This is a genomic window from Gaetbulibacter sp. S0825, from assembly GCF_011777505.1.
In the GTDB taxonomy this organism is placed as follows: domain Bacteria; phylum Bacteroidota; class Bacteroidia; order Flavobacteriales; family Flavobacteriaceae; genus Pontimicrobium.
The window spans coordinates 230,686-461,371 of record NZ_JAATJT010000002.1; the positions used below are offsets into that span (position 1 = coordinate 230,686).

A 230,686-nucleotide genomic window follows, 5' to 3' on the forward strand; every position below is an offset into this window, starting at 1 on the left:
AATAAGAAAAATTGTATCGGCATTAAAAACATATAACTTATCTGAAAGGAGTCATGTTGCTTTGTTATCAAAAAACTGTGCGCATTGGATTATGGCTGATATTGCTATTATGATGGCAGGGTTTGTATCAATTCCTATTTACCCAACGCTAAATGCGTCATCTATAAACCAAATATTAGTACATAGCGAATCTAAAGCCATCATTATCGGGAAGCTTGATGATTATGAATCACAAAAATCGGGTGTTCCAGACATTCCAAAAATTAGTGTTGGGTTACATGGGCAATCTGATGGGGAGCTTTGGGAAGAATTAATAAAGAAACATTCACCATCAGAATCAATTCATACACAACAACCAGATGATTTGCATACCATAATTTATACATCTGGAACCACAGGAGTGCCAAAAGGAGTAATGCATACTTCAGGTAATTTAATGGTAAGTGCGCACACACTTACCGAGATTTTCAAGTTGCCAAATAACATTAAATTATTCTCGTATTTACCTTTAGCACATGTTGCTGAACGCGTATTGATTAACGCAGGAGTAAATCTTGGAGGCACCGTTGCCTTTGCCGAGTCTTTGGAAACTTTTGCATCTGATTTAGAAAAAACACAACCTCAAATTTTCTTTGCTGTACCGCGTATTTGGACAAAATTTAGAGAGAAAATTCTAGAATCAATTCCGCAAAAAAAGCTTAATGTGTTATTAAAAATTCCAATTCTTAATGGAATTATTAAGAACAAGTTAAAGCAAAAGTTAGGCCTTAAGGAGGCTGTTTTTATTTGTTCTGCTGCTGCACCAATAGCCTCGAGTTTAGTAAAGTGGTATAGGAAATTGGGCATCACAATTTATCAAGGCTATGGTATGACCGAGGATTGCTGTGTGTCACATTTTAATACTATTCGTGATGATAAAATTGGCACTGTCGGTAAAACGCTGTTTAATGTGAAAGCTAAACTATCTGAAGTAGGAGAGATTTGTGTTAAAAACGACTGCTTAATGAAGGGCTATTATAAAGAGCCAGAAATAACTGCTTCTGTTTTTGATGATGAAGGCTACTTAAAAACTGGTGATATTGGTGAATTTGACCACGATGGCTTTTTAACCATTACTGGACGTGTGAAAGACCAGTTTAAAACCGATAAAGGAAAATATATTTCACCATCTCATATAGAGCTTATACTATCAAAAAATACTGACATTGAACAAATATGTGTTGTAGGGACAGGAATTCCTCAGCCTATAGCATTAATAACCCTCAGTGAGTTAGGCAAAGTGAAAGACAAAAATGCTTTATCTGAAAGTTTACTAGAGAGTGTTGATGGTATGAACCCAACACTTGAAAAGCATGAGAAAATTGAAAAAGTGGTGATTATGAAAGAGGATTGGAATGTTGAAAATGGCTTAACGACACCAACCATGAAAGTAAAAAGAAATAGCATCGAGAAAATCCATGAAGAGTTTTACAAGGAGTGGTTCGAATTGGATGACAAAGTCATTTTTGAATAAAAAATATTCAACATCGAGCTATCGTTAATTTTTCGGTTATATTAGAAGTAAAAAGCGCACTTTACATGTCACTTAATTTTTTAAACTTTCAGCAAATTAGTAATGAGATTCTTTCTTTTTATGGTTGGTGGCAATTTTCAGTTTGCCTTTTTGCGTTTATAGCTTTAATCGCTATTTGGTGGCATATTGGCAAAAAACAAAACGATTTTGGGCAAGTATGGCTCGCACTTTCAGTGTTATGTTGGAGCTTATCTGGAGCATTTGAAATTTATTTTATTGAAACAAATACGACATCAGAAATAGTTGTAGATGGTTGGCGGAGCGTATGGTCTTTGCTAAATAGCTTATTTATTTTATTGGCTTTGCCTTGGTTTAGATATTTACCAGAACCTATTGGTCATATCATAAAATCAAAGTATTGGATTTATATTGTTGGTATTCCTTTTTTGTTTTCAATTTTACCAACCCTAAGTCGTATGGTATCAGGTACAGTGATTACAATGATAAATGAACTAGATGTCTACTATGCTATATTTACCTTAGGTTTCTTAGGATATGTTTTATGGGAGTCTTTTTTAAAACGACGACTAAAAGCACTAGCTTTTTTATCATTAGTTTGTATTCTGGTTGTTTTAGTTGCTCAAGTCTATAAACTTTCAGGCAACGATATTAACTTAACATTATTTTCGGCCATATTTAAAACATCCTTGATTATGATTTTCTTTGCTTTGGCATTAAGCTGGGTGAAAGAATTAGCCGAAAACGTCATTCCTGATTCTGATGACTTGCAGATAAAATTTCTTAAAAATAAATTATCATCTGGAAAGATGGAATATTTGGTGTTTTTGAAAGGTTTTCCAGGAGCTGAAAAGCGTAAAGTAAAATTAACTCCTGCGTTATTTGAGTTGTTTTCAAAATTTGCACAACGTAGACTATCTGATTATGAATGGTTAGAAATTAAACCTAAAAACTTTACTATGTCTAATAAAATCTTTGATATTAACGACTATAACGAAGTTAAAAGGTTGCTCATTGCTTTGTTGGATGGTGTTTATGGAAAAGACAGTTGGACTACAGACCATCACTTAAATCCACTAAAAGCATCGCTTTTTGAAATGTCTGAAAAGCGAGACAGAAAAATTCGTTTAAAAATTCCACAAGAGAATATTTCTTTGTAATTCAGTGTCTTGTGTGTTTTTGTCAGTAGTTTTTTTACTGACATTTTCATATTCTTTCTGATAAAGTCATTATAAAAAAAATCAATTTAAAACATTGCGCTCAAAATCATAACAATAGAATTATGGCTTCGAGACAGCGCATACTTACCATTATTTTAATTATAATTCCATTTATCAATCAAGCACAATCTAGGGGATTTGACGAACAGATTAATGATGCTTTTATGCCTTTTGCAACTTGGTGGGAAGGATTTATACTTTCCACTGTAAATATTTTCGGATTTGGAATTCCGATTGTATTAATTTTGTTGTTGCTCGGAGCCTTATTCTTTACTATTTACTTTGGTTTTGTTAATATCAAGCACTTTCCAACTGCTATTCAAGTGGTTCGAGGGAAGTATGATGATTTAGAGTCTTTAGATATAGAAACAACTTCTCATGTCCATGAAGTTGAAGGCGATATTATAGATACCATAAAAGACGAAAGCCATCATGGAGAGGTTAATCACTTTCAAGCTTTGGCAACTGCGGTTTCTGGAACCGTTGGATTGGGGAATATTGCTATGGTTGCAGTTGCTATTTCTATTGGAGGACCAGGCGCTACTTTTTGGATGATTATTGCTGGATTACTAGGTATGTCATCAAAATTCGTGGAGTGTACTTTAGGTGTGAAGTACAGAGATATTGATAGTGAAGGTAATGTCTATGGAGGTCCAATGTATTATTTATCCCGAGGACTTAAAGAAAGAAGGCTTGTTAGATTAGGAAAATTTTTAGCAATAGTTTTTTCTATACTTTGTATTGGAGCTTCGTTTGGCGGAGGAAATGCATTTCAAACCAATCAAGCAGCGGCACAAATTATTGAAAGATTTGGAATTGAAGGTTCAGCATCAGGCAGTATTATTGGAGTTGTTTTTGCTATAATTGTTGGTATTGTAATTATTGGAGGGATTAAGCGTATAGCAAAAGTGACTGAGAAGGTGGTTCCGTTAATGGCTGTGTTATATGTGGCTTCAGCATTATTTATTATTTTTTCAAATTTCAGCTTTGTCGATGATGCTATTAGTTTAATCATCACTGAAGCTTTCACACCTAAAGCGACTATTACTGGTGGCTTTATAGGAGTTATGATTCAAGGGTTTCGTCGTGCAGCATTTTCAAATGAAGCAGGTGCAGGCTCAGCAGCTATTGCCCATTCGGCTGTAAATACAAAGTATGCGGCTTCAGAGGGTCTTGTAGGTTTGTTAGAACCTTTTATTGATACTGTAGTTGTATGTTCTATGACGGCTATTATTATTGTCATGTTTAATATGGATGGTGCTTTTGTGTATGGAGATGTGTTAAATGGTCAAGCCTTAATGGCTGATGGTTCAAGACTTGGTGGAGTTAACTTAACTTCTATGGCATTTGATAATGCTATTCCTGGTTCGTCTTATGTTCTAGTGGTTGCTGTAACGTTATTTGCATTTTCTACTATTCTATCATGGTCGTATTATGGATTGCAATCTTGGAAGTATTTATTTGGAAGAGGAAAGTGGATTGACCTTTCTTATAAAATCATTTTTTTAATGTTTACAGTTCTGGGAGCAGCAATAACTTTGGATGCAGTTATTAAATTTTCCGATGCAATGATACTAGCTTTGGTTTTTCCTAATATGATTGGGTTATTACTATTATTTCCAAAGGTGAGAAATGAAATGAAACGTTATTTAAAAGCAATTAAAATGCTAAAGTTAAAAAATGCTGAATAATTTGTTAATCATATGATAATTGTCATCTAACTATTGAAATAAGTCTTGTATTTTTATGCTATTGTTAAACTTAATACAAAACACTATGACAATTAATATTCAATATGTGCATATGGCAACGAGTGAAGCTATGAACGAATATGTGACAGAAAAATTAAACAAACTTGGAAAAAAATACGATTGGATTATTGGAGCTGAAGTACAATTTGCAGTCGAACATAATGATAAAACTAAAGGGAAAATATGTAAAATGGAGTTGAGTTTACCTGGTCCAAGAATTTTTGCATCATCTAATGAAGGCAATTATGAAGATGCTGTAAAAAACACCATAAGCGATTTAGGAAAACAACTTAAAAAACGCAAGGAAATATACAAAACACATTAATGTAATAAAAAAGGGAGCTAATTTTAGCTCCCTTTTTTATTACCTATGGTGGTAAGGCTCATTTTTTAATATTGTGAACCCTCGATACAGTTGCTCAATAAAAAACAAGCGTACCATTTGGTGTGAAAATGTCATTTTAGATAAACTTAATTTTCCTTGTGCTTTTTGGTAAACCTCTTGAGAAAAACCATAGGGGCCACCAATTACAAAAATGAGTTGCTTAATGCCAGAATTCATGTGTTTTTGTAAGTAGTTAGAAAACCCAATGGAGTCTAGTTGTTTTCCGTTTTCATCTAATAAAATAAGCACATCTGATGTGTTTACTTTATTTAAAATTAAATCACCTTCTTTTTGTTTTTGTTGGGCTTCACTTAGATTTTTTGAGTTTTTTATATCAGGTATTATCTCAAGATTAAACTTAATATAAAAGCCTAAACGCTTTGTGTACCCATCTATGAGTTGTTGTAATTGTTTGTTGTCGGTTTTGCCAATGGCTAGAAGCGTGATTTGCATATAGTAATATTACCTTTCAAATATAATAGAAACTATTTGTTTCAGCTTTTCATAATCCCAAAATAATAGATATAGATTTGCTAGTAGCATTAACCCAGCAATTATTGGAGTGCCCTTAAAATTCATAGACACCACAATAATAAAAATATTAATGATTATTGGTAAGTAGAGTATGGCTCCAAAAAACGCTGTCCTAGGTATTAATAGCAATACACCTACTAGTAGCTGCATAAAACCTAAGAAATTCCAGTAAAATCCAGTGCGATATAAGCCTTCAAAAAAGAAACCAACAGATGTGTCTATTCCTAAAATAGTAAAGCGTTCTCCCAATACCTTTTTTAAACCAGAAGGCAAAAAAACTAAGAATAATAATATTCTCGTTCCCCAAGTAAAAAGTACAAATAGGCGTTTATTGTGTATACGATTATGAAGTTTTTCAATGTTAGTCATTGTAATCGTTTATTTTAAGACGAATAATATCAATTGTTGTTACTTTTTGACTGTAAATTATAAAAATCAATCACTATTTTAGCACTAAAGTTTTAGAAAATGATATCGCAAGCGCAATTTCAAAAAGAAATAGATTTAATAATAACTAATGCCGTTAGGGAAGATGTTGGCGATGGTGACCATAGCTCATTATCGTGTATTCCAAGTGCAGCAAAAGGAAAAGCGAAACTACTAGTTAAAGACAAAGGCGTTATAGCTGGTGTTGAATTTGCAAAGCAAGTATTTGCTTATGTTGATGAAAATATGACTGTTGAAACATTAATTGAAGATGGAAGCTCTGTTAATTATGGAGATATTGTGTTTTATGTAGAAGGTGCATCACAATCTATTTTAAAAGCAGAACGTTTAGTTTTAAATGCTATGCAGCGCATGAGTGCGATTGCAACTAAAACCAAAACATTTGTTGATTTATTAGAAGGAACTGGAACGAAAATATTAGACACTAGAAAGACTACTCCTGGTATTAGGGCTCTGGAAAAATGGGCTGTAAAAATTGGAGGAGGTGAAAATCATAGGTTTGCATTGTACGACATGATTATGTTAAAAGACAACCATATAGACTTTGCCGGAGGTATCACAAAAGCTATTAATAAAACCAAAACGTATTTAAAAGAAACCAATAGGGATTTAAAAATTATTGTTGAAGCAAGAAGTCTTAAAGAAATTGAAGAAATTTTAGAAAGCGATGGTATTTACCGAATTTTAATTGATAATTTTAATTATGAAGATACGCGTAATGCGGTTGAGTTAATTGGAGATAAGTGTTTAACAGAATCTTCTGGAGGCATTAACGAAAAAACTGTACGTAAATATGCAGAGTGTGGTGTAGACTTCATTTCTAGTGGAGCTTTAACACATTCGGTGTATAATATGGATTTAAGCTTAAAAGCTGTGTAAATGACCAAACATATTGAAGAACGATTAGATAAGATTCCTGTTATTAACTTGGTAGTTAGGTTTTTAAAAAACATTAAGCTTCCAGGTTTTGAGGGATTGTCTTTGTATGATCTTCTAGAGATGTACACGATTGGTATAGTTCAAGGCGCTTTAACAACACGAGCAAGCGCTATAGCTTTTAATTTTTTTACAGCTATTTTCCCTTTTTTACTGTTTATTATTATCATTATTCCAGTAATACCATTTGAGAATTTTCAAGTAGACTTTTTAGATTTTCTCGACTCTTTTTTACCACCTCAAACATCCGATTTTTTTAACGAAAATATATTTAACAATATTAGTGTAGATAGCCAAGGAGGTTTGCTTTGGGCAATACTTATCTTGTCTATTATATTAATGGCAAATGGTGTAAGTGCTGTGTTTTCAGGGTTTGAGTACTCATACCATAAGCAACTCACCAGAAGCGTGTTTAAACAGTATTTATACGCTTTAGGAGTTGCAATAATCCTAGCGTTTTTATTAATTGTTACTGTTGGAGTGTTTGGGTATTTCCAAATTTATATCATTCAGCCACTATATGAAGGAATAAGTGGTCAAGATATTGAAACCTCATCTGGTTTGTCTTGGATAATTTTTGGGAAATACATGTTCTTTACGGTTATGTTATATATAGCAACCGCTACTTTGTATTATTTTGGAACAAAAGAAGGAAAACACTCTAAGTTCTTTTCGGTAGGTGCTTTGTTTACAACTTTACTAATTCTATTAACTTCCTATCTTTTTGGAGTATATATAGAGAATTTTTCTAAGTATAACGAGTTGTATGGTTCTATTGGAGCTTTGTTGATTTTGTTATTCTACTTATGGTTAAATTCAAATATTTTGCTCTTGGGGTATGAACTTAATGCTTCTTTGCAGCAATTAAAGCGTAAGTTTTAGTATGTTTAATTCAAGCTATTTTATAGACGTCATACTACCAATTCCACTAGAAAAACAATTCACTTATGCTATAACTAAAGCAGAATCAGGATTTTTAAAAACAGGAATGCATGTTGCTGTACCTTTTGGAAAACGTAAAATATATACAGCACTTGTTTTAAGCATCCATCAAAATGCTCCTGAAGCCTACGAAGCAAAAGAAATTCACCAAATCCTCGATGAGCAACCCATAGTTAATGAGTTTCAAATAACTCTTTGGCAATGGATGGCCAATTACTATATGTGTACGCTTGGCGATATTTTAAGAGCTGCATTACCTAGTGCTTTTTTATTGGAAAGTGAGACAAATATTATTTTAAATAAGGATGAGGAGGTTGACGATTTACAACTAAAAGACGATGAATTCTTGGTTTTTGAAGCGTTGCAATATCAGTCTAGTTTAAAGATTGAAGATATTAGCAATATCCTTGATAAAAAAAATGTATTTCCAGTTATAAAAAGACTTTTAGAAAAAAGTGTCATAAATGTTGAAGAGGAGTTATATGAAAAATACAAACCAAAATTAATTAGGTATGTAAAATTGAATGATATTTATAGTGTAGATGATACTCTAAATGTGTTGATGGAAACTTTAAGTCGTGCACCAAAACAACGAGAAATAATCATGTCGCTTTTCATGTTAAAATCGGCTTCAAAAAAACCAATAAAAGTATCCGATGTATTAGAAAAAAGTAAGGCTTCTTCAGCTCAGGTAAAAGCGTTAATTGATAAAGAAATATTAGAAGAATACTATTTAAAAACTGATAGGGTTTCCTTTGAAAAGGATGAGATTTCAGAGTCAAAGTCTTTAAATAAAGACCAAGAAATTACTTTAAATGAGATAATTAAATCATTTGAAAATCAAAATGTTAATTTATTACATGGCGTTACATCATCTGGAAAAACAGAAATCTATGTAAAGCTTATTGAAGAGGTTTTAAAACAAGAAAAACAGGTATTGTATTTAGTGCCAGAAATCGCGTTAACCTCTCAATTAGTAAACAGATTAAGCACGTATTTTGGTAATCAAATTGCGGTATATCATTCACGTTATTCTTTGAATGAACGTGTTGAGGTTTGGAATCAGGTATTAGACAATTCTGACAAGGCAAAAGTGATCCTTGGTGCACGTTCATCCGTGTTTTTGCCTTTTAGTAATTTAGGGTTAATTATTGTCGATGAAGAACATGAGCAATCTTATAAACAATTCGACCCAGCACCACGCTATAATGCAAGAGATACTGCTATAGTGCTTGCTAATTTATTTAAAGCCAAAACACTCTTGGGTTCTGCTACGCCAAGTATTGAGAGCTACTATAATGCAGTTAAAGAGAAAAAGTACGGTTTTACTGAGTTACATACACGTTATAATGATGTGTTAATGCCAGAAATTGAACTTGTGGATATTAAAGACAAGCAGAAGCGTAAACGTATGCAAGGTCATTTTAGTGATAGGCTTATTGAAGAAATAAACGAAGCTTTAGACAATGATAATCAAATAATATTATTCCAAAATCGTAGAGGGTTTTCGCCAATTATTGAGTGTAACACTTGTGGTCATTCACCACAATGCTCTAATTGTGATGTGAGTTTAACTTATCACCAATATAAAAATCAATTACGTTGTCATTATTGTGGGTATGCTATTGCAATGCCTAAAAATTGTGCGGCTTGCGGTAGTAGTGAGCTAGACAATAAAGGTTTTGGTACTGAGCAAATAGAGGAGGAGGTTAAAACGTTGTTCCCAAAAGTAAGAGTGGCTAGAATGGATTTAGATACCACTAGAGGGAAATATAGTTACGAACGTATAATTCATTCTTTTGAACAGCATGAGGTAGATGTACTAGTAGGTACACAAATGGTAACTAAAGGCTTAGATTTTAGAAATGTGAAACTAGTTGGTATTATGAATGCTGATAGTCTATTGAATTTTCCTGATTTTAGAGCTCATGAGCGTAGTTTTCAATTGATGCAGCAAGTAGCAGGGAGAGCAGGTAGAACTGATGTAAGAGGAAAAGTGCTTATTCAAACCTACAATCCTTATCATAAAATTTTACAACAAGTATCTACTAATGATTATCTAGGAATGTTTTATGAGCAATTGGATGAACGACATAATTATAAATACCCACCAATTTACAGACTTATTAAAATAACCTTAAAACATAGAGATTATAATAAAGTAAACGATGGAGCAGAGTGGATGGCAAAATCTTTTAGACAAGTGTTTAAACAACATGTGTTAGGTCCTGAGTTTCCACCAATTTCTAGAATTAGAAATCAGTATCATAAAAACATACTTATAAAAATCCCTCAAAATCAATCTTTATCAAAAACAAAAGAAGCTATTCTTAAAATAAAGAACAGCTTCTTAAGTATCAAAGATTTTCGTCCGATTAAAGTAATTTTAAATGTCGATAATTATTAATGTTTTAAATATTATTTAAAGCATCTACCAATTGGGTCTTTTTATTCCTACTTAAAGGAATTTCGTAAGCTCCAACTTCAACATTTTTACTATTAAAGCGATCAATTTTATCTAAATTAACGATATAAGATTTATGAATTCTTAAGAATTTACCTTCTGGTAACTCTGCTTCAAAAGCCTTCATAGTAGATAATACCACTAAGCTATTTTCTTCGGTCACTAATTTTACATAGTCACCAAGAGCTTCAATCCATTTTATATCCTTAATGTAAACCTTTCTCTTTTTTAAATTACTCTTTACAAAAATGTGCTCACCATCAGTCTCTTTAAAGTCCAGCGTTAGTTTATGCTGCTCTAGAGCTTTATCTACGGCAGTATTAAAGCGTTCTCTTGTAATTGGTTTTTGTAGATAATCTGTAGCATCGTAATTAAATGCTTTAAATGCATACTCTGTTTTACCTGTGACGAAAATAATTTGGGGTTTATTATTTAGTACGTCTAGTAATTCAAAGCCATTTAAAACAGGCATTTCGATATCCAGAAAGATTAAGTCTACTTTGTGAGTATTGAGTCCGTTCTTAGTTTCCAGGGCGCTGCTATATTCTGCAATCAAGTTAAGAGAAGGGTGATTCTCAATAAGCTTGACTATAGATAAGCGTTGGATTGCGGAGTCATCTACAACAACACAGTTTAAAGTCATAACATTTCTTGTTTTAGGTTAAGATATCGACAATAGTACAAAAAATTCGGTTAAAAACCAAAAAACGTCGATAAACTGTTTTGATTAACAAAATTTTAACATTTATTTAGGAATGAAAAAATACCTATAAAATTGTTGCCATAACAATAAAAAATACCTATTTTTGCAGCCATTTTAAACATAAATAAATAATTTAATATGAATCATTACGAAACTGTTTTCATCTTGAATCCCGTTTTATCTGAAGACCAGATAAAGGAAACAGTAAAGAAATACGAAGATTTTCTTGTTTCTAAAGGTGCAAAGATGATAGCTAAAGAAGATTGGGGACTAAAAAAATTAGCCTACCCAATTCAAAACAAAAAGAGTGGATTTTATCACTTATTCGAATACCAAGTAGCTGGCGAAGTTATTGACCCTCTTGAGGTAGAATTTAGAAGAGACGAGCGTTTTATGCGTTATTTAACGGTAGCTTTAGATAAGCATGCTGTGTCTTGGGCAGAAAGAAGAAGAGTTAAACTTAAAGAAAAAGCGTAATTATGTCATCTATAGAACAACAATCTAAAGGAAAAAAAGAAGGGGAAATTAGATATTTAACTCCTCTTAACATAGATACTAGCAAGAAAAAGAAGTATTGTATGTTTCAGAAGACTGGAATCAAGTATGTTGATTACAAAGATCCAGACTTTTTAATGAGATTTATAAACGAACAAGGGAAGATTTTACCAAGACGTCTTACAGGTACTTCATTGAAATACCAACGTAAAGTTGCTGTTGCAGTAAAAAGAGCGCGTCACTTGGCGTTAATGCCTTACGTAGCCGATTTATTAAAATAAAATACCGATAACAATGGAACTTATATTAAAACAAGACGTTGAAAATTTAGGATTTAAAGACGAGATTGTAACAGTTAAGAACGGTTATGGTAGAAATTTTTTAATTCCTCAAGGACAAGCAATTTTAGCAACAGCTTCTGCAAAGAAGGTATTAGCTGAAAACTTAAAGCAACGCGCTTTTAAAGAGAAAAAAATTGTTGATGACGCTAATAAAGTGGCAGAAGCAATTAAAGCATTAGAAATTAAGATTGCTGCTAAAGTAGGATCTGGTGATAAGTTATTTGGATCTGTAAATAACATCAATGTTTCTGAAGCTTTAGAAAAAGAAGGTCAAGAAATTGATAAAAAATATATCACTATTCCTGGTGGTAGTATTAAGCGTTTAGGAAAGTACACAGCAGTAGTTAGATTACACAGAGAAGTATCTGTTGATTTAGATTTCGAAATTGTACCACAAGCTTAAATAGCTTTTCACAATATAAAACTAACCGTTTAGATACTATTTCTAGACGGTTTTTTAATTTTTAACCATCATATTATGTCACGTATTACTCTTTTTATTGCCTTTTTAATCATTTTTTCTTGTAAAGGAAAACCTAATCAAATCAAAGAAGTTGTAACTAACGAAGCGAAAAAATCAGCTTTAATAGATACTTTTAAGTATACCGAAGGTAGTGAACCAATAATAAGTGTGCATCGTGGAGGTGTTGGACTAGTAAATTATCCTGAGAATTGCTTAGAGACTATAGAATATGTAAACGATAGTATCTCGGCAGTATTTGAAATAGATGTAGCCAAAACCAAAGATGGTGTTTTGGTGTTAATGCACGATAATACACTTGAACGAACCACTACTGGAACAGATAGAATAGAGAAGTATACATATCAAGAATTACAAGCATTTAATTTAGTAGATGATTTTGGAACAGAAACCACTTTTAAAATCCCAAAATTTACAGATGTATTAGCATGGGCTAAAAAAAACAAGGCCATTCTTACTGTCGATATCAAGAGAAGTGTTGATGTTGCTAATGTTATAGAAGCAATTAGAGAACAACAAGCCGAAGACGTTTCAGTTATTATCACTTATGATGTGATGCAAGCTCTTAAAGCTTATAAATTAGCTCCAGATTTATTGTTATCAGTTTCAGCTAGAAACCTTGAAGAATTAAACTGGTTGTTAGAAACTGAGATTCCAACAGAAAATATGTTAGCTTTTACTGGAACCAGATTATCTGATGCTAAATTGTACAACGAATTACATAATTTGGGTGTCACAACAATGCTAGGAACGCTTGGTAACCTTGATAAGCAAGCTGAAGCTAGAGGAGATAACTTATATATGACATGGCGCAAACTGGGAATAGATGTGTTTGCAACCGACAGACCATTTCAAGCAGCTGCAGCACTAAATATTGTAAAGTAGAAATTATAAAATAGTATAGTTACGATGAAATACGCGAGATTATCCAAAGAACAATTTGAAGAACTACACCAAGAATTCATAAACTTTTTGGCAACACAGTCTATAACAGCGGACGAGTGGCAAGATATTAAAGCTAATAAACCAGAAGTTGCTGAACAAGAATTAGACGTTTTTAGCGATTTAGTTTGGGAAGGTGTACTAACCAAAGCCGAATATTTAGAAAATATATCACCACAACATATATACCTATTTCATTTAGCCGAAGCACAAATAGAGCTCATAGGTTTAAAAGTTACCAATACAACTATAGATTTAACGACTAGAGAAGGGTTTTCGTGGTTACGTGAAAATTTAATGGACGATACTGTTGAACTCTTTCAGGCAAAAAAAGAGTATTCAGAAGATAAACAACTAGATAAGTTTGCTTTAATACAGCAAGGCTCTGTTATTACAAAAGGAGATTTGTTTAAGTATTTTGATAAATTGGTTGGCTAGGTTTATAAAAAAGTAAGATATTTGTTTTATAAGACATTATAATGGCGCAAAAACCAAGCATTCCAAAAGGGACTAGAGATTTTAATCCAGAGCAAGTTGCAAAACGTAACTATATATTTAATACTATTAAATCTAGTTTTGAACGTTTTGGATTTCAACCTATTGAAACGCCAAGTTTTGAGAATTCGGATACGTTGATGGGGAAATATGGTGAGGAAGGTGACCGATTGATTTTTAAGATTTTGAATTCTGGAGATTACTTGTCTAAAGCAAATGAAAATGCTTATAACGAGAAAGATTCAAATAAATTAACTCCAAGTATCTCTGAAAAAGCCCTACGCTACGACCTAACTGTGCCTTTTGCTCGCTACGTCGTACAACACCAAAACGATATTGTATTTCCGTTTAAACGTTATCAAATACAACCAGTTTGGAGAGCCGATAGACCACAAAAAGGGCGTTTTAGAGAGTTTTACCAATGTGATGCAGATGTGGTTGGTTCTACATCGTTATGGCAAGAAGTAGAGTTTGTGCAACTGTATGATGAGGTATTCACCAACTTAGGTTTAAAGGGTACTACAATAAAAATAAATAACCGTAAAATTTTATCAGGAATTGCCGAAGTTATTGGTGCTCAAGATAAACTCATTGACTTTACCGTAGCACTTGATAAACTGGATAAAATAGGTGAGGAGAAGGTAAAAGAGGAAATGTTAAGTAAAGAAATTACCGAAGAAGGTATTTCTAAGCTTCAACCTCTATTCACTTTAAAAGGCGATTTTGGTGACCAAGTTGATGGCTTAAAAACGATTTTAAGCACTTCAGAAGTTGGCTTAAAAGGTATTGAAGAATTAGAGTTTATTGATAAAGCAATTTCTACTTTACAATTAAAGTCGGCATCATTGCAACTAGATGTTACCCTTGCAAGAGGCTTAAATTACTACACAGGCGCTATATTTGAAGTGTCAGCACCAAAAGGCGTACATATGGGTTCTATTGGTGGAGGAGGTCGTTACGATGACCTAACGGGGATTTTTGGATTAAAAGATGTGAGTGGCGTTGGTATTAGTTTTGGTTTAGATAGAATTTACTTGGTTCTTGAAGAGTTAGATTTATTTCCAGAAACTGTGAGCAACAAAGTAGATGTGTTGTTTATAAACTTTGGCGAAAAAGAAGCGCTGTTTGGTCTTAAAGCTATTAAAGCTATTAGGGAAAAAGGTCTTAATGCCGAATTGTATCCTGATGCTGCTAAAATGAAAAAACAAATGACTTATGCCAACCGAAGAGCTATTCCTTATGTTGTTTTGGTAGGCGAGGAGGAGCTTAATAATAATCAATATACGCTTAAGGATATGAGCTCTGGTGAGCAACAAAAATACTCGCTAGACGAACTACTAAATAAAATAAAATAATAAATGGCTCCAAGAAATTGGAGCCATTTAAGTTTAGTGAACTAACTAACAAAATAAAGTTTCAGTTTCCTAGCAATTTTTTTATTCAATAATAACTTTCTTTATCACCACGCCTTTATCTGTTGCTGCTTTTATAATATATGCACCAGTACTAAGCTTTCTAGGTTTTATGGTTGAATAACTCTCAGAGCCAATATCTTCAGCAAAAAAGACTTCTTGGCCTAGTAAATTAGTAATAGCCATTGTTTTTATTAAGTTATTTTCTGGGTTAATAATAATGATATTATTTTGAGCATTCGAATAAAGAATATTTAAAGCAGTTGATTTATCATCATCAATTGATAAGCTCTTGTTATGAAATACTATTTCGAACCTATCCAAATATTCGCCTACAGGAAGGTTTATTTTATATGGCATTAAGTTTAGATCATGAAAAGTTGTTGAATCTTTATCTCTTAAGAAAATATCAAATGAACTAGTTATATTTTCTAACTCTTGAATTTTAATAGTAATTTCACCTTCTTCATCTATTTTAATACCTAAAGGGAAAACATTACTGTCGATAAAATTCTCAACACCTTGTATGACATACTTTCCTCCATCAAGAGTCCAAAACACATCCTCGACGTTATCTTCAATAAGTGGTGCATCATAGCCTCTATCAAACAATGGAGAGGCATTTTGATCAGCTCCTAATAATAACTCACGATGATATCCTTTAGGAGAATCAAACATTAATCTTAGTTTTTGGCGTGTATCAATAGTTGCACTTCTAGAAGCTGAATTATTTATTTTTTCTTTTTTACTTCCAGCTGCTCTCATGAATGTTGATGGATCAGAAGCTTCAGTTTTAAAAGTACGTTGACTATTTTTAAAAGTGATAGTTCCACCAGTATCTGCAGTAACAAAAAAGCCTTGTCCTACAGGAATATATTGTTGAGGAGCACCCTTACTGCTAACTAATCCACCAGTATGGTTTATTCTAGTATCACTTAAAATTGCTGCTGTAGAACCCATTAAATTATATACGCCATAACCTCCTTGATATTCTCTTAAAATATGTGTGGAACTTGCAAAGTGTTCCCAGAAATATAAAGAACCATCAATAATATTTGAAGCTGCTCTTCCAACACCATCACTAACATTATCTAATATAAACTCATTTGCATCAATAGCCGAGGCATAAGGATTTCCAATCAAATAATCGTTACCAGCCGATAGTGTTAAAGTGATATTACCATTATGTGGTTTACCATTAAATACATAGTTTTGTTCGGTAGAAATCGCGCCACCAGTATTAGTAGTGCCTTTCATGGTGTAACCTTCACCAGGTTGTAGTGAACCAGTACTGCGTACATGTTGCCAAGACGGATAATCATCACTTATTTGATTAGCATATTTCCATATCCAATAATCAGCGATGCCAACTGGCGATCCTGAAGTTCCATCATAACCAGATGCAATCCAATTAATAGCTACAGGTGCTGCAGCAGTTGTTCCATCTCTAAGTATATTAGGAAGTGTATAGTTGTTATTGTTACTTACAATACTTGTAGCACCTACTGGAGCAGCCCAGTAATTATAAGTGTATAAATCGGCTGTACCTTGTTGGTCACGTTCAATATATCCTTTACTTGTAACATCTAACATACTATCGTCACCTTGAACCAATTGAGACTCGCCTTCAAGGTCAATAAACCCGTCAAGTTTTAAATACCAACTTACATTTAGCTCTGAATCGTTTTGAACATGATATTCTATTGGGTTTGTTCCTGCATCCAATTCGTTTATAATCAATCCTAAATGTTTTTGATTTGCATTGTAAGTGACATCGTCATGTTCTACTCTAACAATGGACCAATCGTAAGTTGTAGCGTCCAAGCCTCTAACACCATCAGAAGGTATATCGACGGCAGTACTTAATACGCCGCTTGATTGTGTTATAAATGGTAAAGGTGCCGTTTGATAGTCTATTACTTTAAAGTTATGCATTTTTGCACCTGTTCCAGTATCTATTGGAGCAGTGGTTAAATCGTCGGTGATATCGTCTTTATATATATCGAACATAAAATATCTAGACACATCACTCCAATCTAAAGTTGCTATATCTCTTGGGATTACAGCGCCTCTTACTAGTGTGTTGTCTTCAATTTCTTGATAGACATTTTTTTGGTATTCATCGTCAGTTAAAGCTTTCGCGAAAATTTTGGCTTCATCTATATAGCCCATGAAATAACCAGAATCTGTATCAGGTTCACGGCCTATGGTAAACGACGAAGTATCGCTTGCTAGATTTCCAGAAATAGCATCATTTGCAACTTCTTGACCATTGATGTATAGCTTGAGAAGACTGCTTGAAGTACTATAAGTGGCACCAACATGAATCCATCTATTGGTTGCTAATGGAGATCCATTATTGACGGTAACTCCTTTCGCAGTTGTAGAAATGCTTAAATCTGCATTTAATGTAATATAGAAATTGTCCTGTCCCATGATGACTTTGCTGCCACTTGTTGCAGGATCAATTTTTATCCAACCCATTTGAGTAGCCTCTCCCCATGTTCCCATGACGGTAGTATCTTCTATATAATCGTTTCTACCATCAAAGTAGAGTTCTAATTTTCTGTTTAAATCTCTTGGTGAGCCAAATATAGCATCATTTGTATCGAATAAATCTACTATACCGTCACCTTCAGCATCGTTAGTGTCATCTATAACACCATCGTTATTGGCATCTAAGCTAGCATAGAGTGTATGTGAAATATCGTAAGTACTGCCATCTGAAGTGGTGTCCATATAATCAGGTAAACCATCTAAGTCACTATCTAGAACATAATAGATACTTCCTAAACCTTGATTGATGTTTCCATATCCTGTGGCATAAGTACCTCCGTTAAAATAATCGTAAATGTCTAATATACCATCTGTATAATATTCTAATGTCCCATCTGAGTCGACGTCGGTTTCTCTAAAGGCATCAGTATCAAGACCATCACCAACACCATCACCATTAATATCACCATCACCGTTTTGATACAATGGATCTGCTGTATTTCCAGCCCCAGATTCATCTACATCAAAAATCGTATCGTTATCACTGTCTAAGTCTAAATAGTTTGGTACGCCATCATCATCAGAATCTAGTACAATATTTCCTTCAATCAAATCATGCATGCCGTTACCATTTACATCTACCCAAGCAGCAATTGAGGTTAGCGTTGCTTCTCCTTCGCTGTGATTTCCTAAACCAGCTTCAACAACATCTGGAATACCATCGTTATCTGAATCTAAATCAAATAAATCGGCTACACCGTCACTATCAGTATCACATAGCGTTTGTGAGATCACAATATCATCGATAGCTAAATCATTACCTTGTCCACCAGTTTCATTGTTTATAAAATACACATAAAATTCAGTTACATTTAATGTTAAATCGGCAGTAAATTCATGCCAACTGTTTGCTGGGTCTCCATTGATTGATGGAGGAATGTCTCCAGTAGTAATAGATGCCAATACGTTGTTGTTTACATCACGAAATTCTACTAAAATATCTGGTCGTAATCTTGTTGCAATCCCTGGAGCTAGCGTTGTATCTAAGTTTAGCACCCAGAAACTATATGTGATTGGTACATTTGGAAGTGAACCTGTAATAGAGGCAGTGTAAAAAACGCCAGGATCATACGAGGCATTAAACATGGCCATTCTTCCATCTGTGTCTCCTGGTGTATGATCTTCGCCTGTGTACCAATAGGTGTCTGCCCATGAAGCGACCTCACCAATTGGTGTATCGTTTGTTCCATCACCATCAGCAGCTTTATAATATACTGTATATTCACCATCATTCAAATCGATACCTCCAAAGCAACCTGAACCAGCACCATCCTCGTAACAATAGGTTGTAATAGCATCGTAAGTGGTATTTATAGTTGCTCTACTGGTTCCTTCACCAAAAGTTTCATTTAAAAACTTATAGTTTACCGTTGTTGATATTCCAGATACTTGACAAGCCAATTCTTCATCAGAATCGACAATGCCATCATTGTCATCGTCTATATCAATATTATCGTATACACCATCACCATCGCTATCAAAGAAATTTTGTTCCGAACGTGCTTCAATACCAAATTGATAGGTAAACTCGTCTGAATCATTATTTGTAATAGTTACTGTAGATGTTTTTGTGCCTAAAGTGAGTGCATTATAACGAACTGTAAAAGTTGTACTGCCTCCAAAAGCCACAGGAGTTGCATGAAAAGGAGCTATTATTGTAAAATCTGTAGTATTGGATAATACTATGGAGCTAATAGTTAAATTGGCTGTACCTGTATTTTGTATTGTAAATGTTCTAGTAATTTGAAGGCCTGCATTGGCAGTTGTGTAATCTGTATGGTCTGATGCCGATGGGGTTAAGTCTCCATTAGCAATTGATGTGCTATTTCCTTGAATGTCTATTTCTGGTGCAGGAGCGTATCCAGTTATTGTAACGTTGTCAATGTATAAATCACGCCAGGTTTCGGTTGGGGCATCTGCTCTAAATCTAAATCTGGAGTTAGCCGTAAAAGTATGAGTTCCACCATAAGTTGTATTAACAACAGTTACAGATTCTCCTGTATAAGTTGTTCCATTGCTAAAGCCAGAACCATTTCTTGTATAGGTTGCAATAGGTGTTGTGTGCCATGTTGTGCCACCATCATTTGAGAATTCTATATAAAATTTATGATTCCAACCAAAACTACTTGTTACAAAATCAAAACCTATTGTTACGCTACCATAAGTTGTTAAATTTATATTGGTTGTGTACATAGAAGAAGCTGAGCCATTATTGGCTTGTAAGTTAGTACTATTTGTTCCAGATAGTCTAGATGCAGTATCTAAGCTGCAATCTGCTCCACCATCATTCCAGTAGGTAAATGGAAAACCTCCAGTCTCAAAATTTTCGGAATCTATAACTGTTTGAGAAAATACATTTCCAGAAACCAAAAACAATAGGACATAAATCCCATGCCATAAACCATAAGTAGTTTTTTTCATGTTAGTGTTTTTTAGATAGATTTGGGACTATCTTTTGTTTTATAATAGCTTCAAGAATTATTTTCCTAACAATAACAGGCGTTAATTCTATGAAACTCAAAAATAATCGACGAACTATACTTTTATTGTCGCCTTATTATTGAACTATTAACTTTTTGGTTTTTAGTTCTTTAGAATTTGTATCTGATATTTTTATGAAATACAATCCATTTGGCAGGTTTGAAATATTTATGTTACTATTATTAGATACATTGTTTTCTTTCATTAATACTTTTCCTTGTAAATCAATAACTTGAATGTTTACTGAAAGATTCGGAGTTATCGCGTTAAATGTTAAGGTTACATTGCTGCTCGCTGGATTTGGCGTTAACGATAACTTGGTTATATTGTGCTTTGCATTACTTAAAAGTACTCCAGAGTAGGTCATTTTCATAATTACACCTCGACTTGTACCTTTATTGTTGTCGGTAATAGCGTACAAAGTCACTCCATCTGGGTCCATTACAATATCCCTAAATCTTTCATCTCCAGAATGAAACTCTTCATACGTACCATCTTCAAGTGCTGTACCAGCTGCATTTAATTTTGTTCTTAAAATCATTCCAGCTTTTAATGTTGGAATAAATAATGATTTTCCCCATCCAGGAATTAATCCGCCTTCATATATATTTATACTTGACGGAGCTACTGTTGGCCATGTTAGCCAACCACCAGTAGGTTCACTTGCCACAGTACTATTATAAGTTCCAATTGGAGGTTGGAAATCAGTCATTGAAGCAGCAGATGTAGATTCGTCAATATACGAGCCAGGACAACTATTTGCATCATAAGAACCACAATTGGCTGGATAATTAGACCAGTTGCAATATGCATAAGCAGAATCGTCATTATAACCAGCTATTAATGGCCATCCATAATTTTTACCAGCTGTAATAATGTTTATTTCATCATCCGTTTTGTCTCCATGTTCAGAAGAGTATAACATGCCATTAGATCCAAAAACTATTCCTTGAGCATTTCTGTGACCATAGGTATAGACATGGCTTTTTATACCATCTAATACTGGATTATCTGATGGAATGGTTCCATCTAAATTCAGTCTTAATAATTTACCTTGATAATCTGAATAATCTGAGCTACTTGTTGGCAAGTATTGAGCTCTAATTTCATCACAGGCATTTCCAGTCCTATTTTTTCCAAATTCACCTATTGTCCAATAAAGTTTTAAATCTGGGCCTATTTTAATTTTGCCAGAATTATGATCATTACCAGCCGCAATATTATCAAAAACGGTGAAGGCGCTTCCACTATTAAGTGTTCCTGTACCTGAATTATAGGTGTAGCGTGCAACTCTAAATTTTCTTGAAACACCAACTCCAGGGTCATCATCGTAAGTATATACTAAATAGACATAATTATTTGTTGTGGTATTCATATCGGCATACAAGTCTGGATGAACCGTCATTCCTAGCAAACCATCTTGAGATACGGATTGGTGCACTTGCCCTGTTAAATCTAACATTTCGATTTTAGATCCTCCAGATGCACTCACTTTTACTACTTTTTTACCAACACGCTCTGTTATCCATAAAGTATTATCAGGCATATAGACTATCGTATTTGGATAGTTTAATTCAAAGTTGCTAGTTAGGTTTGTTACTGTCCAGTCTGGTCCAGAAGTAATAGGTGTTTGTGAGATTACACTTTGACTTGCTGCAATCAGAAATAATAAAAGTAGTTTTGTTCTCATTTTTATTTATTTGACTTTCAGTACAATAATAGGTGTTAAATCGACAAAACGCAAATAATATCGATAATCTACATTCATTTGTATGATTTTTTTGAGTTATTAAAAAATGAAAGGTTCCTAATTTATAGGAACCTTTGTAAGATTAGTTAACTAATATAGAAAATAAGATAAGCTATTTCTAGGCAAATAAGCTTATTCTACTACCACTTTTTTGGTAATGATTTCTTTACTAGTTTCTATATTAATTATATAAGTACCAGTTTGTAAATTATCTATTTTATACTCAGTATAACTATCATTAGGAACATTCGTATTGGTATAAATAGTTTGCCCCAAGATGTTGAGCATTTTTAAGCTCTTTATTTCCTCGGTATTCGGATTTATAATAATAATGCTATTTATACTATTTGAGTAGTGTACATTAAAATTTGTAGGTATATCGTCTTCGATAATAATTTCTTCTTTACTACTAAAAACTATTTCAAACCTATCTAGATGTTCTCCAACGGTTAAAAATACTTCATAATCACTTTCAACTAAATCGTGATAAGTTTCTAATTCTTTATCGTGCAAGTAGATGATTCTATTTGAAGGAATATTTGTTAGTTCGTCAATTCTAATAATAGCATCTCCTTCTTCGTCAATTTTCACACCTAGAGGCAATGCTTTATTATCATTAAAATCACCAACACCTTGGATAACGAATTTATTACTGTCAAACGTCCAGTACATGTCTTCTACGTTATCCTCAATTAGAGGAGCATCATAACCCATGTCTTGACTATCTGTTGCATTAGTATCAGCAGTAACCAATAATTGTCGATGATAACCTTTAGGAGAATCAAAATAAAGCTTTATTTTTTCGCGTATATCATCATCAGCATTACTAGAAGATGATGTTGAATTTTTTTGTTTGCCTTTGCCATTATTGGCTCTCATGAATATTGAAGGATCGGATGCCTCGGTTTTAAAAATACGTTGACTATTTTTAAATGTAATTGTACCACCGTCTTCGGCAGTGACAAAGAACCCTTGTCCAACTGGGATATAACGTTCAGGAGCACCCTTAGTACTTGTTAAGCCTCCAGTATGATTTATGCGAGTATCATTGTTAATAGCAGCAGTACTACCAGAAAGGTTATATGCACCATAACCACCTTGGTATTCTCTCAAGATATGAGTAGAACTTGCAAAATGTTCCCAGAAATATAGAGTACCATCAATGATGTCTGAACCAGCTCTACCATCTGGGTGAGAGCTTGTACTAATATTGTCTTTAATAAACTCATCAGCATCAATTGCTGAAGCATATGGATTTCCAATTAAATAGTCATTACCAGCAGATAGCGTTAATGTTATATCAGCATTATGTGGTTTTCCATTAAACACATAATTTTGTTCGGTTGATATAGCTCCACCTGTATTGGAAGTTCCTTTCATAGTAAAGCCTTCACCAGGTTGTAATGAACCTGTACTTCTCACATGTTGCCATGATGGATAATTGTCGGTCAATTGGTTAGCATATTTCCATATCCAATAATCAGCAATTCCAACAGGTGATCCAGAAGTTCCATCATAACCAGAAGTTAGCCAACTAATACCTAAAGGTGTAGCAGGAGTTGTTCCATCGTTGAGTACATCAGGGAGTGTATAATTATTATTGTTTGTTGTTGCATTACTAACACCTACAGGTGCAGCCCAATAGTTATAGGTATACAAATCGGCAGTACCTTGTTGGTCGCGTTCTAGTGTGCCACTAGATGTAGCGTCTAAATCACTAAGATTAGTTTGTATTAATTGCGATTCGCCTTCCAAATCTATGGTACCATCTAATTCTAAATAATGTGTAACTGTTAGTCCATTACCAGTTCCTAATGAGGTATCACCATTCACTTGTATATCACCACTTTTTACCATTAAACCTAAAACAGAGCGTTCGCGTCCAAGATTAGCATACGTATCTATAGTTATATTATGGTTTGTTTCTACAATGTTCCAATCTATAGGAGTTACTCCGTCTACAATAGACAAAGCATTTGGTAGCGTTTGCACAGCATTATTTAACCAAGTAGCATCAGTAGTCCAAGGACCATTAGATTGTGATTGGTATGGTAGTGGAGCAGTTTGAAAATCGACAGTATTTAAATTTCTTAAGGCACCTTGGTGATTATTACCTGACAAATCATTTGTGTTTGTATACGTATATACAGACATAGGATAATATCCTGCTAAACTAGCCCAAGGAACAGCACTTATTTCATTGTTAGTAATGGAAGTAGGAATAACATCTCCATACTCTAATGCTAAAGTAGCATCATTAGATATTTCCTGATTCATGATATATCTAAGTTGATTAGGTGTAAGAGCAGTGTCCCATACTCTTACTTCATCAATATTTCCTGCAAAATAATCAGTTGTATTAGGATCGTAACCATCAGCAGCAGCCATTAGAAATTTTCGCGATGTTGCTACTGGTGCCGCTAAAGATGATGCAGAAGTATCTGCAACACCGTCAATGAATAAAGTTGCAGTACCACTATTATAGATTACTGCTACTTGATGCCATTCATTTTCTGGAATAGCCACAGAAGAAGTTAAAGTAACTGCACCTCCATTATAAGTAAATACAAGCCTTCCAGTGGCATTTATTCTTAAATCATATCCTTCGGTAAATGCATTATCTCTTTTTGAAACAATAGAGGCATTTGTTGTACCTGTATCTCTTTTAATCCATGCAGAGATAGTAAATGCAGATGTGTTTAAATCTAAGTTGTCTTCAACATCTACATAATCTACAACACCATCAAAATAAATTGAGCGTTCTACAATTACTTGAGGAGCATAACCAAAAGTGATATATTTTGTACTATTAAAATCATAATTTGTTTCCAAGTTTCCACTTCCATCTGGAGTCATTACTCTGTAATCGGCAGTAGGATCAAATACAGGTGTATCTGAAATAAACATTAAATAGCTACCAGGAGGAGAAATGTTTCTAATGGCACTTTGTGGTATTCTAACAGATACAGAAGGAATATCACCACCGTTTTCTACTACTTTCCAAATACGTTGCATACCAGTAAACGTTACAGGAGTTGTTAATCCACCTATACCAGAGCTCATATCGACATTAATTACTGAAGCTGCTAAGTTTAAATCTGCACCATTATTACCCCAAACTAAATACTCTTTATCATTTAGTTCTGTAGGGTTACTTGATTTATTTAAATTATTTGTAGTATATATGTCTGAAAGCCCAATGGTTAATATGCCCTCAATAGGTCCTGAACCATCAGTCGCATTATTTATACTACTAGATTGTTTTTGATTAAGTCCAGAGCTAACATCTCGACCAATACCAGCAATGTCATAATTATAACCACTATTTTCAGATTGATCCCATATCACTGAACCATCAGAATTAACATAATCTTGAGACGTTCCATTTACACCTAAAGTAATACCATACTTAATACCTAAATAAGATTGTATTCGGTTGCGTTCTTGTGTTAAGTCTGCATCATTTTTTCTAGATGAATAGCTTATGATTTCTGCAATACGTGCATCTGTACTAGCTTCCCAGCCTTCACTACGTCCAATCCAATATCTTGAGTTATTTACATTAGCAAAATCTGGAACATCATTTTGTGTTGTCTCTATATTGTTAGCATTATAAAATAATTCTTGCTGAGTAGCACCTGAATTATTTCTTGCATTTATAATACCAGCATTACTATATGTATTACCTGTTCCAATTTCTGCAACACCATAACCATCTCCAGCATTTGTAGTACCGTGAGCGTAACATATAATTTCACCCGAGAATCTAACAGAATAAGCTCCAAGACCAATACCAGTAGCATCGGTTTCGTTAGTGGCAAAATCTTCATCACCACAAAAAACATCCATACTACCAAAAGAACTATTTACAGTTGTGTCTGGTATAAGTACAACAAATACATCTTGAGAATAATATCCGCTAGTCCCTTCTAAAAATTCTGTTGTTGTATCATCAAAGGAGTAGTCACCATCTAACGCAACACTTGAATAGTCGTTATCAAAGTCTACAACAGGATTAAAGTTTATATTATCAGTTGCGTTATCTTTGTAAGTAGGCTCTTGACCTGCAGTGTTTACTGTGGCATTTGCCCCATTACCTTGGTCACTCCATAAACTAACGGGTTGACCATCTGTATAAGCTAATCCCTCTGTTCCTTTAAGCCATAGTCCTAAATTTGAAGTTACACCCCCAGGAGCCTCAGTATTTATTCCTGTTCCTTGAATATTAAATACATAGGCAAATTCATCACTGTCATTATTAGCAATGGTTATTGTTGCAGATCTTAACCCTACTGCGCTAGGGTCAAAAGTTATTGCAAATGTTGTGTTACTGCTAGCTGGAATTGGAGTTGATGGAATAGTAGTTACAGTAAAATCGGCTGCATGTGTTCCGGAAACTATTACATATGGCGAAATACCAGTTAGGTTTAAGCTGTTTACAGTTCCTGTGTTTTCAATAGTAAAGGTGTTTACGTTTGTAACTCCAGTTATGTGTACATTGCCAAAATCTGTATCATCTAGTAAAGATGGAGTTAAATCATTATTTGCTATATCTACAGAGTTTCCTGTTATATTTATTTCTTGAATAGGTGATGTTCCATAGCCTTGTATATCAAAATTATAAGGGTTTTCATCACCATCGTCATTAGCAATAGTTAGTGTAGCTGTTCTTAAACCAGCGGCACTTGGGTTAAAGGTTACTGTAAAAGCAGTGCTGCCTGAGGTGGCAATTGGTGTTGTAGGGTTTGCTGTAACACTAAAATCGGCTGCATGCGCACCAGAAATGGCTACATAAGTAGGACCAGTTCCTGTTAAGGTTAAACTAGCAGTTCCAGTATTTTGTATGGTAAAAGTATTAGCGCTGGTACCAGCAGCTACATCTACATTACCAAAATTAGTATCATCAGTTAGTGAAGGTGTAGTGTCACCATCTGCAATAGATACAGCATTACCTAAAATGTCTATTTCTGGTTGTGCGGTTGTTATTGTTAAGCCCACATTGTCTACAGCTATATCACCAGCCCAATTAGACCCTCTAACACCTCTAAATCTTATTTTTACAGTACCACCAACATGAGGGGTTAAATCTATATTTACTTGTGCCCAAGAATTTCCTTGGTCGCCAGATAATGACCATAGCGTAGTATTGTATGTGGTGCCGTTGTCTGTACTTAATTCGACGTGCAAACTGCCAATATTTGCTCCATACATGTGACGCCAAAATGAAAAATTAGCTGTCGTTGCGGTTGACAAATCAAAACAAGGGCTCTCAAAGTTTGCTATATCCCCTGATACTCTAGGATTAGAAGTTTCAATAAACATATACCATGTGTCTCCATTACCTGTTGCTGGCCCAGTGTTATTTGATGGTGTACCTCCTGAGTCTCTTGTCCAATCAAAATTATCTCCTATTGTTCCAGATATTGCTCTAGTGTCCTGTGTCCAATTTCCAATTCCAGATTCAAAATTTTGGCTATATGGATATGTAGTTACTGCAGGTGTTACACATGTTTGAGTAAATGCATTTGTTGAAAATAGCATACCCATTATAAGTATACTAGACCTTATTAAAAAAGTAATTTTTTTCATAAGAGGTTAAATTTAGTTTGGGACTAATTAAAATATTAAGCAAATATATACTTGTATTCCATGAAATGCAAATAAAATCGATAAACGGTAATTATTAAAATTAAATAATTGATTATCAAGTTTTTAAGGTTTAACGATTTGACTCTTTTTTAATGCTTCAATACAATTTTATTAATATTTAGTGTGTTTTTTTGTGTTATAAAGCAGTCTACTATGTAAGATTAGACTTATTTTTTGTTGGCTTATTTTATAAGGTATTTACTAAGTATATTGACTTAACATAATACAATAAAAAAGACGACTTTATTTAAGTCGTCTTTTTTATTAAATGGAAATATGTTTTAAAACTTAATTTTTTATAAGTTTTTTAATAACATTTCTCCCAGTATTGTTATCAGTTATCTTAAGGAAATATGCTCCTTGTGATAGTTTGTTTAATGAGCTAATTCTAAGTTTTCCGTTGTTATTTGTTGATGTTGTATTAATTACTCTACTTCTAATATCGTATAGAGTAAGTTCTACATTATTGCTATTAACACTAGAAGGTAACTCTATATCAATTGAGTTTTTAAATGGGTTTGGATAAACATTTGTTAAGTTGAGTATGTTATTATCATCAACACCTAAAGGAGTATTAACTGTTACAACCACTTCATTTCTAGGGCTTGCAACATTTTCAATTTCCCAATCGTAAAAGAAATAATAAAACCCAGTACCTGCATTACTATTTTTTATAGAAATGGAACCATTAGTATATGGATAGCTCACTCCTGCATTATTTCTATGTAAGTTAAAACCTGTTGACATGTTGACGCTTACTAATCTTAAATCTGTTCCAATGGGTATTAAAAAATCTAAATCGATTTGTTGTATACCTGAATTTTCAACAAGAATAATTTCTGCATCTAATACCTTACCTGTGTTATCTTGTAATTGCACTTCAATTTCGCCAGCTTGTTGAGCGTTAATGGTAACTCTATTTAATCTAACAATTTCTGTTGCATCAAAAACTAAATAACGATCTGTAGTGCCACCAGCAAAGAAGCCTCCATTTGCAGTATTATCGGTTGAGCCAACATTTCCCTTTGTAATTTCATCCTCAGCAAAATATGATCTAGTTTCTGTTAAGATAGGAGTAGTGTAATTTGCTCCTACAAATACAGGTGTAGTATCATCAATATTTTCATACCAATTAATTGTACCTGAACCTGTAGCTGATAAAGATGCAGTTTCTCCACTATTAATAGTTACATCACTAGCCGTTGGTGCCGCTGTTGATGCTACTAGAGTTACATTTTGTATAGTAGTTGCATTGTCTACTACAGTTGTAGAAATTGTTTGAGATATATATCCTGGTGCTGAATAAGTAACATTATATGTACCTCCTTTTACTAATTTTTGGTATTCACCAAGACCAGATTCTGACATTCTAAATGTATTCAATTTATCATGCCCTATAATTTCTATTTTAGCTACAACTGGATTTCCAGATTCATCAGTTATAAACCCTTGTATTCCGTAGTTGGCTTGTTTGATAAAGTCTAAAAAAGCTTGCTTGTTATATGTCCAGTGAGCAGGTAAATTTGGACCACTTACCCATTTAGTATCTGATAATTCAAGAGTAACTTCTTTATCTCCATGATAAAAATTCATAAAATCTTGCCTTCCTCCATAAACTCTGTACCATTCGGCACCATGAGTTACACCAGGACTCACAATATAATCTGAATCATCATCAGCTGTCATATATCCAGAAGGACTATTATTTTGTGCATTGGTAGCATATTCTACAGAGATATATTCAAAGTAATCAGTATCTGCATGAGTATATTGACTTACATAAGCATTATCATAAGGATAATTAACTAATTCTGTTCCTCCATGTAAATTTGCAGATAATACAAAATTTTTGCTTTTAGCATAATTAATAAATGCTATAGTTTCGTCTTCATAAGTACCATCATAGTGTAATCCAGCTACATTATCAGGGTAATTTCTGTTTAAATCTTGACCACTATCATTAGCTCTTCTTGGGCTACTAATTACATCAGTATCACCTAATCTATATGATCCATCTGGATTAGCATTAGGATTTATATAGATTTCAGTTGAGTTAACTAAGTTGGTAACTTCAGTATCTGTGCCATAGTTTGTTAGCAAATAATCAATTAACCTAATCATTAACGGAAAACCTACTAATTCATCACCATGCATTGTAGATGTATAGAAAAATTCAGGTTCCCCTTCATTAACGGACACATTATCTGTAATTTTTAATACTAATAACTCTCTACCGCTTTGTGTTGTTCCAATGCTTTCTAAAGAACATAAAGTTGGATAGTTTGTTGCATAGTAATTCATTTTTGCAACATATTCAGAATATTTTGGGTATGAATCCCAAGTTGTATCCCAACCAGCTCTTCGTCTTAAGTTGTCAGTTTGTATTAATAGATCTTTTTCAGATGATTTGCTCACATGAGGATTAAATGGCAGTTCATTATCATTTTTTGATACGTCGTAAGCTAGTCCATACTCTAAAAACTTTGAAAATGTTTTTTCGTTAGCATAAGCTTCAACTATTAATTCGTTTCTTTTAATTGGTTTATGTCCAAAAGATAAAAATGAAGAAAGTTCTTCTAATTGTTCAATTGAGTTAGCTTTAAATGTAAAACATACTTCTCCTTTAGATTCTAGATAAGCTTCTGCCTTTTGTTTTGCTGTATTTTGGGCATAAATATTACTGCAAAAAAGCATTAATAAAATAGGAATAAGAGTAATTTTTTTCATTAGACTTAGGGTTAAAGTTTTTTAGAAATTTTTTGCTAATATATAATTATTATCCATAAAACGCATAAAAATCCGATTAAATGCAATGTTATTTTGTATGAAAATAATTAAAATACTAAAAATGAGTTGTTTACTTATAATGGATGTAGGAATAATAGTTAGTGTATTTTAAATATATGAAGTGATACAGTTATATTGTATAGGTAATAGACTTTCTGTATATTGTTAATTAGTAATAGCTTAATTTAAATCGAGAAAATGAAGAATACACGAAGAGTTTTTTTAAAGTCAGGCGCTTTATTAACATCTATAGTTCTTTTTCCCTCCTTTGCTTCTAAAGCCTCATTAATTAAAGAGGTCTCCTTAGATATAGATAATGATAGATTTGATCCATGGATTGAAATAATACCTGAAGCTATAAAACACAATGTAAAAGCTTTATATAAGCTTTCAGGAAATAGGCCTATTATGGCAGTTATAAAAAATAATGGTTATGGGTTAGGTGATGTAAATGTGGCTAAAATATTAGAAGAAATGCCAGAAATTGTTGGTTTTGCTGCTGTAAAAACTGACGTTTGTTTGGCTGTTAGAAATGCTGGAATACGTAAGCCAATATTACACATGGGAATGACAACTGATAAAGATTTTGAAGCATTAGTTTCCCATGATATACAGTTATCAATATATAATGAAGGAATGCATAAGCTACTTGATGAAATATCTGTAAAAGCTGGTAAGCCTGTGAATGTTCATTTATATATTGATACAGGAATGAGTCGTATGGGAATTCCTTATCATAAAGCTCTTCCTTGGATTGAAGATATTGCTTCAAGTAAAAACATTAATATTCTTGGTGCATTTATGGGATTTACCGAGGACCCTGAATATGATAAAATTCAATTAGAAAGGCTAAAAAACTTAAGCGATAAAGCTTCAAAAAAAGGAATTGATATAGGTAAGCTACATGCAGCGTCTTCCAATGCTATTTTTCATTTTCCAGACTCGGCTTTAGATATGGTAAGACCAGGAATTAGTTTATATGGTGCTTATCCTACATATTTTGAGAAAGAAAAAAAGATTTCAGAATTGAAAGTTGCTTATAGATTTAAGGCAAGAATTGTTAGAGTTGAGCAACTACGTGTTGGAGATAGTGTGAGTTACGGACGCAATTATATTGCAAAAAAACCAGTATGGGTAGCTACAATTCCAATTGGACATGCCGATGGTTATATACGTAATGCTGTTAAAGGAGCAAAAATTTTGGTGAATGGTAAAGTGTATCCAGTTATTGGAGCTGTAAGTGCTAGTCATACTATAATTGAACTTGGAATTAATAAAGAAGTTGAAGTAGGAGATGTGGCAGTTTTAGAAGGACCAGATCACACTGAGATTCATCCAAATCATATTTCAGATGTAACTGGTACTTCAGTGTATGATATTTTAATGCATTTAAGCTCGCGATTACCAAAAAGTATTGTTAGATAATTTTTGTATGCTTTATAATTTGAAAGTTAACTTTGAAGCTTTAAATAAAAAAACCTGATACTTAGTATCAGGTTTTATATTTAGTAGCGAGACCGAGATTTGAACTCGGGACCTCTGGGTTATGAATCCAACGCTCTAACCAACTGAGCTATCTCGCCATATCATTGCGGCTGCAAATATAAAAACAAAATGATTTAGAGCAAATATTAACCCAACAAAAATATTTTTAATTTTTAGTTTTAAAACTAAATAATTAATGTATATATTAACCATCTAAATTTTTTTAGAATTTATGGATGATAAAATAAAAATTGACTTAGAGTTTCCAATACATGCATCACCTCAATTACTATATCAATACATTTCAACACCATCAGGATTGTCTGAGTGGTTTGCAGATAATGTAAATTCAAGAGGCGAGCTATTTACCTTTATATGGGATGATAGTGAGGAACAGGCTAAGCTTTTAAGTAAAAAAAACGGAGAGCGTGTAAAGTTTAAATGGCAAAATGGTGAAGATGATGCAGCTTATTTTGAAATTAGAATTCAAGTTGACGATATAACTAAAGATGTGTCATTAATGGTAACAGATTTTGCTGACGATGACGAGATTGATGAAGTCAAAATGCTTTGGGAAAATCAAATTTCCGATTTAAAGCAAGTATTGGGTTCAGCATAACTATTCCCATTAAATAAATTATATTTGTCCCGATTTATTCGGGACTTTTTTATGGTAAATACTAACGGAAATATATTAAATAAGGCAAATGCTAGTTTGCCTGTGAATAATAGAGGTTTCAATTATGGAGATGCTGTTTTTGAAACTATTAAAGTATCACATTCAAAAATTTTATTTTGGGAAGATCATTATTTTAGGTTAATGGCCTCAATGCGAATCTTAAGAATGGAAATACCTATGAGCTTTACATTAGAGTTCCTTGAAAATGAAATTCTTAAACTTGTTGAGCATAATAATCAACTAAAGGTATCTGTAAGGGTTAAATTAATTGTATTTAGAGATAGTGAAGGTTTGTATACACCAAATACCAACGAAGTTTCATTTTTAATTAGTTCTAAGACATTGCAAAATGATTTTTATGAACTTAATGATAATGAATATAGAGTAGACTTGTATAAAGACCATTATATATCACCTAGTTTGTTGTCAACAATAAAAAGTAATAATAGGCTTATTAATGTTATTGGAGGCATATATGCTAACGAAAATGGATTACAAAATTGCTTGTTGTTAAATACAGATAAATATGTTGTTGAAGCATTAAATTCAAATATATTTTTAGTAAAAGGGCAAATTGTTAAAACACCTCCGCTAACTGATGGATGTATAAAAGGAGTTATGAGAAAACAAATCATAGAAATTATCAAGCTCATACCTGAATATACTATTGAGGAAGCATCCATCTCTCCTTTTGAATTACAAAAGGCAGACGAGTTATTTTTAACAAATATAATTTCTGGAATACAACCTATTACTAATTACAGGAAAAAACAGTTTACAATAGATTTTTCAAAAAATTTGTTAGCAAAATTGAATGTAAAAGTAAGGTTGACTTAGTTGTAACTAGGGTCTTCGGGAGCGTTAGACCAAATACTGTATTCACCACCAAGTTCGAGCATTTTTTCTTTCCAAAAGTTGACATCATTCTTTTCAATAATAGATTTTTTATAAACATTGGTAGTTACTATCCATGTGTTGGAAAGTAATTCGTTTGCAAGTTGTTTGTTCTCCCAACCAGTATACCCTAGAAAGAATCTAATATCGTTATCGCTTAATGTGTTGTTGTTAATGAGTTCGGTAACTTTTTCAAAATCTCCACCCCAAAAAATACCATTGGATATTTCTATACTATTAGGGATTAATTCAGGTATTTTATGAATAAAATATAAGTTGTCTTGCTCTACAGGGCCACCATTATATATTTTGAAAGAGCCTTCGATTTCTGGAATTAAATCACTGATAGTATAATCTAAGGGTTTGTTTAAAATAAAGCCTATAGATCCTTGATCATTATGGTCGGCCAATAAAATTACCGATCGATTAAAAGAGACATCTCCTAGAATAGATGGTTCAGCAATGAGTAAATGGCCTTTTTTTGGGTTATGATTAACCATATTTGCTAAGTTTACACTTACAATCTAACACATATTTAGTTAATAAGCAACATTTTCCATAATTGATAAACTAAAAAAAGCTCGTTATATAACGAGCCTTTTAATATAAAACGTATGCTTACTTTCTAGTTTACAGCGTCACTTAAATCAGATCCAGCTTTAAACTTTACTACATTTTTAGCTTTGATTTTTATAGTTTTTCCTGTTTGTGGATTTCTTCCATCTCTAGCAGCTCTTCTTGTAACTGACCATGATCCAAAACCAACTAAAGAAACTCTGTTTCCTTTTTGTAATGCTCCTTCAATGTCAATTAATAGACCATCTAATGCTTTTTTAGCAGCAGCTTTAGTAATTCCAGCGTTCTCTGCCATTCCATTGATTAAATCTGTTTTGTTCATAAAATTAAGTTTTAAATTGTTTATTATTTGGGTTAACTTTTTTGTTAAATCCTACACAAAATTATACGTAAAATCCATTCACACAAGTAATAGCAAGGGAAATACGTGTTTTTGTTGATAACTTAATGCAATTGTTAATAAAGACAAGCTTTTTTTACTAATTTTTTAAATTATCAGCAATGATAAGGGTTTAGAGCATTTTAGCATCCTTATTAAATGAATATCCATTTAGTAGCGAAATGATATCCATTTTTCGCTTTCCGGGGAGTTTAATTTCCTTTAAAATTATATATCCTTTTTTTACTGCTACTTTCATATATTTTTTGGAGCTTATAATTTTTCCAATTTCATCATCGTGGTCTTCTTCTTGTTTTTCAACTTTATAAACCTTTACATTTAATTGTTCATTACCATTTTTCAATAAGCACCAGGCAGCTGGATATGGAGACAAGCCTCTCACTTTGTTATAGATGTTATTAAGTGTGTCTGTCCAATCTATTTTACAGTTGTCCTTATTTAATTTATAAGCTGTTTTTATTTCAGCATTTTTTGGTTGTGGAATCGTTTTAACGGAACCTTTTTTTATTAACTCGACAGTTTTGATAACTAAATCACTTCCTAAGTGCATAAGTTTATCGTGTAACTCACCAGCTGTTTCATTTGGTAGAATGTTTACTTCTTCTTGTAAAATCATTTCTCCAGTATCAATATGTTCATCTATAAAGAAAGTAGAAACACCTGTTATAGTTTCACCATTTATAATAGCCCAATTGATTGGTGCAGCCCCTCTATAATTTGGTAATAACGATGCATGCAAGTTAAAAGTGCCATATTGTGGCATTTGCCATACTACTTTTGGCAACATTCTAAAGGCCACTACAATTTGTAGATTAGCTTTTAAGGCTTTCAATGTTTTAATAAAATCTTCGCTTTTAAGATTTGTTGGTTGCAAAATGTGTAAATCAACAGATTTGGCATAGGTTTTAACAGCGCTTTCATGTAGTTTTCTTCCTCTTCCTGCTGGTTTGTCTGGAGCAGTAATCACTCCAACAATGTTATAATCTCTTTCTACTAGGGATTTTAAAATGGTTACTGCAAAATCTGGAGTTCCCATAAATACAATTCTTAAATCATTCGTCATAATTATTTTCTTTTGTAAGTATTTGTATTTGTAAGTTCTATTAAATTATTTTCGAGCATGTCTCTTAGTATTGAAGATATTTTATGTTCCTTTATTTTGGTTATCTCAATAATGCCTCTTGATGATAAAGGTTTTTCTGCTAAAACCGAAATAATTTTTTCAATATCTGTATCTAGTACTATCGTAGATACTTTTGTATTCTTTTTTATGCATACAGAGCAAATACCACAATCTTTTGCGTTTTCTTCACCAAAATAGGAGAGAAGTTGTACGCTTTTACAAATAGCGTCATTGTTTATATAATCAATAACAGCAGTTACTTGTTGTTTTTTTAATTCGTTTTGCTGTTCTATAATTCTAGTTATTCGGTTGATAGTTTTGTCGTCTTCTCTAGGTTCAAGAAATGTTATTTCAGCATCCGTCCTGCTTAGTTTTAACGAAATAATATTATCCTTTTCTAGCTGAACTAAAGTATCAATAATGTCGTCGTCTTGTAAAGATAGTTTCTTTGCAATAATTGCGGTGTTGATCTTTACATCTTGGTCAAATGCGCCACCATAAGTCCTTAAAATGGATTTCACTATCATGCTTATATCTTGGTGTTTTTCTAAATATGTAAACAATTGACTGCTACTAATTAAAAACATGATAACAGATGTATTTTGATATTGTTGTGATAAATGAATAATGCTTGTCCTATCTAATGCCTGCAAAGCATTATATGTTGTGTGAGTGTTGAAATTATAAGTTTTACAAAAGGAATTAAAATTAAAATCATAAGTTGTAAATTCTCCTTCGCCATAAGATATTTGAAAGTAGTTGCACAACTTTCTGTAAACCAATTTTATAAAATCTATACTTGGTAAAACCTTTAAAAATTGATTCTTTACATGTTGTTCGTCTCCTTTGTTTTTTAAAATAACTGCAAAAGCTTTTTGACTATTACGACCAGCTCTCCCAGCTTCTTGAAAATAACTCTCTAAACTCTCAGGAAGATTTACATGAATAACTGTTTTCACATCTGCTTTATCAATTCCCATTCCAAAAGCGTTGGTAGCGACCATTACTTGCTTTTGGTTGTTAAACCATTGATTAAAATGCGATTCTTTTTCGTTGTTTGAAAGCCCACCATGGTAATACGTACTTAGAAACCCCTTTTTTTCTAAATAAGTATGAATTTCGTAAGTGTGTTTTCTACTTCTGGCGTAAATAATGGATGATTGCGGATTTTTATTTAATATTTGCTCAATTTTATAAAACTTGTCTTCAGCTTCAAAAACCATAAAAGCTAGGTGTTCCCTTTTAAAACTTTGTTTAAAGATTTTTGGACTAATAAAATCAAGGTTTTTTATAATATCTTCTACTACTTTAGCTCTTGCAGTAGCCGTTAAAGCAATGATATTAACAGTTGGTTGCAATTCTCTGAGTGTCGTAATGTTTTTATAGGCTGGCCTAAAATCGTTTCCCCATTGGCTAATACAATGTGCTTCATCTACAGCAATAAGATTAACATTCATTTGTCTAATCCTATCTTGAACGATGTCTTGTTGCAAACGCTCGGGAGAGAGATATAAGAATTTGTAATTACCATAAATACAATTATCGAGCATAGTGTTTAGCTCGTCGTATTTATATTCACTAGTTAATGCCATGGCTTTAATATCCTTTTCTTTTAAAGCTCTTACTTGATCTTTCATTAAAGAGATTAAAGGAGAGATAACAATACAAATGCCTTCTTTTATCAAAGCGGGAATTTGAAAGCATATAGACTTTCCGCCGCCAGTTGGAAGTAACGCAAACGTATCCTCACCTTCAAGAACAGCATTAATAATGTCTTCTTGTTGAGGCCTGAAACTAGTATGGTTCCAATATTTCTCTAATATTTGAATAGGATGAGACACTATAGTTTTTTCACGATATTTAGTATAAAATCGGTACGCTTTTCAATTGAATCAAAGGGTACGTCATGTAGGTCGTAACCATATCGAGAATATGTATTTACTAAGTGGTCATGAATCTGTACGGCTTGGTCAAAATTTTCATAGCGCTCATTATCACTCACATAAATTTGCTGCCATGGCGCCAGTATAAACACATGTTCGTAAGTATGATTTTCACAAGCTTTAATAAATCTCTCTGGATAACTTGTTCCTAAAAAATCCATATAAGCCACTATATCTGGAATTCCTCTGTCTATAAAAGTAAATTCCCTATCATTGGTTAAGGCTTTATGAAATTGTTTCTTTCTACCCTCTAAAAGCATATCACTAAACAATAAAGGGTCGGTTAGAAATAATTGCTCAACACCTTTTTTTTGGGCATCAAGGGTCACTTGCCTAGACACTTCTTCGAAACATACAAAATCTCTTCGCAATAACTCATTAATAATAGAAGTTTTACCTGTACCTGGACCACCAGTTATAATAATTTTTTTTACACCCAAAGTCTATTGATTTTCTCAGTAAAAATCGTAATTAAATGCAGAAATAAAAAATATTTAAAAGCGTATATTTGTCCCGCTTAAAAAAAAGGTTATGAGTAAACCAAATGCAGAAGAATTTTATAAGAAACTAAAAGAACAACTTTTAGAAACGGCTACATGGCCATCGGAGTATTTATATAAGTTTATTGTTAAATCTGATCTTGCCAAAATAGCAGAGATTGAAGCTCTTTTTGACAATACAGGTGCGGTTATAAATACTATCGAATCTAAGAACGGAAAGTACACGAGTGTTTCAATAAATGTGATTATGAAAGATCCAGACGCAGTTATTTCTAAGTATATAGAAGTAACAAACAATGTTGAAGGTGTAATTTCGTTATAAAGTTGTATAATTTGCAGATAATTATTGTGTCAAAAATCAATTAAAAGCAATTGCTATTGTTTATTTTTTTGTACTTTGGCAAAAGTAAAACTTCGTAAGAACTTATTAATTCTACACATACATAATACAATATTTTGATAGATCAATTAGAGTACAACACAGAGCGTGAACATTTAATTATACCAGAGTATGGACGCCACATGCAAAAAATGATTAATTATGCTAAGACGCGCGAAACTAAAGAAGAGCGTAACAAACTAGCCAAATCAATTATTTCGGTTATGGGAAATTTGCAACCACATTTACGTGATGTGCCAGATTTTCAGCACAAACTTTGGGATCAACTTTTTATTATGTCCAATTTTGAATTGGATGCCGATTCACCTTTTGAAAAACCATCAAAAGAAGTTTTAGAGGCAAAACCAGAGCCTTTAGCTTATCCGCAAAATTTCCCAAAATATCGTTTTTATGGTAATAATATTAAAACCATGATTGATGTTGCCAATACTTGGGAAGATGGCGAACTAAAAGAAGCATTAGTCTATACTATTGCTAATCACATGAAAAAATGCTTCTTAAACTGGAACAAAGATACCGTTGAAGATGTTGTGATTTTTGATCACCTTTTTGAGTTATCTGATGGAAAAATTGACTTACGTGGAAGCGAAGAAGATTTAAGCGATTCTACTAGTTTAATGCGTTCTAAAAAGAAATATACCAAAAAAACTGGAGGAAAGAAAAGTAACAACCGAGGTCGTAAACGCTATTAATTAATCAATGAGTACATTTAAGATTGAAGGTGGTCACCAATTAAAAGGAGAAATACAACCACAAGGAGCAAAGAATGAGGCACTTCAAATTTTATGTGCAGTTCTTCTCACTCCAAAGAAAGTTACCATACATAACATTCCTGACATTGTTGATGTCAACAAACTCATAAAGCTTTTAGAGAAATTAGGTGTTAAGGTCAATAAATTGGCTCATGGCTCATATAGTTTTCAAGCTGATGAAGTCAATTTGCCTTATTTAGAAACTGAGCAATTTAAAATTGATGGAGGCGGTTTACGAGGTTCAATTATGATTGTTGGTCCTTTACTTGGTCGTTTTGGTAAAGGGTTTATCCCAAAACCAGGAGGCGATAAAATTGGAAGACGTAGACTAGATACACATTTTCAAGGATTTGTAAATTTAGGTGCATCTTTTAGGTATAATCGCGAAGAGCATTTTTATGGTGTTGAAGCTAAAAATCTAAAAGGAGCCTATATGCTTCTTGATGAGGCTTCTGTTACAGGAACAGCCAATATTGTGATGGCTGCTGTTTTGGCCGAAGGCAAGACTACTATTTACAATGCAGCTTGCGAGCCATATTTACAACAGCTTTGTAAAATGTTGAATAGAATGGGAGCTAAGATTTCTGGTATTGGTTCTAATATGCTCATTATTGAAGGAGTAGATAGTTTAGGAGGTACAGAGCATACTATGCTTCCCGATATGGTTGAAATTGGAAGTTGGATTGGTTTAGCAGCGATGACCAAGAGTGAGCTTACCATTAAAAATGTAAGTTGGGATAATCTTGGATTAATTCCAACGGTATTTAGAAAATTAGGAATAACCGTTGAGCGTCAAGGTGATGATATTCATATTCCTGCTCATGAAAGTGGATACGAAATTCAAAGTTATATTGATGGCTCTATTTTAACCGTGAGTGATGCACCATGGCCAGGTTTTACCCCAGACTTATTAAGTATTGTTTTAGTTGTGGCAACGCAAGCTAGAGGCTCAGTACTAGTACACCAAAAAATGTTTGAAAGTCGCTTATTTTTTGTAGATAAGTTAATTGATATGGGAGCTAAAATTATTTTATGCGACCCTCATAGAGCAAACGTTATTGGTCATGACTTTAAGTCAAGCTTAAAAGCTACCACAATGACATCTCCAGATATTAGAGCTGGTATTTCTTTATTAATTGCGGCTTTATCTGCAAAAGGAACATCTACAATCCATAACATTGAACAAATAGATCGTGGTTACGAACGTATTGACGAACGTTTACGTGCTATTGGTGCTAAGATTGAAAGAGTTTAAGACAAAATAAGTATAAGTTAAAACATTAAAAAAGCTCCTAATTTTAGGAGCTTTTTTAATTATATTAATAAGTGTATCGCATTACATATCATAAAAAAATTGTTCGTTTACAATTTTTCCATCTTTTACTTCAAAAACGCATACTTCTTCCATTTGTGTGCGTCCTTTTTCTTTAAAAGTGACATCAAAACCCATTTTTGAAGTAAAGTGATTTCCAACAACTACTGGATCACTTATTTCTCCTTTATGAAACTCTTCCACATTATTTAGCCATATTTTATTCTTATTTATGACATTAGCTTTCCCAGTTACTATTGCTTCAGGAAACCCAGGCATTTCTTTACTTGTAACATTGTCTGCATACAGTTGTTCTATGCATTCTAAATTCTCACCTTTTCTGCACATTTCTACCCATTTGTTTGCTACTTCTTGTGTGTTCATATTACGTTAGTTTTATGTTAGACCTAAATTTAACAAAAAGGAAGCGCAATTCTATTAATAAAATGTTAGAATTGATCTAAAGCTTCTTTATAGGTTTTTAAGCAGCGTTCTCTAGCAAATTTATGTTCAACAATGGGTTGGGTATATGTAAGTTCTTGATATTCTGGCACCCATTGCTTAATGTAAGTATGGTCTTTATCAAATTTTTGAATTTGAGTAGTAGGATTAAAAATCCTGAAATAAGGTGCTGCATCGACACCACAACCAGCAACCCATTGCCAATTACCAACATTACTTGCTAATTCATAATCGTGTAGTTTTTCAGCAAAATAGGCTTCACCTAAGCGCCAATCAATCAATAAATGTTTGCATAGAAAGCTACCAACCAACATACGTACACGATTGTGCATAAAACCTGTTTCATTAAGCTCACGCATTCCAGCATCAACTAATGGATAACCTGTTTTTCCTTCACACCAAGCTTTAAATTCTTCTTTATCATTACGCCATTGTATAGCATCGTATTGTGGTTTGAAGCTTTTAGTAATGGTATGCGGAAAATGCCATAGAATTTGCATAAAAAACTCACGCCAAATAAGTTCTTTCAAAAAAGTATTATTATGACTCTTTAGAGCTTTTTGCACCATTTTCCTAGCGCTAACCGTTCCAAAGCGCAGATGAGGACCTAATTTTGAGGTGCCTTCTTTTGCAGGAAAGTTTCTTGTGGCTTCATAGTTATTTATAATTGAATCTGAAGCATCAAAAGACTCAATTGTTTGATTAGACTTTACGAAACCTATGTCGCTCAAACTTAAAAATGGAAGATTTGAAGCCATTACTAATCGTGATAAATTTTCTTCTGAATTGTAATTTTTTATGAAATTGTTTTGTAAGGTTTCTATCCACTTTTTAGAATATGGTGTGTATACTTTGTATGATGTGCCATCATCTTTAACAACTTCATTGGTTTCAAAAATGACCTGGTCTTTATAGCTTTTAAAATCTATATTTTTTGTTTCTAAAAAAGCTTTCACATCGTTATCTCGCCTTTTTGCATAAGGCTCATAATCGTGATTGGTAAATACTGTGTTGATAACGTAGTTGGTAGCTAACTGTTTAAAAACTTCTAAAGGTTTATTGTGAAACGTTGCTAAGGAACTTTCAAATTTTTCTTTTAATGTGTCATTAATATCACTTAAAGTTTTGTGTATAAAAGTAACTCGTGCATCATTTTTAGGAAGTGATTCTAAAATATCTTTATCAAAGATGAATATTGGTAAAACATTGTATTTAGCATTTAATGCATGGAAAAGTCCAACATTATCTTCTAAACGCAAATCGCGTCTAAACCAGAATATGTTTATAGTGTCTTTCATTTATAAGAGCCAAATAATTCTTCCATTTTTTTGGTTCGATATGCAAAAATTTCTTCCAGTTTTGGCTTTACTAATATTGGTTGTGCTAATTGCCCAAGCCAACCAAAAGGCACTTTGTAATCTATAATGTCTTCCATTTCAACACCACCTTCAATTTCTTTTATAAAATGCTTATGATGCCATAATGCGTATGGCCCAAAGCGTTGTTCGTCAACAAAATATTGCTTGTCTATGACATGAGTAATTTCGGTTACCCATTTAGTTTTAATCCCTAAAACAGGAGTTACAATGTATTGAATAATTTGTCCTGGATACATTGGTCTATCTGCTCCTGAAAGAATATCAAAACTCATATAATCTGGCGTTATGGTTTTTAAATTTGCAGGACTCGATAAAAACTCCCAAGCTTCATCTATTGAGATTGGAAGGTTTTGCTTTTTATGTAGTTGATAAAGTTTCATCTAGTTATGAATAACAACGTATAAGTTTAAAGATATGGCAATGCAAAGCCAGAGAATGTAAGGCAGTAATAGAAATCTTATTGTTTGTAAAGACTCTCCTCTAAATGTTAAGAAGTAATACAGAATTACAATTAGCAATAAAACAATGACTATCAATGCAGAAAGGGTCATATGCTGATTGAAAAATATGTAATTCCAACTCACATTTAATACGACTTGAAACGCATATAGCAACCATAAAAATTTGGAGTTTTGCCAATCGAAGAGATAAGCTAAATATATTGAGAAGCAAATCATAATGGTGGTCCATGCAACACCAAACACCCAACCTGGAGGTGTCCAAGGCGCTAAATTTTGATTCATGTACCAACTAGAGGTTGGGCCATTATTCATTAGTAAATTACCAATGTATAAGCCTCCAAAGTTTATGATTAAAAATAAAAGTATGAGTTGGTAAAATTTCATTTAGCCTTGTTTTAAAACGTCTATTTGGCCTAGTGTTTTCTGAGCTTCAGCATATTTTTCATCACTCTTGGCTCTATCTATAGAAGATAATGTATGCCATTCGCTCATAAGTTTTTCATACTGTTTTTGTAAGATATCCAGTTTTGATTTTGATTTAAAAAGTCCAAACATAATTATAAGTATTTCGTTATTTTTTTACTTAATGGTTTTGTTGTTGAGTAAAAATAGTCAACTAGATTACCTTTAGGATTCACAAGGTATTTTTGAAAATTCCATTTAACATTGGAATTATTAAAACCATTTATATTTTTATCAGTTAGCCATTTGTATAGTGGATGTTGTGCGTTTCCTTTAACATCAATTTTTTCTGTAATTAAGAAATCGACACCATAATTTACTTCACAAAACTCTTGAATTTCAAAAGCAGTACCTGGCTCTTGACTTCCAAATTGATTGCATGGAACACCAATAACCACAAGCTTGTTTTTAAAGGTATCATGAAGTTTTTGAAGCTCTTTATATTGAGGTGTAAAGCCACATTTTGAGGCTACATTAACAAATAAAATGTGTTTCCCTTTAAAATCAGAAAAATGGATTGATTTACCTTGTAAGCTATTTATTTTTATATCATAAATAGAATGTTTGTGAATGTTCTTTTTATCTAAATCTGAGCTAAAAATATTTTTTATTGATTTTTTTAAGAAATCCATTTAGTATGCCTCTGTTAACGGTCGACCTTTAAGACGTTTTTCTATTTTCTGCTTTATCACGGTTAAACGTTTCATGATGTCCATAATTCGAGCATCTTTTTCCTTTTTATAGATTTCATTCAAACCTAAAATAAGTGATTTTGCTTCTCTAGAAATTTTCACTCTATCACTTGTAGATAAGCTACGTCTTTTTTGTTTTTCAAACTCTAAGGCTTTGTTTATTATATCCATACTTAGTTTATTTCTTTTTATTACTATTTATTCTTTAGATGTCCCAAAATTACAAAATGTTTAATTTAAAATAATAAAGATTAAACAAAATTTAACATAGTTATTTTAACTAATGTTATGTTTTTGTCAAGAATCCTATCATAATTCCATTAATGTTGTTTTATAAGGTGTTTAATATTTACTTTTGCTCTAAACCTTATTTCTAATGGCTTCATCAAGTAAAAAACTTAGTTTCTTAGACTCATACCTTACCTTATGGATTTTTATCGCTATGGGTTTAGGTGTCGCTTTAGGCTATTTTTTCCCTCCCATTACGTCTTATATAGATTCTTACAGTAGTGGCACAACAAATATTCCTATTGCAATTGGATTAATATTAATGATGTATCCACCTTTAGCAAAAGTTGATTACAAGCTATTGCCAAAGGTTTTTAAGAATGTTAAGGTATTGTCCATCTCTTTATTTTTAAATTGGATTGTAGGTCCAATTTTAATGTTTGTCTTGGCATTGATATTTCTGCAAGACCACCCAGATTACATGGTTGGATTGATTTTAATAGGCTTAGCACGTTGTATTGCCATGGTTTTGGTGTGGAACGATTTAGCAGAAGGTAGCAGCGAATATGGTGCAGGTTTGGTGGCATTAAATAGTGTTTTTCAAGTATTTGCTTATAGTTTTTACGCTTGGCTTTTTATTACAAAACTTCCACCATTACTTGGTTTTGAAGGTGCTATTGTAGATATTTCCATTGTGACAATAGCTGAAAGCGTCGCAATTTATTTGGGGATTCCTTTTTTAGCTGGCATATTAAGTAGACTTATATTAGTAAAAGCAAAAGGCGAAGAGTGGTACACCAAAAAATTCATCCCAACAATTTCACCAATTACTTTAATAGCATTGTTATTTACTATTGTCCTAATGTTTTCATTAAAAGGAGAGCTCATTGTTGAAATCCCAATGGATGTTGTAACCATAGCTATTCCGTTACTTATTTATTTTGCAATCATGTTTCTCATTGGCTTTTTTGTATCTAAAGCTATGGGAGCGTCTTACGATAAAAATGCGGCCATTTCGTTTACAGCAGCTGGAAACAATTTTGAGCTAGCTATTGCAGTATCTATTGCAGTTTTCGGATTAAATTCAGGCCAAGCATTTACTGGTGTTATTGGGCCTTTAGTTGAAGTTCCTGCTTTAATTTTACTTGTAAGAGTGGCTTTTTGGCTGAGAAAGAAATATTACCTAAAAGCATAGTAATACACAATATAATTGGAGTCATTATTTTCTTAGTTTGATTTTGTAAATTTGTGTAATTAAAAAAATAACATTAAATCTTAATACACATGAAAAAATTACTTTTAATAATGCTTGCGTTTACATTGTCTTACGCAATAAATGCACAATTGCAAACCCCTGCACCAAGTCCTGCATCCAAAGTAGAGCAAAAGGTTGGGTTAACAGATATTACTATTGACTATTCTAGACCAGGAGTAAAGGGAAGAAAAATATTTGGTGGATTAGAACAATTTGGAAAAGTATGGAGAACAGGAGCTAATGCAAGAACTAAAATTACATTTAGTGACGATATTACTTTTGCAGGTCAGGAGGTAAAAGCAGGAACATATGCTATTTTCACTATACCAGGAGAAAAGAATTGGGAAGTATATTTATACACAGAACATCAAGGAAATGGAGCGCCTCAAACTTTGGATGAATCTAAAATTGCTGCAAAAGCAACGGTCGAAGCAATGCCAATTCCTTTTGTCGTAGAAACATTCACCATTGATATCAATAATATTAGAGATGCTAGTGCTAATTTAGATATCATGTGGGAACAAACGTATATCACGATTCCATTTACTGTACCAACTGATGCTAAAGTATCGGCTGCTATTGATAAAATGTTGGGAGGCCCTAGTGCAAATGATTATTATGCAGCTGCAGGTTATTATTTAAGTGCAGGTAAAGATCCAGCTACTGCAAAAAAATGGATAGATAAGGCTATGAGTAAGATTGAGAATCCTGCATTTTGGCAACTGCGTCAACAGTCGCTTATTTACGCTGCTGCAGGTGATAAAAAAGGAGCTGTAGAACTTGCTAAAAAGTCTTTAGCTGCTTCTGAAAAAGCTGGAAATACACAGTATGTTAAAATGAATAAAGCATCACTTGCTGAATGGATGAATTAATCATTTATAGTATATAAAATTAAAAAAGCGAGCTATATGCTCGCTTTTTTTATAACTATATTTGAGAGTTTGTTGTATTTTTAAATCAACTTGAAAAGTCATTAAATAAGTCGCAATGAAATATATTCTTATCGCATTTGTATTCCTTACAAGTTGTGTAAGTAATGCTTCAAAGCAATTACCAACAATTACTACTAATGAATATGAAATCACTAGGGATTCTGTTAGAATAGAAACCTCTAATGGTACCATATTCGGAATCTTATTTAGACCTGTAGGTATTGATAAAAAAATGCCTGCTGTTTTATGTTTACAAGGTGGTGGCAACGTAGGGTTGTCTAATTACCTCTATGAAGCTGAGTTTTTTGCTAAACAAGGGGTTGTAGCCTTAGTATGTGATAAATCTGGTTCTGGGTTATCAAAAACTAAAAAGAGCTGGAGAGCGCAGAGCTTTGTAGATAAAACTAATGAATATTACGAATTGTTTACTTGGTTGTCTAATAAAGAATATGTCAATTCTAACAAAGTTGGAGTACATGGAATGAGCGAAGGAGGAAGACTAGCTCTAAATATGGCTATTGAGTTTCCTGAAGACATAGCTTTTGTGAATGCTGTATCTGGACCCATTGAGTCTTATAAAAAAAACCATCTATACGCCATTAAGCATAATTTCTTATCAAGAAACATCGATTCTGTTACTGTAAACGAAGCTGTTCGTCTTTGGGATATCTATCTTGAAGAAGTTAGCTTAGGCAACATTACAAGTGAAACTATTAAAAAAGTAAATGCCTTTAGAAAGCTTCATCCAGAAATTAATTATTTACCAAGTAATTCGACACGATTACCTCAAAGACCATTATCACAAGATGTACATTTTACTCAAGAAGGTAAACTAGATGGTATAACATGTCCAGTATTGTTTCAATACGGCGAATTAGATATTTTGGTTGATCCTAAAAAATCAATTACGTTAATACCAGACAAGCCTATTTTTGAAATTAAAAACTATAAAGTAACAGACCATTCCATGACTCTTAAAAATGGCGATGTGCATCCTAATTTCATATTAGATAAAAAGACATGGATTCATGGTTTTTTGGAATTATAAGATTTTTAGATTGAATAAAGTCTCTTTTTCTGAGTGAATGAATTAATATTTAGCACATTAGATAATCAAATAAACTAAGATTAAAATATTGTATACTATATTTAGAGTCTATAACTAACCAATTAATTGTTCATGAGTAAATCAGTAGAAGCCTCAAAAAAAGCAAACCTAAGTAAGAAATTTTATATCCATGCCATTATTATCACAATTCTATGCTTTACATCTTTAGTGTCTTGTAAAAAGGATCAATACGCTATGGTAGAAGAAGAACCTTTTTTACTAGGAAGAGGGTTTGGTTTTAGTTCGGCTACAATAAATGTTGCCAACATAGATAGTGCACGTCAGTATTTTTCAGAAAAACTTGGATTCTCATTGGGGAGATCCAAAGAAGCAGAAAAAGGCAATATCAAAGGAACACTTACTAGTAGATTAGGGTTTCCAGATATGTCGTCTATAGAATTATTGTCAGTTATTGACTCTATTCCTGTTACTGGAAAAGACTCTGTATTGCATCAGTTTTTAAGACAAAAACCTGGTGTTAGGATGTACACCTTTTCAAGCTCGTCTATAGATAGTACTTATTCATGGCTTACTTCAAGAGGTTTTGAAATGGATTCTATTGATACCTATAGAACATTAAATGAATCACCAAATAAAGAAGCATGGGATGATGAGTATTTTGAGCTATTAAATTTGAGCTTTAAAGATATACAGAAGCAAGAATATCTTCCGCAATTTTCAAAGATGCCTGATTTTCCTTATGAACGAATGAACGAATGGAACAGCTTTTATAATATGCAAAGAGGCTTTTTAAAACACCCAAATGGTGCTCTTGGTGTAGTTGCAATAAAATTGATGGTTCAGGATATAGACGCTGCGCGTAACGAGTTCTTAAAAATGGGATTAGAAGAACTAAAGGATTCATTACACCAAGATAACGTAAGGTTTAAAATTAAAAGAAATCAAGAAATACAATTAATTGCATCACCATCAGAAAAAAGTGAGCAATCGGACTCAGCAAGCAAGGAAAATGCTAGCGTGTTCAGTATGCTTTTTGAGGTTAAAAACATTGATGAAACCTATGCTTTTCTAAAAGAAAACTTACCAGAAGAGGCTTTGCAATGGGATGCTACTTTAAAGCAGTTAACAGTTTTAAAAGAATACGCGTATGGCTTGCAGTTGGAATTCAAACAAGAATCTGAGATGCAGGCATTAATGGTACAGAAAGTTCAAATAAATTACGGAGCGAAACTAGACAGCGTTGCACGACATAATGCTAATGCCATGTATCAGCAATATTGTGCATTATGCCACGGAAAGGACAGGGAAGGGTATGCTGCAGATAATGCACCTTCATTACGCTCTAAATCTTTATTAGGATCATCAAAAAGCAATAATTTTATAAGGTACACGATTCAATTTGGTAGAGGAGAATCTGCAATGGCTGGATATTACGACCAGTTAGGCGGCCCACTGACACTCATAGAAATAGAGTTACTCATAAAATGGCTAGAAGAAGAAGCTGGTATTGAAAAACCTATTGAGCTTTCTCGAGACCCAGTAGTTGGTGATGTAGCATTAGGAAAAGAAGTTTACCAAACACAATGCGCCGTTTGCCATGGAAATGAAGGAGAAGGTATTACTGCACCAGCTTTAGGAAACCCCATGCTTTTGGCTACGGCAACCGATGATTTTTTACGCTATGCTATTAAAGAAGGAAGAGATGGCACACCAATGGTAGCTTTTAAAGATTCCCTCAGTGAAAAGGAAATAGATGGTGTTACTACTTTTTTAAGAAGTAGAGCTTCTGGCTGGAATGTACCAAAAACCGATTCTATTAAAATACCAACGCCAGAAAACTACATTTTAAACCCAAATGGTTCTCAGCCTAATTTTAAGTTGAGAGAAGGGCGTTATGTATCAGCTAAGCAGTTAAACCAAGCCATAGGAGACAGTACAAGATTGGTGATATTAGATGCTCGATCGCAGGTTGCATGGAGGCAAACACATATTCCTGGGTCTATTCCAGTACCTTACTATGAAGACCCTGAAGAGTTTATTAAGCACATTCCTAAAGAAAACACCATGATAGTTGCCTATTGTGCATGTCCTCATGCAGCATCAGGAAAAGTAGTTAGCAAATTAAATAAACTAGGCTATACCAATACAGCTATTTTAGATGAAGGTATTTTAATTTGGGCACAGTTAGGATTTCCTGTAAAACATGGTCACTAAAACAAAAAAACGTAAAAAAAGCGAACCCATTGGCTCGCTTTTTTGTTTAAAACTGTTTATAAGTTTGTTTTAGTAAACTATTATTAGTTAGTAACTTAGCAGTTAAATTTGATATGAATTACTTGTGCTGAATTTACTTCAATATTAAATCGATTATAAAATTAAGTTAACAACAATACCCCAGCAAAATTTAAGATGCAAGAACTACCATCAAATGTTAGAATTAAAATTCAAGATGGAATTAGCAAAATTCATTCGGGAGAAATAAACGAAGATGATTTTGAGCTGATTCTAATTCGATTAAGAGAATATATCCCTGATAATAATATCATTAAGGAAATCAGTCATTTTGTTGCTCATCATAATAGAGATTCGGGTGCTACATTTAATTCTTTCTATAAAAAATATTGTAGAATGCAAGCGTACTTAAAATATCAATTCAATAATGAGAAATTGAACCTCGAAAGATCTTTAGAAAAATGGGAATTTGATTTTATAATTTTTCAACTAAACAATTTGGGAAATAAAGAAGAAAATAATAAAGAAGTTGAAAAAGTCAAAAGATATATAAGAAAGGAAAATGGAAAATATTTTGTTCAACAAAGAGATATACCTAAAATTATTTCAATTTTAAAATACGCTTTTTCTTTTATTAAAATAGAACCATTATTCTCTTCTGAACTGATTATTTCGGACTTTAAAGAAACTTTAAAAGTTAATAATTTACAATTTGACAATGAAAAAGTTGACAAGTTTCAGAATGGAATTATCTTAGCAATACTTGTTCTAATACATAAAAAGTATTTCTATTCAATGGAGAGAAAAATTGGTCAAGCATTTGTGAATATTTCAAATTTCGATAAAGAAAAATCCTCCACAATAGAATTGCAAGGTGATGTTAATCTTGGGGAAATTCAAATGAGAACAACCTTAATTGAAACTAATATTCTAGCCGAAGAAGGTATTCTTCAAAATCTATATATTTTGGATTCAAATAGCAAATCCTTTGATACGAATGCTAATTTAACTTTAATAGATAATAAGTTATCTCGTTTAAATTGACCTAAAAGGATTGTGTCTTAAAACGTGTATAATTAATTTAGTTATTAATCGAAAAACCCACTCGTGTCCCTTTGTAAAGAATCATACACAAACACGATAAGCGTAACTAAAAATTACTCACCAATAGCTTCTAATTCTTCACTAGGCGAACTTCTATCAATTGTTTGAAGCAGTATGGCAATTACCATGACTATCACACAACCAACAAAATTTAACCATAGAAATGGCAGATTAATAAATTCGTATTCGTTTAGTAAAAATAAGCCTATCACAAGTACTTGCGTAATTAATGCTGCGGTAAACACGGCGTTTCCTTTTACCCATCTTACAAAAAATGCGAGTAAAAAGATTCCTAAAACGTTTCCGTAGAAAATAGAACCAATAATATTTACTAATTGTATTAAATTTTCGGCGAGGTTGGCAACACAGGCAATACCAATGGCTAAAATACCCCAACCTAAGGTAAATAGTTTGGAGGCTTTTACCATCTCTTCTTCAGAATGCTTCCCAGTATTTCGTTTGTATAAATCGATAGTGGTAGTAGATGCTAAAGCATTTAATTCACTAGAGGTACTCGACATAGCTGCACTTAAAATAACTGCCAATAATAAGCCTATCAAGCCTCTTGGCAAGTTGTTTAATATAAAGTTGATAAACACATAATCTTTATCATTCTTTTCTACTTTTACTTGTTGCGCATCTGCTGCTTTTTCAATTAAAATTCTTGCTTCGCTTCTAAGTGCTTCATAAGCATTGTTTGCTTCAGCAATTTTGCTAGTTGTAGCTTCGTTATTGTTATTAATAAAGTCGGCAATATAGGTTTGCTTGTCATTAAAAATAGCGGCTTGTTGTGCTTGCAATGCTTTGTATTCATCGGCATATTCCGAGTTTAAAACTGTTTTGGTTGCATCTGGATTGAAATTTAAAGGTGCTGCATTAAACTGGTAAAATACAAATACCATTACACCAACTAATAAAATAAAGAACTGCATTGGAACTTTTAGTAAGCCATTAAATAATAAGCCTAATTGCATTTCTTTAACCGATTTTCCGCTTAAATAACGTTGCACCTGACTTTGGTCTGTACCAAAATAAGAGAGCATTAAAAACGTACCACCAATAATACCGCTCCAAAAAGTGTAGCGATTGTTTAAGTCGAATGAGAAATCTAAGACTTCCATTTTTCCATTAGCTCCAGCGATTTCCAAGGCATTGGAGAATGTTATGTCTGCAGGAAGTTTACTTACAATAATGATAAAAGCAACGACCATTCCTGTAAAAATCACGACCATTTGGTGTTTTTGAGTCACGCTTACTGCTTTGGTGCCTCCTGAAACGGTATAGATGATTACAAGGATTCCGATGATGATGTTTAGTAATACCAAATTCCAACCAAGCACCACAGATAATATAATTGAAGGTGCAAAAATGGTAATTCCAGCTGCAAGTCCACGTTGTATTAAAAATAGGATTGCTGTTAGAGTTCTGGTTTTTAAATCAAATCGATTTTCTAAAAACTCATAAGCGGTATATACATTTAATCGATGGTATAATGGAATAAATACCATACAAATAACAATCATAGCAATTGGCAATCCAAAATAAAATTGTACAAAGCCCATTCCGTCGTTAAATGCTTGTCCAGGTGTAGAAAGGAAGGTAATGGCACTTGCTTGAGTTGCCATGACAGATAAGCCAATAGTCCACCATTTTGAGGTGCTTCCGCCTTTTAAGTAATCTTTAACGTCTCTATTTTTTCTGGTTATCCAAGTACCATAAGCAACAATGGTAACTAGTGTAAATATTAAGATAGTCCAGTCTAAGGTTTCTAATTTTGTAAAATGATTCATACTACGACAGTGACTGAGTTATGATATAAAAAAGAATAATATAAATGGCATTAGCCACTAAAACCAGTGTGTACCAGTTTTTCCATTTTGCTTTTTGGTATGAATGATTTTCCATATTAGTCAGTTAGTTTTTTGTTTAAATTGATATTATCCTTTCCAATAGATAGCATATTTGAAAAAAGTCTATAGGCTCCAGAAACGCCTGCAGGAAACTCTCTAAAAAAGCTTAATCCTGTATAAATATAATGACCTTTACCGTGTTTAGCTACTAGTAAACTGCCATCTTTTGGTGTTTCCCCTTTGTCGTTTATAGAAATAAGAGGTGTAAACTCTTTACTCCATTCATTAGGAAAATACAATCCGCGTTCTTGAGTCCAACCATCAAAATCTTTTGAGGTGATTTTATTCGGGAAATTTAAAAGTTCGTGGTCGGGATTTAATATTCTTACTTCAGCGTTTTCATCGGTAACTCTGTCTCTTGATAGTTTTAAATCGAAAGGTGCAATGTTATCTACCTTAACACCTCTGCTAGTATTGTATTGCACAATCATATTGCCACCTTGCTCTACAAAGTCAAACAAAATATCTTGCTTAAATTTTAATTCATCTACAATGTTATAGGCTCTAATGCCAACAACCACAGCATCAAAGCGTGCTAAATTTTCAGAAGTAATATCTTCTGGTTTTACTTTAATGACATTGTAACCTATTTGTTGTAAACTTTCAGGAACAACATCGCCAGCACCTTCGATATAAGCAATGTTTTCACCACGTTTTTGAATATCTAAGCGAACAATTTTACTTTCACTTGGCAGTAAAACCGTTTGAAACGGAATGTGGCTGTAATCAATTTCAACAATCTCTTTTGAATTGGTTTTTCCATTAACAGTGACTTTTGGCACTAGCGTTCCTTCACTTTGGAATTTTGGAGGAATCACAGTAAATACTAGAGTTTGAGTGTCTCCTTTATTTTCTATCGTTACTTTTTGCTGCTGTGGATATACATTCCAATCGGTTGGATGTTCAAGGCTAATAGAACCGTCGATATTGTCTCTACCAGCTTTTACAACCACTTGTATTTCTTTTTGTTTGTCGTTTTCGAAAATGACTACTTTATTGCTAATGCTTGCAGATACTTCTGGAATAATCTCAAAAGGTCGATATAGTTCACCTTTATCTGGTTTTGAGTAGCGATACACTACGTCTTTTGTAATGGTGATTGGTGTGTTATTTATGGATAGATTGAAATCGACAGTTAACCCTCTAGGTGTTTCAGGCTTGCCAATTAAGGTTTGGTCATCGACCTTATACATTCCTAAAGTTCCTTTTTCTTCAAGCCAATAAGGTGTGGTTGTTTTTATGCTTATAGGTAATGTGATTTCTTGTTTAAAAGTTTCTTTTTTGTTAGGAGACAAGGCTAGACTTTTTTCAACTGAATTGCTTTCGGAAGATACTTTATAAGACACTAAATTTAGAGCAGCATTACTTCGGTTTAAAGTTTCAAAATTTAATGTAATATCGCTTCCAGTACTTGTGGTAGGTGTGCTAGCTGAGACTTCTAAGTACAAGCCTAAACATGCTTCAATAATATTTTTTAACTCTTTGGTTTTTATGCCTTTCCAATGCTTATCTTCAATGTTTTGTAGAAGTCTGTATGCGCTTACTAAATCGTTTAAATGAACGGAAGGATCTCTAAAATTGAAGTTTTTTTCTACCTTATATAAAATGTCTCCAATAGCTTTTCCGCCTTTAATACGATTCCATGACACATCGATACCTGAAAAGATATTGTTTTTATCTTCTGGGAATTCTCCTTTTAAAAACTCAATGTATTCATCCTGTGACCCACGAGTAGTTAAACGACCAAAGCCTTGACATAAATGTTGACTACTTGCAAGTGACGCCACTTCGTTATTTGACAATCCTTTATGTGGATAGAATACACCAACATCAAAGTTTAGCATTCCACTTTTATCGGCTTTTTCAAAATTTTCTTGACTCCCATAAAACCACCAACCAGTATTAAAGAATAATCTTTTAGGTTGCCAAGTATCTACATATTTTAATTGGTTGGGATAGCTGTTTTTGTCGCTAACCATATCGAATGCTTCCATGCTTAACATGGCTGAGCCTGTATGATGACCATGTGTAGTTCCTGGATTTCTATGGTCGAACCTATTAATAATAACATCTGGTTTAAACTGTCGTATGGCCCAAATAACATCACCTAGTACTTTTTCTTTATCCCAAATAGCAAAGGTTTCGTCAGGATGTTTGGAATATCCAAAGTCATTTGCTCTTGTAAAACGTTGCTCTCCACCGTCAACGCGTCTTGCAGCCAATAATTCTTGCGTACGAATCACGCCTAACAATTCTCTAATTTCAGGTCCAATTAAATTCTGTCCACCATCACCACGAGTCACAGATAGATAGGCTGTTCTAGCCTTAACATGATTGGACATATATGAGATAAGACGTGTATTCTCATCGTCAGGATGTGCAGCTACATATAAAACAGAGCCTAAAACATTTAGTTTTTGAACAGCCTCATAAATCTCAGAAGTACTTGGTTTTTGAGGTTGTTGACCGTAAGATGTTAGTATTGAAAAAAGAGCAAAGAGTATTGCTGTTTTGAACTTGTGCATGGTTATAGTGGTTTGCTAAAATCAAATATATAAAAGAAACGACGCGTTAAAGGTGGTTTTAATCTTTCTTTAACGGTTATAGCCACTTTTTTCGTTTAAAGTAGAATAACATGCCAATAAAAAGAACAATCATAATTCCCCATAAAACGAAATACCCATATTTATAACTGAGCTCTGGAATATTCTCGAAATTCATTCCGTAAATACCTGCAATAAAAGTTAGGGGAATAAATATAGTAGCAATAATGGTCAATACTTTCATGACTTCATTCATTTTATTGCTAATGGTGGTCATGTACATGTCCATAAGTCCCCAAATCATTTCACGATAAATATCAATATTTTCGGACACTTGAATAATGTGATCGTAAATATCACGAAAGAAATGAATCGTTTTTTTATTTATGAGTTTGTGTTCAATTTTTTCTATTCGATTTATAATTTCTCGTAAAGGGAAAATGGCTTTTCTCACTCTTAAAACTTCACGTTTAAGTGATTGGATTTGTGTAGTTACTTCCTCTTTAGGACTGCCACTAAAGAGATGGTCTTCTAACTCTTCAATTTTATTCCCCATAGTTTCGATAATTTCGTAGTAATGGTCTACCACGGAGTCAATAAGTGCATAGAGTAAGTAATCTGCTCCTAAATTACGAATACGACCCTTTTTATTTCTTATTCTATCCCTAACAGAATCAAAAACATCCCCTTCGGCTTCTTGAAATGATAATACATAATTTGAGCCTAAAACAAAACTTACTTGTTCTGATACTATGCGTTCATCCTTATCATAATACAGCATTTTTACAACGACGAATAGATAACTTTCATATTCGTCTATTTTTGGTCGCTGAGATGTGTTTACTATATCTTCAAGTGTTAAAGGATGAATGTCGTAATTTTTACCAATTTTTTCTATTTCATTGGTGTTATTGAGGCCATTAATATTAACCCAAGTTGTAGAGTCGGTTGTTTTGTAATGAAATACATCATCAATATTTATGAGCTCTTTCTCTTCTATGGTATCGGTTGTATAATCAAAAGACTCAATAAATAGTTTTGATGATTTCTCGCCTGTATAAACAATAGCACCAGGAATTTGCCCTACGTGTTTTTTATACTTTGAAGTTCGTTTTTTTCCCATATTTATAAAGCATCACTATCATCATCGATAGCATCTTTCTTGACTAAAGTTACGGCTTTTTGTAAAATTAAATTATTAGGATAGGTCACTAAATCGCCATTATCCATTCTAAGGTGTAATTGAAAAGCCCGAATATCTTCAATAATGGCTTCTATTGGAAAATCTTTGTCATGTATTTCAATTTTGTCACCGACTTTATAGGGAAACGAAAAGAACATAATAACGCCAGAAGTGATGTTACTAAGGATAGACCAAATTGCAAATAGACCAATACCAATAACTGCAAAAACCGATGAAAAAACCAATGATAATTCACCAGGTTGAGCGCCAAAGATAAAAGCTTCAATAAGCAAAACTACCAACAATAATGTAACCGTTACATATCTATTTATTAGATTAATACGCGCATCATTAATACTGCTTTTACGACCTATTTTTCTAACAATTGCTTGAATAAGAAATCTTAGTGCTAAGAATATTATAAATACTATTAAGGTTTCAATTAATTCGGTTTTATATGTTGTAAAGAAATTGTTCATTTTATAGTGTTTGTGCAAAGATAAAAAGTTAGGTTTACAAACAGCTATTTAAGTTTAAGAGAATCTCTTAAAACACCATCTTTGTTACTGTTTTTACTCCAATAAGGCGATTTAATAGTTTCTAATTTGGTTGCTTTTGTTGTAAGCTTTTCTGGACCACTTTTAAATGATTCGCTCCAGCTTAATATTTCAAAAGGAAATTCTTCGTTAAAATTAATTATTAAAACTCTATCTAATTCAGGGTACTCAATAGTATAAGAAGTTGTAGTTAGTGTTGCATTAGCATTATAAGGTCTTAACTCGAAATGTTTTAAGCTTATAAATTCAAATGAAGGAATTATTTGTAAGTCTCCAGTTGGGAGTTGTTTTGGATTTATTCGAAGTTGTGTCCAAAGTTCATTTTCTAAAAGTACTTTTTCTAATTGAGTGTTTTGGTCGGCTTCACCTTGAAAATACGAATGCGAATTAATTTCAAAACCATCCCTGTTGTTAAGTTGCGTGTATGTTTGTCCGCACCATTCTTGTACTGAGCTAGATATTTTAATTGCGTGTTCTACAGTTGAAAGAGGGTAGAAGGTGCTTTGCATAATGGAATACGGATAAATTCCTGTATTAAAGTTTTTAGTAGCATTAAGTTTTAAAACTGATATATTTTCTGGGCTTTGAGTATCTGATTTTACTTGTTTTTCAGGAAGAAAATCTTCGGTTACATAAATTAAAACAGCATGTCCTTCTCTAATTTCGCCATAGCGAGCTTGTTGCAGTGTGTAAGATGTTATTTCGGCTTCACCAGAATACCAATAATTTTTAAATTCTTGACTAAGAGTCCTATATTTTACAATGGAATCTGCTACTTTGTTTTCCTTTGTTGTATCGTTGTTCTTACATGAAACGCCTAAAAGTAGCATTGCTACTATTAGGAATATAGGGTGGTTTTTAATTTTTTTCATGCCAATTATTTGTGTTCTATAATATCATTGAGGGTTTTATACACCTTATGCACAGGTAATCCCATAACATTAAAATAGGAGCCTTCCAAGTGGGTGACACCAATTTGCCCAATCCATTCTTGTATGCCATAGGCACCTGCTTTATCCATTGGTGGAAAATTATTGATGTAATACCATATCTCATCATCAGACAGTTTTTTAAAAGTTACTTTGGTGATGTCATGGATTGTTTTTTCTGAGGTTGTAGTTTTAAAACATACAGATGTAATAACTTCGTGAGTATTACCACTTAGCGAGCGCAGCATTTTAAAAGCTTCGTCTTTATCTCTTGGCTTCCCAAGAGCTTCTTCGTTGTGCCAAACTATGGTGTCACTGGTTATAAGGATATCGTTTGGTTGTAGTTTTTTTTCAAAAGGCAAAGATTTAAGTTGTGCTAGATAGTTGCTAATTTCAAAGTGACGTAAACGGTTAGGATATTCTTCTTTTACTGGTTTTAAAATAATATCAAATTCTAAACCTAGGTTTTTAAAAAACTCCTGACGCCTCGGTGAGCCTGATGCTAAAATAATTCGATAATCTTTAAGTTTTTCGTTGAGCATTAATTAATTACGAATGGATATAGTAACAAAGATAATACACCAAACAACATAATTACTTTTAAAACATTAGATAAATGTTGATAATCCTTTTTTTGTTCTGCCGAAAAGACCTTGATAGTAAAATAGAGCATGGGTCCAACCACGAATATCAGAAAGTAAATAACAGCCAACATGTTATTGTACAATTGTGAAACAATATAATTTACAACTGCTAATAAAGGAATAAATGAAAGGGCAAAAACAACCATGGTTGTTCTATCTCTTCCAATAAGTATTGGTAGCGTTTTCATTTGAGCTTTATAGTCACCATTAACATCTTCAATGTCTTTAATTATTTCACGAAGAAGGTTAATCATAAAAGCAAAAATAGCATATGTGAAAGCAATTTTAAAAATGTATAAATATAGTTCTCTATTAGAGCTAGTTATCGAAGGTATTAAATCAAAAACAGGAACGATTAAAATGCTTAATCCAACCAAAGCAGACACAAGAATATTTCCTAATAGTAATGTTTGTTTTAAATACGATGCATAAATGTAAAGTAAAGCTGAAATTAATACAAAAATGACCGAAAAACCACTTCTTCCAATAACATTAGACAAATAAAACCCTAAACCAACACCAAGGAGATTTAAAGCAATAAATAAGTTTAAAGCCGTTTTTTCTGAGAGCGTTTTATTTACAATTACTTTTTCTGGTTTGTTTACCAAATCGGTTTCAATATCGTAGATGTCGTTAATAATATTTCCTGCTGCTGCTATAAGTATTGTTGCTAATACAAGTAGAGTAAATTGGAGTGTATTTAAAGTAAGTTGAATATTATACGACTCAAACAATGCGTATTTAACAAGAACTTGAACCAATGCGATTAGCAACAGATTTTTCCAGCGGATGAGGTTTAAAATATTAGTCATCTTTAAGAGAATAAATAACTAATTAGGTATCTCACTAAAATGAATATTGTTAGAAAAGTAATAATGAAAATGAATATTATTTTCTTCATTCGTTGTTTTTCAGTTTCTCTAATTCTATCTTTAATTCTATTTCTTTCAATATTGGTTAATTTCTTGTCATTAAAGTCTTTATGAAACTTCTCTTGACTTTGTAAATTGAGTTTGTGCTTAATTTCAGAAAACACAATCTTTGGTTTCCTAAAAAAAACGTCGTGAGTATTGCCAGAACCTATGTAACCAAAGCCAATTTTATGCCTTCTTTTATTTCTTCTATTTCCTCTCAATCGTATTTCGCATCAAAATTGGCATCCCACTTGCCTTGAACTTTTAGTACTTGTTCAATCACATCACGAACAGCACCTTTCCCACCATTTTTATGTGATACATAACTAGATATCTCTTTAATCTCAGGCGCCGCATCTTGTGGGCAACAAGGTAAACCTGCTAACTTCATTGTTGGGTAGTCAGGTATATCGTCTCCCATATAAAGTACATTCTCTAGTTTTATGTCGTAGATATGTAAAAACTCGTTCATTTGATCAATTTTATTGTTTGCTCCTAAGTAAATGTCATTGACTCCTAGTCCTTTTAAACGCAAACGTACACCTTCATTTGAGCCACCAGAAATGATACACATATTATAGCCTTTGTCAACAGCTGTTTTAATGGCATATCCATCTTTAATATTCATTCTTCTTAGCATTTCACCTTTTGTAGTAATGGTTACTGTTCCATCTGTAAGTACACCATCAACATCAAAGATGAAAGTGGTAATATGTTTTAAATATTCTTTATAGCTTTTTGCCATGGGTTAATTTTATTGATTTTGTTAGTAACTCATAAATGTCTTTATGAATCTCTTTGTCTAAGGTTCTTAAATGTTTTTTAATCGTTTTTTTGTCACCACGTTTTGCAGGTCCAGTTTGCGCCATGTAAGGTGAGAGTGTTTCAATTTTACGAGCTGTTTCCTTTATTAATGGTTTTAGAATATTAAAATCTACACTTTTAGACTCTGTAACTTCATGCCCTACACGGTAAAGTTGATTCACAAAATTATTTACAAATACCGCAGCTAAATGTAACGCAGCTCGTTGGTCAGAATTTACCCTGTAATGTTTACAACCCAAGCCTTCAGATAAGTTTTTTAACACCTGTAAATCTTTCTTGTTTTCGATTTCAATACAAATAGGGACTTCAGTAAAATCGATATCAGCATTTTTTGTAAAGCTCTGTAAGGGATAAAAGACTCCGCGTCTATTTTTTTTATCTAAATCGTGTAAACTAACACTTCCAGAAGTGTGAACAACCAATTTATCTGTAAAAGGTAATTGAGACGATAGTGTTCCAATAACATCATCACTTACTGCAATAATGTAAAGATCAGCTTGTTTTAAATCATCAATATTTTTGGTGAGGCTCACCTCGTTTTTGTAAGATTCAATAGCCTTTATATTCCTGTTGTACCATTGAATAACAGAAGTGTCTTCAGCTTTTTTTAAAGCTTTGTATACATGTGTCGCCACATTGCCTGCGCCTATTATAACTATAGATAACATACTGCTAAAATAGATAAGTAAAATATGATTTAAAAGTTTGTTGAACTATCTTTGTAAACAATGGAAAAGAAAGATATTAAAACTCGTGAAGATATTTTTAAACTAGTGTCAACATTTTACGCAAAAGTAAGGGTTAATGAAACATTAGCACCTTTTTTTGATAGAATAGACGATTGGGACGAACACCTCGAGCGATTAACCACTTTTTGGGAATCCAGTTTATTTTTAAAAACAAAATATTTTGGCGATCCTCTGAAAGCACATGCCAAAGCTGATAAGGAACATGGTAACAAAATATCTGAATATCACTTTGGTGTTTGGTTGAATTTATGGTTTGAAACCATTGAAGAACTTTTTAAAGGCGAAACTGCCGAAAACGCCAAAAGACGCGCAAGAAAAATGGGAACATTTTTATATATGCAAATTTTTCAGGCAAGACAAAACAGCTAAAATTCTATAGCTGTTAAATATCACCTATTCTTTATCCTTTACAAAGAAAAACACTAAATTTGCACGACTTTAAAAAGACGATTTCCGTTATGTTAAAAAAACTCTCCAACATACTCTTCTCTACAAGACTTACAGCATTTTTATTTATAGCTTTTGCTGTTGCAATGATAATTGGAACTTTTATGGATGCTGGACAAGAAACCTCGCCAACTCCATATTCTAGAACACTTATTTATAATGCTTGGTGGTTTGAAACCATTATGGCATTATTTACTATAAATTTTATTGGAAATATTTTTAGATATCGCTTATTAAGAAAAGAAAAATGGGCAACACTAACGTTGCACTTAGCTTTTATCTTCATTTTTATTGGAGCATTCATAACTAGGTATATCAGTTTTGAGGGAATAATGGCAATTCGTGAAGGCGCTACAGAAAATACGTTTCTTTCTCAAAAAACGTATTTAACCGTTTATATGGACGGCGACTATGTTGTAGATGGCAAACAACAGCGACGTATACAGCAATATGAAACCGATTTCTCTCATAGACTCAGCAATAAGTTTGCTAGAAATACAGATTATAACGGTCAACCAGTAACTATTGAGCTTGAAGAATTTATACAAAGTGCCGAAGAAGATATTATTCCAGACGACTCTGGAGAAAACTATTTAAAAATGGTTGAAGCTGGTATGGGAGGCTCTCATAACCACTTTTTAAAAGAAGGTCAAGTACAAAGCATTCATAACGTGTTATTTGCACTTAACAAACCTACAGATGGCGCAGTAAACATAACACATACAGATAGTACGTTAACCATCGAGTCACCTTATGAAGGTGAATACCTAACCATGGCAACACAAGCTAAAGGTAAATTAGTAAAAGATAGTATTCAACCTTTAGTGTTACGCTCAAGATATATTATAGGAAATCAAACATTGGTGTTCCCAAAACCTGTTGTAAAAGGTGTGTTCGATGTTGTTAAAAAATCAGAGATATTAAGAAATGATGAAGATGGTTTAGTTTTAAAAGTTACTGCTAATAATGAAACCCAGACTGTAAAATTACTAGGAGGTAAAGGCACTAATAACGCTTTTAAGCAAGTAACAATTGGAGGCTTAGATTTTGCTTTAAAATATGGGTCAAAAGCGATAGAGTTACCATTTAGTGTCAAATTAAACGACTTTATTGCAAAACGTTTCCCTGGTACGGAAAACAGTTATTCAGCTTATGAAAGTAAAGTTACGGTTTTAGACGAACAAGAAGGTGATTTCGATTTTCATATTTATATGAACAATATATTAAATCATAGAGGTTACCGATTTTTCCAAGCGTCTTTCGACCCAGACGAAAAAGGAACCATACTTTCTGTAAATCATGATTTCTGGGGGACAAACATTACTTATTTTGGTTACTTCTTATTGTATTTTGGATTAATGGCCATACTATTTGCTAAGCATACTCGCTTTGATGATTTACGAAGAAACCTTAAAAAAATAAAAGCAAAAAAATCTGCAACAATAATAGCCCTGTTTTTGGCAACTACTATTGGAGTAAATGCACAGGAAACACATACTGAAGATGATGGTCACGACCATACGCAACAAACAGTAACCAAGGCTCAAATAGATTCTATTTTAAAAGTTAATATCACTCCTAAAGAGCAAGCCGATAAATTAGGACGTTTGGTAATTCAGGATTTTGATGGAAGAATGAAGCCTATTAACACGTATGCTTCAGAGTTGTTACGTAAATTAACAAAGTATGAAGATTATGAGAGTTTTGATTCTAACCAAGTGTTTTTATCAATGCAAGAAAGTCCGTTTTTATGGTACAATGTGCCAATTATTTATTTAAAGCTTAAAAAAGCAGACACTATTAGAAGCATTATTGGATTGGATAAAGAAGAGAATTATGCAACTTTAGCTCATTTCTTTACCGAAAGGGGTACTTATAAATTGGGTAACTATTTACAAGAAGCTTACAGTACACAAGTACAAACTGCCATACAAAAAGAATTTGTAGAAGCAGACCAACGAGTGAATTTATTGTATGCTACTTTAAATGGAGAAACACTAAAAATCTTCCCTATTCCTGAAGATGATAATAATACATGGATATCGTCTCCAGATTATAGAGAACAAAAAATTCAGCTAAAAGACTCACTTTACGGAAATTTTATAAATACTGGTTTTAAAGCGTATTTGTATATGCTTAATGAAGGTAAAAAAACAGGTGATTTTGCTGAAAGTGATAAACTATTGGCAGCTATTAAAAAGACGCAGCAAAAATATGGTGCTGAGGTCATGTTAAGCGATAAAAAAATAAATACTGAAATACTGTATAACAAATACGACATATTTAAGAACCTATTTAGCTGGTATATGTATGCAGGAACATTGATGTTTATTTTGTTAATCGTTCAAATCTTTAAAGATAGAAGTAAAGGCATAAATACTGCGGTATCAGTTTTTAAGTATATTATAGTTGGTCTATTCTTATTACATACAGCAGGACTAATTGTAAGATGGTACCTATCAGGTCATGCTCCATGGAGTGACGCTTATGAATCTATGATATATGTGGCTTGGGCTACAATGTTATTTGGACTAATATTTGGACGTAAAAGTGATATTACTTTTGCAGCAACTGCGTTTGTAACAGCTATGATATTAATGATTGCTCACTGGAATTGGATGGATCCTTCCATTGGTACTTTACAACCAGTTTTAAATAGTTATTGGTTAATGATTCATGTGGCTGTAATAGTTGGAAGTTATGGACCATTTACCTTAGGAATGATTTTAGGTGTTGTATCATTATTATTAATGATTCTTACTAACAAAGAAAATAAAGCTAAAATGAGCCTTAACATTAAAGAACTAACTATTGTTAACGAAATGGCATTAACTGTTGGTTTGGTAATGTTAACCATTGGTAACTTTCTTGGAGGTATGTGGGCAAACGAAAGTTGGGGGCGTTATTGGGGATGGGACCCTAAAGAAACTTGGGCACTTATTAGTATTATGGTTTATGCGTTTGTGATTCACATGCGTTTAGTGCCAGGGCTAAGAGGTCGTTTTGGGTTTAATTTAGCATCTATTTTAGCATTTTCAAGTATTATATTTACATATTTTGGAGTTAACTTTTATTTAGCTGGATTACATTCTTATCAGTCGGGACAACAATTAGATAGTGTAAATACTATTGTTATTGTATTCGCTATAGTAGCAATACTTGCATTTTTTGCCTACAAAAAATATGCTAAATATTATAAAAAGTAACCATTTTTGGTGTTCATATTAATTTTGATGTCTAAATTTTAGTACCTTAGAAATCAAAAGTTAGAATATGAATTTTTTTAAAAAACTCGGTACAGCTAATACTTTAATGCTTCTGTTGTGTGTCGTCATTATTATTGTGGCCGAATATTTGTTTCTTTCTGGTGAAGAATTGCATGGAATATTTATTGGGTTATGGGCTCCAATGCTTCTTGGATTATTAATTTTATTTAAAATGGTCAATAATGGAAGCAAATAACATCGTTTTATATTTTTCGATTATTGTTGCTGTTTTGGTGACTATTTAGGCAATTGTAATAATTAGAGCTTATGATAAAATTGATAAAGATTAAAGTAATTATACTAGTTGGTTTAGTTTTTTTTGGTTGTAAAAACAATGAAAATCTTGATGATGTTAAAATTAACACATCTCAAGGGATGTCTTTATTAAACACCCCTTTAATTAGACGACAAGTTAATCCTGCCCAAGACTCTCTTCAAATTGTCAAGTATTTAGACGCCTTAGAAAACTATGAAAATAATAACAAACTGGCAGATAATATTATTTGGTTAGGTAGAAGAATTGCCTATTTGGGAGATTATAAACGAGCTATTGAAATATTTACTCAAGGCATAAATGAATTCCCAAAAGATGCACGTTTTTTAAGACATAGAGGACATAGATATATAAGCACGCGGCAATTTAATAATGCTATCACCGATTTTGAAAATGCAGTATTGCTTATTAAAGATACAGAAGATGTTATAGAGCCAGATGGTGTTCCAAATAGACTCAATCAACCTGTATCAAGCCTTCATAATAATATTTATTACCATTTAGGATTGGCATATTATTTAAAAAATGACCTTAAAAATGCATTAAAATATTTTACTGAATGCTTAGAGGTTTCTAAGAATAACGATATGCAAGTTGCAACAAGACATTGGTTGTATATGATATTGCAACGAATGAATATGAAATATGAAGCTGCTTCTATTTTAAATCCTATAACCGAAAACATGGATATTATCGAAAACATAGCTTATCACGATTTATTACTGTTTTATAAAGGTGTTCGTTCTGAAAATGAGTTGCTTAAAGTTGAGAATGGCTCAATTGGAGCTAATGAAGCAACACAATACGGTATTGCCAATTGGCATTTCTATAACGGTGATGAAGATAGAGCTATTAATATGTTTCAAAATATAATTAAAAATGGCAATTGGGCAGGGTTTGGCTACATTGCAGCCGAAGCTGACTTAAGCCGCTTACAGTAAAAAAAAAATCTTCTTTTAAATTTTGATTTGCGACAACCAAAATAATTTCCAATATTTGTTGCGTTATGATTAATTAAATAAATTATCCGGTTTGTCGAATTCTTTTCGACTCTTTATAGCAAAATACTTTTTAGTGTTTAGCCATGTCTAGCAGTTAATCATATTATTATGTCATCCAACAAAATCTCAATAAAACAATTTTTTAAGTACTTCAAAATAGCTGTGTCTGGTAAAGAAGAAAGCTTTACAACAGGCAGTATTCGTCGTGCAATTTTTATGCTCTCTATTCCAATGATTTTAGAGATGCTCATGGAATCCATCTTCGCAATTGTCGATATTTTCTATGTTTCACAAGTAAGTGTTAATGCAGTGGCAACCATTGGTCTAACCGAGTCTGTTATTACATTGGTTTATGCCATTGCTATTGGTTTAAGTATGGCAGCAACAGCTATTGTGGCGCGTCGTGTTGGTGAAAACGACATAAAAGGAGCGTCTCAAGCAGCGGTGCAAGTTATTTTTCTTGGTACAGCAGTTGCCATTGGTATAAGTGTCATTGGTATATTGTATCCAAAAGAAATTTTAGGTATCATGGGAGCAGAGGCAGATCTTATAGAAGAAGGTTATGGCTACACGCAAATACTCATGGGCGGAAACATAACTATTATGTTACTATTTCTAATCAATGCTATTTTTAGGGGTGCAGGAAATGCATCAATCGCTATGTGGACACTTATTCTGTCTAATGGTTTAAATATTATTTTGGACCCAATATTCATTTTTGGTTTTGGGCCTATTGAAGCTCATGGTGTTGAAGGGGCAGCTATTGCTACTACTATTGGTCGTGGTAGTGCAGTATTATTTCAACTAGGAATTCTATTTTTTGGTTATAGCAAGATTAAAGTTGCAGTTAAAGATTTAGTGCTACAAGTAGAAGTGATGTGGAACTTGATAAAAGTATCAATTGGTGGTATAGGTCAGTTTTTAATAGGCACATCAAGTTGGGTGTTTTTAATGCGAATTATGAGCGAATTTGGCAGCGAAGTGCTGGCTGGCTATACTATTGCTATACGTGTTATGATGTTTACTTTAATGCCAGCTTGGGGAATGAGTAACGCTGCTGCGACTTTAGTGGGACAAAATTTAGGCGCCAAACAACCAGAACGCGCCGAAACCTCAGTTTGGGTTACTGGAAAGTACAGTGCAGTTTTTATGCTATTAGTTTCTATTGTGTATTTAGTATTCTCACCACAAATAGTAGCTTTATTTACTGCTGAAACTGAAGTGATTAAATATGGAAGTTTATGTTTAAGAGTGATTGCAGCTGGTTATGTGTTTTATGGTTATGGTATGGTAATTATTAATGCTTTTAATGGTTCTGGAGATACCAAAACACCAACATACATTAACTTTGTATGCTTTTGGTTATTCCAATTGCCCTTTGCTTATCTTATGGCAATTACTTTAGATTATGGCCCTATTGGCGTATTTGCTGCCATTACGTTGGCCGAAATACTTATTGCGGTAATTGGCATTATTTGGTTTAAAAAAGGAAAGTGGAAATTAGTTGAGGTTTAGATTATTCAATTAAGTATTATTATAATTCTATGGCAAAACAGGGACGTGAGAAAAACACAAAGAATAAAGCTTAGCATAGTAAGTTGATGACTCGCAAGAAGAACAAGCTTAAAAGTGAAAAAGAAATACGAAAAGAAAAATTAAAAGCTATTATCGCTAAATCAAATGAGCTATAATTGCTCAACTTCTCTAACCATTCCTACATTTAAATCTAGCTTAATATCACCAATTCTAACACGTACTAATCTTAATGTTGGAAAGCCAACTATAGCAGTCATTTTTCGCACTTGTCTGAACTTACCTTCTGTTAGGGTTATAGAAATCCAAGATGTTATGCCATGGCGTTCATCACGAACAAAACGTTCTTCAATATGATAGCCTGATAGGTCATTAATTAAATTAACCTTGCAGGGTTTGGTTTTATAAGGCTTCCCATGTATGTTTATAATAACGCCATTTTGTAATTGTGCAATAGCTTCATTAGTTATTAAACCGTCAACTAGCGCATAATATTCTTTTTCGACTTTGTTGCTAGTAATGCGTGCGCTAACTTTTCCATCTGTAGTGAGTAGCAATAAACCTTCGGAAGTTTCGTCCAAACGACCAATAGCCATGGTGCCTTTAGCGAAATCATAAAGTTCGCCAAGTAACTTCTTATTCTTCCGTTTATTTTGATTATTTATAAACTGACTTAAATAACGAAACGGTTTGTGTATAATATAATGATGGTGTATTTCTTGTTGCATTATAAACCACAATGTATTGCTTTTTTCTCTAACTTTATATCGTTTAAAATACTATTCTATGAAGCCTAAAAATATTGGAGAAAACACCATTTGTACACATACAGGAGAAGTTAAGGATATAACATTTAAAGGATCTGTATCTCCTATATATATGTCGTCGTCCTATGAGTTTATGGATGTAGATATTAAGCGTTATCCACGTTATTTTAACACACCCAATCAGGAATATTTAGCAAAGAAAATTGCTTCTTTAGAACATGCCGAAGCTGCCATGATTTTTAGCTCAGGAATGGCAGTAATCAGTACAACATTACTTGCATTTTTAAGCTCTGGCGACCATATTGTATTGCAAAATGATATTTATGGTGGCACTCGAAACTTAATTGAAGAACAATTTGATAGGTTTAATATTGAGTATAGTTTTACAGAAGGCTTGCACGTAGATGATTTTGAGAGTTGTATACAACCAAATACTAAGATGATTTATATAGAAACACCTTCAAATCCGTTATTAAAACTAGTTGATATTGAAGCGGTTGCAAAGTTAGCGAAATCCAAAGGTGTACTTTCCGTAATAGATAATACGTTTGCAACACCAATCATTCAAAAACCTATTGATTTTGGAATTGACATTGTATTGCACAGTGCTACTAAATACTTTGGAGGTCATAGCGATATTAGTGCTGGAGCTTTAGTAACAAGTCAAGAGCATATAGACACTATTTGGAATTTAGCGAAAAACTTAGGAGGAAACCTCAGCGACTTTATGGTTTGGATGTTGGAGCGTAGTTTGAAAACTTTGAGTGTTCGTGTAAAAGCACAACAAAAAAATGCTAAAAGGGTAGCGAAAATTCTCAATAAAAACAAAGCTATAAGTCAGGTGTATTATCCAGGATTAAAAACACATCCAGATTATAAACTCGCAAAAAAACAAATGAAAGGTTTTGGAGCCATGTTATCGTTTGATTTAGCTGAAGGATTGGATGCAGAAGCGTTTTTAAAATCATTAAAACTCATAAAACCGTCTATGAGTTTAGCAGGTGTGGAGAGTACCATGATTTTGCCAGCATTAACGTCACATGCGTTATTAACTCAAGAGGATAGAGAAGCACAAGGCATTAAAGATGGATTGATTCGTTTTTCAGTAGGATTAGAAGAAACTGAGGATATAATTGATGATATAGAAAGAGCAATTAATGAAATCAAGAATTAATTATTAAACTTTGCATAAAAATAATAAGCATCAAAAAGACTATGACTTTAAAGCATTAACTCAAATAATTCCTGAGTTAAAAGAATTTGTGTTTACAAATAAATACGGTTCTACAACCATAGACTTCGCTAACCCTAAAGCAGTAAAATTACTTAACAAGGCTCTTTTAAAGACGTATTATGCTATAGACTATTGGGAGTTTCCTGATGCAAATTTATGCCCACCAATTCCTGGACGTTTAGATTATATTCATCATTTAGCTGATTTGCTAAATCCATACAAACTAAAAAATCGAGTAACTGTGTTAGATATTGGTACTGGAGCTACTTGTATCTACCCTTTATTAGGTTTTAAAGAGTATAATTGGAAATTTGTAGCAACAGAAATTGATACTCAAGTGTTAAAAATTGCTCAGACAATAATTGATGAAAATAAGCTGTCAACTGCCATAGAATTGCGTTTGCAGTCCAACAAATCACACATTTTAAAAGGAATCATAAAACCTACTGATGCCTTTGCTGCAAGTATGTGTAATCCACCTTTTTATAAAAATGAACAGGAAGCTATAGAAGCAACCACAAGAAAGCTAAAAGGATTAAATAAAAACCATACAAATCCAGTTAGAAATTTTAGCGGAACTGCTAACGAACTCTGGTATGAAGGTGGGGAAAAGGCCTTTTTGCACAATTATTTATATGAAAGCTCCTTATTTAAGACCAATTGCTTATGGTACACAAGTTTGGTGTCTAATAAGGATTTGGTAAAGTCCATGCAGAAATCGTTAAAAAAACTTGGAGCTACACAGGTAAAAGTGATTAACATGCAACAAGGCAATAAAGTAAGCAGAGTAGTAGCTTGGACTTTTTTTACAACAGAACAGCAAAAACAATGGAGCTCTTAGAATAAACAAATTGCACTATAATTCGTAATTTGCAATTCATAATTAAAGATTTGTAATTCATAATTAATTATATGAAATTAGACATACTTGCTATAGGTGCACATCCAGATGATGTAGAATTAGGTTGTGGAGCAACGATAGCCAAAGAGATTGCCAATGGAAAAAAGGTTGGTATTATTGACCTTACTAGAGGCGAATTGGGAACACGAGGAACAGCCGAAACACGCGATTTTGAATCTGCTCAAGCTGCCAAAATTTTAGGAGTTGCAGTTAGAACAAATATGGAGTTTGCTGATGGCTTTTTTGTAAATGATAAAATTCATCAAATTGAACTTATTAAAATGATACGAAAATATCGTCCAGAGATTGTATTATGTAATGCTATTGACGATAGGCATATAGATCATGGTAAAGGAAGTCAATTAGTAAGTGACGCTTGCTTTTTAAGCGGATTATTAAAAATAGACACAAAATGTCCTGATGAAGATGGTTGGCAAGAACCTTGGAGACCAAAACACGTATATCATTATATACAATGGAAAAACATTGGGCCAGATTTTGTAATGGATGTTACTGGATTTATGGATAAAAAAATGGAAGCTGTAATGGCTTATAAAACACAGTTCTTTGACCCAACTAGCAAAGAGCCCGAAACACCTATTTCTAGCAGTAATTTCACCGATAGCATTGAATATAGAGCAAGAGATTTGGGGCGCTTAATAGGAGCGGAGCATGGAGAAGGTTTTACTGTAGAACGTTATGTCGCTGTTGATAGCTTATATGATATAAAATAATTGCACAAAATTCTTTGTAGAAAATTTGAAATAATTTACATTTGCACACGCCTATAAAAGGCACTATTAACATGGTGGTTGTAGCTCAGTTGGTTAGAGCATTGGTTTGTGGTACCAAGGGTCGCGGGTTCGAATCCCGTCTTCCACCCCAAGACGATTAGCAAAGCTAATGTCTTGGTGCAGATCGTAGGGTCTGTACCATAAAAATATAAGCCTTTCATTTATATGAGAGGCTTTTTTATTATATTAATAATATGTTTTTTACTTATATATTATACTCTGTAACATTAGATAAATATTATAAGGGTCATACAAATAATGTTTACAATAGACTTAAGATACTTAATGCAGGAACAGTTTCGTCAACTTCAACAGGAGTTCCATGGCAACTTGTTTTAGTGATTGAAAAACCGACTAGAAAAGAAGCTGCAATTTTAGAAAGAAAACTAAAAAACCTTAATAAAGTACGTTTGTTAATGTTTATCCAGAAGTATAAACAGTTGCAGTCTCTCAGAAATGAGGGATTTTTTGTGAATATTATTTATTTGCTTACAAGTTTATGTAAGCAAGTTTTTCTTTCCAAATCAAAAAAATTGAGTTATTTATTAGCATTAAAATTTTTAACTACTAATGATTTAAAGTGGTTGTTATTTGAAAAGTTAAACTTTATTTTATTTGAGTATATTGAATTTACTGCTTTAATATAAACTTTATAGATATCAGTTGATTCTTCTTTTTTATATGTAACAACCCAAAAAAACAGCCTTTCTCCAGGACCAAAAAAGCCAGGTAAAACAAAATTTATCCCATTATCAAAAGGATTCTGTTTCTTATCCTTACCTCTTGGGTTATTGATTTGGATTATTTCAAAATTCTTAGTTGAAAATTCATTTCTTATAATTTGAGAGAGTCTTATTCTAACATTTTCCTTGTTTCCATTTGAATACCATTTCAATTCTTTAATTGAAAGAAAAATTAAAAGAGATGTAAACAAGACTAATATTAAAATTATAATAATGTCTTCCATTGAGATAAAACGAATTTGTAAAAGGACTAAGTATTAACTATAACTGATTTTTCACTTTAATTTACTAATATAATATTTTATTGAACTATAAAAAAAGCCTCCCAAATGGAAGGCTTTATATTATATAACTAATTAAGTTGTTTTTACTCCTCAGTAGCTTTATCAACTACAATACGTTCTGCACGATTTGCTAATTCCCATGCTGTATGGAAAACAAGACGAGATCTGTTTTCTAACAAGTCATAATTAATTTTGTCTGGAGTATCAGTATGTCTATGATAGTCATCGTGTGTTCCGTTAAAATAAAATATGATTGGAATGTTATTTTTTGCAAAGTTGTAATGATCTGAACGATAGTAAAAACGATTAGGATCGTTTTCGTCGTTATACGTATAATCTAACTCAATGTTTGTAAACGTTTTGTTTACTTCTTCAGAGATTTCATGTAATTCAGTACTTAATTTATCAGCACCAATTAAGTAAATATAGTTTCTGTCTCCTTCACGTTTAGGGTCAATACGACCAACCATATCAATATTTAAGTTAGCGACTGTATTTGCTAGAGGTTTTAATGGCTCATAATCGGTATAATATCTAGAACCTAATAATCCTTTCTCTTCACCAGTTACGTGTAAAAAGATAACTGAACGTTTTGGTCCATGACCTTTATCAGCAGCTGTTTTAAAAGCTTCTGCAACTTCTAATAATGATACTGTTCCAGAACCATCATCATCTGCACCATTAAAAATCTCACCTTTAGCATTAACACCAACGTGATCTAAATGCGCAGAAATAACAATATACTCATCTGGCTTTTCAGAACCTGTAATCATTGCAGCTACATTTTCAGATGGCATAGACTCAGTAATACTTTCATAGCTCATATCTAACTTAGTAGCGACTGTTGCAGTTTCTGTAGATTCGTTAATGTTGCCTACTAACGCTTTACCCATTTTTTCGCTAATTAAGAAATCGTAAATTTCTGGGTCATCACCTTCTTTTGCTGGTAATGATAAGCGTTTGCTTCCACCAGTTGCTTCACGCTCTTTAAAGAATGTTGCGTAGCGATTAAATAACTCGCTATCCATGAAAAACAACGCTTTTGCACCATTGTCTTTTGCAGCAGTTCTTTTAGAAGAAAGAGCTTGACGACCATTAGACCATTTAGACGCTTCTTTCCCACCGCTAAGAATATTATTTCCAGCTTTATCTTTAGGCTCGCCACCTTTTACAACTACTACTTTACCTTTAACATCAAGATTAGTGTAATCACTATATTTTTCATCATCAATTCCATAACCAGCATAAACTACTTCTGAAACAGATACTGTTCCAGTTGCAGCAGCAGTTTGCGATATGAAGTCATCATAATAATTAAATGACTCTCCATTTACCGAAATACTTACTTTTGGTGTTTTAACAATGTTTAAAGGTACTGTTTGAAAATAGTTTCCTTCGATAACCGATGGAATACCCATAGTTTCGTACTCTTTTTTAAGATACTCAACTGCTTTCTTTTGTCCAGGCGCTCCAGTATCACGACCTTCGAACTCATCAGAAGCATAAATGTATAAATGGTCTTTTAACTCATCTTCTGTAATAGTTTCTCCATAAGCAACAACATCTTCTTGAGTTGCTTCTTTTTTACAAGAAAATACTACTAACATTGCGCTTAATAGTAATAGTGTTTTTTTCATTTTATTGGTTGTTATATTTAAGTGTTGTGCGATATTACGAAAAAAGTGCGACTATAATACGCTGAACAGCCTGTCTTTTAACACTTTTTAACACATTATTTATCAACAATTATGCGATTTTCCTGATTGGCAAGTTGCCATGCGGTTGCAAAAATTAGTTTGGTACGTTTTTCTAGGATGTCATATTCAATTTTATCGGCTGTATCTGTAACCTGATGGTAGTCTTCATGTTCACCATTAAAATAGAAAATTACTGGAATATTATGTTTTGCAAAGTTGTAATGATCCGACCTGTAATAATACCTATTATGTTCATTTTCCTCGTTGTACTTATAATTAAGACTAAGGTTTGTGAACTCGTTATTTACAGCTTCAGAGATATAGTGTAATTCGGTGCTTAATCTATCTGCTCCAATAATATAGATGTATTCTGGATTTTTTTCGTGATTCCTATCTACACGACCAATCATGTCTATATTTAAATTTGCAACGGTATTTTCTAATGGAAATGCTGGATTTTCAGTATAAAATCTAGAACCTTGAAGTCCATCTTCCTCTGCTGTAAGATGCAAAAAAAGGATACTGCGTTTTGGACCATGTCCATTATCTTGAGCTTCTTTAAAAGCTTCAGCCATTTCCAAAAGCGCAACTGTACCTGAGCCATCATCGTCAGCTCCATTGTAAATATTTCCGTCTTTATCAATTCCTTCATGGTCATGATGAGCCGAAACTACTATAACTTCTTCTGGTTTTTCTTTTCCTTTTATGAAAGCCAAAACGTTTTCGGAATCATTAAAATCTTCTCCTAGATAGGCTTTTGGTATGTTTTGAAAATAACTTGAGTCTGGATATGGTGACGGGATATTCTGTGACTTGTAATAATCACTTATAAACTTTGTTCCTTTTTTTTGTCCTGGGCTTCCAGCCTTTCTACCTTGAAGTTCATCAGAAGCAAAAAAATACAAATGCTCTTTTAACTCATTGGAAGTAATGGTTTGAGCGTAGGTTTTTATTTGATCTGGTTGAGAAATTTCAATATTATCGGCAATGGCTTGCATTTTTTCTTTGTGGCTTAAAGAAGCACAGGATCCAACAAGTGCAAATGCCGAAGCGTATATTAAAACTTTCATTTATAACCTTTTGTTTATTGCTAATTACCATGTGTAATTCGTAATTGAATCGTTATAAAGTATGAAATAGCGATTCTTGTAAATTAGGAATTTGATGAATTAAGCAATTAATTATTAAGCAAATAAAGTGAAAATATACTTAATTTTCAATATCTAAATCTTCTAATTCTTCTAGAGCATCTTCTTGAGATTGTTTTTCCTTTTCGATGGTTTCGATATCATTCTCAACAACATTGTCTTCAATTACTGTTCTGTATATAGACAATACTAGTGCGATAATTGTTATAAGGAAAACAACTTTAACAAGTTTGGTGTTCACACCGTCTTTTTGTGCCATTTTAAAGGCTATAAAGCCTAAGATAAATGCTATGACAATTGGTATTAAAGCAATAGCGCCAAAAGGCAAAATTGATAAAACTAACCCTAAACTTGCTGCTATTATTGCTAATGTGGTAATTAATATTCTCATATCTTAATTTTTTAAACCGGTTGCACTTTGGATTCTTAATTCACCATTACCTACAGGTACTTTAAATTTGGCATATACTGGTATTTTATTACTATCTGCAGTTAACCAAAGTAAATTATCCTTGTTACCTTTTAGTAGATTGTTGTTCATTGTAATGGCTAATTTATAGCATTCTTTTCTACCAATATTTGTGTTAATGGTTTCTTTTGCAAGTAAGGTAAGAGTTATTTTAAACTCTTCATTATCCATTAGTACAGTAAAAGTATCTGAGTTTCCAATACTTGCTTTGTGGATATCCAAATTTCTAATATGGTATAGTGTTGCAATTATATCTTTTGTGTTTGAAGATATGTTAAGATTTTTTTTCTCATCCCAAAAGGTGCCATCGCCACGTCTTTTACGCTTTAAACTTTTTACCGTATTGGAGCCATGATTATAATTGTATTGCATGAATTTGTAATAACCACCTTCGCTAATATCTCTTTTGTATAAATATGGTTTCAAAGAGCTTGGGTGCACATAACTCTCATATAAATCATTAATCTTAAAGAAGGTATCCCATTTGGTGTAGGTTCTTGCTTTGCCCTTTAAATGTAACAAAGTACTTTTAGAAGTTTTTACTTCACTGGTTTCCATAGTTACTTGTGCAAGATCGGTTAATAAGCCAGACATATTATAAGATGCTGTGAATACAAGTTTCTCATTGAAGCCTATGGCAGTATTTTGACCATATAAAAAACAGGATGCAAGACATATAATTGAAAAAACAAATGATTTCATAAAAAATGGTTTGTAGTTAATAACGCAAATATTATCATTTATTATACCAAAATACAATGCTTACGCTAAAGATTATAATTAAATAGGATTTTACGAAGTTAATTAACTGACATTTATCATAGTTTTTGGTTTTAGTCTATGATATTTTTATCCTGTTAAAAAATATAAAGCATTGAAATTAATTTTATTACCTACAGATTTTTCAAAGAATTCCATTAATGCAATTAATTACGCAGTGGAGTTGTTTAAAAATGAGGCATGCGAATTTTATGTAATAAATATCCAAAAGGCATCGTCGTTTGTATCTGATGACTTAATGACAATGACTTCTTCGGCTACCGTTTATCATACATTAATTGATGTTGCTAAAAAATCAATTAAGAATGTAATAAAAGACCTAAAAGAAACTTATAATAATGACCTACATAAATTTTATTCGATAGTAGATTACGACAATTTTGTAGATGGTATCAATCAAGCTTGTGATACAAGAGGTATAGATTTAATAATTATGGGAACTAAAGGTGCTTCAGGTGCTGAGAAGGTTCTCTTTGGTAGTAATACGGCAAGAGTTATGCAACGCTGTAGTACTCCAGTATTAGCAATTCCAGATGGATGCAAATTTAAAGGGTTAGATAAGATAGCTTTTACTTCAAACTTTTCAATTCGATACATTAGTGAAGATCTAAAATCACTATTTGATATTTCTAAGCTTTACAACTCCAGCATAGATATTTTGCACGTAACTGAAGATGAGTTAACATCTAACCAAATGGATAATAGAGCTTATTTAGATAGATATTTTAGCAATTTAAATCATGAGTTTGTAAACCTTCAGGAGTCAGATGTTTTTAAAGCCATACAAGATTACATAAAAGATTATGATATAAAAATATTGGCAATGACAAGTCGACAACATTCTTTTTTAGAACGACTTTTTAATAGACATTTGGTTGAAGCTTTTGCCTTTAATATAGATATTCCATTTTTGGTTATGGAAAATTCTAATCAATAAAAACATTATAGTTAATGCATTTTCGAGAGCGGAAACCTCTTAAGTAACATGGGTTACATAAGGGGTTTCCATGATTTTTGTCATATTTTTTATAGCTCCTAAAATGTACTTTTACAACATAATTAAGCAACATAAATGCTTGTTAATAAATAATTAAGATGAAAAATTTACTAATACTAGGTGCAGGAACTTCAGGAACTATGATGGCAAACCATTTGATTTCTAAATTACCAAAAAAGGAATGGAGTATTACTGTTATAGACCAATTTAAAACACATTATTATCAACCTGGGTTTTTATTTCTTCCATTTGATATTTATACAACAAAACAAGTCAAAAAGAAAGGAGAAAAATTTATACCAAAGGGAGCAAACTATATTCAAAAGAAAATTGAATTAATTCAACCTGATGAAAATAAAGTAATCCTTGAAGGAGGAAGAGTATTGGATTATGACATTTTAATCGTTGCTACTGGTACAAAAATAGCTCCTGGCGAAATTGAAGGAATGGATGGCCCAATGTGGTATAAAAACATATTTGACTTTTACACATACGAAGGTGCAAAAGCATTACGTAATAAACTTCGCGAATGGGAAGGTGGTAAGCTAGTTGTACATATTACGGAAATGCCTATTAAATGTCCTGTGGCGCCTTTGGAATTTGCTTTTTTGGCCGATTCTTACTTTAAAAACAAAGGAATGCGTGATAAGGTGGATATTACATACGTTACGCCTTTAGGTGGTGCGTTTACGAAGCCTAAAGCTACTGAGGCATTACACCACTTATTAGAAGAAAAAGGAATAAAAGAGGTAACAGATTTTAATATAGAGCGTGTAGATTATGAGAACAACAAAATTATTGACTATGCCGAAACCGAAGTTGAATATGATTTATTGGTTACTGTCCCAACGAATATGGGAGATGAGTTAATGGAACGCTCTGGAATGGGAGACGATTTAAACTATATTCCAACCGATAAAGCTACGTTGCAGACTAAAGATCATGAAAATATTTTCGCCATTGGAGATGCAACCAATTTACCAGCATCTAAAGCAGGATCTGTAGCACATTTTGAAGCTGAGATATTAACCGAAAACATTTTGAGATACATAAAAGGAGAACCTTTAAAAGCTGAGTTCGATGGTCACGCCAATTGTTTTATTGAAACAGGTAATGGTAAAGCATTGTTAATTGACTTTAACTATACACACGAACCTGTTGAAGGAACATTTCCATTACCTGGAATAGGTCCTTTAAAACTATTAAAGGAAAGTAGAACAAACCACATGGGGAAAATGGCATTTAGATGGATTTATTGGAATATGTTAATAAAAGGAAGGCATATACCATTTGTATCAACCAATATGACCGAAAAAGGAAAACATTTTGAAACAGTAGAAAAATAATAACATTAAAACAAAAGATCATGATTAAAACATTTTGTAAAACACAGGTAGAAGTAAAAGTTTCCGAAGATGGATATCTAGAAGATATGTCGCAATGGAACGAAGAAATTGCACATGAAATCGCAGGTGAATTAGGTATTGAATTAACTGATAAGCATTTTGAAGTTATTAACTATTTACGCGAAAAAACAGAAGCAAAAGAGGCTTTAACTATTAGAAAAGTTGGGAAATCAGGTATTGTTAGTATTAAAGAATTATATCAATTGTTTCCAAAGGGGCCATTAAAGTTCTCTTCAAAAATAGCAGGAATCCCTAAGCCAACAAGCTGTATTTAATTAATTATAAAGAATTTAAAGATGGAAACACAAGAGGCAAATACAAAAAAAGTAGTAGTTGAGAAAAAACCCTTAGAAAAAGTATGTATAATATGTGCTAAAGGTAGTTTGGAAGATGTTTATGCAACATTAGTAATGGCAAATGGTGCGGTAATGGAAGGTATAGAAACCAATGTGTTTTTTACTTTCTTCGGTCTTGACGGAATCACCAAAAAACAAATGAATCGCTTGCATACTGCAACAACAGGTAATCCAGCTATGAGAATGCCTGGTGGAATTCCATTTCCAACAATGTTAGGTGGGTTACCAGGAGTTGAAACTGCAGTTTCTGGCATGATGCGTAAGCAAATGGAGGAATTAGATATGCCACCTGTAGACGAATTTTTAGAAATGATTACAGCTGGTGGTGGTACTATTTATGCATGTAAGTTAGCAATAGATATGTTTAAACTAGAGAAGAAAGATTTATCTGATGAGGTAGAGGACATTATCACAATTGGACAATTCTATGAATTATGTGATGGTGATAGAACTCAAATTATTTTCACCTAATAGAGAAATTTATAACATAAAAAAACCGATATTAAAAATATCGGTTTTTTTATGAATATTTGATTCTATTTCTCTGCTCCCATATAAATAGAGTTGAATATTAACTTGTAAGTACCTCTTGGTTGCCCTCTAAACTGAGGCCTAAAACCAAATAATACAATATCACCATTACCAAGAGGTATATGCATCATAGCGCTCTTGTTTTTTAAATAGCGTTCTTCTCCCATTGCCCAACCACTCATTAAAAGGTCTTTATCTGCATATGTTGTTACTTCAATAACATTAGCCTCTGGAGCATCGGCTATTTCTTCTGCACCACCTTCACCTGATTTACGTTGTTTTATGGTTTGAAAAGCACGACTTCTATTAAAAGAAGCAGCAACTTCATCCATCATTCCATAAGCCAAAGGATTTTTTGTATCTACTTTCATTCGTATTAAAGATCCAGGAATAAAGAAGTTACTTGAAGATATGTTAGAAATAACATTACGAACAGGAAGCCCTAATTGCTCAATAGCCAAATCACTCGAAGAATCAAAAAACACAACGGTTCCACCAGATTTCGCATATTGATCAATTTTTGCCATACCATCTAATCCAATTCCTCCTGTAAATTTTTTAGGCATCGAAGTTTCGCGATAGCCATGTAAGATTCCATTTGGACTTTGAGATGGAAATATTATAGCACTATATTGTGATAGTTTTCCGTTTTTTATATCCTTGTTGTGCAATGTATCTATATCAAATTCAAATTGCTCTAACACCCATCTAGTCCAACCTTCATCCATATTTGCTTGCCAAGATTTATAAAGACCAACTTTTATTTTATTTAATTCAATAATTTTAGAATTGTCAATACTGTTTGCACCTTTAAAATCAATACCAAGTTCTTTACTTAGTTTTGAAACCTCTTTTTTTAAGTTTCTTTTACCTTTTACAACAAATGAGCCAGCAGAGAAATCATTGTAATCTGCTTTTAGTTTACTAACAGTATAACCAGCTTTTTGAAGTCGGTTCACAGCTAAGGCACTTAGGTTATCTTTGTTTGAAAACATAAAGTTACCACTACCATTAACGGTTCCTTCTTTATAGCTAAGTTTTGAGGTAATTGGTTCTGTATTGATATTAAAAGATTCATTAACCTTATCAACAGTTACACCCATTTGCATTGGTAAGGTCCAGCCGGCCAAATCGTATGGAGGTTGAGGTGGTCCACCTGGATATAGAAATTGGTCTGGATAATCTTGTTTTTCCATCAAATCTGTTAAGTAAGGTCTAAAAGCTTGTGCTCCATAAAAAATTATTGAACCAGCATCATAAGATTTATCACTAACAGAAAAAGAAGAAGTCGCTTTATGCGCTTCAAGTCCACCTTGCATTAAAATATTTGTTAGGTTAATAGATTCACTTGGATTCCATTGGTCTTTTGGGATAATGTATGCAAATACTTTTTCGGTATCCTCAATGGCATCTTTCCCCATATCATAGATATTATACAAAAACTCATCTTTCTTATCTGCAGCTAAGTCTAAAATCCCCATAGAAGCAGTTAACATATAATCTACAGCATCTCTAAAATGCGATTCGCCACCTTCCCAAGGGTAAGGGTAAAATATTTCGGTACCATTAGATGGTTTTCCTCCAACATTTTTAGGTTTCTTTTTAGGGTCATAAAAACGAGGCGTAGGAGTTGCATGAGCTACTTCGGTTAATATCCCTATTTGGTTATGATAATATGGTGTCGTTCTCATACCTCCATTCCAAAACATACTAAAAGCTGTTCCTGATATTACTCCAGGCATTTTTTTCATGGCAAATCTATTTGCCATAGCTGTTCCAACAAGATTAACTCCTGTAGTTACTCCTGGATGAATATTAGGGTTTACGGGACTTCTAAAAGGGGGTAAAAATATACGCGCCCAAGATGGCGATGTTTGGTGGTGGTTATGAACAATTTGCGGATACCACTGATTGTATAATACGGTAGTCACTGCTTTGGTTTCTGGCATATTGCTCATAAACCAATCTCGATTGTTATCATGACCTACATATTTTTGATAAAGTATAGGTGGACCAGTTGTTTCGTAAGGTGTTCCTAGGTTTTTTTTGTACCAATCTACCACAATATCTACACCATCGGGATTTATTACTGGAACCACAAGCGTAATGACATTATCTCTAATTTTTTTCATTTCTTCTGATTCTTCTGAAGCAATTCGCCACATAAGTTCCGAAGTCATTTGGGCATGAGCACGTTCGGTAGCGTGCATACCTCCATCAAACCATACAATGGCTTTTCCTTCATAGGATAGTTTTTTTGCTTCATCGGGTGATATTCTTGCTCGAGATAGTTTTTCACTTATAGTTCGCCATTTTTCAAGAGATTTCATGTTTTCTTCACTCGAAATAAATAATAGTTTCATTGGACGCCCCATAACTGATTTTCCTATCTCAATCATTTGAACACGGTCTGTTGAAGCTGCTAACTTTTCGTAATATTCGAGCATTTGGTCATAGTCAGCCAATTTGTAATCGGCTCCAACTTCAAACCCGAAAACGTCTGAAGGTTTTGGAATTTGTGCGTTAATAGATATGCTTGCCAAAAAGAAAAGGCAAAACAAAAAGCGAAAATAATTCTTCATAAGGTTGGTTTAAAAGGTTGTGCTTTGTGTGAAGCATAAATTTAGGAATTATTTGCTATTCTACTTAACTTTTAACATGATAGTTTTTAAATTATTTGAGACAGAGAGCCATAAAAAAAGCCTTGTAGTATATTTATTTTACAAGGCTTTTGTTTATTGTTTTTTAGATAAAGATTATGTTTTATCTATCAAACGTTTTTGTTTTTCCTCTTTTTTAATGTTTTTAATTAAACTAAAAAGGGTCGTTTTTAATATTCTGTATTCCTTTATAAAGTCATTAATTTCAACAATTAAACGACGGTGTTCATTTTTATAATCACTTTCTTCTTTTGGTTGATCAATACCATCAACCATAATTTTTAAGTCGTTTTTATGGTTTTTTACATATTTTATAAGTAAGTCTGTTTTTGTTTGAAGTTTACTTAATGTGTCAATTATTGCTTTACTTTCTTTAAAGTGTTTTGAATCTATAAGTTGTAAAGTATACGACTTGATTAAGTCATCAAAGAATAATTGCTCATCTTTCATGAATTCTAAATCAGACAGCCATTCTATTGAGTTTTTGTGCATTGTTTCGGCACTTAACCACTCAACATATTTTGTGGTAGTTTGTGTTGTTTTCATGATATTATTTTTATAAAAACAGAAAGCAATTTAACAAATTGCTTTCTGCGTGATTAATTTTAAAGAACCTCTATTACCTTTTTAGGTTGTTCTTTAGCTTCCTCTTTTTTGAGAAGGTTTAATTTTAAAATACCATTATTGTAAACAGCTTTTACATCTTGTTCTGCATTTACTGTATTTGGTAATTTTAATGATCTTTTAAAAGAGTTATAACTAAACTCTTTACGAGTATAGCCTTCTTCTTTTTCCTCTTCTTCTTTTCTTTTTTCACCACATACATGAAGTATATTGTCATCAATCGTTACTTCAAAATCTTTTTTTGAAAACCCTGGAGCTGCAAATTCGATTTCAAAATCTTTATCATGCTCTTTAACATTCATTGCAGGCATTAAACTATCTTCTTCAAAGAAATCATCATTAAGGAAATCGTCATAACTTAAAAAAGTGTTTAAGTTGTCATTATTCCAAGTAGGGAATAATCTGTTTCGATTTTTGAATTTAATAAGTGTCATAATTTGTATTTTTTAGGTTAAACATATAGTATTATGGTATCAATTTAAGGATGAAACCTAAATTATAAAATGATATATATCAATTTGAAAAACAAGTTGTTAACTTAATAAATTATTGCTTTTAAATCATTAGTTTTTCAACATCTGTTAATTTTGGGATAGTTACATACCAATTAAGAGTGTCTTTAATTTTTACCCTAAAAGCATCTAAGGCATTAGGTTCACCATGGATTAAATATACTTTCTCAGGAATATTTTTAATATTGCTCATCCATTTAAACAAATCGTCTTGATCTGCATGTGCAGATAAACTTTCTATGCTTTTTATGGTTGCTTTTACAGGATAATATTTACCAAAAAACTTAATCTCGTGTGCACCTTCTAACAATTGCCTTCCACGAGTTCCTTCGGCTTGAAAGCCAACCAATAGAACTGTTGTTGATGATTCGTCAATGAGCTGTTGTAAATAGGTGAGGACTCTTCCGCCTGTAACCATTCCGCTTCCAGCTATTACAATTTTTGGTCTTTTATCGTCAATGGTTTCCCATGTTTCTTTATAAGATTGTACAATATTAACATGGTTACACATGGCATTATAGTCGGCATCAGAAAGTTTGTGCCATTTTGGAAAACGTTTAAACACTTCCAATACATTGTTTCCCATTGGGCTATCAATAAAAATAGGAATATTTGGGATTTTATTTTTTTTGTAAAGCTTCCATAAAATGTACATAAGTGTTTGTAGACGTTCTACCGCAAAACTTGGAATAATTAGATTGCCTTTTTTATAAATTGTTTCCTTTATTAGGTTTGCTAAAACTTCCTCAACATCTTCTTCTGGATGCAACTTGTTTCCGTAGGTACTTTCAATAAATAAAAAATCTGCCCATTGTGGTGTTTTGGGATCATCTAGGAGGTAATCGTTCCATCTGCCTATGTCACCTGAAAATACAAATCGTTTTCCGTTGATGTCCAACTCAATGAACGTAGCTCCAATAATATGTCCATTATATTGAAAACGATAGGAGATATGTTCGGATAAAATAATCCATTTATTTTCCATCGCTACATCAAATAATTTAATAGCGTTTTCAGCTTCTTTAAATGTAAAAAAAGGAAGAGCTGGATTGTGTTTGGTATATTTCTCTTTATTTGCTTTGTCTGCTTCTTCTTGATGGATTTTGGCGCTATCTTTTAGTATAATCTCTGCAATGGCAAGAGTAGGAGCTGTACCAATAATTTTTCCAGAAAAGCCTTGTTTTAATAAGCGAGGTAAGTAACCTACATGGTCTAAATGACCATGAGTAAGTAAGACTACATCAATAGCTTCAACATTAATGGGAAGATCTTCCCAATTGAGCTCTCTTAACTCTTTTAAGCCTTGAAACATGCCACAATCTATAAGTATGTTCTGCTCGGATGTTTCAATAAGAAACTTAGAGCCTGTGACGGTTCCTGAGGCTCCTAAAAAGTTAACTTTTGCATATTTTTCCATGTTTTAGTGATTTTTATTAGTGCATAATTGGGACATTTCGTTTAGAATTTTTTCTTTCCTAATATCGGAAACACCTAAATGGTCTAAATAGAAATTATCATTTATTAATTCTCTACATAACACTACATCCCTACTTAATAAAAATTGCTTTTCTCTGTTTGTTAATAAGGTCGATACAGTTATAGGATAAAGGCCTAATCGGTCTATTTTATCTTTTAGGGCATCTTCTTTAGGGTAGTCCCAACTTAATAGTTTTAAACCTATACATTTGCCATATTGCAATGCATCTTCGGTAAATCGTGTATTTGTAACTACCCAACCTTCTTTAAGGTTTGTTTTATGTGGTTTAGAATTCCAATAATCCTTTACATCTTTAAATCGAGCAGCTATATATAATGGGATTTTTATATTACAATTTTGACCTTGATCGCTATGAAATTTGCATTCCATTATGGTTGTATCACCGTTTTTATTTGCCACAACATCTATTTCGTGTGATACGCATTTACCTTGCAAGACTTTACCAACTTGAGTTCTATAACCTGAATATTGATAGATGGCAGAAATAAAATTTTCAAAAGGAAACCCTGTTGGACCTAACTCATAAATTGCTTTTTTGAGTTTGTATCTTGAGGCGAGATAACTTTTCTTTTTTTTAAGTAATGCAAATGCTCTATTGTAAATTTCGCTAGTAGAGATACCTTGGTATAATTCGTCGCGTACTTTATCAATAATTTGGTCTACAGTTTCTTTATCTGCTCCAGTTCTTTTTAGTGAATTCCTTAATTTGTCTAATGAGAATTTTACTTTTTCACCTGTTGATTTAGTAATATCCAGATTTTTATTTTTCATTGTTCCTTTTTTAAAGAAAACTGCCAAAAAAGAAGTGTTTTGACAGTTTTCAACTAACTAACTAACTAATAATAGATTAACAGTTAATGTGACTTAAAGAAATCTCTTACCCAGGCTTTTACCTGGTTTTCTGTCATGCTATCTGCTTTTTTTAGGTCTTTTATTTTATTACTTAAGGATTTGTGGTTTTTGCTTAATTCTTTACTAAATTTTTTATAAGTATCAGCAGGACCAAAAATTACTAAAGCATCTGTATCTTTTATTTCCGATGCTATAGATTTATAATACTGTTTTAGCTGATGCTTTTCACGCTCTAGGAATTTACTGTCTTGTACAACATCTTGAGGCCCACCTTTAAATCGTGTTCCAGAACCACCATGAGTACGGTAATGTTCTATATTTGATGTAACTGTTTGTAATTTTTCTGCACCATTTTCTAGAGTTACGATTAGTGCTTTGTCTTTATCTAACCAAATACCTGTATTTTTCATTTTTTTCATTTTTTTTTAATTTCTTAAATCGTGCATTACTAAAATTGGCACTTTAGAATGAAATGCAATGCCTTTTACCATTGGGTTTGTTAGTATGCTTCCAAAAAAGTTGTGTTTTTTATTAATAAATGCCACCATATCGCTGTCCCTACTTTCAACAAAAATGTTTACGGCAGATTCTACCGAGTAATGAGATATTTTATGAAATGTGTAATTGACATCTTCAAAAATTTCTTTGAGCATTTGTTTGCGTTCTTTTTGGTTTTCATTTAATTCATCTTCTTCAGAAACATGAAGTATTGTTATAGTGGCATCACACTTTTTAGCAATGTCAGTTAAGTAGCTCAATTCTCGTCTTTTGTAATGTGTTTCATAGCTCGTTGGGAATACAATTTCTTTAGGCAAACTATGTTTTGCTTTTTCTGGAACAACAATAACAGGGCAATTTCTAACTTTTTCCATTGCATTAACAGCAACACTACCAAATACGGTTCCTTTATCACTTGTTTTACCTTTGGTTCCCATAATAACTATTTCGATATCCTTCTGTTCCACTGCATCCTTAATCGCTTCAATAGGGTCATTGTACACAGAAATGGTTTTAAAATTATGTTTTGGGCTACCATGTTCATTTATAATAAGTTTATCTAGTAGTCTAGATAAATTATCTTCAGATTCTGCTTTCGCTTCTTCAAAAAATTCACCACCAGATCCCATATTCATGATATTTTCTATAAGGTTATTGGTTCCAAAAAAGGCATTAAGTAAATAGAAATCACAGGCTTCGTTTTTAAATAATTGCAAGGCATAGTTGATAGCTAACCAGGAGTTATTTGAAAAATCGGTAGGAAGTAGAATTTTGCGTTTCATGATTCAATTATTTATTGACTTAAAAATAAGGTGTAATCGATGAAATCGAAATGATATAAATCAGTTTAAGATCTATTTCCTTGAAGGAATCACCATCAATGGAATATTTAAATGGAATCCCATTTGATTAATAGTTGATTTAAAAAACAAGTTTTCAAAAAATGACCGTTTATTATTTATCATTATCAATAAATTAATGCGAGCTCTTAATTGAAAATTGGTAATAGCTTCTGGGACATTTTGGTTCTTTACATCATGAAAAAGGTGCGCTACTTTTTTCATGCTTGATTCGAGTATTGATTTGTTTTTTTCTTGAGCACTTGTTAGACTATTACCAATAAAAGCATGTAAAATATTAACCCTAGAGATATGCTTTTGTGCAATTTCAATAATGGGTTTTAAATGTGCTTCCTGATATTCTATTTCATAATCTGTTGGAAATAGTATTTCGTGAGGTGTTTCAAAAGAAAAGTCACTTGGAATTGCCATTACAGGGCATTTCGCATTCTTTATAACATGGATGGTATTTGAACCAAATAACACACCTGTAACTCCACTTGCACCTTGAGTTCCCATAACGATAATATCCATGATGTTATTAGAGTAAAGGTCATCAATCTCTGAAGTAAGGCTATTAAAGGCTGAAATTTGTGAGAACGAATGTTTAGGATTATTAAATTCTGAATTTATTTTTTCTTGTAGCTCATCTAATCCATTTTGAGACACTTTTTTCATGGTGTCAATAATTCCTAATTGAGCAGAGCTTGACTGCATAAACTCAACTTGGTATATTATTGGAGTATAGGTATTTAGTAATACAAAATTACATTCTTGGTCTTTAAATAATTGAAGTGCATATTTTATAGCATTCCAAGAATTTTCAGAAAAATCGGTTGGCAACAATATTTTTTTCATGATGACTAAATTTTTGTATTGAACAGTTAACAGCGTCTAATATTTTGTAATGTTAAAAATGGAATATCTATATGTAAACTCATCTTGTCAATAGTAGATTGAAACAAGATACTTTCTAAAAATGAGTGCCTAGTATTTACCAATACCAACATATCTACTTTATGTTCTTTTAGATATTTATAAATGGTATTAGATATATTTTTCCCACTAATAGTTTTAAAATTTATACTGTTTTTACACAAAGTTTCCTTTATGAATTTTTGATTGTCCTCTTGTCGTAACGATAGTTTTTTACTCTTTGAAATGTACAACGCATCAATTACTGATCTATAAGAAAAAGCCATTTCACAAAGTAATTTAAGCTCTCTTCGCTTGTAAGGAATCATATAATCTGTAGGAAACAAAATGTGTTTTGGTTGTGTGTATTTATAATTTTCTGGAATTGCTAAAACTGGGCATTGTACATATTTTAAAATTTGTAACGTGTGGCTGCCAAAGGTTAATTTTCTATCATTGGTTTCACCACGAGTTCCCATAACGATAATGTCTATGTTTTCTTCATCCACAATTTTGTCTGCTTCATCCATAAGCATACTATTGGAAGATACTATAGTATAAGTATGCCTTGGATTTGGAGAAATTTCTTTTATTTTTTTTAAAGTATTTTCTAGTTGTTCTTGGGATTTATCACTTATAATTTTCGTGACTGTATCTAATGTTTCATTTTTTAACAGAGTAGTATCAGCATAAATTTTATCTTGATATGCATTCATAATAAAAAAATCACTTCGTTCATATTTAAACAATTCTAAAGCGTATTGAATCGCATTCATTGCATTATCTGAAAAATCTGTTGGAACTAATATTTTTCTCATGACTGTTCTAGTTTATTTAACGTTTAAAAGTACTATATCTAATTGATGTGTACTATGATATATATCAGATTGGATGTATTGGTATTGCTGTTGATATTTGTGTGAGGTTATTTCAAGATCTTGCATTAACAAGTAACATATTTGCTCCTTTTTTTAGCCGCGTTAACTCAATTTATTATAAATCTTTATTAATACTGATATATATCATTTGCTAAATTATTGGTAGTCACCAACTTTATAACTCACTAAAAATATAAAGTCATGGCACTTAATTTTAATCAATTTGCGGCAGAAGCAAATACTTTTTTAAAGGAATACTCAAAAGAAATAAATCTAGCTACCGATAAAGAAAAAGCTGGACGTATTCTATCTGCTATTTTACATGCTTTACGAGAGGTAATATCAGTTGAAGAATCGATACAGCTCATTGCGCAGTTTCCAATGTTTTTAAAGGCAGTTTATGTAAATGGATGGACAACTCATAAAAGAGAAAAGGTAAAAAATATGACCGAATTTATTGATTTGTGTAGGAAATATAGTGGTTTAACGTCGGTTCACGATTTTGAATCTGATGAAATAGCAGAAAATTATATAGACACAACATTTATATTATTACGCAGATACATTTCTTTAGGAGAATTAGAAGATATAAGATCCGAGCTTCCTAAGGATTTAAAATCTATGGTATACCATAATATTATGTTTTAGTCATTTTGTAATCTAAACCTAATTATAAAATGAATAAAATAAAAACATATAAAGAAATTGATATTCCTATAGGTGAAATTTACGTAAATGGAAATTTAAGGCAAGCACAAAATAGTAAAGGCATTATTTTGTTTTCTCATGGTAGTGGTAGTAGCCGATTAAGCTCCAGAAATAATTATGTTGCTGATATTTTATTGTATAACGGATTTTCTAGTTTGCTATTCGATTTATTGACACCACAAGAAGATGCTATTTATAACAATAGGTTTGATATAGAACTTCTCACAAAAAGGTTGGTTAGCGTTACTAAATGGGTTAAAAACAATGAAGAGATTAAGCAATTACCGCTTGGTTATTTTGGTGCAAGCACAGGAGCCGCATCTGCCCTTAGTGCTGCTGCTAAATTGGGAAAAGCTATCTCTGCCGTTGTATCTAGAGGAGGCAGACCAGATCTTGCTATGAAAGATTTAAGTCAGGTTAATACACCTACTCTTTTATTAGTTGGAGGTAACGATGGTGTTGTTATTGAGTTAAATAAAAAGGCAAAGGCAAACATTTCTGGAATTTGCGAATTAAAAATTATTGAAGGTGCTACTCATTTATTTTCAGAACCTGGAAAACTGGATATTGTTGCAAAAGAAACCAGCGATTGGTTCGATACATATTTAACCTTATAAAAAAATTATACGATGTTTAAAGATAGAATTGAAGCAGGAGAACAGCTCGCTAATAAATTGTTAGAATATAAAAACAATAAAAAAGCAATAGTGGTTACTATTCCTAGAGGAGGTTTGCCTATTGGACATATTATTGCAAAAAAACTAAGCCTTCCTTTAGAAATTGTTCTTTCAAAAAAGATTGGACATCCACTTCATAAAGAATTTGCAATTGGCGCTGTAACCCTAAATGACATTTTACTAAGTGAAGATGCTAGAGATATTTCAAATAGTTATATAGATAACGAAACGAGCAGAATTCGAGCTACTTTAAAACAACGTCAAGATATGTATTATGGAGTAAGTACACCTACAAATTTAAAAGACAAAACAGTGATTTTGGTTGACGATGGGGTTGCTACAGGTCAAACATTAATATCCAGTATCAATCTTATTCACCAACAACAACCTTCTCAAATAATTGTAGCATTACCAGTTGGGCCTCCTTCGGTTATTACCAAAATTAATAATATGTCGGCGGTAAAAAACACTATTTGCTTACTTACACCTTCAAATTTTCAAGCTGTTGGGCAATTCTATAAGGAATTTTATCAAGTTGATGATAGCGAAGTCATTAGATTATTAATGGAAGCTAACCAAAAGACAATTAAGGATTAATAAACTTTTAAATTCATTACACCATGACCCTTCATAATTTTAGTAAAGAAAATTCAATTTTAAATCAGTTTATTGCTGAATTAAGAGATGTCAATATCCAAAAAGATGCCATGCGCTTTAGGAAAAATATTGAGCGAATTGGAGAGGTTCTTGGTTATGAATTAAGTAAAACCTTGAATTATAAAGATAAAAAAGTAGAAACTCCTTTTGGTCACAAGAAGGTTTCAATGCCACAAAACAAGATTGTTTTGTGTTCCGTTTTACGTGCAGGTTTGCCTTTACATCAAGGACTTTTAAATTACTTTGATAAAGCCGAAAACGCATTTATTTCGGCATATAGACACCATAGAGATAATCAAGATGCTTTTAAGGTTATTGTAAAATACTTGGCTGCTCCTTCTTTAACCAATAAAATACTTGTGCTTTCAGATCCAATGTTGGCAACAGGTAAAACTCTTGAAAACGTTTATAGTGCATTAAAGAAGCATGGTATTCCAAAACAAATACATATTGTTTCGGTTATTGGTTCAAAATCTGGTGTGGAATATGTTAAAGAGATTTTCCCAGAATACACACATTTATGGATTGCCACAATCGACGATATATTAAGTAGTAAGGGTTATATAATTCCTGGGCTTGGTGATGCAGGGGATTTGTCTTTTGGCCTAAAACTCTAGACCAAAAAAGAAACAGGAAGTTTCGACTTCCTGTTTCTTCTGAAGACTTTAATTTAGTAACCTTTTCTAATCGCTAATATGCAATCATTACTGATTAAAATTAGCCTTTCAGTTAAAAAAAACAGCTTCAAACTCTCCATGGTAGGCTTTAGCATTTTGTAATAATAAAACCTATATGCTTTATAAAAAGCAGGAAGTCGAAACCTCCTGCTTTCCTGAAAAGTTCAATTATATTATTTCTCCTACAGCACTTCCAATAATTCTTTATTACTAAAAAACCATTAGAACCATAAGCCAAACTATAGCTTTGAACTCCTCATAACAGATTAAGCATTTTTCAACATTTAACCTGAATGTTTTATAAGAAACAGGAAGCCGAAACTTCCTGTTTCCCTTAAAGAGCTTAATTTCATTATCTAATTAATCAATATCCTAAACAACTTTATTGCTAAAGACATCTTAAAAAATTAATATCACTAAATAATAATTTTAAACCTTATTATGATCTATAAGGTCTTACGATTTATAGATCTATATTTTTAAATTTGTCAGTTTTTTAAAGAACGTTTATAATTATGATACTAATATATATGATATTCCCTTTATTTGAAATGATATATATCAGTTTTGGAAAAAATTAATACGGCAACACATTATAAGCTACATTTAAAAGAAAGAGCCCAATAAAAAAGAGTAGCATATAAATAACCTGAACCAGTTTTACGTTAATAAATTTTAGCCATGAAACGGTTTGCTTGGGTAATACAAATAATGATAATCCAATAAAAAGGGATGTCCACCCAATTAATGTAATTATTAGCTTATAGTTTGGTTCCCAGATATTATGAAATAGTATATTTAGCAATCCTATAATAATAGAGACAAGAGATGAAATGATTAAAAATTTCTCATCTTTTAAATCTTCAAATATTTGTTTTATACGTTTAGGATTAAAGCTTAAAATAAAAAAGAAAATGATAAGATACCATCCCCAGAATTTTGCTAAAAAAATTGAATTTTCCATAATTTAATTTTGTTGTTCGTGTAATACTAAAAAAGGTACATCTGTATGGTAACTTATTTCTTCTACAGTTGGCATAAATAAAATTCGTTGAAAATAATTTAGATTTTTTGCAACCATAGCTATCATGTCTATGTCTCTGCTTTCTACAAAGCATTGTACAGCATCTTCTATCTTATCATTGGTCAAAAAATGGAAGCTATGTTTATAACCATTAAAATAATCTTCCAACAGCTCCTTATATTTTTGTTGGTCTCTATTTAAAATTTCTTTCTTTTTGTTAATATGTAGAATTCTCAAAAAAGAATCAAACTCATCTAAAATCTCTGAGATAGGTTCCAATGTTTGGATATGATAGGACAATGCCAAATCCGTTGGGAACGCTATTTCTTTTATACTTGTATACTTTGCGTTTTCTGGAACTACAAGCGTTGTGCAAGATACTTTGGTTATAACATCTCCTGTATTGCTGCCAATAATAAATTTTTTTAATCCAGAAGAGCCTTTAGTACCCATAACAATCATGTCTATGCTCTTTTCTTGCACATGATTTCTAATAGATTCAATAAAAAAATTATAATCTGTGATTGTATAAAACTTATGGTTTTTATTGTGAGGTAGCTCTTTTGAAATTCGTTTTAAAAAATCGCGTAACTTTTTTTTTGCAAGTTTAGTTTGTACTTCTTCTATTGCTTCTGGAGTAGTTATATACGACGTGTCTACTGATGCTAAATTGCTTAATCTATTAACATGCAATAGGTAAAAGTGGCAATTGGATTTTTTAAAAAATTGGAGTGCATATTTTATGGCGTTCCATGAGTTTTTAGAAAAATCTGTTGGTAGTAATATTGACTTCATTGTAATCCCTCTTAAATATTACAAATTTAATAGCAAGAGGCGTTACGCAAAATGATATTCGTCATATTGATTGTTTACTAGAATATTTTAGTAGATATCTTTAAGTTTTTGAAGCTCCAAAATTTTAATATTTCTACCTTCAATAGCTATAAGACCTTGCTTTTTAAAATCGGACATGGTTCTTATCAACGTTTCTGTAGCTATTCCTGCAACACTTGCCAAATCGCTACGTGAAATTTTAATGGGGTCATCTGGTTTGCGGTTTAATTTTTCAGCAAATTTTAAAATAGTGGTAGCGGTTTTTTTGTTTACCGAACTGTAGGCCATTTGCAATAATTGATTTTTTATACCTGTAAGATCGTTTGTTAATAGTTGTATAAGCTCTATAGCAATTTTATGGTTTGTGTCGAGTATATTTTTGAGGTCATTTTTTAAAATACCAACCATTTCTACATCTTTAATAGCAGTTGCTGTTTCTTCATAAGGTGTGTTTTGGGTAAAAGATAAATAGCCAAATAAATCGTCTTCTTTATATAACCCTGTAGTGAGTTCTTTACCAAGTTCGTCAAGTTTATGGCACTTTACCACACCTTTGCTTATTAAATAAATATAATTGGAGTGGTCTCCTTCTGTATAAATTATTTCATCTTTTTGATATTTAAATTCCTCGCCATAATCATGAATATAATTTTTAAAATCGTTTAATGTTTTAATGTCACTTTCATCGGCCTCGGCATTGTTTTTGTTTTTATGTCGTTCGTCTTTTAATATAGAAGCTTTTGCCAAACGACTTTCGATAGCGCTAATTAAATCATCTTCACTAAAGGGTTTGGTTATATAGTCGTCGGCACCTAAATTCATACCTTTTCTTATATCTTGGTGCTCAGTTTTTGCCGATAGAAAAATGAATGGAATGTATTTTGTATCACTGTTTTTTGATAGTGCTTCGAGTACACCATAACCATCTAATTCTGGCATCATAATGTCACATACAATAATATCTGGCAAAATATTTTTTGCTTTATCGACACCTATTTTTCCATTAGAAGCTGAAATTACATTATAATTAGAAAGTTCTAATAATTCGGCAGTATTTTCTCTTAAAACTGTATCGTCCTCAATTAATAAAATAGTCTTCATTATTCTGCTGTATTAGGTATTTCTATAGTAAAAACAGACCCTTTGTTTTCTGTACTTTCAAAATAAATTTCGCCTTTTAAATTGTTTATATGGTCTTTAGCAATATTCAACCCAATACCTGTGCCTTGAGATAGTAGTGCATTTTCGGCTCTGAAATAACGATTGAATATGTTTTTTTGATCTTTTAATGGAATGCCAATACCTTGGTCTTTTACTTTAAAAATTGTAGTCTCTTTGGTTTGCACAACATCTATATCTATTACAGTGTTTTCTTCGGAGTATTTTATGGCATTATTCACTAAATTAGATAATGCCAGTTCGATGATTTTCTCATCTTGATGTAATGAAAGCTCGTCTATGTTATCTGGATAATTAATATGTTGACCTTCTTTTAATAACATATTTGCATTATAAACTACTTCGTTAACAACCTTGCTTACTTTAAAGGTATTAAATTTATAATTATAACTTCCTTTATCCAGTCTTTCAACCGATAAAAAATCGGTTAGTATGTTGTTTAGGTAAATTACTTCATCGGTGATAGTTTTAATGTGTTTATCTCGTTTATCCTGTTGACCTTCTAATTGATATTTGCTTAGTAGCATGGTCGATGTTAATATGCCACTTAAAGGTGTTTTAAATTCGTGAGATACTAAAGACAGGAACTTTGTTTTTAACTCATTGAGATTTTTTTCGGCAGCCAATGCAGCATTTAACTCTTCTGTACGTTTTGCTACGGTTTCTTCAAGTTTTTTGGTGTAATTTTTTTGTTCTGTAATATCTAATATAATGGCTACGTAGACGTCCCTTTCTCCTAGTTTTGATAATTGTAAATGCGTTTTTACTGGGTAATGTGTGCCATCTTTTCTATAATGGACTGTTTCGATTTCTAACTTTTCAATATTCTTATTTTGTAAAACATCAATTGTTTCTCTAAGCTCAATTTCATCGTTATATGGAGTTATATCAATTGGTGTCATGTTAATAAACTCATCTAAAGTATAACCAAGAGTCTTTTGCGCTCCATAATTCACATTAATAAATTTCAACGTTTTGGCATCAAAGACATGAATTTCGTTCACAGATTCATCAAAAATTTTGGCTAGATGATTTCTTTCTTCTTCTGTATTTTTTTTGTCTGTAATATCATTGAGTATTCCAATATAATTTGTGACAATCCCTTTCTTGTTTTTTATGGGTGTTATGTGTAAATCGTTCCAAAAGAGGGTGCCATCTTTTTTGTAATTTCTAAGTGTTACTTGACAACTTTCTCCTTTTTTAATTGCATTTTTAAGCTTGTTAATGGCTCCTTGTTGTCTATCGTCTTTTTGTAAAAATCTACAGTTTTTATGCAGTATTTCTTCTTTCGTATAGCCTGTAAGTTTTTGAAAAGCTGGATTAAAATATATAATAGGGTTATCTGGTTTTAAAGCATCGGTTATAACAATGCCATTGCTGGCGGATTTTAATGCTTTGTTCTTTAACATGAGCCTCTTTTTAATCTTCTTTTTTTCTGAGAGGTCATTAATCAAAGCCATTGTGTAAGGCTTGTTATAGATGGAAAATGGGTTTAACTCTATTTTTGCAGGAAATGTAATTTCATTTTTTTTGACGCCAAAAATATCCATAGTTTGCTTGCCCATTTCGCGACGTTTCTCTTCTTTTATGAAGCCTTTAAAATGTGCGGAATGATTTGTATGGTACTCTTTTGGAATAAGTGTATTTAGAGGCTTACCAATTAGTTCATTTTTGTGATAGCCAAAAAGCTTCTCTGCAGATTTGTTGATTTCCATTATAATTTGATGGTTGTCAACAATAACAACACTTTGAGAAATGGTTTCTAAGAGAATATTAAAAATTTCTTGGTCTTGTTTGAACATTTTTTTTATCAAAATTTATTAAGGATAGACCGAAACATAAAGATACTAAAGTTAAGAGTATCAATACTATTTGCAAGAATAAGTTTTTCAAATATTTATAGAACTGATTTATATCATACTTAAATTAAAGACTAGTACTTATTTTTATAAAGTTTAATTTCTTAGAATATGGACACTAAAAAAGAGGTAAATCATAAATTCTATCAGAACTTAGGAAAGTTGTTTTATGCCATGGCTGCTATAGATAATAATGTAAGGGCTGAAGAACTTGATAAATTAAAAGACGTTGTAAAAAAAGAATGGTTAACTACTAATTTTATTAATGCTGACTTTAAAAAAAATACAGAGCAATCGATTATAAATACGTTTAAATGGCTGCATGACGATAATGAGTATAATGCCGAAACATGCTACAATAGTTTTTTAACCTTTAAAAAGGAACATGAGCCATTGTTTACAGAAGGTATAAATACACTTATTTTAAAAACCGCAAGAGCTATAGCAGCAGCTTTTTCTAAAGTAAATAAATCGGAACTAATGTTATTAGCTAAACTGGATATGGAATTAAAAAATATTAAGTCATGAACTATTATTACAACACTATTGTAAATGGCTCTTTTGAAAGTATTGAAGCTAAAGTTAATGAGCTATTAAAAAAGGAAGGATTTGGTGTTCTTACACAAATAGATATGCAACAAACTTTAAAAAAGAAGCTTGATGTTGATTTCAAAAAATACAAAATATTGGGTGCTTGTAATCCGCCTTTTGCATATAAAGCATTACAAGTCGAAGATAAAATTGGTACCATGTTACCTTGTAATATTATTATTCAAGAACTTTCACCAGACAATATTGAAGTTTCAGCTGTTAATCCTTTAATAACAATGCAAACTGTAAGTAACGAAACGTTAAAAATTATAGCTTATGAGGTTAGTGTTAAGCTTGAAAACATTATAAATAATATATAAAATGAAGAGCAGTTTTAATAAGATTATCGATTCCCAAACACCTGTATTGGTTGACTTCTTTGCCGATTGGTGTGGGCCATGTAAAATGTTGGCTCCAATATTAAAACAGGTAAAAGAAGAACTTGGTGATGCTGTAAAAATAATTAAGATAGACGTTGATAGAAATCAACCTTTAGCAGCTAAATATCAAGTGCGTGGTGTGCCAACTATGCTATTGTTTAAAAGCGGAAAACAAGTTTGGCGACAGTCTGGTGTACTCCAAAAAAACGAGATTATAAATATCATAAACTCAAACTAAGCATACATTATGAGTACACATATAGAAGCTAAAAAAGGAGAAATTGCAGAAACAGTATTACTTCCAGGAGATCCAATGCGAGCCAAGTGGATAGCTGAGACATTTTTAGAAGACCACAAATGCTATAACGATATAAGAGGCATGCTTGGTTTTACAGGCTATTATAAAGGGAAGCGCGTTTCTGTACAAGGGACAGGAATGGGAATCCCTTCAGCTCTTATTTACTGTCATGAACTCATTAATGATTATGGTGTTAAAAACCTTATTCGTGTTGGCTCTACTGGATCATATCAAAAAGACATAAAAATACGAGATATAGTTATTGCTATGGCAGCTTCATCAACTTCAGGTATTAATAACTCTCGATTTATTAATGCCGATTATTCACCAACAGCAAATTTTGAATTATTTATGAAGGCTGCATTATATGCCAAAGAAAGTAATATCCCTATAAAAGCAGGAAATGTATTATCAGCCGACGAATTCTATGAAGACGATTTTGATGCGTATAAAAAATGGGCAGAATTTGGAGTGTTGTGTGTAGAAATGGAAACCGCAGGATTATACACAATCGCAGCTAAGTTTAACGTTAAAGCTCTTGCTATTTTAACAGTCTCAGATTCTTTGGTGACCAAAGAAAGAACAACTGCCGATGAGCGTGAAAGCACATTTGCTACAATGATTGAAATAGCATTAAATACTTTATAAAAAAGAGCCTATTCTATATGTTTTTTTGTTCTATGATGAATATCATTTTATAAGAGAACTAACAGCTATACTTTTGATATATAATTTTAAACTAAGCGTCATGAAAAAAATAATTATGTTTACGCTGCTAGTTCTTATTTCTGTTAGTAGCTTTACTCAAACCTTAGAGAACCTTGATTACATTTCATCATTTAACGATGATGTTGCAGCCATTAAAAAAGATAGCCAATGGGCTTTTATAAATAAAGATGGCGATATTGTAGTGAATTTTAGAGATGATTTGGTTACTACTAAATCTTCAGATGGTACTTATCCAATCTTTAAAAATGGAAGGTGTTTAATTTTAAAAGAAAAAGGTGGTATTTCGTATTTTGGTTATATAAATACTTCAGGAAAAACAGTTATTGAGCCTCGATTTTTAAACGCTACAAATTTTAAAAATAATATGGCAAAAGTATTAGAACTTGAAAAAGAGGAAATAGGAAAAAATACAGCCTTAGATAAAAATGTAGTTTATTATAAATATTATGAGGTAACTATAGATACCGATGGTAATGTGAAAGACTACCTAACTCAAAAGGGTGTTAACATAGTTTTAGATAGAGAATTTTTACGTAAGCCTCCAAAATTTAAAACAAAACAAATTTCAGATAATCTTGTTGCTGTTAAAAACGGAAAGGGTGAATGGACAATAAAAAGTATTAACTAATAGTTTATGAAATTAATTCGCATCTTTATTATTTCATTAATTATTTTTTCCTGTTCTAAAGAGCAGGATAAAATTCTTCCAACAGAAACAACTTTAACAGAATCGGTCTATTCATCTGTAACTATTCAACCAGATAGTCTGTATCAAGCTTATGCAATTGTTGCAGGTATTTTAGATGCTAATTTAGTAGATGAAGGTGCCTTGGTTTCAAAGGGAGAAACGATTATGCAAATTATTAATAACACGCCAAAGCTTAATTCACAAAATGCTAAGTTCGCACTGGATTTAGCGAAAGAAAATTATAATGGCAGTGCAGCTATTCTAAGTAGTATTGAGGAAGAAATTGCTGCAGCTAAACTAAAATATAAGAATGATTCCATTAATTATTTTAGACAAAAAAACCTCTGGGACAATAATATTGGTTCTAAAGCAGAGTTTGATGCAAGAAAGCTAAACTACGATTTGGCGTCAAACAATCTAAAACTCTTAAGTAGTAAGTATAACAGGACAAAGAATGAATTGTTAACTACTGTAAAACAAGCTCAAAACAACTATCAAACATCATTAATAACCACTAAGGATTTCGCAGTTAATAGTAAAATAAATGGGAAAGTCTATGCATTATACAAAGAGCCTGGAGAAATAATTACTACTATGGAACCTTTAGCGGCAATTGGTAGTGCTACCAATTTTATTATCGAAATGTTGGTTGATGAAGTAGATATTGTGCAAATTAGTGAAGAACAAGATGTTTTAATTAATTTAGATGCTTATGCAGATAAAGTTTTTAAAGGGAAAGTATCTAAAATATATCCTCAAAAAGACCAACGAAATCAAACCTTTAAGGTAGAGGCAATTTTTGAGAATCCTCCAGAAGTGTTATATCCTGGACTTTCAGGTGAAGCCAACATAGTAATTGCTACAAAAAACAAGGTATTATCAATTCCGAAATCTTACATCATTGATGGTAATAAAGTTAAAACAGATGAAGGTTTGGTTACCATTACAACAGGCTTACAAAACATGGAACTCATAGAGGTGCTTACTGGAATTGCCAAAGACACATATATTTATAACCCAGAATAATGGCAAACTGGAGCGTCATACTAAACATTGCCAAAACCCATTTGCTAACAAAGATTAAGCAAACATCTACAGCAGCTTTGGGTGTTACTTTTGGAATCGGTGCTTACATTACTTTAGTGTGTTTTATGACTGGATTGAATGGGATGTTAGATGATTTAATATTAAATCAAACGCCACACATTCATGTTTATAATGAGATTGAACCTTCAAAAAAGCAACCTATTTCACTATATGATAATGTAGAAGGAAGCTTTAATGTAGTGCATTCCATTAAGCCCAAACTAAGTCAAAAAAAGATTCACAATGCTTTACCAATTATAAAGTATTTAGAAGAGAATCCTAATGTGCGAGGTGCACTTCCACAAATAAAAACGCAAATATTTTATATAGCTGGTTCGATAGAATTGGGAGGTAATCTCACAGGCATCAATGCAGTTGATGAAGCGAGACTCTTTAATATGGGGGACTATATTGTAGAAGGTTCTGCCGAAGATTTACAAAATACAGATAATGGTATTTTACTTGGTATTGGTATAGCAGAAAAAATGTCTTTAAAAGTTGGCGATCGCGTACAGTTAAGCCCTATAAACGGTGGTATTTTTCCATTGAAAATAGTTGGCTTCTACCAAAGTGGCATTGCCGATTTAGATGCCATTCAAAGTTTTACCAATATTAAAACAGTACAACGTATTTTGGGTAAAGCCAATAATTATATTACCGATATTAATGTGAAGTTGTATGATATTGAACAAGCAATTCCAATGTCAAAAAAAATAGAACAGCAGTTTAACCTTACTGCTATGGATATTAAAACCGCAAACGCACAATTTGAAACAGGAACAACCATTAGGAATCTTATTACGTATGCTGTTTCCATAACATTACTTATCGTTGCTGGATTTGGTATTTATAATATACTAAATATGCTTATTTATGAGAAAATGAATGACATTGCCATATTAAAAGCTACAGGTTTTTCGGGTAAGGATGTACAACTTATATTTATGAGTCAAGCAATGATTATTGGTTTTGTTGGAGGTGTTCTAGGATTGCTTATTGGATATGGTTTAGTTAGATTAATTGATACAATACCATTTCAGACTGAAGCATTGCCTACAGTAGAAACATATCCAATAAATATGAATCCTTTGTTTTTTATAATTGGTTTTTCGTTTGCTATGGTTTCAACATTTTTAGCAGGTTATTTACCATCAAAAAAAGCAAAAAAAATTGACCCAGTTGAAATTATAAGAGGGCAGTAAAATGAGCATTGTATTAGAAGCCAAACATATCGATAAATATTTTAGAAAACCTGTACTGTTTCATGTTTTAAAAGACATAAATTTTCAGATTAAGAAAGGTGAATTTGCTTCTATAATGGGAAAATCGGGATGTGGTAAATCTACATTACTATACATTCTCTCTACTATGGATACGAATTACGATGGTGAGTTGTTTTTAAATAATGAGCTTATTACCAACTATCATAGAGATAAATTGTCATACATAAGGAATAAACATATTGGTTTTGTATTTCAATTTCATTATTTATTATCGGAGTTTTCAGTATTGGAAAATGTGATGCTTCCTGCCAAAAAATTAGCCGAAAAATCACTTCAGGAAATTGAGCATGATGCTATTGAAAAGTTAAAAATTCTTAACATTGGTCATTTAGCTAAAAAGCGTGCTTCCCGAATTTCAGGAGGCGAAAAACAACGCGTTGCTATAGCTAGAGCACTTATTAATAATCCTTCAATTATTATGGGAGACGAGCCTACAGGGAATTTAGATAGTCATAATGCCGAAAATGTATTCAACATCTTTGAGCGGTTAAGCAATGATCATGGTCTCTCACTTCTAATCGTTACTCATGATAAAGATTTTGCGAAGAAGACCGATAGAATTATTCAAATGGAAGACGGTAAAATTATCACATAATTTTTCTATTCATGATATTGGTCATTTCAAATAATTTCAATTAAAATTATCTTTAATCTATAATAATCCAATACCAATATTGTGAGCAATTATAGAAACAGACCCAAGGGAAATTATATCCAAGAAGCCTCTTGGCAAGAATTATATATGTTAACCGAAAGCTGGAAAAACGATTTAGAGTTTTACTTACTTGATATTGAATTTTTAGAACGTTTGGTTGAAACTTATTTTGTAAAATATCTTACAAATCAAAATTTTGAAGAGATAAGAGGGTTACAAAGAGAATTATTGGAAATAAATAGTAAGTGTGAAAATTTATTGAAACGTATTCAAATTCACTTTGATCATATTGTAGATTTGATTGATCAGCCTCTTTTGTATGATGAATCTATTTTTAGGACTGAGCATGAATTATTGGAAGATGAGATCTCAGAATTTGAAGTAATGTTAAAAGCAGTTAGATATGCTGTATTCACTATAACTAAAGATGTTTTAGAAAGTAAGAAACCAAAGTATATTTGGAAATATAATTAAACATATTTCATAAAAATCCTTAAGGTAAATTTTCAAACAATACATAAAAATTCATAGCAAAAGATAATGGCATTTATAGATTATTATAAAATTTTGGGAGTAGCCAAAAACGCTAGCGAGAAAGATATAAAAAAGGCTTATCGAAAATTGGCACGTAAGTATCATCCAGATTTAAACCCTAACGACAAGGTCGCCGAAAAGAAATTTAAAGAAATTAACGAAGCCAATGAAGTATTAATCAACCCTGACAACAGGAAGAAGTACGACCAATATGGTGAACATTGGCAAAATGCTGAAGCTTATGAGAAAGCAAAACAGCAACAGCAGTATTCCCAACAATATAGTACTCAAGGAGATTTTGGAGGATACTCTGAAGAAGACTTTTCAGATTTTTTTGAGTCTATGTTCGGTGGTAGTTCCTCCAGAACACAAGGAAGACAAGCTAAATTTAGAGGACAGGATTTTAATGCCCAATTACAGCTCGATCTTAAAGATGTTTACACTACCCGTAAACGCACCTTAACTGTTAACAATAAAAATATTCGCATTACAATTCCTGCTGGAGTAGAGAATGGTCAAGTCATTAAAATAAAAGGACATGGAGGCAAAGGTATTAATGGAGGTCCAAATGGCGATTTGTACATTCAGTTTTCAATTGTTAATTCAACACCATTTAAAAGAGATGGTGACAATCTATACACTTCGGTAGATTTAGATTTGTATAAAGCACTCTTGGGTGGAGAGATTACTGTAAACACCTTTGATGGAAAAGTGAAGTTGACTGTAAAACCAGAAACCCAAAACGGAACAAAAGTAAAACTTAAGGGCAAAGGCTTTCCAGTATATAAAAAACAAGGACAATTTGGTGATTTATATGTAACTTATAACATTAAAACACCAACAAAACTTTCAGCCAAAGAAAAAGAACTCTTTACAGAATTAGCTAAATTGAGATAATATGGAAACAACAAAATTAATTTCAATACAACAGTTTTGTAAGTATTATAATGTTCCTAAAACATTTATTAATGCATTACATGAGTACGAATTGGTTGAAATAATAGTCACTAATGATGAAAATTATTTAAAAACTGCGCAACTCAATGAAGTTGAAAAAATGATGCGATTACACTACGATCTTGATATAAACCTTGAAGGTATTGACGCTATTTATAATTTGTTAAAGCAAGTGGAGACTTTGCAAAATGAAATAGTAACACTAAAAAACAGATTGGATTTTTATGAAAATTTCTAATAATTTTTGATGATAGATATACAGAAAATAGAACGATGGATAAATGATTACCCTTTGCTATGGAGCATTATAAAGTTTCTCATTTTAGCTGCAATAATCCTAATCATAGTAAAATTATTAAGAAAACAGTTAAAAAAAAACATACCTAATACAGCCATTCGCTATAAATCACAAAAAGGAATAGAAATTTTAGGATACATTTTATTAGTGATTATTGGTATTACTTACTTTACAGGAACCATTAAAGACTTCACACTTATAATAGGTTTATTTACTGCAGGAATTGCATTTACGTTGCAAGAATTAATATTAAGCATCGCAGGATCTCTTTATATTTTTTTAGTAAAAGTCTATGCTCCTGGAGATCGTATTGAAATTAATGGGATTAAAGGCGATGTTATTGATGTAGATAGTGTTTATACTACCATGATGGAAATAGGTGAGTGGGTAAGTAGCGATAATTACACTGGACGCATTGTGAAACTTAGCAATGCTTTTGTATTTAAAGGACCTGTCTATAACTATTCAAAAGACTTTCCCTTTATTTGGGATGAATTTAATTTACCAATTCGATATGGCTCAGACATAGATTTAGCAAAATCAATTGTTATTAAAATAGCCTCAGAAACACTTTCAGAATTTACTGCAAACTCAAAATCACAATGGAGAGATGTCGTTAATAAATACTACATAGAGGATGCTCAAGTAGATCCAACATTAGCTATCTCACTTACAGATAATTGGATACAATTTAACCTAAGATATATTGTCGATTTTAAGAAAAGACGAATTACAAAGCATCGATTAAACGATGCTATTAGAGCAGAAATAGAAAAAACGGATGGTAAAGTAATTTTGGCATCGACAACTATAGAGCTCATTAAGATTCCAGACTTAAAAATTGATGTAAATAAACAAACTAAAAGTTAACTTTTGCGCCTGTTTTTTACTGGAGTTCTAGTTCTCGAATGGTATTCTCGAATGTCATTACCATAATAGTTTTCAACTCTAACTTGTTTTGTTCGTCTTAGATTAATACCATTAAATCTTGAGGGTAATATATTCACGCTTATCCAAGCACCATTATCAAGATAAATGTACTTACGCAAAGTTAAATCGTAATAAATAGTATAATCTGGAAAGTAAACATATCTAACATTAACAACTCTGTTGGGATAAAACCATGGTGGTGTTGGGTGGCTTGGTCTGGATGAAATAATAACTGGACCACAACTTTCCAGACTTAAAAAAGCACCAAGTAAAAAGACGATACTTATAAATTTTGCTTTTTTCATGGCATATAATTTTCATTGATTATTCGTTTTTCTTCTAGGGACTTAATAATTGCAGTTACATAATTTGTAACTGTAGTATTAATTCGTTTAGGGTCTACAATATCATAAGATGCTACCCAAACTAATGACTTATCATTATTCTCTTTTAAATTATATAATGAGGCTTCTATATGGTAAATATCATATTTGTTATAATAGCCTTCGATTAGATAAACATCTTGAACCAGATAATAATAACGACCAAAACGTCTCCAATAATAATCTCTTCGGTAGGTATCACCACTATATGATACCTTTTCTTCTATGCCTTTTACTGCAGAAATTAAAATCGCATCAAATCCTTCATTGGAGATTCTTTTTACTTCGTTTTCAATATCTTCTTCGGTTTGTTTTAAACTAGTAAAAGTAGGTTTAAAGACATCATAACTTTCAACAGCATCAATACCTCTGTTTATAAGTTCTGTTTTTAATTGTTCTTCAAACATTTTTCGTGCAATCAAATTGTCGGTAAGGCCTACAATAAGTACTTTTTTGGGTTGATAATTTGTGTATTCTTTATTCACCCAAGTATCTGTCATTTTTGCTGCTGAGCAACTTGTGAGCAGCAATACTACTACGATATAATAAAATGATTTCATGGCTTTTATTTTTTTATACCATAAAATTATTTCAAACGCCTTGTTATTGCAATGATATATATCAGTCTAATGTTGTTAATTTTTAAATGCAAAATAGTAGTTAAAAAATGGCAGCTTCATAATTAATAAATATGAATAATAGGAAAAAGAATTTCTCTTAGTTTTTCAATATGCTTGTGTAACATAAGTTGCACAAATAAAGGCACTTAACTGATGGATATCATTTTGAAAAATTTAAATGGTAATTACATTTACATATTAATTTTTAAAAATAAAAAGTCATGAAAAAAGTAATGTTATTAATAGCGTTTGTGGTTTTTGGTACCGCAACACTAGCAGCCCAAGATCAAAAACAAGATAGAGATAGAGATCGTTTAATGCTTGTAGATGGTGATGTTTTGCAAATTAGAGATCAAGATCAAATACGATTAAAAGATAAAGTCACATTAAATGATGGTACTGTAATAAATCCAGATGGAACTTATTTTACTAGAGACCGTGTTAGATTACGTTTAAAAAATGGCGAATGTTTAGATATGGATGGTGTCAAATTCCGAAGTGAGTATCAATATAGATATAAAGTTAAGCAAGAAAACAAAGGCTTGACTGAGGCACAAATACAAACAAGAAACCAAAACAGAGTTCATTATATGCTTGTTGACGGCGAAGTTGTTCAAATAAGAAATCAATCTCAAAACCGATTACAGCAAAAGCTGAATCTAGCAGATGGAACAGTTTTAAATCCTGATGGAACTTATCAAACTAAAGAGCGCAAGCAATTGCGTTTAAAAGACGGTGAATGCCTAAATCTTGACGGGAAATTGTTTAAAAACACTTACCAGCACAGAAAAATGATTATTAAAAATAAAGCTGTAATGAAAAAAGTGCAAAAAAAGCCTGCTAAAAAAACTAAAGCAAAGAAGAAAATTGGAATAAAATAATGGTATTTAAAGCAGCTTTATGAATTCATAAAGCTGCTTTTGATCTAAACTTTATGAGTCATGAAAGTAAATATTACAAAAATCGTTACCGTTATAACAATTGTACTTTTTTTTAGCGAATTAAGTGGGCAAAGCGAAAATAATGTTAGTACAGCTAGTGATTCTTCTTACGTTTCTCTTGCAGTAAACTTTATTAGTGATGCTGTTTTTTTTGGTAGAAAAGATTCTATTTCCGCACCATATTTATATCCTTCGCTTACATACAATCATAAGTCTGGATTATATACTTCGGGTTCTTTTTCTTACCTCACAAAATCTAATCAAAATAGAATAGATTTATTTTTAATTTCGGGAGGTTACCAATTCACTTCTAAAAAATTTGATGGTGACATTTCCGTAACAAAATACTTCTTTAACGACGATAGTTACAATGTTATTTCAGAAGTTGAAGCCGATATCACAGGGCTTTTTTCGTACGATTTTGAAGTTCTTAATCTTGCATTAGCTTCAAGTGCGTATTTTAATAGTAATAGTAGTTCGGATTTTTTACTGGCTTTAGAAACTAGTCATGATTTTGTCTCTAACAATGAAAAACTTCAAATATCTCCAACCGCAGGACTCTATTTAGGCTCACAAAATTTCTATGAACAATATTATATAAATAACCGTTTTGGAAATGGGCAAAGACAAGGTAAAGGTCAAGGAAGTGGTGGTACTGGAGATGTAACAACTACCAGTGTAATAATGGATGAAAGTAAGAAATTCGAAGTTTTGGCTATTGAATTTAGTCTGCCAATGTGGTATGTGCACGAGTCGTTAATATTTACGTTTTTACCTGTGTATGTTTTACCTCAAAACTCTTCTGCACTTACTGTCGACACAGAGGTTTATGAAGAAGATTTGAAGGACACCTTTTATTTTGTGTTAGGTGTTAGTTATAGATTTTAGAAAATAAAAATACAATTGATTATTCACATTAATAATTATGAACAGGCAAATTATATTGAGTCTCTTGACGAATTAATTTATTAATTGTTTAGTAACATAGGTTACTTAATGAAGTAACAATGGTTACTGACTCTGCTTCTTTAAGAACTTAATTTTGCATCAAATTAAAAGATAATGAAGCACAATACATACATATTAACCATCATGCTTTTACTAATGACATCGATAGTAAAGGCACAAGAAACGTTTCCAATTTCTAAAGTAGATGTTTTAAATAGGGTTTCTAAGGAAAACTTATCAATAAAAATTTCGGAACAGGAATTTTTTCAAGCTAGAGCAGACTATAGACAAACCAATGCTGTTTTTTTACCAAACATTACAGCATCCCATACTGGAATTGCAACCACAAACCCATTGATGGCTTTTGGTTCTAAATTAAACCAAGAAATTCTAAATCTAAATGATTTCAATCCTAGTTTGTTAAATAACCCTTCTCAAATTGAGAATTATGCAACCAAAATTGAGATTCAACAACCACTAATTAATGTGGATGGCATTTATCAGCGCAAAGCTGCAAAGTCAAAAATGGAGGCTATGTCTTTGCAAACCCAAAGAACTACAGACTATTTAATGTTTGAAGTCGATAAAGCTTATATGCAGTTGCAATTGGCCTATAAAGGTGTAGATGTTTTAGAGCTAGCGTTGGAAACAGCTAATGAAAATAAAAAACTAGCTGATAATAGTTATAAGCAAGGTTATTTACAACGTGCCGATGTTTTGTCTGTTGAAGTTAGAGTTACCGAAATTAAAAACCAGTTACAAACAGCCAAAAGTAATGTGGAAAACGCATCAAACTATTTATCTTTTTTAATGAACACAAATACGAATGCTATTCTAAAACCAACAGATAGTTTAACAGTTTCTAATGTTAATCTATATGCTAATGAAAGCATTACCGAAAATCGTTCTGATATTAAAGCAATGTATTTAGCCCTAAATGCTTATGAGGCGATGAATAAAGCTGATAAAATGGCTTTTCTTCCACGACTAAACGCTTTTGGAAGTTATGAGCTTTACGACGACAAAGTCTTTCAAGGTGACGCAAATGGCTATTTATTTGGAGCACAATTAAGCTGGAATATTTTTGAAGGTTCTAAACGTTTTGGAAAAGCACAAAAGAGCAAAGCAGAATTTGATAAGTCTAAGCTAGAGTATGAGCAATATGTATCGCAAAGTAATTTAGAATTAAATAAAGCGAAGCGAATGCTAACCGATGCTGAAAACAGATTGAATTTAACACAATTAGCACTAGAACAATCTAAAGAATCCTTAAGGATTAGAACAGACAGGTTTGAAGAAGGATTAGAAAAAACGTCAGATTTGTTAGCAGCAGAAACACAGTATGCTCAAAAGCAATTAGAGTATTATCAAACCATTTTCGAATATAATTACGCACAAGCATATTTACAATTTCTAACTAAAGAATAATTATTAAGATGAAAAAATACATATACATATTAGCAATCACTACAGTATCACTATTAATATCAAGTTGTGGTAGTGACGACAAGAAAGTTGTAGCCGATAATACAGCACCAATCGCAGTAAAAATCAACAATGCTTCGGCAAATAATAATAGTCCATTTTTAGCTGTTAGTGGTAAAATTCAATCGGTTAATAGTGCCGACTTAAGTACTCGTATGATGGGTTTTGTTTCTAAAATCTATGTAAATGTTGGTGACAAAGTAAAGAAAGGACAGTTATTGGTGTCTATTAATAATGCCGATTTACAAGCAAAACGCGCGCAAGTCGCTGCAAGCATTACGGAAGCAACAGCTGCATTCAATAATGCTCAAAAAGACTACAAACGTTTTAAAAATCTGTTTACAAACAATAGCGCATCACAAAAAGAACTAGACGATATAACAGCACATTACGAGATGACTAAAGCACGTTTGGAAGCTGCTAATCAAATGAAAAATGAAGTAAATGCGCAATTTGCATATTCAAATATTACCGCTCCTTTTAGTGGTGTTATTACTGGGAAAACAGTAAAAATTGGAGATATGGCTAATCCAGGGCAACCACTGATTTCTTTAGAATCTCCAGGGAATTTTGAGGTGATTGCAATGGTGCCTGAAACCGAGATTTCACAAATAAAGAATAACGTTGAAGTTGATGTTTTGGTTAAATCTATAAACAAAGCATTGAAAGGAAAGGTTTCTGAAGTTAGTTCATCAGCTAAGCATACAGGTGGACAATATTTGGTAAAAATCACTTTAAATAAAAGCGATGCCAATATTCTATCAGGTATGTTTGCGACAGTACAATTTCCAGTCGATAAAAACTCAACTACTGAATTAGTTTTAATTCCAACTGAAGCTATAATCACAAAAGGGCAGCTCTCAGGTGTGTATACAGTTAGTCAAAGTAATACAGCATTGTTACGTTGGTTACGTTTGGGTAGGACTTATGGAGACCAAGTAGAAGTATTATCTGGCTTATCTGTTAATGAATCATACATTTTATCAGCTGAAGGAAAACTCTATAATGGAGTAAAAGTAACTATTCAATAACTATAATTATGAAAGAAGGTTTAGCAGGAAAAATAGCCAAAAGCTTTATAGGATCTAAACTTACGGTACTTTTAATGATCGTATTTATGGTTATTGGAGTGTACAGTTCGTTTTTAATTCCAAGAGAGGAAGAGCCACAAATAGATGTGCCAATTGCAGATATTTTTGTTGGTTATCCTGGAGCAAGTCCAACAGAAGTCGAGTCTCGTGTTATAAAACCATTAGAAAAACTTATTTCTAATATTAAAGGCGTAGAGTATGTGTATTCTACATCTATGAAAGAGCAGGGAATGGTGATTGTACAGTTTTATGTGGGCGAAGATATTGAGCGTTCGTTTGTAAAACTCTACAACGAAATAAACAAACACATGGATCAAATGCCACAAGGCGTGACGTTCCCATTAGTAAAAACACGTGCCATTGACGACGTGCCAATGCTTGGATTAACACTTTGGAGTGAAAATTATGACGATTTTCAGCTCAACCAAATGGCACAGGAGCTCACGAGTGAAATTGAAAAGATTAATGATGTAGCAGTAACTCATAAAATAGGAGGTAGAGACCGTCAATTACGTGTAGTATTGGATAAAGATAAATTGGCAGCCAGTGGGTTGGATTTTTTATCTGTTTCAGAAATGATAAAAGCCAATAACCAGCAATTAAGTTCTGGAAAATTTAATAAAAGCGATACAGAATTTTTAGTAACCACTGGAAAGTTTTTAGAAACAGTTACAGATGTTGAGAATTTGGTAGTTGGTGTACAACAAAATCAGCCAATTTATTTAAAACAAATAGCAACTATTGTTGATGGACCAGAAATACCAAACAAATACGTGTCTCTTGGTTTTGGAGCAGCTAGCCAAAAAGCTGAAACCTATAAATCAGAATATCCAGCAGTAACTATTTCAGTTGCAAAAAGAAAAGGAGCAGATGCGATGAAAATTTCTGATGTGATCCTTGATAAGGTTGAGCATTTAAAAAAGACGCTTATTCCTGATGATGTTCATGTCGAGGTTACTAGAAACTATGGAGAAACAGCTTCACAAAAAGTTTCAGAACTGTTAATGCACCTTATAGGAGCTATTATTGCTGTAACGCTTGTAGTGATGCTTGCTATGGGTTGGCGAGGAGGTTTGGTAGTATTTTTATCAGTGCCAATTACGTTTGCTTTAACGCTTTTGAGTTATTACATGCTTGATTATACGCTTAACCGAATTACCTTATTCGCCTTAGTGTTTGTAACTGGGATTGTTGTCGATGACTCTATTATTATTGCCGAAAATATGCACAGGCATTTTAAAATGAAACGTTTGCCATTTAAACAGGCAGCATTGTATGCAATTAATGAGGTTGGAAATCCAACTATTTTAGCAACATTTACAGTTATAGCCTCAGTATTACCAATGGCATTTGTATCTGGTTTAATGGGACCATATATGAGTCCGATGCCGATAGGAGCATCGATAGCCATGTTGTTGTCTCTATTTGTGGCTTTGACCATAACACCGTATTTAGGATATATTTTCCTTCGTGAAAAAGATAAAAAAGGTAAAGTTAAAAATGCTGAAAAGCCAATGGAAGAGACATTTATCTTCAAGGTTTATTCAAAATTTGAAACGCCACTAATTGAAAACAAAACCAAGCGTTGGTTGTTTTTAGGGATTACATTCTTATTGTTATTGGGTTCGGTGAGTTTATTTTTTACCAAATCGGTTGCTGTAAAAATGTTGCCTTTCGATAATAAAAATGAGTTTCAAGTAGTCATAGATATGCCAGAAGGGACAACTCTTGAAAGAACAGGTGTTGTAACTAAAGAAATAGCTCAATATTTATCAAAAAGACCAGAGGTAGTTAATTATCAAAGTTATGTTGGTACGTCTGCTCCAATAACCTTTAACGGATTGGTTAGACATTACGATTTACGTGGTGGAAGTAATATGGCAGATATTCAAGTAAATCTAACTGATAAGCATGATAGAAGTGCCCAAAGCCATGACATTGCTAAATCGATGCGTGATGATATTCAAAACATCGGTGAGAAATTTAATGCCAATATTAAATTGGTAGAAGTACCTCCAGGGCCTCCAGTATTGTCAACTATTGTTGCTGAAATATATGGACCAGATTACAATAAACAAATTGAAGTAGCTAATGAGGTCCAAAACATTTTAAATAACACAGTTGATGTTGTTGATGTAGATTGGATGGTTGAAGATGACCAAGTTGAATATGAATTTGTGATAGACAAAGAAAAAGCTATGCTTTATGGAGTAGCTCCACAACAAATAGCCTATACTATGAATATGGCTTTATCTAACAGAGCTATTACAACATTGTATGATGAAGACGCTGTAAATCAAGTTGGTTTGGTATTAGCTTTAGAAGAAAAAGAAAAATCTACTATTACAGATATTTCTCAGCTCAAAGTGAGGTCTCAACAAGGTAATATGGTTCCAATAGCAGATTTGGTAGACATTAAACAAAATACAAGAGCCAAAAGTATTTATAGGAAAAACCAAAAGCGTGTGGTATATGTGTTAGCAGATATGGCAGGTGAATTGGAAAGTCCTGTATATGCCATTTTAGGAATGGAAGATAAGTTAAAATCTATTGACCTTCCTGAAGGGTATGCTATAAATGAATTGTATTTAAATCAACCTGAATTTGAAGACGATTATACCGTAAAATGGGATGGTGAATGGCAAATTACACTTGAGGTATTTAAAGATTTAGGAATTGCCTTTTTAGGAGTTATCATTATCATCTACATCTTAATTGTTGGCTGGTTTCAAAACTTTAAAGCACCTATTGTAATGATGGTTGCTATACCATTATCCTTGGTTGGAATTGTATTAGGTCACTGGGTTATGGGAGCCTTTTTTACAGCGACATCTTTTATTGGTATGATTGCTTTAGCAGGAATCATGGTGAGAAATTCAGTACTACTCATCGACTTTGTAAATTTAAGATTAGATGAAGGTATCCCATTAAAACAAGCGGTAATTGAAGCAGGCGCAGTAAGAACAACGCCAATCTTGTTAACAGCAGGAACAGTTGTTATTGGAGCATTTGTGATTTTGTTTGATCCAATTTTTCAAGGATTGGCTATTTCATTAATGGGAGGAACCATTGTGAGTACAGTTCTTACCTTGTTGGTTGTGCCATTAGTGTATTATATGATTGAAAAGAAGAATTATAAATAGAAAAAAATGAAATTAGTAATAGTAACAGCAGTTGAAGAATTTCAAAATGAGGTTTTGAAGTTGTTTAAAAAAGCAAATATCGAGAGTTTTAGTAGCTCAGATATTGATGGTTATAAAAACATACCTTCTGTATTAAGGACGTCAAGTTGGTTTCCAAGTAAAAAAGGAGGTAACGAATCGAGCATGTTTTTTTCTTTTACAGATGAAAAACATATTGATACGCTATTCGACTTAATAAAAACGTACAATAAAAATTTGGAAACGAATAATCCTATTAAGGCGATTGTAGTTCCTATTGAAAAATTTATATAAACTAAAAATTAATAAAAATGTTAAATACATATTTTAGAGTAATCGTAGGTGCAATGGTGTTATTGAGTGTTGTACTTTCTGTTTATGTAAGCCCAAAATGGATGTGGTTTACTGTGTTTATTGGTGTAAACTTAATACAATCGGCATTTACAAAATGGTGTTTATTAGAAACTATACTTGTGAAATTGGGCGTTAAAAAAAGAGGGGAAGGTTGCGAAATACATTAATAAAAAGTTAAACTTATAACTGACATTTCTCATTTTTAATACACAATGTTTCATGTATTTTTATGAAAATTAAAAGTGTATGCTCACATTTAAAAACTATAATATAGCCGATTGGTTTTCGTTTTACAGAGTTATAGCAGCGCCTTTTCTTGTGTTATTATTATGGCTAGACGAAAGACAACTTTTTGCATGGTTTTTATTGATTAGTTACTCAACTGATGCTATTGATGGGTATTTAGCTAGAAAGCTCAAAATAACAAGTCCAAGAGGCTCACAATTGGATTCTTTTGGTGACCAAATAACGCTTGTGGTTGGGTTGATTGGACTACTTGTTTTTGAAAACGAATTCATCAAAAAAAACATCCTATTAATAAGCATTGCATTTGTACCTTATATCATACAAATGATTATTGCTTATTTTAAATATGGTAAGGCTACAGCATTTCATACATATTTTGCTAAATTATCTGCGATTATCCAAAGTGCTTTTATTTTATATTCTTTGTTTTTTGCTCCAAATTACACCTTGTTTTATATCATGATTGTATTCGGACTCATAGAAACTTTTGAAGAGATAACACTTATTTTTATGTATGATAATTGGGCGTCAGATGTGAAAGGCATTTATTGGGCGCTTAGAGATAAACGTCGTTTAAAAAAGGACAAAAACCAGCATAATATTCTCTAATGCGTAGCTACTCAATATTTACTATTTTACTTTTGTGTATTGCAATATTGGTAGTAGATATCTTTGCTTTCTTTTGGTTGCAATCTATAACCCAACTTATTGATTCTGTTTTTTTTAGAAATGCCATCCATATTGCGTTTTGGGTTTTTACTATTGGGCTTATTGTATCCATAATGGTACTAAAAGTGAGATTGGATGATATTGACCCTAGAAGAAAACAACTGCTCGTATCTTCATTGTATGGGTTAACAATATCTTCATTTATTCCCAAATTAATTTTTGTAATTGTTATTTCAATTCTATTTTTTACAAACTTTGTGTTTTCAGAAAAAGAACCACTCTTGGTTATTCCATTTATAGGTTTGTTTTCTGGATTTCTTCCTTTTTTTGTGATTGCCTTTGGCATTTTTAAGTCAATTTATAATTTTAAAACCTATCATTTAAAAATTGTATTCAAAGACTTACCTGAAACCTTTGATGGTTTAAGAATTGTACATATTTCCGATTTACATTTGGGTAGTTTTAATTATCGATTTCATATTCTAAAGCGTGCTGTAAGTAAGATTAATCATTTAAAACCCGACCTCATTTTCTTTACTGGAGATTTAGTAAATAATTATGCTTGGGAGCTACGTGGATGGACTAGAGTATTCAGGGAATTATCTTCGACAATAGGAAAATATGCAGTTTTGGGGAATCATGACTATGGAGATTATAGTGAATGGAGTTCCAAAAAAGAAAAGCAAGAAAATTTTAAAGCTATTAAGGATTTTTATAAAGAGAACGATTTTAATTTATTGCTTAATCAATCGGATATTATTGAAAAAAACAATGCTAAAATAGCAATTATTGGTGTTGAAAATTGGGGTAATCCACCGTTTAAACAATATGGCGATTTACCAAAAGCGATTAAAAAAGGAGAAGCCATTCCATTTAAAATACTACTATCTCACGACCCATCACATTGGACAGAAGAAGTGGTTGATAAAACCAATATAGCATTAACATTATCAGGGCATACACATGGTATGCAAGCTGCTTTTCAATATAAACAATTACAATGGAGCCCCATAAAATATAAATACAAGCATTGGGCAGGTTTATACAATAGTGAAAACCAATATTTGCATGTCAATCGAGGTTTAGGTTGGTTAGGTTTTCCAGGGAGATTAGGCATGCGACCTGAAATTAGTTTAATAGAGCTAAAGGCCGAGACTGATTAATATCATAGTCTAAAACGTAAATATTAAATAACTTAGACGAAATGTGAACCATGTATCCTAAAAAGAAAATATTATTACTTGTTTTATTTACGGGAATGTTTTTGTTGCTATTTGGAATTTGGTATAAATATCAATACTCCATGGATACAGCTAAAGAGTTTCAAGTAAATTCTCCCGATTACAGTCGTAAAATTGTTATTGCTACCCAAGGCAGTGAATTTAAAAATATGGTTACTAAGGAGGTTATTAACCATTTCGAGGAAGATTCAATATTTATTAAAGTTATTGATGTGTCTTCGTTGCCAAAAATTCAACCTAAAGATTATAATGCTGTTGTATTAATGCACACATGGGAAAACTGGAAGCCTCCAGCTGAGGTTAAAGAATTTATAAACAGAACAGCCTCAGAAAAAAGCAAAATTATTGTACTTACTACATCAGGACAAGGCTCTTATAAAATGGATGGTGTTGATGCTATTACTGGAGAATCTAACTTAGAGGAAATAGAAACTTTTTCGCAAAAAATAATCGATAAATTAAGTCCATTATTAAAACCTAAACTGTAATAAAGATGATAAAAAACTTAGAAAAAAAAGAAATCAAGTTCATACTTGAAAATAATTATATAGGTTACTTATCATACATATATAAAAGTAAACCTTATGTCGTACCAGTTACTTATTATTTTGACCAAGTTAACAATGCTATTATTTGCTATTCAGGAGAAGGTCATAAAATAACAGCAATGAGAAAAAATAATGCAGTATCACTTCAGGTTTCTGAAATTTCTACTGTAAATAATTGGAAATCGGTATTGGTTCATGGTAAGTTTGAGCAGCACTTTGGTAGTGATGCTAAGGCATATCTTCATGCCTTTTCTTTAGGTGTTAAGGATGTTATTATGGAAAAAGAACATATAAAACTGGATTATATAAGCGAGTTTTCTAGTAAGGTTTATAAAGGAGATAATCCTATTGTGTATTTAATTAAAATAGAAGAAATTACTGGCAAAAAAAGATTGAAATAAAAGATTATGAAAATTGCAAGTAAGTTTTGTCAAAGTTGTGGGATGCCAATTAAGGATGCTCCTGAAATTGGAGATACAAATGAAGATGGCTCTAAAAGTATTAAATTTTGTAGCTATTGTTATCAAAAAGGAGAATTCACATTTAAAGGAAACGCAAAGGAAATGCAAAAATTTTGTAAAGATAAAATGATAGAAAATGGACACCCAAAATTTATTGCTTGGTTATTTACAAGAGGCATTCCGAGATTAGAGCGTTGGAAAAAATAGCTATATACTCATGCATTGGCTAACACATTAATAAGTTTTTTGCATCCTCCTTGTTTTATATATTCGGTGTGATCTTTTAAATCCTTGAATTTTTTCCCACAAATATCATTGCATAGTATTTTTTTATCAGTTTCTTTATTAAAAGTCTTCAATATTTTTTTAGCCGTTTTGTTGTTGAAGAAAGGGGGATTTTTGGTTGTGTTCACTCGACACCAATCTAGCATACGTTTCCATATAGTGGTACTTAATGCACCACAAGCATTCCCACTCAAACCAAGACCACCAGCAAATCCCGCAACCATCACAGTTTCTTCATAACTAGCTCCCATTTGTTTCAAAACTTCTGATGTGCAACACAATGGCTTGTCTACTATAACAACATCTGCCGACAGACTTTTAGTTGCTGTTTCAACTGCTTCTGGTGCCCATTTTTCAGCGAGATTAAAGCAAAGACTATTGTTCATCCCTTGAAGTGTGGTTTTAAGCATAAATTTTGTCATACCCAAAATAGTTGCAAGATTATAACCAATTATGTCTTTACAATTTGTAGCTCCAGAGGTTTTTACAAAAGAGGTGATGATGTCTTGTGTTGCATTAACTGCAATGGTAATGGCTTTGTCAAGATTTTTATGTTTACGGAAAGATTCGGCTCCAATTGCCAAAGCTGTTCCCCAAAGCATCCCACATTGATGGCCTTGGTTTAAAATGCCTCCTGCTAATGGATTAAGAGCACGCTCTTCATGCTCGATTGATTGCTCAAATTCACGATTTAATAAATGCGCAAAAGTTCTAGAGCATGTTTGACATTTTCTAAAAACTTCTTTGGCATCATTCTGGTTTTTTATTGATGCTTTCATTTTATTTAAAATTAAATTCTTTTTTAAGATAATGTTTGTATTAAATATTATAAATGATATATATCATTTTATAAATCATTGATAACGAGTAGATTTAGTGTGCAATTCAAAAACTTAGAACTAATGAAAACAATAATAACTTTATTTGTTACACTCTGTTCAATAGTCTCTTTTGGACAAACAGAGAATGAAGGTGTCATCATTATTGATAAGATACAACAGGATGATACTTATCGCGCTGGAGAATCCATAAAAGTAAATGCTGTGATACAAGGAGACTTGGTCATCGCTGGAGGAAAGCTTATTGTTAATGATAGTATTATTGGAGACTTAACTGCAGCTGGAGGAGAATTATTTCTCAACAGTTATATAGCAGATGACGTTCGTATAGCGGTAGGAAGGACTACAATCGACTCAGAAATAGGTGATGATTTAGTTGTTTTTGGTGGGGAAGTTATCCTCACGGAAAACGCCATAATTCAAGGAAACCTAAATTGCTTTGCTGGAAATATTAAAATAAATGGCAAAGTGTTCGGAAAACTTGACATTAAAGGTGGCGATGTCCTAATAAATGGAACTATAAGAGAAGCCTCAAAAATAGTTGGGGAAGATATTACCATTGGGTCAAATGCTAAATTCTATAAAGATGTTGAATATTGGCATAGCGATGGAGAGATAGAATTCAACAATACACTTGTAAATACTCAAGCGCAATTCAATGAAAATCTTAAAGAAGATGCAACGCAGCTATCTTTAACAACCTTTGGTACGAAGTCGTTGTCATTATGGGTAAAATATATTTTATCTGCTTTTCTAGGAATTCTTGTTTTTCATGCGCTCTTTAAACACGCATTTTCTACAGCTGTTGAAGGCTTAGAAAATAACTGGCTTAAAAGTTTTGGCTTTGGATTGGTTTACCTCATTGGTATTCCATTATTAATTGTCGTAACGTTATTAATGATTATTGGTATCCCAATTGGGCTCTTCGCAACTGCTATATTTATATTTAGTTTGTTTTTCGGTCATTTTGTTGCTTCAATATTACTTGCCTATTATTTCAAGTATAAAAAGAATAAGAATTGGGGCTTTTGGAGTATTACATTGATAGCTTTAGGATTCACCATCTTAATGCGTCTACTTACTACTATACCGTATGTAGGAATAGTTATTTCTGTTGTTATACTGTCAATTACTTATGGTGCATTGACCTTGAAGGTTATACATACAAAAAAGCAACGGGTTGTAAATTAAGATGATGAATAAAGAACATCCAAATATCAGTATTTTAAAGAGGTTCAATCCTGCAAATCCTAATACCTTGGTTGAGGTTTTAGCCGAAGATTTCGTTTGGCATTATATTAATCCGAAACTGACTGAGTTAGAAGGAGATTATTCTGGCCTCACAGGTTTAACGGATTTCTTCCAAAAAATCGCAGATCGTACTAGTGGTTCCTTTAAGGTAAATCCTATATCCATTATCCCTCTTGGAGATGAACTAATCATCACACATGTTAAAGACACCATGGTGCTAGATGGTAGAACAATGAAGGTTGACGCTGTTGTGCTATGGTGTATTATCGATGGTGAGATTAAAGAAGCTTGGGATATTCCTGCTATACATACCTCTAAAGTTATAGAATCATAAAATAGAAACTATGAAAATTATAGAAGTGACACCCAATAATGTGGAACAAGAAACATTGTTCTGTATTAAAGATATAAAAAAGCCTGGTTTTGAAAGTAAGCGTAAATGGTTTGAAAAACGCTATAAAGAAGGTTTGCACTTAAAAATATTAAAGGACAATAGCGATAAAATGCTCGGGTTTATAGAATATATCTCAGCTAATCAAGCATGGAGACCTGTAAATGCTGAAAATTTTATGTTTATACACTGTCTAGTTGTTTATTCTAAAAAAGACAGAGATAAGGGTTATGGTTCTTTACTAATTAATGAGGCCGAAAAAGAGACTAAAAAGCAGCAAATGTCAGGCTTATGTGTTATGACAAGTGATGGCTCATGGATAGCAAATAAAACCATTTTCGAAAAATATGGCTTTGCAGAAGTAGATAGAAGAGGTAGATTCGAATTGTTATCAAAAACATGGGACAAGAATGCCGATATTCCAAAACTTTTCGACTGGACAAAGCAGCAAAAAAAGTATAAAGGTTGGCATTTAGTGTATGCAGATCAATGTCCTTGGCATGAAAAATCTGCCTTTGATTTGTTGAATACCGCAATGGATTATGGTGTCGATTTAAAAGTCACCAAGATAAATTCTGCAAAAGAAGCCAAAAATGCACCTTCAGGTTATGGTGTGTTTAATCTTTTACACGATGGAAAGTTATTAGAAGATCATTATATAAGTGCTACTAGGTTTAAGAATATTCTTAATAAGGAAGTTGAAAATTTATAATCAAGACTGACCAATATCATTTTGTAAATAACCTTCAATTTTTACATTAGTACTATGACCTATAATGTGCTATTATGAAAATTTATCTTAAACTACTGGTTGCGGTATTACTTCTAATATTTTTTACTGTTTTATTTGTATGAAAATTATTTTTGCATTAATAGTGATTATTCATGCACTTATCCATTTATTGGGTTTTGTAAAAGCATTTCAATTAGCAGAAATAACACAATTAACCCAAAACATTTCAAAACCAATTGGAATGCTTTGGTTGTTCGCTACAATAGCTTTTTTGATTTCAATAACCTTGGTTCTACTTAAAAAAGATTGGTGGTTTTTTGTTGCATTAATAGCTGTGATAATCTCTCAAACCCTGATTATCATATATTGGAAAGATGCCAAATTTGGCACGATTGCAAATGCAATTATACTTTTGGTTAGTATTTCAGCTTATGGTAATTATCGATTCAATAAAATGGTTCAAACAGAATCAAAACAAATATTACAAAACATTAAAGTTGAAAATCTTCCTATAGTTTCTAAATCAGCTATTAATCATCTGCCAGAAATTGTTCAAAAATGGATGCTAAATTCTGGTGTTATTGGGAAAGAACAAATGGTTTCGGTTCACTTAAAACAAGTTGGAGAAATGCGAATAAAACCAGATGGTAATTGGATGCCATTTACTGCAACGCAGGATTTTAATGTTAAAAATCCTGCATTTGTTTGGGCGACCAAAGTTAAAGTAATGCCAATAATAAGTATGGTAGGTCGTGATAAACTCTATAATGGAGAAGGAGAGATGCTCATTAAATTAGCCTCTTTAATCCCAGTTGTAAATGAAGGTAAAAACGATAAGATTAACCAAGGAGCTATGATCCGGTTTTTAGCTGAAATATGTTGGTTCCCTTCAGCAGTTATAAATGATAACATTACTTGGGAAAGCATTAATGACACTTCTGCCAAAGCAACATTAACAATTAATGATAAGAGTGTATTAGGCTTATTTACATTTTCAGATGAAGGTAATTTAATGTCATTTGAAGCCCAACGCTATTATGGAGGAAAAAATGATTCTAAACTTGAAAAATGGTACGTTGAAATGCTCTCTCATAAGACTTTTAATGGTATTACGATTCCAAATAAAAGTAGTGTTACTTGGAAATTAAAAGAAGGAGATTTTAATTGGCTTCAATTAGAAATCACTAATCTAAAATTCAATCATTCTCTTTTTTAGCTTCTCTTTTTTCTTGACGCTCCAGTTTTCTAAAATAACCTCTAGTTAAAAAGTTATGTTTTAAAGCTTCCATATTCTGGTTAAACTTATCAGTGCCTTCATTGATGTTTTTAAGAGTGGTTTTTAGGCTATTTACTAGAGAGGTATCTTTTAAAATATAATTGTAAGCACCTTCATCACTTGAATTAAAATCTTCTACAGTGGCATTAATGCTCGATAACACGTTTTCAATCTCTATGCTTGATGTTTCTAGGTGACCAACAATATTTTTAAGCTTTTCACCAGAGATGGTATCATTCATTAGCATACCTAACACTGTTTCATCATTTGTTTTAAGTGAAGAAATTATTGTATTTAATTCGTTTATGGTGTTTGTGGCACTTCTACTCGCAAGCTTAAGGTTGGTGACAGATTGTTTTAAATCTTGCGCCATGATTGTATCGTTTAAAAGTAATCCAACAGTTCCCTTACCTTTAAGCATTGCTGTGGTGATTTTTAGTAAATCTGAGGTTAGTATAGCTGCGTTTTCTGAACTAACGCTTAAAGTACTTAAAATGTCATCAGCACCAATCTTACTGTACGACTCAATGGTGTCTCCATTGCTAATAATGTCTGAGTGGCCGTTTCCAGGAACAATATTTAAAATCATGTTTCCGACCAAACCATCAGACCCAATTGTTGCAATGGCATCTTTTTTTATGTGTGTGATTATTTTTTCGTCTATCGACATTTCTACTTTTATAGTAGAATCGTTAATCATGGTTATGTCTTTAACTGTTCCTATATCAATTCCAGAGTAACGAACATTATTGCCGTTTTGTAAGCCATTCACATTTTGAAAATAAGCACTTATGGTAAAAGTTTTTTTGAACATATTTTGGCGTTGACCTATAAGATATACACCTACTATAAATAGTACAGTTCCTGTAATAACAAATAGGCCTAACCGTAATTTTTGTGAGTTTGTATTTTTCATAGTGTTAGTGTTTAAAAAAGGCTTTAATTTTTGGATCTGTTGAGGTTGATAATTCTGAATAATTGCCAACGGCATAGTCAATGCCATCTATTAATAATATCATTCTGTCAGAAATAACTCTTGCACAATCAACATCATGTGTAATGATAAGTGATGAGGTGCCATATTTTTTTTGAATATCTTGCATTAAGATAATAATTTCTTTAGCAGTAATTGGGTCTAAACCGCTTGTAGGTTCGTCGTATAAAATAATTTTTGGTTGTAAAATAAGAGTACGAGCCAAAGCTACGCGACGTTTCATTCCTCCAGATAGTTCAGAAGGCATCAAATCTATAGCACTTGCTAATCCAACATTTTCTAGCGCTTCTAGAACCATTGCCTCGGTATCTATATGTTCACCAAATTTTTTGGTATGACGACGTAAAGGAAATTCTAAATTCTCTCTTACGGTCATAGAATCGTATAAGGCACTCCCTTGAAATAAAAATCCAATATCAGCTCTTAGTATATCCAACGCTTCTTGGTCAAGTTTAGTGATATCGTTGTGCATTACCGAAATTGTGCCACTATCGGCTTCCAATAGACCAACCAGACATTTAATCATCACTGATTTTCCAGAACCAGATTTTCCCATGATTACTAGGCTTTCCCCTTGAAACAGTTGTAAATTGAATCCATTAAGTACATGATTATCACCAAAACTTTTATGCAAATCTTTTAGTTCAAGAACAATATTCCTTTTTGGTATGTTATTATGCTTTGTCATAAATCATAAAAAATATCTGTTACAAAAACGGCGATAAAATCAATAATGAATAGTAGTAAAGATGTAAATACCACTGCTGAGTTTGCCGCTTTACCAACACCTTCGGTACCTTTTTCACAATTATAACCTTTGAAGCAACCTACAATACCTATAGCCAACCCAAAAAAGAAAGATTTAATGGTTGCAGGAACAACATCGCCAAACTCTAAAGCATCAAACACTTGATTAAAATAGAGCATGAAAGACACATTGCCTTTAACATTCTCAACTAAATAAGAACCAAATATTGCAATAACGTCTCCAATAATCACCAATAATGGGAGCATTAATGTTACTGCTAAAACTCGAGTAACAACCAAATACTTAAATGGATTTGTTCCAGAAACTTCCATCGCATCAATTTGCTCGGTAACACGCATAGAGCCTAATTCGGCGCCAATACCAGAACCAATTCTACCAGCACAAACCAATGCAGTTATTATAGGACCTATTTCTCTAACTATAGAAATACTAACCATGGATGGCATCCATGAAACTGCACCAAACTCCATTAAAGTTGGCCGTGTTTGTAATGTTAAAACTAATCCTATTATAAAACCTGTAATACCAACTAATAATAAGGAACGATTTCCCATATTATAACATTGGCGCAACAATTCTTTAAACTCAAAGGGTCTTTTGATAGATTCTCTAAAAAAGCGTGCTGTGAAGAATGATAGTTCTCCAATTTCAATTAAGAAAGAATTTATTTTTGCTTTTATATTAGAGAACTTTATCATTGCTGAAATTGTATCATACTTTATCAAATGTATAAGAAAAGCACAATGGAGAAAATGATATATATCATTGTCTGTTTTAGGTTTTATTTAGACATTTATTATCATAATAAATATAATAGTCATGAAAAATAAAAAGGACGTTCAATTTGTGGATAAAGTGATTGGAGCACTTAGAAAAACAGCCACCGAGATAGAAGAGTTTAGAGTTCAAACCGCATTGGGAAAAGCTGAAGCTCAAGATAAGTTTGAAGAGGTTAAAAAGAAATTTAACTTATTTCTACATGACAGCGAGTATAAAATAAAAGGTGTTAAAGAAAAAATAGACGAACTTAACACCAAATTTGATAAACTACGTGTACAATTAGCTCTGGGAAAAGCAGAGACAAAGGAGGCTTTTAAAAAGCAAAAAAAGGAATTGCTTCTAACCTTACACGACATTGAAGTAAAAATAAAAACCAATGAGACTTTAAATAGAATGTATGCTTTAACACTCATTGAAATTGAACAATTTAAAATTCATTTAGAAATTTTAGAGCAAAGGTTTAATAAAGAAAAGGATGAGGCAAAAGATACTTTTGAAAAAGGAAAAAAAGACTTTAATGACTTTATAAATAAGATTAAAGATAAGTATGGAAAAAAGAAAGTTGAAGAAACAAAACTAGAGCATTTTCAAAATGAAATTTCTGAAGCGTTTCATCATTTTAAAAAAGCATTTTCTAAGCCATAAACTCTAAATTAAAGTTTTAAAAAAGCACATTGTAAAGTGTGCTTTTTTTATGATTATAAGTTTATTTAATAATCATAATCTCCTTTTTTGATATTGCTTAGCATACCAAAACCTAAAATTACAGCTAAGGCAAAACTAGCCATACCTAGCACCGAAATACCATTCCAAAGTGTGCCAATTTCAAAAACGATAAACAAAGAGGCGCCAATTATTAGGGCAACCATGATAAAAGCTGCAATTAATTGTTTTGTTATTCTTTGTAAGGTACGTATCACTGGATCTACACCTTTATGCGTTAAATCAACCTTGATCTGTCCTGAATTAATTTTACGAATTGCATTTTTTAAATCTGATGGAAATTCTTCCATATAGTCTGTGATTTCTAGAATTGAATTCGCCACTTTTTTTCCCATTTTTATAGGGCTGAATTTTTTTGTCACACTAGACTTTAAAAAGGGTTTTACAATTTCAAATTGCTCTAATGTTGGGTCTAGTTTACTAATAACACCCTCAAGGGTAACTAAGGATCTTGCAAAAAGAAAGAAGTAAGTAGGCACTTTTAACCCGTGAGCTATGATGATGTCTTTTAGTTCTAGTAAAATCGTACTCATTTCATTTTCATGAACCTCTCTTACATAATACTTTTCTACAAACTCATTAATGTCAAGCTCCAAGTCTCTCATGTTTGAAATAGGAGCATTATTTGATAATTGTTGTAAGGTTTTAATGATGTTTTTTACGTCCTTATTTGAGATGTTAATAAATAATTTACCAAAAACTGCAATATCTCTTGGAAGCATACTTCCCATCATGCCAAAATCTAGATAACAAATATGGTTATTGGGTAATACTAACAAATTTCCTGGGTGTGGATCGGCATGGAAAAAACCATATTCAAAAATTTGTTTAAAAAAACTTGTGGTGAGTCTTCGAGCAATAACTTTAGTGTCAATATCTTTTGCAATTAACTCTGCTATTTGATTTATTTTAATTCCAGTAATAAATTCCATTGCTAAAACCTTTGTGGTAGTTAGGGTTGGATATACTTTTGGTGCTTCAGCAAATTGATCTAAAGATGTGTCTTTTTCAAGATTGTTATAAAATCGTTGTATGTTAATAGATTCGTTTATAAAATCAATTTCTTTTAATATTGAATCTTCAAAGTTTTTAATAAGCCCAACAGGGTCAAAGCTCTTTAATGAAGGCATTCTACTTTCTAAAATTTCGGCAATTCTATACATGGCCTTAATGTCTTCAGCAATGATTTCATGAATACCAGAACGTTGAATTTTTAGTGCAACACGTTTACCTGAGTGTAAGGTTACTCTGTGTACTTGTGCTATAGATGCTGAGGCAAAAGGTGTTGGTTCAAACCAAGCAAATAGGTTCTCTACGGTGTCATTTAATTCTGTCTCAACAATTTGTTTTGCCACATCTTCAGGCATAGGTGGCACATTATCATGAAGTTTTTCTAATTCTATAGCTAAATCTAAAGGAATTAAATCTGGTCTGTTGCTTAAAATTTGCCCAAACTTCACAAATGTTGGTCCTAATTCTTCACAAACCAATCTCATTTTTGCCCATTTGCTGTATTGAGAGGCATGCTTTCTTGAAGCTTTAGGAATCAATTTTTGTAAAAATGTATATTGTTTACTTTCTTCTAGATAATCCACAAAGTCTTCAAAGCCATATTTTATTAGGACTTTAAGTATTTGGTTGTATCTAGAGATAGATCTAAAGTTCTTTCCAATTCCTGATATAATTCCCATTGTTTTATGCTTCCAGTTTGTTTAGTCTTGCTTCTAATAGCGCAACTGTTGCGTCCAGTTTTTCCAGTTTTTCATTGAGCGCTTTAATTTCGTCCAAATGCGCTACATTTATTTTTTTGTAAAACTTAACTACTAATTCCTCAATTTTTTCATTGAGTTCTTCTTTGAGTTCATGGGTTTTTAAGATTATTTTATCAGCAAACTCCAATTCATTACCATTTTCGTCCAATTGAGATTCAGATACAATTCTATTGATGTTATCTTTACCTTTCTCTGAAAGCTCACTTATTTTCTCTAAAAATTGGGTGTCTCGTGCCAAATAATACAGGCTAGAACTTAATGTGAGTAACTCTAAAATAGTTTTGGTTTTCATAATTACACATTTAATTTAATAGTAATAAAAGTATTAATAAACACCTTTTTTTAATATGATATTAATCATATATAAAAATTTATTAATGCCTTAATTTTAAATATAATTTAGAACAAAACATTAATTAGGATGAAAACGAATTCAATAATAGAAGTAATGACCAAAAATGTGGTTTGTGTCGCGCCAGAACAACAACTTTTGGATGTAAAACATATTTATGAAAAAGAAAATTTTCACCACCACATTCCAGTTGAAGAAAATGGTAAATTGGTTGGTATGGTTAGTCTAATAGACTTTATGTATCATATTTCTGGAGCAGGAATTAGTGATGATAATGTTGTATATAAAGAACTTAAAGTTAAAGACATAATGACTCAAAACCCTTTTTATTTAACCACAGATGCAACTATTGAAGATGTTGCTAAAGTATTGGGAAAAGGAAATTATCATGCTGTTCCAGTATTGGAAAATAATAGCATAGTTGGTATAGTATCGACAGCTGATTTGATTAAGTATTTTCTAAATAAAACATTATAATATTTGCTTGTAACTTTTCTAGAAATAGTTTGTTATACTGATATTAATCATTTCAAGTTTTTATGTTGAAATTTATCTTTATTCAATAATTAAAACATAAAAAAATGGAAAATATACTAGAAAAAGAACAAGTAATTTCAATGCCAAGAATTGGTGATAATGCACCAGAATTTAAAGCAGTTACAACACAAGGGCAAATAAATTTTCCTAAAGATTTTGCAGGAGAATGGGTCATTCTATTTAGCCATCCTGCTGATTTTACACCTGTTTGCACGAGTGAATTTATGACTTTTGCACATCTTGAAGAAAAGTTTGCAAAAGCTAATTGCAAATTAGTAGGGTTGTCTATAGATGGTCTATATAGTCATATTGCTTGGTTAAGAACCATTAAAGAAAAAATTGAATTCAATGGTATGAAAAACATTGAAGTCAAGTTTCCTTTAATTGAAGATATAACCATGAACGTGGCCAAAAAATATGGTATGATTCAACCTGGAGAAAGCGAAACACAAGCTGTAAGAGCTGTATTTTTTATTGATCCAAAGGGTAAAATTAGAGCAATTATTTATTATCCATTAAGTTTGGGCAGAAATTTTGATGAAATTTATAGAGCATTGATTGCTATGCAAACTTCTGATGAGTTTTCGGTAGCAACTCCTGCAGATTGGAATCCTGGTGACGATGTTATTATTTCTCCAGCTGGTTCATGTGGTGTCGCCGAAGAGCGTATGACATCTAAAGATGAGTTAAAATGCGAGGATTGGTTTTTCTGTACAAAACCATTAAATAAAGATATGGTTTTGGACAAAATTCTTAAAAAACCCAAACTACTTACTAAGTGAAAAAATTTGTATTGCTTTTTTATGTTTTTGCAGCTTTACTATTAATAGTATTTGCTAGTGCATGTTTTGAAAACAGTGGCGCAAAAACGTTAACAAAAAAGACAAATAATATAAACCAAGTTTACCATAAAGATTCTTTGGTAAACTTGGTTTTACTCAAAAAAGAAATAACGGTTGAAAATTATTTTCAATTTTTAGATTCTTTGGTAAACAAATATGATTCATTAACATCCTATAAACTATCTGAGCACCTATTGGTAAGAGCAAATCCTTGGATTATTGATACACTTCAAAACACAGATTATTATAGAAGAATAGCCCAAGATTCATTCGTTTACAACCAAAAAAAGATGATTGTTTTTGCTAAAGGAGCTACCTTAGTTATTCCTGATTCTATCTTAGCTGAAAAAATTCAGAATTCATTCAACACCACATTAATAGATGTTAATATACCAGAGTTTAAACTGCGTATCTATGAAGCTAACAACATACTTTATGACTTTCCAGTAAGGGTTGGTAGAGATGAAAAGGCATATCTTGAAATGTCAGGAAGAATTCAAGATTTAAAAACTAAAACTGGAAAAGGGCGCATTGTTAATCATGTTCGCAATCCACGTTATGTTAATCCTGTAAATAATCATGAATATTTTGTAACGAAGAGAGATGATGAAAGGGTTACAAAACTCCCTCAAATTCCTTTTGTAGAAACCGAAATAAATGGTGTTAGAAATGGACAGTTAATCCATCCAACCACAAATGCTGTTACATTAGGTAAAGCTTATTCCAACGGTTGTATTGGTACTAGTGAAGCAGATGCTTGGGTTATTTATTACTTTGCACCTTTAGAAACCAAAATAGAAATTAGGTATGATTTAAATGTGGTTAATAAAGAAGGCGACAGTATTATTTTAAAAGATATTTATAGTAAAAAGGAGAAATGATTATACTGTTTTGGTTATGGTAGTCAACTCGTTTTTAGTTTCTTTACCTTCACTCCAACAGTCTAGATTATAAATGGTAGTTTCGGCTATATTTGTCAAAGCCTCTTCAGTTAAAAAGGCATGATGTCCAGTAATAAGCACATTTGGCATTGCATTTAATTTAATTAATAAATCATCATCAGGAATTTTTTGCGACAAGTCATTAAAGAAAACGCCTTTTTCATTTTCATAAACATCTACTCCTAGAGCTCCAATTTTTTCGCTTTTTAATCCATTAATTATATGTTCTGTATTGACTATAGAACCTCTTGCAGTATTAATAATAATGACACCATCTTTCATTTTAAAAATCAAATCTTCATCAATTAATTGGTGTGTTTCACTATTTAATGGAACATGTAACGAAATAATATCTGATTGACTACATAAATCTTCCAATGAAGTATAACGTAATTCATACTGCTTACATAGCTCGTTATTTTCTTTAATGTCGTAACCAAGCAGGTTACAACCAAAACCATGCATTATTTTGATCATAACCGAACCTATTTTTCCAGTACCAATAATACCAATCGTTTTATTTTTTAAATCGAACCCAACAAGATGATTTAGGCTAAAATTAAAAAGCTTTACACGACGGTTTGATTCAATAATTTTTCTATTAAGGGTTAGTAGTAAACTCACTGCATGTTCAGCAATAGCATTAGGAGAATAGGCAGGGACATTAGCTACTTTGATGTTAAGTCTAGAAGCTGCTCTTAAATTTACATTATCATAACCAACAGAGCGTAGAGTTATAAATTTCACGCCTAAATCCTTAAGTTTTTCAATAGTAATAAAACAAGCCTCATCTGCAGAAAATATGGATACTCCTTCATAGCCAACTGCTTTAGAGGCGGTTTTAGAAGATAATGCTTCTTCAATAAAAACAAGTTTATGTTTTTTGTTATTGGCCTTTTTTAAATAAGAAATTTCAAAGTTTCTGGTACTATACACAAGTACTTTCATGAGTAATGCTATTATAATGTGAATTGTATAAAACTATCTAGAAACACGAAGCTACCAAATGATATTTATCATAATGGGCAAAAAAATAAACCCTTTAGACATAAAATCTAAAGGGTTTTTGCGGAGAAGGAGGGATTCGAACCCCCGGAGGTGTGACCCTCGCTGGTTTTCAAGACCAGTGCATTCGACCACTCTGCCACTTCTCCTAATGCGGATGCAAATATAGAATCCTTTTTTAATTCAATCAAACCTTTTCTAATTTATTTTTCAATTAATAGTATGTTAGTTTTATTATTGTTTTATCAAATTAATCTATTACTAATCATATAAGATAATTTAAGATATATCTACTTTTGTAATCTAATTATAGATGTAATATGAATATTATTGAGAAGCTCCAATGGCGCTATGCTACTAAAAAGTTTAATGACAAGGTATTAATTGATTCTAAAAAAATAGACATAATTAAAGAAGCGTTTAATTTAACCGCTACGTCTTATGGAATGCAGCCAATTACTTTGCTAGTTATACAAGACAAAGCTTTGCAAAAAGAATTGATCAAGCATTCAAAAAATCAAGAGCAAGTTGGTCAAGCGTCTCACCTTTTGGTATTTTGCATTTCAAATATCACTGAAGGCACAATTACTGAATATTTTGATAGAGTAAAAATAATAAGAGGCACACCTGAAGAGATTTTAAATCCTTTTAAAGATTATTTAATAGATAGTTTTTCACAAAAAACTTCCGAGGAAATAAAAGATTATTGTATTAAACAAGCATATTTGGCTATGGGTAATTTGTTAACTGTCTGTGCTATTGAAAGTATTGATGCATGCCCAATGGAAGGTTTCGAACCATCAGCTTATGATGAAGTGTTATCTTTAAAAGAAAAAGGCTTAGAATCTGTATTGGTTATGCCTATTGGTTATAGGGCTAAGGACGATATGTTTGCAGATTTAAAAAAAGTAAGGAAGAAAACCAGTAATAGTGTCATTGAAATATAAAAAAAAGGCAATATAAATATTGCCTTTTTTAGTTATTGTGAAACGACTTTTTTACCATCGGTTTTAAAATCGGCTCCCATTCCAGACACATATCCTTTAAAAAGTAGGTCTTCAAAAGTACCTGTTAAATCAAAATCAATGTCTTGAGTTACAAAAGTTGCAGACAACTTACTTTCTACAATTTTTACATTGCTTAGATTTATTAATCCCATATCTGAATTTACAGTTCCAGAATATTCACCTGCTTCATTTTTTAAAATAGTCATTGTTGCAGATACATCACCTTGTGGTGTATCAGAAATAACTACACTCCACTCACCAACATAAGGATCCACTTTAGCAGCGCTTTTACTAGAGCCACAACTGGTAATTAAAAATAATGCGATAAAACTTAATAATAAATGTGTTTTTTTCATGATGTAATTGTTTAAGTCTGTAAAATACAAAACTTTAAAAATATAATTGAATTTTGTGAGACTAAATTCTGCTGAATTAAAATCTATTATTTTGTTTTTTAGGTGTTTATTTAAGTTGTAATTTTGAGTTATTAAAAATTAAATTTATATATCAAGGTATGCCTGGATTTGAATTATTTGGTGATAATGAAAGAAAAGAACTAAACGATGTTTTAGAGAATGGTGTACTAATGAGATATGGCTTCGATGGTATGCGTAATGGTCATTGGAAAGCTAAAGAACTTGAGAAAGAGCTTGAGAGTCAATTAAAAGTAAAGCATGCACAATTGGTGTCTAGTGGTACTGCTGCGGTTTCTATCGCATTAGCAGCAGCTGGCATTGGAGCAGGCGATGAAGTGATTATGCCAACATTTACTTTTGTGGCAAGTTTTGAAGCTATTATGATGCTAGGAGCGATTCCAATTTTAGTGGATATTGACGATACTTTAACGCTAGATATTGAAGCTGTCAGAAAAGCAATTACCACTAAAACTAAGGCTATTATGCCAATTCATATGTGTGGTAGTATGGCTAATTTAGATGCTTTGAAAGTTTTGTGCGATGCTCATGACTTACTATTAATTGAAGATTCATCACAAGCAACAGGTGCGACCTATAAAGGAAAGCCACTTGGTAGTATTGGGGATTTAGGTTGTTTATCATTAGACTTTGTTAAAATTATTACTGCTGGAGAAGGTGGTGCAGTATTAACTAATAATGAAAAATTCTACACCAATGCAGACCATTTTTCAGACCATGGTCACGATCATGTAGGTACTGATAGAGGAGCTGAGTCTCACCCATTTTTAGGCTATAATTTTAGAATATCTGAACTCCATGCGGCTGTAGGATTGGCGCAATTAAGACGCTTAGATGAGTTTGTTTCCATTCAAAAGAGAAACTATACTATTATTAGAGATGCTTTATCTCAAGTCCCTGAAGTGACGTTTAGAACTGTTCCAGAAGGAGGGGAGGAAAGCTATTCTTTTTTAAGTTTCTTTTTGCCAGATTTGGAAGTAGCAAGAAAAGTGTCGTCAGCATTTAAGGAGCATGGGATAGATGCTTGTTTTCATTACTATGATAACAATTGGCATTATATTAGAAAATGGGAGCATCTTAAAGATTTAAAAACATTATACCCTCTATCGGAAGAAGTTAGAGAAGGTTTAAAATATCTACAAACCAAAACTTTCGAGCAATCTAACCATTATATTGGGCGTAACATTTCTTGCTTGATTAAACTGTCATGGACAGTAGAAGAAGTTAAAGAAAGGGCATTAAAAATGGTTGAAATTATTAAAGAAATCTGTTCTTAATAATTTACATATTCTACAATTTCCAAGCCATAACCAATCATTCCAACGCGTTTGGTTTGAGCAGTATTGGATATTAATCGTAATTTATGAATATTTAAATCATGGAGTATTTGTGCTCCAATACCAAAATCTTTAGAATCCATTTCTATAGCTGGAGCTTTTGTTATTTCACCTTCAATTTGAGAAATTTTTAAAGCTGAAAGACGTTTTAACAAGTTCATAGATTGACTTTGCTGATTGATAAAAACAATAGCTCCTTTACCAGCATCATTTACAACCTTAAACATATCATCTAATTTTTTATCGACATTGTTTGTTAAGGTTCCTAGAATGTCGTTGTTAACTAGGGTAGAATTAATTCTTGTAAGAACATGTTCATCAGTATTCCATATACCTTTTGTTAAGGCTATATGTATTTGATTGTTAGTAGTTTGTTGATATGCTCTTAAACGAAAACTTCCAAATCGAGTTTCAATTTGAAAATCCTCTTTCTTTTCAATTAAAGAGTCATGTTCCATTCTGTAGGCAACTAAATCTTCAATAGAAACAATTTTAATATCAAACTTTTTTGCCACTTTCATAAGTTGAGGCAATCTAGCCATAGAGCCATCTTCATTCATTATTTCTACAATCACTCCAGCTGGCTTTAAGCCTGCTAAATTTGCTAAATCTATAGCAGCTTCAGTATGTCCTGTTCTACGTAATACACCACCTTGCTTAGCTACTAATGGGAAAATATGTCCTGGGCGTGCTAATTCAAAAGGTTTTGTATCTTGATTGATTAAAGCGTGAATTGTTTTTGCTCTATCACTAGCCGAAATACCTGTGGTTACACCATTGCCTCTTAAATCTACCGAAACTGTAAATGCAGTTTCCATTGGGTCTGTATTATTGTTAACCATCATACCCAAATCAAGCTCTTTACATCTATTTTCGGTCAATGGCGCACAAATTAACCCTCTTCCATGTGTTGCCATGAAATTAATAGTTTCAGGAGTAATTTTTTCGGCAGCTGCAACGAAATCTCCTTCATTTTCTCTATTCTCATCATCTACAACAATAATAACTTTACCTTGTCTAATGTCGTTTATAGCATCTTCAATGGTATTTAGTTGTATTTGCATAGTTTTGGTTATTGGATTAAGCGACGTCATAATAAGTATTTAGGCAAAGATATTGCTTATTTTAAACCTATCTAATTTGTTTTAAATCTTCTTTCATTTTCTTTTTGTAAAAATTGAAATAAAGGAAGTATAATGGAATACCTACAAGTATTATTATAAAAATGTTTGAAGATATATTTCGGTTTAGCAGTTTATAAAAGTTTACTTGACTAAGAAATGATTTGGCTAGTGTAATTAAAAAAAGTATTGCTGAAATACCTCCAATAACTATTAGAACTTTGCCTAATACAGGGAAACCATTGTTGTTTAAAACTAATCCAGATAGTAAAGGTATTATATATATAAAGTATAGTTTATGAGTTAATTTTGAATTTTCAACGTAAGAATCTTTGTAGCGCAAAGCATTTTCATAGTTTTCATTCTTTAAATTCCCTCCAAATCTTAGTTCTTCTTCGGTGATTCCTCTTGAATTCAATATTTTAATAGATGAGTTTCGGTAGCTTTCGTCTAAATCGTATTGACGATAGTTTTTTACAATATCTATTAATTTTTTATCGGAATATCCTTTAATATTTTCATATTCTGATGAGCTTTCGTCTAAATATGCATTTGGGTTTAATGGAGCCACAGTTGCTTCTTTAGTTAGAATGTTTTTAATTGGTAATAATATACCATCTAACTCAAATAGAGACCTATCCTTTGTTGCCCTATTAGTTAAATAAATACTTAAAGGAAGCATGATTATTGTAGAAAGCCAAGATGCTATTACTGGATCTATACTGTTATCTTCAGCACTATTTTTTGCAGCAATACCAATAAAGTGATAGGTAAGAAACAACACTATAGCTATAACAATTGGCAAGCCAATTCCTCCTTTTTTAATAAGCGCTCCTAATGGCGCTCCAATAAAAAATAGGATAATACAGGCAAAAGCTAGAGCAAATTTCTCGTAGTAAGCAATAATATGTTTATTGAGGTTTTTATTCTCAATTCCTTGATTTTTAAGTTTACTACTAATTGTAGCCAAAGAAGTATTTATAGAACTTAGAGCGTTTTGAATTGATTGTTTTTTTTCAAGATTTTTTTTTAACACATCAATGACACTTTCTTTACTAAATATGGTATTGACATTCTTTTGATTAACATTTAAATTAAGAGTTGGTGCAGAAGTTCTTGCGTATAAATCGAAGGCTAACTTATCATAGTCATTCTTCTTTTTTATTTTTAGAGAGTCAATAGTATATGTTAATTCATTAATATTTAACATAGAATATCGAGCAGTAACAGTTTTGTTCTCAAAATCTACATTATCGATTTGTGCCAAGTCGATATAAAAAGTATTTTTTTCGAACGTACTTTTTACAAAAGGGAGGTTTTTTGTACGCTGATTATAATCTTTTGGTTGTAATTTTTCATAATAATTACCATTAAAGAGTACGAGCTCAAGTACGTTAGAATCGTCATGGCTAATTAATTCGCCAGTTTCTGCAGTAATTGTAGTATGGTAAACATCGTTTTTGTTCTTTTTTTTGTGAACAATAACCTCTTCTAGATACTGACCTCTATCTCCGCTTTTATCTTTAACCTTGATGTTTATAAGATCTCCTACTTGGTTAAATTGCCCTTTTGCAATGGCCATTGCTGGTTTTTTTTTGGCAATATTTCTTCTGAGATTATAAAAATTGAATTCAGCACTAGGAATGACGTTATTAGCAAAGAAAAAAGTAATTATTGAAAGCCCAAAAATAAACACACCTAAACTACGCATTGCTCTCTGTAAAGAGATGCCTGTAGATTTCATTGCGGCAAACTCATAGTTTTCGGCAAAACTCCCAAAGACCATAATTGATGAAAGTAATATGGTAAGCGGTAAAACAAGAACTATAATTCTTGGTGATACATATAGCAGAAATTTGGCTATAATATCCAGTTCTAAATCTTTACCAGCAAGTTCGTTGATATATAGCCAAACAGATTGTAAAACAAAAATCAGCATGAGAATAATAAACACGCTGAAAAAGGTTTTTAAATACGTTATTAGTATGTATCTGTCTAATATTTTCACAGAGAAAACCTAGTCTAATTTATTGATGTAGTAATCTTTATACTTCTTTTCATCAAAGGTAAACAAGGTTTTTGATAATGGCTCATTTGTTTTAAAAGAATTAACAGTGATGGTTGTTTTTGTATTATTAACTCCAACTTCAATAAGGTTATATATATGCTTGGTTTTTACATCAATTCCTAAAAGCACATTTTTAATTTCAGAGTTAGAATCTATTGGAATTAATTTCACATATTGAATTTTTCTGCCTTTGACATTCTGGACAATATCCATTTCGTAATTATAGCCATCTTTGTAAAACGATAACATTTTACTAGGAGTGATTGTGCTTTCATCCTCGGTATTTTCACTAGATATAGTCACTTCCTCATCTTCAGGGCTAATATTATAAAGTGTTTTTCCATCATAAATTCTTGTGACACCAAACGCATTTAAAACATATTTGTCACCTTGTAAAACTACATCACCACGCATTTCCTGTTTAATGTTTTCTTCAGTATTAACTAAAACATACTTAAAGCCTATTGAAATATTATCGTAGCTCTTGGCAATGGTATTTACTTCATCTAACAGTTTTTTTGCATCGTTAGCGTTTTGGGAAAACACTAATGATTGGCTGATTAATAATAATGTAATTAATAATTTTTTCATTTTTTTTATTACTTAGTTTTTTTTTATCAATTTTCGTTTGCTAGAAGCTGATCTAAAGCTGCTAAATCAGGCACCAAGACTTGTCTAGCTTTACTACCTTCAAATTGACCAACAATTCCAGCAGCTTCCAATTGGTCTATTAATCTTCCAGCTCTATTATAGCCTAATTTGAGTTTTCGTTGTAATAAAGAGGCTGAACCTTGTTGTGCTGTTACAATAACTTCGGCAGCTTCTCTAAATAATTTATCTCTATCAGATATATTTATATCAATACTTGTGCCAGTTTCTTCACCCACAAACTCAGGAAGTAAATGTGCATCTGGATAGGCTTTTTGTGATCCAATAAACTCTGTAATGCGTTCAACTTCTGGCGTGTCAACAAAAGCGCATTGTAAGCGAATCATATCATTACCTTGCGTGTAAAGCATATCACCACGACCTATTAATTGGTCGGCTCCAGAGCCATCAAGAATAGTTCTAGAATCAATTTTTGAAGTTACTCTAAAAGCGATTCTTGCAGGGAAATTTGCTTTAATAATACCAGTAATGACATTTACCGAAGGGCGCTGTGTTGCAATAATTAAATGAATACCAATAGCACGTGCTAATTGCGCTAAACGTGCAATAGGCGTTTCTACTTCTTTACCAGCGGTCATTATTAAATCTGCAAACTCATCAACAACCAAAACAATATAAGGTAAGAATTGGTGGCCATCGTTTGGATTTAGTTTACGTGCTCTAAACTTTTCGTTATACTCTTTTAGGTTTCTACAAAATGCATTTTTAAGCAATTCGTAACGGTTATCCATTTCAATACACAAAGAGTTAAGTGTATTAATAACCTTTGTGTTATCAGTGATTATAGCTTCTTCACTATCTGGTAATTTGGCTAAATAATGACGTTCTATTTTATTGAAAAGTGTTAGTTCTACCTTTTTCGGGTCAACCAGAACAAATTTTACTTCTGCGGGATGTTTTTTATAAAGCAATGAAGTAAGCACTGCATTTAATCCAACTGATTTCCCTTGACCTGTAGCTCCTGCCATTAATAAATGTGGCATTTTTGCTAAGTCCACTACAAACGTTTCATTACTTATGGTTTTACCAAGTGCAATTGGTAGTTCCATTTTTGATTTCTGGAATTTTTGTGACGCAATTACCGAATGCATGGATACGATGGTGGCGTTTTTATTTGGCACTTCAATACCAATGGTACCGCGACCAGGAATTGGTGCAATAATTCGAATACCTAAAGCAGAAAGAGATAGAGCAATATCGTCTTCAAGATTTTTTATTTTTGAAATACGCACACCAGCTTCTGGAACAATTTCGTAAAGTGTTACAGTTGGTCCAATAGTAGCTTTAATACTGGCGATACCAATTTTGTAATTGTTAAGTGTGCTTACAATTCTATTTTTATTTTCTTCTAATTCTTCTTGATTGATAGTGATACTCTCAGTATCATATTTTTTTAGAAGATCTAAAGGTGGAAATTTGTAATTCCCCAATTCAAGAGTAGGGTCAAAGCGTCCAAAATCCTCAACTAATTTATCAGCAAGGTTGTCTGTTTCAGATTTTTCTTCTCTAACGGCTTCAACTTTCATTTCCAAATCATCTTCTGGTTCGGTTGCTATTTCAACTTCTAATTTCTTTTCAGGCTCAATAACCTTTTCTTTTTTAGCATCCCGAGTTGAATGATTTGTAATTGTTGGCTCAAGGTTTTCTAACGGAATTTCGAAAGCAGATTTAATGTCTTCAGCTTCAGCAGACAAATTGTTATCTACAGGGATAAATTCTGATTCTTTGGCATCAGTATCTTTCTTTTTGATAAAGTCCTTTTTCAATTCTTTTTTAGCAGAATTAAATAGATTACCAAAATGTTGGGGCGTTAATTTTAAACGAATTGCCAAATATGCTATTAGGCAAAGTAAAAGAAATAGTAGTGTGCCAATTTTACCAATATAATCTTGCAGAAAATCATTTAGTTCAAACCCAACTGTTCCGCCTAATATTGATGTTTTACTAGCTGCGAATCCTAATAGTATAGACATCCACATAACGCTTAGTGTTCCCCAAAACCAATGACGCCAAAGACGTGCTTTTTTTATATCAAGTAGTACATAAATACCTGATAAAAATATTAAACCTGAGAATATGAACGATGCTAAACCAAACCCTCTGTAAATAAATAAATCGCTAACCCAAGCACCAAACTTGCTCATCCAGTTTTGAGCTTCAACTTCTCGTGACGTAAATTGATTTAAAACACTTTGATCTGCTTGTCCAGTAAAAAAGAAAGATAGGAATGCCAGAAAAAGGAGAATACCAAGAATTAAGAGCAAACTACCAAAAACTAACTTTTGTTGATTAGATAATGATAAATTGGGTTTTTTTCTTGTTGATTTACGCTTTTTTGTGGTTGGTTTTTTCTTTGCCATTAACACTTACTTACTATGAAACAAAAATACAAATAACTAACGTTTATCCTAATGGTTATAGTATTTAAGTCATCTTTGGTAAATATATTATTAAACCAGCAATAACTGCAGCAATAGAAGCAATAAAGACAGCTCCTGCGGCTATGTCTTTTATATACCCTATTTTCTCATGCTTTTCAGGATGGATAAAATCTGCAATGGCCTCTATGGCTGTATTTATGCCTTCAATACTCATTACTAATCCAATTGCTAGAATTTGTATTAGCCATTCGCTAGTCGATATTTGAAAGTAAAACCCAGCAAATGTCATTATTATGCCAATCACTAATTGGACTTTAATACTAGCTTCCGTAGTTATTAATAGAGATGCTCCTCGCGTAGCGTAGCCAATACTTTTTATTCTTTCATTAAAAAACGATGACTTTTTGGTCATATTATGATATTCTGTCAATGATTAAATTTTATCTAAAGTACTAATATAATGGTTTCTTAAGTATTCTCTTATCCATTTTAATAATTGATTTTAGTTAAAGTTATTATAAATATTTTCTATTATGTTTAATTAATACATAAATTTGTTAAACAAAATAGCTATAAACAAAAAACTGTTATGAAAACGAAAAATTTATTTAAAACTATTGCTATTGCTTTTTCTTTATTAATTGGAGGAAATATGCTTGCTCAAGACAAAAACATTGTTGAAACTGCAATTGCATCTAAAGATCACACAACATTAGTGGCTGCTGTTAAGGCTGCAAATCTTGTTGGTATTCTATCTGGGGAGGAGCCTTTTACGGTATTTGCTCCAACTAACGCAGCATTTGCAAAATTACCAACCGGAACAGTAGATAATTTACTTAAAAAAGAAAATTTAGCTACACTACAAGGTGTATTGACCTACCATGTAGTAGCAGGGAAATTTAGTGCAAAAGATGTTATTGCTTTAATCAAAAAAGGAAAAGGAAAAGCAGTTATTCCAACAGTGCAAGGCGGAAAAATATCTGCAATGATTATGGACGGTTCAGTCTATATTGCTGATGAAAATGGAAATAAAGCTAAAGTTACTGCTGCAGATTTGGACCAAACTAATGGTGTAATTCACGTAATTGATTCGGTAGTTTTACCGAAATAGTGGTGGTTGGTTGATTGATAGCGGAAAAGCCTCTTCATTTGAAGAGGCTTTTTTATTTTATAATTAATTTGGAGCAGTTATATAGACTCTATAGCTTCAAGCGCTTCCTCATAATTTGGTTCTTGACCAATTTCTGGAACTTGCTGTGTATAAGCTATTTTACCTTCAGTATTGATAATAATAATGCACCTGGAAAGTAATCCATCAAAAATACCGTTTGTCATGAGTAATCCATAAGTATTACCAAATTCTCCATTTTTAAAGTCTGAAAGCATTATGACGTTTTCTAAACCTTCAGCAGCACAAAACTGCTCTTGTCTAAACGGCAAGTCTCTGGAAATGCATAAAACCTTAGTGTTTTCAATTTCCGAAGCTATTTTATTAAATGCTCTTACAGACGCTGAACAAACACCAGTGTCTACACTTGGAAAAATGTTTAGCAACAAATTTGAATCGCTAAAATCATCTAAAGTTTTTGTTGAAAGATCAATTGCTACCAAATTAAAGTTTTGAGCTTTTGATCCAATTTCTGGTAAATTTCCAGAAGTCTCTATAGGGTTCCCACCCAAAGTAATATGTGCCATAAATTAATATTTAAATTAATTAATAAAATTAAAACTATTTAATCAGATAACCTTAATCATAACTCTTTTTGTATTATAAATTTTATTGATTTTAATATAGCATATTAAAAAGGCTTTTATGTGTAAACATGAAGAGTATTCTTTAACTTTATGGAATTAGAATTTAATTTAAAAACTTTAACAATGGAAAACAATAAGATGAGTGGAGACATTAACGATTGTCCCTTCCTTAGTGGAACTCAAAAAAACAGTGCTGGTGGCGGAACTAGTAACCGTGATTGGTGGCCTAATGAATTAAAATTAAATATTTTGCGTCAGCATGCATCTAAGTCTAATCCATTAGGTGATGATTTTGATTATGCTAAAGCATTTAGTAGCGTGAATTTTGCTGAACTAAAGAAAGATGTAGTTGATTTAATGACAGATTCTCAAGATTGGTGGCCAGCAGATTATGGACATTATGGACCATTAATGATTCGTATGGCATGGCATAGTGCTGGAACTTACCGTGTTGGTGATGGTAGAGGAGGTGCTAATACAGGAAATCAGCGCTTCGCTCCTTTAAATAGTTGGCCAGACAATGGAAACTTAGATAAGGCTCGTTTATTATTATGGCCAGTTAAAAAGAAATATGGCAATAAAATTTCTTGGGCAGATTTAATGATTCTTGCAGGTAATTGTGCATTAGAGTCTATGGGTTTTAAAACATTTGGTTTTGCTGGAGGTCGCGTTGATGTTTGGGAACCAGAACAAGATGTTTATTGGGGTTCTGAGACAGGATGGTTAGATAATGATGATCGATATGATACAAGTGATGGTGATTTGGAAGGACATTTAGGAGCTGTACACATGGGATTAATTTATGTAAACCCTGAAGGGCCTAACGGAAATCCAGATCCGTTAAAATCAGCACATGATATTAAAATTACTTTCGGTCGTATGGCAATGAATGATGAAGAAACAGTCGCTTTAGTAGCTGGAGGTCATACCTTTGGGAAAGCTCACGGTGCTGCAGATCCTGATAAATATGTTGGCACTGAGCCTCATGGAGCTTCAATTGAAGAGATGAGTACAGGTTGGAAAAATTCATTTGGAACAGGAGTATTGGATGATACGATTACCAGTGGTTTAGAAGGTCCATGGACTCCAAATCCTATTAAATGGGATCATGATTATTTTGATGTTCTATTAAATTATGAATGGGAATTAACCAAAAGCCCTGCAGGAGCACATCAATGGACACCAACTGCTCAGTCACATGCTAGAATGGCACCAAAAGCTGGTGATCCTAATGGGAAGCAAGCTTTGATGATGTCAACAGCAGATATGGCTTTAAAAATGGATCCAACATATTTAGAGATTTCTAAGAAATTCCATAAAGACCATAAAGCTTTTGAAGATGCTTTTGCAAGAGCATGGTACAAATTAACCCATAGAGATATGGGGCCAATCGATCGTTATTTAGGCCCTGAAGTTCCAAAAGAAGAATTATTGTGGCAAGATCCTGTACCAAAAGTAGATTATACACTAAGTGCTTCAGATATTGAGTCTCTTAAAAAAATGGTATTGGACTCAGGCTTATCTATTTCTGAATTAGTAAGAACAGCTTGGGCTTCTGCTTCGACCTTTAGAGGTTCTGATATGCGAGGTGGAGCTAATGGTGGGCGCATTCGCTTAGAACCGCAAAAAAGTTGGGAAGTAAATAATCCTGTTGAATTAGACAAAGTTTTAAATGCATTAGAAGGTGTTAAAAATGAATTTAGTGGAACAATTTCTATGGCTGACTTAATTGTTTTAGCTGGTACAGCTGCAATTGAAGAAGCTGCTAGAAATGCTGGATACAATGTTACTGTGCCATTTGCTCAAGGTAGAGGAGATGCAACTCAAGAGCAAACAGACTTAGAATCGTTTAGTTATTTAGAACCTATAGCAGATGGATTTAGAAACTACATAAAATCTGATTTACAAGTAGCAGCAGAAGATTTGTTGGTGGATCGTGCGAACCTGCTAACGCTTTCTATTCCTGAAATGACAGCCTTAATTGGTGGTTTACGCGGGTTAGGTGCTAATTATGATGGTTCTAGCTATGGTGTGTTTACAAATAAGGTAGGAAGTCTTACAAATGATTTCTTTACTAATATATTGGATTTCACGTATACTTGGAGTGCCACTTCTCAAGATGATAGATTTTTTGAAAGTAAAGATCGTAGAACTGGTAAGGTAAAATTTACCGCAACTAGAGCAGATTTAATTTTTGGTTCTAATACGGAGTTAAGAGCTGTTTGCGAAGTTTATGGCGCTAACGATGGTCAGGGCAAATTCGTAAAAGATTTTGTTACAGCTTGGACAAAAGTGATGAATTTAGATCGTTTTGATTTAAAATAAGAGCCTACATTACTATAAAATTAAGGGATGGGAAGCATAATCTTATCCCTTTGTAAACAAAGATATATGACGAGAGATATTGATCTTTTTTTTGAATCTATTAGAATAGGTGATAAATATAGACTTGAGGCTTTATTGGGAATTAATCCTGGATTAGTTAATACTCGTGATTCACGTGGTTTCACACCACTTATTTTTGCTACGTATTTTGAAAATGAAGAAATCACTAACTTTTTAATTGAGAAGAATGCTGATATTAATGCAAAAGACAATTCAGGAAATACAGCTTTAATTGGAGTGTGTTTTAAGGGTAATGCAACTATAGTTAATTTATTAATTGAGAAAGGGGCAGATATTAATGCAACTAACAATAATGGATCCACACCATTAATATTTGCAACACTTTATGATAAGGAGAATATTGTTAACTTATTATTAAATGCTGGCGCAAATAAATCTATTAAAGACTTTGAAGGAAAAACAGCTTATGATTATGCTTTGGAGAAAGAATTTAGTCATTTTTTAAAACCCTTAAATAGTTAATAAAAATAATTTTCAATAAAAAAGCCACTTCATTTGAAGTGGCTTTTTGCTTATATACTTATTAATTAACCTTAGTTAACATGCTTTTCTAAAAATTCAGCAGTTGATTTATGATCAGCTTTCATACCTTCAGAACCTTTACTCCAGTTAGCTGGACATACTTCACCATTTTCTTCAAAAAATTGTAATGCATCTACCATACGTAAAGCTTCGTCAACATTTCTTCCAAGTGGCAAATCGTTAACTAATTGATGACGAACAACTCCTTCTTTGTCAATTAAGAATAATCCTCTGTAAGCGATTAATTCACCTTCAGATTGTAACATATCGTTTTCGTCGTAATAGGTTTCACCAGCCAATACATCGTAGTTAGCAGAAATTGTTTTGTTAGTGTCTGCAACTAAAGGATATGTTACACCTTTAATACCACCTTGGCCTTTATCCATTTGTAACCAACCAAAATGTGATTGCTCAGTATCGGTTGAAACACCAACTACAGCAACATCACGTGCTTCAAAGTCTGCTAATCTACTTTGAAATGCATGCAATTCTGTTGGGCATACAAACGTAAAGTCTTTCGGATAAAAGAAAAGAACTACATGTTTCTTTCCTAAATATTGATCTAATGAAAAGTTTTCAGCAAACTCACAGCCATTTATTACTGCTTGTGCGTTAAATTTTGGAGCTTTTTGCCCTACTAATACTGCCATTTTTTATTGTTTAAGTTTATTTAAATTTTGATGACAAATATACACAACAGTATATGCCAAAAATGGCTTTGCAATTTAAATTTTTTATGAACCAATAAGTTATACTGATTTGGTTTTAAGCTGCTTTATTTTTATTGAGAATGCAGCAAACAACAAGGTCATAAACGGACTTAAAATACTAAAAAATGCATAAGGTATATATGCTGTTGCACCTGCATATCCAAAGAGTACTTTAGAGTGGTAAGCGCCACAAGTATTCCAAGGCACTAATACTGAGGTTACTGTTCCTGAATCTTCTAGTGTTCTACTTAAATTTTCAGGAGCTAGACCTTTGTCTTCATATGCTTTTTTAAACATTTTTCCAGGAACCACCAATGCTAAATATTGGTCAGATGCAGTAACGTTTAGAGCTAAGCAACTTGCTACTGTACTTGCAAATAAACCAAAAGTTGTAGTTGCTAAGCTTAAAAGAGAATTCGTTATTCTAGCTAATGCTCCAATAGCATCCATTACACCACCAAAAACCATAGCACAAATAATCAACCAAATAGTCCCTAACATTCCTGCCATTCCTCCAGCTGTAAACAAGTCGTTTAATTCTGCACTTGAGGTTTCTACAGCTGTATCTACTGTCATAGCATTCATAATACCTTTATAGGCAGATTGAAATGTCAAACTATCTGCTCCTGCAATTTTGGCAACTATATCTGGTTGTGCAATTAAAGCTGCTGCACCACCAAAAAGGGCGCCTAGTAGCAAAGCTATAAGTGGAGGTGTTTTTTTAACAATCATTACAATAACTAGAACTGGAACCAAAAATAGCCAAGGACTTATGTTAAAAGCACCGTCTATGGCACCTAATTTATCTTGAATTTGTGGTGTACCAGTAATATCTAAATTTAACCCAATGATTATAAAAATTATTAAAGTAATAACTATGGTTGGTATTGTTGTTAAAGACATATATCTAATGTGATCAAATAATTCACCTCCTGCCATAGCAGGCGCAAGATTTGTAGTATCGCTTAACGGAGACATTTTATCACCAAAATACGCTCCTGATAATACAGCACCAGCTGTCATTCCCATTGAAATGCCTAATGTTTCCCCAATTCCTACAAGTGCAATACCTACTGTTGCAGAGGTTGTCCAGCTGCTTCCTGTTGCTATTGAAATTATTGCGCAAATAATAACGCATGCTGCTAAAAATATGGTTGGATTAAGAATTTGTAATCCATAATAAATCATGGTTGGAATTACACCACTAATCATCCAAGTGCCTGCTAATGCACCAACCATAAGAAGAATTAATAAAGCTCCTGTAGTAGATTTAACATTTTCGGCTACTTCACTAAGCATTTGTTTATAGGACACTTTATTATAAAAACCAACAATAGCTGCAGCTGCAGCTCCCATTAGAAGAATAAACTGATTACTTCCACTTAATGCATCATCACCAAAAACATAGATGTTATATGCTAACATTCCAACTAATGCAAAAACAGGAATTAGAGCTTCCCAAATATTTAATTCTACATTTTCAACTATGTGTTCATCTTGAGGTACTCTGGGTTTAATATCTTTGCTTTCCATAAATGTTTCGTTAGTTTTTTGCTTTGTAATGTTACGATTTTGTCAAGAGGTTTCCAAATCGATTTTGTTATGTACATTTGTTGAACTTTTATGGATTCACTTACTCAAATAGTTTTAGGTGCTGCTTGTGGAGAAGCTGCTCTAGGTAAAAAAATTGGTAACAAAGCGCTGCTCTTTGGTGCTATTGGTGGAACTATTCCAGATTTAGATGTGTTTGTTGGTCGTTGGATTTATAATAACGAAATTGATATTATGGCCTTTCATAGAGGGTTTATGCATTCCATTTTGTTTACTGTTATAGGTGCCTTTATTTTTGGATGGATAACTTACAGACTCTATAATAGAGGAAAGCGCAAAGGCACTACAATTCGAAATAACTGGATTTGGTTATTCTTTTTGTCATTGTTCACGCATCCTATTTTAGATAGTTTTACACCCTATGGTACGCAGTTGTTTACGCCTTTTTCAAATTATCGAGTAGCGATTAACAATATTTCGGTTGCTGACCCAATGTACACTGTCCCTTTTCTTATTTGTATGATTGTGTTGATGTTTTTTAAAAGAAGCACCTATAAACGTAGATTGTGGTTGAAATTTGGTTTGGGAATAAGTTCTGCATATATGTTGTTTACTCTTGTGAATAAAATTTATATCACATCTATTTATAAAAAATCATTACAATCTGAAGGTATTTCTTATTTACGATTTCAAACTCAACCTTCAATTTTTAATAATATTCTTTGGTATGGTGTTGCTGAAACCGAAACTGATTATTATGTAGGTTTTTATTCCTTGTTTGATTTATCTTCAAAAGTTGAAACTTGGAATAAGTTACCGAAAAACCATCATCTAGCACCAGTTGACAATAAAGATATAAAGACTTTAGCATGGTTTAGTAACGGTTATTACAACCTTATTGAAAAGAAAGAAGGCATATTGAGATATAATGACTTACGTTACCCATCATTTGATAAGGATGACCCTAACAATGCCATTTTTAGTTTTACTATGAAAAAAGAAGGTGAGCGTTGGAATATATTACCATTTGATGGTAAACCACCATCTAGTGAAGATTTTTCATATTTCTGGGAACGTATTAAAGGTGTTAACTAATTATATCAATTATAATTGGTTTTAGTCCACTAAAAAAGAACTCGACAGCTATAACCATAACTATGAGTCCCATTAATCTCATCATTACATTAATTCCAGTTTCTCCTAAAATTTTTATAATTCGTGATGAACTGTAAAGAATGATATAAGTTAGGAGGATTACAATTAGTACTGCAAAGATTAATACTGCTTTTTTTTCAATGGAATTGGCATCTTCCATCATAACAATCGCATTAGTTAAAGCACCTGGTCCACAAATCATTGGTATGGCAAGAGGTGTCACTGAAATATCGTTTACGTATGTTTTTATTTCAGCCTCTTTTAGTTTTACTTTTCCTAATCTGGCTTGTAACATATCCATACCCATTAAAAAAAAGATAACACCCCCAACAATTCTAAAACTGTTAACAGATATACCAAAGAAATTAAATAAGACTTGGCCAGAAAAGGCAAATATTATTATTGTGACAAATGAAACAATAGAAGCTTTTTTTGCGGTTTTAGTCCTATGACTTTGATCTAAATCAGCAGTCATAGTCATAAAAATAGGCATTGTTCCAAATGGATTTATTAATGTAAAAAACGAAGTGAAGGCTAAGATTCCAAATCCAACAATTTCTGTCATAATCACTTTAATCTAAGAATTAATGTATCAAGGTTTTAAAACATCTAATTTTATCATACAATCTTTCATCATATTATATGTACGCTCAATATCAGCATCCAAACCAATTGAGAATCTAATTAATCCATCGCTTAATCCCATTGCTTCTCGTTCTTCGTCTGGAATTTCAGAGGATGTTGAACTTCCAGGTGCAGAAAACAATGTTTTATAAAATCCTAGACTAACAGCTAAATACCCAAGGTTTTTTTCTTGCATTAACTCCATAAGTTCGTTAGCTTTATCAATAGAGCCAACATCAATGGTTAGCATACCTCCAAAGCCGTATTTATCATACATCATCGATTTAAATAAACTGTGAGAAGGATGCGATTTTAAACCAGGATAGACTGTTTTTAAGCCATCTTTCTCAAATTTTTCGGCTAAAAAGGCAGCATTTAAACTATGTTGTTGCATTCTAATGTGAAGTGTTCTTAAGTTTTTTAGTACAGATGCAGATCGTAAACTATCCATAGTAGAGCCTAGGAGCATGCAAGCACCATTATTTACATTTCGTAAGTCATCAATAAACTCTTGAGTTCCACAAATAACACCAGCAACAGTGTCAGAAGAGCCATTGATGAATTTTGTCAAACTATGTACCACAACATCTGCGCCCAATTTTGCTGGTGAAATAGATAGTGGTGAAAAAGTATTATCTATAACTAATTTTAAATTATGTCTTTTTGCAATGTCTGCTAACCCTTTTATATCAGCGACCTCCAGCAAAGGATTACTAACAGACTCACAATAAATAACCTTTGTGTTTTTAGTGATCGATGCTTCAACAATGTCTAATTTAGTAATATCTACAAATGAGGTTTCAATATTAAACCTTGGAGTAAAATTCTTTAAAAAGGCATAAGTACCACCATAAATAGTTCTACTTGATATTACATGATCCCCAGAGCTACAAAGTTGCATGATTACAGGTGTTATAGCACCCATTCCAGAAGCAGTTACAGTAGCTGTTTCAGTACCTTCCATAGCAGCGAGTGCTTCACCTAAGTATAAATTTGAAGGTGAGGAATGACGCGAGTATAAATAGCAGCCATCTGCATTCCCTTCAAAGGTATCGAACATGGTTTTTGCAGATAAGAATGTATAGGTAGATGAATCTGAAATAGAAGGGTTTACACCTCCAAATTCTCCAAAGTATTGTAAATCTTGAATGTTATTTGCTGGCTTAAAAGACATTGTATCGGTTTTTAACGTTGTACTTTACAAAGTTCTTCTAAATAAGAATAATAATCAACAGATATTATGTAGTTTAGAAAATAAAACTGCATTACATCGATAAAATTGAATAATTTTAATTGTTTTTAGTAATATGGTAACTTATACTGAAAAAATTATCGATTATGAAATTTGATGCTATTGACAACAATCTATTGGAGCTCTTGCAAAGAGATAGTAAGCAAACAAATAAAGAACTATCAAACAAGTTAATGCTTTCTGTAACAGCAGTTTACGAACGCATAAAAAAACTAGAAAAAGCTGGTGTTATTGAAAAGTATGTGGCTTTAGTAAACAAAGAGAAGATTAATAAATCTTTTGTTGTTTTTTGTAGTATAAAATTGGTACAGCACACAAAAGACTATGTTGTTAAATTTGAACGAGAAGTTGCTAAATTAAATGAAGTAGTTGAATGTTACCACATAAGCGGTGATTATGACTATTTACTAAAAATTCTTGTTGAAGATATGGAAGCATACAGAGAGTTTATGGTAAAAAAGCTTACTACAATAGACCATATTGGGAGTACACACAGTGCTTTTATGATTAATGAGGTAAAGCATACTACATCAATAAATTTATAACTGCATGTCATCAGCTTTCTTTAAGCTTTCAGAGTTCTTTTTAATTTTTATAATTATCCCTATTGCTTTTGCACTTGATTTCAATGTTTGGGTGAAGTTAATTCTTGGGTTATTTGGCTTTATCTATATTATAGTATTGCTTGTAAAAGTAGAAAAACTTAGTTTTGATATTGCTCCAAATTTAAATTGGAAGTCATTTTTTAAAAGAGTTTTCATAAAGCTCATGGTAATAGCAGTAGTTACAAGTCTTTATGTGTTTATTACCGACAAAGAATCGCTTTTCAATGTGGTGATTGCAAAACCAAAGCTTTGGGTTGTAATCCTAATAGTATATAGTTTGTTTTCGGTGTACCCGCAAGAATTGATTTATAGAACTTTTTTCTTTAAGAGATATAAAGCGCTAATTAGTAATAAAGTACTTTTTATATTTATCAATGCTATTGTATTCTCACTCGGACACATTTTCTTTAGAAACACCTTAGTTTTAATACTCACATTTTTTGGAGGGTTGCTTTTTGCATTTACTTATTCCAAAACAAAATCGACAATTTTGGTTAGTATTGAGCATGCAATTTACGGTTCTTGGTTGTTTACTGTAGGGATGGGAGATATGTTAGGTTTTCCTACTTAAAAAAGTGTTCAAATATGACAATAAAAAGTCATCTCTACCTTTTAATGTATTATGCAATAAAGAGTAAAGTGAAGTCTAAAAAATTAAAGAATATTTAGAAATAGATAAGAGTTGAGCAAAAAGCAACTCCATATTGTAGGGTTGTGCTAACCTACTTTATTTAAAAGTTTGCCATTTTTATATTCGCCAAGAACAATAACATCTTTCGATTTCTCGTACTCTTTAATGGCAAATTCCATTTGCTTTTCGTTGTCTCTTCGTATTTTTATACCAGTTTTAGATCCTCTGTTTCTTATTTCAATATAAAATCCGTCTCTTAAATCTAAAGGCTTTGTTGCTGGTCTCCCCATGTTTGTAATGTTTTAAAAATTTAACTGATGTTTATTAAAGTGTTGACTTTTAATAAAAATCATAGTTCTACAATATACAATAACTTTTGACTTATAAAATAATTGTTGATAAATATTAATTATTCTAGTATAGTTTCTACATTGCACTTCATTGAAACATCACTAGAAAACTAATTGGCAGTATTGAACCTGCTTAATATTTTAAGTTTTGTAAGATTTTTCTAATGTTATATACTATATTTAGCTGTTAATTAAATTTTAATGAGGAAACTATTTTTTGTTTTTATTCTTTCTGTTTTTCAAAGTGTTACTTCTAATGCTCAAACAAGTGATTTAGAAAAGGAACTTTTAGTATGGTTTGATACAGAAAACGATGTTACGAGTAGTAATTTAATAAATGGAGTCGAGGTTGTTGAAACCTTATTGGCTTATAAAGATTCGCATAAATATTATAAGTCACCTTATTTTGTTTCTGGAAGTATAAACTATCTAGATCAGAACTATTATAATGTGTTAATGATGTATAATATTTTTGAAGATAAAGTCATTATAAAATTTAATGAAGGAAAAAGAACATCTATTATTCAACTCATGGATAATGAAGTTAAGAGTTTTAGTTTGCTGAACACCCATTTTGACAGATTAAAATTTAATGATAATAATGGTTTTTTTGAGTTAATAAAAGTATATAGTAAGTTTAAGTTATATAAAAAGCATAAAAAATATACAGTAGCTAAAACCAACACAGGAAAAAGTACAGTAAGACATGAATTTGTTAAAGCTAAGGATGTTTTTGTAATTGAATATGGAACAAATTATTCAACTATTGAATCAAAGAATGACTTATACGACTTGTTTCCAAATATTAAAAGAGAAATAAAAAATATGTTTAATAAAGATAAAGAAGTGCAATCGGCATGGAGAAAAAAGGAAATGGAAAATGTTTTTAAACAGATTGAAAATTTATTGCCAAACTAATTATTTTAGATGAAGAGATTTTTACTTCCCATGTTATTTTACTTTTTTGTTTTTGGCTCCCAAGCTCAATCTAATACAGAAACAATATCTATAACTTATGATAATGAAACAATTGAAGAGGTTTTTAATCAAATTGAAAAGCTAACTTCTTATAAATTTTATTTTCACAAAAAGTGGTTAGAAAATCAAAAGATTACTGGAAGCCATAACAATAAAACTGTTGCATACATTGTAGGTGAAATCCTTAAAGCAACTAATTCTAATTTTTATATTACTAATGATAAAAGAATAATTCTAACAGGGAATATTGTAGTATACAATTCATTACCAGAGGGTTTTAACAAAAGCAAGAAATCTTCTAAAATCAAAACTGAAACCTTAGATAATTCAGATGATGTTCCAGTTTTTTTTGACGAAAAAAAATCGAATAATTCAACCCAAATTGAAACGGTTAGAGTTGGTAGGGCAAATAAGACATCAACCAAAAAAATATTTACTTTAAAAGGACGAGTAATAGATTTTGGAACAGGCACTAATCTTTCTAATGTCAGTTTACGCGTAGTTAATACTAATACTGGAGCTACAACCAACAGTAATGGTTTGTATAGTATTGAACTTCCTTTAGGAGAGCATATTTTAGAAATAACATCTTTAGGTTTTCAAAAAATACAAAAAAGACTTCTTATTTATAATGACGGAAATTTAGATTTCGAATTATTTGAAGATTTAGAAGAATTAGATGAAGTTGTGATTGATGCAGATGTAGATGAAAACACAAGAGGGATTATATCTGGATTAACAAAACTAGATGTTAAAAAAATTAAGACAATTCCTTTAGTTTTGGGAGAACGAGATGTTTTAAAAGTTGCCACTACTTTACCTGGAATCTCAAAGGCAGGTGAGGGATCTTCTGGTTATAATGTGAGAGGTGGAAAAGAAGACCAAAACTTAATACTATTAGATGGTGCTGTTGTTTATAACCCAAGCCATTTTTTCGGGCTCTTTTCTGCACTAAATCCATTTAGTATCGGTGAAGTAAATATATATAAAGGAAATATTCCTGCAGAATTTGGTGGTAGACTATCCTCTGTGTTTGATTTAAAAACAAAAAAAGCAGATAAATCAAAAATTACAGGTGAAGCATCAGTTGGACCTGTAACTAGTAATATCTCATTAGAAATACCAATAGTTAAAGAAAAAGGGTCATTATTGGTTGGTGGAAGAGGCGCTTATTCAAATTGGATATTAAAATTATTAGACGACAAAGAAATTAGTAAAAGTAGTGCATCGTTTTATGATTTTATAGCTAAGTATGACCATGAAATAAATGAGAAAAACGATTTAAGTGTAACAGGCTATTATAGTAAAGATGACTTTAGTATTTCATCGGATTCGTTATTTAGTTACAAAAACAGATTAGTTTCACTTAAATGGGATAGCAAAATTAATAAGAAAAGCACAGGGAGTTTGCAACTAACAAATAGTAATTATTCTTTTAATATTCTATATGATGGAGAAGCAATTAATGACTTTAATTTAGGCTATAACTTAAATGAAACAGAGTTAAAGTTAAAAGTAAAGTACTTATATAATAAAGATTTAAGTTTTGATTACGGTTTGGCTGGAAAACTATATAATATTAATCCTGGAGAAAAAAAACCTACAGGAAACACTTCTATAATAAAGACTACCACGATACCGAAAGAAAAAGCTATAGAAAGTGCTGCGTTTATTTCTGCAAAATATAATGTAACAGAAGATTTAGCAATAAATGCAGGAATAAGATATGTTAATTACGCTTTTTTAGGAGAAATTTCACAACGAACATATTTAAAAGACGAGCCCAAGTCTACAGCAACAATTAAGGATACTTTGTACTACAGCAATAATGAAACAGTAAAAACTTATGGTGGACCGGAGGCAAGAGTATCAGCAAGATATTTTATAACGCCAGATGTTTCCTTAAAGGCAAGTTATAGCAACATGTACCAATTTATTCATACATTATCCAATAACACAACAGCATCTCCAATAGATACATGGAAATTATCCGATTTAAATATTAAACCTCAAAAATCTCAACAATATTCATTGGGGTTATTTACGAACTTTAATGATAATTTATATGAGCTAAGCCTAGAGGGTTACTATAAAACCACCAACAATGTACTTGACTATAAAGTTGGAGCAGAATTATTGCTAAACACCACTTTAGAAACCGAAGTTTTGCAAGGTAAAGGAAAATCGTATGGTTTAGAGCTTTTATTAAAAAAAAGTGAAGGCAATTTAAATGGTTGGATTGGTTACACATACTCGCAGTCATTAATTAAATTAGACAGCCCTTTTCCAGAAGAGGTCATAAATAAAGGACGATATTTTCCAGCAAACTTCGATAAACCACACGATTTTAGTTTGGTGTCAAATTTTAAATTTACTAAACGATTTAGTGCATCAATGAATTTTGTTTACCAAACAGGTCGCCCAGTAACTTACCCAATTGGAAGCTATTACCAAAACGGACAAGAAATTGTTGTTTATAGTGACCGTAATAAATTTAGAATACCAGATTATTACAGATTGGATTTAAGCTTTAATGTTGAAGGAAACCATAAAATAAAAAAATTAGCGCATAGTTTTTGGAATATTTCTGTGTATAATGTTTTAGGAAGAAACAACCCTTATTCTGTGTTTTTTGTGAATGAAGATGGTGAAATTAGTGCTAAACAAGCCTCAATTTTTTCCATTCCTATTCCAACAATTACTTACAACTTAAAATTTTAAACATAAGTTTTATGAAATTATATAAACGCCATATAACGGGATTAATTCTTATAATAACTGTTCTTTTGAGTAGTTGTGTTGAACCTTTTGAATATGAATCTGAGAATTTTGAAAAGCTAATAATTATCAATACAGTTATAACAGACGAGATTAAGCAACAGGTAGTATATATAACTAATACAACGCCAATTGATGAACATTATGTTTCTCCTGAAACTAATGCCCAAGTAATAGTGAAAGATGATATTGGGAATCAATATGTGTTTTCTGAAACAGAATTTGGAAAATATATTTCTCAAAATCCATTTGCAGTAATTCCAGGAAGGAATTACTCATTGAATGTAGTAACAAGTAATGGCAGAGAATACTACTCTGAAGAGGTAAATCTAGTTTCAGGTAAAAAACCTGTAAGTGTTAATCCTATTAGACGCGTAAATGACGATGGTATTGTTGGTGTCGATATTTTAGTAAATAGTTTTGACGAGACTAGCAGCTCCAATTATTACAGATATGAATACGAAGAAACATATAAGATTATAGCACCAAATTGGAGTCCATACGATATAGTTCCAAGTGGATTTGGCTGCGGTAGTCCCTTTACTTTAGTTCCAAAGCAAACAGAACAAAGAACTTGCTATAACACGGTTACTTCAAATGCTATCATACAAACTAACACCATTAACTTATCTGAAGATAGGGTTGGAGATTTTAGCGTTAGGTTTGTGCCAATAACTAACACAATTATTGCGCATAGGTATAGCATTCTGGTAAAGCAATATGTCCAGTCTAGAAACGCTTATGCGTATTATGAAAAAATAAATAAAAGCATTCAAGAAGGAAATGTGTTTTCACAATTACAAACAGGGTTTGTGCAAGGGAACATGTTTTCTAAAACTAATTCTAACGAAAATGTTATTGGTTATTTTGAAGTTTCTTCAGTAGTAACTAACAGAGTGTTCTTTGATTTTGAAGACATTTTCCCTGAAGAAAACAAACCTGAAAAAGAATGCGTTTTAATAACACCACCAGTTACTGAAGAAAGAGGGTGTGGTTTATTACCCTTTTTAGAAGATTCAGGCTATAAATATGTTGAAGATAATAATCAACAAGGAGAAGGAGAAGGTCCATACGTAATAACCCAACCTAATTGTGGAGATTGTACCAGAGAAGGATCTGCCGAAGTTCCAATTTTTTGGATAGAATAATAGCACTATGAAATTTAAAAAAATAATATTAGTTACTAGTTTTGCTTTACTCGCTATTTGTTTGAGTGCACAAACTAATACAGAAATGTCGCCATTAAAAAAGGATTTCCCAACCGAAAGTGTTTATGTACATTACAATTCAACATTACTATTCTCAGGTGAAACATTATATTACAAATTTTATAGTCTAAACAATTTTTCGAACAAGCTTTCTAATATTAGTAAAGTAGGCTATATAGAGTTAATAGATAAGAATAAACAAACAGTCTTTAAGCATAAAATAAGACTTAATAATGGACAAGGATTAGGAGATTTTTTATTGCCAAGTGATATTATTTCTGGGAATTATAAACTAATTGGTTATACTGCATGGATGAGTAATAATCAAGAAAACAAATTTTTTGATGCTGATTTAAAAATTATAAATCCTTACAAATCAATAAACGAAGCAACTATAAAAAATGATTCTCTAAACATCAAACCTAAAGGTGAGTTTAGACCTAATTCAACAGAAAACTTCGAATTAAAACTACAGAAAAGAGTATATAGAGTTAGAGATGAAGTTCCATTTAGTGTTGTTTCTGATGAAAAATTAGATAGTGATATTTCAATTTCAGTTCATAAAATCAACAACATAAAATCACCATCTTTACAATCAATAAAAACTTTTAGAGAAGAACAAGCAAATAATGTTGAGTACAAGACTGTTTCTAAGGAAAAAATTAAGGTTTTTCCAGAAATTAGAGGAGAAATTGTAAGAGGAACTCTTAAAAGTGGTACACAAGAAGTAGTAAATAAAAAAATCGCACTCTCAATACCAAGTGGAGGCTTGATAAATATTATAAAAACAGACAGCGAAGGTAGATTTAGCTTAAATGTGAATCAGTATTATAATAGTAATGAATTATATGCTAAAGTATTTGATGAAAACACCGATAATTATAATATTGAATTAGAACCTTTGTTTAAAATAGATTTCAAGGAGGTGAATTTTGAAGAATTCAGAATATTTGAAAGCGAAGTACCAAAAATTTTAGAAAGAAGCATTTTAAATCAAATAGATAATGCTTATTTATTTACTAAAACAGATTCTATTATTAAAAAAAAGCCATATTTACCATTCGATAAATCCTATGATTTAGTTTATGATTTAGACGATTATAATAGATTTTCAGATATGAGCGAAACTTTTATCGAAATAATCAATCAAGCTCAAATTTATGAAGTTTCTAACGATGATTTTCAATTTGCAATATTAAACAATAAAGGTTCTTTTGATAAAAGCATACCACCTTTGCTGGTTATAGATGGAATAATTGTTAAGAACGCAAATCTCTTAGTTAATTATAATGCTAAAAGTATAAAGACAATAAAAATAATTAAAGATAAATACTTTTTGGGATCAGATATTTTTAATGGTGTTATAGTATTTCAAACCATTAATAACGATTTTAGTAGAAAAGTTGGAGACTATGTACTAAACAAGTTTGAGTTATATGATTTAGAGAAAATCAAGCACTATAAAAATGTGTCGTATAAGGGAAGTTTACTTACACTAAAAAATAAAATACCTGATTATAGAAGGCAACTCTATTGGAATGCTAGAGTAAAATTAAGCGGTAATACTAATAATTTTACGTTTTATACATCTGATAATACTGGTGAATTTGAAATTAGAGTTGAAGGATTTACAGAGCGAGGCGAACCAGTTTCTTTATCTTCAACTTTTACAGTTATAGAAGAATAATTCTCTTTGCTATTTACTCAAATATAAAGACAAAAATCGGCTAGCAATATTTATTGCTATTAATGGATATGTTTGTACTTTTGTATTCGATTTTTAATTGAAAGAAAACAAACTTTATGAACTCATACGATGTAGCCATTATTGGTTCTGGACCTGGAGGTTATGTAGCAGCAATTCGTTGTGCACAACTAGGAATGAAAACTGCAATTATTGAAAAATATTCAACGCTTGGAGGTACTTGTTTAAATGTTGGTTGTATACCAAGTAAAGCTCTTTTAGATTCTTCACATCATTATGAAGATGCTGTTAAACATTTTGAAGAACATGGAATAGAAATACCTGGTGATATCAAAGTTAATTTAGAAAAAATGATAGCTCGTAAACAGGCTGTTGTAGACCAAACTACAGGAGGTATTGATTTTTTAATGAAAAAAAATAAAATCGATGTTTACGAAGGTTTTGGAAGTTTTAAAGATGCCACTCACATCACTATTTCAGGAAAAGAAACTATTGAAATTGAAGCTAAAAACACCATAATTGCTACAGGAAGCAAGCCATCAACGTTACCATTTATTAAATTAGATAAAGAACGAGTTTTTACTTCTACTGAAGCTTTAAAATTAAAAGAAATTCCTAAGCACATGATTGTGATTGGTGGAGGAGTTATCGGCTTAGAGCTTGGTCAAGTGTATAAGCGTTTAGGAGCTGAAGTATCAGTGATTGAGTATATGGATAGGATTATTCCGACTATGGATTCTGGATTATCTAGAGAGTTAAATAAAGTACTTAAGAAGCAAAAATTTAAGATAAATGCCTCTCACAAAGTAAAATCTGTTGAAAGAGTAGGAGATGAAGTAATTGTAAAGGCAGATAATAAAAAAGGAGAAGAAGTCGAGTTTAGAGGAGATTACTGTTTAGTATCTGTAGGTCGCCGTCCATATACAGATGGATTGAATGCTGAAGCAGCTGGAGTAAAGCTAAATGATAGAGGACAAGTGGAAGTGAATGACCATTTACAAACAAGCGCTTCAAACATTTATGCAATTGGCGATGTTATTAAAGGCGCAATGCTTGCACATAAAGCTGAAGAAGAAGGTGTGTTTGTTGCTGAAACTATTGCAGGACAAAAACCACATATCGATTATAATTTAATTCCAGGCGTGGTTTATACATGGCCTGAAGTTGCTGCAGTCGGTAAAACCGAAGAAGATTTAAAAGAAGCTGGAGTAGAGTATAAAGTTGGTCAATTCCCAATGCGTGCTTTAGGACGTAGTAGAGCTAGTATGGATTTAGATGGATTTGTAAAAATTCTTGCAGATAAGTCAACTGACGAGATTTTAGGTGTACACATGGTTGGCGCTCGTGCTGCTGATATGATTGCAGAAGCTGTTGTAGCTATGGAATATCGTGCTTCTGCGGAAGATGTATCACGTATATCTCATGCACATCCAACTTTTACAGAAGCTATTAAAGAAGCAGCTTTAGCTGCTACTGATGATAGAGCTTTGCATATCTAAGTAGAAAGTTAGGAAATGATAAAAAAAACCACTTTTGAACAAGCTATAAGTAAATATAGATTGTTGTTGATAGTCATTATTTCCTTTAATTATGCCTATTCTCAGAAGGAATATTTGGTAAGGCAGAGTGGTGAACAAATTGAGTTTGTTAATAAAAATATTCGTAAAGATACTGTAGTGTTAAAGATTAATGGATCTAAGAATAAACTAAAGATTCCTGCTAAAGAAGTTAAAGGATATTATTTGAGTAATAGTAATGAATTCTATTATTTAAAACGCTCTACTGATACTCTAATGGGTAATAGTTATCAGTATTTCGTGAGGTTAAAAGAAGGTCATTTAAAAGTTTATTCTCCCCTTTGGTCTAGGCTACCTCCAAACGCTATTGGTGGAGGTCAAGTAAAAAATGAAGGTATTAAATATACTTCTATGTATATTGAAAAGGATGATGTTCTCAGACATGTTTGGTTTATTGGTTCTATTCTTCCAAAAAAGAAGGAGAAAAAAAAGAATTTTGAATCAATTATTTCAAGTGATTCGTTGTCGCTAAGCACTTTTAAGAAGGAAAATTACAAACATGATGCCGAGAGTATTTTCAATATAATAGAAGATTATAATTTAAGACATTATAATAAAAGATATGAAGGAGAAGTTGAGTTGGCTAAAGTAATTTTTTATAGAGAAAAAAGAAAGCAACATAAATCGAATGTAAATATTATTTTAGATCAGCAAGAATATAGTTTAGGTTTAAATGATGTGATAGAAGTAAATTTACCTGTAGACTCTGACTCTAAAATTTGTTTTTCAATCGATGGTAGCGATAAATGTTATTTATTAAGAGCCTCTTCTTTTTTTGATGAATGTTATGAAGTAGATATAAACAAAACGGGGATAATATCGATTAAAAGAAGAAATAGATACTCTGATTACCTTAAAGTAAGGCTAAAATACTTTGGCATGAAAAATCCTAAATCTAATTAGATGTTATTGAAAATCTATCGAAATTAATCTAATTCATTAATTTATTTAAAAATCCAATATCTCAAAATCGGCATCTTTCCAGCTTTCTTTATAGAGGGTATTTATTCTTTCTGTACTTTCTGCATCATCGAGTCCTTGGTACGCTAGTTTTAAGCCATGATAAGCCCAACCATTCTTTGGGAGTCTTTTTAAATCATCATTATATGTTGTAATGGCTTCATTAAATTTACCTGCTTTATTTTGTATAGCTCCTAGATGATGTCTTACAGAGAAAAACCAATCTGGAGGTTCATTATAGTTGAGTGTATCTTCAATAGTTATAGCTTCTTTTAAAAGAATGATGCTAGTCGCATAGTCTTCTTCAGAAGCCCATAACTCAGCCTCTAGTACTTTGGAAGCTATTTGAACTAAATCATATACAGAATTAATATCCCAAATGGTAATTTCCTTTAAACCTTCGTCTTTCGCTAGCTTAATTAAGTGTACTAATTCCTTTTTCGCACTTTCTTGATCTCCTTTACCTAAATGAGCCATTCCTTCGGCATAATGTCTTACAGCTTTCACATATTTTAAATCGTAAGTTTCAAATTGCATGTCTAAAATGTCATCCCATTTTTTAAATTTTACTGCCACATTATATGGAGTGATGTAATAATGTTGTAGAGTTCCCCAACCTGGTTGTTTCATGATTTCTGGATGCACATGTTCAGATACTTTGTTGGCTCCAATCATTGCCCAATGACTGTTACCTTCTAAAGTGGCTGTTGCTGCCATGAAATGATAATTATGAGGATAATACCCTAGAGGATAAGCTCCTTGTGCATGGCATGACGTAACATAAGTGCTATCGGCTTCAACTGCTGCAATATTTGATAGTGTTCCTTTATGATATTCACCAGTTCTAATATACACATGGGAAGGCATGTGTAATAAATGTCCTGAACCAGACACTAAACCATCATCAAACGCTTTGGCAGAAATATTTGCTCTTTCGGGTGTGTTTGATGCTTCTGTAGCATGTATATAAAAATGATGTGCTCCTGGATGTTTAGGATACTGTTTTATAAGCGTCTCTAATAATGTAGTAATTTCTGGAGTCCATTCTTTAGCATTTCCCTCTTTATCATATAAATCCCAAGGATGTAAATTCATAATAGATTCAGCATAAAGGGTACTTATTTCTGGGTCATCAGGATATATATCATATAACTTTTTCATTGCAGTAGAATAGTTAACATCTAGTTGATAACGATCTTCTGGTGGTTCTTGTGCATAGCGAATAGCCATGGTTTCTATAATTGCTTTTTCTTTATCCGTAGCATTTTTTGAAAGTTTTATGGCCGTTTGAATAGCATTGTAGGCTCTTTGATAATTATCATCTTCCATCCCAGCATTATAATTTGGACCTAAAACATAAGCATAACCCCAAAAAGCCATTGCGCAGGTTGAATCTAATTTAGTCGCATAATAAAAAGAACGAGCAGCTTCGGCATGATTAAATCCATAAGCCAATGTCATTCCTTGGTTAAAATAACGCTGTACTAAACTATCTTTAGTTGTTATTGGGTAGTCTATAGCATTGAGTCCTTCTAACAATGGTGCCTTATTGTCAATTTTGTACCAATCTGCATCAGTAATAGGAGGTACGCAAGAATATTTTGAGGTTATTTGTTTTTTAGTTGATAACTCTTTTTGTTTGTTGGTGTTCTCATTACAAGAAATAAGTAGAGACACTATTAATAGGAATACAGCTTTTCTTAGCATTATTATGGTAGTTTAATTAGATAGAAGTTAAAGATACTAAATGATACTCCAAAAGAATTATACAAGTTTCTTATTAAAACATCTAACTATTATAAGTTGCTAATTGTTAAGCTTTAAGATTGCAAAAGAAAGCCATCAATATGACCTATTTTTTCATTTATTTCCCTACATTTAAACCCATTGTGACCTATTAAAAAATGTAGTGTCTAAACAATGTAAACACCCTAACTATAACATTGAAAGCAGAGCAAGATTTTAATAAATTATCTGATGAAGAATTAGTAAAGACCATCGTGTCTTCTAATGATACATTGTTGTTTGAAATTTTGTATGACCGTTATGCGAAAATGGTATATAATAAATGTAGAGGGTTTTCGAAAAGAGATGATGAAGCTGAAGATTTAGCACAAGACATTTTTTTAAAGTTGTTTGTAAAACTAAAGACCTTTAAAGGGAACTCTAAATTTTCAACGTGGTTATATGCGTTTACATACAATCACTGTGTTAATTATGTAAATCGTAATACAGCTAAAAAAATTGAAAAACAATCGGTAGATGCTACACATATTGAAGATTCAGGATATAGCATTGAAGATGACGATAATGATATAAATCAACTAAAGGTTGAAAAATTGAAAGAAGCACTAGAACTAATAACTCCAGAAGAGAAAATGATTCTGTTGCTTAAATATCAAGATTACTTAAGTATTAAAGAGCTTACAGATATCTTGGATATTGGTGAAAGCGCTGTAAAAATGCGTATAAAGAGAGCGAAAGAGAAACTCATTAATGTATATAACGAGAATGAAAATGAGCGATAATCCATTTGAATATATAAATACACCTTTAAAAGAAGTTCCACAGGAACTAAAATCTAAGGTGATGAAAGACGTTGCGATTGCAAAGCTTTTAATGGAATTAGCTAGTTTATTTTCATTAAATGCTGGAAGCGTTATTGAGCGAACCATAAAAAATCGAAAAGAATAATATTACCCTAACAATATTACTAATGGAAAAGCTAACAGAAATTAAAAATATGGCCATTGAAAACTTCTCAACCACAGGAGTTAGTATTTTAAAAGCACTTTTGGTGCTCCTATTTGGGTGGCTATTTATTAAATTATTATTATCACTTTTAAAACGTGCTTTAAGGGCTATTAAAATTGACAAGTTTGGTGAAAAACTTAATGATATTGAAATTATTGAAGGAAAGAAACTTAACGTCAACCTTACCAAAATAATTATATCATTTATTAAATGGTCATTGCTATTAATACTTATTATTGTAGTATCTGAAATGATGGGTATGACCATTATTTCCGAAGAGATAGGGAATCTAATTTCTTATTTGCCACAATTATTAAGTGCTGCGGCTATTTTCGTAATTGGCCTATTTATTGCCAATTTTGTTAAAAAATCGGTTCAATCATTTTTTAAATCGTTTGAACTTTCTGGTTCAAAAATAGTGAGCCAATTAGTGTTTTTTATTCTTTTGGCAATCATTTCTATTACAGCATTAAATCAAGCAGGAATAAATACAGATATTATTACAAACAACCTTAGTTTAATTTTTGGTGCATTTCTAGCAGCTTTTGCATTAGCTATTGGATTGGGAGCAAGAGAAGTAGTAGCAGATTTATTGAGAACCTATTATACTAGACGTACTTATGAAATTGGGCAACGTATAAAATTTAACAGTGTTGAAGGAGAAATAATTGCAATAGATGATATCTCTATGACGTTAAAAACAACAACAGGTAAGTTAATTATACCTATTAAAGATATTGTGAATAGTCAAGTTGAAATTTTGGGATAAAACTTGTGTTATGATAAGTTATTGTTAGGGAAGACCTTAATGGATACTTACTGTTTGCATGCCCTTCTCATTTATTTGGGAAGGGTTTTTTTTATTAGAATTTTTTTAATAATTCTAATACTTCATTTTTATAACTCCTACTTATGGTAAGGGATTTGTTTTTAATAACAATTTGTTCGTTTGTAAACGAAGATATTTTCTGCAAGGCAACAATAAACGACCTGTGAATCCTTATAAATGTATTCTTTGGTAGTTTTGCTTCAATAGCACTTATGGTTTCGCGAGTAAGGATAGTTTCATTGGCTAAATGAATTTTGATGTAATCGCTATAACTTTCTATGTAGAAAATATCATCAAAATCAATTTTTATCATGCGTCTGTCAGATCGCACAAACATGAAATTATTATTTTCTGTTTTTTGTAACGTGTGGTTTTTTGATTTACTATATACATCAAAATAAGTGTTTACAGCTTTTAACAAACGTTCGAACGAAATGGGTTTTAATAAATAATCTACAGCTTGCAATTCAAAACCTTCAACTGCATAATCACGATAAGCAGTAGTGAAAATAATCTTGATGTCTTTGTTTATCGATTTTGCAAACGAAATTCCTGATATTTCAGGCATATTAATATCTAAAAACACCAAATCTATGTTATGGTTGCTTATGGCGTTAAAAGCCTCCATAGCATTACTACAACTAGCAATAACAGAGATGTTTGCAATTTTTGAAAGATGTGTTGCTACAATATCTCTAGCAATGGCTTCATCATCTACAATGAGACATGATATGTTTTTTTGCTCTTGCAATTAATTGTTATTTAGTTTTAAATGTACTTTATAAAAATCAATTGTATTATCGATGGTTAAAGTGTATTTATTCTTATATAACAAATCCAATCGTTTTTGCATATTTTCTAGACCAATGCCTTTCTTGGTGTGTTCAGATTTTGAATTCGTATTTTCAATGTAAAAATTGATAGCATCCTTATTACAATACAAATCTATATTTATACTTAGCACACCATTTTTTAAACTACCATGTTTAAAACTGTTTTCAATAAATGGCAATAATAACATTGGTGCTATTTTATTGGTTTCTAGAATGTTGTCGTATTTAAAATTCACATCTAACGTATTATTAAAACGCATTTTTTCTAACTCTATATAATCCTTTATATGATTAATTTCATCAGACAACAATACAAAAGGCTTATCGACTTGATACAATAAATAATCGAGTAAATTAGATAGTTTTAGTATCATTTCAGGGGTTTCATCGGCTTTTTTAAGAGCAAAACCATACATGGTGTTTAAAGTATTGAACAAGAAATGAGGATGGATTTGCATCTTTAAATAGTTAAGTTCTTGCTCTTTCAATTTTAGTTGTGTATCTAAAATTTTAGTTTCCAATTCTTTGGTTTTTTCTGCGTGCTTTAAATTAAGTTTTAATAATTTAAATGCACTCACGACTATAACTACTATATATACAGCAATCATTACAAAAAACAAACTTCTGCTTAATTGAGACATGTTATTATACTTAAATTCAGATAAATAACCTAAGCCAAAAAACACCGAAACCAATAATAAGTAGCCTGAAATAATAAGAGTGTATAAACTGTATAGACCAAATAAAAAGTATCTCTTTTTAATTAAATAGTCTGGAATTAGCTTATAAATAGATACATAGGTAGTAGCTATTGTTATAGGCATTAAGAACAATGAAAAAGAAAGAATGTAGTTATCATCGTTGTTTTCAAAGCCAAAAAAATAGGTAAAAAATAGAAGTACTGCACACCAAAAAATAATGTGAAGTAATATTTGAGCTATTTTTTTTAAAATGACTTCTTTGGTATACATCTAGATGTATTAAGTTACAATATTACTATAATTATTTTGGACGTATCAGTTTTGTAGACGAACGACAGTTTTAATGCTTGTTTTAGCATGATGGTTATTTCAATTGCTAAATTGGTCATCTGTCGCTTTTAATTTTTGGTAATCTTTATTGCTAATATTTTTGTCTTAGAAATAATAGAGTATGCTAAATAAAAAGATAAAAAAGAAGTTTATTGTTATATTAATTGCTTTATTAACTTATGCTATTTTTTTAATATTTAATAACCCACAACCATATGGCAAATTGGCAATGCTACCAATTACTTTACTAGTAATTTTTGGGTTTATTAAAAAAAGAATTCTTCGAAATATTTTAATGTCTATTGCACTAATAGCAATATCGTTAATATTTATTGTTGGCACACGTTCATTATTATCTAATACTACCAATCAAGAATTATTTAATCAAGAAACTCCAGTAAAATTTTCAAAACTAACATTCGAAGAGGCTCTTCTGTTTTCTAAAGAAACTAATAAACCTTTATTTATCGATTTCTATACTGTTTGGTGTGGTCCATGTATACAATTTCATAAAGAGGTGTTAACTGACAAAAGTGTTGCAAGTAAAATGAATAAGGCATTTATAAACTTAAAATATAACATTTATGAAAGGGAAGGAAACTTGCTTAGAAAAAAGTATGAAGTTTCTTATGTGCCTCGCTTTGTTATTATTAATGATTTAGGAGAAATAATAGAAGATATCAATACAGATTCTATCCTAACTAAAGAGCGCATGATAAAAATATCTAATAATTATTTAAAATAGAATAAGATGAAGAAAATACTATTATTACTACTGTTAGTCAGTCAAATAGCATTCACACAAAACACTAATTACAATCAGTTAGACACCCTTTTAGATCTACTCTATCAAAATGATAAGATTATGGGAAGTATGACCATATTAAAAGATGGCAAAACCGTTTTTGAAAAATCTGTTGGATACCAATATATTAATGATAAAGAAAAAAAGCAATCAACTTCTAAAACGAAGTATAGAATAGGCTCAATTACCAAAACATTTACAGCTGTAATGATTTTTCAATTAATTGATGAAGGAAAGTTGACATTAGATACTAAGCTTTTTGAGTATTTCCCTGAAGTGGCTAATGCTAAAAAAATTGAGATTGCTCATTTATTAAATCATAGTAGTGGATTGTTTAATATAACCGCTGATGAAAATTTTAATGAACAAGAGCCAACAACACAAGAGAAAATGTTATCTATGATAGCTAAACACGATGTAGATTTTCAACCTGGAGAACGACACGAATACAGTAACACTAATTTCGTCCTATTGGGTTATATTCTTGAAAGAATCGAAAAAAAATCTTATAAACAAGTTTTAGAAGAGCGCATTACTAAACCATTAGGGTTAAAAAATACTTATTATGGGAGTGAAATAGATATAACTAATAACGAAAGCCTTTCATATTATTATGAAGATGACAATTCCTTGCATGAAGCTAAACAAGCACATTTAAGTAATCCAGGTGGAGCAGGAGGTATTGTTTCTAATCCATCAGATTTAGTTGTCTTTATGAATGCATTGTTTAGCGATAAGCTTATGTCTAAAAATAGCTTTAAAATAATGACTACCATTAATGATGAATATGGTAGTGGAATTTTAAGTGCTAAAAAAGCAGGACTTACTTTGTTTGCACATAATGGAAGAATTGATTTTTTTCAATCTATGTTAGTGTATATGCCTGAGCTAAAAACGGCAATAGCATTAAATGCCAATGCTTTAAATTATGGTATGATGCCAATTATGTTTAATGCAATAAATGCATCTATAGGCGAAGATATTGAAATACCAAGTTTTAAAAATATAGACTTAACCTCTGAAGAATTAAAGAAATATATAGGCACTTATGAATGTGAGGAATTACCATTTACATTGATTTTCAAAACAGATGGCAAAATTTTAAAAGGTGCACCAGAAGGGAGTGATTTGAAAGATTTAAAACCAACCGAAAAAGATGAATTCGCTTTAGAGGCCTTAGGTGTTATTTTAAAATTTGATTTAAGTGCAAAATCACTATTGTTTAGCCAATCTGGTGAATCGCAAAAAAAGTGCATTAAGAAAGAGTAATTGATCCTAAACATAATTTAAGTTATTTAAGTTGCTAAACTGGTTATCTGTCGCAATTAGATTTTATAGCTAAAAAAGAAGACTATGTTTGTTTAACGTTTAATTAAAACCATAACTATGAATTCATTATTTATTGCACCAACAATAGTAATTACAAATCCATTTGCCGACAGGTTTTCGGAAGGAGGACCTTTTATGATGACATTAATATTAATCTGTCTATTGCTTTCAATTTTCTTTTTAATTAAAGGATTCATGAGTGTAAGCAAGGACAGCACTTACTCTAAAAAAATGCTCAAATTAGCTATTGATACTAGTCTTTTAGGATTAGTAATTGGGTTTTTCGCTTCTATTTTAGGGCTTATTTCTGCTTTCGATTCTGTAGAAGCTTTTGGTAATCCAGATCCATCTGTTTTTGCAGGTGGACTTAAAGTATCTTTATTAACAGCGACTTTTGGTCTGTTCACTTTTATTATTGCCAGAATCGGAATATTAATATTAAAAGGGCTTCAAAAAGATTAGAAATTTAAATAATTAATAAACTCATGATTGCTATAGCACGATTTTTAATAATTCTTGTAATTATTTTTTTTAATCAAAATATTAATTCTCAATCAAATGGGAATAGTGAGACACAAATTGAAACAGAAATCATTGACAGCTTATTTTCAGATACTTTAAATGAATCTAGAGAGTTTTGGGTTAAACTTCCTGAAAATTATCACCCAAATGGCAATACTAAATATCCGGTTGTTTATTTGTTAGATGGGTTTTCCTTAAAGAACAATTTAGAAGCGGTTTATAATAATTATTGGGGACACTATTTACCACATATGATTCTTGTCGGGATTTCTAATAGAACTAACAGAACTAGAGATTTAACTATCTCTCAGATAAAAGAAAGAAGAGGAAGCGCAATGAATGTTGAGACTGGAGGAGCTGATAACTTCAGACAGTTTATTGAAAAAGAGCTAATTCCATATATTGATAAAACTTACCCAACGACATCGTATAGGACATTAATTGGACATTCATATGCTGGTTTATTCGCGTTAGATGTGTTAATAAACAACAATCATTTATTTAAAAATTATATTGCTATAGACCCAAGTATTGAATGGGACAATCAAAAGCTTTTAATTCAAGCTAAAGAAAAATTAAAATCTGAAAGTTTTAAAGGAAAATCACTTTTTGTCTCTCTTGCTGCCGAACAATTGCATATTCAAAACGAAGCTGTAACTATAGACAATATTATGGAGGACACTTCTGAGTTTACTTTGTTTGCTCGCTCTATTGTCGATTTTTCAAACTTCGCTAGTTCTCAAGAGCAAAATGGATTAAACTTTTCTTGGAAAGTTTATCCAGAAGATCTCCACGGTACAGTACCATTACCAAGTATGAGAGATGGTTTAGTATTTCTGTTTAAATGGTATCAATTTAAATCACCTCAAAAGTATAATAATCCAGAAACTTCAGTTGAGGAATTAAGAAAAATGCTTAAAGACCAAGAAAGAGTTTACTCCAATATTTTTGGCACTCCAACACCTCCAATGATTGAAGAATTATTAAACGGTTATGGTTATATGAATTTACAAATGGAGCAACCAGAAAAGGCATTATTATTTTTTAACCTAGCTGTAGAGTATTACCCAAACAGTGCTAATGGATATGATGGGTTAGTCGATTTTTATTTAGATAAAAAAGACAAAATAAATGCTTTAAAAAATGCTTATAAGGCTTTTGAATTAAATAAAGATGACTATTATAGAAATAGAATAAAATCAATCAAAAAGATGAACTAGTTTAACATAACTAACTATTTTTTTAGCGCCCTTTGGGCGCTTTATTTATTTATAGTTGTTTAATTAAATCTTAAATACATATATTTGCTAACCGACCAATCGGTCAGTTTGTGTTATTATGGATAAGAAAGAACAAATTATAGATGTTGCAACTAAACTATTCTCTGAAAGAGGATATGAGAATACGCCACTTTCTGCTGTTTGTGAAGTAGCTAATGTTTCCAAAGGACTTATTTTCCATCACTTTAAATCAAAAAATGATTTATTGAGAGAGATATTTTCTAATACCACAAAATTGATAGTAGATATCAATCAATCTAGTAGCTCCAAAGAATCTCCTAAAGAAAAACTCAAGGAAATCATTGAATCTGTATTTAGACAACTAGAAGCTGACAAGCTGTTCTTCCAGTTAAACTTGAGTTTAATGTTGCAACCAAGTACAAGAGATGTATTAAATGACTTAATTAAAGAGAGATCTAACATTATACTTGATTCTACTAAATTAATATTCAGCGAGATTGATTCAAAAAATGCTGAAGTGTTAAGTTATATGTTCATAGCAGAATTAGATGGAATTGCTCTAAACTATTTATGCATTTTTGAAAACTATCCATTAAGACAAATAAAAAAACAAATACTTGATAAATACACCTAAAATGAATTTTATAAAAACAGATGATTATAGTACTATAAAGGCATTTAGAAAGGGGTTGTACAAAACGCTTGTAGCGCCCTTAGACTCCATGTGGCAAGACCTATACATTGCGTCATCACAAACATATTTGATTGAAAAAGACAACAAGCATATTGGCTATTGCTGTATTGATAACGATGCAGCATTATTGCAAGTATTTGTAATAAATGAATACAGGTATTTAATGCAAACAGTTATTAGAAACTTGATTGATTTAAAATTGATTACTTCGGCAAGCTTAAGTTCTATAGAACCATTATCATTTAACGCTTGTTTATTTCATTCAGTATCAATGAAAACAAATACGTTTTGTTACGAATATTCTAATCGTTCTTTGGAAGATGAAAATTCATTAAAGGTAGAATTGGTTACTCCAGAATTATCAAACACAATTAGAAGTTATTACAAAGAGCATGTAGGGTTTGACGATACTTTTGGTTATGTCGATAATTTGGTATCTAGAAAAGAACTCTTTATAGCTCTCGAAAACGACACCATTATTGCAACTGGCGAATGCAGATTAAGCGATACGCAATTAAGCTTTGCCGATGTTGGTGTTTCAGTAAATACTGAACACAGAAAAAAGGCTTGGCAACAAAAATGTTACAACAAATGGCTCATAAAGCAATTGAGCAAAATAGAAACCCTATATGCTCTACAACCATTGACAATATTGACTCTCAAAAAGCTATTGAAAGAGCAGGGTTTTATTGCTCTAATATTATTTTTGATATTAATTTACTTTAGAAAATGACGCTTAAAGATTTAGGATATAATGATTCACTAGAATCTTTTAGAATAGAAAACGGACTCGATGCTTTTGAAGTTGGTCGTGTTATCCTGGAACACAAAGAACGCTATGTAGTAAAAACACCAAAAGCTGAATTTGATGCCGAACTTATTGGGAATTTAAGGTTTACAGCCGAAAGCAGATACGATTTTCCAGCAGTAGGCGATTGGGTAGCTTTTACAGAATATGACGAAGGTAAAGGACTTATTCATAAAGTATTTCCTCGCTATTCTATTCTTGAGAGACAAGCAGTTGGTAAGTCTGGGCAAGTACAAATAATCGCCACGAATATCGATTACGGATTAATTGTGCAAGCAGTTGACAGAGACTTTAATTTAAACCGTTTAGAACGCTACCTTATTATTTGCAACGCTTCCAAAGTAGTTCCTGTTATTGTATTGAGTAAAACCGATTTGATTTCTAATGATGACCTTGAAACTATCCTAATTCAAATTAACAACAGAATTAAAGATGTAAAAACCATTACTGTGAGTAATTTACCCAATGGTTATGATGCTTTAGAGACATTTATAGATAAAGGAAATACCTATTGCTTATTAGGCTCTTCTGGAGTAGGGAAGTCCACATTGCTTAATGGTCTATCTGGAAATGAGCTTATGAAAACAGCCGAGATAAGCACTAGCGTTAATAAAGGGAAACACACTACCAGTCATAGAGAGTTAATCGTATTAAACAATGGAGGTGTTTTAATTGATAACCCTGGAATGCGAGAAGTTGGTATTGCTGATACTACAAGCGGATTAGAAGTCACATTCGATACTATTTTAGAGTTTGCAGAGCAATGCAAATTTAAAGATTGTACTCACGAACATGAAAATGGATGTGCAGTACAAGAAGCGATAGAAAATGGCGATATAAATACGGAAGCCTTTGCTAATTTTCGAAAAATGGAGAGAGAAAAAGAACATTTCGAATCGGATGCTTTAGAGCGTAAAAAGAAAGATAAAGATTTAGGAAAATTGATTAAAAACGTTCAGAAACAAAGAAGGAATACGAAGTATTGAATCAAAAAAATTAAGAAAGAATGAGAATTACTCTACTATTGGTATTATTTTTTGCAGTGTCTTGTGCTGATCAAAAGAAAACTATTGAAAAAGCACCTAGCCAAACCAACGAACAGCTAATATCCATGCTAGATTCTATTTGGACTACAGAGCAACAACCAATTACCTTGAGAGACTCAATGATTGAATTGTATGGTGCAGATTCTAAAGAAGCCGAAAAATATCAGCTTATTTATGAAAAAAACCATGCAATAAATGAAGAAAAAATTACTAACCTCTTAGATAGTAAAGGTTGGCCAGAAAAAAGTGTGATAGGAGAACAAGGTAATTGGACTATTTGCAATGTGATACAACATGCCGAAAATGATGTGCGTATAAAATATTTACCAATGATGAAAGAAGCTGTTTTAGCCAAACAATTGCAACCAAGGTTTTTAGTTAGAGCACAAGATAGAATCGCTACCGAACAAGGACAACTTCAAATTTATGGAGGACAAATGAAGTATTACCCTGAAACTAAAAGCTTTAATGTGTGGCCTGTTTTTGAGCCAGAAAATATTGATAAACGTCGCGCAGAAATTGGGCTTGAACCAATTGCAGAATTCCTTAAAGCTAGATTTGATTTCGATTGGAATCTTGAAGAGCAAATCCAGCGAAGTAAGGAGTTTGAAGCACAACAAAAGAAATCCTCAAATTAAATCAACAAGCTTAACAGTTACTTCCTTTTATTCCGCTTATTATAATTCTTGTCACCTCGAGTTTTAGGCTTCTTATATTTTTTAGCAATTTTAAATTTATAAGAACCACCAAGATTTTCTTTAGAGTTTTTTGCAGATTTCTCATGGAATGCTGGACCAGGAGCATCATCGTCCTTATTACGGTTTAAAGGGTTGTAACGTTCTTTTAGTTGCGGACGCTCTTCTTCGATAAGTTCTTTAGAAATCTCGACAGCTTCAGGTAATTCTAAAACAGGAATCGTCATTTGCATCAGTTCTTCGATGTTTTCTATAGCCTCTTGCTCTTTTTCGGTGCTAAACACAAGAGAGTGTCCTTCTTTTTCTGCACGACCAGTTCTACCAATACGATGCATATAGTTTTCAGGGTACTCAGGTGTGTCAAAATTTATAACATGAGAAATACTATCGATATCTAGACCACGAGCCATAACATCAGTTGCAATTAATATGCGGTTCTCTCCATTTTCAAATTGGCTAATACTTCTAAGTCTGTAGTTTTGCGTTTTGTTAGAGTGAATCACACAAGACTCGCCATAATACGATTCTTCAAGCTGATCAAATAAACGATCTGCCATACGTTTATACGCAACGAATATCAATACTTTGTTATACGTGTCTCTATCTTCAAGTAAATGATTTACCAAATTAACTTTGGTATAAAAATTCGGTACATTATAACGTTCTTGCTTAATGTTTTCGAGCGGTGTTCCAGACACAGCGATAGAAATACGATGCGGATTAATAAAAAAATCGGTAATTAGTTCGTCTACATCCTTAGTCATTGTTGCAGAAAACATAATGTTTTGTCTGCGCTCTGGAAGAATATCAAAAATATTTAATAATTGGTGTCTAAAACCAAGGTCTAGCATCACATCTACTTCATCAATCACTAATTTTTGTATTGATTTTAATTGCAATGTTCTGCTAACTGCCAAATCATATAGGCGTCCAGGAGTAGCTATTAATATATCCAAACCTTCTGCTACTGCTTGCTTTTGCGTGTTGATGTTAGTGCCTCCATATACGCCCAATATGCGCACATTAACGTATTTGGCAATTTTCTCAAACTCTTCAACAACTTGTACTACCAATTCACGAGTTGGCACCAAAACCAGCACTCTTGGGTTATCTTGTTTTGCAAAAGGTAAGTTCTTTAAAATTGGCAAACCATAAGCAAACGTTTTTCCAGTACCAGTTTGTGCAATACCAACCACATCTTTACCTGAGCCAATTACATTAAACGATTGTTCTTGAATAGGTGTAGGTTTTTCAAAGCCAAGGTCAGAAATGGCATTGCGTAAAGGAGTAGTAAGATTTAGCTCTTCGAAAGTCACGTTAAAAAATTTAGCGACAAAGGTAAGGGTTTCTCATAACATCGTCCTTTTAAATTACATTTATCTGTTTACCTTTGCGACTTCATAAATCACTCATTCATTGCGTAAACATAAGTCGGTTTTAATTAAGGATATTTCCAGTTTCAAGGAAAAACTTTTGCTTTGGAGCCAGCAGTTTGATGATGCGGTTTGGTTAGATTCCAACAATTACCAAAACTTGAATACCGAATATGATGCTGTATTAGCAATAGATGCAATGACGAGTATCCAGTCAGACTATCACAATGCTTTCGATAAATTACATGAGTATCAAACAAAGACTAACGATTGGATTTTTGGTTATTTATCTTACGATTTAAAAAATGATATCGAGCAGTTAGCATCCAATAACTTTGATGGCCTTGAGTTTCCAGAGTTATACTTCTTCCAGCCAAAAAAAATATTCTTAATTAAAGGAAACAGGCTCAGTGTATTGTATTTAAACATGATTTCTGATGAGTTTAATGAGGATTTAAGTGCGATAAATGCTCAGGAATTTGATGATGAAGTTCATGAAAATCATGTAAAAATTCATCTTCGAATTCATAAGGATGAGTATTTCAATAAAGTAAACGAACTTTTAAGTCATATACATCGTGGCGATATTTATGAAGCCAATTTTTGTCAAGAGTTCTATGCCGAAGACACACAGATAAACCCAGTTGAGACCTATAAAAAACTCAACAGTATTTCTAGACCACCTTTTGCAACTTTTTTGAAGGTGTACGATAAGTTTTTATTATCGGCATCACCAGAGCGTTATATTAAGAAAAAGCATGACTATGTAGTGTCTCAGCCAATTAAGGGAACGTCTAAGCGATCTGATAATGCTAAAGAAGATGCATTGCTGATTAAACAATTATCGAATGATGAAAAGGAGCGTAGCGAAAACATCATGATTGTAGATTTGGTGAGAAATGATCTCTCTAAAACAGCCATAAAAGGTAGCGTGCAAGTTGAAGAGTTGTGTAAGGTGTACACCTTCGACCAAGTACATCAAATGATATCTAGCGTATCTTCAAGACTAAGAGAAGGAATTTCTCCTGTAGACGTTTTAAGAACAACATTCCCGATGGGAAGTATGACAGGCGCTCCCAAAATTTCAGCAATGAAAATTATAGAAGAGCTTGAAGAAACTAAAAGAGGCTTATACTCAGGAGCTGTGGGTTACTTTACTCCAGATGGTGATTTTGATTTTAACGTGATTATTAGAAGCATTTTGTACAATGCCACAAAGCAATACGTATCCTATTCGGTTGGAGGAGCGATTACGGCAAAAAGTGACCCATTAAAAGAATATGAGGAATGCTTAGTGAAAGCAAAAGCGATGCGAGAGGTTTTAGAGCATTAAGGTAGATTCTTTCTAAAACTTTTTTGAACGCTTTCAAAAATTCTTTCAATGCGTTTAATTTCTATGTCTTTTATTTTTGAGATGTCTTCAAAACTAAGTTTTCCAAAAACAAATAAATCAACAACATCAGTTATATTCATTGGCAACCACGTGTAGAACTTACCTAATAGTTTTTTGGTATGTTGTGTAGATATATCTTCCATTTCAAGAGCACTTATGACTGAGGAGTTATTATCATCATATAAAAACAAGTGCTTATGCTTATTGTCTTGCTGATAAGAAATGTCTTCTAAATCTTCGTTCATCACGTAATCCATATCTGCATCAAGTGTAAAATTCTCTTCTAAGCTATCTAATTCTTCTTCTAAAATGGTGCTCGTACTTTGAGTATTTTTATGAAATGCTTCTTTTTTTAATAGTTCATTTAAATCGTTATCCACAATCTTAAAAAGATCAAGTTTAATAGCCATTTCTTCCAAGTCGATGTTGATGCCTTTACTGTAGTGTTTTGCAATACCTTCATCAATAATATCATTAGAGGTATACATGTTTCTTGGTAAAACCCCTGTGGATTCGGCAATATATAAACGATGCTTTATGTAGGCATGTAGATGCTGAACTGCTGATAGCACTTTTTTATCGAATTCTGTTTGGGTGCTTTTATCCATTATTTTTTTTATCGTGCTCATTATCTGAAATTTTAAATTAATATTTAAAACTAAAAAACAATCATGTTTAATAATATGATAATTATCACATTCAATTTAATATCATCAATGTTGTATATTTGAAACCATGCTAAAAAAATTCCAAAACCATATAAACGAACAGCTTCCTTTCCTTAAAGAAAACAAACTTCTTATTGCAATTTCTGGAGGAGTGGATAGCGTAGTTTTAGCATATGTATGCAAGAAAATGGGTTTGAATATTTCTTTAGCTCATTGTAATTTTAACCTTAGAGGTATTGAAAGTGATGCAGATGAAGATTTTGTGTTGCAGTTAGCTGAAGATTGGGAATTAGAAGTATTTATTGAAAATTTTGACACAAAAAAATTTGCTGCTGATGAGAAAATAAGTATGCAAATGGCTGCCAGAACATTGCGTTATTACTGGTTTGAAGAACTAAAAGCACAATTAAAATTCAACTATATTTTAACAGCGCATCATGCTGATGATAATTTTGAAACCTTCTTGATTAATTTATCCAGAGGTACTGGTTTAGATGGTTTGTTAGGAATTCCAAAGGTTAATGGTGCTATTGTGAGACCTTTGTTGCCATTTACTAGAGACGATGTAGAAAAGTTTGCTAAAGCGTATAAACTGCAATGGAGAGAGGACAGTAGCAATTCATCAACCAAATATTTGCGAAATAAATTGCGTCATGATGTGATTCCTATTTTAAAAGGAATCAATCCGCAGCTATTACAAAACTTCGAGAAAACTCAACAATACTTAAATGATGCAAAATCAATCGTTAATGACAAAGTGGATGAGGTTGCACAAAATATTGTAAGTAAGACCAAGAACAATGGTGTGGCTTTTAATATCAATGAAATACAACAATTAAATAATCCAAAAGCCTATTTGTATGAATTATTAAATGGTTATGGTTTTACACAATGGCAAGACATATTGGAATTGTTAATTGCGCAATCTGGGAAACAAGTGTTTTCAAACACACATCGTTTATTGAAAGATAGGGAGTATTTAATATTATCTGAAATAACAAATTTGCCTAACGAATCAATTAAAATCACCTATTCTCAAAACGTTGTTTTAACACCTTTCGGGAAGTTGTCAATTTCTAAAGTTGCTAGTAAAGATGAAGCTTCAAAAAGCACAGTGTATTTCGACTTGTCAAGTTTAAGTTTCCCATTAACTCTCAGGAAATGGGAGCAAGGTGATGCTTTTTATCCTTCAGGAATGACAGGAAAAAAGAAGGTGAGTAAATACTTTAAAGACGAGAAATTTTCTTTATTAGATAAGGAAAACACGTGGTTGCTATGCTCAGGTAATGATATTATTTGGATTGTTGGTCATAGAGCAGACAACAGATTTAAAGTCACAGACAATACTACGCAAATATTAAAGATAACCATACAATAAAATGCCAATAGTAGAATCGGCGTATAAGCCACCTTTTTTATTTAGAAATGGTTTTGTTTCTACTGTGTATTCAGGACTGGCTAGAAGAGTAAATGGTTTAATTCAAGAACGAGAGCGTATTACGCTTAGTGATAATGATTTTTTAGACTTAGATTGGAGTTATACTAAAGACACGACTAACAAAGTAATTGTGATGTTGCATGGCCTTGAAGGGAATGGACAGCGACCTTATATGACTGGAGTTGCAAAACTATTTAATACTCATGGTGTAGATGCCGTTTGTGTAAATTTTCGTGGTTGTAGTGGCGAGCCTAATTTAAAATATCGAAGCTATCACTCAGGAGCTACCGAAGATTTGGTTGATATTATTAATCATTTAATTGATTCAAAGCATTATTCCGAGATATACTTCCATGGTATTAGCTTAGGAGCAAATATGGTGTTGAAGTATATTGGTGAACGAAGAGATGTGCCAACTCAAATTAAAGGTGTTGTTGCAGTTTCTGTACCTTGCGATTTGCATGGTTCTTGTAAAGAACTGCATACATTTAAAAATAGATTATATCATAATAATTTTAAAAAGTATTTAGTTAATCGATTAAAGATAAAACAAACTCAACATACAGATAGACTGAGTGTTAAGGAAATAAACTCAATTAATACTTTAATAGATTTTGATAATATTTATACATCAAGAGCACATGGTTTTAAGGATGCGTTAGATTATTATACGCAGTGCAGTAGTTTACAATTTTTACCAAATATTAAAATACCTACATTAATTATAAATGCATTGAATGATTCTTTTTTATCTCCTGAATGCTATCCAGTAAAAGAAGCAAAAGCAAATAGTTATTTACATTTAGAAATGCCAAATCATGGAGGTCATGTTGGTTTTATTCAGTTAAAGAGCTATTACTACAATGAAAAAAGAGCACTTGAGTTTTTTGGAATAAATCAAGACTAATCAAGTTACAGAAGTATATAAAAAAGCGAATCCCATAGTGACCATACTATAGGATTCTTTTTTGTGTAATACCTAAACAACTACAAGTAGCTATTTAAGTGGCTGCAAATATAGGCTAATAAACTAAGCAAGCACTATACTATTTTACATTAAATTGAATAATGTTGTATCTCAATATTTTATATATTTATACAAAATCAACCAATTATGAAGAAAATATTTGTTTTGCTATTCTGTTTTGTAGCATCCTTAGGAATGAATGCACAAAATATTATTGGCGCTTGGGAAGGTTACCACACTTCTGAAACTGGAGGAAAATTGAAAAGTGTAGTTATAATTGCTGATGGCTATCAAGTAGTATCAACATATGATGCAAAAACAGGTAAATTTGTTCAAACTAACGGAGGAACTTGGAAATTAGAGGGAAATACGATGACAGAAAAAGTTGAGTTTGACACTGTAACTCCTGAGCGTGTTGGAACTGAAGTAAGTTTTGAAGTTAAAATTACCGATACAACAATGGAAATTGTTGGGAGTAGTATGAAATTAACTAGAATTGACGATGGGACACCAGGAAAACTGCAAGGAGCTTGGTTAATGTCTGGTCGTGTTAGAGATGGGAAAGAGCAATCACGTGATATTACTAGACCTAGAAAAACCATGAAAATGCTATCTGGAACGCGTTTTCAATGGATTGCCTATAATACCGAAACAAAACAATTTATGGGAACAGGAGGTGGAACTTACACTACCGTAGATGGTAAATACACCGAAAATATTGAGTTCTTTTCAAGAGATGATTCAAGAGTTGGTGCAAGCTTAGAATTTGATTTTAATTTTGCTGATGGAAACTGGCATCACAAAGGATTTTCAAGTAAAGGCGACCCAATGCATGAGATTTGGACAGTGAGACAATAATTTTTTTATAATTTTTCTTACATTTAAGCAAACCAATCATGTATGCTTAAAAAAGTATTTGCTAGTGCTGTTTTTGGAGTCGAAGCCTCTACAATTACCGTAGAAGTTAATGTAGATAAAGGCATAGGGTATCATTTAGTTGGATTACCAGATAACGCTATAAAAGAAAGTAATTATCGTATTGCTGCGGCTTTACAGAATAACGACTATAAAATTCCCGGAAAGAAAATTACCATCAACATGGCACCAGCCGATTTACGTAAAGAAGGTTCTGCTTACGATTTAACCTTGGCTATTGGTATTCTTGCGGCATCTTCTCAAATAAATGCTGAAAACTTAGAAGATTTCCTAATAATGGGTGAGCTGTCATTAGATGGAAGTTTACAACCCATAAAAGGTGCTTTGCCAATCGCTGTTAAGGCGAGAGAAGAGGGTTTTAAGGGATTTATTTTGCCAAGTCAAAACGCTAAAGAGGCGGCTATTGTAGACAATCTAAAAGTCTATGGTGTTGATAATATAAAGCAAGTGATTGATTTCTTTGATAAAGGAGAAGTACTGGAGCAAACAATCATTGATACGCGAGCAGAATTCGCCAAAAACCTAAACTTTCCAGAATTTGATTTTTCAGATGTAAAAGGACAAGAAAGTATCAAACGTTGTATGGAAATTGCAGCAGCTGGTGGACATAACATAATTTTAATTGGACCACCAGGAGCAGGAAAAACCATGTTGGCAAAACGATTGCCGTCTATTTTGCCTCCAATGACTTTACATGAAGCTTTAGAAACGACTAAAATTCATTCGGTGGTTGGTCGTGTTAAAGAACACGCAGGACTCATGGCGCAACGACCTTTTAGGTCGCCTCATCATACAATTTCAAATGTTGCTCTTGTTGGTGGTGGAAGTTATCCGCAACCTGGAGAAATCTCATTATCTCATAACGGTGTGTTGTTTTTAGATGAATTACCAGAGTTTAAACGCGAAGTCTTGGAAGTGATGCGACAACCTTTAGAGGATAGAGAGGTGACAATTTCCAGAGCAAAATTCACGGTTACCTATCCAAGTAGTTTTATGTTGGTGGCGAGCATGAACCCAAGCCCAAGTGGCTATTTTAATGATCCAGATGCACCTGTGACAAGTTCGCCTGCCGAAATGCAGCGCTATCTAAGTAAGATTTCTGGGCCTTTATTAGATCGTATTGATATCCATATTGAAGTGACGCCTGTACCTTTTGAAAAGCTCTCTGAAGAACGTAAAAGCGAATCGTCTGTTGATATTAGAAAACGTGTGACTGCGGCTAGAGAGATACAAACACAACGCTTTAAAGAATCAGATAAAGTGCATTACAATGCGCAAATGAATACCAAACAAATTAGAAAGTATTGCAAGTTAGATGAGGCATCTATGGAATTGCTAAAAGTAGCTATGGAGCGCTTAAATTTATCTGCAAGAGCATATGATAGAATATTAAATAATACTCTATTTTACATATAGTTCATTGAAAGCCTTATAAACATTGACTTTTTTGATTTAATTTTATTATAGTTACTCGAATATTGACTTGTTTTTATTTAATTTTTGTGTTATAAATTTACCTTTGTAATGTGGTTACTCCTTTGTAATCATTTAATTTAAAAACAATATTTTATGAGCAGAATTCAAGAATCTAAACAAGAAACTGAATTAATTCAAATCATTAACAGTGAACAAACTGAAAAACATTTTTATCCAGAAAATAGAAATAAAAATGTAATTAAAACTCTATCTGATATGAAATTTTTTATAAACTATCTTGAAGATATTTATAATCATAAAGACTTGAAATATTCTTCCACAAGGATTATTGACTTTTTGAATCAGAGTGTAGTAAATCTAAAAAATCTAAATTCTTAAATTAAATAAAAAACCTCACTTGAAATATAGTGAGGTTTTTATTAATAAAGTTCTGAAATAGTGTCCAGATGACAAAAATGATTCTTTAAATTTAGGCTTTAAGAACTTAAATATTTATATAATGGGAATTAAGAAAGCAAAGTATATAAGAGTGTCATCATTGGAGCAAAATAGTTCTAGACAAAGAGAAACAGATGAAAAGGTAAAACTTTATGAGGATAAGGTATCAGGTTTAATTCCATTTAGTGAAAGACCATCAGGGAAAAGGTTAATTAAAGATATTCAAGAGGGTAAAATTAATTATGTTATCATCCATTCAGTCGATAGGTTAGGACGTAATGTTGTTGAAATGCAAAAACAATTAAATTGGTTTATTGAGAATGGTGTTCAAATATATGCTGAGAACATTAGAATGGAATTATTAAATGATAATGGTTCTATGAATAGCATTGCAAAAATGATAATTGACTTACTCGGTTCAGTTGCAGGATTGGAAATTGAAGCCATTAAAGAAAGACAAAAACAAGGGATTGAAATTGCAAAGGCTAAAGGCGTTTATAAAGGTCGTAAGGTAGGTGCAACCATGAGTAACACAAAATACTTAGAGCGTCATAAAGATGTCGTAGAACTTCTAAAAGACGGTTTATCACTTAATAAGGTCTCAAAGTATACTAAGAAAGCATTTGTTACTGTAAAGAAAGTACAAACAAGATTGGAGAAAGTAGCTTAATTATTTTTTAAATTTTTCATTCGTTTTTATAATATATGCCATTTCTCTTCCGGGGGCATTAGATTCTTCTATCAATAATTTGACTTTGTTTTTTTTGATTTTGAATATTGTATCTGGTAGTTTTGACCACTGCATCTTTATTATTTTTTCTGCAAATTCTAACGGTAAAAAAACAAAAACTTCTAAATCAGTTAATTCGTAATCTTGTTTATGAAGTTTCATATGATTTTCAAAGTCCAATGTTAAATATTCTAATTCATCTTTGACTTCATTGATTTTAAGTCCAGATTTTGAAATATTCTTAATCCAATGGATTAACCTATTATATCGGATTATATTATCGGAATCATTTCGGAAATCAATTATCTCTTGAAATGGAATATTTGTTTTAGGTGTTGGTATATTCGAAATTACTAGCTTATAGATTTGTTCTTCAACGTTATTTTTACTTTCGATTGAAGTAAAACTATTTGTAATTGGTGTATAAGTCTCATTAAAATTTAACGCACTCATATATGAACTTAAATGTCTTGAAACATTATCAAAGTTAATCCCATCAAGAGACATCCTTATAATATCTTGCGTATCGATTTTACCTTTATTCTGCGGATAATCTTTAACTATGTTTAGTAATTTAAGCTTAACACCTAATGCTTCTTGTTGAGAATCTAAAAGTTTTGACATATTATTAAAGAAATCTTCAACACTTTTAGAAATAATTGGATGTTCCTGTTTGATTGACTCTAAACTAGTGATAATTTCCTTACGGTTAAAACTACTCAACAAATCCTGATCTTCTAAAAAATATATTGTTGATTTTAGTTCATCTATATGAGATTTTAATGCATTATTTCCAACAATATTATTACTGAAATTTAAATTGTTTATATAATTTTTATAAAAATCTATATCATAAACCAAATGTTCAAAAAACAATAAATCTCGCTTTATAGTTTGAATTTTATTATAATTCCAATAAATCAGACCATTTCTTCTCATTTAAGAAATTATTTAAATAACTTATTTATTTCTACAAATGCTTTTTCAAAGTTATCTAAAGTATCTGCTGAAAAGAAATCTTTATCCACACCAAGTTTTACTAATTCGTTTGCGGGTCTGTAATGATTGAAGTTCTTGCCTAGAATATCACTTATCTGCATTATGATTGTAGGTAATTCTGTTTTTAAGTCAGATACCTCAATATCTGTATGTTCTTTAAATGCCGAATTAAAGAGTTTTAAGTAATCTTCCTTGACAAACATATCCTCTAGGTCAGCTTTATTATAACCGTCTAGAAATTCATCGTAAAATCGGATTTTACTCTTGTGTATAATTTTTGAAGAAATCATCTTCTCCATTTTAGCTTTACCTCTTTGGTCGTTGTAGGAATCAAGTAAACAAGCAATTTCTAATTTTGAACCTCTCAATAATGAAATGAATGTTGCAACTTTTTCTAAACCGCCTGTTGGCACGATTGTTATATCACTTCTTAACCCTGTTCTGCTATTGGCTTCAAGTATTCCAGAGATAGCTGTAATTATGATGAGGTCTGATACTCCCTCTACTAGTAGGTTTTTATTTGATATAAAGAGGTTTTGTGCTATATCATAACCTAATGCGGCTTGTAATGGAAAAAGTGTGTTAGGGTCTTTCTCTTGAATGCTATCCGAAATAACAGAACCGTCTTCTGTTTCTAAAACTGTTCTAACTCTTTCGAGTTTATTGGATGGTATTGAGAAAGGCGAATGTGTTGTATATAGAATTTGGTAATTATCTGATAAATCCTCTATAAAATCAAGCATATCTTTTTGTGCTGATGCGTGAAGATTTAATCCAGGTTCATCAAGCAATAAAATGTATTGAGAATTTTTATCTTCTTGGATTTTCTTAAACCAAACTAGGAAAGAAAAGAACCAATTAAAGCCTTTACTTCTGTTTTTTAATGGTAATGATACTCTTGTTCTGTAATTATTTACTCTAATGTATAATACATGTTCTACTATACTTACCTCAATAATTTCTTCTTGATTTCTATTGTTAATTATTGTTCTTTTCTCTTTTTTCTCTACTGGCTCAATTCTAAACTCTATACTTAAATTTTTATTCGTAGACCAATATTTAAAAAGTTCATCACTTATAATTGCTTGAGTTGCTTCCAATTCTGCTAAATGGTCTTCAAAATCAGTAGATTCTAATATATCAGATGAGCTTAAATCTGCTAATTCAAGCAATGCTTTTGCTGTCTTTAACTCTTCGTCATATAATTCTTCTTCCTCTAGTTTTTCAATGACTATTGTTGAGGGTAAAGCGTAGTATTCGTCATAGTATAGAAACTTTGGTAATTTCGGTTTGATTATCTTTGTAGCAATGTATTCAGCTATTGGGTTTTCCCATCCATTCTTATTACCAAAATATGGCTTTAACAGTTCTAGCTTAGATAACATTTTTTCATCCTTATAACCGCTGATTACATTATCCAAATCGGAGCTGTTATTTAGTTCGATCAGTTTATCGCTTAGAGCCTTGCTATATATTCCAAATTCTTTAGTCTTATTTTCTATAAATCTTGATACGTCTACATTTATGGTTTCCCAAGTACTATCATTATCGTATTTAGATGTCACAGAAATATTTTTTGAAAGCATCACACCTTCACCACATTTTTGTTCAATTAGTGACATAACATCTTCATTAACTTCATAAACACAAGTAATCGCTTTGGGTTCTATTCCGCTCTTATCCATAGCCTTTTTTTGTCTTCTTGGATAATCATGGGTTTTGTTAAATTTAAACTTCTTGTCGTTTTGGAAATAGTTTGTTTTAGCAATTGATTCAAGAACAGAAGTTTTACCTGATTCATTCATTCCGACCAATATTGTAACGTCATCTTGAACTTCAAATGATTGGTCATTCTCAAAGCTTTTGTACTTATGTATTGTTACGTTTTTTAATTTCATTATTATATCGATTTTAGATTTAGAACGTCTTACGAAGATACGATTAATCAAGAATAAATTACAATGATTACATAGCTGATTTATAAAATGTTATAAACAAATTAACAGGAAAAGTAGTATGCTGCAATTGTAATATCAAAAGCAAATTTTTTAGAATTTCAAATAAAGTCTTTTGTTTGGCTTCCTACATCTAATATATTATCTTTATGTTGATGCCTTAGAATTAAAAAATAGACTATACGGAGACCCTCTCACCCATATAGCCTATTTAAACACGAGTACTTGCCGATACTCTTTTTTCTCTATGAGTTTGTTGAGATTGCTCTAAAACCTCTGGCAGGATAATTTACATCAACTGCGAAATTTGATTTTGGTAACAGCTTTCCAGAGTTGATGTCTTTCAACATAGTCCTATTGCAATAGCTTTTCATAACGCTATCATCCTCTTTAATCTTTGTTTTAAGCTGTTCTATTTCATCTTCTGTCATATCATCGCTAACAGCAATAACAAATTGTTTTTGTTCTTTAGATAGCCCATATCGTTCTTCTACTTTAGTGCGATAATCTTCCTTACTTAAATCCGCATTAACTAATTTGACTACCATAGATATTTTATCTATTAATGCTTTTGCATTAATGTTTTTTGATTTAAAAATGCTCATTGTATTTGTTTTAGATAAACACAAGCCGAAAAGTCGATTGCCAACTTGTGTTGTTAAATGGCTTAGAGAAGTTATGTCTGACTTTGAATAACCATTTATGTTATTAACCTTTAGCGTACCTTAACGTTAATTGGTTTTTAGTAGGTTTTACAATTGAATTTCATTCATATTGTTATAAACTTTTAATGTGTACTCTAAAGCTTTATAAAGCTTTTGTTGGTTTTTTAAATTTGATTACTCTCAAATTATGTTTTTTAATAAATGCTTCATCCACTTCTTGACTGTATGAGGTGTTTGTATAAAACTTTCCTTGTAGTTTGAATATCATACCTGGTGCATCTTTTTCTTTAAATTTTACAATTTCAAGTTGCTTTCTTATTTTTTTTATACTCATAGCTATTTTATTTCTTCTTTTAATCTTTGAACAAGTGCTTCGGTTTCTTCCTCATCAAGTCCGCTTAACATCTTTTTAATAGATTCTTTTTTTGTAATCACGTAGGGGAGTAGGTTCAAATGTAATTGCATTCTTTTTTCGCCTGATTTTCCAAGTGCCATATCCTCTTGGTACATATCAGAAGTAAAATACTTCTCCAATGCTATGGCAATAGACTTACGAATTAGTACGTCTGCTGGCTTTTTAATATACTTTCGTGGTCTGCCTACAGGTTTTTTATTTTCTGGCTCTTCCATTTGAATTTAAATTTTTAAAATAATGTTAACGTTTTATGCATTATTTCTCTATGAAGTAATGTGGTTTTTATAAAAAAATAATGTTGAAAATATTTGGCTTCCTAGATTGTTTGGAAACATGATTTTTGTAATCATATAGAAATTATTTCTATGGATAGCGTGAGTTTCATAGAAAAAAAATGCAATAAAAGTTTGGCGATTAAAAAATATGGCGCGCACACTCTTTTGTTCACATTAGTGCTTCAAATTATTTTTATTAAGTCTTTTATTATGAAAGGTTTATGTTTATTTTTTTTAATTTAATAAGGAGACCGAAGTATTATTAATAGAGATATCTCTTTAAAACAAGGTATTTAATTCATCATATAGCACTGGTTGAAGAATATCTGGTCTATTTGAATCTACATGGCTATTCATAACATCTTTGGATACAGTATATGATTCAAAATCTTCATTTGTGAATGTAAATAATAATTCCATGATTTGATTCTTGTTTAAAGAACCATCAATCCAATCAGCTTCATTTGATTCATCCAATACCAAAGGCATTCTATATTCATTTAATCTATTTGGCTTATTGTGTATTTCTTTAAAATAGGGATTTGCAAGAGTTGTAATTATACTAGCTGTATATAACCCATCATCTAATTCAGTATAGATGCCTGCAAATGCAAATGCCCCTTTATTTTTATATCGAATATAATGTGGAAATGATTTACCATTTCTTGTATGAGGTTCGAAAAAGCCATCAGCTAATATCAAACATCTATTTTCAAGAGTTGGTTTCTCAAATAATGGTGATTCAAATAACCCTTCAGCTCTTGCATTAAGTGTATTGGTTTTTTTTAAGAATCCTGTTCTTTGATATATGTTATAATCTTCTGGCATCAATCCCCAATAAGCTGGGAAAAAATTATATGGTTCTTCATCTTTAATTATATAGATGAAATCTTTATCAAATCCACTTCTATGATTATATGGCTCATATACACCCATTGAATAATCTGCATGAATCATAAAGCGTTCTTCTAAGGCTTTTTCTTCTTTGGTTAAGGATGTATGGAAACACATTATGAATATATTTTTAATTCTGTTTTTAAGGCTTTGTCTATATGATGTCTAAATGGGGAGTTGCATTCTTTTAGTTTGAATTTTTTGGTAATTGGGTTAAAATCAAATTTCGCATTAATTTGAATAAAACCATTTATTGAATAAGTAAGATATTTGTTTAATCTATACTCGAATGAATCGATAACTTTCTGATGATATTCTTCTTGCTCATAACTGAACTCTTCATGCCACTCTAAAACATTCTCAGTTCTAGTTTCTATTCTTACTATAACCCCCATTATTTTAATTTTTCATAAATGATAGCAATCACTAATATAATAAATAATGCCCATAAAATAGGCTTGCTGTACTTACCGTAAAACATCCACATACGTGGGTCTTTTTTTTTATATCCCTTCATTTCTTATCTTAAGTGAAATAAATATTCATAATGTGTTTTCATAAACCATTAAAAAAGATTCTATGAAATGGACTGTGCCATTAGTAAATAGGTTTTGACTATAAAAAAACAACAACTAAAACAAGTTATTTTTATAAATTAAGATAAAAAGTTGTTAACAGGAATAGGTTTTTTTAAAAAAGGGTATACGAATAAACCACCTGTTATTAGGTAGCTTACCAAATCTAATATTTGAAGTAATAATTCGATATTCAAATATACAATTAATCTATTACAATTTGTAATTATTAGTGTTAAGAATATGAATTTATATTGATTGGTATTCTTGTTTTTTTCTTCTTTTAAGTGTTAGAGATTAATTATTTAATTGTTGCAATTCTGTTATACTTGACCTTTCCTGTATTAATATCAATTATGTTTTCGATATTAATGCCTAAAGCATTATCAGATATTAAACCAACCTTAATGGAATGGTTTACGGTTTCTTTTAATTTCTCTGCTAATACTTTTAACTCAACTTGCTTATTGGTTTTGCAATATGTAGTGTATAATTCTTTTAATTGAGTATCAATTTTTCTGTTATAAGCGAATTCATCATTAAGTACAAATGATTCAAATTTTAAATTTGTTGCCCCTAGACGCTTTATTCCTAAATTGATAGTTACAATAAGATAAATCAAATCTTTAACTTGTCCTCTGTCATTATTAGTACAAAACATATCTAATGCCTTTGTTTTGATGAGGTTTGGGTAATCTGACATTAATTTTGAAATCTCTTTGTTGAACTTTATGAATAAGAGTTGATTTTGTTTATCAATATTCTCAGAATCATTTTCTGATGTATATGATTTGATAAATTCAATTGCCTTATCTGTTTTACTTAAATCAATGTTTAAGTAATCTTTTGCCTTTTGTTGAGCAATACCTATTTTTTCTAATATGACCTTTACAGAAGCTTCAAGTTTATTCTTGTATGCTTCATTTATCATTAATGGTATTTTCTTTTTAATTTTATTTTCCATGGTGTTTTAATTTATTGTATTAAAAAGGGCAGAATACCAAAGTAAACCGCCCCTAACATTTAAAAAAAGAGTAAAATGTTTTTGTTTATATTATGTAATTTATATTGCTAATTTTATATAATTGCTGACTGAGTTTTCATAGTCTGTATTTTCATTATCATTATAGATTTTTTTAATTTTCTTGTATTCAGCTCTAGTTAACTTATTATTACATCGTTTATTTGATGTTTTATAAGTAGTAATACAATTTCCACAATTTGATAAAATCAATCCTTTTAATCTTCTAACGTATTCCGTTTTGTATTTTAATCCGTTAAATTGTTCAAGCTTTACTTTTAAATATTTCTTTGGATTGACTTCAACCTTATACCTATTTGAATAGTCTGAATGTATATATTCAATATACCCTTTATCAGCTAGTTTCTTAACTGACCTTGATTGGTTAGTTTGAGTGATACCTGTTAAACCTGTAATAAGCTGATTTGGTATATTTTGATAAAAATCTTCAAATGATGAATATCTTACGATTGCTAAATAAATTGCCAAATCATTTATAGTTAAATCACAATCTAAAAATATTTCAATATCAATTTTTTTGTAGAGTTCGTTTTCCTGAAACCAATCTTCTTGTATAAAAATGAATAGGGGAGAATACTCGTATTCTTCTCTAGTTTTGTTTAACTGCTTGTTCATAATGTCTATTTTGACTGTTATCGATTTTGATAATCTCTTTAGCTTTAACTTTATACCTGAATGCTCTTGTGGTTATACCAAGTTTGATACAGGCTTCTTTCATATTATCATATCTTATTCCTTTATGGAAATAATGATGAGTTTGTAATTTGTCCATTGTTACTAAATTAAGTTTCAAAAGTTAATATTTTAATGTACCGGTTAACATTTTAATGTACCGGTAGTTAATATTTTAATATACTGGGTTAACATTTTAATATACCGTTATATATAAATTTTAATAGTAGTTTTTAATTTATAAGTTATAGAAAAAAGAGGCAAAGCTGTGCTTTGCTGATTATTTTTTAATTGTCTTTATGGAATGAATTGAACATCTATTTAACTTCTATCCTCATAGAGCCCAAATGATATTAAACTAATTTTTAAAATAAAGGTTTTAAGAAGTGTTATAAATTTGTGTTAGTATAATATATTGATTTGCTTATAACCATTATTAAAACGGTTAAAAAACGCATTAAGCCAATTTTATAATGCAATTCTTCATTTAACTTTTTATAAAACAATTGTAATCGCAATTTTAGTTTTTTTCTGTTTAATAAAATTGTCGTACACTTCTTTTAAAACCAATGTAGTTTGTTTCATTAAGTGATGATTACTCTTTGCAGGGTCAACAATTTTGTAGTAATCGTTTATAAATACATCAAGAGCAGGAACAACTTTTCTATTTTTTGAATAGACTTTCATTAATGCCAACCCTCGCTCCGATATTCTGTTCTTATTTATTATGTTGTTCATAGCGTTAATTTTTTATTATTTACCTTAATTTTTAGAATGTTCAAAACCACTTATCTATCTATTATACGGAGTTAAGTAGTTGTTGCATCAGCTATCTCTTTATCCATAAGGCTTTTGAGAGATTTGAATGTAAAATTGAACTGTAAATAATGTAAGGGTTAAAACCACTAAAATCAATAAAATATTTTAGTTTTTTATCGAAGTGGAAGTTTTGATTTTTTTACTAATTATTGAAAATAAAAAAGCCACTATATTATTCATAAAGTGGCGAGTTTTAATATTATTTATTGTGCTTATTCGTTTATTTTCTTCATTAATTTTTTCAAATATGTTTTAGGAATAATTGTATAAGCCTTTCCAACATAAACATTTGTAACGAATTGTTTATTGCCATATCGAACTATTTTGACTTCCTTTTTGTTTAATACATGGTCATTCATTACAACTGAAACGTCAACACTTTTTTCTGTTTTAGGTGCTAATTGAACTTCCTCTAATTTTTTAAAGAAGTATAACATTGCTTCTTTATTTTCAAAATTTACGCTTTCTATAGCATCAATATGGTCGTATCTTTCATCTTGAAACATAAATACAACACCATCACTTTCGCCTAATGTTTGAATTACTTGGTCGCCTGATTTGTAAAATGTTTTAATAGGTTTAGAAACAGATATTTCTTGTGAATTAACACTCAATCCATAAAGTAATACCAATGAAATTAAAAATATTTTTTTCATAATAAAAAATTTAGGTTTTACCATAAGGTTCTTTAGGTAGGTTAATTTATTTAATAAAGAAAGAGGGCGTGAACCTCTGACTAACGTTAATACTATACGAGGTATCTGGAAACACCAAGAAGATATTGAACAGCAAAGATAACACGCCCCAAAATGGCGCATTGACTTAACTATTTCCTCTTCTTTAAAATTTTCCAGATTTTCGTATAGAGAAACAATTAGCAACGCTAACTCTTTATGTATTTGATTTTAAGTATTCTTTCTTATAATTATTTATTTATGATTGTAAAAATAAGTTTAATTTGAGAGTATTAATATGATAAATTTTAAAAATCAGGATTAAGACAGAATTAATTTGAATTATTGTGCTTGTCAATTTCATTTTCATCGAAATAAAGTTCGTTACTTATCATCATTTTTAAATTCTCATCATTTATTGGATGTCTTAGAGGTAGCTTCTCATTGATATATCTTTCGCTTTCAGGTTTACGAGCTTCCCAACCAAGTTTAGTGCTATTAGGTTTATGTAGGTCGTAAATGTGCCAACCAAAAACATCAATGAGAACACGATTTCTATAAATTACAATAGATTTTAGTATATCTTTAATTTGTATTTTGAAAACTTCTAAATCCTTATCGAAATGTTTAATTTCATTTTCTAAAGCTGTCTTAAAGCCTTTGATTTCCTCATTAAGCTTATCATTATTTATTTTTACTTTATTCAACCCATCTTTAATAATCGCAATATGGTTATTATATTGTTCATCGGACATTTCATCGTCTAAAATTATTGTTTGAAGTCTGATACGCCTCCTTTTTAATTTCTCTTGCTCCTTATTATTAGCTTTTATCAACGCTTCATTTGATAATATTTTCAATTCTATTTCATCACGATATTGTTTCTCTTTAGTTTTTTTAGCATGTTTTTCAACCGCAAGTCGTACCATTCTAAAAAGCCAAGGACGATTTATTGAGTTCTTACATCTTGTGTCTTTGCAAATAAAAATATCTATTCGTCCTTGAGGAATTACTTTTTGGTGCATTGTATTGTCACACTCTCCACAGGAAATTTTACCTTGAACAATATTTGTATTTACTTTTGTTCTACTACCAAATTTACTTCTGCTATCAATTGAGTTGTTTGCTTTTTGCCATAGATTCTCTGTTACTATTGGCGGTACTGGGAGTGTTAAATTATTATATTTTCTTTCTCCTTTATGAAATGTGTTTCTTACTATTCCACTAAGTGTACCAATTGCGATTTTTCTGTTATATTCAGATTCGATTATAGCAGAGATATTTCTCATGCCTTGTCCTTTAGATGCCAACTCAAAGATTCTTTTTATCATTGGAGCTTGTTCTTCATCTATCACAGGTGTTCCATCTTCTCCTTTTTTATATCCGATTATATTACCTCCAAAAGCAAGGTTCTTTTTTGCATTTGACATTTTACCTGATTTAATTCTAGATGATAGTAGCCTAGATTCATTAGCAGCCATGACACCAAGCATTGAGATTATTAAATCTGATTTAAAATCACGGTTACCGTTTTTGTCTAATGTGGATTCTCCTAAATCTTTGATATGAATATTGATACCTTTAGAACTATATCGTTCAACTACATTTTGAATATCACTGTTTTTTCTTCCCAAACGAGAAATTTCTAATACTAGAATATGCTTAACTTCTTGATTAAGCTCAATGAATTTTTCCATTTGATTAAAACCAATCCTATTATCGGTTTTAGTTTTAGAACCACTTACTTTGTCTTCAAATATTTTAATCAAATCCAAGTTTTTATCTATGGCAAATTTTTCAATATCATCATACTGCCTTTGTAAAGACTGGTCTTGTGTACTTACTCTGAGGTATGCAACTGCTTTCATATTAATTCTATTTTATTGCTAGTCTCGTTCTTTGAATTTTCTTATTAGGTCTAATCAAGTTTTGATTGAGTTCTTTTTTATTATTTCTTATGAATGAATAATAATTGATGGGGATATTATGAATATTAACTAGTGATTGTAAAACTTTTTTAATTTCTGGTTGTCCCATTCTATCGCTGTCATTTTCATTCATTAAATGATAAAAACTAGACCAAAAAACAGAGGACTTATCAAAATTTATTTTATCTGGCGAACCTATTAACGATGTGCAACCTGTTCTTGGTATCAATGTTTTTGCAAACTCAAAATTACTTGCCTTACATGCGGACATAAAAACCCTTTTGTTATTTAAGTATTCACCTATGATTTCTTCAAATTCTGAAAAAAATAAACTTTCAAAGGTGAATCCGATTTGACTATCGTTAGCATGACAAGAGAAATGAAGATATCTAAACTCTGATGCTTCAAATTCAATAATTATTTCTTCCAGTTCTTGTCTAGTTCTGATATAGTAATATTCATTAGGAATATCACATAAGTCAAGAATATCTTTTAAAACTTGCCCATCAAGATTTCCTTTTTTTTCATCTTTAAGCTTTAAAGTTTCAATTATAAAAACTCCATATTTATCTGTGGCATCCATAATTTATTAATTATTTGTATGTATTTTGTGTGATAAATATAATAAAAATAAACTTGAGCTATATGTAGTATAGGGTAATTAAGGTAGCTCGTACCATAGCTGATCTAGAAGGTGTAGAAAAGATTAATGGCAATCATATTAGTGAAGCTATTCAATACCGAAGTTTAGATAGAGAAGGTTGGTTAGGTTAAAATGACTTTATAAAATTAAAATAATCTCTAATGATTAGAAACTGGTTTAAAAACATTGGTCCAGGACCATTAGTGGCAGCTGCCTTTATTGGTCCAGGAACGGTGACTTTATGTACTGTAGCTGGAGTTAATTTTGGCTATGCCTTACTTTGGGCTATGGTACTGTCTATAGTTGCGACTATAGTTTTACAGGAAATGTCCGCGCGTTTGGGTATTATTTCTCAAAAAGGTCCTGCTGAGATTATTAGAACGGAAATTAAAAGCCCATTAATCAAAGGATTTTCTATTTTATTAATCTTATCAGCCATCGTTATTGGTAATGCCGCTTATGAAGCTGGGAATATTAGTGGTGGTGTTTTAGGGCTCGAAGCTGTTTTGGGCCATCACTCGGTAGATATTGGCTCATTTTCTTTAAACTATTTTAGCGTTGCTATTGGTTTAGTGGCCTTTATACTCTTGTATATTGGTAATTACAAGATTTTAGAAAAAGCACTCGTGTCATTAGTTATATTGATGAGTATTGCGTTTATCGTAACGGCTATTATGACGAAGCCAAATCTAACCGAGGTGTTTAAAGGTGTCTTTGTTCCTAAATTCCCAGATCATAGTATCTTAATCGTTATTGGGTTGATTGGGACAACTGTAGTGCCATATAATCTCTTTTTGCATGCGTCTTTGGTAAAAGAAAAATGGAAAAGCAATACGGATTTAAAACACGCTCGAAAAGACACTATTGTTGCAGTGGTTTTAGGAGGTGTAGTATCCATGTGCATCATTATATCTGCAGCAGCTATTCAATCAAGTGAAATTAGTAATGCTGCAGACTTAGCAAAAGGCTTAGAGCCACTTTTTGGAAGTTTCTCTAAATATTTTCTAGCAATAGGATTATTTGCAGCAGGTATTACAAGTGCTATCACAGCACCATTGGCAGCAGCTTTTGTAGCCACAGGTTGTTTGGGTTTGTCTACTAACATGAGGTCTAAAAAATTTAGAGGTGTATGGATGTTTATTTTGGTAGTTGGTGTGTTATCGTCGTCATCTGGAATTAAATCGATAGAAATTATAAAATTTGCTCAAGTTGCTAATGGTATTCTATTACCAGTAATAGCAGGGTTTCTTATATGGATTATGAATAAACATTCTGTTTTAGGTGATTATAAAAACACGATGAGACAAAATGTAATAAGTGTTGTTATTCTCGCAATCACTATTTTTCTGGGAGCTAAAAGCATATTAAAAGTTTTTGAATTACTATAAATGCATAACATTTCAATAGATATAAACGCTGATATTGGTGAAGGCGTAGGTAACGAAGCAGATTTAATGCCGCTACTTTCTTCTTGTAACATAGCTTGTGGTGGACATGCTGGAGATTATGAATCAATGAGAATATGTGTTGAATTAGCTAAACAACATCGTGTTAAAATTGGTGCGCATCCCTCGCTTCCTGATAAAGATAACTTTGGAAGACAGATTGTAGATATGTCTTGCGCGGCTTTATATCAAACAGTTAAAAATCAGATTAAATCCTTGATGAATATTGTAAGAGAAGAACATGCAGCCTTGCACCATATAAAGCCTCATGGCGCACTATATAATTTAGCTGCAAAAGATAGAACTACCGCTGAGGTTGTTGTTGAAGTTATGAAAAGCATTCATTTGCCATTAAAGCTTTATGTGCCTTATGGGTCAGTGATTTCGGAAGTAGCGATTAAAGAGGGTGTTCCTATTGTATATGAAGTGTTTGCTGATAGAAATTATAATGATGACTTATCACTCGTTTCAAGAACTAAGGAGAAGGCTGTGATTCATGATGCGGATAAAATGACACTTCATGTTCAAAATATGATTTTATATAAAAAGGTAACAGCTGTAAACGGAGTAGAGGTGCCAATTAAAGCAGATACTATTTGCATTCATGGAGATAATCCAGAAGTCTTAAAATTGATAAAAAAACTACGACAAAATTTAATAGATTCTGGAGTTAAAATTCAATAATGTTTTGAATGAATTTGAATTAAAATATAAACCTTTTGGAGAGCGATCAATTTTAATTGAATGGCCTCAAATAATATCAGAAAACATTCTTGAAAGTGTACTTTCTTATAAGCAGAAATTGGAAAATTATATATTTAAAGAAAAAGTTTATATAAAATCAGCATATAACTCGATATTAATAACTTATAATTTCACTATAAATAATTTCTATGATGAAGTTTTAATACTTAAACATGTGCTTTTAGCCGATTCAGACACTCAAAAAAGCAGTTATAAATTGTGGAGAATTCCTGTATGTTATGATCTTGATTTTGGAATAGATTTAGAAGAAATTTCTAAAAAAAACACCATTGAAATTTCTGAGATTATTCGACTTCATTCTAGCACTATTTATCGCATTTATTTTCTGGGGTTTTTGCCTGGATTTTTATATTTAGGTGGATTAGATAACCGACTCCATTTCTCAAGAAAGAATACACCTAGATTAAAAGTTAATAAAGGTTCAGTTGCCATTGGAGGCTCTCAAACAGGAATTTATCCAACTGAAAGCCCTGGTGGCTGGAATATTATAGGTAAAACACCCATCGATTTTTTTAATGTACACGATGAAAACCCATGTTTTGCTCAATCTGGTGATAAAATTCAGTTTATTTCTGTTACAAAAATGGAATGTGAGCAAATTTCAAAAAGTATCGAATCTAAAGCGTATGTAATGGAAAGCGAGGTATTTGATGGTTAGGGTTTTACATCCTGGATTTTACACGAGCATTCAAGATTTGGGCAGAAAAGACTACCAGCACCTTGGAGTGCCAATTTCTGGTGCGATGGATTTGGAGGCCGCTAAAATAGCGAATGCCATTCTTGGCAACAATGAACATTGCGCAGTTCTTGAAATGACAATGGTAGGGCCAAAGCTGGAATTTACTTGTAATTCTGCTGTTTCTGTTACAGGAGCAAATTTATCCCCAACCCTTAATGGCGTTAGGATAAATAATTATTTAGCAATCAATGTAAATAAAGGGGATGTTATAGAATTTGGTAGTTTAAAAAAGGGGTTTCGTTCATATCTAGCTGTTTCTGGTGGATTTCAAACAGCTTTTGTTCTTAATAGTAGAAGTATGTATAAAGGTGTAACTCAAACCCCTCTATTGCAAAAGGGCGATATGCTTGCAATTGAGTCAAAAAACTATGTAAGTAATAAAAATGCATCTATCAAACCTAATACGGATTACATAGAGAATCATATAATTCAAGTATATAAAGGCCCAGAATTTTATAAATTAAATGCGATTCAAATCAGTAGTTTGTTTGATAAAGATTTTACCATCGCAAAAGAGAACAACCGGATGGCTTATCAATTAAATGAATTGATTGAGAATAATTTAAAAGATATTATTACTTCTTTGGTTTTGCCAGGAACGGTTCAGTTAACTCCATCTGGGAAGTTAATAGTTTTAATGAGAGATTGTCAAACAACAGGTGGCTACCCAAGAATTTTGCAACTCTCGGTAGTTTCAATTAATAACTTAGCCCAAAAATTTACTGGAAATAAAATAAAATTCAGATTGATAAGTTAAAAGAAGCTTTTAAAAGTGAGGTTTTTCTTCTTTTTGTGATATGTTTTCAATAACTTAGACGTATAAAAGTTTATTCAAAATGAATAAATTATTGACGTCAATTGACTATTAACTAACATTAAAAATTATTTGATTATGGCAAAAATTAAGGGATTAATCTCACCTAAAGAAGCGAAACAACTTAATGATGCATTTACTGAACGATGCGAATTAATTAGTAAAGAGATAACTAAACGACCAGATAATAGATCGTCATGGTTTTCGTTAGAAGATATTAAAGCATATCTAGAATATGCTGAAAAACAAGCTAGGGAAAATGGTCATGAAATGAATGGCATCCGTATTTATTGTGGAGCCTATTCAACCACAGAAGTAGGTGTTGGTTATTCAACATCTTTTATTGTGCCAACTGCAAGAACCATAGATGGAAAAGATGGTGGAGGAGGTAATGGTGATATTCCTGATGGAGATGGGTTGAATTTTGGAAATAATGGTTGGCCACCAAATGCCAATTATCCTCAGCAATAGAATTATTGCAAATGGATTTTTTTTTAAATAATTACACTTTAATAATTCATTTTGTTGAAGTGATTGCTGCTATTACTGGAATTTTTTACTTAAAAAAATTCAGCAAGACACCGGTGAAATACTTTATATATTTTCTTGTTTATGTGGCAATTATAGAATTGATTGGTGCATATCCAACTTATGTAGAAAAATTCGAGTATTTATCTGAAGTGAAAGAGTTATTAAGGGGAACAAAGTTTGAAGAAAATTATTGGTGGTATGCTATTTTTTGGACTATTGTGAGTGCTGTATTTTATTCGTTCTATTTTCGTGAATTTTTAGAATCTTATAATTCTATTAAAACAATAAAATATATCACTTCAATATTTATAGTAAGTTCATTAGTGTATATAGCATTTAATTGGAATGCATTTTTTGTGTCATCCTTTTATTTTGTCAATATTTTTAGTGCTTCAGTCATATTGTTAACTGTAGTGTTATATTTTCTTGAAGTATTAAAAAGCCAGAAAATATTAACTTTTTATAAGTCTATAAATTTTTACATAGCTGCTGTATTGTTGGTTTTCTTTTTGATTAAGACGCCATTGATTTTTTATGATGTCTATTTTTCGCGTTCTGATATGGATTATTTAAGATTAAACGCCACAATTAATATTTTATGCATTGTTTTTATGTATGTAACCTTTACATTCGCTTTAATATGGTGCAAGCCTCGGAACATTTAGTAAGTACAAGTGCTGAAAGGTCTCTTTTGATTTATATGATTGCTGTTTTGGTAATTGTAACAGGATTGGTTATTCTTTTTTTTATGGTATTTCAAAAAAGGAAAAATCAAATGCTCCTTGATAAGATTAAACGTGAGCGTGAGTTTGAAGAAGAATTAGTAAAAACGCAGACAGAAATACAAGAACAAACACTTAAAAATATTGGACAAGAACTGCATGATAATGTTGGTCAATTGTTATCTGTAGCTAATATGCAATTAAGTTTAGTGGCTTCTTTAGCAAAAGATACAGTAAAGAATAAAGTTGACGATACAAAGAGGGTGATTAGTGAAGCGATTAAAGAAGTACGAGGCTTGTCTAAAGTGCTTAATAGTGAAGTAATATTAAACTTTGGTTTAAAAGAATCCATTCAAAATGAAATAGATAGATTGAATAAGTTAAAAAGTATTAGTTCTAAACTAACCATTGTAGGAGAGGTAAAAGAGCTACATAATAAAGATGCGATTATTCTCTTTAGAATATTTCAGGAGTTTTTATCTAACACTATTAAATATGCAGAAGCACAAAACTTTGATGTTAATTTAAGATATTTGGAGGATTGTTTAATTATCACTGCAAAAGATGATGGTAAGGGCTTTGATATAGAAACAATAAAAAAAGGTTCTGGTTTAATCAATATAAAAGATAGGTCTAGATTGATTAATACTAAATTCAAACTGATTTCTAAGAAAAACGAAGGTGCGAGCCTAGAATTGACTTATCCTTTTAATAAAATTAACCAAACCACTTAAACATCTTTTTTATTAGTCCTAATTTTCCTTTGTAAGGCGCATATCTAATTGAAGGATCAAACCATGTGCCTCTTTTAGAAATAGACTTTTGGTGCGAAAACATGTCAAAACCGTGTTTCCCATGATAAGCACCAATACCACTGGCTCCAACACCTCCAAAAGGTAGTCTGTGATTGCCGAAATGTATTAAAGGGTCATTAATGGCACCTCCTCCAAAACTGTAAGTATTAATAATTTGTTTGACAAATTGTTTGTTTTTCGAAAACACATAAAACGACAATGGTTTGTCGTAATGACTTATAATGTTATCAATATCTGAACTATCGTTATAACTTAAAATAGGAAGTATAGGTCCAAAAATTTCGTCTTGCATCAACTTACTTTGCAAAGTAGGATTATCTACTAGAGTGGGAGACATGTAGCATTCTTCAACATTGTAGTCGCCACCATAAACAATGTCTACATCTTCCAACATAGCTTTTAAACGGTTGGTGTTTCGTTTATTTATAATTCTCGGAAAATCTATTGATGCCTTTGGGTTTTCTCCATAAGAACTAATGATTTCTCTTTTTAAAGATTGTATTAGTTTTTCCTTTATTGAGGAATGAGCAATAATATAATCGGGAGAAATACATGTTTGCCCACCGTTAAAAAATTTACCCCAAACTATACGTTTTGCAGCAAGATTTAATTCTATAGTATCATCAACAATACAGGGTGATTTTCCACCAAGCTCTAGGGTTACTGGTGTTAAATGTTTTGCGGCAGCTTTGGCTACAATTTTTCCAACAGGAACACTTCCAGTAAAAAAGATATAATCCCATTTTTGTTCTAATAATTCGCTTGCTACAGAGATGCCTCCTTGAATAGAAGTCACATAGTTTTCTTTAAATATTTTTTTAATAATATCTGTAACTAATTGTGATGTATGTGTAGTTAGTTCGCTAGGTTTTACAACAACAGTATTGCCAGCAGCAATAGCCATTATTAAAGGTTCTATGGCTAGTAAAAATGGATAATTCCAAGGAGCAATTACTAGCACAGTTCCATAAGGCTCTTTATAAATGTAATCTGTAGCTGGAAATGTGAGCATTGAAGGTCTTACTCGCTTGGGTTTTGACCAAGATTTTAAATTTTTGAGGACGAGATTAATTTCGGAAATTACAATTCCATATTCGCTCATAAAAGACTCAAAAATTGATTTATTGTAATCTTTTTTTAAGGCATCATAAATATCATGTTCTCTAGAAACTATTTCTTGCTTTAACTTTTTAAGAATTTGAATTCTAAACGAAACGTCTTTAGTTTGTTGAGTTTTAAAGTACGCTTTCTGTTGTTGAAGTATATTAGGGATATTCAAGATTCTTTTTTTGCAAAGATACTAATTTAGTCATTACAAGCATCCCAAATTGGGTCGTTAGGAGTAGGAGCTATAACAGAGATTTGTTCTTTGCTAACAGGATGGATAAATTCTATTTTTCTAGAATGTAAATGAATGCTAGCATCTTTATTACTGCGATCAAAATCATATTTTAAGTCACCTTTTATTGATGAACCTATACTTGCCAACTGACAGCGTATTTGATGGTGTCTCCCAGTTTCTAAATTAATTTCTAACAAGACATAATTGTTCAATTGTTTTATTATGCAATAATGAAGAATGGCTTTTTTACTGTCTTTAATTTCATGATTATAAGCAGTAGACTTGTTGTTCTTGGGATTTTTTTTTAACCAATTAACTAGGGTAGCTTTTTCTTTATTTGGTCGTTCTTTCACAACAGCCCAATAGGTTTTGTTAACTTTTTTGTCAGAAAACAATTTATTTAATCTAGGCAATACTTTTGATGTCTTTGCAAATACAACTATTCCAGTCGTTGGTCTATCTAAACGATGGGTTACACCCAAATAGACATTTCCAGGTTTATTATACTTATCTTTAAGGAACTCTTTAATAACCTCGCTTAAGGGCTTATCTCCAGTTTTATCTCCCTGAACAATATCCCCAGCACGTTTATTAACAATGATGATGTGGTTGTCTTCGTAAAGAACTTGTAAATTTGATTTATTAGATAATGTCTTAGACATTGTATTTGCTAGTATTGTTCAGAATTTGATGGAAAATCAACTTTCTTAACGTCAGTTACATACTGAGAAATTGCATTTGTCATGTCTTCATATAGATTCATATAACGTCTTAAAAAACGTGGGTTGAATTCATGTGTCATTCCAATCATATCATGAAGTACAAGTACTTGTCCGTCAACACCATTTCCTGCACCAATACCAATAATAGGAATACTAACACTTTCGGCAACTTCTTTCGCTAGTTTTGCAGGGATTTTTTCTAATACAATAGCAAAACACCCTATGCGTTCTAACATTTTTGCGTCTTCGACTAACTGCAATGCTTCCTCTTCTTCTTTGGCACGTACTGTATAAGTTCCAAATTTATAAATGGATTGTGGCGTTAATCCTAAATGGCCCATCACAGGAATTCCAGCATTTAAAATACGCTTTATAGATTCCTTGATTTCTTTTCCACCTTCAAGTTTTACAGCATGTCCACCACTTTCTTTCATAATTCTAATAGCAGAACGAAGAGCTTCTTTTGGGTCACTCTGATAGCTTCCAAAAGGAAGATCCACAACAACCAAAGCACGCTCAATAGCACGAATAACCGAAGAAGCATGATAAATCATTTGATCTAACGTAATTGGTAATGTTGTTTCATGTCCAGCCATAACGTTACTTGCAGAATCACCTACTAGAATCACATCAACCCCAGCACCATCAACAATTTTTGCCATGGTATAATCGTAAGCTGTAAGCATAGATATTTTTTCACCATTACTTTTCATGTCAACTAATGACTTAGTAGTAACTCTTTTATATTCTTTTTTTGCTGTTGACATAGTTGTATAGATTATATGCGTAAAAATAGTAAATTAACAGAAAGCTATTTATACTGTTGTGTTTTTCTTTATTTCTTTTTTGTACTTTTAATCACAATTAAAATAAATAATATGTTACGAATTTTACTTTTATGTGTGTGCTTATCTACTACAGCTATGTATGCGCAAAACGATGAAACGGCTAAAGTTAAAGCAGCAATAGATACTTTTTTTGAAGGTTTTCATAAAGGAGATACTCTAATGATGAAAACTGTTATGTATGATAAATTTACTACACAAACGGCTTTTAAAGATAAAGATGGAAATGATGTATTACGAAGCAGTGAATCTACCGATTTAGTAAACGCTATTGCAAATAGGCCAGAAACCGAAAAATGGGACGAACGTTTATTAGATTATCATATTAAAGTTGATAATAATATGGCAAATGCTTGGACACCTTACGAGTTTTGGCGAAATGGAAAGTTTAGCCATTGTGGTGTTAATTCTTTTCAGTTATTTAACGATAATGGACAATGGAAGATTATATACCTAATCGATACTAGGCAACGAACTGGTTGCAATGAAGGAAAAAATTAACAATCAGATAAACTAACTCTAACAGCTAAACCTCCTTCGGAGGTTTCTTTGTATTTGGTATGCATGTCTTTTGCTGTTTCCCACATGGTATTTACAACTTCATCTAATGGTACTTTTACATTTTTTGGGTCTGTTTCTAAAGCTAACTCAGCAGCATTTATGGCTTTTATTGCTCCCATTGAGTTTCGCTCAATACAAGGAATTTGTACCAATCCAGCTATTGGGTCGCATGTAAGTCCTAAATGATGTTCCATAGCAATTTCGGCAGCAATTAATACTTGATCTGGAGAACCTCCTAAAACTTCGCACAAGGCACCAGCTGCCATAGCTGCTGATACGCCAATTTCTGCTTGACAACCACCCATAGCAGCACTAATAGTAGCTCCTTTCTTAAAAATGCTACCAATTTCCCCAGCTACCAATAAGAATTGCTTTATGTCTTTAAAATCTGCTTCATGGTTTTCAATAACCAAATAGTACATTAAAACAGCAGGAATAACGCCAGCACTTCCATTGGTTGGAGCAGTTACGACACGACCTAATGATGCATTAACCTCATTTACACTTAATGCAAAACAACTAACCCATTTTAATATCTGTCGAAATTTCACTTCTGTATTTCTAATAGCTTTTAGCCATTCTTTTGGATTTTCGTATGTATAATCACCTATTAGTTTGTGGTGCATATCAAATGCTCGTCGCCTAACGTTAAGTCCTCCGGGTAGATTTCCCTCGGTATGACACCCAACATACATGCATTCTAACATTGTGTTCCATATGCGACCCATTTCATAGTTAATATTGTCATCACTACGTAATGATTTTTCATTTTCTAGTACAACTTGTGAAATAGATTTATTCAATTCGTTGCAATATTTTAAAAGTTCATTGCCTTTAGCAATTGGATATGGAAATGTTTTAAATATTTCTTTATTTTTTTTGGCATTTTTGCGCTCTTCTTTCACCACAAAACCACCACCAATTGAGTAAAATTTAGAACTAGATTTTTTACCATTGATGGTTGCAGTAAACTTCATTCCATTAGCATGAAAAGGAAGGAATTTTCGGTTATAAATAATATTGGTTTCTGGATTAAACTCTATAGATTTTTCATTGTTAAAAGCTAGTGTGTTTGTGTTTTTAACCGAAGCAATAATAATATCGATAGATTCAGTTGGAATAACTTCTGGGTCAGCACCACTTAAACCGAGTATAATAGCCAAATCTGTTGCGTGTCCTTTTCCTGTTAGAGATAATGATCCATAAAGATCCACAGAAATTTTTTCAACTTCATCAAATTTGTTTGCTCCTTTTAACTCATTAATCCAGCGCTCTGCAGCTCGCCAAGGTCCTAAGGTGTGTGAACTAGACGGTCCTACACCTATTTTTAGCATATCAAAAACAGAAATACATTCCATTAACTTATACCTTTTAGTGTTTGGGCAAATATAAATGTTGTGAGTTTATAATTGAGGAAATAACTATTAATTATTTTGTATAAAAAAAGCCTGAAAATTTACTTTCAGGCTTTTTAGCTTTATATAGATTTTCTATTATCTAAAATCAATACTTTGAATATTGATAGAGCTTAGTACTGCATTAATATCTGTTACATCTACACCATCAATATTATCAGCAGGCACAACTACAACTCTAAATACCTGATCAAGAGTCCAAACATCATCTAAAGAAGTGAAATCTGAAGTGCCATCTAAAAAGAAGCGTACATCGTCTTGTGTGAAGTCGAAATTATAAACCAAGTTACTACCATCGTCAAAGTAAACAGTTTGTGGCATCAAACGCCATATATCTTGACCGTTATCTGTATCCCATAAAATGTAAACTAAAGTAACATCGGTTGGTAATACTTCAAATCCGTAAGCTTCTATGTATTCAAAATTATTGGTATCATTAAAATCAACTTCTATTTCAAAAGCAGAAGATGCAATAATTTCGCCATCTAATCCATCCAGCCCATCTAAGCCATCAAATCCAGGGGGACCCATTGGACCTTCACAGGCAGTTAATAATAAGGCTAGTACTGTAAATAAAGATAATATACGTTTCATAAGATTTTAGTTTTGTTTTTATACCTATCAAATCACGTACCAAAAATGACAACCAGAAAAATATATTTTAAAAACCATTCTGACATGATGTCATATTTTTTGACATGGCATAATGATTGACTATAACAAGTTGTATTAAAAAACAATACAAGTTTTAGAAAATATGACAGAAGTATTAAAAACAAAGAACAATCAATTTACCCAAAAACTAAACGCTTCAAAAAAAGCCCACGTTTGGAACTCTAAAAGACGTTATAGCAACCTTAGGTAAATTTAAGACAACACAACAAAATAAAGAATTAATAAAGTTATGAGTAAAATTATTGGAATCGACTTAGGAACAACAAACTCTTGTGTTTCTGTTATGGAGGGTAACGAACCAGTAGTAATCCCAAATGCAGAAGGAAAGCGTACAACGCCATCTGTAATTGCCTTTGTAGAAGGAGGAGAGATTAAGGTTGGTGATCCAGCAAAACGTCAAGCAGTAACTAACCCTACTAAAACGGTTTATTCGATTAAACGTTTTATGGGTAATAAGTATTCTGAGTCTAAAAAAGAAGCAGAGCGTGTACCATATAAAGTGGTAAAAGGTGATAACGATACACCAAGAGTAGATATCGATGGTCGCTTATATACACCTCAAGAATTATCGGCTATGATTCTTCAGAAAATGAAGAAAACTGCTGAAGACTATTTAGGAACAACTGTTAGTGAGGCTGTTATTACAGTACCAGCTTACTTTAACGATTCTCAACGTCAAGCTACTAAAGAAGCAGGTGAGATTGCAGGTTTAAAAGTTCGTAGAATTATTAACGAGCCAACAGCTGCAGCTCTAGCTTATGGAATGGACAAAAAAGGTACAGACCAAAAAATAGTAGTATTTGATTTTGGTGGAGGTACACATGATGTATCTATCCTTGAATTAGGAGATGGTGTATTTGAAGTATTATCTACCGATGGTGATACGCACTTAGGAGGTGACGATGTCGATGAAAAAATCATTAACTGGTTAGCAGACGAGTTTGAAAAAGAGGAATCTATGGATTTACGTAAAGACCCAATGTCTTTACAACGTTTAAAAGAAGCTGCTGAAAAAGCGAAGATTGAATTATCATCTTCTGCCCAAACAGAAATCAATTTACCATATATCACAGCTACTGCTAGTGGACCAAAACACTTGGTGCGTACGTTAACACGTTCTAAATTCGAGCAATTAATTGACGATTTGGTAAAACGCACTATTGAGCCTTGCGCATCTGCATTAAAAGCTGCTGGTTTGTCAAAATCAGATATTGATGAAGTAATTTTAGTAGGTGGTTCTACACGTATTCCTGCAGTACAGGAAGCTGTTGAGAAGTTCTTCGGAAAAACACCAAGTAAAGGTGTAAACCCTGATGAGGTTGTATCTCTAGGTGCTGGTATTCAAGGTGGTGTATTAACTGGAGATGTTAAGGATGTATTACTTTTAGATGTAACACCTTTATCACTAGGTATTGAAACTATGGGTAATGTATTTACAAAGCTAATTGAGGCTAATACAACAATCCCAACTAAAAAATCACAAGTGTTTTCGACAGCTGCAGATAATCAGCCATCGGTAGAAATTCATGTACTACAAGGTGAACGTGCTATGGCGGCAGATAATAAAACTATTGGACGTTTTCACTTAGACGGTATTCCACCAGCAAGACGTGGTACACCGCAAATTGAAGTTACGTTTGATATTGATGCCAATGGTATTATTAAAGTATCGGCAGAAGATAAAGCAACTGGTAAGAAACAAGATATTCGTATTGAAGCATCTTCTGGTTTAACTGAAGAAGAAATCCAAAAGATGAAAGCTGATGCTGAAGCAAATGCTGAAGCTGATAAAGCAGCTGTAGAAATTGCTCAAAAATTAAATGAAGCAGATTCTATGATTTTTCAAACAGAAAAGCAGCTAGAAGAGTTTGGGGATAAATTATCTGATGATAAAAAGAAACCAATCGAGGATGCTCTAGAAGAATTGAAAAAAGCTTATGAGTCTAAGGATTTAGAGGTAATTACACCAGCTTTAGATAAAATAAACGAAGCTTGGAAAGTTGCAAGCGAAGAAATGTATAAAGCACAAGCCGAAGCACAACAAGGTAGTGAAGCTCCAGGACCTGATGCTAGTCAAAATGGACAAGAAGAGGGTAGTGATGTGGAAGACGTAGACTTTGAAGAAGTAAAATAAGTTATTTTAACATTTATATTAAGAAAAAGCGCAACCATTTTTGGTTGCGCTTTTTTAGTTAAAAACTTTCTTTAGTTATAAAACATTACCGTCTCCATCTACTTTTATTCTGATAACTTCTCCAGAATTGGTAAGCTTTAATTTATATTGCTTTTTAGCTATACCATCTTTGCTTTCGTATTTTACTGTATAAACATCACTAGCAATTGCCCAATTTGGAAATTTTTTTGTGACCTTATTACGGATATTCATAGGTAATTTTACATCTTTATATCTTTCAATAGTTCTAATAAGTTTACCATTATCGTCATAGGCAGCAACGATATAACCATCAGGAATATAAAAAGTGACAGAATAAGTGTCGTATTCATCATTGTATAATTCTGTGTTTTTTAAATTATACATTGCAACTTTGTCTTCTAAATTTTTCACATTCATATCGGCTACATTTGTATCAACTGCGCTTAAATATTTATAGTTTACAGCTTTAATTGTTACCTCTGGTAGTTTTGTGATTTGTGAAAACATTTGGGTGGTTAGCCCAAAAAGAAATAAACCAAGAATCAATTTTTTCATAATTTCTTATTTTTATGGGTTAATAAAAGAAAGTTACTCTTTAATTAACTAACCCACAATGATATTGGTCATGTTGATTATTTGTAATCTTATAAACATTCAAAAACAATTATGCATGCATAATAATTATTATATTTGTTCAAATTAAATTTTAATGACAACAAAACTCACAGAACTTCTTCAAATTACATATCCAGTAATTCAAGCGCCAATGTTTTTGGTGTCAAACACTAAAATGGTAATAGAGGCCATGAAAGGTGGAATCGCTGGTTGTATTCCTGCACTAAATTATAGAACACTTGATGAACTACGAGTAGCTATAAAGGAGTTAAAAGAGGCTAAAGTAGAAGGTGGTTCGTTTGGTTTTAATTTAATAGTCAATAAATCTAATGTTAAGTATAGAGGACAACTTGAAGTATTGTGCGAAGAAGGTTGCGATTTTATAATCACTTCTTTAGGTAGTCCAGAAGAAACTATAAAGCAGGCTCATAAAGCTGGTATCAAAGTATTTTGTGATGTAGTAGATTTAAAGTTTGCCAAAAAAGTAGAGCATTTAGGAGCAGATGCTATCATCGCTGTGAATAATCAAGCTGGAGGACATAGAGGTGATACATCTCCAGAGGAGTTAATTAAACATTTAGTTGCAAATTGTAGTATTCCAGTCATTTCGGCTGGAGGCGTTGGTTGTAAAGCAGATATTGATAGAATGTTAAGCTATGGAGCAGCTGGTGTCTCAGTTGGTAGTCCATTTATTGCGTCTGTTGAAGCTAATGTCACCGACGAGTACAAACAAGCTTGTGTAGAATATGGCGCAGACGACATTGTAGTCACTGAGCGTATTTCAGGAACACCTTGCACAGTGATTAATACACCTTATGTACAAAAAATTGGTACTAAAGCCACTTGGATTGAAAATTTACTCAATAAAAATAAGAAACTTAAAAAATGGGTAAAAATGATTCGTTTTTCAATAGGAATGAAAGCCACGGAAAAAGCTGCTACTAAGGCAACTTATAAAACCGTTTGGGTTGCAGGACCAAGTATAGAACATACTAACAAAATTTTACCAACAAAAGCAATAGTTGAGAGGTTGGTAAACTAAACATCTCATTTCTTTTTGTATCTTAATCTCCTCATAATTTTATTATGACCAAATGCCTCGTGGTCATATGAATTAACACTATCTAAGATGACAAGAAAACTAAAAAGAATTAGAAGCTGGATTAATGCACAATGGCTAAAAATTAAACCAGGCAAGCAAGCTGTTAAAGGAGCTTCTAGAACACTATTAGGCGCAGTTGTTTTATGTTGGCTAATTTTTTCGCTTAGATTGGTTTTTGGTATAAATGACCCATGGATTCTTGTATTTGCAGCAGCAATGCTACTATTGTTTTGGCTTAGTTCTTTACTGATAGTTAAAGCTATTAAATTGCTAAATAGCATTCCGAAAGGTCTAAAAATAGTACTTTTCACTTCTATTCCATTATTGTTTTTCATGTTTGATAATCCTATAATCGCTATAGCGTTTATAGTTATTGTATCGTTACTAGGTGCTTCCATTTTTGTATTAAGAAAAACTGGAATCAAATCTTTAACAAGAATAAAAAAGGGGATAGTGGTTCTAGGGCTTTTATTAGGAATTGGAGGTTTGGTTTTTTCTTTTGTGTCATACAGTACTAAAGGCTATGATGTAGATAAAATGGTTAATGCAGCACACCAATCTATAGATAAAATAGAACCGTTACAATTTGAATCTCCTGCAACTAAAGGAACATACACAGTAAAACAATTAACCTATGGTAATGGTAATGATAAGCGTAGAGTAGAATATGGAAAAGACGCTACCATTAAAACAGAATCAGTAAATGGTGTCCCTTTTATCGATAACTGGGTAGGTTTTAGTGGTTGGGCTAGAGAAAAAATTTGGGGATTTGATTACAAAGAACTACCAATTAATGGTCGTGTTTGGTACCCAGAGGGTGATGGTCCTTTTCCGTTAGCGCTTATCGTGCATGGTAATCATTCAATGCAAGACCATTCAGATCCTGGATATGATTATTTAGGAGAATTATTGGCGTCGCGAGGTATTATACTAGCTTCAGTTGATGAAAATTTCATAAATGGAGGATGGACCAATATTTTTGGAGGTCTTGATGAAGAAAACGATGCTAGAGGTTGGCTGCTCTTAGAACATTTAAAGGTATGGCATGAGTGGAATGACAAATCTGAGAATCCGTTCTATAAAAAAATTGACACCTCAAATCTGGCTATAATTGGTCATTCTAGAGGTGGTGAAGCTGTTGCAATTGCTGCTATGATGAATAAACTGCCTTATTATCCGGATGATGCTTCTATTAAACTAGATTATAATTTCAATATAAAATCGGTTGTTGCCATTGCTCCAGTTGATGGTCAATATAAACCAGGAAATAGCGGAACAAAATTTAAAGATGTTAATTATTTCGTCATTCATGGTGCCCAAGATGCCGATGTACGTTCTTTTATGGGGTCGCAGCAATACGAACGTATTGCATTTAAAGACAGTGCCTACTATATGAAGTCAGGACTTTACGTTTATGGTGCTAATCATGGTCAGTTTAATTCAACTTGGGGAAATAACGATCAAGGATTTTCATTTACTGGAATGTTAAACCTTAAGCAATTATTATCCGAAGAAGACCAACAAGAAATTGCCAAAGTATATATAAGTGCTTTTTTGGATGCTACTTTAAAAGATAAGAAAGAGTATTTACCTCTTTTTGTTGATGCTCGTAAAGGAAAGAATTGGCTGCCCGAAACCATTTATTTAAATCAGTTTGAAGATTCGACAAGTGAATATGTTAGTGGTTTTGATGAAGATTTTGATGTCGTTACAACTAGTAAAAAAGGAAAAATTAGTTCTAAAAACTTAACCGTTTGGCGTGAAGAAGAAATAAAATTAAAGTGGCAACAAAAGGGTAGTCGTGCGTTGGTTTTGGGATGGGATTATGAACTTGAAGATGAAGAAGAAGCTATACCTAATGAAAAATTAGCAAGTTATTCAATTCATATAGATTCTAATGCTGTTGATACTGATTTATCAAAAGCATTTGTGTTTTCAATGGCAGAATCTACCGAAAGCTCAAACCCAAAAACCAAAGGTAAATGGGTTGATGATAATGAAAAAAATGAGTCGAATGAGGAGGAAGAAAAAGATGAAGAAGAAACAGAGAAGGATGAGAAAGATGAAGAAGATGGGAAAGACGAGCCTAAACAACCTATAGATTTTTCAATCTTATTTGAAGATTTTAAAGGAGAATCCATAAAATTTTCTTTGAGTGATTTTTCACCTTTGCAGCGTGAAATAGAGTCTGTTATCATGAAGATAGATTTCTTGACTGGCGATAATGAATCTGAAAAAATATTCCAAACGTTTTACTTTCCAATTAAAAAAGTGAGTGAAAAGAATCCGAGTTTTGATATTACTAGCTTAAAAAAGATTACCTACTTGTTTGATAAAAGCAATAAAGGTGTCGTAGTTATTGATAATGTAGGGTTTATGAATGTTATAGAATAGTAGCTGTTTTTTTAATTTATAATTCTTTTTTCTTTCGATTTAAGTATATAAAAACAATAACTCCTGCAATAATTAGAACCCAAACACCAATACTAAAGAAAGCTTTAATAATCCCTATTATTATATTTTCTTCTAGATTGGGTATAGTGGACATTCCAGAAGCATCGCTTGATATATAAAGGGTGAAGCCAAAATTATTGTCGACTTCCTTTAAGTCTTTTTGATATTGCAGAATTTCATTATTTGTAATATGGTTTTTTTGTGTTTTAAGTATGTGTGTAACTTCAACTTGATTTGATTTTTTGTTGTAATCTACTTTCCAATCATAATAAAATCCAGCTGAGTTAATCATAGAAAAATCATTAGAAACATTCCAAGTGGTTGGTAAATTAATCTTGATATCGTGATATTTGTTTATTGGGTAAGCAATTGCAAATTCATTATTTCTTTCTTCTTTTGATGATGGGTAAAGTATGCCGCTAAGTGTAGATGGAATGAAAGAAGCTGAGATAAAATTCTCCTTATTTTCCATGGGTGTCCACAAACTATCTATTTGATATTCTTCATAAACCCTAAATTCATTTTCCTGAACGTTATCTTTAATTTGTGGAGTTTGAAGAGAAGTTACTTTACTGTAATAATTTGCATAAAAATTTTCGAAATCATTTTTTATTGATTTTAAACTATTCATTTTAAAATAGCTTCTCATGTTATCAGCATCACCATCATAGTATACAGAAGTTACTTTTAAATTTGCGCCCCCACCAATTTCATCAAGTGTAAACTCTTCAACTGTTTCGGTTCTATTATTCTCTGAAGCTTCAATTTTGTCAAACTCAAAGTTATTTTTCTTAATGACCAAACCGTACTCATAATCTGGAAAGTAAGTTTTATAATAGTTACCACCTTGATTAGTCATTGTGGGGTCAAACCACTGCTCGTTTTCATTCTTATCAATCACCTTAACAACGCAGTGGTCAAAAAACTTTGGTGATGGTAAAAATTCTTCAATGGTATGTTTTAGTGTTGTGTTAACAAGCATTGGGTATGCTTCAATATTCATTTTATTAAGCATAGTAGTCATTAGTAAACTCTTGTCTTTACAATCCCCAAAACGTTGCTCTAATACCTTACTTGGAGGGAAGGGTTGGTAAGCTCCTATGCCATATTCTAACCCTAAATATCTAATTTCATTTTGTACAAAATCCAACGTGGCCTTTACCTTTTCTCCTTGAGTTTCGAAAGCATTATTTATTTCTTCAATTTTATCAAGCAGTTCATTGCTTAAATTACCTTGCTTACTAAAAACTTCAACACTCCAATCTACTACTTCTTTCCATGAATCATAATTAGAAACAAGTACCATATCGTAAATAATTTTCCATGATGGAGTATTGTCTTCAAACTCAACTTGCTCAGGATTAGAAACTCTCCAAGAGTATTTAATTAAGTTATCGCTTTTGGTTATAGTTGGCTCTTTGGCTGAGTTAAATAGCTTATATTTAATCTTTTCTCGAGTAAGTATGTCTACATTAAGGAATCCAACAGGTTCATAATCATTTAAATAGAAACTAGATGAAAATTTATTTTTGTGAATTGGATTAAATCCTGAAATTGAATACGAATAATCAATGATGTCTCCAGTTCTTACATCAGAGATATTCATTATCGCTGAGAGTGACCCATCGTATAAATAATTTTCTGAATTCATTTCCCTTCTAATAACTTGAAAATGCTCAGGATTTAATTTCTCAATAATTTTTCCATCTCTGATGATATTTATTGTATGAAATTTCAACTTCTGATAAGTAGGATCATACTCTGTGCTAATTGTAGATGCGCTTTGTATTCCAACATTGTCAATTACCTCTGTCACTATTCTATAATACACTATTTTTTTTGGTACATGGACTTGTTGGTCAAAAAGTAAAATTGCTGTTCCTTGAGTAACATTGTCTTTATTTATTTTCGCTTCTTTATAATCAACTTCGCTTACCCATGATGGAGTAACTGCTTTTGAGACTTGAGCTTTAACAGTAGGTATTAGAAATAGTAAGAAAAGAATTGCTAAGCTTATTTTTTTCATAATAATGTAGAGGTAAATTCGTGGTAAAAATAGATTTATGTAATATTACTATTTTATAAGAATCATTTAGAAAAACTTCGATTAGTTGTTTCTTTTTTTCTTTGTAAAAAGGTTTAGACTAATACTTATGGTTAATCCACCAGCTGAGGTTGCAACAAATTCACCTGTATCAAATTTGTTTCCTTTTTTGGTGCTATCATAAATTTCTTTCGTTAAACCAGCTAGGGCAGAAGCACCTAAACTCATCCAAAACGCTTTTTGTTTATTTTTGGTTTTAGTGTAAACAAAGGTATAAGTCGCTCCAGAAATTAAAGCCCCAGCTCCAAGATGCAATTTATCATCATCAGAGATAAATTGAGCGTTGCAATTACTAGAAAACGCAAAAAACACAATTATAAAAGCTATTATAAATTTCATATTATTCGTAGATTTAGATTATTAAAATAACCTATAATTCAAAACCGAAATAAAATATTAGACATTTTGTATATTATTGCCTATTAACTGCAAATCATTATGTGGGAAGAAAAATTAGAAGTTTATGATGCCTTAGTTGCTAGATGCGATCGTTTTAAAAGAAAAGGCAAAACGATGCCTTATACATCGGCAAATGGCTGTATGTTTTCATTATTCAATAAAAATTGTGAGATAGGTATTAGGTTTTCTAAAGAAGTTCAGGAAAAGTATATTAGCCAATTCAATTCTTCTATTTACAAGTCTTATGGAGCTGTTATGAAAGGTTATGTACTTATACCAGAAACAATGCTTAAAGATTTAGATCGTGTCGCCAAATATTTAGATGAGAGTTATGATTCTGTAATCAGTCTAGAACCAAAATAGTTCTGTTTTAATTACTTGTAATAATTATTAGTATCTTGTCATTTAACTGCCCCTTTTTTTATACTTAACCTGAAATTTGCATAAGTATAATTCATATAAAGTATAATTCATGAAATTTAAAAAGTATCTATTACTTGGTTTGATAACCGTTCTATGGTCATGCAAATCAGCTAGCAATCAAAATGTGTCAAAAAATGATAATATGCCAAAGAATGTCATTCTATTAATTGGTGATGGCACAGGCTTATCACAAATATCTTCAGCTTTTTTCTTTAAAGAAACGGCACCAAATTATGGTCGATTTAACCATATTGGATTAATTAAAACATCATCAGCTATTGAAGATGTTACTGATTCTGCAGCTAGTGGAACTGCGTTTGCAAGTGGTATAAAAACATATAATGGCGCTATTGGAGTGGCAATCGACTCAACTGAAGTAGCAACTATTGTAGAAATTGCAACACCAAAAAACATTAAAACTGGTGTTGTTTCAACATCTTCTATTGTGCATGCAACTCCGGCAAGTTTTTATGCACATGCTTTAAGAAGAGGATATTATGAAGAAATAGCCTCAGATATGGTTGCTTCTGATATTGATTTCTTTTCTGGAGGAGGTACTAAGTTTTACACTAAAAGAAAAGATGGTAGAGATCTATTAGCAGAATTAAAAGCAAAGAACTTTATTGTAGACACAACAAAACTAGGTGATTTCAATAGCATTAAATCGTATTCTAAAGTAGGCTATTTGTTTGGGCCTGAACATATGCCACCAACTGCAAAAGGACGTGGAGATTACCTTCCTAAAGCGACTCAATTGGGAATAGATTTTCTTAAAAAGGATAACTCTAATTTCTTTTTAATGGTCGAAGGGTCCCAAGTAGATTGGGGAGGACATGCTAATGATGCAGATTATTTAATTTCTGAATTGATTGATTTTGATGATGCCATTGGAAAAGCTTTAGATTTTGCCGAAAGAGATGGTAATACTTTAGTAGTGGTAACTGCCGATCATGAAACAGGAGGTTTTACATTAGCATCAAAAACAAAAAAGACAGAAGATGGAAGAGAGTATAGTGATTATTCTGAGACAGAAGGTATCTTTTCGACTGGAGGGCATTCTGCAACATTAATTCCAGTGTTTGCTTATGGTCCAGGAGCCGAAGAATTTTCGGGAATTTATGAAAATACAGAGATCTTCCATAAAATCATGAAATTAACGAAATGGAAAAACAGTAAGTAGGCATTGGTAAGTACTAACCAACTAAAACATTAATTATGAAGCATAATATTTTTCTTTTATCAGTTGTATTACTTTTTGTTTTTGTTGGATGTAAAAACGAAGGAGACATAGATAAATATTCTTATAACCTTGGTGTTATTGGTGCATTTTCAGAATTAGTTAACTCAGGAACAAAGCAACTCGCTTTGAGTGCAACATTAACTTCTGAAGATATGAATGCTTTTATTGATGATGCCAAAAATAAGGCCTCAGAACATGATGTATCTATATATAGAGAATCCGATTTAATCGTTACTAACTTATTCCCAGCAGATATTGCTAAAGACTTGGATGTACTATTATTGTTTCAAGGAACTACATTGGATGAATACCTTGCATTAAAAGAAGATGTAGTTAAACATAAAAGTGAAGGAACTTATAATCTAGAAGCTCAATTAGATATTTCTAGGCGTTTTGGAAGAATGCTAAGCTATAGTCCAAGAAAAATTAACAAACTAATTTCTCAAAACACGTCTTTTAGAACTATGGATGATTTTGGGATTAAAGCTCATAACGTGTTCCTGTATTATAAAGATGTAGAAAAAGCAACAGAGTTCTATTCAAAAATACTTGGTTTGGAAGTTGTGGCAGATTACGGTATGGCGTCCATACTTAGAGTCACTCATGATTCGTACATAATTATTGTTGATGCTGCTAAGGGCATGCATACAGCCGAAGAACCAAAAACAGTAGCAATTGCTTTGTTAACTGATAAACTTGAAGAATGGTATAACTATTTAAAAGAGCAAAACGTCGAGATAAAGTATGAGTATAAACCAAAACAAGGAGGTGCACATGATGGTTTTGTTGCTGTAGATCCAGAAGGTTATTTACTCGAGTTCGAGATGTTTAAACAGCATCCAGAAAATGAACCATTTATTCCTATTCTTGAACAAAATAAGTATAAACAAGTAAATGCAAGTAATGAAAGTACAGTGCCTGAAGGTTTAGGTTTTCACTCTACCATCACATGGTTGTATTATAAAGATGTATTGGCAATGCAAAATTTTTACGAAAATGTATTCGGTTTAGAACTAGTTGCAGACCAAGGATGGGCAAAAATTTATAGAGTTTCAGAAACTGCTTTTTTAGCGATTGTTGATGAGCGACGTGGCATGCATAAGTTTTCTAAAGATAAAGCTGTTAATGTTGGGTTTATTATAGACGATATTGAGGGTTGGTTTAAGTATGTACAAGAGCATGAACCATTTAAATTGCGTACTGAAAAACTAGAAATAGAATCTGGTAAAAAGTACACAGCGTTTGTAGGCTACGGACCAGAAGATTATTATTTAGAATTTGACTTTTTTCATCCTCATCAATTAAATACAAGGCTTTTAGAATATCTAAATCCGGAAGATTAAATTACTATGATTAAATTTTTTAGAAAAATTAGACAGCAACTTCTCAAAGAAAACAAATTCAGTAAATATATTCTCTACGCAATTGGTGAAATTATTTTGGTAGTTATTGGAATATTAATCGCGCTACAAATTAACACTTGGAATACAGAAAAGTTATTGATTGATAAGGAAATAAAGCATCTAATAGAAATTGATAGAGATTTAAAATCTAATGTTGAAAATTTTGAGGAATTAATTAAAACTCAAGGTGTAGTGATAGAAAAGATTGATTTTCTACTAAATAACATTAAAGAGAAAAAGCCGTATTCTTTTGATTTTAGTAAAAATTTGCAATCTGTAAAAGGAATAGAAGAAATTGAGATTATTACTACGGGTTTTAATACTCTTAGTTCTTTTGGAATGGATAATATTAGAACAGATAGTTTGCGTTCTGAAATCGTGTTATTATTTGATCATGAATACCCTAAAAATCAAAGTTTATTTAAAGACCTTGGTCGTATGCATCATGAATCACTTGTTATCCCTATTATGTTAAAATATTTTACAAATGGTCAAGGAGCAATTCCAATTCCAAACAATTATCAAGAACTACTTGAAAACAATGAATTTGTTAGTATGTTAGGTACACGTAGAAATGTAAAAGCTGCCTTAATAAGGTATTTAAATAAGATGATAGAAGATTCAAATTTGTTAAGAAAACAAATTCAGGAAGAATTAAAAAAATAAATCGATAACCAGTGATTAAATTCTTTCGAAAAATAAGATATAACCTTATGGAAAAAGGAAAAACAGGCAAATACTTTAAATATGCTATTGGTGAGATAGTACTCGTTGTTATAGGAATATTAATAGCCTTGAGTATTAATACATGGAATGAAAACAGGATAAATAAAAATCTAGAGCAAGAACTATTAAGCAATCTGTTAAGTGATGTAGAAGTAGATATAGAAAACCTTAAGGATCTTGATAGTATTTCTGAACTTGCTTTAATTGCTAAAAAAAAGATATTAAGTTATATAAAAGGAGAGGAACTATCTCGTGATAGTGTGTTTTATTTCGTTTCAAAATCAGGATATACCAACAGTTTTAGTGCAACGACCATTACCTATGATGAGATGAAAAACTCTGATGCATTTAAAATTATTAGCAGCAAGGAAATTAGGAGAGAGATCGCAGTATTATATAAACAATATGAAAAAGTTAAGGCTAGCGAGGATTGGTATTTTATAGGTCACTTAACGCTTAGGGACATAAGAATTGAAGATTTTTCAACAGGATCATTGTATCAAATTGGAATTGGTGAAATCAGTAATCTAGATCAAGTTATAGATCAAATAAAAACAAACAGACAGTTTAAAAATGCGTTAGTATCAAATTATGCATCAACACAACATGAAGTCTATAAGGAAAGTCTTGAAAAAGCTAAACAGTTTAAAAATAAATTAATTATGTACCTAAAAAATGATTAAATTCTTTCGTAAAATACGCTATAACCTTATGGAACAAGGCAAAACAGGTAAATACTTTAAATACGCTATTGGCGAAATAGTTCTAGTAGTTATTGGAATATTAATTGCCTTGTCAATTAATAATTGGAATGAAAACAAAAAAGCCAACATCAAATTAAATAAGTTATTAGTAAATGTTTTTAACGATCTTGAAGTTGATCTTGCAACAACTCAGGAAACTATTGATTATTATAGAAATAAAGACACACTTGCTAATAAAATAATCAATGGTGAATTATCTGCGTCTTATTATAAGAAAAATTCAATTCTAAACCCTATATTCTCTAATTATAGAACATATCGCATCACAGATATGGGCTATAACGCATTAATGCAAAATACTGAAAATATACCTAGTGAGTATGAAGAACTCATAGCTGATTTAAATCGACAATATATTATAACTGCAGAGGGTATAGAATCTAATTTGACGCTATTTGCAAGTATTGTTGAAAGTACAAGAATGCGTTATACTCTCAATTTCCCATGGTATAGTCAGAATGATTCTGTTAGCAATGAAAAAAGATGGCAACATTTAGCAAATGATCCAATTTACAAAAATGAAGTGCAATTGTATCAAAGGTATGGTCGCAACTTTTCGCAATATGTGAGAGAATTTTACCAACAAGGTTTCCCCTTATTTCTTTCATTAAAAGCGACTATAAATGACACAAGTGCACTACCAAGTTTTTTTCCATCAAACGCTGAAGGTTTTGAGAATGTTAAATCCGATTATATTGGCAAATATTTAAACCCTTCAGGGAATGAATTTAGTATAAAGGAAAAAAATGGTTTTCTGTTTATTTATACTAATGATAGACCTTTATCTATATTATCTATGATTTCCAAAAACAAATTTAAAAACCATACTAATGGGCGGGTTTTAACATTTTTAAGAGATGAATCAAACAAGGTTATTGGTTGGCACAATGGAGCTATAACCTATAATACAGTAGACGTTAATGATTAAATTCTTTAGATTATCGAAACAGTGCGGAGCGTTTATAAAAGGTTTGGCAAACCTTTTTAGCGAACGAGCCAGCTTGTCGTGCTGGAAAAAACAAATTAGAATGTCCAGTGGACATTTGGTTGAGATAGCCGCTTGCGGACATATGATAAACAAAAACATCAATTAATGATAAAGTTTTTTAGGAAGATTAGATACAACCTTATGGAACAAAACAAAACAGGCAAATACATCAAGTATGCTTTAGGAGAAATCCTATTGGTAATGATTGGAATCTTATTAGCACTTCAGGTTAATAATTGGAATGAAAAGAAAAAACAGGATGCCGTTTCCATAAAGTTTTTGGAGAATTTAAAAAAAGAAGTTATTCAAAATGAAATTACGCTCAAAGTAAAGCTTGCAGACCATCACTTGGTTGTAACCAAAACAACAGAATTATTAGAACTAATGGAGCTAACCCCTAGAGAAATAAATTCTTCTAAATTAGACACTCTAATGTTCGCTATGTTGCTTATGCCAGAATTTAAGCCAATAAAAACTTTTATTAATTCTGAAAACCTTGGATTAATTAATGATGATGATTTAAAAAACTTAATTGGCTTATGGAGTCATAATTTTGATCAATACGTATACGATCTTAAAATAATTTACGATCTCTATTACAATAATATTTATGATTTTATGCAACATAACTATCAAATGAAAAACGTAAAAAGTGAATATATAAATTTAAGCGAAAGTAAGTTTAAAGTAAATTCTATAAACATATTAAGTAGCGCGGTTTTTGAGAACCATGTAACAATGAAAAAACTTAATGCCGACAACGTCTACGAGGGAGCTTTAGAAATCTCAGAAATTCAACAAAAAATTATTGAAAAAATCAACGAAAAGCTAGCAATTGACAAATGATTAAATTCTTTCGTAAAATACGATATAACCTCATGGAAACAGGAAAAACAGGCAAGTACTTTAAATACGCTATTGGTGAGATAGTATTAGTGGTTATCGGTATATTAATTGCATTACAAATTAATAATTGGAATGAAAACCGAAAAAAAATTGTGCAGGAGGTGTTTATTCTTGAAAAATTACAATTTGATATTGCATTAGATTTAAGTGCAATATCAATTGAATTGACAGACATTGATAATAATATAAATGAATTAACTTTTTGTACTGATGCCATTTTAGGTAAGACGGAGCCAACTCGAGAAGAATTTATCAAAAACCTAAATTCATTATTAACAATTAGTCTTTTTGACCAAAACCAAACAACTTTCAATAATATAGTGTCGTCTGGCCAAATAGAATATATACAAAATCAAGCCTTAACAGATTCGATAACAAAATATTATAATTACGATTATAAAGGTTGGGATACAGCTTTACGAGATTACACTAGAAATATTACAGCACCTTTTATGTTAAATTTCGATCATATACCACAGGCTAATCTTGGTGATAGAGGTTTTGATGATTTTATTAAAATTGATATTAACCAATCTAAAATAAAACCTAAAACTTTGGAAGATTATCGAAATGAAGTGTTTTTTTTAAACACCTTACGTCAGAAAATATGGAACATGGAAGGGCAAAAAATTCAATATCAAAACTTAAAGAAAATGATGTTTCAATTAAGTAATCAAATAGACAGCGAATTAAAAAAATCTAAATGATAAAATTCTTTAGAAAAATACGATACAACCTTATGGAAACAGGAAAAACAAGCAAGTACTTTAAATACGCTATTGGCGAAATTGTTCTGGTTGTTATCGGGATTTTAATAGCATTAAGCATTAATAATTGGAATGAAGGGAGAAAGAACGACCGAAAAGAATCTCTATTAATTAAAAATATAATAGAAGACCTAAGTCTAGATTCGGTCCATATTAACAAAGCTTTGGATGAATTGGCTAGTCAAATGGATGTTATTGACGATTTGATTGGCAAGGCACTTGATGGTAAAAAAACATTGAATTATGACTTAATTGGGCTTGTCCGATATTCATCAGACTTCAGACCAATATCTCAACGAAATCATGCTGAATCTGTGAGTAATTTAGAAAATGAATTTATGCGAAAAACAATTCAAAACTATTTTTTAAAGGAAGATCAAGTATTGGATATTTTTAAGGAGTATGAAGGTATTATTCATAACAAAGTTAGGCCTCATTTAAGTGATGTTGGGATGCACAATCTTAAATCACTTTATGAAAAACCAGATTATATAGATAATGTGCTACTTCATCCTCAAGTTCTTGAAGAACAATTGAAAAATGTAAAATTTCAACAACTTCTTTTTGAGCGCCGACTTAAAACGGGCTCATTTAAAAGATTTTTGGAGGAACTAAAGATGGACAATCAAGAGCTTATTATAATTCTAAGTAAGAACAATAATTATTAATAAATTTTTAAAGTTAAATAGTTGACTTTGGAATGGTTGTAACAAATAGGTTGAATGTTATACTAATAAGTTAAACGTTTAATTAAAAAGAAAAATTATGATTCAGTATAAAGGAGCAATTATATTAGGAGTTTTAGCTGGAGCAGCTGCAGGGATTTTATTAGCACCAGAAAAAGGAAGCCTTACCAGAGATAATCTTAAGAGAGAAGCAAAAGACATAAAAGATAAATTATCTAAGGATTTCAAAGAGGTTAAAGATGACTTATCTAAAACGGCAAAATCTGGTAAAAACACTTTTAAAAAAGAAATGAAAGACGTTGCCTCTAGGACAAGCCATAAAACAGAGCAAGCTATTATGTTTTTAGAAAAGCAATTAGCAATACTAAAAGAAAAAAATAAATCGTTTCAAACTACTAGCTAGAACCCTTTAAAAATTGTGGCTTTTATCTCAGGCCATTCATCTTTTAAAATGCCATAACAGCAGGTGCTTCGCTTAAAGCCATCGCGCATTAGTGTGTCTTTTCGTAGGATACCCTCAAGTTTTGCATTAAGTTTTTCAACCGCTTTTCGCGAGGCTGTGTTACGTTCGTCAATTCTAAATTCTACCTTATCAAACTCTAAAGTTTCAAAAGCATATTGCAGCATTAAAAATTTCATATGGGTATTTAATCCAGTACCTTGAAATTGTTTCCCTATCCAAGTCCAACCAATATGAAGCACCTTGTTTTTCCAATTAATAAGTCCAAAACGTGTACTTCCAGCATAGGTTTGAGTTTGCTTATCAAAAATTATAATGGGAATAATGGTTTTGTGATAATAACCATCAACAGCAACTTGCACGTAGGCTTTTAATTTTTCAGGAGTCGAAATATCGCTTGGCGAATATTGTATTAAGTTGTCTTGACTAGCTATCTCGATAAGGTTTTTGTAGTTACTTAAATCTAACAGTGAGAGTTTAACGCGCTCGTTTTCTAATGTTGGTGCAATCATACTAAATTATTTATAAGTTCAACATTAACTATATGCTTCCCTTCAAAAGGATTGATATTCAAGTTATTACCAAATAACTCAAATGCTCGAGTTTTTTCTAACTCCATACGCTCATTACTCAAATACTCATCTGCAGTACCATAAATAAGTGTTACTTGAGCTTTTAAAAATTCAAAATCCTTTTTTCTTAACTCTTTTGGTATTCCACCAGACATTAATACTAATTGGCTACATTGTAACTGTCTTGTGGCCAGATATCGCATTGCAACACTAACGCCTTGTGAATACCCTACAACAATAAGGTTTTTATCCTTTGGAATATTTTCAGCTTCAAAAACTGCATCAAAATAATGCATTACATTATCTGTTTCTTTTACTGTATTTTCTTTGGTTAACCAACTTGCTCCAACATGTTTAAAAGCAGGTTGTATATAATATTTGCTTTGTGCTTGAGGAGCAATAATGTAATTCTCGTCAGGATTTAATTCTTTAAAGTATTTTAAAAAGTATCTACTTAAATAACCCATACCATGACACACAAACCACATATTTTTTGTCTTGGAGGTAAGCGCATTTAATGTAGAGTAGGAGTTTGTCGTTTTGTATGATATTTCTTTTTCAACTGAATTCATTTGTGGTGTTGGTTTTGTACATTTACATCTAGATATTAAAAGTAAACTTTTTATATGCAATTATCTAAACAAGATGCAATCGCACAGGCAAATTCTATTTGCAAAAACACCCTTATGGAGACTTTAAATATTGAGTTTATTGATTTTGGCGATGATTTTGTCATTGCAAAAATGCCAGTAAATTCTAGAGTTTATCAGCCAGATGGGGTACTTCATGGTGGTGCAACTGTAGCATTAGCAGAAACAACAGGGAGTTTTGCAGCTCATATGTTTTTAGATTTAAAAAATGTGTTTGTTCGTGGTATTGAGATTTCAGCCAACCATATAAAAAGTGTTAAAGAGGGTCATGTATATGCCAAAGCATCATTTATTCATAAAGGAAGAACAACACAATTGTTAGAAGTTAAAATTACGGATGATGATGAAAATTTAATATCACTGTGTAAATTAACTACAGTAGCAATACCAAAATCTAAATAACTTGATGACTTCAAAGGATTTTTTAGGTTACATTAATAAGCATTATGACAAAAATCTGCCATTTGTAGCTTATAGTTTGCCAAACACGTTTGAGATTAAAGCCGTTTTGCAAAAAGACGAAACACTCTATAAAATTGAAGATTTTACTGAAACTGGTTTTGTATTTGCACCTTTTGATATTAGAAAAGATGCTATTTTGTTGCCTTACAGTAAATCGAGAATGCTCTTAACAACAGAAGACTTAAGTATCGATGAATATGAACCAATGTCTTTTGAAACTGAAAACAATAAACAACATCACTTACACCTGGTAGAAAAAGGAGTGGAGACAATTAATGAGGGTAATCTTGAAAAAGTAGTGCTTTCGAGAAAAGAAATTTTAAAGTTAAAGTCTCCTTTAGATATTTTAAAAGTTTTTAAAACCTTATTAAACAATTATAATTCGGCATTTGTCTATTGTTGGTATCACCCAAAAGTAGGGTTATGGCTAGGCGCAACACCAGAAACCTTATTGAGTATAGAGAGTAACAGATTTTCTACTATGGCTTTAGCAGGTACACAGGATTATGTTGGTACACTAGATGTTAGTTGGAATACTAAAGAAATTGAGGAACAAAAATTGGTTTCTGACTATGTTGAAAAGGCTTTGCAAGAGCATATTAAAGATGTAGAATTATCTGATGTGCAAACCGTAAAAGCAGGAAGACTCTTGCATTTAAAAACAGATATCACTGGAGAGTTGATGGATCACTCAAAAAGTATTCAAAAACTTATTTTAAAATTACATCCAACACCAGCAGTTTGTGGTTTGCCTAAAATTGATGCTATGCAGTTTATTTTAGATAACGAGCATTATAACCGTGAGTTTTATTCTGGATTTTTAGGAGAACTAAATAAAGAAACAAAAGTTAAACCACGTTCTGGACGCAGAAATATTGAGAATGCTGCCTATGCATTTAATAAGCGCTCAACCAATTTGTTTGTAAATCTTAGATGCATGCAATTACAGGATTCTAAAGCTATTTTATATGTAGGAGGTGGAATTACTAAAGACTCCATTCCAGAAAATGAATGGCTTGAAACTGTTAATAAAACCAATACGATTAAAAGCGTTATAGTTTCATAAAATGAAGTATTATAAATAACTTTGTGTATTCAATGAAACTACCAAAAATTCCTTTAGCACAAACCATTATTCAGCTTTGTATAGCTAAAAAGATGAAGCATATCGTTATTTCTCCAGGTAGCCGAAACGCTCCATTAACTATTGGGTTTTCTAATCATGAGTATTTTTCTTGTTACAGTATCGTTGACGAGCGTTGTGCTGCTTTTTTTGCATTGGGTATTGCCCAGCAATTACAAGAACCTGTTGCTCTGGTCTGTACTTCTGGTAGTGCGATGTTAAATTATTATCCAGCAATAGCTGAAGCCTACTATAGTAGCATTCCATTAGTAGTGATTTCGGCAGATAGACCAAACCATTTAGTCGGTATTGGTGATGGGCAAACTATTAATCAAAAAGGTGTTTATCAAAATCATATTTTGTACGAAGCAAATCTTAAAGAAGATATTATTATAGATAATAATAGTTCAATAGATGAGCCAACTATTATTAAAAACCTAGAAAATAAAGTAGATCGATTTCTAGGACTTCAAAAAGACTTAGCTGAGTTTAACGTTGACGAAATTAATAGCGCGATTAATTCTGCCATCATCAATAGAGGACCAGTACATATTAATGCACCCTTTAATGAGCCCTTATATGATATGGTTGATGAGTTTTCTGTAACTGTTAAGCCTGCTCAACCAAATTTTGTTAGTCATAAAGAGGATTTATCTTCTTATGCTCAATCATGGAATAAAGCATCAAAAAAAATGGTGCTCGTAGGCGTTAATGCACCAAACGCTATTGATAAAAAGATTTTAGAGTTTTTAGCCAATGATGACAGTGTGATTGTATTTACCGAAACAACATCAAATTTATATCACGATGAATTTTTTCCAAGCATTGATAAGATAATTGCTCCTCTTGAAAATGCTGATTTTGAGAAATTACAACCAGAAATATTATTAACTTTTGGAGGCTTAATAGTGTCAAAAAAAGTAAAAGCTTTTCTTAGAAAACACCAACCAAAGCAGCATTGGCATATAGACGAAACAAAAGCTAATGACACATTCTTTAGTTTAAGTAATCATTTTAAATACTCTGTAAATCAGTTTTTTAATCAGTTTTTATCTGATGTAAGGCATATGGAAAGTGTATACAAACCTTATTGGAGTAAAGTAAAAGCGTATAGAAAAGTAGAGCATGAAAAGTATCTTGAAAATTGTGAGCATTCCGATTTAAAAGTTTTCGAAAAAGTGTTGCAATCGCTTCCAAATAACGCAATTGTTCATTCTGGAAATAGTTCAGCCATAAGATATATGCAGCTTTTTAATACTAATAAGAATTTACAAGTCTATTGTAATAGAGGTACTAGTGGAATAGACGGAAGTACCTCAACAGCAATTGGTGCAGCTGTAGCTTCTAAAGAACAAACTATTTTAATTACTGGAGATTTAAGTTTCTTTTATGATAGCAATGCGTTGTGGAATAATTATATTCCAAATAATTTCAGAATTATACTTATTAATAATGGAGGAGGAGGTATCTTTAGAATCCTTCCAGGACACAAAAACACCGATAATTTTGACACGTATTTTGAAACCAAACATAACTTAACAGCAAAACAATTGTGTGCAATGTATAATATTGCATATCAAGAGGCTAATAGTATGATGAATCTTAAAAATGAACTCCAAAATTTTTATGATGTAGATAGAACTCCCAAGTTGCTTGAAATTTTTACTCCAAGGGAGAATAACGATCAAATTTTATTGAATTATTTTAAAGCATTAGTTTAAATCTTCAGTGACTTTTTTTGTATTTTAGTGTCATATTGGTAGTTAGTATAATTAATTTTAAAAAACAATGTAATTATGAGTAAAAGAGACGAACTTATTGCAAAGTATGCAGCAGATTTAAAAGACAAGTGTGGTATGAAACCTGACATGGATTTATTAACCAAAGTAACTATTGGTTGTGGACCATCTATTTACAATGCTGATGCTGCAACTGTATCTGGATCAGATGCATCAGAATTAGCAACAGTGAAAAACAACTTCTTGATTAAAAAATTAGGCTTGAAGGATAGTGCAGATTTAGATAAAGCTATAGATAAAGTTATGGACACTTATGGACGCTCAAACAGAAACAAATATAGAGCTGTAGTTTACTATATGTTAACAAAACATTTCGGTAAAGAATCTGCTTATTAAATAAAAAATATAAGCTTATAAGATATGAGCTTAACCATTATTTAAAGCGTCACAATTAGTTGTGGCGCTTTTTTATTTCTGCTATTAATATCCTTACATTTGCACTATGATAAACATTGGAGAATATAACACACTAACAATTCTTAGAGAAAAGGAACCAGGACTGTTTTTAAGCGATGAAGAAGGTGATGAAGTGCTTTTACCTAACAGATATGTTCCTAAGGAGTTTAAAATTTGGGATAAGCTCGAAGTTTTTGTGTATTTAGATAATGATGAACGATTGGTGGCTGTTACCGACAGGCCATATATTACAAAGGGTGACTTTGCGCTATTGCGTTGTAACGATGTTACTAGTCATGGCGCTTTTTTGGATTGGGGTATGGTAAAAGAGCTGTTTTGCCCATTCAAAGAGCAAGCATTTAAAATGAAAAAAGGTGGTTGGTATTTGGTACACTGCTATTTAGACGAAGAAACTAATAGGTTGGTAGCTTCAAGTAAAACCAATCATTTTTTAGATAATAAAGAGTTAACCGTTAGCCAATTTGAAGAAGTGGATCTTATTGTGTCACATCCTTCAGAAATTGGTATGAATGTAATCGTTAATAAAAAACATCTCGGGTTAATATTTAATGATGATATTTTTAAAGATTTGAGTGTTGGCGATAGATTAAAAGGTATCGTTAAAAAAATACGCCCCGATAACAAGTTGGATATTGCATTAGGACAAATAGGTTATAGAAATATAGAGCCAAACGCTGAAGCAATTTTAAATGAGTTAGAAGACAATAGTGGCTTTTTAAACTTAACCGATAAATCGTCACCTGAAGATATTAAAGAAGCACTTCAAATGAGTAAAAAAAGCTTTAAAAAAGCTGTTGGAACACTTTATAAACAACGAATTATTACTATTGAAGACGATGGAATAAGATTAGTTGAGTGAGATATTTGCTTTGTTTTTAACTCTCTTATAAACTACCTCTAATCCTTGATATAAATTGTCAAAACAAATATCTTCCCAATAGCAAAAACTACTTTCTATCTCAGCACTCATTCGACTAGCACTATTGTAGCTTACTATTCCATACGCTGCTAAATTTGGTAATGCTTGTCTAGCATCTTTTATATCTAATAAAGAAATAGAGTATGAATTAACTCTGTTAGCTATTATACCAAATGGTTTCGAGTCACCAAAGTACGTAAGAATATCACTAAGTGTTTTTCCTACTGAAATTAAGTCTATATGAGTTCCTTCATTAAATTCTACAACAGCTATATGCTCAAAAAAGTGTAGAGTTCCAACCTCAGTTTGTGTTTGCTTTACAATTAGATTTGCAACATTAGATTTTTCTACAGTCATAACTTTTACTTAATTTTTTTAATTGGTTGGGTGAAACCCATTTTAAGACACAATATTTATATTAAAGTCACAAAAAGAGCAAAACCAAGAAGTTACACTAGGGTTTTGGAGTATTAGATTTTTAAACTTTAGAAAGTTTTAATTCACTTCCTTTTTAACCCAAGTAATAGCAGAATCTATATTATTAAAAAACTTACCTTTAAAATTCAAAAGGCGCTTTTCTAGTTCAAAATTTTTAACAGAAAGATCAGTATATGCTACGACTGCATTAGCAACTACAGAATCGAATTTATCTGAAATAGGAATCAATTCAAACAAATTTACTGAATAAGGGTATAACCTATGGCTAACAATTCCAAAAGGCTTATTTGATCCAAAATTATCAGAACACAAATCGAAAATTTTTAAAAACTCTTTTTCACCAACAATCATGCCTTCAAAAATTTCTGTTATAAGAAAGTTTTCGAAGAAATATAGGTTGCCAAATTTTGTTTTAATAGTAGAAATAGCACTACTAGCCAAAGGAGTTTCTTTGATAGTCATTAAGAGGGATTTAATAAGTTACATAAAGTTAAGAAAAAAAAGATGGCTTATTCAATAAACCTATTTTAATATGTATTTTTACACTATATAATTACAAGAAATGAATACAATAAATTGGAAGGTAGTAAAAGAATATGAAGATATTACCTATAAAAAATCTAATGGTGTAGCTAGAATAGCATTTAACAGACCAAATGTTCGTAATGCTTTTCGTCCAAAAACGACAAGCGAATTATATGATGCCTTTTATGATGCTAATGAAGACACATCTATTGGTGTTGTACTTTTAAGTGCTGAAGGTCCTTCATCAAAAGATGGAGTTTATTCGTTCTGCAGTGGAGGCGACCAAAAAGCCAGAGGACATCAAGGGTATGTTGGTGAAGATGGTTACCATCGCTTAAATATATTGGAAGTACAACGTTTAATTCGTTTTATGCCTAAAGCAGTTATTGCTGTAGTTTCAGGTTGGGCAGTTGGTGGTGGACATAGCTTGCATGTTGTTTGTGATTTAACATTGGCGAGTAAAGAGCATGCGATTTTCAAACAAACAGACGCAGATGTTACAAGCTTCGATGGAGGTTACGGTAGTGCCTATTTAGCAAAAATGGTTGGACAGAAAAAAGCACGTGAAATCTTTTTCTTGGGGAGAAATTATTCTGCTCAAGAAGCCTTTGATATGGGAATGGTAAATGCAGTAATTCCTCATGAAGAATTAGAAGATATAGCGTATGAGTGGGCTCAAGAAATTTTGGCTAAATCACCAACATCCATAAAAATGCTAAAGTTTGCTATGAATCTCACGGACGATGGAATGGTTGGACAGCAAGTATTTGCTGGAGAAGCGACACGTTTAGCCTACATGACCGATGAAGCTAAAGAAGGTCGTGATGCATTCTTAGAAAAACGTAAACCAAATTTTAATAAAAAATGGATTCCTTAAATCTAGTTGTTAATGGAGAAAATTAAATTATGGATTTCGGCTTTTAGATTAAGAACTTTACCTCTTTCGGTATCTGGGATTATTATTAGTGCTTGTATAGCGTATTATAATGGGTTCTTTAATGTAACTATTTTCATTTTAACATTATTGGCGACTATTAGCTTACAAGTGTTATCAAACTTAGCTAATGATTATGGTGATGGAGTTAAGGGAACAGATAACGATGAGCGCATTGGACCAGAGCGTGCATTACAAAGTGGTAAAATAACTCCTGACGAAATGTTTTCGGCAATTAGAATTAATATTCTAATAGTTATATTATTTGTTTTTTTAACAGTTTACACTTCTTTTGGATCACAACATTTTTTATATGCAATGCTCTTTTTTGTACTAGGAATTATAAGCGTTTTTGCTGCTATTAAGTACACAATTGGTGATTCAGCTTATGGTTATCGTGGTTTAGGAGATATTGTTGTGTTTATTTTTTTCGGGCTTTTAAGTGTGATAGGTACTTATTTTTTATATGCTAAGC

General features: G+C 31.9%; 229 protein-coding genes, 3 tRNA genes and 2 pseudogenes (2 of these 234 running past the window's edge). 134 read left to right on the top strand and 100 right to left on the bottom strand.

All coding sequences use genetic code 11. The features are described from left to right. The 4 genes from HB672_RS08645 to raiA form a co-directional block, all read left to right on the top strand. A protein-coding gene (locus HB672_RS08645) for an AMP-binding protein (RefSeq protein WP_167611036.1) crosses the window boundary here: on the top strand, positions 1-1,513 show its 3' portion. The gene continues 128 nt to the left of window position 1, outside the view; the window shows 1,513 of its 1,641 coding nt (coding positions 129-1,641); its start codon lies beyond the left edge, outside the window; it ends in the stop codon at positions 1,511-1,513. 65 nt (positions 1,514-1,578) lie between these two features. Beyond that, a complete protein-coding gene (locus tag HB672_RS08650) occupies positions 1,579-2,691 on the top strand; it encodes a hypothetical protein (RefSeq protein ID WP_167611038.1) in 1,113 nt (370 codons plus the stop codon). Between the two features lie 122 nt (positions 2,692-2,813). Beyond that, positions 2,814-4,442, top strand: coding sequence for an alanine/glycine:cation symporter family protein (locus tag HB672_RS08655; protein ID WP_167611041.1), 1,629 nt, complete (start codon positions 2,814-2,816; stop codon positions 4,440-4,442). Between the two features lie 85 nt (positions 4,443-4,527). Then, the gene (raiA, locus tag HB672_RS08660; RefSeq protein ID WP_167611043.1) at positions 4,528-4,827 is read left to right on the top strand and encodes a ribosome-associated translation inhibitor RaiA; all 300 of its coding nucleotides are present in this window, start codon (positions 4,528-4,530) and stop codon (positions 4,825-4,827) included. A gap of 39 nt (positions 4,828-4,866) precedes the next feature. On the opposite strand, the gene rlmH is transcribed toward raiA, so the two are convergent. Together rlmH and HB672_RS08670 are read right to left on the bottom strand one after the other, a co-directional pair. After that, on the bottom strand, positions 4,867-5,340 hold the full coding sequence (gene rlmH, locus HB672_RS08665; RefSeq protein ID WP_167611046.1) for a 23S rRNA (pseudouridine(1915)-N(3))-methyltransferase RlmH: 474 nt from the start codon (positions 5,338-5,340) through the stop codon (positions 4,867-4,869). Positions 5,341-5,349: 9 nt separating this feature from the next. Then, positions 5,350-5,790 carry a DoxX family protein gene (locus HB672_RS08670; protein WP_167611049.1) on the bottom strand — a complete coding sequence of 147 codons (441 nt, stop codon included), beginning with the start codon at positions 5,788-5,790 and terminating at the stop codon, positions 5,350-5,352. Positions 5,791-5,889: 99 nt separating this feature from the next. Between HB672_RS08670 and nadC the strand changes: the two genes are divergently transcribed. The 3 genes from nadC to priA are packed head-to-tail and all read left to right on the top strand — an operon-like array spanning position 5,890 to position 10,153. After that, the gene (nadC, locus tag HB672_RS08675; protein WP_167611052.1) at positions 5,890-6,747 is read left to right on the top strand and encodes a carboxylating nicotinate-nucleotide diphosphorylase; all 858 of its coding nucleotides are present in this window, start codon (positions 5,890-5,892) and stop codon (positions 6,745-6,747) included. Continuing rightward, entirely contained in the window at positions 6,748-7,686 is a 939-nt protein-coding gene (locus HB672_RS08680; protein ID WP_167611054.1) for a YihY/virulence factor BrkB family protein, read from the top strand. Position 7,687: 1 nt separating this feature from the next. Continuing rightward, positions 7,688-10,153 (top strand): primosomal protein N', encoded by a 2,466-nt coding sequence (gene priA, locus HB672_RS08685; RefSeq protein WP_167611057.1) that lies wholly within the window; start codon positions 7,688-7,690, stop codon positions 10,151-10,153. Between the two features lie 4 nt (positions 10,154-10,157). Here the strand turns inward: priA and HB672_RS08690 are convergent, their stop codons facing one another. Continuing rightward, on the bottom strand, positions 10,158-10,853 hold the full coding sequence (locus HB672_RS08690; RefSeq protein WP_136842991.1) for a LytTR family DNA-binding domain-containing protein: 696 nt from the start codon (positions 10,851-10,853) through the stop codon (positions 10,158-10,160). Between the two features lie 198 nt (positions 10,854-11,051). On the opposite strand from HB672_RS08690, the gene rpsF reads away from it, so the two are divergent. The 6 genes from rpsF (at position 11,052) to hisS (ending at position 15,022) form a co-directional block, all read left to right on the top strand. Next, complete coding sequence (rpsF, locus tag HB672_RS08695) at positions 11,052-11,390, top strand: 30S ribosomal protein S6 (protein ID WP_167611060.1); 339 nt, start codon at positions 11,052-11,054, stop codon at positions 11,388-11,390. Beyond that, complete coding sequence (rpsR, locus tag HB672_RS08700) at positions 11,390-11,689, top strand: 30S ribosomal protein S18 (RefSeq protein ID WP_348272555.1); 300 nt, start codon at positions 11,390-11,392, stop codon at positions 11,687-11,689. The genes rpsF and rpsR overlap by 1 nt, the downstream gene beginning before the upstream one ends. Positions 11,690-11,702: 13 nt before the next feature. Beyond that, positions 11,703-12,152: a 50S ribosomal protein L9 gene (gene rplI / locus HB672_RS08705; protein ID WP_167611066.1), complete on the top strand. Its 450-nt coding sequence runs from the start codon at positions 11,703-11,705 to the stop codon at positions 12,150-12,152. A gap of 75 nt (positions 12,153-12,227) precedes the next feature. Continuing rightward, a complete protein-coding gene (locus HB672_RS08710) occupies positions 12,228-13,115 on the top strand; it encodes a glycerophosphodiester phosphodiesterase family protein (protein ID WP_167611069.1) in 888 nt (295 codons plus the stop codon). 24 nt (positions 13,116-13,139) lie between these two features. Then, positions 13,140-13,610 carry a DUF6495 family protein gene (locus tag HB672_RS08715; protein ID WP_167611072.1) on the top strand — a complete coding sequence of 157 codons (471 nt, stop codon included), beginning with the start codon at positions 13,140-13,142 and terminating at the stop codon, positions 13,608-13,610. Between the two features lie 41 nt (positions 13,611-13,651). Next, entirely contained in the window at positions 13,652-15,022 is a 1,371-nt protein-coding gene (gene hisS / locus HB672_RS08720) for a histidine--tRNA ligase (RefSeq protein WP_167611075.1), read from the top strand. An 81-nt stretch (positions 15,023-15,103) separates the two neighbouring features. Here hisS and HB672_RS08725 read toward each other — a convergent pair whose 3' ends face one another. The 4 genes from HB672_RS08725 to HB672_RS08740 all read right to left on the bottom strand — a co-directional run bounded on the left by HB672_RS08725 (position 15,104) and on the right by HB672_RS08740 (position 30,242). After that, the gene (locus HB672_RS08725) at positions 15,104-20,056 is read right to left on the bottom strand and encodes a LamG-like jellyroll fold domain-containing protein (RefSeq protein WP_167611078.1); all 4,953 of its coding nucleotides are present in this window, start codon (positions 20,054-20,056) and stop codon (positions 15,104-15,106) included. 136 nt (positions 20,057-20,192) lie between these two features. Continuing rightward, positions 20,193-21,806 carry a PQQ-dependent sugar dehydrogenase gene (locus tag HB672_RS08730; RefSeq protein ID WP_167611081.1) on the bottom strand — a complete coding sequence of 538 codons (1,614 nt, stop codon included), beginning with the start codon at positions 21,804-21,806 and terminating at the stop codon, positions 20,193-20,195. Between the two features lie 192 nt (positions 21,807-21,998). After that, complete coding sequence (locus tag HB672_RS08735; RefSeq protein ID WP_167611084.1) at positions 21,999-27,455, bottom strand: choice-of-anchor D domain-containing protein; 5,457 nt, start codon at positions 27,453-27,455, stop codon at positions 21,999-22,001. A 348-nt stretch (positions 27,456-27,803) separates the two neighbouring features. Further along, positions 27,804-30,242, bottom strand: coding sequence for a M14 family zinc carboxypeptidase (locus HB672_RS08740; protein WP_167611087.1), 2,439 nt, complete (start codon positions 30,240-30,242; stop codon positions 27,804-27,806). Positions 30,243-30,500: 258 nt separating this feature from the next. Between HB672_RS08740 and alr the strand changes: the two genes are divergently transcribed. Continuing rightward, positions 30,501-31,727 (top strand): alanine racemase, encoded by a 1,227-nt coding sequence (gene alr / locus HB672_RS08745; protein WP_167611090.1) that lies wholly within the window; start codon positions 30,501-30,503, stop codon positions 31,725-31,727. An 84-nt stretch (positions 31,728-31,811) separates the two neighbouring features. Here the strand turns inward: alr and HB672_RS08750 are convergent. Continuing rightward, positions 31,812-31,885 (bottom strand) — tRNA-Met (locus tag HB672_RS08750). 134 nt (positions 31,886-32,019) lie between these two features. On the opposite strand from HB672_RS08750, the gene HB672_RS08755 reads away from it, so the two are divergent. Further along, on the top strand, positions 32,020-32,406 hold the full coding sequence (locus HB672_RS08755) for an START-like domain-containing protein (RefSeq protein WP_167611093.1): 387 nt from the start codon (positions 32,020-32,022) through the stop codon (positions 32,404-32,406). Between the two features lie 51 nt (positions 32,407-32,457). Then, positions 32,458-33,303, top strand: a complete 846-nt coding sequence (locus HB672_RS08760) for an aminotransferase class IV (RefSeq protein WP_167612469.1) — start codon at positions 32,458-32,460, stop codon at positions 33,301-33,303. Here the strand turns inward: HB672_RS08760 and HB672_RS08765 are convergent. The 5 genes from HB672_RS08765 to HB672_RS08785 form a co-directional block, all read right to left on the bottom strand. Then, positions 33,300-33,860, bottom strand: a complete 561-nt coding sequence (locus tag HB672_RS08765) for a YqgE/AlgH family protein (protein ID WP_167611096.1) — start codon at positions 33,858-33,860, stop codon at positions 33,300-33,302. The genes HB672_RS08760 and HB672_RS08765 overlap by 4 nt on opposite strands. Before the next feature lie 125 nt (positions 33,861-33,985). Continuing rightward, the gene (locus HB672_RS08770) at positions 33,986-34,258 is read right to left on the bottom strand and encodes an HU family DNA-binding protein (protein ID WP_167611100.1); all 273 of its coding nucleotides are present in this window, start codon (positions 34,256-34,258) and stop codon (positions 33,986-33,988) included. Between the two features lie 190 nt (positions 34,259-34,448). Beyond that, positions 34,449-35,399 carry a methionyl-tRNA formyltransferase gene (gene fmt / locus HB672_RS08775; protein WP_167611103.1) on the bottom strand — a complete coding sequence of 317 codons (951 nt, stop codon included), beginning with the start codon at positions 35,397-35,399 and terminating at the stop codon, positions 34,449-34,451. Between the two features lie 2 nt (positions 35,400-35,401). Continuing rightward, positions 35,402-37,300, bottom strand: a complete 1,899-nt coding sequence (locus HB672_RS08780; protein ID WP_167611106.1) for a RecQ family ATP-dependent DNA helicase — start codon at positions 37,298-37,300, stop codon at positions 35,402-35,404. Continuing rightward, positions 37,300-37,842 carry an ATP-binding protein gene (locus HB672_RS08785; RefSeq protein WP_167611109.1) on the bottom strand — a complete coding sequence of 181 codons (543 nt, stop codon included), beginning with the start codon at positions 37,840-37,842 and terminating at the stop codon, positions 37,300-37,302. The genes HB672_RS08780 and HB672_RS08785 overlap by 1 nt, the downstream gene beginning before the upstream one ends. A gap of 91 nt (positions 37,843-37,933) precedes the next feature. On the opposite strand from HB672_RS08785, the gene HB672_RS08790 reads away from it, so the two are divergent. The 3 genes from HB672_RS08790 (at position 37,934) to murA (ending at position 40,309) form a co-directional block, all read left to right on the top strand. After that, complete coding sequence (locus tag HB672_RS08790; RefSeq protein ID WP_167611112.1) at positions 37,934-38,224, top strand: DUF493 family protein; 291 nt, start codon at positions 37,934-37,936, stop codon at positions 38,222-38,224. A 134-nt stretch (positions 38,225-38,358) separates the two neighbouring features. Continuing rightward, the gene (locus tag HB672_RS08795) at positions 38,359-38,994 is read left to right on the top strand and encodes a DUF4290 domain-containing protein (RefSeq protein WP_167611115.1); all 636 of its coding nucleotides are present in this window, start codon (positions 38,359-38,361) and stop codon (positions 38,992-38,994) included. A 7-nt stretch (positions 38,995-39,001) separates the two neighbouring features. Continuing rightward, positions 39,002-40,309 carry a UDP-N-acetylglucosamine 1-carboxyvinyltransferase gene (gene murA, locus HB672_RS08800; RefSeq protein ID WP_167611118.1) on the top strand — a complete coding sequence of 436 codons (1,308 nt, stop codon included), beginning with the start codon at positions 39,002-39,004 and terminating at the stop codon, positions 40,307-40,309. 81 nt (positions 40,310-40,390) lie between these two features. On the opposite strand, the gene HB672_RS08805 is transcribed toward murA, so the two are convergent. The 7 genes from HB672_RS08805 to HB672_RS08835 form a co-directional block, all read right to left on the bottom strand. Next, positions 40,391-40,750, bottom strand: a complete 360-nt coding sequence (locus tag HB672_RS08805) for a nuclear transport factor 2 family protein (RefSeq protein WP_167611120.1) — start codon at positions 40,748-40,750, stop codon at positions 40,391-40,393. A gap of 65 nt (positions 40,751-40,815) precedes the next feature. Continuing rightward, positions 40,816-42,126 carry a deoxyribodipyrimidine photo-lyase gene (locus tag HB672_RS08810; protein ID WP_167611123.1) on the bottom strand — a complete coding sequence of 437 codons (1,311 nt, stop codon included), beginning with the start codon at positions 42,124-42,126 and terminating at the stop codon, positions 40,816-40,818. Further along, positions 42,123-42,587 carry an SRPBCC family protein gene (locus HB672_RS08815; protein WP_167611126.1) on the bottom strand — a complete coding sequence of 155 codons (465 nt, stop codon included), beginning with the start codon at positions 42,585-42,587 and terminating at the stop codon, positions 42,123-42,125. Before HB672_RS08815 ends, HB672_RS08810 begins: the two co-directional genes overlap by 4 nt. Continuing rightward, positions 42,588-43,052, bottom strand: coding sequence for a TspO/MBR family protein (locus HB672_RS08820; RefSeq protein ID WP_167611129.1), 465 nt, complete (start codon positions 43,050-43,052; stop codon positions 42,588-42,590). Next, entirely contained in the window at positions 43,053-43,223 is a 171-nt protein-coding gene (locus HB672_RS08825) for a Lacal_2735 family protein (RefSeq protein WP_167611132.1), read from the bottom strand. A gap of 2 nt (positions 43,224-43,225) precedes the next feature. Next, complete coding sequence (locus HB672_RS08830) at positions 43,226-43,762, bottom strand: glutathione peroxidase (RefSeq protein WP_167611135.1); 537 nt, start codon at positions 43,760-43,762, stop codon at positions 43,226-43,228. Further along, complete coding sequence (locus HB672_RS08835) at positions 43,763-43,993, bottom strand: hypothetical protein (RefSeq protein WP_167611138.1); 231 nt, start codon at positions 43,991-43,993, stop codon at positions 43,763-43,765. 205 nt (positions 43,994-44,198) lie between these two features. Here HB672_RS08835 and arsB point away from each other — a divergent pair, with 205 nt between their 5' ends. The 5 genes from arsB (at position 44,199) to HB672_RS08860 (ending at position 50,582) form a co-directional block, all read left to right on the top strand. Further along, the gene (gene arsB, locus HB672_RS08840) at positions 44,199-45,245 is read left to right on the top strand and encodes an ACR3 family arsenite efflux transporter (protein ID WP_167611141.1); all 1,047 of its coding nucleotides are present in this window, start codon (positions 44,199-44,201) and stop codon (positions 45,243-45,245) included. A gap of 89 nt (positions 45,246-45,334) precedes the next feature. Then, complete coding sequence (locus tag HB672_RS08845; protein ID WP_167611144.1) at positions 45,335-46,177, top strand: DUF2911 domain-containing protein; 843 nt, start codon at positions 45,335-45,337, stop codon at positions 46,175-46,177. A gap of 115 nt (positions 46,178-46,292) precedes the next feature. Beyond that, a complete protein-coding gene (locus HB672_RS08850; RefSeq protein ID WP_167611147.1) occupies positions 46,293-47,285 on the top strand; it encodes an acyl-CoA thioester hydrolase/BAAT C-terminal domain-containing protein in 993 nt (330 codons plus the stop codon). 132 nt (positions 47,286-47,417) lie between these two features. Beyond that, the gene (locus tag HB672_RS08855; RefSeq protein WP_167611150.1) at positions 47,418-49,520 is read left to right on the top strand and encodes a c-type cytochrome; all 2,103 of its coding nucleotides are present in this window, start codon (positions 47,418-47,420) and stop codon (positions 49,518-49,520) included. A 195-nt stretch (positions 49,521-49,715) separates the two neighbouring features. Continuing rightward, positions 49,716-50,582: a hypothetical protein gene (locus tag HB672_RS08860; RefSeq protein WP_167611153.1), complete on the top strand. Its 867-nt coding sequence runs from the start codon at positions 49,716-49,718 to the stop codon at positions 50,580-50,582. 113 nt (positions 50,583-50,695) lie between these two features. Here HB672_RS08860 and HB672_RS08865 read toward each other — a convergent pair whose 3' ends face one another. The 9 genes from HB672_RS08865 to HB672_RS08905 form a co-directional block, all read right to left on the bottom strand. Further along, positions 50,696-52,432, bottom strand: a complete 1,737-nt coding sequence (locus HB672_RS08865; protein ID WP_167611156.1) for a sodium:solute symporter — start codon at positions 52,430-52,432, stop codon at positions 50,696-50,698. A gap of 116 nt (positions 52,433-52,548) precedes the next feature. After that, positions 52,549-55,077: a PIG-L family deacetylase gene (locus HB672_RS08870; RefSeq protein ID WP_167611159.1), complete on the bottom strand. Its 2,529-nt coding sequence runs from the start codon at positions 55,075-55,077 to the stop codon at positions 52,549-52,551. A gap of 76 nt (positions 55,078-55,153) precedes the next feature. Beyond that, positions 55,154-56,218, bottom strand: a complete 1,065-nt coding sequence (gene corA, locus HB672_RS08875) for a magnesium/cobalt transporter CorA (RefSeq protein ID WP_167611162.1) — start codon at positions 56,216-56,218, stop codon at positions 55,154-55,156. Between the two features lie 2 nt (positions 56,219-56,220). Then, positions 56,221-56,757 carry a mechanosensitive ion channel domain-containing protein gene (locus tag HB672_RS08880; RefSeq protein WP_167611165.1) on the bottom strand — a complete coding sequence of 179 codons (537 nt, stop codon included), beginning with the start codon at positions 56,755-56,757 and terminating at the stop codon, positions 56,221-56,223. A gap of 44 nt (positions 56,758-56,801) precedes the next feature. After that, positions 56,802-57,707 carry a septum formation inhibitor Maf gene (locus tag HB672_RS08885; RefSeq protein WP_167611168.1) on the bottom strand — a complete coding sequence of 302 codons (906 nt, stop codon included), beginning with the start codon at positions 57,705-57,707 and terminating at the stop codon, positions 56,802-56,804. A 5-nt stretch (positions 57,708-57,712) separates the two neighbouring features. Beyond that, positions 57,713-58,306, bottom strand: a complete 594-nt coding sequence (locus HB672_RS08890; RefSeq protein ID WP_167611170.1) for a Maf-like protein — start codon at positions 58,304-58,306, stop codon at positions 57,713-57,715. Next, positions 58,306-59,220, bottom strand: a complete 915-nt coding sequence (locus HB672_RS08895; RefSeq protein ID WP_167611173.1) for a geranylgeranylglycerol-phosphate geranylgeranyltransferase — start codon at positions 59,218-59,220, stop codon at positions 58,306-58,308. The genes HB672_RS08890 and HB672_RS08895 overlap by 1 nt, the downstream gene beginning before the upstream one ends. 319 nt (positions 59,221-59,539) lie before the next feature. Further along, positions 59,540-60,067 carry an HAD-IIIA family hydrolase gene (locus HB672_RS08900; protein WP_167611176.1) on the bottom strand — a complete coding sequence of 176 codons (528 nt, stop codon included), beginning with the start codon at positions 60,065-60,067 and terminating at the stop codon, positions 59,540-59,542. After that, a complete protein-coding gene (locus tag HB672_RS08905; RefSeq protein ID WP_167611179.1) occupies positions 60,051-60,815 on the bottom strand; it encodes a Rossmann-like and DUF2520 domain-containing protein in 765 nt (254 codons plus the stop codon). Before HB672_RS08905 ends, HB672_RS08900 begins: the two co-directional genes overlap by 17 nt. 60 nt (positions 60,816-60,875) lie before the next feature. On the opposite strand from HB672_RS08905, the gene HB672_RS08910 reads away from it, so the two are divergent. The 5 genes from HB672_RS08910 to HB672_RS08930 all read left to right on the top strand — a co-directional run bounded on the left by HB672_RS08910 (position 60,876) and on the right by HB672_RS08930 (position 67,399). Continuing rightward, positions 60,876-61,265 (top strand): group III truncated hemoglobin, encoded by a 390-nt coding sequence (locus tag HB672_RS08910; RefSeq protein WP_167611182.1) that lies wholly within the window; start codon positions 60,876-60,878, stop codon positions 61,263-61,265. Positions 61,266-61,354: 89 nt separating this feature from the next. Beyond that, on the top strand, positions 61,355-64,549 hold the full coding sequence (ccsA, locus tag HB672_RS08915; protein WP_167611186.1) for a cytochrome c biogenesis protein CcsA: 3,195 nt from the start codon (positions 61,355-61,357) through the stop codon (positions 64,547-64,549). Positions 64,550-64,616: 67 nt separating this feature from the next. Beyond that, a complete protein-coding gene (locus tag HB672_RS08920; protein WP_167611189.1) occupies positions 64,617-64,805 on the top strand; it encodes a hypothetical protein in 189 nt (62 codons plus the stop codon). 71 nt (positions 64,806-64,876) lie between these two features. Next, on the top strand, positions 64,877-65,824 hold the full coding sequence (locus HB672_RS08925) for a tetratricopeptide repeat protein (protein ID WP_244306598.1): 948 nt from the start codon (positions 64,877-64,879) through the stop codon (positions 65,822-65,824). 168 nt (positions 65,825-65,992) lie between these two features. Further along, a complete protein-coding gene (locus HB672_RS08930) occupies positions 65,993-67,399 on the top strand; it encodes an MATE family efflux transporter (protein ID WP_167611192.1) in 1,407 nt (468 codons plus the stop codon). Positions 67,400-67,569: 170 nt separating this feature from the next. On the opposite strand, the gene HB672_RS08935 is transcribed toward HB672_RS08930, so the two are convergent. Next, positions 67,570-68,145: a pseudouridine synthase gene (locus HB672_RS08935; RefSeq protein ID WP_167611196.1), complete on the bottom strand. Its 576-nt coding sequence runs from the start codon at positions 68,143-68,145 to the stop codon at positions 67,570-67,572. Between the two features lie 58 nt (positions 68,146-68,203). Between HB672_RS08935 and HB672_RS08940 the strand changes: the two genes are divergently transcribed. The 4 genes from HB672_RS08940 (at position 68,204) to HB672_RS08955 (ending at position 71,204) form a co-directional block, all read left to right on the top strand. Next, positions 68,204-69,358 (top strand): aminotransferase class I/II-fold pyridoxal phosphate-dependent enzyme, encoded by a 1,155-nt coding sequence (locus tag HB672_RS08940; protein ID WP_167611198.1) that lies wholly within the window; start codon positions 68,204-68,206, stop codon positions 69,356-69,358. A gap of 10 nt (positions 69,359-69,368) precedes the next feature. Further along, positions 69,369-70,259: a 23S rRNA (adenine(1618)-N(6))-methyltransferase RlmF gene (rlmF, locus tag HB672_RS08945; RefSeq protein WP_167611201.1), complete on the top strand. Its 891-nt coding sequence runs from the start codon at positions 69,369-69,371 to the stop codon at positions 70,257-70,259. Between the two features lie 71 nt (positions 70,260-70,330). After that, positions 70,331-71,053 (top strand): bacillithiol biosynthesis deacetylase BshB1, encoded by a 723-nt coding sequence (bshB1, locus tag HB672_RS08950; protein WP_167611203.1) that lies wholly within the window; start codon positions 70,331-70,333, stop codon positions 71,051-71,053. A 74-nt stretch (positions 71,054-71,127) separates the two neighbouring features. Next, a tRNA-His gene (locus tag HB672_RS08955) sits at positions 71,128-71,204 on the top strand. 447 nt (positions 71,205-71,651) lie between these two features. Here HB672_RS08955 and HB672_RS08965 read toward each other — a convergent pair. The 5 genes from HB672_RS08965 to HB672_RS08985 form a co-directional block, all read right to left on the bottom strand. Further along, a complete protein-coding gene (locus HB672_RS08965; protein WP_167610398.1) occupies positions 71,652-72,080 on the bottom strand; it encodes a hypothetical protein in 429 nt (142 codons plus the stop codon). Between the two features lie 143 nt (positions 72,081-72,223). Continuing rightward, a complete protein-coding gene (locus HB672_RS08970; protein ID WP_167611209.1) occupies positions 72,224-73,777 on the bottom strand; it encodes a M28 family peptidase in 1,554 nt (517 codons plus the stop codon). 95 nt (positions 73,778-73,872) lie between these two features. Next, positions 73,873-74,907, bottom strand: coding sequence for a M28 family metallopeptidase (locus tag HB672_RS08975; protein WP_167611212.1), 1,035 nt, complete (start codon positions 74,905-74,907; stop codon positions 73,873-73,875). Between the two features lie 139 nt (positions 74,908-75,046). After that, positions 75,047-75,376: an FUSC family protein gene (locus tag HB672_RS08980; protein ID WP_167611215.1), complete on the bottom strand. Its 330-nt coding sequence runs from the start codon at positions 75,374-75,376 to the stop codon at positions 75,047-75,049. A 3-nt stretch (positions 75,377-75,379) separates the two neighbouring features. Beyond that, entirely contained in the window at positions 75,380-76,156 is a 777-nt protein-coding gene (locus HB672_RS08985; RefSeq protein WP_167611218.1) for a DUF3108 domain-containing protein, read from the bottom strand. Positions 76,157-76,328: 172 nt separating this feature from the next. Between HB672_RS08985 and HB672_RS08990 the strand changes: the two genes are divergently transcribed. The 4 genes from HB672_RS08990 (at position 76,329) to HB672_RS09005 (ending at position 79,464) form a co-directional block, all read left to right on the top strand. Beyond that, positions 76,329-77,171: a universal stress protein gene (locus HB672_RS08990; protein WP_167611221.1), complete on the top strand. Its 843-nt coding sequence runs from the start codon at positions 76,329-76,331 to the stop codon at positions 77,169-77,171. A 158-nt stretch (positions 77,172-77,329) separates the two neighbouring features. Next, a complete protein-coding gene (locus HB672_RS08995) occupies positions 77,330-78,577 on the top strand; it encodes an FAD/NAD(P)-binding oxidoreductase (RefSeq protein WP_167611224.1) in 1,248 nt (415 codons plus the stop codon). Positions 78,578-78,597: 20 nt separating this feature from the next. Further along, positions 78,598-78,912, top strand: coding sequence for a TusE/DsrC/DsvC family sulfur relay protein (locus HB672_RS09000; RefSeq protein WP_167611227.1), 315 nt, complete (start codon positions 78,598-78,600; stop codon positions 78,910-78,912). 21 nt (positions 78,913-78,933) lie between these two features. After that, on the top strand, positions 78,934-79,464 hold the full coding sequence (locus HB672_RS09005) for a DsrE/DsrF/DrsH-like family protein (protein ID WP_167611230.1): 531 nt from the start codon (positions 78,934-78,936) through the stop codon (positions 79,462-79,464). A 65-nt stretch (positions 79,465-79,529) separates the two neighbouring features. On the opposite strand, the gene HB672_RS09010 is transcribed toward HB672_RS09005, so the two are convergent. The 9 genes from HB672_RS09010 to HB672_RS09050 all read right to left on the bottom strand — a co-directional run bounded on the left by HB672_RS09010 (position 79,530) and on the right by HB672_RS09050 (position 88,740). After that, a complete protein-coding gene (locus tag HB672_RS09010) occupies positions 79,530-82,106 on the bottom strand; it encodes a M14 metallopeptidase family protein (protein WP_167611233.1) in 2,577 nt (858 codons plus the stop codon). A gap of 174 nt (positions 82,107-82,280) precedes the next feature. After that, on the bottom strand, positions 82,281-82,730 hold the full coding sequence (locus HB672_RS09015) for a hypothetical protein (RefSeq protein ID WP_167611236.1): 450 nt from the start codon (positions 82,728-82,730) through the stop codon (positions 82,281-82,283). Positions 82,731-82,789: 59 nt separating this feature from the next. Beyond that, positions 82,790-83,242: an Hsp20/alpha crystallin family protein gene (locus tag HB672_RS09020; protein ID WP_167611240.1), complete on the bottom strand. Its 453-nt coding sequence runs from the start codon at positions 83,240-83,242 to the stop codon at positions 82,790-82,792. A 121-nt stretch (positions 83,243-83,363) separates the two neighbouring features. Beyond that, on the bottom strand, positions 83,364-84,737 hold the full coding sequence (locus HB672_RS09025) for an MBL fold metallo-hydrolase (RefSeq protein ID WP_167611243.1): 1,374 nt from the start codon (positions 84,735-84,737) through the stop codon (positions 83,364-83,366). Between the two features lie 3 nt (positions 84,738-84,740). Further along, the gene (locus tag HB672_RS09030) at positions 84,741-85,589 is read right to left on the bottom strand and encodes an ATP cone domain-containing protein (protein ID WP_167611246.1); all 849 of its coding nucleotides are present in this window, start codon (positions 85,587-85,589) and stop codon (positions 84,741-84,743) included. A gap of 83 nt (positions 85,590-85,672) precedes the next feature. Continuing rightward, positions 85,673-86,089: a hypothetical protein gene (locus tag HB672_RS09035; RefSeq protein WP_348272551.1), complete on the bottom strand. Its 417-nt coding sequence runs from the start codon at positions 86,087-86,089 to the stop codon at positions 85,673-85,675. Between the two features lie 6 nt (positions 86,090-86,095). Next, the gene (locus HB672_RS09040) at positions 86,096-86,950 is read right to left on the bottom strand and encodes a universal stress protein (protein WP_167611249.1); all 855 of its coding nucleotides are present in this window, start codon (positions 86,948-86,950) and stop codon (positions 86,096-86,098) included. A gap of 72 nt (positions 86,951-87,022) precedes the next feature. Next, positions 87,023-87,865: a universal stress protein gene (locus tag HB672_RS09045; RefSeq protein WP_167611252.1), complete on the bottom strand. Its 843-nt coding sequence runs from the start codon at positions 87,863-87,865 to the stop codon at positions 87,023-87,025. Positions 87,866-87,891: 26 nt separating this feature from the next. Next, a complete protein-coding gene (locus tag HB672_RS09050) occupies positions 87,892-88,740 on the bottom strand; it encodes a universal stress protein (protein ID WP_167611255.1) in 849 nt (282 codons plus the stop codon). A gap of 261 nt (positions 88,741-89,001) precedes the next feature. Between HB672_RS09050 and HB672_RS09055 the strand changes: the two genes are divergently transcribed. From HB672_RS09055 to upp, 4 genes are read left to right on the top strand one after another with little or no spacing between them, the layout of a single operon-like run. Next, a complete protein-coding gene (locus tag HB672_RS09055; protein ID WP_167611258.1) occupies positions 89,002-89,448 on the top strand; it encodes a DUF2267 domain-containing protein in 447 nt (148 codons plus the stop codon). A gap of 29 nt (positions 89,449-89,477) precedes the next feature. Next, positions 89,478-90,125 carry a dienelactone hydrolase family protein gene (locus tag HB672_RS09060; RefSeq protein WP_167611261.1) on the top strand — a complete coding sequence of 216 codons (648 nt, stop codon included), beginning with the start codon at positions 89,478-89,480 and terminating at the stop codon, positions 90,123-90,125. Positions 90,126-90,137: 12 nt separating this feature from the next. Further along, positions 90,138-90,782, top strand: coding sequence for a phosphoribosyltransferase family protein (locus tag HB672_RS09065; protein ID WP_167611264.1), 645 nt, complete (start codon positions 90,138-90,140; stop codon positions 90,780-90,782). A gap of 23 nt (positions 90,783-90,805) precedes the next feature. Then, the gene (upp, locus tag HB672_RS09070; protein WP_167611267.1) at positions 90,806-91,459 is read left to right on the top strand and encodes a uracil phosphoribosyltransferase; all 654 of its coding nucleotides are present in this window, start codon (positions 90,806-90,808) and stop codon (positions 91,457-91,459) included. Positions 91,460-92,096: 637 nt separating this feature from the next. On the opposite strand, the gene HB672_RS09075 is transcribed toward upp, so the two are convergent. The 4 genes from HB672_RS09075 to HB672_RS09090 form a co-directional block, all read right to left on the bottom strand. Continuing rightward, the gene (locus HB672_RS09075) at positions 92,097-92,483 is read right to left on the bottom strand and encodes a hypothetical protein (RefSeq protein ID WP_167611270.1); all 387 of its coding nucleotides are present in this window, start codon (positions 92,481-92,483) and stop codon (positions 92,097-92,099) included. 3 nt (positions 92,484-92,486) lie between these two features. After that, positions 92,487-93,338 (bottom strand): universal stress protein, encoded by an 852-nt coding sequence (locus tag HB672_RS09080; RefSeq protein ID WP_167611273.1) that lies wholly within the window; start codon positions 93,336-93,338, stop codon positions 92,487-92,489. Between the two features lie 87 nt (positions 93,339-93,425). Next, complete coding sequence (locus HB672_RS09085) at positions 93,426-94,478, bottom strand: response regulator (protein WP_167611277.1); 1,053 nt, start codon at positions 94,476-94,478, stop codon at positions 93,426-93,428. Next, positions 94,478-96,358: a PAS domain S-box protein gene (locus tag HB672_RS09090; RefSeq protein ID WP_167611279.1), complete on the bottom strand. Its 1,881-nt coding sequence runs from the start codon at positions 96,356-96,358 to the stop codon at positions 94,478-94,480. Before HB672_RS09090 ends, HB672_RS09085 begins: the two co-directional genes overlap by 1 nt. A gap of 168 nt (positions 96,359-96,526) precedes the next feature. On the opposite strand from HB672_RS09090, the gene HB672_RS09095 reads away from it, so the two are divergent. The 12 genes from HB672_RS09095 to HB672_RS09150 all read left to right on the top strand — a co-directional run bounded on the left by HB672_RS09095 (position 96,527) and on the right by HB672_RS09150 (position 104,784). Next, complete coding sequence (locus HB672_RS09095) at positions 96,527-96,943, top strand: hypothetical protein (protein ID WP_167611282.1); 417 nt, start codon at positions 96,527-96,529, stop codon at positions 96,941-96,943. Continuing rightward, positions 96,940-97,326 (top strand): DUF302 domain-containing protein, encoded by a 387-nt coding sequence (locus tag HB672_RS09100; RefSeq protein WP_167611286.1) that lies wholly within the window; start codon positions 96,940-96,942, stop codon positions 97,324-97,326. The genes HB672_RS09095 and HB672_RS09100 overlap by 4 nt, the downstream gene beginning before the upstream one ends. A gap of 1 nt (position 97,327) precedes the next feature. Next, positions 97,328-97,624, top strand: a complete 297-nt coding sequence (trxA, locus tag HB672_RS09105; protein ID WP_167611292.1) for a thioredoxin — start codon at positions 97,328-97,330, stop codon at positions 97,622-97,624. Positions 97,625-97,633: 9 nt separating this feature from the next. Continuing rightward, entirely contained in the window at positions 97,634-98,332 is a 699-nt protein-coding gene (gene deoD / locus HB672_RS09110; protein ID WP_167611295.1) for a purine-nucleoside phosphorylase, read from the top strand. A 100-nt stretch (positions 98,333-98,432) separates the two neighbouring features. Beyond that, entirely contained in the window at positions 98,433-99,041 is a 609-nt protein-coding gene (locus tag HB672_RS09115) for a WG repeat-containing protein (protein WP_167611298.1), read from the top strand. 6 nt (positions 99,042-99,047) lie between these two features. After that, the gene (locus tag HB672_RS09120; protein WP_167611301.1) at positions 99,048-100,127 is read left to right on the top strand and encodes an efflux RND transporter periplasmic adaptor subunit; all 1,080 of its coding nucleotides are present in this window, start codon (positions 99,048-99,050) and stop codon (positions 100,125-100,127) included. Then, positions 100,127-101,389: an FtsX-like permease family protein gene (locus HB672_RS09125; protein ID WP_167611304.1), complete on the top strand. Its 1,263-nt coding sequence runs from the start codon at positions 100,127-100,129 to the stop codon at positions 101,387-101,389. The genes HB672_RS09120 and HB672_RS09125 overlap by 1 nt, the downstream gene beginning before the upstream one ends. A 1-nt stretch (position 101,390) precedes the next feature. Then, positions 101,391-102,065, top strand: a complete 675-nt coding sequence (locus HB672_RS09130; RefSeq protein WP_167611307.1) for an ABC transporter ATP-binding protein — start codon at positions 101,391-101,393, stop codon at positions 102,063-102,065. Positions 102,066-102,146: 81 nt separating this feature from the next. Next, entirely contained in the window at positions 102,147-102,599 is a 453-nt protein-coding gene (locus HB672_RS09135; RefSeq protein ID WP_167611310.1) for a hypothetical protein, read from the top strand. Between the two features lie 66 nt (positions 102,600-102,665). After that, positions 102,666-103,556, top strand: coding sequence for a J domain-containing protein (locus HB672_RS09140; RefSeq protein ID WP_167611313.1), 891 nt, complete (start codon positions 102,666-102,668; stop codon positions 103,554-103,556). Position 103,557: 1 nt separating this feature from the next. Continuing rightward, entirely contained in the window at positions 103,558-103,854 is a 297-nt protein-coding gene (locus HB672_RS09145; RefSeq protein WP_167611316.1) for a chaperone modulator CbpM, read from the top strand. Positions 103,855-103,863: 9 nt separating this feature from the next. Continuing rightward, entirely contained in the window at positions 103,864-104,784 is a 921-nt protein-coding gene (locus HB672_RS09150) for a mechanosensitive ion channel family protein (protein ID WP_167611319.1), read from the top strand. Here the strand turns inward: HB672_RS09150 and HB672_RS09155 are convergent. Then, positions 104,781-105,149, bottom strand: coding sequence for a hypothetical protein (locus tag HB672_RS09155; RefSeq protein ID WP_167611322.1), 369 nt, complete (start codon positions 105,147-105,149; stop codon positions 104,781-104,783). The genes HB672_RS09150 and HB672_RS09155 overlap by 4 nt on opposite strands. Next, positions 105,146-105,787 carry a hypothetical protein gene (locus HB672_RS09160; RefSeq protein WP_167611325.1) on the bottom strand — a complete coding sequence of 214 codons (642 nt, stop codon included), beginning with the start codon at positions 105,785-105,787 and terminating at the stop codon, positions 105,146-105,148. Before HB672_RS09160 ends, HB672_RS09155 begins: the two co-directional genes overlap by 4 nt. Positions 105,788-106,068: 281 nt before the next feature. Between HB672_RS09160 and HB672_RS09165 the strand changes: the two genes are divergently transcribed. The 12 genes from HB672_RS09165 (at position 106,069) to HB672_RS09220 (ending at position 117,199) form a co-directional block, all read left to right on the top strand. Then, a complete protein-coding gene (locus HB672_RS09165; RefSeq protein WP_167611328.1) occupies positions 106,069-106,728 on the top strand; it encodes a DUF6799 domain-containing protein in 660 nt (219 codons plus the stop codon). A 60-nt stretch (positions 106,729-106,788) separates the two neighbouring features. Beyond that, positions 106,789-107,676: a hypothetical protein gene (locus tag HB672_RS09170; RefSeq protein WP_167611331.1), complete on the top strand. Its 888-nt coding sequence runs from the start codon at positions 106,789-106,791 to the stop codon at positions 107,674-107,676. A gap of 174 nt (positions 107,677-107,850) precedes the next feature. Then, positions 107,851-109,164 carry a TolC family protein gene (locus HB672_RS09175; protein WP_167611334.1) on the top strand — a complete coding sequence of 438 codons (1,314 nt, stop codon included), beginning with the start codon at positions 107,851-107,853 and terminating at the stop codon, positions 109,162-109,164. Positions 109,165-109,172: 8 nt separating this feature from the next. Next, positions 109,173-110,252 (top strand): efflux RND transporter periplasmic adaptor subunit, encoded by a 1,080-nt coding sequence (locus HB672_RS09180; RefSeq protein WP_167611337.1) that lies wholly within the window; start codon positions 109,173-109,175, stop codon positions 110,250-110,252. A gap of 8 nt (positions 110,253-110,260) precedes the next feature. Further along, a complete protein-coding gene (locus HB672_RS09185; protein ID WP_167611340.1) occupies positions 110,261-113,455 on the top strand; it encodes an efflux RND transporter permease subunit in 3,195 nt (1,064 codons plus the stop codon). A gap of 6 nt (positions 113,456-113,461) precedes the next feature. Next, the gene (locus tag HB672_RS09190) at positions 113,462-113,767 is read left to right on the top strand and encodes a hypothetical protein (RefSeq protein WP_167611343.1); all 306 of its coding nucleotides are present in this window, start codon (positions 113,462-113,464) and stop codon (positions 113,765-113,767) included. Between the two features lie 17 nt (positions 113,768-113,784). Continuing rightward, positions 113,785-113,994: a DUF2892 domain-containing protein gene (locus HB672_RS09195; RefSeq protein WP_167611345.1), complete on the top strand. Its 210-nt coding sequence runs from the start codon at positions 113,785-113,787 to the stop codon at positions 113,992-113,994. A gap of 79 nt (positions 113,995-114,073) precedes the next feature. Beyond that, entirely contained in the window at positions 114,074-114,682 is a 609-nt protein-coding gene (locus tag HB672_RS09200) for a CDP-alcohol phosphatidyltransferase family protein (RefSeq protein WP_167611348.1), read from the top strand. Next, a complete protein-coding gene (locus HB672_RS09205; RefSeq protein ID WP_167611351.1) occupies positions 114,682-115,905 on the top strand; it encodes a metallophosphoesterase in 1,224 nt (407 codons plus the stop codon). Before HB672_RS09200 ends, HB672_RS09205 begins: the two co-directional genes overlap by 1 nt. A 50-nt stretch (positions 115,906-115,955) precedes the next feature. Next, on the top strand, positions 115,956-116,471 hold the full coding sequence (locus HB672_RS09210; protein WP_167611354.1) for a hypothetical protein: 516 nt from the start codon (positions 115,956-115,958) through the stop codon (positions 116,469-116,471). A gap of 5 nt (positions 116,472-116,476) precedes the next feature. Further along, positions 116,477-116,932: a pyridoxamine 5'-phosphate oxidase family protein gene (locus HB672_RS09215; protein ID WP_167611357.1), complete on the top strand. Its 456-nt coding sequence runs from the start codon at positions 116,477-116,479 to the stop codon at positions 116,930-116,932. Positions 116,933-116,938: 6 nt separating this feature from the next. Further along, the gene (locus tag HB672_RS09220; RefSeq protein ID WP_167611360.1) at positions 116,939-117,199 is read left to right on the top strand and encodes a zinc ribbon domain-containing protein; all 261 of its coding nucleotides are present in this window, start codon (positions 116,939-116,941) and stop codon (positions 117,197-117,199) included. 8 nt (positions 117,200-117,207) lie between these two features. Here the strand turns inward: HB672_RS09220 and HB672_RS09225 are convergent, their stop codons facing one another. After that, positions 117,208-118,056, bottom strand: coding sequence for a C-GCAxxG-C-C family protein (locus HB672_RS09225; RefSeq protein WP_167611362.1), 849 nt, complete (start codon positions 118,054-118,056; stop codon positions 117,208-117,210). A 123-nt stretch (positions 118,057-118,179) separates the two neighbouring features. On the opposite strand from HB672_RS09225, the gene HB672_RS09230 reads away from it, so the two are divergent. The 4 genes from HB672_RS09230 to HB672_RS09245 all read left to right on the top strand — a co-directional run bounded on the left by HB672_RS09230 (position 118,180) and on the right by HB672_RS09245 (position 121,707). Then, positions 118,180-119,307 (top strand): hypothetical protein, encoded by a 1,128-nt coding sequence (locus HB672_RS09230; RefSeq protein ID WP_167611365.1) that lies wholly within the window; start codon positions 118,180-118,182, stop codon positions 119,305-119,307. Between the two features lies 1 nt (position 119,308). Next, on the top strand, positions 119,309-119,701 hold the full coding sequence (locus tag HB672_RS09235) for a nuclear transport factor 2 family protein (protein WP_208864201.1): 393 nt from the start codon (positions 119,309-119,311) through the stop codon (positions 119,699-119,701). Positions 119,702-119,711: 10 nt separating this feature from the next. Then, positions 119,712-120,470: a GNAT family N-acetyltransferase gene (locus HB672_RS09240; protein WP_167611369.1), complete on the top strand. Its 759-nt coding sequence runs from the start codon at positions 119,712-119,714 to the stop codon at positions 120,468-120,470. Between the two features lie 139 nt (positions 120,471-120,609). Further along, complete coding sequence (locus HB672_RS09245; protein ID WP_167611372.1) at positions 120,610-121,707, top strand: DUF6544 family protein; 1,098 nt, start codon at positions 120,610-120,612, stop codon at positions 121,705-121,707. Here HB672_RS09245 and HB672_RS09250 read toward each other — a convergent pair. From HB672_RS09250 to HB672_RS09260, 3 genes are read right to left on the bottom strand one after another with little or no spacing between them, the layout of a single operon-like run. Further along, positions 121,688-122,683 carry an MlaD family protein gene (locus HB672_RS09250; protein WP_167611375.1) on the bottom strand — a complete coding sequence of 332 codons (996 nt, stop codon included), beginning with the start codon at positions 122,681-122,683 and terminating at the stop codon, positions 121,688-121,690. The two genes, HB672_RS09245 and HB672_RS09250, sit on opposite strands and share 20 nt — an antisense overlap. Before the next feature lie 4 nt (positions 122,684-122,687). After that, positions 122,688-123,449, bottom strand: coding sequence for an ATP-binding cassette domain-containing protein (locus tag HB672_RS09255; RefSeq protein WP_167611379.1), 762 nt, complete (start codon positions 123,447-123,449; stop codon positions 122,688-122,690). Continuing rightward, complete coding sequence (locus tag HB672_RS09260; protein WP_167611382.1) at positions 123,446-124,228, bottom strand: ABC transporter permease; 783 nt, start codon at positions 124,226-124,228, stop codon at positions 123,446-123,448. Before HB672_RS09260 ends, HB672_RS09255 begins: the two co-directional genes overlap by 4 nt. A gap of 121 nt (positions 124,229-124,349) precedes the next feature. Between HB672_RS09260 and HB672_RS09265 the strand changes: the two genes are divergently transcribed. Further along, entirely contained in the window at positions 124,350-124,955 is a 606-nt protein-coding gene (locus HB672_RS09265) for a hypothetical protein (RefSeq protein ID WP_167611385.1), read from the top strand. A 65-nt stretch (positions 124,956-125,020) separates the two neighbouring features. On the opposite strand, the gene HB672_RS09270 is transcribed toward HB672_RS09265, so the two are convergent. After that, a complete protein-coding gene (locus tag HB672_RS09270) occupies positions 125,021-126,724 on the bottom strand; it encodes an AarF/UbiB family protein (protein WP_167611388.1) in 1,704 nt (567 codons plus the stop codon). Between the two features lie 4 nt (positions 126,725-126,728). Next, entirely contained in the window at positions 126,729-127,097 is a 369-nt protein-coding gene (locus HB672_RS09275; protein WP_167611391.1) for a hypothetical protein, read from the bottom strand. Between the two features lie 129 nt (positions 127,098-127,226). Here HB672_RS09275 and HB672_RS09280 point away from each other — a divergent pair, with 129 nt between their 5' ends. The 3 genes from HB672_RS09280 to HB672_RS09290 all read left to right on the top strand — a co-directional run bounded on the left by HB672_RS09280 (position 127,227) and on the right by HB672_RS09290 (position 129,417). Further along, positions 127,227-127,634 (top strand): CBS domain-containing protein, encoded by a 408-nt coding sequence (locus HB672_RS09280; protein WP_167611394.1) that lies wholly within the window; start codon positions 127,227-127,229, stop codon positions 127,632-127,634. Positions 127,635-127,738: 104 nt separating this feature from the next. Beyond that, entirely contained in the window at positions 127,739-128,476 is a 738-nt protein-coding gene (locus HB672_RS09285; RefSeq protein WP_167611397.1) for a peroxiredoxin, read from the top strand. Then, positions 128,473-129,417 carry a L,D-transpeptidase gene (locus HB672_RS09290; RefSeq protein WP_348272552.1) on the top strand — a complete coding sequence of 315 codons (945 nt, stop codon included), beginning with the start codon at positions 128,473-128,475 and terminating at the stop codon, positions 129,415-129,417. The genes HB672_RS09285 and HB672_RS09290 overlap by 4 nt, the downstream gene beginning before the upstream one ends. On the opposite strand, the gene HB672_RS09295 is transcribed toward HB672_RS09290, so the two are convergent. Then, positions 129,418-130,425 carry a 2-hydroxyacid dehydrogenase gene (locus HB672_RS09295; protein WP_167611399.1) on the bottom strand — a complete coding sequence of 336 codons (1,008 nt, stop codon included), beginning with the start codon at positions 130,423-130,425 and terminating at the stop codon, positions 129,418-129,420. Positions 130,426-130,546: 121 nt separating this feature from the next. Continuing rightward, positions 130,547-130,631: transfer RNA gene (locus HB672_RS09300), tRNA-Ser, on the bottom strand. 171 nt (positions 130,632-130,802) lie between these two features. Between HB672_RS09300 and HB672_RS09305 the strand changes: the two genes are divergently transcribed. After that, positions 130,803-131,429 carry an NAD(P)H-dependent oxidoreductase gene (locus HB672_RS09305; RefSeq protein ID WP_167611402.1) on the top strand — a complete coding sequence of 209 codons (627 nt, stop codon included), beginning with the start codon at positions 130,803-130,805 and terminating at the stop codon, positions 131,427-131,429. A gap of 32 nt (positions 131,430-131,461) precedes the next feature. Here HB672_RS09305 and HB672_RS09310 read toward each other — a convergent pair whose 3' ends face one another. Then, positions 131,462-131,845 (bottom strand): hypothetical protein, encoded by a 384-nt coding sequence (locus HB672_RS09310; protein WP_167611405.1) that lies wholly within the window; start codon positions 131,843-131,845, stop codon positions 131,462-131,464. Between the two features lie 158 nt (positions 131,846-132,003). Here HB672_RS09310 and HB672_RS09315 point away from each other — a divergent pair, with 158 nt between their 5' ends. Continuing rightward, positions 132,004-133,200, top strand: coding sequence for a DegT/DnrJ/EryC1/StrS family aminotransferase (locus HB672_RS09315; protein ID WP_167611408.1), 1,197 nt, complete (start codon positions 132,004-132,006; stop codon positions 133,198-133,200). On the opposite strand, the gene ribB is transcribed toward HB672_RS09315, so the two are convergent. The 5 genes from ribB to HB672_RS09340 form a co-directional block, all read right to left on the bottom strand. Further along, positions 133,197-134,354: a 3,4-dihydroxy-2-butanone-4-phosphate synthase gene (gene ribB / locus HB672_RS09320; protein WP_167611411.1), complete on the bottom strand. Its 1,158-nt coding sequence runs from the start codon at positions 134,352-134,354 to the stop codon at positions 133,197-133,199. The two genes, HB672_RS09315 and ribB, sit on opposite strands and share 4 nt — an antisense overlap. 37 nt (positions 134,355-134,391) lie before the next feature. Beyond that, the gene (locus tag HB672_RS09325; protein ID WP_167611414.1) at positions 134,392-136,389 is read right to left on the bottom strand and encodes an LptF/LptG family permease; all 1,998 of its coding nucleotides are present in this window, start codon (positions 136,387-136,389) and stop codon (positions 134,392-134,394) included. 9 nt (positions 136,390-136,398) lie between these two features. Continuing rightward, positions 136,399-137,040 carry an outer membrane lipoprotein carrier protein LolA gene (locus tag HB672_RS09330; protein WP_167611417.1) on the bottom strand — a complete coding sequence of 214 codons (642 nt, stop codon included), beginning with the start codon at positions 137,038-137,040 and terminating at the stop codon, positions 136,399-136,401. A gap of 26 nt (positions 137,041-137,066) precedes the next feature. Continuing rightward, entirely contained in the window at positions 137,067-139,478 is a 2,412-nt protein-coding gene (locus HB672_RS09335; protein ID WP_167611421.1) for a DNA translocase FtsK, read from the bottom strand. Between the two features lie 64 nt (positions 139,479-139,542). Then, positions 139,543-139,911, bottom strand: coding sequence for a diacylglycerol kinase family protein (locus tag HB672_RS09340; protein WP_167769579.1), 369 nt, complete (start codon positions 139,909-139,911; stop codon positions 139,543-139,545). Between the two features lie 177 nt (positions 139,912-140,088). Here HB672_RS09340 and HB672_RS09345 point away from each other — a divergent pair, with 177 nt between their 5' ends. Continuing rightward, entirely contained in the window at positions 140,089-140,610 is a 522-nt protein-coding gene (locus HB672_RS09345; protein WP_167611424.1) for a fasciclin domain-containing protein, read from the top strand. Positions 140,611-140,687: 77 nt separating this feature from the next. Here the strand turns inward: HB672_RS09345 and tpx are convergent, their stop codons facing one another. After that, a complete protein-coding gene (gene tpx / locus HB672_RS09350) occupies positions 140,688-141,194 on the bottom strand; it encodes a thiol peroxidase (protein WP_167611427.1) in 507 nt (168 codons plus the stop codon). Between the two features lie 183 nt (positions 141,195-141,377). Between tpx and katG the strand changes: the two genes are divergently transcribed. Further along, entirely contained in the window at positions 141,378-143,579 is a 2,202-nt protein-coding gene (gene katG, locus HB672_RS09355) for a catalase/peroxidase HPI (protein ID WP_167611430.1), read from the top strand. A gap of 66 nt (positions 143,580-143,645) precedes the next feature. After that, entirely contained in the window at positions 143,646-144,122 is a 477-nt protein-coding gene (locus HB672_RS09360) for an ankyrin repeat domain-containing protein (protein WP_167611433.1), read from the top strand. A gap of 71 nt (positions 144,123-144,193) precedes the next feature. On the opposite strand, the gene HB672_RS09365 is transcribed toward HB672_RS09360, so the two are convergent. Together HB672_RS09365 and nhaC are read right to left on the bottom strand one after the other, a co-directional pair. After that, positions 144,194-144,832 carry a peroxiredoxin gene (locus HB672_RS09365; RefSeq protein WP_167611436.1) on the bottom strand — a complete coding sequence of 213 codons (639 nt, stop codon included), beginning with the start codon at positions 144,830-144,832 and terminating at the stop codon, positions 144,194-144,196. A gap of 99 nt (positions 144,833-144,931) precedes the next feature. Then, positions 144,932-146,425 carry a Na+/H+ antiporter NhaC gene (nhaC, locus tag HB672_RS09370; protein WP_167611439.1) on the bottom strand — a complete coding sequence of 498 codons (1,494 nt, stop codon included), beginning with the start codon at positions 146,423-146,425 and terminating at the stop codon, positions 144,932-144,934. Positions 146,426-146,515: 90 nt separating this feature from the next. On the opposite strand from nhaC, the gene HB672_RS09375 reads away from it, so the two are divergent. Further along, positions 146,516-147,538, top strand: coding sequence for a metal-dependent hydrolase (locus HB672_RS09375; RefSeq protein ID WP_167611442.1), 1,023 nt, complete (start codon positions 146,516-146,518; stop codon positions 147,536-147,538). On the opposite strand, the gene HB672_RS09380 is transcribed toward HB672_RS09375, so the two are convergent. Both HB672_RS09380 and HB672_RS09385 read right to left on the bottom strand, forming a co-directional pair. Continuing rightward, positions 147,531-148,163, bottom strand: coding sequence for a MarC family protein (locus tag HB672_RS09380; RefSeq protein WP_167611446.1), 633 nt, complete (start codon positions 148,161-148,163; stop codon positions 147,531-147,533). The two genes, HB672_RS09375 and HB672_RS09380, sit on opposite strands and share 8 nt — an antisense overlap. Before the next feature lie 27 nt (positions 148,164-148,190). Continuing rightward, positions 148,191-149,396: an aminotransferase class I/II-fold pyridoxal phosphate-dependent enzyme gene (locus HB672_RS09385; protein WP_167611450.1), complete on the bottom strand. Its 1,206-nt coding sequence runs from the start codon at positions 149,394-149,396 to the stop codon at positions 148,191-148,193. A 164-nt stretch (positions 149,397-149,560) separates the two neighbouring features. Here HB672_RS09385 and HB672_RS09390 point away from each other — a divergent pair, with 164 nt between their 5' ends. Both HB672_RS09390 and HB672_RS09395 read left to right on the top strand, forming a co-directional pair. After that, positions 149,561-150,019, top strand: a complete 459-nt coding sequence (locus tag HB672_RS09390; protein WP_167611453.1) for an Lrp/AsnC family transcriptional regulator — start codon at positions 149,561-149,563, stop codon at positions 150,017-150,019. A 4-nt stretch (positions 150,020-150,023) separates the two neighbouring features. Beyond that, positions 150,024-150,650 (top strand): CPBP family intramembrane glutamic endopeptidase, encoded by a 627-nt coding sequence (locus HB672_RS09395; protein WP_167611456.1) that lies wholly within the window; start codon positions 150,024-150,026, stop codon positions 150,648-150,650. A 146-nt stretch (positions 150,651-150,796) separates the two neighbouring features. On the opposite strand, the gene HB672_RS09400 is transcribed toward HB672_RS09395, so the two are convergent. Next, positions 150,797-151,000 carry a hypothetical protein gene (locus tag HB672_RS09400; protein ID WP_167611459.1) on the bottom strand — a complete coding sequence of 68 codons (204 nt, stop codon included), beginning with the start codon at positions 150,998-151,000 and terminating at the stop codon, positions 150,797-150,799. 261 nt (positions 151,001-151,261) lie between these two features. Between HB672_RS09400 and HB672_RS09405 the strand changes: the two genes are divergently transcribed. The 6 genes from HB672_RS09405 (at position 151,262) to HB672_RS09430 (ending at position 160,209) form a co-directional block, all read left to right on the top strand. Beyond that, positions 151,262-151,978 carry a hypothetical protein gene (locus tag HB672_RS09405; RefSeq protein WP_167611462.1) on the top strand — a complete coding sequence of 239 codons (717 nt, stop codon included), beginning with the start codon at positions 151,262-151,264 and terminating at the stop codon, positions 151,976-151,978. Between the two features lie 9 nt (positions 151,979-151,987). After that, a complete protein-coding gene (locus HB672_RS09410; RefSeq protein WP_167611465.1) occupies positions 151,988-154,759 on the top strand; it encodes a TonB-dependent receptor in 2,772 nt (923 codons plus the stop codon). An 11-nt stretch (positions 154,760-154,770) separates the two neighbouring features. After that, positions 154,771-155,964, top strand: coding sequence for a DUF4249 domain-containing protein (locus tag HB672_RS09415; RefSeq protein WP_167611468.1), 1,194 nt, complete (start codon positions 154,771-154,773; stop codon positions 155,962-155,964). A 7-nt stretch (positions 155,965-155,971) separates the two neighbouring features. Next, the gene (locus HB672_RS09420; protein ID WP_167611471.1) at positions 155,972-157,711 is read left to right on the top strand and encodes a hypothetical protein; all 1,740 of its coding nucleotides are present in this window, start codon (positions 155,972-155,974) and stop codon (positions 157,709-157,711) included. Between the two features lie 116 nt (positions 157,712-157,827). Next, positions 157,828-159,228, top strand: coding sequence for a dihydrolipoyl dehydrogenase (gene lpdA / locus HB672_RS09425; RefSeq protein WP_167611474.1), 1,401 nt, complete (start codon positions 157,828-157,830; stop codon positions 159,226-159,228). A gap of 15 nt (positions 159,229-159,243) precedes the next feature. Continuing rightward, a complete protein-coding gene (locus HB672_RS09430; protein WP_167611477.1) occupies positions 159,244-160,209 on the top strand; it encodes a hypothetical protein in 966 nt (321 codons plus the stop codon). A 45-nt stretch (positions 160,210-160,254) separates the two neighbouring features. Here the strand turns inward: HB672_RS09430 and HB672_RS09435 are convergent, their stop codons facing one another. Beyond that, complete coding sequence (locus HB672_RS09435) at positions 160,255-161,973, bottom strand: hypothetical protein (RefSeq protein WP_167611480.1); 1,719 nt, start codon at positions 161,971-161,973, stop codon at positions 160,255-160,257. 236 nt (positions 161,974-162,209) lie between these two features. Here HB672_RS09435 and HB672_RS09440 point away from each other — a divergent pair, with 236 nt between their 5' ends. The 3 genes from HB672_RS09440 to HB672_RS09450 are packed head-to-tail and all read left to right on the top strand — an operon-like array spanning position 162,210 to position 163,789. Next, positions 162,210-162,794, top strand: coding sequence for an RNA polymerase sigma factor (locus tag HB672_RS09440; RefSeq protein ID WP_167611483.1), 585 nt, complete (start codon positions 162,210-162,212; stop codon positions 162,792-162,794). Next, positions 162,784-162,960 carry a hypothetical protein gene (locus tag HB672_RS09445; protein WP_167611486.1) on the top strand — a complete coding sequence of 59 codons (177 nt, stop codon included), beginning with the start codon at positions 162,784-162,786 and terminating at the stop codon, positions 162,958-162,960. Before HB672_RS09440 ends, HB672_RS09445 begins: the two co-directional genes overlap by 11 nt. 22 nt (positions 162,961-162,982) lie before the next feature. Beyond that, positions 162,983-163,789 carry a mechanosensitive ion channel domain-containing protein gene (locus HB672_RS09450; RefSeq protein ID WP_167611490.1) on the top strand — a complete coding sequence of 269 codons (807 nt, stop codon included), beginning with the start codon at positions 162,983-162,985 and terminating at the stop codon, positions 163,787-163,789. A gap of 94 nt (positions 163,790-163,883) precedes the next feature. On the opposite strand, the gene HB672_RS09455 is transcribed toward HB672_RS09450, so the two are convergent. Both HB672_RS09455 and HB672_RS09460 read right to left on the bottom strand, forming a co-directional pair. Further along, on the bottom strand, positions 163,884-164,600 hold the full coding sequence (locus HB672_RS09455; RefSeq protein WP_167611493.1) for a response regulator transcription factor: 717 nt from the start codon (positions 164,598-164,600) through the stop codon (positions 163,884-163,886). Next, positions 164,601-165,653: a histidine kinase gene (locus HB672_RS09460; protein WP_167611496.1), complete on the bottom strand. Its 1,053-nt coding sequence runs from the start codon at positions 165,651-165,653 to the stop codon at positions 164,601-164,603. It lies immediately after the preceding gene. A gap of 181 nt (positions 165,654-165,834) precedes the next feature. On the opposite strand from HB672_RS09460, the gene HB672_RS09465 reads away from it, so the two are divergent. From HB672_RS09465 to HB672_RS09500, 8 genes are all read left to right on the top strand, one after another. Continuing rightward, positions 165,835-166,458, top strand: coding sequence for a thioredoxin family protein (locus HB672_RS09465; RefSeq protein WP_167611498.1), 624 nt, complete (start codon positions 165,835-165,837; stop codon positions 166,456-166,458). Between the two features lie 6 nt (positions 166,459-166,464). Continuing rightward, positions 166,465-167,787 carry a serine hydrolase domain-containing protein gene (locus HB672_RS09470; RefSeq protein ID WP_167611501.1) on the top strand — a complete coding sequence of 441 codons (1,323 nt, stop codon included), beginning with the start codon at positions 166,465-166,467 and terminating at the stop codon, positions 167,785-167,787. A gap of 117 nt (positions 167,788-167,904) precedes the next feature. Further along, positions 167,905-168,309: a MotA/TolQ/ExbB proton channel family protein gene (locus tag HB672_RS09475; protein ID WP_167611504.1), complete on the top strand. Its 405-nt coding sequence runs from the start codon at positions 167,905-167,907 to the stop codon at positions 168,307-168,309. 23 nt (positions 168,310-168,332) lie between these two features. Further along, the gene (locus HB672_RS09480; RefSeq protein WP_167611507.1) at positions 168,333-169,589 is read left to right on the top strand and encodes an alpha/beta hydrolase-fold protein; all 1,257 of its coding nucleotides are present in this window, start codon (positions 168,333-168,335) and stop codon (positions 169,587-169,589) included. A gap of 118 nt (positions 169,590-169,707) precedes the next feature. Continuing rightward, on the top strand, positions 169,708-170,244 hold the full coding sequence (locus HB672_RS09485) for a TetR/AcrR family transcriptional regulator (RefSeq protein ID WP_167611510.1): 537 nt from the start codon (positions 169,708-169,710) through the stop codon (positions 170,242-170,244). 1 nt (position 170,245) lies between these two features. Then, entirely contained in the window at positions 170,246-171,037 is a 792-nt protein-coding gene (locus HB672_RS09490) for an N-acetyltransferase (RefSeq protein ID WP_208864202.1), read from the top strand. After that, positions 171,034-172,098 carry a ribosome small subunit-dependent GTPase A gene (gene rsgA, locus HB672_RS09495; RefSeq protein ID WP_167611516.1) on the top strand — a complete coding sequence of 355 codons (1,065 nt, stop codon included), beginning with the start codon at positions 171,034-171,036 and terminating at the stop codon, positions 172,096-172,098. The genes HB672_RS09490 and rsgA overlap by 4 nt, the downstream gene beginning before the upstream one ends. A 20-nt stretch (positions 172,099-172,118) precedes the next feature. Continuing rightward, on the top strand, positions 172,119-172,796 hold the full coding sequence (locus HB672_RS09500) for a DUF6624 domain-containing protein (RefSeq protein WP_167611519.1): 678 nt from the start codon (positions 172,119-172,121) through the stop codon (positions 172,794-172,796). Positions 172,797-172,813: 17 nt separating this feature from the next. Here HB672_RS09500 and HB672_RS09505 read toward each other — a convergent pair whose 3' ends face one another. Continuing rightward, positions 172,814-174,169: a DEAD/DEAH box helicase gene (locus HB672_RS09505; protein WP_167611522.1), complete on the bottom strand. Its 1,356-nt coding sequence runs from the start codon at positions 174,167-174,169 to the stop codon at positions 172,814-172,816. Between the two features lie 100 nt (positions 174,170-174,269). Between HB672_RS09505 and pabB the strand changes: the two genes are divergently transcribed. Then, positions 174,270-175,559: an aminodeoxychorismate synthase component I gene (gene pabB / locus HB672_RS09510; protein WP_167611525.1), complete on the top strand. Its 1,290-nt coding sequence runs from the start codon at positions 174,270-174,272 to the stop codon at positions 175,557-175,559. On the opposite strand, the gene HB672_RS09515 is transcribed toward pabB, so the two are convergent. Next, complete coding sequence (locus HB672_RS09515; RefSeq protein ID WP_167611528.1) at positions 175,556-176,248, bottom strand: hypothetical protein; 693 nt, start codon at positions 176,246-176,248, stop codon at positions 175,556-175,558. The genes pabB and HB672_RS09515 overlap by 4 nt on opposite strands. Positions 176,249-176,354: 106 nt before the next feature. Between HB672_RS09515 and tilS the strand changes: the two genes are divergently transcribed. From tilS to HB672_RS09545, 6 genes and pseudogenes are all read left to right on the top strand, one after another. After that, positions 176,355-177,665, top strand: coding sequence for a tRNA lysidine(34) synthetase TilS (gene tilS, locus HB672_RS09520; protein WP_167611532.1), 1,311 nt, complete (start codon positions 176,355-176,357; stop codon positions 177,663-177,665). Between the two features lies 1 nt (position 177,666). Next, positions 177,667-178,632: an alpha/beta fold hydrolase gene (locus HB672_RS09525; protein ID WP_167611535.1), complete on the top strand. Its 966-nt coding sequence runs from the start codon at positions 177,667-177,669 to the stop codon at positions 178,630-178,632. Between the two features lie 207 nt (positions 178,633-178,839). Beyond that, a complete protein-coding gene (locus HB672_RS09530) occupies positions 178,840-179,550 on the top strand; it encodes a membrane or secreted protein (protein ID WP_167611538.1) in 711 nt (236 codons plus the stop codon). A 42-nt stretch (positions 179,551-179,592) separates the two neighbouring features. Beyond that, positions 179,593-181,020: pseudogene (locus HB672_RS09535) on the top strand (YifB family Mg chelatase-like AAA ATPase); the annotation flags it as partial. 177 nt (positions 181,021-181,197) lie between these two features. Then, positions 181,198-181,443 (top strand): hypothetical protein, encoded by a 246-nt coding sequence (locus HB672_RS09540; protein ID WP_167611541.1) that lies wholly within the window; start codon positions 181,198-181,200, stop codon positions 181,441-181,443. Positions 181,444-181,564: 121 nt separating this feature from the next. Then, a complete protein-coding gene (locus HB672_RS09545; protein WP_167611544.1) occupies positions 181,565-182,173 on the top strand; it encodes a recombinase family protein in 609 nt (202 codons plus the stop codon). On the opposite strand, the gene HB672_RS09550 is transcribed toward HB672_RS09545, so the two are convergent. From HB672_RS09550 to HB672_RS09610, 13 genes are all read right to left on the bottom strand, one after another. Then, positions 182,174-183,172, bottom strand: coding sequence for a hypothetical protein (locus HB672_RS09550; RefSeq protein WP_167611547.1), 999 nt, complete (start codon positions 183,170-183,172; stop codon positions 182,174-182,176). 8 nt (positions 183,173-183,180) lie between these two features. After that, positions 183,181-185,130, bottom strand: a complete 1,950-nt coding sequence (locus HB672_RS09555; protein ID WP_208864203.1) for an AAA family ATPase — start codon at positions 185,128-185,130, stop codon at positions 183,181-183,183. Positions 185,131-185,432: 302 nt separating this feature from the next. Continuing rightward, positions 185,433-185,792: a hypothetical protein gene (locus tag HB672_RS09560; protein WP_167611550.1), complete on the bottom strand. Its 360-nt coding sequence runs from the start codon at positions 185,790-185,792 to the stop codon at positions 185,433-185,435. Positions 185,793-185,994: 202 nt separating this feature from the next. Then, positions 185,995-186,186 carry a hypothetical protein gene (locus tag HB672_RS09565; protein WP_167611553.1) on the bottom strand — a complete coding sequence of 64 codons (192 nt, stop codon included), beginning with the start codon at positions 186,184-186,186 and terminating at the stop codon, positions 185,995-185,997. Positions 186,187-186,188: 2 nt separating this feature from the next. Next, positions 186,189-186,482 (bottom strand): hypothetical protein, encoded by a 294-nt coding sequence (locus tag HB672_RS09570; RefSeq protein ID WP_167611556.1) that lies wholly within the window; start codon positions 186,480-186,482, stop codon positions 186,189-186,191. Positions 186,483-186,821: 339 nt separating this feature from the next. Beyond that, a complete protein-coding gene (locus tag HB672_RS09575; protein WP_167611559.1) occupies positions 186,822-187,553 on the bottom strand; it encodes an SOS response-associated peptidase in 732 nt (243 codons plus the stop codon). After that, a complete protein-coding gene (locus tag HB672_RS09580) occupies positions 187,553-187,831 on the bottom strand; it encodes a hypothetical protein (RefSeq protein ID WP_167611562.1) in 279 nt (92 codons plus the stop codon). The genes HB672_RS09575 and HB672_RS09580 overlap by 1 nt, the downstream gene beginning before the upstream one ends. 481 nt (positions 187,832-188,312) lie before the next feature. Then, entirely contained in the window at positions 188,313-188,975 is a 663-nt protein-coding gene (locus HB672_RS09585; protein WP_167611565.1) for a hypothetical protein, read from the bottom strand. Positions 188,976-189,074: 99 nt separating this feature from the next. Then, positions 189,075-189,668 (bottom strand): hypothetical protein, encoded by a 594-nt coding sequence (locus HB672_RS09590; protein WP_167611568.1) that lies wholly within the window; start codon positions 189,666-189,668, stop codon positions 189,075-189,077. Between the two features lie 552 nt (positions 189,669-190,220). Further along, positions 190,221-190,463 carry a hypothetical protein gene (locus HB672_RS09595; protein ID WP_167611571.1) on the bottom strand — a complete coding sequence of 81 codons (243 nt, stop codon included), beginning with the start codon at positions 190,461-190,463 and terminating at the stop codon, positions 190,221-190,223. Positions 190,464-190,756: 293 nt separating this feature from the next. Then, a complete protein-coding gene (locus HB672_RS09600; RefSeq protein ID WP_167611574.1) occupies positions 190,757-191,200 on the bottom strand; it encodes a hypothetical protein in 444 nt (147 codons plus the stop codon). 350 nt (positions 191,201-191,550) lie between these two features. Then, the gene (locus tag HB672_RS09605) at positions 191,551-193,086 is read right to left on the bottom strand and encodes a recombinase family protein (RefSeq protein WP_167611577.1); all 1,536 of its coding nucleotides are present in this window, start codon (positions 193,084-193,086) and stop codon (positions 191,551-191,553) included. 7 nt (positions 193,087-193,093) lie between these two features. Further along, the gene (locus tag HB672_RS09610; protein WP_167611580.1) at positions 193,094-193,729 is read right to left on the bottom strand and encodes a hypothetical protein; all 636 of its coding nucleotides are present in this window, start codon (positions 193,727-193,729) and stop codon (positions 193,094-193,096) included. 38 nt (positions 193,730-193,767) lie between these two features. Here HB672_RS09610 and HB672_RS09615 point away from each other — a divergent pair. The 8 genes and pseudogenes from HB672_RS09615 to HB672_RS09650 all read left to right on the top strand — a co-directional run. Continuing rightward, positions 193,768-193,920, top strand: a pseudogene (locus HB672_RS09615) (hypothetical protein); the annotation flags it as partial. A 30-nt stretch (positions 193,921-193,950) separates the two neighbouring features. Beyond that, positions 193,951-195,177 carry an Nramp family divalent metal transporter gene (locus HB672_RS09620; protein WP_167611583.1) on the top strand — a complete coding sequence of 409 codons (1,227 nt, stop codon included), beginning with the start codon at positions 193,951-193,953 and terminating at the stop codon, positions 195,175-195,177. Then, positions 195,178-195,918, top strand: coding sequence for a 5-oxoprolinase subunit PxpA (gene pxpA / locus HB672_RS09625; RefSeq protein ID WP_167611586.1), 741 nt, complete (start codon positions 195,178-195,180; stop codon positions 195,916-195,918). It begins immediately after the preceding gene. A gap of 4 nt (positions 195,919-195,922) precedes the next feature. Beyond that, positions 195,923-196,657, top strand: coding sequence for a 5-oxoprolinase subunit PxpB (gene pxpB / locus HB672_RS09630; RefSeq protein ID WP_167611591.1), 735 nt, complete (start codon positions 195,923-195,925; stop codon positions 196,655-196,657). After that, on the top strand, positions 196,650-197,495 hold the full coding sequence (locus tag HB672_RS09635; RefSeq protein ID WP_167611594.1) for a biotin-dependent carboxyltransferase family protein: 846 nt from the start codon (positions 196,650-196,652) through the stop codon (positions 197,493-197,495). Before pxpB ends, HB672_RS09635 begins: the two co-directional genes overlap by 8 nt. Positions 197,496-197,630: 135 nt before the next feature. Further along, positions 197,631-198,023 carry a hypothetical protein gene (locus tag HB672_RS09640; protein WP_167611597.1) on the top strand — a complete coding sequence of 131 codons (393 nt, stop codon included), beginning with the start codon at positions 197,631-197,633 and terminating at the stop codon, positions 198,021-198,023. A gap of 11 nt (positions 198,024-198,034) precedes the next feature. Further along, positions 198,035-198,748 (top strand): hypothetical protein, encoded by a 714-nt coding sequence (locus HB672_RS09645; RefSeq protein WP_167611600.1) that lies wholly within the window; start codon positions 198,035-198,037, stop codon positions 198,746-198,748. Then, a complete protein-coding gene (locus HB672_RS09650; RefSeq protein ID WP_244306600.1) occupies positions 198,724-199,539 on the top strand; it encodes a histidine kinase in 816 nt (271 codons plus the stop codon). The genes HB672_RS09645 and HB672_RS09650 overlap by 25 nt, the downstream gene beginning before the upstream one ends. Here the strand turns inward: HB672_RS09650 and HB672_RS09655 are convergent. The 3 genes from HB672_RS09655 to panB are packed head-to-tail and all read right to left on the bottom strand — an operon-like array spanning position 199,523 to position 202,451. Beyond that, a complete protein-coding gene (locus HB672_RS09655) occupies positions 199,523-200,899 on the bottom strand; it encodes an aldehyde dehydrogenase (RefSeq protein WP_167611603.1) in 1,377 nt (458 codons plus the stop codon). The genes HB672_RS09650 and HB672_RS09655 overlap by 17 nt on opposite strands. A 26-nt stretch (positions 200,900-200,925) precedes the next feature. Further along, positions 200,926-201,624 carry an RNA pseudouridine synthase gene (locus HB672_RS09660; RefSeq protein WP_167611606.1) on the bottom strand — a complete coding sequence of 233 codons (699 nt, stop codon included), beginning with the start codon at positions 201,622-201,624 and terminating at the stop codon, positions 200,926-200,928. Between the two features lie 8 nt (positions 201,625-201,632). Then, entirely contained in the window at positions 201,633-202,451 is an 819-nt protein-coding gene (gene panB, locus HB672_RS09665) for a 3-methyl-2-oxobutanoate hydroxymethyltransferase (protein WP_167611609.1), read from the bottom strand. 111 nt (positions 202,452-202,562) lie between these two features. Here panB and HB672_RS09670 point away from each other — a divergent pair, with 111 nt between their 5' ends. Next, positions 202,563-203,030 (top strand): nuclear transport factor 2 family protein, encoded by a 468-nt coding sequence (locus HB672_RS09670; RefSeq protein ID WP_167611612.1) that lies wholly within the window; start codon positions 202,563-202,565, stop codon positions 203,028-203,030. Here the strand turns inward: HB672_RS09670 and HB672_RS09675 are convergent. Beyond that, positions 203,027-204,448, bottom strand: coding sequence for an L-serine ammonia-lyase (locus HB672_RS09675; protein WP_167611616.1), 1,422 nt, complete (start codon positions 204,446-204,448; stop codon positions 203,027-203,029). The genes HB672_RS09670 and HB672_RS09675 overlap by 4 nt on opposite strands. A 135-nt stretch (positions 204,449-204,583) precedes the next feature. Further along, positions 204,584-205,099: a hypothetical protein gene (locus tag HB672_RS09680; RefSeq protein WP_167611619.1), complete on the bottom strand. Its 516-nt coding sequence runs from the start codon at positions 205,097-205,099 to the stop codon at positions 204,584-204,586. 310 nt (positions 205,100-205,409) lie between these two features. Here HB672_RS09680 and dnaK point away from each other — a divergent pair, with 310 nt between their 5' ends. Continuing rightward, positions 205,410-207,314, top strand: a complete 1,905-nt coding sequence (gene dnaK / locus HB672_RS09685) for a molecular chaperone DnaK (protein ID WP_167611623.1) — start codon at positions 205,410-205,412, stop codon at positions 207,312-207,314. 75 nt (positions 207,315-207,389) lie between these two features. Here the strand turns inward: dnaK and HB672_RS09690 are convergent, their stop codons facing one another. Further along, positions 207,390-207,890 carry a nicotinate-nucleotide adenylyltransferase gene (locus tag HB672_RS09690; RefSeq protein ID WP_167611626.1) on the bottom strand — a complete coding sequence of 167 codons (501 nt, stop codon included), beginning with the start codon at positions 207,888-207,890 and terminating at the stop codon, positions 207,390-207,392. Between the two features lie 154 nt (positions 207,891-208,044). Between HB672_RS09690 and HB672_RS09695 the strand changes: the two genes are divergently transcribed. Both HB672_RS09695 and HB672_RS09700 read left to right on the top strand, forming a co-directional pair. After that, entirely contained in the window at positions 208,045-208,992 is a 948-nt protein-coding gene (locus HB672_RS09695) for a nitronate monooxygenase (RefSeq protein ID WP_167611629.1), read from the top strand. 87 nt (positions 208,993-209,079) lie between these two features. Continuing rightward, entirely contained in the window at positions 209,080-211,446 is a 2,367-nt protein-coding gene (locus HB672_RS09700; protein ID WP_167611632.1) for a hypothetical protein, read from the top strand. 16 nt (positions 211,447-211,462) lie between these two features. Here the strand turns inward: HB672_RS09700 and HB672_RS09705 are convergent, their stop codons facing one another. Further along, positions 211,463-213,532 carry a DUF3857 domain-containing transglutaminase family protein gene (locus tag HB672_RS09705; RefSeq protein WP_167611635.1) on the bottom strand — a complete coding sequence of 690 codons (2,070 nt, stop codon included), beginning with the start codon at positions 213,530-213,532 and terminating at the stop codon, positions 211,463-211,465. 81 nt (positions 213,533-213,613) lie between these two features. Beyond that, entirely contained in the window at positions 213,614-213,949 is a 336-nt protein-coding gene (locus HB672_RS09710; protein ID WP_167611638.1) for a hypothetical protein, read from the bottom strand. Between the two features lie 99 nt (positions 213,950-214,048). Here HB672_RS09710 and HB672_RS09715 point away from each other — a divergent pair, with 99 nt between their 5' ends. The 10 genes from HB672_RS09715 (at position 214,049) to HB672_RS09760 (ending at position 222,315) form a co-directional block, all read left to right on the top strand. Continuing rightward, positions 214,049-214,372, top strand: coding sequence for a hypothetical protein (locus HB672_RS09715; RefSeq protein ID WP_167611641.1), 324 nt, complete (start codon positions 214,049-214,051; stop codon positions 214,370-214,372). A 109-nt stretch (positions 214,373-214,481) separates the two neighbouring features. After that, positions 214,482-215,612, top strand: coding sequence for an alkaline phosphatase (locus HB672_RS09720; RefSeq protein WP_167611645.1), 1,131 nt, complete (start codon positions 214,482-214,484; stop codon positions 215,610-215,612). Positions 215,613-215,647: 35 nt separating this feature from the next. After that, positions 215,648-217,015: a VOC family protein gene (locus HB672_RS09725; protein WP_167611648.1), complete on the top strand. Its 1,368-nt coding sequence runs from the start codon at positions 215,648-215,650 to the stop codon at positions 217,013-217,015. Positions 217,016-217,021: 6 nt separating this feature from the next. Further along, positions 217,022-217,741, top strand: coding sequence for a hypothetical protein (locus HB672_RS09730; protein WP_167610402.1), 720 nt, complete (start codon positions 217,022-217,024; stop codon positions 217,739-217,741). 47 nt (positions 217,742-217,788) lie between these two features. Beyond that, complete coding sequence (locus HB672_RS09735) at positions 217,789-218,484, top strand: DUF6090 family protein (protein WP_167611651.1); 696 nt, start codon at positions 217,789-217,791, stop codon at positions 218,482-218,484. A 28-nt stretch (positions 218,485-218,512) separates the two neighbouring features. After that, the gene (locus tag HB672_RS14760) at positions 218,513-219,493 is read left to right on the top strand and encodes a DUF6090 family protein (RefSeq protein WP_280115287.1); all 981 of its coding nucleotides are present in this window, start codon (positions 218,513-218,515) and stop codon (positions 219,491-219,493) included. Between the two features lie 201 nt (positions 219,494-219,694). After that, entirely contained in the window at positions 219,695-220,399 is a 705-nt protein-coding gene (locus HB672_RS09745; protein WP_167611655.1) for a DUF6090 family protein, read from the top strand. Continuing rightward, entirely contained in the window at positions 220,396-221,166 is a 771-nt protein-coding gene (locus HB672_RS09750) for a DUF6090 family protein (RefSeq protein WP_167610405.1), read from the top strand. The genes HB672_RS09745 and HB672_RS09750 overlap by 4 nt, the downstream gene beginning before the upstream one ends. After that, positions 221,163-221,894, top strand: coding sequence for a DUF6090 family protein (locus HB672_RS09755; protein ID WP_167610408.1), 732 nt, complete (start codon positions 221,163-221,165; stop codon positions 221,892-221,894). The genes HB672_RS09750 and HB672_RS09755 overlap by 4 nt, the downstream gene beginning before the upstream one ends. A gap of 97 nt (positions 221,895-221,991) precedes the next feature. Further along, the gene (locus HB672_RS09760) at positions 221,992-222,315 is read left to right on the top strand and encodes a YtxH domain-containing protein (protein WP_167611658.1); all 324 of its coding nucleotides are present in this window, start codon (positions 221,992-221,994) and stop codon (positions 222,313-222,315) included. Here the strand turns inward: HB672_RS09760 and HB672_RS09765 are convergent. Both HB672_RS09765 and HB672_RS09770 read right to left on the bottom strand, forming a co-directional pair. Then, positions 222,312-222,884 (bottom strand): GNAT family protein, encoded by a 573-nt coding sequence (locus tag HB672_RS09765; RefSeq protein WP_167611661.1) that lies wholly within the window; start codon positions 222,882-222,884, stop codon positions 222,312-222,314. The genes HB672_RS09760 and HB672_RS09765 overlap by 4 nt on opposite strands. Beyond that, positions 222,881-223,516, bottom strand: a complete 636-nt coding sequence (locus HB672_RS09770) for an esterase (RefSeq protein WP_167611664.1) — start codon at positions 223,514-223,516, stop codon at positions 222,881-222,883. Before HB672_RS09770 ends, HB672_RS09765 begins: the two co-directional genes overlap by 4 nt. A gap of 54 nt (positions 223,517-223,570) precedes the next feature. Between HB672_RS09770 and HB672_RS09775 the strand changes: the two genes are divergently transcribed. From HB672_RS09775 to HB672_RS09795, 5 genes are all read left to right on the top strand, one after another. Further along, positions 223,571-223,996 carry a PaaI family thioesterase gene (locus HB672_RS09775; protein WP_167611667.1) on the top strand — a complete coding sequence of 142 codons (426 nt, stop codon included), beginning with the start codon at positions 223,571-223,573 and terminating at the stop codon, positions 223,994-223,996. Positions 223,997-224,000: 4 nt separating this feature from the next. Then, positions 224,001-225,122 carry a chorismate-binding protein gene (locus tag HB672_RS09780; RefSeq protein ID WP_167611670.1) on the top strand — a complete coding sequence of 374 codons (1,122 nt, stop codon included), beginning with the start codon at positions 224,001-224,003 and terminating at the stop codon, positions 225,120-225,122. A 32-nt stretch (positions 225,123-225,154) separates the two neighbouring features. Continuing rightward, positions 225,155-226,900, top strand: coding sequence for a 2-succinyl-5-enolpyruvyl-6-hydroxy-3-cyclohexene-1-carboxylic-acid synthase (menD, locus tag HB672_RS09785; RefSeq protein WP_167611673.1), 1,746 nt, complete (start codon positions 225,155-225,157; stop codon positions 226,898-226,900). A 75-nt stretch (positions 226,901-226,975) separates the two neighbouring features. Continuing rightward, the gene (locus HB672_RS09790) at positions 226,976-227,314 is read left to right on the top strand and encodes a DUF2853 family protein (protein ID WP_167611676.1); all 339 of its coding nucleotides are present in this window, start codon (positions 226,976-226,978) and stop codon (positions 227,312-227,314) included. 106 nt (positions 227,315-227,420) lie between these two features. Then, complete coding sequence (locus HB672_RS09795; RefSeq protein ID WP_167611679.1) at positions 227,421-228,254, top strand: S1-like domain-containing RNA-binding protein; 834 nt, start codon at positions 227,421-227,423, stop codon at positions 228,252-228,254. Here the strand turns inward: HB672_RS09795 and HB672_RS09800 are convergent. Next, a complete protein-coding gene (locus HB672_RS09800; protein ID WP_167611682.1) occupies positions 228,243-228,671 on the bottom strand; it encodes a hypothetical protein in 429 nt (142 codons plus the stop codon). The two genes, HB672_RS09795 and HB672_RS09800, sit on opposite strands and share 12 nt — an antisense overlap. A 138-nt stretch (positions 228,672-228,809) precedes the next feature. Continuing rightward, positions 228,810-229,214, bottom strand: a complete 405-nt coding sequence (locus HB672_RS09805) for a hypothetical protein (protein WP_167611685.1) — start codon at positions 229,212-229,214, stop codon at positions 228,810-228,812. A gap of 100 nt (positions 229,215-229,314) precedes the next feature. Here HB672_RS09805 and HB672_RS09810 point away from each other — a divergent pair, with 100 nt between their 5' ends. Then, a complete protein-coding gene (locus HB672_RS09810) occupies positions 229,315-230,154 on the top strand; it encodes a 1,4-dihydroxy-2-naphthoyl-CoA synthase (RefSeq protein WP_167611688.1) in 840 nt (279 codons plus the stop codon). A gap of 12 nt (positions 230,155-230,166) precedes the next feature. Beyond that, on the top strand, positions 230,167-230,686 hold the 5' portion of the coding sequence (gene menA / locus HB672_RS09815) for a 1,4-dihydroxy-2-naphthoate octaprenyltransferase (RefSeq protein WP_167611691.1). 392 nt of this gene lie beyond the right edge of the window; 520 of the gene's 912 nt are visible here — the first part of the coding sequence; the start codon lies at positions 230,167-230,169; its stop codon lies off the right edge, out of view.

Coding starts and splice junctions, on each gene's coding strand:
- priA (WP_167611057.1), top strand. CDS start 7,688: ATGTTTAATTCAAGCTATTTTATAGACGTCATACTACCAATTCCACTA.
- HB672_RS09155 (WP_167611322.1), bottom strand. CDS start 105,149: ATGAAAAAAGCAAAATTTATAAGTATCGTCTTTTTACTTGGTGCTTTT.
- HB672_RS09130 (WP_167611307.1), top strand. CDS start 101,391: ATGAGCATTGTATTAGAAGCCAAACATATCGATAAATATTTTAGAAAA.
- HB672_RS09170 (WP_167611331.1), top strand. CDS start 106,789: ATGAAAGTAAATATTACAAAAATCGTTACCGTTATAACAATTGTACTT.
- HB672_RS09015 (WP_167611236.1), bottom strand. CDS start 82,730: ATGAAAACAACACAAACTACCACAAAATATGTTGAGTGGTTAAGTGCC.
- HB672_RS09730 (WP_167610402.1), top strand. CDS start 217,022: ATGATTAAATTTTTTAGAAAAATTAGACAGCAACTTCTCAAAGAAAAC.
- HB672_RS09670 (WP_167611612.1), top strand. CDS start 202,563: ATGTTACGAATTTTACTTTTATGTGTGTGCTTATCTACTACAGCTATG.
- HB672_RS08975 (WP_167611212.1), bottom strand. CDS start 74,907: ATGAAAGTTTTAATATACGCTTCGGCATTTGCACTTGTTGGATCCTGT.
- HB672_RS09150 (WP_167611319.1), top strand. CDS start 103,864: ATGATAGATATACAGAAAATAGAACGATGGATAAATGATTACCCTTTG.
- HB672_RS08895 (WP_167611173.1), bottom strand. CDS start 59,220: ATGACTAATATTTTAAACCTCATCCGCTGGAAAAATCTGTTGCTAATC.
- panB (WP_167611609.1), bottom strand. CDS start 202,451: ATGTCAACAGCAAAAAAAGAATATAAAAGAGTTACTACTAAGTCATTA.
- HB672_RS08830 (WP_167611135.1), bottom strand. CDS start 43,762: ATGGATTTCTTAAAAAAATCAATAAAAAATATTTTTAGCTCAGATTTA.
- HB672_RS09385 (WP_167611450.1), bottom strand. CDS start 149,396: ATGTCTTTTAAGCCAGCAAATAACATTCAAGATTTACAATACTTTGGA.
- HB672_RS09650 (WP_244306600.1), top strand. CDS start 198,724: ATGGTGCAAGCCTCGGAACATTTAGTAAGTACAAGTGCTGAAAGGTCT.
- HB672_RS09605 (WP_167611577.1), bottom strand. CDS start 193,086: ATGAAAGCAGTTGCATACCTCAGAGTAAGTACACAAGACCAGTCTTTA.
- raiA (WP_167611043.1), top strand. CDS start 4,528: ATGACAATTAATATTCAATATGTGCATATGGCAACGAGTGAAGCTATG.
- HB672_RS09375 (WP_167611442.1), top strand. CDS start 146,516: ATGGATTCACTTACTCAAATAGTTTTAGGTGCTGCTTGTGGAGAAGCT.
- fmt (WP_167611103.1), bottom strand. CDS start 35,399: ATGACGAATGATTTAAGAATTGTATTTATGGGAACTCCAGATTTTGCA.
- HB672_RS09790 (WP_167611676.1), top strand. CDS start 226,976: ATGAGTAAAAGAGACGAACTTATTGCAAAGTATGCAGCAGATTTAAAA.
- HB672_RS09450 (WP_167611490.1), top strand. CDS start 162,983: ATGGAAAAGCTAACAGAAATTAAAAATATGGCCATTGAAAACTTCTCA.
- HB672_RS09465 (WP_167611498.1), top strand. CDS start 165,835: ATGCTAAATAAAAAGATAAAAAAGAAGTTTATTGTTATATTAATTGCT.
- HB672_RS09485 (WP_167611510.1), top strand. CDS start 169,708: ATGGATAAGAAAGAACAAATTATAGATGTTGCAACTAAACTATTCTCT.
- ccsA (WP_167611186.1), top strand. CDS start 61,355: ATGTTAAAAAAACTCTCCAACATACTCTTCTCTACAAGACTTACAGCA.
- HB672_RS09140 (WP_167611313.1), top strand. CDS start 102,666: ATGGCATTTATAGATTATTATAAAATTTTGGGAGTAGCCAAAAACGCT.
- HB672_RS09555 (WP_208864203.1), bottom strand. CDS start 185,130: ATGAAATTAAAAAACGTAACAATACATAAGTACAAAAGCTTTGAGAAT.
- HB672_RS09245 (WP_167611372.1), top strand. CDS start 120,610: ATGAAAATTATTTTTGCATTAATAGTGATTATTCATGCACTTATCCAT.
- ribB (WP_167611411.1), bottom strand. CDS start 134,354: ATGACGTCGCTTAATCCAATAACCAAAACTATGCAAATACAACTAAAT.
- HB672_RS09750 (WP_167610405.1), top strand. CDS start 220,396: ATGATTAAATTCTTTCGTAAAATACGATATAACCTCATGGAAACAGGA.
- HB672_RS09275 (WP_167611391.1), bottom strand. CDS start 127,097: ATGAAAACCAAAACTATTTTAGAGTTACTCACATTAAGTTCTAGCCTG.
- HB672_RS09775 (WP_167611667.1), top strand. CDS start 223,571: ATGCAATTATCTAAACAAGATGCAATCGCACAGGCAAATTCTATTTGC.
- HB672_RS09090 (WP_167611279.1), bottom strand. CDS start 96,358: ATGTTCAAACAAGACCAAGAAATTTTTAATATTCTCTTAGAAACCATT.
- lpdA (WP_167611474.1), top strand. CDS start 157,828: ATGAACTCATACGATGTAGCCATTATTGGTTCTGGACCTGGAGGTTAT.
- HB672_RS09445 (WP_167611486.1), top strand. CDS start 162,784: ATGAGCGATAATCCATTTGAATATATAAATACACCTTTAAAAGAAGTT.
- HB672_RS08710 (WP_167611069.1), top strand. CDS start 12,228: ATGTCACGTATTACTCTTTTTATTGCCTTTTTAATCATTTTTTCTTGT.
- HB672_RS08935 (WP_167611196.1), bottom strand. CDS start 68,145: ATGCAACAAGAAATACACCATCATTATATTATACACAAACCGTTTCGT.
- HB672_RS09085 (WP_167611277.1), bottom strand. CDS start 94,478: ATGAAGACTATTTTATTAATTGAGGACGATACAGTTTTAAGAGAAAAT.
- HB672_RS14760 (WP_280115287.1), top strand. CDS start 218,513: ATGGAACAAGGCAAAACAGGTAAATACTTTAAATACGCTATTGGCGAA.
- HB672_RS09710 (WP_167611638.1), bottom strand. CDS start 213,949: ATGAAATTTATAATAGCTTTTATAATTGTGTTTTTTGCGTTTTCTAGT.
- HB672_RS08835 (WP_167611138.1), bottom strand. CDS start 43,993: ATGGATATAATAAACAAAGCCTTAGAGTTTGAAAAACAAAAAAGACGT.
- HB672_RS08925 (WP_244306598.1), top strand. CDS start 64,877: ATGATAAAATTGATAAAGATTAAAGTAATTATACTAGTTGGTTTAGTT.
- HB672_RS08805 (WP_167611120.1), bottom strand. CDS start 40,750: ATGAACACACAAGAAGTAGCAAACAAATGGGTAGAAATGTGCAGAAAA.
- katG (WP_167611430.1), top strand. CDS start 141,378: ATGGAAAACAATAAGATGAGTGGAGACATTAACGATTGTCCCTTCCTT.
- HB672_RS08970 (WP_167611209.1), bottom strand. CDS start 73,777: ATGAAAAAAACACTATTACTATTAAGCGCAATGTTAGTAGTATTTTCT.
- HB672_RS09540 (WP_167611541.1), top strand. CDS start 181,198: ATGAGCAGAATTCAAGAATCTAAACAAGAAACTGAATTAATTCAAATC.
- HB672_RS08735 (WP_167611084.1), bottom strand. CDS start 27,455: ATGAAAAAAATTACTTTTTTAATAAGGTCTAGTATACTTATAATGGGT.
- HB672_RS08820 (WP_167611129.1), bottom strand. CDS start 43,052: ATGAAATTTTACCAACTCATACTTTTATTTTTAATCATAAACTTTGGA.
- HB672_RS09705 (WP_167611635.1), bottom strand. CDS start 213,532: ATGAAAAAAATAAGCTTAGCAATTCTTTTCTTACTATTTCTAATACCT.
- HB672_RS09805 (WP_167611685.1), bottom strand. CDS start 229,214: ATGACTATCAAAGAAACTCCTTTGGCTAGTAGTGCTATTTCTACTATT.
- HB672_RS08985 (WP_167611218.1), bottom strand. CDS start 76,156: ATGAAATCATTTGTTTTTTCAATTATATGTCTTGCATCCTGTTTTTTA.
- HB672_RS09610 (WP_167611580.1), bottom strand. CDS start 193,729: ATGGATGCCACAGATAAATATGGAGTTTTTATAATTGAAACTTTAAAG.
- HB672_RS09255 (WP_167611379.1), bottom strand. CDS start 123,449: ATGACAAAGCATAATAACATACCAAAAAGGAATATTGTTCTTGAACTA.
- HB672_RS08940 (WP_167611198.1), top strand. CDS start 68,204: ATGAAGCCTAAAAATATTGGAGAAAACACCATTTGTACACATACAGGA.
- HB672_RS09165 (WP_167611328.1), top strand. CDS start 106,069: ATGAAAAAAGTAATGTTATTAATAGCGTTTGTGGTTTTTGGTACCGCA.
- HB672_RS09645 (WP_167611600.1), top strand. CDS start 198,035: ATGGATTTTTTTTTAAATAATTACACTTTAATAATTCATTTTGTTGAA.
- HB672_RS09380 (WP_167611446.1), bottom strand. CDS start 148,163: ATGACAGAAATTGTTGGATTTGGAATCTTAGCCTTCACTTCGTTTTTT.
- HB672_RS09695 (WP_167611629.1), top strand. CDS start 208,045: ATGACAACAAAACTCACAGAACTTCTTCAAATTACATATCCAGTAATT.
- HB672_RS08850 (WP_167611147.1), top strand. CDS start 46,293: ATGAAATATATTCTTATCGCATTTGTATTCCTTACAAGTTGTGTAAGT.
- HB672_RS09500 (WP_167611519.1), top strand. CDS start 172,119: ATGAGAATTACTCTACTATTGGTATTATTTTTTGCAGTGTCTTGTGCT.
- HB672_RS08930 (WP_167611192.1), top strand. CDS start 65,993: ATGTCATCCAACAAAATCTCAATAAAACAATTTTTTAAGTACTTCAAA.
- HB672_RS09770 (WP_167611664.1), bottom strand. CDS start 223,516: ATGAATTCAGTTGAAAAAGAAATATCATACAAAACGACAAACTCCTAC.
- HB672_RS09330 (WP_167611417.1), bottom strand. CDS start 137,040: ATGAAAAAATTATTAATTACATTATTATTAATCAGCCAATCATTAGTG.
- HB672_RS09340 (WP_167769579.1), bottom strand. CDS start 139,911: ATGACCAAAAAGTCATCGTTTTTTAATGAAAGAATAAAAAGTATTGGC.
- HB672_RS09250 (WP_167611375.1), bottom strand. CDS start 122,683: ATGAAAAATACAAACTCACAAAAATTACGGTTAGGCCTATTTGTTATT.
- tpx (WP_167611427.1), bottom strand. CDS start 141,194: ATGGCACATATTACTTTGGGTGGGAACCCTATAGAGACTTCTGGAAAT.
- HB672_RS09210 (WP_167611354.1), top strand. CDS start 115,956: ATGTATCCTAAAAAGAAAATATTATTACTTGTTTTATTTACGGGAATG.
- HB672_RS09280 (WP_167611394.1), top strand. CDS start 127,227: ATGAAAACGAATTCAATAATAGAAGTAATGACCAAAAATGTGGTTTGT.
- murA (WP_167611118.1), top strand. CDS start 39,002: ATGAGTACATTTAAGATTGAAGGTGGTCACCAATTAAAAGGAGAAATA.
- HB672_RS09675 (WP_167611616.1), bottom strand. CDS start 204,448: ATGGAATGTATTTCTGTTTTTGATATGCTAAAAATAGGTGTAGGACCG.
- upp (WP_167611267.1), top strand. CDS start 90,806: ATGACCCTTCATAATTTTAGTAAAGAAAATTCAATTTTAAATCAGTTT.
- HB672_RS08910 (WP_167611182.1), top strand. CDS start 60,876: ATGGAAAAGAAAGATATTAAAACTCGTGAAGATATTTTTAAACTAGTG.
- hisS (WP_167611075.1), top strand. CDS start 13,652: ATGGCGCAAAAACCAAGCATTCCAAAAGGGACTAGAGATTTTAATCCA.
- HB672_RS08740 (WP_167611087.1), bottom strand. CDS start 30,242: ATGAAAAAAATTACTCTTATTCCTATTTTATTAATGCTTTTTTGCAGT.
- HB672_RS08680 (WP_167611054.1), top strand. CDS start 6,748: ATGACCAAACATATTGAAGAACGATTAGATAAGATTCCTGTTATTAAC.
- corA (WP_167611162.1), bottom strand. CDS start 56,218: ATGGGAAAAAAACGAACTTCAAAGTATAAAAAACACGTAGGGCAAATT.
- HB672_RS09800 (WP_167611682.1), bottom strand. CDS start 228,671: ATGACTGTAGAAAAATCTAATGTTGCAAATCTAATTGTAAAGCAAACA.
- HB672_RS08855 (WP_167611150.1), top strand. CDS start 47,418: ATGAGTAAATCAGTAGAAGCCTCAAAAAAAGCAAACCTAAGTAAGAAA.
- HB672_RS09360 (WP_167611433.1), top strand. CDS start 143,646: ATGACGAGAGATATTGATCTTTTTTTTGAATCTATTAGAATAGGTGAT.
- HB672_RS08650 (WP_167611038.1), top strand. CDS start 1,579: ATGTCACTTAATTTTTTAAACTTTCAGCAAATTAGTAATGAGATTCTT.
- HB672_RS08890 (WP_167611170.1), bottom strand. CDS start 58,306: ATGCTCAACGAAAAACTTAAAGATTATCGAATTATTTTAGCATCAGGC.
- HB672_RS09060 (WP_167611261.1), top strand. CDS start 89,478: ATGAATAAAATAAAAACATATAAAGAAATTGATATTCCTATAGGTGAA.
- HB672_RS09765 (WP_167611661.1), bottom strand. CDS start 222,884: ATGATTGCACCAACATTAGAAAACGAGCGCGTTAAACTCTCACTGTTA.
- rlmH (WP_167611046.1), bottom strand. CDS start 5,340: ATGCAAATCACGCTTCTAGCCATTGGCAAAACCGACAACAAACAATTA.
- HB672_RS09575 (WP_167611559.1), bottom strand. CDS start 187,553: ATGTGTTTCCATACATCCTTAACCAAAGAAGAAAAAGCCTTAGAAGAA.
- HB672_RS09095 (WP_167611282.1), top strand. CDS start 96,527: ATGGACACTAAAAAAGAGGTAAATCATAAATTCTATCAGAACTTAGGA.
- rpsF (WP_167611060.1), top strand. CDS start 11,052: ATGAATCATTACGAAACTGTTTTCATCTTGAATCCCGTTTTATCTGAA.
- HB672_RS08730 (WP_167611081.1), bottom strand. CDS start 21,806: ATGAGAACAAAACTACTTTTATTATTTCTGATTGCAGCAAGTCAAAGT.
- HB672_RS09795 (WP_167611679.1), top strand. CDS start 227,421: ATGATAAACATTGGAGAATATAACACACTAACAATTCTTAGAGAAAAG.
- HB672_RS08995 (WP_167611224.1), top strand. CDS start 77,330: ATGAAAAATTTACTAATACTAGGTGCAGGAACTTCAGGAACTATGATG.
- HB672_RS09120 (WP_167611301.1), top strand. CDS start 99,048: ATGAAATTAATTCGCATCTTTATTATTTCATTAATTATTTTTTCCTGT.
- HB672_RS08920 (WP_167611189.1), top strand. CDS start 64,617: ATGAATTTTTTTAAAAAACTCGGTACAGCTAATACTTTAATGCTTCTG.
- HB672_RS09420 (WP_167611471.1), top strand. CDS start 155,972: ATGAAATTTAAAAAAATAATATTAGTTACTAGTTTTGCTTTACTCGCT.
- HB672_RS08815 (WP_167611126.1), bottom strand. CDS start 42,587: ATGAAACTTTATCAACTACATAAAAAGCAAAACCTTCCAATCTCAATA.
- HB672_RS09545 (WP_167611544.1), top strand. CDS start 181,565: ATGGGAATTAAGAAAGCAAAGTATATAAGAGTGTCATCATTGGAGCAA.
- HB672_RS09240 (WP_167611369.1), top strand. CDS start 119,712: ATGAAAATTATAGAAGTGACACCCAATAATGTGGAACAAGAAACATTG.
- HB672_RS08905 (WP_167611179.1), bottom strand. CDS start 60,815: ATGTTATCTATAGTTATAATAGGCGCAGGCAATGTGGCGACACATGTA.
- HB672_RS09225 (WP_167611362.1), bottom strand. CDS start 118,056: ATGAAAGCATCAATAAAAAACCAGAATGATGCCAAAGAAGTTTTTAGA.
- nadC (WP_167611052.1), top strand. CDS start 5,890: ATGATATCGCAAGCGCAATTTCAAAAAGAAATAGATTTAATAATAACT.
- HB672_RS09810 (WP_167611688.1), top strand. CDS start 229,315: ATGAATACAATAAATTGGAAGGTAGTAAAAGAATATGAAGATATTACC.
- HB672_RS09400 (WP_167611459.1), bottom strand. CDS start 151,000: ATGGGGAGACCAGCAACAAAGCCTTTAGATTTAAGAGACGGATTTTAT.
- HB672_RS09035 (WP_348272551.1), bottom strand. CDS start 86,089: ATGAAAAAAATGAAAAATACAGGTATTTGGTTAGATAAAGACAAAGCA.
- menD (WP_167611673.1), top strand. CDS start 225,155: ATGAAACTACCAAAAATTCCTTTAGCACAAACCATTATTCAGCTTTGT.
- HB672_RS08865 (WP_167611156.1), bottom strand. CDS start 52,432: ATGAATCATTTTACAAAATTAGAAACCTTAGACTGGACTATCTTAATA.
- HB672_RS09700 (WP_167611632.1), top strand. CDS start 209,080: ATGACAAGAAAACTAAAAAGAATTAGAAGCTGGATTAATGCACAATGG.
- HB672_RS09260 (WP_167611382.1), bottom strand. CDS start 124,228: ATGATAAAGTTCTCTAATATAAAAGCAAAAATAAATTCTTTCTTAATT.
- HB672_RS08790 (WP_167611112.1), top strand. CDS start 37,934: ATGAGTAAACCAAATGCAGAAGAATTTTATAAGAAACTAAAAGAACAA.
- HB672_RS09600 (WP_167611574.1), bottom strand. CDS start 191,200: ATGAAAAAAATATTTTTAATTTCATTGGTATTACTTTATGGATTGAGT.
- rsgA (WP_167611516.1), top strand. CDS start 171,034: ATGACGCTTAAAGATTTAGGATATAATGATTCACTAGAATCTTTTAGA.
- bshB1 (WP_167611203.1), top strand. CDS start 70,331: ATGAAATTAGACATACTTGCTATAGGTGCACATCCAGATGATGTAGAA.
- HB672_RS09055 (WP_167611258.1), top strand. CDS start 89,002: ATGGCACTTAATTTTAATCAATTTGCGGCAGAAGCAAATACTTTTTTA.
- HB672_RS09620 (WP_167611583.1), top strand. CDS start 193,951: ATGATTAGAAACTGGTTTAAAAACATTGGTCCAGGACCATTAGTGGCA.
- HB672_RS09755 (WP_167610408.1), top strand. CDS start 221,163: ATGATAAAATTCTTTAGAAAAATACGATACAACCTTATGGAAACAGGA.
- HB672_RS09635 (WP_167611594.1), top strand. CDS start 196,650: ATGGTTAGGGTTTTACATCCTGGATTTTACACGAGCATTCAAGATTTG.
- HB672_RS09195 (WP_167611345.1), top strand. CDS start 113,785: ATGTTAAATACATATTTTAGAGTAATCGTAGGTGCAATGGTGTTATTG.
- HB672_RS09335 (WP_167611421.1), bottom strand. CDS start 139,478: ATGGCAAAGAAAAAACCAACCACAAAAAAGCGTAAATCAACAAGAAAA.
- HB672_RS08810 (WP_167611123.1), bottom strand. CDS start 42,126: ATGAAAGACACTATAAACATATTCTGGTTTAGACGCGATTTGCGTTTA.
- HB672_RS09010 (WP_167611233.1), bottom strand. CDS start 82,106: ATGAAGAATTATTTTCGCTTTTTGTTTTGCCTTTTCTTTTTGGCAAGC.
- deoD (WP_167611295.1), top strand. CDS start 97,634: ATGAGTACACATATAGAAGCTAAAAAAGGAGAAATTGCAGAAACAGTA.
- HB672_RS09315 (WP_167611408.1), top strand. CDS start 132,004: ATGCCTGGATTTGAATTATTTGGTGATAATGAAAGAAAAGAACTAAAC.
- HB672_RS09215 (WP_167611357.1), top strand. CDS start 116,477: ATGATAAAAAACTTAGAAAAAAAAGAAATCAAGTTCATACTTGAAAAT.
- HB672_RS09680 (WP_167611619.1), bottom strand. CDS start 205,099: ATGAAACGTATATTATCTTTATTTACAGTACTAGCCTTATTATTAACT.
- HB672_RS09780 (WP_167611670.1), top strand. CDS start 224,001: ATGACTTCAAAGGATTTTTTAGGTTACATTAATAAGCATTATGACAAA.
- HB672_RS09410 (WP_167611465.1), top strand. CDS start 151,988: ATGAAGAGATTTTTACTTCCCATGTTATTTTACTTTTTTGTTTTTGGC.
- HB672_RS09100 (WP_167611286.1), top strand. CDS start 96,940: ATGAACTATTATTACAACACTATTGTAAATGGCTCTTTTGAAAGTATT.
- HB672_RS09725 (WP_167611648.1), top strand. CDS start 215,648: ATGAAGCATAATATTTTTCTTTTATCAGTTGTATTACTTTTTGTTTTT.
- HB672_RS09185 (WP_167611340.1), top strand. CDS start 110,261: ATGAAAGAAGGTTTAGCAGGAAAAATAGCCAAAAGCTTTATAGGATCT.
- HB672_RS08755 (WP_167611093.1), top strand. CDS start 32,020: ATGGATGATAAAATAAAAATTGACTTAGAGTTTCCAATACATGCATCA.
- HB672_RS09265 (WP_167611385.1), top strand. CDS start 124,350: ATGAAAAATAAAAAGGACGTTCAATTTGTGGATAAAGTGATTGGAGCA.
- HB672_RS08980 (WP_167611215.1), bottom strand. CDS start 75,376: ATGAGAATATTAATTACCACATTAGCAATAATAGCAGCAAGTTTAGGG.
- HB672_RS09190 (WP_167611343.1), top strand. CDS start 113,462: ATGAAATTAGTAATAGTAACAGCAGTTGAAGAATTTCAAAATGAGGTT.
- HB672_RS09000 (WP_167611227.1), top strand. CDS start 78,598: ATGATTAAAACATTTTGTAAAACACAGGTAGAAGTAAAAGTTTCCGAA.
- HB672_RS08860 (WP_167611153.1), top strand. CDS start 49,716: ATGCAAGAACTACCATCAAATGTTAGAATTAAAATTCAAGATGGAATT.
- HB672_RS09160 (WP_167611325.1), bottom strand. CDS start 105,787: ATGAAATCATTTTATTATATCGTAGTAGTATTGCTGCTCACAAGTTGC.
- HB672_RS09745 (WP_167611655.1), top strand. CDS start 219,695: ATGGAACAAAACAAAACAGGCAAATACATCAAGTATGCTTTAGGAGAA.
- HB672_RS09235 (WP_208864201.1), top strand. CDS start 119,309: ATGATGAATAAAGAACATCCAAATATCAGTATTTTAAAGAGGTTCAAT.
- dnaK (WP_167611623.1), top strand. CDS start 205,410: ATGAGTAAAATTATTGGAATCGACTTAGGAACAACAAACTCTTGTGTT.
- HB672_RS09715 (WP_167611641.1), top strand. CDS start 214,049: ATGTGGGAAGAAAAATTAGAAGTTTATGATGCCTTAGTTGCTAGATGC.
- HB672_RS08765 (WP_167611096.1), bottom strand. CDS start 33,860: ATGGTTAATCATAACCCAAAAAAAGGCCATTTACTCATTGCTGAACCA.
- HB672_RS09220 (WP_167611360.1), top strand. CDS start 116,939: ATGAAAATTGCAAGTAAGTTTTGTCAAAGTTGTGGGATGCCAATTAAG.
- HB672_RS09005 (WP_167611230.1), top strand. CDS start 78,934: ATGGAAACACAAGAGGCAAATACAAAAAAAGTAGTAGTTGAGAAAAAA.
- HB672_RS08770 (WP_167611100.1), bottom strand. CDS start 34,258: ATGAACAAAACAGATTTAATCAATGGAATGGCAGAGAACGCTGGAATT.
- HB672_RS09395 (WP_167611456.1), top strand. CDS start 150,024: ATGTCATCAGCTTTCTTTAAGCTTTCAGAGTTCTTTTTAATTTTTATA.
- HB672_RS09040 (WP_167611249.1), bottom strand. CDS start 86,950: ATGAAACGCAAAATTCTACTTCCTACCGATTTTTCAAATAACTCCTGG.
- HB672_RS09020 (WP_167611240.1), bottom strand. CDS start 83,242: ATGACACTTATTAAATTCAAAAATCGAAACAGATTATTCCCTACTTGG.
- HB672_RS09365 (WP_167611436.1), bottom strand. CDS start 144,832: ATGGCAGTATTAGTAGGGCAAAAAGCTCCAAAATTTAACGCACAAGCA.
- HB672_RS09530 (WP_167611538.1), top strand. CDS start 178,840: ATGAAGAAAATATTTGTTTTGCTATTCTGTTTTGTAGCATCCTTAGGA.
- HB672_RS09050 (WP_167611255.1), bottom strand. CDS start 88,740: ATGAGAAAAATATTAGTTCCAACAGATTTTTCAGATAATGCAATGAAT.
- HB672_RS09065 (WP_167611264.1), top strand. CDS start 90,138: ATGTTTAAAGATAGAATTGAAGCAGGAGAACAGCTCGCTAATAAATTG.
- HB672_RS09585 (WP_167611565.1), bottom strand. CDS start 188,975: ATGGAAAATAAAATTAAAAAGAAAATACCATTAATGATAAATGAAGCA.
- HB672_RS09270 (WP_167611388.1), bottom strand. CDS start 126,724: ATGGGAATTATATCAGGAATTGGAAAGAACTTTAGATCTATCTCTAGA.
- HB672_RS09525 (WP_167611535.1), top strand. CDS start 177,667: ATGCCAATAGTAGAATCGGCGTATAAGCCACCTTTTTTATTTAGAAAT.
- HB672_RS09390 (WP_167611453.1), top strand. CDS start 149,561: ATGAAATTTGATGCTATTGACAACAATCTATTGGAGCTCTTGCAAAGA.
- HB672_RS09565 (WP_167611553.1), bottom strand. CDS start 186,186: ATGAGTATAAAAAAAATAAGAAAGCAACTTGAAATTGTAAAATTTAAA.
- HB672_RS09295 (WP_167611399.1), bottom strand. CDS start 130,425: ATGAAAGTACTTGTGTATAGTACCAGAAACTTTGAAATTTCTTATTTA.
- HB672_RS09175 (WP_167611334.1), top strand. CDS start 107,851: ATGAAGCACAATACATACATATTAACCATCATGCTTTTACTAATGACA.
- HB672_RS09435 (WP_167611480.1), bottom strand. CDS start 161,973: ATGCTAAGAAAAGCTGTATTCCTATTAATAGTGTCTCTACTTATTTCT.
- HB672_RS08760 (WP_167612469.1), top strand. CDS start 32,458: ATGGTAAATACTAACGGAAATATATTAAATAAGGCAAATGCTAGTTTG.
- HB672_RS09640 (WP_167611597.1), top strand. CDS start 197,631: ATGGCAAAAATTAAGGGATTAATCTCACCTAAAGAAGCGAAACAACTT.
- pxpA (WP_167611586.1), top strand. CDS start 195,178: ATGCATAACATTTCAATAGATATAAACGCTGATATTGGTGAAGGCGTA.
- HB672_RS08880 (WP_167611165.1), bottom strand. CDS start 56,757: ATGAACAATTTCTTTACAACATATAAAACCGAATTAATTGAAACCTTA.
- HB672_RS08900 (WP_167611176.1), bottom strand. CDS start 60,067: ATGGCAAAAAGCTATAAAGAATATTTAAAACATATTACCACTTTCATC.
- HB672_RS09490 (WP_208864202.1), top strand. CDS start 170,246: ATGAATTTTATAAAAACAGATGATTATAGTACTATAAAGGCATTTAGA.
- HB672_RS08870 (WP_167611159.1), bottom strand. CDS start 55,077: ATGCACAAGTTCAAAACAGCAATACTCTTTGCTCTTTTTTCAATACTA.
- HB672_RS09205 (WP_167611351.1), top strand. CDS start 114,682: ATGCGTAGCTACTCAATATTTACTATTTTACTTTTGTGTATTGCAATA.
- HB672_RS09570 (WP_167611556.1), bottom strand. CDS start 186,482: ATGGAAGAGCCAGAAAATAAAAAACCTGTAGGCAGACCACGAAAGTAT.
- HB672_RS08965 (WP_167610398.1), bottom strand. CDS start 72,080: ATGGAAGACATTATTATAATTTTAATATTAGTCTTGTTTACATCTCTT.
- HB672_RS09345 (WP_167611424.1), top strand. CDS start 140,089: ATGAAAACGAAAAATTTATTTAAAACTATTGCTATTGCTTTTTCTTTA.
- HB672_RS09075 (WP_167611270.1), bottom strand. CDS start 92,483: ATGGAAAATTCAATTTTTTTAGCAAAATTCTGGGGATGGTATCTTATC.
- HB672_RS09080 (WP_167611273.1), bottom strand. CDS start 93,338: ATGAAGTCAATATTACTACCAACAGATTTTTCTAAAAACTCATGGAAC.
- HB672_RS09115 (WP_167611298.1), top strand. CDS start 98,433: ATGAAAAAAATAATTATGTTTACGCTGCTAGTTCTTATTTCTGTTAGT.
- HB672_RS09660 (WP_167611606.1), bottom strand. CDS start 201,624: ATGTCTAAGACATTATCTAATAAATCAAATTTACAAGTTCTTTACGAA.
- HB672_RS09030 (WP_167611246.1), bottom strand. CDS start 85,589: ATGAAAAATAAAAATCTGGATATTACTAAATCAACAGGTGAAAAAGTA.
- HB672_RS09145 (WP_167611316.1), top strand. CDS start 103,558: ATGGAAACAACAAAATTAATTTCAATACAACAGTTTTGTAAGTATTAT.
- HB672_RS09285 (WP_167611397.1), top strand. CDS start 127,739: ATGGAAAATATACTAGAAAAAGAACAAGTAATTTCAATGCCAAGAATT.
- arsB (WP_167611141.1), top strand. CDS start 44,199: ATGGCTTCATCAAGTAAAAAACTTAGTTTCTTAGACTCATACCTTACC.
- rplI (WP_167611066.1), top strand. CDS start 11,703: ATGGAACTTATATTAAAACAAGACGTTGAAAATTTAGGATTTAAAGAC.
- HB672_RS08725 (WP_167611078.1), bottom strand. CDS start 20,056: ATGAAAAAAACTACTTATGGTTTATGGCATGGGATTTATGTCCTATTG.
- HB672_RS09475 (WP_167611504.1), top strand. CDS start 167,905: ATGAATTCATTATTTATTGCACCAACAATAGTAATTACAAATCCATTT.
- HB672_RS09025 (WP_167611243.1), bottom strand. CDS start 84,737: ATGGAAAAATATGCAAAAGTTAACTTTTTAGGAGCCTCAGGAACCGTC.
- HB672_RS08670 (WP_167611049.1), bottom strand. CDS start 5,790: ATGACTAACATTGAAAAACTTCATAATCGTATACACAATAAACGCCTA.
- nhaC (WP_167611439.1), bottom strand. CDS start 146,425: ATGGAAAGCAAAGATATTAAACCCAGAGTACCTCAAGATGAACACATA.
- HB672_RS09230 (WP_167611365.1), top strand. CDS start 118,180: ATGAAAACAATAATAACTTTATTTGTTACACTCTGTTCAATAGTCTCT.
- HB672_RS09460 (WP_167611496.1), bottom strand. CDS start 165,653: ATGTATACCAAAGAAGTCATTTTAAAAAAAATAGCTCAAATATTACTT.
- HB672_RS09760 (WP_167611658.1), top strand. CDS start 221,992: ATGATTCAGTATAAAGGAGCAATTATATTAGGAGTTTTAGCTGGAGCA.
- HB672_RS08845 (WP_167611144.1), top strand. CDS start 45,335: ATGAAAAAATTACTTTTAATAATGCTTGCGTTTACATTGTCTTACGCA.
- HB672_RS09430 (WP_167611477.1), top strand. CDS start 159,244: ATGATAAAAAAAACCACTTTTGAACAAGCTATAAGTAAATATAGATTG.
- HB672_RS08715 (WP_167611072.1), top strand. CDS start 13,140: ATGAAATACGCGAGATTATCCAAAGAACAATTTGAAGAACTACACCAA.
- HB672_RS09580 (WP_167611562.1), bottom strand. CDS start 187,831: ATGGGGGTTATAGTAAGAATAGAAACTAGAACTGAGAATGTTTTAGAG.
- HB672_RS09045 (WP_167611252.1), bottom strand. CDS start 87,865: ATGAAAAAAATATTGTTGCCAACCGATTTTTCTGAAAATTCTTGGAAT.
- trxA (WP_167611292.1), top strand. CDS start 97,328: ATGAAGAGCAGTTTTAATAAGATTATCGATTCCCAAACACCTGTATTG.
- HB672_RS08655 (WP_167611041.1), top strand. CDS start 2,814: ATGGCTTCGAGACAGCGCATACTTACCATTATTTTAATTATAATTCCA.
- HB672_RS08825 (WP_167611132.1), bottom strand. CDS start 43,223: ATGTTTGGACTTTTTAAATCAAAATCAAAACTGGATATCTTACAAAAA.
- HB672_RS09305 (WP_167611402.1), top strand. CDS start 130,803: ATGAATATTATTGAGAAGCTCCAATGGCGCTATGCTACTAAAAAGTTT.
- HB672_RS09200 (WP_167611348.1), top strand. CDS start 114,074: ATGCTCACATTTAAAAACTATAATATAGCCGATTGGTTTTCGTTTTAC.
- HB672_RS09405 (WP_167611462.1), top strand. CDS start 151,262: ATGAGGAAACTATTTTTTGTTTTTATTCTTTCTGTTTTTCAAAGTGTT.
- HB672_RS09690 (WP_167611626.1), bottom strand. CDS start 207,890: ATGAAAAAATTGATTCTTGGTTTATTTCTTTTTGGGCTAACCACCCAA.
- HB672_RS08690 (WP_136842991.1), bottom strand. CDS start 10,853: ATGACTTTAAACTGTGTTGTTGTAGATGACTCCGCAATCCAACGCTTA.
- HB672_RS09470 (WP_167611501.1), top strand. CDS start 166,465: ATGAAGAAAATACTATTATTACTACTGTTAGTCAGTCAAATAGCATTC.
- HB672_RS09595 (WP_167611571.1), bottom strand. CDS start 190,463: ATGAACAACATAATAAATAAGAACAGAATATCGGAGCGAGGGTTGGCA.
- HB672_RS09550 (WP_167611547.1), bottom strand. CDS start 183,172: ATGAGAAGAAATGGTCTGATTTATTGGAATTATAATAAAATTCAAACT.
- HB672_RS09560 (WP_167611550.1), bottom strand. CDS start 185,792: ATGAGCATTTTTAAATCAAAAAACATTAATGCAAAAGCATTAATAGAT.
- HB672_RS09180 (WP_167611337.1), top strand. CDS start 109,173: ATGAAAAAATACATATACATATTAGCAATCACTACAGTATCACTATTA.
- alr (WP_167611090.1), top strand. CDS start 30,501: ATGAAGAATACACGAAGAGTTTTTTTAAAGTCAGGCGCTTTATTAACA.
- HB672_RS08885 (WP_167611168.1), bottom strand. CDS start 57,707: ATGAAAAAAATTAAAAACCACCCTATATTCCTAATAGTAGCAATGCTA.
- tilS (WP_167611532.1), top strand. CDS start 176,355: ATGCTAAAAAAATTCCAAAACCATATAAACGAACAGCTTCCTTTCCTT.
- HB672_RS09310 (WP_167611405.1), bottom strand. CDS start 131,845: ATGAAAAAAACACATTTATTATTAAGTTTTATCGCATTATTTTTAATT.
- HB672_RS09735 (WP_167611651.1), top strand. CDS start 217,789: ATGGAAAAAGGAAAAACAGGCAAATACTTTAAATATGCTATTGGTGAG.
- HB672_RS09480 (WP_167611507.1), top strand. CDS start 168,333: ATGATTGCTATAGCACGATTTTTAATAATTCTTGTAATTATTTTTTTT.
- HB672_RS09515 (WP_167611528.1), bottom strand. CDS start 176,248: ATGAGCACGATAAAAAAAATAATGGATAAAAGCACCCAAACAGAATTC.
- HB672_RS09720 (WP_167611645.1), top strand. CDS start 214,482: ATGAAATTTAAAAAGTATCTATTACTTGGTTTGATAACCGTTCTATGG.
- HB672_RS09125 (WP_167611304.1), top strand. CDS start 100,127: ATGGCAAACTGGAGCGTCATACTAAACATTGCCAAAACCCATTTGCTA.
- HB672_RS09590 (WP_167611568.1), bottom strand. CDS start 189,668: ATGAACAAGCAGTTAAACAAAACTAGAGAAGAATACGAGTATTCTCCC.
- HB672_RS09415 (WP_167611468.1), top strand. CDS start 154,771: ATGAAATTATATAAACGCCATATAACGGGATTAATTCTTATAATAACT.